General features: G+C 71.8%; 206 protein-coding genes, 2 tRNA genes and 1 pseudogene (1 of these 209 running past the window's edge). 120 read left to right on the top strand and 89 right to left on the bottom strand.

The features are described from left to right. Positions 1-80 precede the first annotated feature (80 nt). The gene (metG, locus tag AB0J71_RS14680) at positions 81-1,862 is read left to right on the top strand and encodes a methionine--tRNA ligase (protein WP_364414483.1); all 1,782 of its coding nucleotides are present in this window, start codon (positions 81-83) and stop codon (positions 1,860-1,862) included. On the opposite strand, the gene AB0J71_RS14685 is transcribed toward metG, so the two are convergent. Both AB0J71_RS14685 and AB0J71_RS14690 read right to left on the bottom strand, forming a co-directional pair. Continuing rightward, on the bottom strand, positions 1,807-3,036 hold the full coding sequence (locus AB0J71_RS14685) for an FAD-dependent monooxygenase (RefSeq protein WP_364414485.1): 1,230 nt from the start codon (positions 3,034-3,036) through the stop codon (positions 1,807-1,809). The genes metG and AB0J71_RS14685 overlap by 56 nt on opposite strands. Before the next feature lie 96 nt (positions 3,037-3,132). Next, entirely contained in the window at positions 3,133-6,402 is a 3,270-nt protein-coding gene (locus AB0J71_RS14690; RefSeq protein ID WP_364414487.1) for a BTAD domain-containing putative transcriptional regulator, read from the bottom strand. A gap of 18 nt (positions 6,403-6,420) precedes the next feature. Between AB0J71_RS14690 and AB0J71_RS14695 the strand changes: the two genes are divergently transcribed. Together AB0J71_RS14695 and AB0J71_RS14700 are read left to right on the top strand one after the other, a co-directional pair. After that, positions 6,421-7,275, top strand: a complete 855-nt coding sequence (locus tag AB0J71_RS14695) for a TatD family hydrolase (RefSeq protein ID WP_364414489.1) — start codon at positions 6,421-6,423, stop codon at positions 7,273-7,275. A 167-nt stretch (positions 7,276-7,442) separates the two neighbouring features. Then, on the top strand, positions 7,443-8,279 hold the full coding sequence (locus AB0J71_RS14700) for a ubiquitin-like domain-containing protein (protein ID WP_364414491.1): 837 nt from the start codon (positions 7,443-7,445) through the stop codon (positions 8,277-8,279). Positions 8,280-8,364: 85 nt separating this feature from the next. Here the strand turns inward: AB0J71_RS14700 and AB0J71_RS14705 are convergent, their stop codons facing one another. Together AB0J71_RS14705 and AB0J71_RS14710 are read right to left on the bottom strand one after the other, a co-directional pair. After that, positions 8,365-9,594, bottom strand: a complete 1,230-nt coding sequence (locus AB0J71_RS14705) for an FG-GAP-like repeat-containing protein (RefSeq protein ID WP_364414493.1) — start codon at positions 9,592-9,594, stop codon at positions 8,365-8,367. Next, on the bottom strand, positions 9,591-11,771 hold the full coding sequence (locus AB0J71_RS14710) for a protein kinase (RefSeq protein WP_364414653.1): 2,181 nt from the start codon (positions 11,769-11,771) through the stop codon (positions 9,591-9,593). The genes AB0J71_RS14705 and AB0J71_RS14710 overlap by 4 nt, the downstream gene beginning before the upstream one ends. A gap of 71 nt (positions 11,772-11,842) precedes the next feature. Here AB0J71_RS14710 and rsmA point away from each other — a divergent pair, with 71 nt between their 5' ends. Together rsmA and AB0J71_RS14720 are read left to right on the top strand one after the other, a co-directional pair. Continuing rightward, on the top strand, positions 11,843-12,703 hold the full coding sequence (gene rsmA / locus AB0J71_RS14715; protein WP_352321949.1) for a 16S rRNA (adenine(1518)-N(6)/adenine(1519)-N(6))-dimethyltransferase RsmA: 861 nt from the start codon (positions 11,843-11,845) through the stop codon (positions 12,701-12,703). 425 nt (positions 12,704-13,128) lie between these two features. Next, complete coding sequence (locus AB0J71_RS14720) at positions 13,129-13,761, top strand: NlpC/P60 family protein (protein ID WP_352321950.1); 633 nt, start codon at positions 13,129-13,131, stop codon at positions 13,759-13,761. Positions 13,762-13,978: 217 nt separating this feature from the next. Here the strand turns inward: AB0J71_RS14720 and AB0J71_RS14725 are convergent, their stop codons facing one another. Next, a complete protein-coding gene (locus tag AB0J71_RS14725) occupies positions 13,979-14,800 on the bottom strand; it encodes an arginase family protein (protein WP_364414495.1) in 822 nt (273 codons plus the stop codon). 251 nt (positions 14,801-15,051) lie between these two features. Here AB0J71_RS14725 and AB0J71_RS14730 point away from each other — a divergent pair, with 251 nt between their 5' ends. Continuing rightward, entirely contained in the window at positions 15,052-15,954 is a 903-nt protein-coding gene (locus AB0J71_RS14730) for a 4-(cytidine 5'-diphospho)-2-C-methyl-D-erythritol kinase (RefSeq protein ID WP_352321954.1), read from the top strand. Positions 15,955-16,516: 562 nt separating this feature from the next. Beyond that, positions 16,517-18,334, top strand: a complete 1,818-nt coding sequence (locus tag AB0J71_RS14735) for an ABC-F family ATP-binding cassette domain-containing protein (protein ID WP_352321955.1) — start codon at positions 16,517-16,519, stop codon at positions 18,332-18,334. A gap of 525 nt (positions 18,335-18,859) precedes the next feature. Here the strand turns inward: AB0J71_RS14735 and AB0J71_RS14740 are convergent. Beyond that, a complete protein-coding gene (locus tag AB0J71_RS14740; protein ID WP_364414497.1) occupies positions 18,860-19,363 on the bottom strand; it encodes a MarR family transcriptional regulator in 504 nt (167 codons plus the stop codon). A 56-nt stretch (positions 19,364-19,419) separates the two neighbouring features. On the opposite strand from AB0J71_RS14740, the gene AB0J71_RS14745 reads away from it, so the two are divergent. Genes AB0J71_RS14745 through AB0J71_RS14760 form a run of 4 tightly spaced genes read left to right on the top strand, consistent with a single transcriptional unit; the run spans position 19,420 to position 23,277 of the window. Then, entirely contained in the window at positions 19,420-20,190 is a 771-nt protein-coding gene (locus AB0J71_RS14745) for a trans-aconitate 2-methyltransferase (RefSeq protein WP_352321959.1), read from the top strand. A gap of 36 nt (positions 20,191-20,226) precedes the next feature. Next, positions 20,227-20,577 carry a VOC family protein gene (locus AB0J71_RS14750; protein WP_364414499.1) on the top strand — a complete coding sequence of 117 codons (351 nt, stop codon included), beginning with the start codon at positions 20,227-20,229 and terminating at the stop codon, positions 20,575-20,577. Positions 20,578-20,629: 52 nt separating this feature from the next. Continuing rightward, positions 20,630-22,105 carry a CYTH and CHAD domain-containing protein gene (locus AB0J71_RS14755; RefSeq protein WP_364414501.1) on the top strand — a complete coding sequence of 492 codons (1,476 nt, stop codon included), beginning with the start codon at positions 20,630-20,632 and terminating at the stop codon, positions 22,103-22,105. Beyond that, a complete protein-coding gene (locus AB0J71_RS14760; RefSeq protein WP_364414503.1) occupies positions 22,102-23,277 on the top strand; it encodes a cytochrome P450 in 1,176 nt (391 codons plus the stop codon). Before AB0J71_RS14755 ends, AB0J71_RS14760 begins: the two co-directional genes overlap by 4 nt. A 4-nt stretch (positions 23,278-23,281) precedes the next feature. Here AB0J71_RS14760 and AB0J71_RS14765 read toward each other — a convergent pair whose 3' ends face one another. The 4 genes from AB0J71_RS14765 to AB0J71_RS14780 form a co-directional block, all read right to left on the bottom strand. Further along, complete coding sequence (locus AB0J71_RS14765) at positions 23,282-24,127, bottom strand: NUDIX hydrolase (RefSeq protein ID WP_352321967.1); 846 nt, start codon at positions 24,125-24,127, stop codon at positions 23,282-23,284. Beyond that, a complete protein-coding gene (locus tag AB0J71_RS14770; RefSeq protein WP_352321968.1) occupies positions 24,117-26,177 on the bottom strand; it encodes an RNA degradosome polyphosphate kinase in 2,061 nt (686 codons plus the stop codon). The genes AB0J71_RS14765 and AB0J71_RS14770 overlap by 11 nt, the downstream gene beginning before the upstream one ends. A gap of 55 nt (positions 26,178-26,232) precedes the next feature. After that, positions 26,233-27,099, bottom strand: a complete 867-nt coding sequence (locus AB0J71_RS14775) for a TetR family transcriptional regulator (protein WP_364414655.1) — start codon at positions 27,097-27,099, stop codon at positions 26,233-26,235. Between the two features lie 79 nt (positions 27,100-27,178). After that, positions 27,179-28,117: an acyl-CoA desaturase gene (locus AB0J71_RS14780; protein ID WP_352321972.1), complete on the bottom strand. Its 939-nt coding sequence runs from the start codon at positions 28,115-28,117 to the stop codon at positions 27,179-27,181. A gap of 303 nt (positions 28,118-28,420) precedes the next feature. On the opposite strand from AB0J71_RS14780, the gene AB0J71_RS14785 reads away from it, so the two are divergent. The 12 genes from AB0J71_RS14785 (at position 28,421) to AB0J71_RS14840 (ending at position 39,959) form a co-directional block, all read left to right on the top strand. Then, positions 28,421-28,492, top strand: a tRNA-Gln gene (locus tag AB0J71_RS14785). Positions 28,493-28,627: 135 nt separating this feature from the next. Beyond that, positions 28,628-30,079 carry a bifunctional UDP-N-acetylglucosamine diphosphorylase/glucosamine-1-phosphate N-acetyltransferase GlmU gene (glmU, locus tag AB0J71_RS14790; RefSeq protein ID WP_352321974.1) on the top strand — a complete coding sequence of 484 codons (1,452 nt, stop codon included), beginning with the start codon at positions 28,628-28,630 and terminating at the stop codon, positions 30,077-30,079. Next, complete coding sequence (locus AB0J71_RS14795; protein ID WP_352321976.1) at positions 30,076-31,053, top strand: ribose-phosphate diphosphokinase; 978 nt, start codon at positions 30,076-30,078, stop codon at positions 31,051-31,053. Before glmU ends, AB0J71_RS14795 begins: the two co-directional genes overlap by 4 nt. A gap of 97 nt (positions 31,054-31,150) precedes the next feature. Beyond that, positions 31,151-31,780: a 50S ribosomal protein L25/general stress protein Ctc gene (locus tag AB0J71_RS14800; protein WP_364414505.1), complete on the top strand. Its 630-nt coding sequence runs from the start codon at positions 31,151-31,153 to the stop codon at positions 31,778-31,780. A 63-nt stretch (positions 31,781-31,843) separates the two neighbouring features. Further along, positions 31,844-32,428, top strand: coding sequence for an aminoacyl-tRNA hydrolase (pth, locus tag AB0J71_RS14805; RefSeq protein WP_352321980.1), 585 nt, complete (start codon positions 31,844-31,846; stop codon positions 32,426-32,428). Positions 32,429-32,660: 232 nt separating this feature from the next. Further along, a complete protein-coding gene (locus AB0J71_RS14810) occupies positions 32,661-34,037 on the top strand; it encodes a sugar transferase (RefSeq protein ID WP_352322006.1) in 1,377 nt (458 codons plus the stop codon). Continuing rightward, a complete protein-coding gene (locus AB0J71_RS14815; protein ID WP_352321982.1) occupies positions 34,037-34,801 on the top strand; it encodes a 3'(2'),5'-bisphosphate nucleotidase CysQ in 765 nt (254 codons plus the stop codon). Before AB0J71_RS14810 ends, AB0J71_RS14815 begins: the two co-directional genes overlap by 1 nt. A gap of 18 nt (positions 34,802-34,819) precedes the next feature. Beyond that, complete coding sequence (gene cysD, locus AB0J71_RS14820; RefSeq protein ID WP_352321984.1) at positions 34,820-35,734, top strand: sulfate adenylyltransferase subunit CysD; 915 nt, start codon at positions 34,820-34,822, stop codon at positions 35,732-35,734. Beyond that, positions 35,734-36,996 carry a sulfate adenylyltransferase subunit CysN gene (cysN, locus tag AB0J71_RS14825; RefSeq protein WP_364414507.1) on the top strand — a complete coding sequence of 421 codons (1,263 nt, stop codon included), beginning with the start codon at positions 35,734-35,736 and terminating at the stop codon, positions 36,994-36,996. Before cysD ends, cysN begins: the two co-directional genes overlap by 1 nt. A 139-nt stretch (positions 36,997-37,135) precedes the next feature. Then, positions 37,136-38,035 (top strand): sulfotransferase, encoded by a 900-nt coding sequence (locus tag AB0J71_RS14830; RefSeq protein ID WP_352321988.1) that lies wholly within the window; start codon positions 37,136-37,138, stop codon positions 38,033-38,035. Beyond that, a complete protein-coding gene (locus AB0J71_RS14835; protein ID WP_364414509.1) occupies positions 38,032-38,919 on the top strand; it encodes a glycosyltransferase in 888 nt (295 codons plus the stop codon). Before AB0J71_RS14830 ends, AB0J71_RS14835 begins: the two co-directional genes overlap by 4 nt. 17 nt (positions 38,920-38,936) lie before the next feature. Further along, complete coding sequence (locus AB0J71_RS14840) at positions 38,937-39,959, top strand: WecB/TagA/CpsF family glycosyltransferase (RefSeq protein ID WP_364414511.1); 1,023 nt, start codon at positions 38,937-38,939, stop codon at positions 39,957-39,959. Here AB0J71_RS14840 and AB0J71_RS14845 read toward each other — a convergent pair. Genes AB0J71_RS14845 through AB0J71_RS14870 form a run of 6 tightly spaced genes read right to left on the bottom strand, consistent with a single transcriptional unit; the run spans position 39,949 to position 46,396 of the window. After that, on the bottom strand, positions 39,949-40,839 hold the full coding sequence (locus AB0J71_RS14845; protein WP_364414513.1) for a sulfotransferase: 891 nt from the start codon (positions 40,837-40,839) through the stop codon (positions 39,949-39,951). The two genes, AB0J71_RS14840 and AB0J71_RS14845, sit on opposite strands and share 11 nt — an antisense overlap. Further along, complete coding sequence (locus tag AB0J71_RS14850) at positions 40,836-42,089, bottom strand: lipopolysaccharide biosynthesis protein (RefSeq protein ID WP_364414515.1); 1,254 nt, start codon at positions 42,087-42,089, stop codon at positions 40,836-40,838. The genes AB0J71_RS14845 and AB0J71_RS14850 overlap by 4 nt, the downstream gene beginning before the upstream one ends. After that, positions 42,077-42,931, bottom strand: coding sequence for a sulfotransferase domain-containing protein (locus AB0J71_RS14855; protein ID WP_352321996.1), 855 nt, complete (start codon positions 42,929-42,931; stop codon positions 42,077-42,079). Before AB0J71_RS14855 ends, AB0J71_RS14850 begins: the two co-directional genes overlap by 13 nt. Next, a complete protein-coding gene (locus AB0J71_RS14860) occupies positions 42,928-43,824 on the bottom strand; it encodes a hypothetical protein (protein WP_352321998.1) in 897 nt (298 codons plus the stop codon). The genes AB0J71_RS14855 and AB0J71_RS14860 overlap by 4 nt, the downstream gene beginning before the upstream one ends. Continuing rightward, the gene (locus tag AB0J71_RS14865) at positions 43,821-45,086 is read right to left on the bottom strand and encodes an O-antigen ligase family protein (protein WP_364414517.1); all 1,266 of its coding nucleotides are present in this window, start codon (positions 45,084-45,086) and stop codon (positions 43,821-43,823) included. The genes AB0J71_RS14860 and AB0J71_RS14865 overlap by 4 nt, the downstream gene beginning before the upstream one ends. Beyond that, complete coding sequence (locus tag AB0J71_RS14870) at positions 45,083-46,396, bottom strand: Wzz/FepE/Etk N-terminal domain-containing protein (protein ID WP_364414519.1); 1,314 nt, start codon at positions 46,394-46,396, stop codon at positions 45,083-45,085. Before AB0J71_RS14870 ends, AB0J71_RS14865 begins: the two co-directional genes overlap by 4 nt. Before the next feature lie 384 nt (positions 46,397-46,780). On the opposite strand from AB0J71_RS14870, the gene AB0J71_RS14875 reads away from it, so the two are divergent. Further along, positions 46,781-47,800: a hypothetical protein gene (locus tag AB0J71_RS14875; protein WP_364414521.1), complete on the top strand. Its 1,020-nt coding sequence runs from the start codon at positions 46,781-46,783 to the stop codon at positions 47,798-47,800. Between the two features lie 124 nt (positions 47,801-47,924). Here the strand turns inward: AB0J71_RS14875 and AB0J71_RS14880 are convergent, their stop codons facing one another. The 3 genes from AB0J71_RS14880 to AB0J71_RS14890 form a co-directional block, all read right to left on the bottom strand. After that, positions 47,925-48,851, bottom strand: a complete 927-nt coding sequence (locus tag AB0J71_RS14880; RefSeq protein ID WP_352323576.1) for a sulfite exporter TauE/SafE family protein — start codon at positions 48,849-48,851, stop codon at positions 47,925-47,927. Next, a complete protein-coding gene (cysC, locus tag AB0J71_RS14885; RefSeq protein WP_364414523.1) occupies positions 48,839-50,053 on the bottom strand; it encodes an adenylyl-sulfate kinase in 1,215 nt (404 codons plus the stop codon). The genes AB0J71_RS14880 and cysC overlap by 13 nt, the downstream gene beginning before the upstream one ends. A gap of 69 nt (positions 50,054-50,122) precedes the next feature. Next, positions 50,123-50,842, bottom strand: a complete 720-nt coding sequence (locus tag AB0J71_RS14890) for a methyltransferase domain-containing protein (RefSeq protein ID WP_352323574.1) — start codon at positions 50,840-50,842, stop codon at positions 50,123-50,125. Positions 50,843-50,904: 62 nt separating this feature from the next. Between AB0J71_RS14890 and AB0J71_RS14895 the strand changes: the two genes are divergently transcribed. The 20 genes from AB0J71_RS14895 to AB0J71_RS14990 all read left to right on the top strand — a co-directional run bounded on the left by AB0J71_RS14895 (position 50,905) and on the right by AB0J71_RS14990 (position 70,397). Then, a complete protein-coding gene (locus AB0J71_RS14895) occupies positions 50,905-51,276 on the top strand; it encodes a signal peptidase I (protein ID WP_352323573.1) in 372 nt (123 codons plus the stop codon). A 75-nt stretch (positions 51,277-51,351) separates the two neighbouring features. Then, positions 51,352-54,852 carry a transcription-repair coupling factor gene (mfd, locus tag AB0J71_RS14900; RefSeq protein WP_364414525.1) on the top strand — a complete coding sequence of 1,167 codons (3,501 nt, stop codon included), beginning with the start codon at positions 51,352-51,354 and terminating at the stop codon, positions 54,850-54,852. Beyond that, positions 54,849-55,469, top strand: coding sequence for a SurA N-terminal domain-containing protein (locus tag AB0J71_RS14905; protein ID WP_352323577.1), 621 nt, complete (start codon positions 54,849-54,851; stop codon positions 55,467-55,469). The genes mfd and AB0J71_RS14905 overlap by 4 nt, the downstream gene beginning before the upstream one ends. 4 nt (positions 55,470-55,473) lie before the next feature. Next, positions 55,474-56,406, top strand: a complete 933-nt coding sequence (locus AB0J71_RS14910; RefSeq protein ID WP_352323571.1) for a MazG family protein — start codon at positions 55,474-55,476, stop codon at positions 56,404-56,406. A 75-nt stretch (positions 56,407-56,481) separates the two neighbouring features. Continuing rightward, the gene (locus AB0J71_RS14915; protein ID WP_364414527.1) at positions 56,482-58,488 is read left to right on the top strand and encodes a protein kinase; all 2,007 of its coding nucleotides are present in this window, start codon (positions 56,482-56,484) and stop codon (positions 58,486-58,488) included. Positions 58,489-58,740: 252 nt separating this feature from the next. Then, positions 58,741-60,018, top strand: coding sequence for a phosphopyruvate hydratase (eno, locus tag AB0J71_RS14920; RefSeq protein WP_352323569.1), 1,278 nt, complete (start codon positions 58,741-58,743; stop codon positions 60,016-60,018). A gap of 71 nt (positions 60,019-60,089) precedes the next feature. Further along, a complete protein-coding gene (locus AB0J71_RS14925; RefSeq protein ID WP_352323568.1) occupies positions 60,090-60,500 on the top strand; it encodes a septum formation initiator family protein in 411 nt (136 codons plus the stop codon). Then, positions 60,490-60,978 carry a DUF501 domain-containing protein gene (locus AB0J71_RS14930; RefSeq protein WP_352323567.1) on the top strand — a complete coding sequence of 163 codons (489 nt, stop codon included), beginning with the start codon at positions 60,490-60,492 and terminating at the stop codon, positions 60,976-60,978. Before AB0J71_RS14925 ends, AB0J71_RS14930 begins: the two co-directional genes overlap by 11 nt. Next, a complete protein-coding gene (locus tag AB0J71_RS14935; RefSeq protein ID WP_352323566.1) occupies positions 60,969-61,916 on the top strand; it encodes a Ppx/GppA phosphatase family protein in 948 nt (315 codons plus the stop codon). Before AB0J71_RS14930 ends, AB0J71_RS14935 begins: the two co-directional genes overlap by 10 nt. 188 nt (positions 61,917-62,104) lie before the next feature. Then, positions 62,105-63,562, top strand: coding sequence for a hypothetical protein (locus AB0J71_RS14940; protein ID WP_364414529.1), 1,458 nt, complete (start codon positions 62,105-62,107; stop codon positions 63,560-63,562). An 88-nt stretch (positions 63,563-63,650) separates the two neighbouring features. Then, a complete protein-coding gene (locus AB0J71_RS14945; RefSeq protein WP_352323564.1) occupies positions 63,651-63,977 on the top strand; it encodes a PadR family transcriptional regulator in 327 nt (108 codons plus the stop codon). After that, positions 63,974-64,918, top strand: coding sequence for a hypothetical protein (locus tag AB0J71_RS14950; protein WP_364414531.1), 945 nt, complete (start codon positions 63,974-63,976; stop codon positions 64,916-64,918). The genes AB0J71_RS14945 and AB0J71_RS14950 overlap by 4 nt, the downstream gene beginning before the upstream one ends. Before the next feature lie 18 nt (positions 64,919-64,936). Next, a complete protein-coding gene (locus AB0J71_RS14955; RefSeq protein WP_364414533.1) occupies positions 64,937-65,731 on the top strand; it encodes a uracil-DNA glycosylase in 795 nt (264 codons plus the stop codon). 95 nt (positions 65,732-65,826) lie between these two features. Further along, on the top strand, positions 65,827-67,143 hold the full coding sequence (locus AB0J71_RS14960) for an NAD(P)/FAD-dependent oxidoreductase (RefSeq protein ID WP_364414535.1): 1,317 nt from the start codon (positions 65,827-65,829) through the stop codon (positions 67,141-67,143). A gap of 80 nt (positions 67,144-67,223) precedes the next feature. Continuing rightward, positions 67,224-67,736, top strand: coding sequence for an ACT domain-containing protein (locus tag AB0J71_RS14965; protein WP_352323560.1), 513 nt, complete (start codon positions 67,224-67,226; stop codon positions 67,734-67,736). Further along, on the top strand, positions 67,733-68,257 hold the full coding sequence (locus AB0J71_RS14970; RefSeq protein WP_352323559.1) for a peptide deformylase: 525 nt from the start codon (positions 67,733-67,735) through the stop codon (positions 68,255-68,257). Before AB0J71_RS14965 ends, AB0J71_RS14970 begins: the two co-directional genes overlap by 4 nt. A 49-nt stretch (positions 68,258-68,306) precedes the next feature. Next, positions 68,307-68,379: transfer RNA gene (locus AB0J71_RS14975), tRNA-Leu, on the top strand. A gap of 369 nt (positions 68,380-68,748) precedes the next feature. Further along, complete coding sequence (locus AB0J71_RS14980) at positions 68,749-69,540, top strand: Bax inhibitor-1/YccA family protein (RefSeq protein ID WP_364414537.1); 792 nt, start codon at positions 68,749-68,751, stop codon at positions 69,538-69,540. A 159-nt stretch (positions 69,541-69,699) separates the two neighbouring features. Continuing rightward, positions 69,700-69,933: a DUF4287 domain-containing protein gene (locus AB0J71_RS14985; protein ID WP_352323556.1), complete on the top strand. Its 234-nt coding sequence runs from the start codon at positions 69,700-69,702 to the stop codon at positions 69,931-69,933. 56 nt (positions 69,934-69,989) lie between these two features. Further along, complete coding sequence (locus AB0J71_RS14990) at positions 69,990-70,397, top strand: PPOX class F420-dependent oxidoreductase (protein ID WP_352323555.1); 408 nt, start codon at positions 69,990-69,992, stop codon at positions 70,395-70,397. Between the two features lie 62 nt (positions 70,398-70,459). On the opposite strand, the gene AB0J71_RS14995 is transcribed toward AB0J71_RS14990, so the two are convergent. From AB0J71_RS14995 to AB0J71_RS15005, 3 genes are all read right to left on the bottom strand, one after another. Beyond that, positions 70,460-71,677, bottom strand: coding sequence for an acetyl-CoA C-acetyltransferase (locus AB0J71_RS14995; RefSeq protein WP_352323554.1), 1,218 nt, complete (start codon positions 71,675-71,677; stop codon positions 70,460-70,462). 74 nt (positions 71,678-71,751) lie between these two features. Then, entirely contained in the window at positions 71,752-73,080 is a 1,329-nt protein-coding gene (locus AB0J71_RS15000; RefSeq protein WP_352323553.1) for a PQQ-binding-like beta-propeller repeat protein, read from the bottom strand. A gap of 147 nt (positions 73,081-73,227) precedes the next feature. Next, a complete protein-coding gene (locus tag AB0J71_RS15005) occupies positions 73,228-74,211 on the bottom strand; it encodes an SGNH/GDSL hydrolase family protein (protein ID WP_352323552.1) in 984 nt (327 codons plus the stop codon). Positions 74,212-74,337: 126 nt separating this feature from the next. On the opposite strand from AB0J71_RS15005, the gene AB0J71_RS15010 reads away from it, so the two are divergent. After that, a complete protein-coding gene (locus AB0J71_RS15010) occupies positions 74,338-75,708 on the top strand; it encodes a cystathionine beta-synthase (RefSeq protein WP_352323551.1) in 1,371 nt (456 codons plus the stop codon). Here the strand turns inward: AB0J71_RS15010 and AB0J71_RS15015 are convergent, their stop codons facing one another. Beyond that, positions 75,709-76,557: an NAD(P)-binding domain-containing protein gene (locus AB0J71_RS15015; RefSeq protein ID WP_364414539.1), complete on the bottom strand. Its 849-nt coding sequence runs from the start codon at positions 76,555-76,557 to the stop codon at positions 75,709-75,711. A gap of 72 nt (positions 76,558-76,629) precedes the next feature. On the opposite strand from AB0J71_RS15015, the gene AB0J71_RS15020 reads away from it, so the two are divergent. After that, complete coding sequence (locus AB0J71_RS15020) at positions 76,630-79,821, top strand: BTAD domain-containing putative transcriptional regulator (protein WP_364392527.1); 3,192 nt, start codon at positions 76,630-76,632, stop codon at positions 79,819-79,821. A 285-nt stretch (positions 79,822-80,106) separates the two neighbouring features. Here the strand turns inward: AB0J71_RS15020 and AB0J71_RS15025 are convergent. Further along, positions 80,107-80,769, bottom strand: a pseudogene (locus tag AB0J71_RS15025) (histidine kinase dimerization/phosphoacceptor domain-containing protein); the annotation flags it as partial. A 192-nt stretch (positions 80,770-80,961) separates the two neighbouring features. Between AB0J71_RS15025 and AB0J71_RS15030 the strand changes: the two are divergent. Continuing rightward, on the top strand, positions 80,962-81,171 hold the full coding sequence (locus AB0J71_RS15030) for a hypothetical protein (RefSeq protein ID WP_364392530.1): 210 nt from the start codon (positions 80,962-80,964) through the stop codon (positions 81,169-81,171). A 133-nt stretch (positions 81,172-81,304) separates the two neighbouring features. After that, positions 81,305-82,444: a cystathionine gamma-synthase gene (locus AB0J71_RS15035; protein ID WP_352331437.1), complete on the top strand. Its 1,140-nt coding sequence runs from the start codon at positions 81,305-81,307 to the stop codon at positions 82,442-82,444. Here the strand turns inward: AB0J71_RS15035 and AB0J71_RS15040 are convergent. Together AB0J71_RS15040 and AB0J71_RS15045 are read right to left on the bottom strand one after the other, a co-directional pair. After that, positions 82,441-82,872 carry a DUF2269 family protein gene (locus tag AB0J71_RS15040; protein WP_364392534.1) on the bottom strand — a complete coding sequence of 144 codons (432 nt, stop codon included), beginning with the start codon at positions 82,870-82,872 and terminating at the stop codon, positions 82,441-82,443. The two genes, AB0J71_RS15035 and AB0J71_RS15040, sit on opposite strands and share 4 nt — an antisense overlap. Before the next feature lie 10 nt (positions 82,873-82,882). Further along, positions 82,883-83,008, bottom strand: coding sequence for a hypothetical protein (locus tag AB0J71_RS15045; protein ID WP_352326121.1), 126 nt, complete (start codon positions 83,006-83,008; stop codon positions 82,883-82,885). 139 nt (positions 83,009-83,147) lie between these two features. Between AB0J71_RS15045 and AB0J71_RS15050 the strand changes: the two genes are divergently transcribed. The 3 genes from AB0J71_RS15050 to AB0J71_RS15060 all read left to right on the top strand — a co-directional run bounded on the left by AB0J71_RS15050 (position 83,148) and on the right by AB0J71_RS15060 (position 85,506). Continuing rightward, a complete protein-coding gene (locus AB0J71_RS15050; protein ID WP_352326122.1) occupies positions 83,148-83,570 on the top strand; it encodes a DUF6292 family protein in 423 nt (140 codons plus the stop codon). A gap of 288 nt (positions 83,571-83,858) precedes the next feature. Beyond that, complete coding sequence (locus tag AB0J71_RS15055) at positions 83,859-85,091, top strand: helix-turn-helix transcriptional regulator (protein ID WP_364414541.1); 1,233 nt, start codon at positions 83,859-83,861, stop codon at positions 85,089-85,091. A gap of 190 nt (positions 85,092-85,281) precedes the next feature. Beyond that, on the top strand, positions 85,282-85,506 hold the full coding sequence (locus AB0J71_RS15060; RefSeq protein ID WP_364414543.1) for a hypothetical protein: 225 nt from the start codon (positions 85,282-85,284) through the stop codon (positions 85,504-85,506). Positions 85,507-85,554: 48 nt separating this feature from the next. On the opposite strand, the gene AB0J71_RS15065 is transcribed toward AB0J71_RS15060, so the two are convergent. The 3 genes from AB0J71_RS15065 to AB0J71_RS15075 form a co-directional block, all read right to left on the bottom strand. Continuing rightward, positions 85,555-87,522 carry a hypothetical protein gene (locus AB0J71_RS15065; RefSeq protein WP_364414657.1) on the bottom strand — a complete coding sequence of 656 codons (1,968 nt, stop codon included), beginning with the start codon at positions 87,520-87,522 and terminating at the stop codon, positions 85,555-85,557. Between the two features lie 37 nt (positions 87,523-87,559). Beyond that, positions 87,560-88,318: a hypothetical protein gene (locus tag AB0J71_RS15070; RefSeq protein ID WP_364414545.1), complete on the bottom strand. Its 759-nt coding sequence runs from the start codon at positions 88,316-88,318 to the stop codon at positions 87,560-87,562. A gap of 62 nt (positions 88,319-88,380) precedes the next feature. Beyond that, the gene (locus tag AB0J71_RS15075; protein WP_352326127.1) at positions 88,381-89,772 is read right to left on the bottom strand and encodes a sigma 54-interacting transcriptional regulator; all 1,392 of its coding nucleotides are present in this window, start codon (positions 89,770-89,772) and stop codon (positions 88,381-88,383) included. Between the two features lie 172 nt (positions 89,773-89,944). Between AB0J71_RS15075 and AB0J71_RS15080 the strand changes: the two genes are divergently transcribed. Both AB0J71_RS15080 and AB0J71_RS15085 read left to right on the top strand, forming a co-directional pair. Beyond that, positions 89,945-91,126, top strand: a complete 1,182-nt coding sequence (locus AB0J71_RS15080) for an FIST N-terminal domain-containing protein (protein ID WP_352326134.1) — start codon at positions 89,945-89,947, stop codon at positions 91,124-91,126. Next, positions 91,123-92,154, top strand: coding sequence for an ROK family protein (locus tag AB0J71_RS15085; protein WP_364414547.1), 1,032 nt, complete (start codon positions 91,123-91,125; stop codon positions 92,152-92,154). The genes AB0J71_RS15080 and AB0J71_RS15085 overlap by 4 nt, the downstream gene beginning before the upstream one ends. A gap of 164 nt (positions 92,155-92,318) precedes the next feature. On the opposite strand, the gene AB0J71_RS15090 is transcribed toward AB0J71_RS15085, so the two are convergent. The 4 genes from AB0J71_RS15090 to hppD all read right to left on the bottom strand — a co-directional run bounded on the left by AB0J71_RS15090 (position 92,319) and on the right by hppD (position 96,284). Beyond that, entirely contained in the window at positions 92,319-92,966 is a 648-nt protein-coding gene (locus AB0J71_RS15090; protein WP_352326129.1) for a hypothetical protein, read from the bottom strand. After that, on the bottom strand, positions 92,963-93,508 hold the full coding sequence (locus AB0J71_RS15095) for an RNA polymerase sigma factor (protein ID WP_352326131.1): 546 nt from the start codon (positions 93,506-93,508) through the stop codon (positions 92,963-92,965). Before AB0J71_RS15095 ends, AB0J71_RS15090 begins: the two co-directional genes overlap by 4 nt. Before the next feature lie 73 nt (positions 93,509-93,581). Beyond that, entirely contained in the window at positions 93,582-94,988 is a 1,407-nt protein-coding gene (locus AB0J71_RS15100) for a M1 family metallopeptidase (protein ID WP_352326132.1), read from the bottom strand. A gap of 186 nt (positions 94,989-95,174) precedes the next feature. Next, positions 95,175-96,284: a 4-hydroxyphenylpyruvate dioxygenase gene (gene hppD, locus AB0J71_RS15105; RefSeq protein ID WP_364414549.1), complete on the bottom strand. Its 1,110-nt coding sequence runs from the start codon at positions 96,282-96,284 to the stop codon at positions 95,175-95,177. A gap of 103 nt (positions 96,285-96,387) precedes the next feature. On the opposite strand from hppD, the gene AB0J71_RS15110 reads away from it, so the two are divergent. Together AB0J71_RS15110 and AB0J71_RS15115 are read left to right on the top strand one after the other, a co-directional pair. Next, entirely contained in the window at positions 96,388-96,867 is a 480-nt protein-coding gene (locus AB0J71_RS15110; protein ID WP_352323250.1) for an Lrp/AsnC family transcriptional regulator, read from the top strand. 217 nt (positions 96,868-97,084) lie between these two features. Next, positions 97,085-99,163, top strand: coding sequence for a transglycosylase domain-containing protein (locus AB0J71_RS15115; protein WP_364414551.1), 2,079 nt, complete (start codon positions 97,085-97,087; stop codon positions 99,161-99,163). On the opposite strand, the gene AB0J71_RS15120 is transcribed toward AB0J71_RS15115, so the two are convergent. Beyond that, complete coding sequence (locus AB0J71_RS15120) at positions 99,149-101,113, bottom strand: thioredoxin domain-containing protein (protein ID WP_364414553.1); 1,965 nt, start codon at positions 101,111-101,113, stop codon at positions 99,149-99,151. The genes AB0J71_RS15115 and AB0J71_RS15120 overlap by 15 nt on opposite strands. A gap of 95 nt (positions 101,114-101,208) precedes the next feature. Between AB0J71_RS15120 and AB0J71_RS15125 the strand changes: the two genes are divergently transcribed. After that, positions 101,209-102,360, top strand: coding sequence for a hypothetical protein (locus tag AB0J71_RS15125; RefSeq protein ID WP_352323253.1), 1,152 nt, complete (start codon positions 101,209-101,211; stop codon positions 102,358-102,360). Here AB0J71_RS15125 and AB0J71_RS15130 read toward each other — a convergent pair. The 3 genes from AB0J71_RS15130 to mca are packed head-to-tail and all read right to left on the bottom strand — an operon-like array spanning position 102,346 to position 103,720. After that, entirely contained in the window at positions 102,346-102,639 is a 294-nt protein-coding gene (locus AB0J71_RS15130) for a GNAT family N-acetyltransferase (RefSeq protein WP_352323254.1), read from the bottom strand. The genes AB0J71_RS15125 and AB0J71_RS15130 overlap by 15 nt on opposite strands. Continuing rightward, entirely contained in the window at positions 102,640-102,801 is a 162-nt protein-coding gene (locus AB0J71_RS15135; RefSeq protein ID WP_352323255.1) for a hypothetical protein, read from the bottom strand. 34 nt (positions 102,802-102,835) lie between these two features. Further along, a complete protein-coding gene (mca, locus tag AB0J71_RS15140; protein ID WP_352323256.1) occupies positions 102,836-103,720 on the bottom strand; it encodes a mycothiol conjugate amidase Mca in 885 nt (294 codons plus the stop codon). Between the two features lie 147 nt (positions 103,721-103,867). On the opposite strand from mca, the gene AB0J71_RS15145 reads away from it, so the two are divergent. The 13 genes from AB0J71_RS15145 to AB0J71_RS15205 all read left to right on the top strand — a co-directional run bounded on the left by AB0J71_RS15145 (position 103,868) and on the right by AB0J71_RS15205 (position 115,777). Continuing rightward, on the top strand, positions 103,868-104,290 hold the full coding sequence (locus tag AB0J71_RS15145; protein ID WP_352323257.1) for a DUF4307 domain-containing protein: 423 nt from the start codon (positions 103,868-103,870) through the stop codon (positions 104,288-104,290). A 108-nt stretch (positions 104,291-104,398) separates the two neighbouring features. Then, a complete protein-coding gene (gene greA, locus AB0J71_RS15150) occupies positions 104,399-104,899 on the top strand; it encodes a transcription elongation factor GreA (protein WP_352323258.1) in 501 nt (166 codons plus the stop codon). Positions 104,900-104,985: 86 nt separating this feature from the next. After that, positions 104,986-106,149 (top strand): C40 family peptidase, encoded by a 1,164-nt coding sequence (locus AB0J71_RS15155; protein ID WP_364414555.1) that lies wholly within the window; start codon positions 104,986-104,988, stop codon positions 106,147-106,149. 66 nt (positions 106,150-106,215) lie between these two features. Beyond that, positions 106,216-106,737, top strand: coding sequence for a hypothetical protein (locus tag AB0J71_RS15160; protein ID WP_364414557.1), 522 nt, complete (start codon positions 106,216-106,218; stop codon positions 106,735-106,737). Positions 106,738-106,985: 248 nt separating this feature from the next. After that, positions 106,986-108,779, top strand: coding sequence for a phosphoenolpyruvate carboxykinase (GTP) (locus AB0J71_RS15165; RefSeq protein ID WP_364414559.1), 1,794 nt, complete (start codon positions 106,986-106,988; stop codon positions 108,777-108,779). 130 nt (positions 108,780-108,909) lie between these two features. Further along, the gene (locus AB0J71_RS15170; protein ID WP_364414561.1) at positions 108,910-109,815 is read left to right on the top strand and encodes a TIGR04222 domain-containing membrane protein; all 906 of its coding nucleotides are present in this window, start codon (positions 108,910-108,912) and stop codon (positions 109,813-109,815) included. A gap of 1 nt (position 109,816) precedes the next feature. After that, on the top strand, positions 109,817-110,698 hold the full coding sequence (locus AB0J71_RS15175; RefSeq protein ID WP_352323263.1) for a DUF692 domain-containing protein: 882 nt from the start codon (positions 109,817-109,819) through the stop codon (positions 110,696-110,698). After that, entirely contained in the window at positions 110,691-111,089 is a 399-nt protein-coding gene (locus AB0J71_RS15180; RefSeq protein ID WP_352323264.1) for a hypothetical protein, read from the top strand. Before AB0J71_RS15175 ends, AB0J71_RS15180 begins: the two co-directional genes overlap by 8 nt. Positions 111,090-111,125: 36 nt before the next feature. After that, on the top strand, positions 111,126-112,004 hold the full coding sequence (locus AB0J71_RS15185; RefSeq protein ID WP_352323265.1) for a hypothetical protein: 879 nt from the start codon (positions 111,126-111,128) through the stop codon (positions 112,002-112,004). A gap of 27 nt (positions 112,005-112,031) precedes the next feature. Continuing rightward, entirely contained in the window at positions 112,032-112,859 is an 828-nt protein-coding gene (locus AB0J71_RS15190; protein ID WP_364414563.1) for an amidohydrolase family protein, read from the top strand. A 25-nt stretch (positions 112,860-112,884) separates the two neighbouring features. After that, entirely contained in the window at positions 112,885-113,433 is a 549-nt protein-coding gene (locus AB0J71_RS15195; RefSeq protein ID WP_352323267.1) for a hypothetical protein, read from the top strand. Between the two features lie 55 nt (positions 113,434-113,488). After that, on the top strand, positions 113,489-114,250 hold the full coding sequence (locus tag AB0J71_RS15200) for an isoprenyl transferase (protein WP_352323268.1): 762 nt from the start codon (positions 113,489-113,491) through the stop codon (positions 114,248-114,250). A 207-nt stretch (positions 114,251-114,457) separates the two neighbouring features. Further along, complete coding sequence (locus tag AB0J71_RS15205; RefSeq protein ID WP_352323269.1) at positions 114,458-115,777, top strand: PhoH family protein; 1,320 nt, start codon at positions 114,458-114,460, stop codon at positions 115,775-115,777. 12 nt (positions 115,778-115,789) lie between these two features. Here the strand turns inward: AB0J71_RS15205 and AB0J71_RS15210 are convergent, their stop codons facing one another. The 3 genes from AB0J71_RS15210 to AB0J71_RS15220 are packed head-to-tail and all read right to left on the bottom strand — an operon-like array spanning position 115,790 to position 118,406. Further along, a complete protein-coding gene (locus tag AB0J71_RS15210) occupies positions 115,790-116,311 on the bottom strand; it encodes a hypothetical protein (protein WP_364414565.1) in 522 nt (173 codons plus the stop codon). Between the two features lie 8 nt (positions 116,312-116,319). Continuing rightward, positions 116,320-117,735 carry a HAMP domain-containing sensor histidine kinase gene (locus tag AB0J71_RS15215; protein ID WP_352323271.1) on the bottom strand — a complete coding sequence of 472 codons (1,416 nt, stop codon included), beginning with the start codon at positions 117,733-117,735 and terminating at the stop codon, positions 116,320-116,322. Next, complete coding sequence (locus AB0J71_RS15220) at positions 117,732-118,406, bottom strand: response regulator transcription factor (RefSeq protein WP_125636689.1); 675 nt, start codon at positions 118,404-118,406, stop codon at positions 117,732-117,734. Before AB0J71_RS15220 ends, AB0J71_RS15215 begins: the two co-directional genes overlap by 4 nt. 377 nt (positions 118,407-118,783) lie before the next feature. Here AB0J71_RS15220 and AB0J71_RS15225 point away from each other — a divergent pair, with 377 nt between their 5' ends. Together AB0J71_RS15225 and AB0J71_RS15230 are read left to right on the top strand one after the other, a co-directional pair. Beyond that, on the top strand, positions 118,784-119,386 hold the full coding sequence (locus AB0J71_RS15225; protein WP_352323279.1) for a lytic transglycosylase domain-containing protein: 603 nt from the start codon (positions 118,784-118,786) through the stop codon (positions 119,384-119,386). A 72-nt stretch (positions 119,387-119,458) separates the two neighbouring features. After that, positions 119,459-121,459, top strand: a complete 2,001-nt coding sequence (locus tag AB0J71_RS15230) for a glycosyltransferase family 2 protein (protein WP_352323272.1) — start codon at positions 119,459-119,461, stop codon at positions 121,457-121,459. Here AB0J71_RS15230 and AB0J71_RS15235 read toward each other — a convergent pair. The 9 genes from AB0J71_RS15235 to AB0J71_RS15275 form a co-directional block, all read right to left on the bottom strand. Beyond that, positions 121,449-122,600, bottom strand: coding sequence for a tannase/feruloyl esterase family alpha/beta hydrolase (locus AB0J71_RS15235; RefSeq protein ID WP_352323273.1), 1,152 nt, complete (start codon positions 122,598-122,600; stop codon positions 121,449-121,451). The two genes, AB0J71_RS15230 and AB0J71_RS15235, sit on opposite strands and share 11 nt — an antisense overlap. After that, a complete protein-coding gene (locus tag AB0J71_RS15240; RefSeq protein WP_364414567.1) occupies positions 122,600-123,601 on the bottom strand; it encodes an alpha/beta hydrolase in 1,002 nt (333 codons plus the stop codon). Before AB0J71_RS15240 ends, AB0J71_RS15235 begins: the two co-directional genes overlap by 1 nt. Then, the gene (locus AB0J71_RS15245) at positions 123,598-124,872 is read right to left on the bottom strand and encodes an MFS transporter (protein ID WP_352323275.1); all 1,275 of its coding nucleotides are present in this window, start codon (positions 124,870-124,872) and stop codon (positions 123,598-123,600) included. The genes AB0J71_RS15240 and AB0J71_RS15245 overlap by 4 nt, the downstream gene beginning before the upstream one ends. A gap of 31 nt (positions 124,873-124,903) precedes the next feature. Beyond that, complete coding sequence (locus tag AB0J71_RS15250) at positions 124,904-126,886, bottom strand: helix-turn-helix domain-containing protein (protein WP_364414569.1); 1,983 nt, start codon at positions 126,884-126,886, stop codon at positions 124,904-124,906. After that, complete coding sequence (locus tag AB0J71_RS15255) at positions 126,886-127,638, bottom strand: 3-hydroxybutyrate dehydrogenase (protein WP_352323277.1); 753 nt, start codon at positions 127,636-127,638, stop codon at positions 126,886-126,888. Before AB0J71_RS15255 ends, AB0J71_RS15250 begins: the two co-directional genes overlap by 1 nt. Positions 127,639-127,713: 75 nt before the next feature. After that, on the bottom strand, positions 127,714-129,111 hold the full coding sequence (locus tag AB0J71_RS15260; protein WP_352323278.1) for a class II fumarate hydratase: 1,398 nt from the start codon (positions 129,109-129,111) through the stop codon (positions 127,714-127,716). A gap of 87 nt (positions 129,112-129,198) precedes the next feature. After that, positions 129,199-130,848, bottom strand: coding sequence for a protein kinase (locus tag AB0J71_RS15265; protein WP_364414571.1), 1,650 nt, complete (start codon positions 130,846-130,848; stop codon positions 129,199-129,201). 35 nt (positions 130,849-130,883) lie between these two features. Next, positions 130,884-131,993: a serine/threonine-protein kinase gene (locus tag AB0J71_RS15270; RefSeq protein WP_352330692.1), complete on the bottom strand. Its 1,110-nt coding sequence runs from the start codon at positions 131,991-131,993 to the stop codon at positions 130,884-130,886. Between the two features lie 70 nt (positions 131,994-132,063). Further along, positions 132,064-132,672: a superoxide dismutase gene (locus tag AB0J71_RS15275; RefSeq protein WP_352330694.1), complete on the bottom strand. Its 609-nt coding sequence runs from the start codon at positions 132,670-132,672 to the stop codon at positions 132,064-132,066. 340 nt (positions 132,673-133,012) lie between these two features. Between AB0J71_RS15275 and AB0J71_RS15280 the strand changes: the two genes are divergently transcribed. Together AB0J71_RS15280 and AB0J71_RS15285 are read left to right on the top strand one after the other, a co-directional pair. Further along, a complete protein-coding gene (locus AB0J71_RS15280) occupies positions 133,013-133,684 on the top strand; it encodes a CHAP domain-containing protein (protein WP_364414573.1) in 672 nt (223 codons plus the stop codon). A 463-nt stretch (positions 133,685-134,147) separates the two neighbouring features. Then, positions 134,148-134,336, top strand: a complete 189-nt coding sequence (locus tag AB0J71_RS15285; protein WP_352327892.1) for a DUF5999 family protein — start codon at positions 134,148-134,150, stop codon at positions 134,334-134,336. A gap of 97 nt (positions 134,337-134,433) precedes the next feature. Here AB0J71_RS15285 and AB0J71_RS15290 read toward each other — a convergent pair whose 3' ends face one another. Together AB0J71_RS15290 and AB0J71_RS15295 are read right to left on the bottom strand one after the other, a co-directional pair. After that, entirely contained in the window at positions 134,434-136,083 is a 1,650-nt protein-coding gene (locus tag AB0J71_RS15290) for a fumarate hydratase (protein WP_352327890.1), read from the bottom strand. A 31-nt stretch (positions 136,084-136,114) separates the two neighbouring features. Next, a complete protein-coding gene (locus AB0J71_RS15295) occupies positions 136,115-136,981 on the bottom strand; it encodes a DMT family transporter (protein WP_364392565.1) in 867 nt (288 codons plus the stop codon). Between the two features lie 68 nt (positions 136,982-137,049). Between AB0J71_RS15295 and AB0J71_RS15300 the strand changes: the two genes are divergently transcribed. Continuing rightward, entirely contained in the window at positions 137,050-138,426 is a 1,377-nt protein-coding gene (locus tag AB0J71_RS15300) for a PLP-dependent aminotransferase family protein (RefSeq protein WP_364414575.1), read from the top strand. Positions 138,427-138,451: 25 nt separating this feature from the next. Next, on the top strand, positions 138,452-139,390 hold the full coding sequence (locus AB0J71_RS15305) for a Gfo/Idh/MocA family oxidoreductase (protein WP_352325439.1): 939 nt from the start codon (positions 138,452-138,454) through the stop codon (positions 139,388-139,390). Positions 139,391-139,403: 13 nt separating this feature from the next. Here the strand turns inward: AB0J71_RS15305 and AB0J71_RS15310 are convergent, their stop codons facing one another. Next, a complete protein-coding gene (locus tag AB0J71_RS15310) occupies positions 139,404-140,567 on the bottom strand; it encodes an MFS transporter (protein ID WP_352325440.1) in 1,164 nt (387 codons plus the stop codon). 106 nt (positions 140,568-140,673) lie between these two features. Here AB0J71_RS15310 and AB0J71_RS15315 point away from each other — a divergent pair, with 106 nt between their 5' ends. After that, the gene (locus tag AB0J71_RS15315; protein ID WP_364414577.1) at positions 140,674-141,288 is read left to right on the top strand and encodes a TetR/AcrR family transcriptional regulator; all 615 of its coding nucleotides are present in this window, start codon (positions 140,674-140,676) and stop codon (positions 141,286-141,288) included. Here the strand turns inward: AB0J71_RS15315 and AB0J71_RS15320 are convergent. Continuing rightward, positions 141,263-141,925, bottom strand: coding sequence for a DUF998 domain-containing protein (locus tag AB0J71_RS15320; protein WP_364414579.1), 663 nt, complete (start codon positions 141,923-141,925; stop codon positions 141,263-141,265). The genes AB0J71_RS15315 and AB0J71_RS15320 overlap by 26 nt on opposite strands. 214 nt (positions 141,926-142,139) lie before the next feature. Here AB0J71_RS15320 and AB0J71_RS15325 point away from each other — a divergent pair, with 214 nt between their 5' ends. After that, positions 142,140-142,790, top strand: a complete 651-nt coding sequence (locus tag AB0J71_RS15325) for a DUF1707 domain-containing protein (RefSeq protein WP_352325443.1) — start codon at positions 142,140-142,142, stop codon at positions 142,788-142,790. A 6-nt stretch (positions 142,791-142,796) separates the two neighbouring features. Here AB0J71_RS15325 and glpX read toward each other — a convergent pair whose 3' ends face one another. Then, on the bottom strand, positions 142,797-143,831 hold the full coding sequence (gene glpX, locus AB0J71_RS15330; protein WP_364414581.1) for a class II fructose-bisphosphatase: 1,035 nt from the start codon (positions 143,829-143,831) through the stop codon (positions 142,797-142,799). A 248-nt stretch (positions 143,832-144,079) separates the two neighbouring features. Between glpX and AB0J71_RS15335 the strand changes: the two genes are divergently transcribed. From AB0J71_RS15335 to AB0J71_RS15345, 3 genes are read left to right on the top strand one after another with little or no spacing between them, the layout of a single operon-like run. Beyond that, a complete protein-coding gene (locus tag AB0J71_RS15335) occupies positions 144,080-144,688 on the top strand; it encodes a TetR/AcrR family transcriptional regulator (protein WP_352325445.1) in 609 nt (202 codons plus the stop codon). An 11-nt stretch (positions 144,689-144,699) separates the two neighbouring features. After that, entirely contained in the window at positions 144,700-145,230 is a 531-nt protein-coding gene (locus AB0J71_RS15340) for a DUF4245 domain-containing protein (RefSeq protein ID WP_364414583.1), read from the top strand. 36 nt (positions 145,231-145,266) lie between these two features. Further along, on the top strand, positions 145,267-145,494 hold the full coding sequence (locus AB0J71_RS15345) for an exodeoxyribonuclease VII small subunit (protein WP_352325447.1): 228 nt from the start codon (positions 145,267-145,269) through the stop codon (positions 145,492-145,494). Between the two features lie 4 nt (positions 145,495-145,498). Here AB0J71_RS15345 and AB0J71_RS15350 read toward each other — a convergent pair whose 3' ends face one another. Beyond that, positions 145,499-145,912 carry a nitroreductase family deazaflavin-dependent oxidoreductase gene (locus AB0J71_RS15350; RefSeq protein ID WP_352325449.1) on the bottom strand — a complete coding sequence of 138 codons (414 nt, stop codon included), beginning with the start codon at positions 145,910-145,912 and terminating at the stop codon, positions 145,499-145,501. 82 nt (positions 145,913-145,994) lie between these two features. Here AB0J71_RS15350 and AB0J71_RS15355 point away from each other — a divergent pair, with 82 nt between their 5' ends. After that, the gene (locus tag AB0J71_RS15355) at positions 145,995-146,600 is read left to right on the top strand and encodes a helix-turn-helix domain-containing protein (protein ID WP_352325450.1); all 606 of its coding nucleotides are present in this window, start codon (positions 145,995-145,997) and stop codon (positions 146,598-146,600) included. Here AB0J71_RS15355 and xseA read toward each other — a convergent pair. Both xseA and AB0J71_RS15365 read right to left on the bottom strand, forming a co-directional pair. Then, complete coding sequence (xseA, locus tag AB0J71_RS15360) at positions 146,597-147,799, bottom strand: exodeoxyribonuclease VII large subunit (protein WP_364414585.1); 1,203 nt, start codon at positions 147,797-147,799, stop codon at positions 146,597-146,599. The two genes, AB0J71_RS15355 and xseA, sit on opposite strands and share 4 nt — an antisense overlap. Positions 147,800-147,825: 26 nt before the next feature. Then, positions 147,826-148,902: a hypothetical protein gene (locus tag AB0J71_RS15365; RefSeq protein ID WP_364414587.1), complete on the bottom strand. Its 1,077-nt coding sequence runs from the start codon at positions 148,900-148,902 to the stop codon at positions 147,826-147,828. 100 nt (positions 148,903-149,002) lie between these two features. Here AB0J71_RS15365 and AB0J71_RS15370 point away from each other — a divergent pair, with 100 nt between their 5' ends. Beyond that, positions 149,003-149,968: a 4-hydroxy-3-methylbut-2-enyl diphosphate reductase gene (locus AB0J71_RS15370; protein ID WP_352325453.1), complete on the top strand. Its 966-nt coding sequence runs from the start codon at positions 149,003-149,005 to the stop codon at positions 149,966-149,968. Here AB0J71_RS15370 and AB0J71_RS15375 read toward each other — a convergent pair. Both AB0J71_RS15375 and AB0J71_RS15380 read right to left on the bottom strand, forming a co-directional pair. After that, entirely contained in the window at positions 149,965-150,474 is a 510-nt protein-coding gene (locus tag AB0J71_RS15375) for a DUF6542 domain-containing protein (RefSeq protein WP_352325454.1), read from the bottom strand. The two genes, AB0J71_RS15370 and AB0J71_RS15375, sit on opposite strands and share 4 nt — an antisense overlap. Before the next feature lie 14 nt (positions 150,475-150,488). Next, positions 150,489-151,754 (bottom strand): DNA recombination protein RmuC, encoded by a 1,266-nt coding sequence (locus AB0J71_RS15380; RefSeq protein WP_352325462.1) that lies wholly within the window; start codon positions 151,752-151,754, stop codon positions 150,489-150,491. A gap of 86 nt (positions 151,755-151,840) precedes the next feature. Between AB0J71_RS15380 and AB0J71_RS15385 the strand changes: the two genes are divergently transcribed. Together AB0J71_RS15385 and ychF are read left to right on the top strand one after the other, a co-directional pair. After that, a complete protein-coding gene (locus tag AB0J71_RS15385; protein ID WP_364414589.1) occupies positions 151,841-152,566 on the top strand; it encodes a hypothetical protein in 726 nt (241 codons plus the stop codon). Between the two features lie 11 nt (positions 152,567-152,577). Further along, positions 152,578-153,654: a redox-regulated ATPase YchF gene (gene ychF / locus AB0J71_RS15390; RefSeq protein ID WP_352325457.1), complete on the top strand. Its 1,077-nt coding sequence runs from the start codon at positions 152,578-152,580 to the stop codon at positions 153,652-153,654. A gap of 14 nt (positions 153,655-153,668) precedes the next feature. Here the strand turns inward: ychF and AB0J71_RS15395 are convergent, their stop codons facing one another. Then, the gene (locus tag AB0J71_RS15395) at positions 153,669-153,965 is read right to left on the bottom strand and encodes a hypothetical protein (protein ID WP_352325458.1); all 297 of its coding nucleotides are present in this window, start codon (positions 153,963-153,965) and stop codon (positions 153,669-153,671) included. 197 nt (positions 153,966-154,162) lie between these two features. Here AB0J71_RS15395 and AB0J71_RS15400 point away from each other — a divergent pair, with 197 nt between their 5' ends. The 9 genes from AB0J71_RS15400 (at position 154,163) to AB0J71_RS15440 (ending at position 166,030) form a co-directional block, all read left to right on the top strand. Continuing rightward, the gene (locus tag AB0J71_RS15400; RefSeq protein ID WP_352325459.1) at positions 154,163-154,462 is read left to right on the top strand and encodes a hypothetical protein; all 300 of its coding nucleotides are present in this window, start codon (positions 154,163-154,165) and stop codon (positions 154,460-154,462) included. A gap of 623 nt (positions 154,463-155,085) precedes the next feature. Then, entirely contained in the window at positions 155,086-155,838 is a 753-nt protein-coding gene (locus AB0J71_RS15405; RefSeq protein WP_352325460.1) for a conjugal transfer protein, read from the top strand. Positions 155,839-155,919: 81 nt separating this feature from the next. After that, positions 155,920-156,165 carry a hypothetical protein gene (locus AB0J71_RS15410; RefSeq protein WP_352325464.1) on the top strand — a complete coding sequence of 82 codons (246 nt, stop codon included), beginning with the start codon at positions 155,920-155,922 and terminating at the stop codon, positions 156,163-156,165. Positions 156,166-156,220: 55 nt separating this feature from the next. Continuing rightward, positions 156,221-159,076, top strand: a complete 2,856-nt coding sequence (locus AB0J71_RS15415) for a TcpE family conjugal transfer membrane protein (RefSeq protein ID WP_364414591.1) — start codon at positions 156,221-156,223, stop codon at positions 159,074-159,076. Positions 159,077-159,123: 47 nt separating this feature from the next. Beyond that, on the top strand, positions 159,124-161,601 hold the full coding sequence (locus AB0J71_RS15420; protein WP_352327917.1) for an ATP-binding protein: 2,478 nt from the start codon (positions 159,124-159,126) through the stop codon (positions 161,599-161,601). Further along, positions 161,598-163,898 (top strand): type IV secretion system protein, encoded by a 2,301-nt coding sequence (locus AB0J71_RS15425; RefSeq protein ID WP_364414593.1) that lies wholly within the window; start codon positions 161,598-161,600, stop codon positions 163,896-163,898. The genes AB0J71_RS15420 and AB0J71_RS15425 overlap by 4 nt, the downstream gene beginning before the upstream one ends. A gap of 2 nt (positions 163,899-163,900) precedes the next feature. Continuing rightward, complete coding sequence (locus AB0J71_RS15430; RefSeq protein WP_352327915.1) at positions 163,901-164,524, top strand: hypothetical protein; 624 nt, start codon at positions 163,901-163,903, stop codon at positions 164,522-164,524. Positions 164,525-164,526: 2 nt separating this feature from the next. Beyond that, the gene (locus tag AB0J71_RS15435) at positions 164,527-165,624 is read left to right on the top strand and encodes a bifunctional lytic transglycosylase/C40 family peptidase (RefSeq protein ID WP_352327914.1); all 1,098 of its coding nucleotides are present in this window, start codon (positions 164,527-164,529) and stop codon (positions 165,622-165,624) included. A 13-nt stretch (positions 165,625-165,637) separates the two neighbouring features. Next, positions 165,638-166,030, top strand: coding sequence for a (deoxy)nucleoside triphosphate pyrophosphohydrolase (locus AB0J71_RS15440; RefSeq protein WP_352327913.1), 393 nt, complete (start codon positions 165,638-165,640; stop codon positions 166,028-166,030). Positions 166,031-168,431: 2,401 nt separating this feature from the next. Here AB0J71_RS15440 and AB0J71_RS15445 read toward each other — a convergent pair. Next, a complete protein-coding gene (locus AB0J71_RS15445; protein WP_364414595.1) occupies positions 168,432-168,737 on the bottom strand; it encodes a hypothetical protein in 306 nt (101 codons plus the stop codon). Here AB0J71_RS15445 and AB0J71_RS15450 point away from each other — a divergent pair. Then, positions 168,712-169,671: a hypothetical protein gene (locus AB0J71_RS15450; protein WP_364414597.1), complete on the top strand. Its 960-nt coding sequence runs from the start codon at positions 168,712-168,714 to the stop codon at positions 169,669-169,671. The genes AB0J71_RS15445 and AB0J71_RS15450 overlap by 26 nt on opposite strands. A gap of 54 nt (positions 169,672-169,725) precedes the next feature. Here the strand turns inward: AB0J71_RS15450 and AB0J71_RS15455 are convergent, their stop codons facing one another. The 7 genes from AB0J71_RS15455 to AB0J71_RS15485 form a co-directional block, all read right to left on the bottom strand. Further along, entirely contained in the window at positions 169,726-170,478 is a 753-nt protein-coding gene (locus AB0J71_RS15455; RefSeq protein ID WP_352324162.1) for a succinate dehydrogenase/fumarate reductase iron-sulfur subunit, read from the bottom strand. Further along, positions 170,475-172,361 (bottom strand): fumarate reductase/succinate dehydrogenase flavoprotein subunit, encoded by a 1,887-nt coding sequence (locus tag AB0J71_RS15460; protein ID WP_364414599.1) that lies wholly within the window; start codon positions 172,359-172,361, stop codon positions 170,475-170,477. The genes AB0J71_RS15455 and AB0J71_RS15460 overlap by 4 nt, the downstream gene beginning before the upstream one ends. A 13-nt stretch (positions 172,362-172,374) precedes the next feature. Beyond that, positions 172,375-173,160 carry a hypothetical protein gene (locus tag AB0J71_RS15465; protein ID WP_352324159.1) on the bottom strand — a complete coding sequence of 262 codons (786 nt, stop codon included), beginning with the start codon at positions 173,158-173,160 and terminating at the stop codon, positions 172,375-172,377. A 195-nt stretch (positions 173,161-173,355) separates the two neighbouring features. Then, positions 173,356-173,805, bottom strand: coding sequence for a response regulator (locus tag AB0J71_RS15470; RefSeq protein WP_352324158.1), 450 nt, complete (start codon positions 173,803-173,805; stop codon positions 173,356-173,358). Then, positions 173,802-174,944, bottom strand: coding sequence for an ATP-binding protein (locus AB0J71_RS15475; protein WP_364414601.1), 1,143 nt, complete (start codon positions 174,942-174,944; stop codon positions 173,802-173,804). Before AB0J71_RS15475 ends, AB0J71_RS15470 begins: the two co-directional genes overlap by 4 nt. Further along, positions 174,941-176,077: a fused response regulator/phosphatase gene (locus tag AB0J71_RS15480; protein ID WP_352324156.1), complete on the bottom strand. Its 1,137-nt coding sequence runs from the start codon at positions 176,075-176,077 to the stop codon at positions 174,941-174,943. The genes AB0J71_RS15475 and AB0J71_RS15480 overlap by 4 nt, the downstream gene beginning before the upstream one ends. 34 nt (positions 176,078-176,111) lie before the next feature. Next, positions 176,112-177,041, bottom strand: a complete 930-nt coding sequence (locus AB0J71_RS15485) for a LysR substrate-binding domain-containing protein (protein WP_352324155.1) — start codon at positions 177,039-177,041, stop codon at positions 176,112-176,114. Between the two features lie 132 nt (positions 177,042-177,173). Between AB0J71_RS15485 and AB0J71_RS15490 the strand changes: the two genes are divergently transcribed. From AB0J71_RS15490 to AB0J71_RS15510, 5 genes are all read left to right on the top strand, one after another. Beyond that, positions 177,174-177,932 carry a succinate dehydrogenase cytochrome b subunit gene (locus tag AB0J71_RS15490; RefSeq protein WP_352324154.1) on the top strand — a complete coding sequence of 253 codons (759 nt, stop codon included), beginning with the start codon at positions 177,174-177,176 and terminating at the stop codon, positions 177,930-177,932. After that, positions 177,929-179,854: a fumarate reductase/succinate dehydrogenase flavoprotein subunit gene (locus AB0J71_RS15495; protein WP_352324153.1), complete on the top strand. Its 1,926-nt coding sequence runs from the start codon at positions 177,929-177,931 to the stop codon at positions 179,852-179,854. Before AB0J71_RS15490 ends, AB0J71_RS15495 begins: the two co-directional genes overlap by 4 nt. After that, complete coding sequence (locus tag AB0J71_RS15500; protein WP_352324152.1) at positions 179,851-180,591, top strand: succinate dehydrogenase/fumarate reductase iron-sulfur subunit; 741 nt, start codon at positions 179,851-179,853, stop codon at positions 180,589-180,591. The genes AB0J71_RS15495 and AB0J71_RS15500 overlap by 4 nt, the downstream gene beginning before the upstream one ends. Positions 180,592-180,753: 162 nt before the next feature. After that, on the top strand, positions 180,754-181,284 hold the full coding sequence (locus tag AB0J71_RS15505) for an RNA polymerase sigma factor (RefSeq protein WP_352324151.1): 531 nt from the start codon (positions 180,754-180,756) through the stop codon (positions 181,282-181,284). Beyond that, a complete protein-coding gene (locus AB0J71_RS15510; protein WP_352324150.1) occupies positions 181,281-182,420 on the top strand; it encodes a CU044_5270 family protein in 1,140 nt (379 codons plus the stop codon). The genes AB0J71_RS15505 and AB0J71_RS15510 overlap by 4 nt, the downstream gene beginning before the upstream one ends. A gap of 22 nt (positions 182,421-182,442) precedes the next feature. Here the strand turns inward: AB0J71_RS15510 and AB0J71_RS15515 are convergent, their stop codons facing one another. Next, on the bottom strand, positions 182,443-183,381 hold the full coding sequence (locus AB0J71_RS15515; protein WP_364414603.1) for a sensor histidine kinase: 939 nt from the start codon (positions 183,379-183,381) through the stop codon (positions 182,443-182,445). Between the two features lie 266 nt (positions 183,382-183,647). On the opposite strand from AB0J71_RS15515, the gene AB0J71_RS15520 reads away from it, so the two are divergent. After that, positions 183,648-184,835: an RtcB family protein gene (locus AB0J71_RS15520; protein ID WP_352324148.1), complete on the top strand. Its 1,188-nt coding sequence runs from the start codon at positions 183,648-183,650 to the stop codon at positions 184,833-184,835. 52 nt (positions 184,836-184,887) lie between these two features. Here AB0J71_RS15520 and AB0J71_RS15525 read toward each other — a convergent pair whose 3' ends face one another. Beyond that, on the bottom strand, positions 184,888-185,277 hold the full coding sequence (locus AB0J71_RS15525; RefSeq protein ID WP_352324147.1) for a VOC family protein: 390 nt from the start codon (positions 185,275-185,277) through the stop codon (positions 184,888-184,890). A gap of 201 nt (positions 185,278-185,478) precedes the next feature. Between AB0J71_RS15525 and AB0J71_RS15530 the strand changes: the two genes are divergently transcribed. Next, positions 185,479-185,898: a spore-associated protein A gene (locus AB0J71_RS15530; RefSeq protein WP_352324146.1), complete on the top strand. Its 420-nt coding sequence runs from the start codon at positions 185,479-185,481 to the stop codon at positions 185,896-185,898. 56 nt (positions 185,899-185,954) lie between these two features. Here the strand turns inward: AB0J71_RS15530 and AB0J71_RS15535 are convergent, their stop codons facing one another. The 5 genes from AB0J71_RS15535 to AB0J71_RS15555 are packed head-to-tail and all read right to left on the bottom strand — an operon-like array spanning position 185,955 to position 192,965. Continuing rightward, the gene (locus tag AB0J71_RS15535; RefSeq protein WP_352324145.1) at positions 185,955-186,575 is read right to left on the bottom strand and encodes a phosphotransferase; all 621 of its coding nucleotides are present in this window, start codon (positions 186,573-186,575) and stop codon (positions 185,955-185,957) included. Positions 186,576-186,623: 48 nt separating this feature from the next. Then, complete coding sequence (gene narI, locus AB0J71_RS15540; RefSeq protein ID WP_364414605.1) at positions 186,624-187,304, bottom strand: respiratory nitrate reductase subunit gamma; 681 nt, start codon at positions 187,302-187,304, stop codon at positions 186,624-186,626. Next, positions 187,301-187,855, bottom strand: a complete 555-nt coding sequence (gene narJ, locus AB0J71_RS15545) for a nitrate reductase molybdenum cofactor assembly chaperone (protein ID WP_352324143.1) — start codon at positions 187,853-187,855, stop codon at positions 187,301-187,303. Before narJ ends, narI begins: the two co-directional genes overlap by 4 nt. After that, positions 187,852-189,453: a nitrate reductase subunit beta gene (gene narH / locus AB0J71_RS15550; RefSeq protein WP_352324142.1), complete on the bottom strand. Its 1,602-nt coding sequence runs from the start codon at positions 189,451-189,453 to the stop codon at positions 187,852-187,854. Before narH ends, narJ begins: the two co-directional genes overlap by 4 nt. Beyond that, positions 189,453-192,965 (bottom strand): nitrate reductase subunit alpha, encoded by a 3,513-nt coding sequence (locus AB0J71_RS15555; protein WP_364414607.1) that lies wholly within the window; start codon positions 192,963-192,965, stop codon positions 189,453-189,455. Before AB0J71_RS15555 ends, narH begins: the two co-directional genes overlap by 1 nt. 45 nt (positions 192,966-193,010) lie before the next feature. Here AB0J71_RS15555 and AB0J71_RS15560 point away from each other — a divergent pair, with 45 nt between their 5' ends. The 3 genes from AB0J71_RS15560 to AB0J71_RS15570 are packed head-to-tail and all read left to right on the top strand — an operon-like array spanning position 193,011 to position 197,687. Further along, on the top strand, positions 193,011-194,186 hold the full coding sequence (locus AB0J71_RS15560) for an MFS transporter (RefSeq protein ID WP_364414609.1): 1,176 nt from the start codon (positions 193,011-193,013) through the stop codon (positions 194,184-194,186). Positions 194,187-194,241: 55 nt separating this feature from the next. Then, positions 194,242-195,930: an ABC transporter ATP-binding protein gene (locus tag AB0J71_RS15565; RefSeq protein ID WP_364392601.1), complete on the top strand. Its 1,689-nt coding sequence runs from the start codon at positions 194,242-194,244 to the stop codon at positions 195,928-195,930. 2 nt (positions 195,931-195,932) lie between these two features. Next, positions 195,933-197,687 carry an ABC transporter ATP-binding protein gene (locus AB0J71_RS15570; RefSeq protein WP_352325606.1) on the top strand — a complete coding sequence of 585 codons (1,755 nt, stop codon included), beginning with the start codon at positions 195,933-195,935 and terminating at the stop codon, positions 197,685-197,687. On the opposite strand, the gene AB0J71_RS15575 is transcribed toward AB0J71_RS15570, so the two are convergent. Then, positions 197,684-198,559, bottom strand: a complete 876-nt coding sequence (locus AB0J71_RS15575; protein WP_364414611.1) for an MBL fold metallo-hydrolase — start codon at positions 198,557-198,559, stop codon at positions 197,684-197,686. The genes AB0J71_RS15570 and AB0J71_RS15575 overlap by 4 nt on opposite strands. A 64-nt stretch (positions 198,560-198,623) precedes the next feature. Here AB0J71_RS15575 and AB0J71_RS15580 point away from each other — a divergent pair, with 64 nt between their 5' ends. Both AB0J71_RS15580 and AB0J71_RS15585 read left to right on the top strand, forming a co-directional pair. Then, positions 198,624-199,052 (top strand): MarR family transcriptional regulator, encoded by a 429-nt coding sequence (locus AB0J71_RS15580; RefSeq protein WP_352325604.1) that lies wholly within the window; start codon positions 198,624-198,626, stop codon positions 199,050-199,052. A gap of 48 nt (positions 199,053-199,100) precedes the next feature. Continuing rightward, positions 199,101-199,964: a hypothetical protein gene (locus AB0J71_RS15585; protein WP_364414613.1), complete on the top strand. Its 864-nt coding sequence runs from the start codon at positions 199,101-199,103 to the stop codon at positions 199,962-199,964. On the opposite strand, the gene AB0J71_RS15590 is transcribed toward AB0J71_RS15585, so the two are convergent. Next, positions 199,961-202,027: a prolyl oligopeptidase family serine peptidase gene (locus AB0J71_RS15590; RefSeq protein ID WP_364414615.1), complete on the bottom strand. Its 2,067-nt coding sequence runs from the start codon at positions 202,025-202,027 to the stop codon at positions 199,961-199,963. The genes AB0J71_RS15585 and AB0J71_RS15590 overlap by 4 nt on opposite strands. A 44-nt stretch (positions 202,028-202,071) precedes the next feature. On the opposite strand from AB0J71_RS15590, the gene mshB reads away from it, so the two are divergent. Genes mshB through AB0J71_RS15605 form a run of 3 tightly spaced genes read left to right on the top strand, consistent with a single transcriptional unit; the run spans position 202,072 to position 203,944 of the window. Next, positions 202,072-203,001: an N-acetyl-1-D-myo-inositol-2-amino-2-deoxy-alpha-D-glucopyranoside deacetylase gene (gene mshB / locus AB0J71_RS15595; RefSeq protein ID WP_352325601.1), complete on the top strand. Its 930-nt coding sequence runs from the start codon at positions 202,072-202,074 to the stop codon at positions 202,999-203,001. A gap of 11 nt (positions 203,002-203,012) precedes the next feature. After that, positions 203,013-203,432 (top strand): DUF6113 family protein, encoded by a 420-nt coding sequence (locus tag AB0J71_RS15600; protein WP_352325599.1) that lies wholly within the window; start codon positions 203,013-203,015, stop codon positions 203,430-203,432. Between the two features lie 17 nt (positions 203,433-203,449). Further along, positions 203,450-203,944: a flavin reductase family protein gene (locus AB0J71_RS15605; RefSeq protein WP_352325598.1), complete on the top strand. Its 495-nt coding sequence runs from the start codon at positions 203,450-203,452 to the stop codon at positions 203,942-203,944. A 44-nt stretch (positions 203,945-203,988) separates the two neighbouring features. On the opposite strand, the gene AB0J71_RS15610 is transcribed toward AB0J71_RS15605, so the two are convergent. Then, the gene (locus AB0J71_RS15610) at positions 203,989-204,168 is read right to left on the bottom strand and encodes a hypothetical protein (RefSeq protein WP_364414617.1); all 180 of its coding nucleotides are present in this window, start codon (positions 204,166-204,168) and stop codon (positions 203,989-203,991) included. A 754-nt stretch (positions 204,169-204,922) separates the two neighbouring features. Between AB0J71_RS15610 and AB0J71_RS15615 the strand changes: the two genes are divergently transcribed. Then, positions 204,923-205,576: a hypothetical protein gene (locus tag AB0J71_RS15615; RefSeq protein WP_364414619.1), complete on the top strand. Its 654-nt coding sequence runs from the start codon at positions 204,923-204,925 to the stop codon at positions 205,574-205,576. Positions 205,577-205,839: 263 nt separating this feature from the next. Beyond that, positions 205,840-206,262, top strand: a complete 423-nt coding sequence (locus AB0J71_RS15620; RefSeq protein ID WP_352325594.1) for a hypothetical protein — start codon at positions 205,840-205,842, stop codon at positions 206,260-206,262. Positions 206,263-206,277: 15 nt separating this feature from the next. On the opposite strand, the gene AB0J71_RS15625 is transcribed toward AB0J71_RS15620, so the two are convergent. From AB0J71_RS15625 to AB0J71_RS15665, 9 genes are all read right to left on the bottom strand, one after another. Then, positions 206,278-207,129, bottom strand: coding sequence for a hypothetical protein (locus AB0J71_RS15625; protein ID WP_352325593.1), 852 nt, complete (start codon positions 207,127-207,129; stop codon positions 206,278-206,280). Positions 207,130-207,341: 212 nt separating this feature from the next. Then, positions 207,342-209,828 (bottom strand): penicillin acylase family protein, encoded by a 2,487-nt coding sequence (locus AB0J71_RS15630; protein WP_364414621.1) that lies wholly within the window; start codon positions 209,826-209,828, stop codon positions 207,342-207,344. Between the two features lie 119 nt (positions 209,829-209,947). Then, positions 209,948-211,261 (bottom strand): cysteine--tRNA ligase, encoded by a 1,314-nt coding sequence (locus AB0J71_RS15635; protein ID WP_364414623.1) that lies wholly within the window; start codon positions 211,259-211,261, stop codon positions 209,948-209,950. A gap of 16 nt (positions 211,262-211,277) precedes the next feature. Next, positions 211,278-213,122: a sigma factor-like helix-turn-helix DNA-binding protein gene (locus AB0J71_RS15640; RefSeq protein WP_352325590.1), complete on the bottom strand. Its 1,845-nt coding sequence runs from the start codon at positions 213,120-213,122 to the stop codon at positions 211,278-211,280. A gap of 48 nt (positions 213,123-213,170) precedes the next feature. After that, positions 213,171-214,991 (bottom strand): UvrD-helicase domain-containing protein, encoded by a 1,821-nt coding sequence (locus tag AB0J71_RS15645; RefSeq protein WP_364414625.1) that lies wholly within the window; start codon positions 214,989-214,991, stop codon positions 213,171-213,173. 6 nt (positions 214,992-214,997) lie between these two features. After that, a complete protein-coding gene (locus AB0J71_RS15650; protein WP_364414627.1) occupies positions 214,998-217,037 on the bottom strand; it encodes a hypothetical protein in 2,040 nt (679 codons plus the stop codon). A gap of 226 nt (positions 217,038-217,263) precedes the next feature. Further along, positions 217,264-218,040 carry a methyltransferase domain-containing protein gene (locus AB0J71_RS15655; protein ID WP_352325364.1) on the bottom strand — a complete coding sequence of 259 codons (777 nt, stop codon included), beginning with the start codon at positions 218,038-218,040 and terminating at the stop codon, positions 217,264-217,266. Between the two features lie 101 nt (positions 218,041-218,141). Further along, entirely contained in the window at positions 218,142-219,113 is a 972-nt protein-coding gene (locus tag AB0J71_RS15660) for an extracellular solute-binding protein (protein ID WP_364414629.1), read from the bottom strand. A 119-nt stretch (positions 219,114-219,232) separates the two neighbouring features. After that, a complete protein-coding gene (locus AB0J71_RS15665) occupies positions 219,233-219,463 on the bottom strand; it encodes a hypothetical protein (RefSeq protein ID WP_352325366.1) in 231 nt (76 codons plus the stop codon). A 105-nt stretch (positions 219,464-219,568) separates the two neighbouring features. On the opposite strand from AB0J71_RS15665, the gene fdxA reads away from it, so the two are divergent. From fdxA to AB0J71_RS15680, 3 genes are all read left to right on the top strand, one after another. Next, complete coding sequence (gene fdxA, locus AB0J71_RS15670; RefSeq protein WP_106240826.1) at positions 219,569-219,895, top strand: ferredoxin; 327 nt, start codon at positions 219,569-219,571, stop codon at positions 219,893-219,895. Between the two features lie 94 nt (positions 219,896-219,989). Continuing rightward, positions 219,990-221,060 (top strand): succinyldiaminopimelate transaminase, encoded by a 1,071-nt coding sequence (gene dapC, locus AB0J71_RS15675; RefSeq protein WP_352325367.1) that lies wholly within the window; start codon positions 219,990-219,992, stop codon positions 221,058-221,060. Positions 221,061-221,136: 76 nt separating this feature from the next. Continuing rightward, positions 221,137-221,811 (top strand): DUF4178 domain-containing protein, encoded by a 675-nt coding sequence (locus AB0J71_RS15680; protein WP_364414631.1) that lies wholly within the window; start codon positions 221,137-221,139, stop codon positions 221,809-221,811. Between the two features lie 47 nt (positions 221,812-221,858). On the opposite strand, the gene AB0J71_RS15685 is transcribed toward AB0J71_RS15680, so the two are convergent. Continuing rightward, positions 221,859-222,716, bottom strand: a complete 858-nt coding sequence (locus AB0J71_RS15685; RefSeq protein WP_352325369.1) for a hypothetical protein — start codon at positions 222,714-222,716, stop codon at positions 221,859-221,861. On the opposite strand from AB0J71_RS15685, the gene AB0J71_RS15690 reads away from it, so the two are divergent. From AB0J71_RS15690 to AB0J71_RS15715, 6 genes are all read left to right on the top strand, one after another. Beyond that, entirely contained in the window at positions 222,715-223,533 is an 819-nt protein-coding gene (locus AB0J71_RS15690) for a 2,3,4,5-tetrahydropyridine-2,6-dicarboxylate N-succinyltransferase (RefSeq protein ID WP_352325370.1), read from the top strand. The two genes, AB0J71_RS15685 and AB0J71_RS15690, sit on opposite strands and share 2 nt — an antisense overlap. Then, a complete protein-coding gene (dapE, locus tag AB0J71_RS15695; RefSeq protein WP_352325372.1) occupies positions 223,533-224,588 on the top strand; it encodes a succinyl-diaminopimelate desuccinylase in 1,056 nt (351 codons plus the stop codon). The genes AB0J71_RS15690 and dapE overlap by 1 nt, the downstream gene beginning before the upstream one ends. Before the next feature lie 238 nt (positions 224,589-224,826). Continuing rightward, the gene (locus AB0J71_RS15700) at positions 224,827-225,627 is read left to right on the top strand and encodes a TIGR00730 family Rossman fold protein (protein ID WP_352325373.1); all 801 of its coding nucleotides are present in this window, start codon (positions 224,827-224,829) and stop codon (positions 225,625-225,627) included. An 11-nt stretch (positions 225,628-225,638) separates the two neighbouring features. Beyond that, a complete protein-coding gene (locus tag AB0J71_RS15705; protein WP_364414633.1) occupies positions 225,639-226,223 on the top strand; it encodes a TIGR00730 family Rossman fold protein in 585 nt (194 codons plus the stop codon). Between the two features lie 72 nt (positions 226,224-226,295). Further along, the gene (locus AB0J71_RS15710) at positions 226,296-226,919 is read left to right on the top strand and encodes a hypothetical protein (protein ID WP_364414635.1); all 624 of its coding nucleotides are present in this window, start codon (positions 226,296-226,298) and stop codon (positions 226,917-226,919) included. Beyond that, positions 226,916-227,461, top strand: a complete 546-nt coding sequence (locus AB0J71_RS15715) for a DNA-3-methyladenine glycosylase I (protein WP_357974337.1) — start codon at positions 226,916-226,918, stop codon at positions 227,459-227,461. The genes AB0J71_RS15710 and AB0J71_RS15715 overlap by 4 nt, the downstream gene beginning before the upstream one ends. A gap of 22 nt (positions 227,462-227,483) precedes the next feature. Here the strand turns inward: AB0J71_RS15715 and AB0J71_RS15720 are convergent, their stop codons facing one another. After that, positions 227,484-228,242, bottom strand: the 3' portion of a protein-coding gene (locus AB0J71_RS15720; RefSeq protein ID WP_352325386.1) for an enoyl-CoA hydratase-related protein. Its footprint extends 3 nt past the window's final position; 759 of the gene's 762 nt are visible here — the last part of the coding sequence; its start codon lies off the right edge, out of view; its stop codon occupies positions 227,484-227,486.

Here is a 228,242-nt window from a genome sequence, read left to right on the forward strand (position 1 = left end):
GCCGGCGCCGGCTTCCGTCTTTCCGCGTGGGGGTTGGGGGTTTGGACGAGGAGCGGGGCCGGGCCCCGTAGGCTAAGCACATGTCCCAGCACATCTTGACCGCCGTCGCGTGGCCGTACGCTAACGGCCCCCGCCACATCGGGCACGTCTCGGGTTTCGGCGTGCCGTCCGACGTCTTCAGCCGCTACCAGCGGATGGCGGGCAACAAGGTGCTGATGGTGTCCGGCACCGACGAGCACGGCACTCCGATCCAGGTGCAGGCCGACAAGGAGGGCGTCAGCGCCCGCGAGCTGGCCGACCGGTACAACAGGGTGATCGCCGAAGACCTGACCGGTCTCGGGCTCTCCTACGACCTGTTCACCCGGACCACGACGAAGAACCACTACGCCGTCACGCAGCAGATCTTCAAGGGCCTCTACGACAACGGCTACATCTTCCCCAAGACCACGATGGGCGCGATCTCGCCCTCGACCGGCCGTACCCTGCCCGACCGCTACATCGAGGGCACCTGCCCCATCTGCGGTTACGACGGCGCGCGCGGCGACCAGTGCGACAACTGCGGCAACCAGCTCGACCCGATCCAGCTCATCAACCCCAAGAGCCGCATCAACGGCGAGACCCCCGTCTTCGTCGAGACCGAGCACTTCATGCTCGACCTGCCCGCCTTCGCCGAGGTCCTGGGCGCCTACCTGCAGTCCAAGCAGGGCGAGTGGCGGCCCAACGTGCTGAAGTTCGCCCTCAACCTGCTCGGCGACCTCCAGCCCCGCGCGATCAGCCGCGACCTCGACTGGGGTGTGCCGATCCCGCTGGACGGGTGGCGCGACCAGCCCAACAAGCGCCTGTACGTGTGGTTCGACGCGGTCATCGGCTACCTGTCGGCCTCCATCGAGTGGGCCAGGCGCTCCGGCGACCCCGACGCCTGGCGCCAGTGGTGGCAGAACCCCGACGCCCGCGGCTACTACTTCATGGGCAAGGACAACATCGTCTTCCACGCCGAGATCTGGCCGGCGATGTTGTTCGGCTACAGCGGCATCGGCGCGCGCGGCGGCTCGGCCGGCGAGCTGGGCGCGCTCGACGTGCCGTCCGAGGTGGTCTCCAGCGAGTTCCTGACGATGGAGGGCAAGAAGTTCTCCTCCTCCAGGCAAGTAGTAATTTACGTGCGCGACTTCCTGGCGCGTTACGACGCCGACGCCCTGCGCTACTACATCGCCGTGGCCGGCCCCGAGAACCAGGACACCGACTTCACCTGGCAGGAGTTCGTCAACCGCAACAACGGCGAGCTCGTCGCCGCCTGGGGCAACCTGGTCAACCGGTCGATCTCGATGGCGTCCAAGAACTTCGGCGTGGTGCCCGAGGCCGGCGACCTGACCGACGCCGACCGGGCCATGCTGGAGCGCTCGCGCAACGCGTTCGCCCCGGTGGGCGCCGAGCTGGGCAGGTCGCGGTTCAAGAACGCGATCACCGAGGCGTTCGACGTCGTCCGCGAGGCCAACAAATACCTGGCCGAGCAGGAGCCCTGGAAGCTCAAGGACGACACCGAGCGGCAGAAGTCGATCCTCCACGTCGCCCTCCAGGTCGTCGACGACGCCAAGACGATGCTCACGCCGTTCCTGCCGAGCTCGTCCAACAAGGTCTTCTCGATGCTCGGCGGCCAGGGCGTCTGGTCGGGCATGCCGGAGATCCGCGAGGTCGACGAAGACGGCGGCGCCCCCTACCCCGTCATCACCGGCGAGTACGACGGCGCCGCGCGCTGGGAGCACCGGCCGATCAAGCCAGGCACCCCGCTCGCGCCGCCCGTGCCGCTGTTCAAGAAGCTCGACCAGAAGGTCGTCGAAGAGGAGCTGGGCCGGCTGGCCGACTGAGGCCGTAGTCCTTGAGCGTGATGGCGGAGGCGGTCTTCCTGACCGACTTCGCTATCACGCCCTTCCACGGCAGATACGGCATGATCTTGTAGTTCTGGTTCATGAACCAGGCCATCAGCCGGTTCTCCGGCACCATGAACTTGCTGACGCCCACGGCCGACTTCTGGCAGCCGGTGGCGTAGGCGCGCACCTCCTGCTCGTAGCGGGCGAACGCGGTGCGGTGGTCGCCGCCGGCCGCGGCCAGCTCGCCCGCCAGCACGTGCGCGCCGACCAGCGCGAGGCCCGTGCCCATGCCCGACAGCGGCGACGGGCAGCAGGCGGCGTCGCCGATCAGCACCACCCGGCCGCGCGACCACGAGTCCAGGTGCACCTGGCTGGTGGAGTCGAAGTAGAAGTCGTCCGCGTCCCACATCCTGCGCAGCAGCGTCGGCGTCTCCCAGCCGACCCCCCGGTACGCCTCGGCCAGCAGCTCCTTCTGCCGGGTGACGTCCCTGCGGTCGTGCTCCAGCGGCGGTGAGCCGAAGTAGAACATGGCCTTGGCCTCGGTGTTGTTCCTGGCGCTGTAGAGGCCGACCGTCTTGCCGGGCGTGCTGTGGAGCAGGCCCGTGTGGTCGAGGCCCAGGTAGTTGTCGAGGGTGAACACCGCGCAGTAGAGCCCGAGGTGGCTGGTGACGGCCTCTTCCGGCGCGTCGAAGGCCAGCGAGCGCACGTTGGAGTGCAGGCCGTCCGCGCCGACCACGAGGTCGAACCTGCGCGTCGCGCCCCGCTCGAACGTCACCGTCACCCCGTCCGCGTCCTGGGCGAGGGAGGTGATGGAGTCGCCGAAGACGTACTCGGCGCGGTCCTTGGTGGCGTCGTGGAGGATGCGGGCCAGGTCGCCGCGGAGGATCTCGACGTCGCCGGAGAACAGGTCGCCGGGCACGGAGGCGAGCTTCCTGCCGGACTCGTTGACGTACGACATGTCGCCCATGTGCGTCTGGAGGCGTTCGACGTCGGCGAGGATGCCGAGCGCGCGCAGCGCGGTCATGTGCGCCTCGCCGCGGAAGTCGACGGAGTAGCCGCCCTCGCGCAGGGCGGGGGCGCGCTCGACGACGGTGACGCGGTGGCCGGAGCGGAGGAGGTGGAGGGCCAGGGCGGGGCCGGCGACGCTCGCGCCGGAGATCAGGATGTCCATGCCCGAGAGCCTGCCGGGCCCCGCTCACCGCCCCCTCACCCCACACTCACCGCCACCCCGGCCCCGCTCACCGCATTCCTTGCCCTTGATCGGGTTTCAGGGCGAATCGTGGAGTGGGAAGTCGTCGATGGAGTGCAGGGGGGAGGCGTCGATGACCGCCGCCGGGACGCCGGCCAGCATCAGCGCCTCCCGGTGGGAGAGCCGGGCGCCCGCGCGCCGCGCCCTCGCGTACCCCTGCTCGCCCAGCGCCTCGCGCAGCCGCCGCGACAACCCGGCGACGTGCTCGTCCTCGGGCACGTCGATGCCGCGGATCGCGACGGCGGCGCCGAGCAGCGTGGCCGCGGCCGCCGGATCGTCGTCGAAGGCCAGCACCGCCAGCGCCTCGATCGCCCTGACGCTCTCCGACAGCGCGCCCGACGTGACCGTGCTCTCCATCGCCCGCAGGTAGGAGGCCCGCGCCCCGGCGGTGTCGCCCTCGGCCGCGGCCAGCCGTCCGAGCCCGACGAGCAGCCGGGCCATGTTGCCGGACGTCTTCACCCAGACCGGGTCGGACCGGCGCAACGCATCCTCGTAGAGCTCCCGGGCCCGGGCCAGGTCGCCCTCGCGTACCGCCACGTCGCCCAGGCCGCGCAGGGCCGCCGGCAGGATCGCGCCGCCGGTACGCCCGGCCAGCTCCGCCGCGCGCTCGTAGTCGGCCCGCGCGCCGGCCAGGTCGTGCCGGATGCGGTAGTCGCCCCGGTTGCAGTAGTGGTCGGCCAGGTCCTCCTCCGCGCCGAGCTGCTCGGCCAGCGTGATGGCCTCCTCGGTGCGGGCCAGCGCGGTGGCCTCGTCGCCGCACGTGCTGGCCAGCCAGGCCAGGGCGTCAAGCGTCATCGCCGAGCCCCAGCGCTCGCCGAGGCCGCGGAAGCCCTGGAGGGCCGCCTTGAGGTCCGCCTCGGCGGCGGCGAACTCGCCCGCCGCCATCCGCGGATAGGCCCAGATCAGCCGGGTGGCCGCCGTCTCCCACGCGTCGGGGCCGCGCTCGCCGCGCCGGATCAGCGCGATCGTGACGGCGGGGTCGACCGACGCCGAGGTGACCATCGGCCACAGGCAGGTGACGACCGGGTTCCGCAGGCCGCCCGCCGCGATCATCGTCTCGGCGACGTCCTTGTGGCGCTCCCACAGCTCGCGCCGCCCGCTCGCCGCGGTGAGCAGGGTCAGCAGGTACGCGTCCCCCAGCGCGGGATCGGGCCGTGGACCGGCCGCCTCCAGCAGGGCCGCCGCCGCCTTGGCGGGAACCGTGCGCATGCCGCGCATCCACAGCGAGAACGTCTGCGCGGCCAGCAGCCGCATCCCGAGCGCCACCTCGCCCTGCTCCACCGTCCAGCGCAGCGCCGCCTGGAGGTTGTCGTGGTCGGCCGCGAACCGGGCCAGCCACGGCAACTGCTCCGCGCCCCGCAGGCGAGGGTCGCCCTCCTCGGCCAGGGCCAGGAAGTACGCGGCGTGCGCCCGCCGGAAAGTCGCGGCCTCCTCGCCGAGCCGGTCGGCGCAGAACGCCCGGATCGTCTCCAGCATGCGGTAGCGGCCGCCCGACACCTCCAGGAGCGACTTGTCGGCCAGCGAGTCGAGCAGGTGCTCGGGCAGGCCGCAGACGGCCGCGGCGGCGGCCGCGGTGGCCCCACCGGAGAAGACGGTCAGGCGCATGGCCATGGCCTGTTCGGGCTCGGTGAGCAGCTCCCAGCTCCAGGCGACGACCGCGCGCAGCGTCTGGTGCCGGGCGTCGGCCGTACGGCTCCCGCGCAGGCTGAACCGGCCCTGACCGGCCAGGCGTTCGGCCAGCTCGGCGGCCTCGTGCGTACGCATGCGGGCGGCCGCCAGCTCGATGGCCAGCGGGAGGCCGTCGAGCGCGGCGCAGATGCGTTCGACCGGCTCACCAGGGGTGAAACCGGGACGTACGGCTTTGGCCCGGTCGGTGAAGAGCGTGCGGGCGTCGGAGGGGGTGAGGGGGCGTACCGGCCACAGGTGTTCGGGGGTGATCGCCAGCGGCTCGCGGCTCGTGGCCAGCACGCGTAACGCCGGGCACGCCGACAGCAGCCGCTCGGCCAGGGCCGCCGCCTCGCCGACGACGTGCTCGCAGTTGTCCAGGACCAGCAGGGCCGGCCGATCGGCGAGCACCGCGACCAGGCGGGCCAGCGGATCCGGCTCACCGGACGCGCCCAGCGCCGCGGCCCCCAGCAGCGCGCCGTCGCGTACGCCCAGCGCGGCGAGGACCGCTCGCGCGAGGTCGGCCCCCGGGCCGAGCGGAGCCAGCTCGACCAGGACGGCGTCGCGGTGGTCCCTGGCGAGCTCGACCGCCAGCCGGCTCTTGCCCGCGCCGCCGGGGCCGAGCAGCGTGACGAGACGGGCGGCGGCCAGCAGCGCCCGGACCTCGGCCAGGTCGCCGTCGCGGCCGACGAAGCTGGTGAGCCTGCCGGGCAGCGGCACCGCCGCTGTGCCCGTCACGACCCGGGACGCCGGAGCCGGAGCCGGAGCCGGAGCCGGAGCCGGGGGCGGGGGCGGGGGTGGGCTGGTCGCGCCGCGCAGGAGAGATCGGTGCAGGGCGGCGAGTTCGGGGGAGGGGTCGGCGCCGAGTTCCTCGGCCAGCAGCCGCCGGGTCTCCTCGTAGAGCACCAGCGCCTCGGCCGGCCTGCCGTCGGCGCGCAGCGCCCGCATGAGCTGGCCGCGCAGCCGTTCGCGCAGGGGGTGGCGCTGGACGAGCTCGCCCAGCTCGGGGATGACGCCCTGGTGGCCGCCGCAGCGCAGGTCGGCCTCGATGCGGTCCTCCAGCGCGGCCAGACGGCGCTCCTCCAGCGGCGCGCCGTGCACGGGGTCGAGGTCGGCGAAGGCGGGCCCCCGCCAGAGGGCCAGCGCCTCCCGCAACAACTTCCCGGCCAGCACGGCGTCGGCTCTGTCGATCTCGGCCGGGCCGGCGTCGGCCCGGTCGGTGTCAGCCCGGTCGGTGTCGGCTCTGACGGTGTCGGCTCTGGCGGCGTTCGCCCGGTCGGCGGGGTGGTGGCCGAGGAGGGCGGCGCGGCCGGTGTCGGCGAGGTGCAGAAAACGGCCGGCGTCGAGGTCGTCGGGGGCCACCGGCAGCCGGTAGCCGGCGGGGGTCAGCTCGACCGGGATCCCGTCGCCCCGCAGGCGGGAGACCTGGGAGTGCAGGGCGTGCTGGGCGTTCTTCGGCGAGCGGTCGCCGTACAGGAGGTCGACGAGGCGGTCCTGGCTGACGATCTCGCCCGGCCGGACGAGCAGCAACGCCAGCAGCGCGCGCCTGGCCGGACCACCCAGGGGTACGTCGACGCCGGCCGCGTCCCATGCCCGGGTGCTGCCGAGAATGCCGAAGCGCATGGAGGCTACTTTAGATGCGTGAGCAAGACTCCCGCCGCGCCCGAGCCGCTTTCCGCACCGGTGTTCGACAGCCACTGCCACCTGGACATCATGGTGGGCAACAGGCAGGCGTCCTCGGGCGACCCGGTGGCCCAGGCGGCCCAGGCGGCGTCGGCCACCGTACGGTCCATCCTGCGCGACGCCCGCGAGGTCGGCGTGACCAGGCTCGTCACCATCGGGTACGACCTGCCCTCCTCGCGATGGAACGCCGAGGTGGCGGCCGAGCAGGAAGGCGTGTACGCCGGGGTCGCCATCCACCCCAACGAGGCCCACGAGGCGACCCCCGAGGTGCTGGCCGAGATCGAGGCGCTGGCCGGGCAGGCCGACGTCCGGGCGGTGGGGGAGACCGGCCTCGACTACTTCCGCGACTGGGCCGGCAAGGACGACCAGCACGCGAGCTTCCGCGCGCACATCGAGATCGCCAAGCGCACCGGCAAGGCGCTGGTCATCCACGACCGGGACGCGCATGACGACGTCCTGAAGGTGCTGGCCGAGCAGGGCGCGCCGGACAGGGTGGTGTTCCACAGCTACTCAGGCGACGCCGAAATGGCGAAAAAGTGCGCGGAAGCCGGATATTTCATGTCTTTCTCCGGTCCCGTCACCTACAAGAACGCCGGCTACCTGCGCGAGGCCGCCGCCGTCGCCCCGATGGAGCTCATGCTCGTCGAGACCGACGCCCCGTACCTGCCGCCGGTCCCGTACCGGGGCAAGCCCAACGCCCCCTACCTCATCCCGCTCACGCTGCGCTGCCTCGCCGAGGTCAAGGGCGTCCATCCGGACGAGTTGTGCGCGGCGATCAGCACCAACGGAGTCACGGTCTTCGGCGAGTGGTGACCATCTTTCGGTGCGGCTTTTCGTGAAGCGGTGGAGGCGGGCGCGCCGCCGCCGCTAGCGTTCGGGCGGTCCCTGGCCGTTTCCGGAGGTGGTTCGTGCGAGGCAGGAGGCGTGCGCCGCGTCCGCGGATCCCCTGGCGTTCCCCGTGGACGCCGGTGGTGTGCGTCGTGGGTACGCTGGCCGCCGGCCTGCTGGTCGCGGCTTCGTACCTGGTCAAGGACGTCGTCGTGGTCGTCGACGGCACGCCGGTGGCGATCCGCGGCTTCGCCGCGCGGGTGGCCGACGCGCTCGGCGAGGCGGGCGTGTCCGTGGGGCAGGGCGACGTCGTGCGTCCCGCGCTGAGCGAGGCCGTCGCCGACGGCTCCACCATCGAGGTGCGCCACGCCCGCCTGGTCACGCTGACCCTCGACGGCCACACCACCACCCACCTGGTCACCGCCACCAACGTCCGGGACGTCCTGGCCGAGCTCGACGTCGAGGCGGCGGCCGGCAGCCTGTCCGCGCCGCCCGGCCGCCCGGTGCCGCTGTCGGGCATGTCGCTCACGGCCTACACCGAGCGCAGGGTCTACGTGGTCGCGGGCGCCACCCGGCTCGCCGCGCGCACCACGGCGCGTACCGTCCGGCAGGTGCTCAGGCAGGAGCGCGTCGCCGTCCGGCGCGGGTCCATGGTGCGTCCGCCGCTCGGCAGCTTCCCCGAGGACGGGACGGTCATCACGGTCATGCCGCCGCGAGCCGTACAGATCCCGTGGGAGGTGACCCGGCTCGACTGGCGGGCGCTGGCCGACTGTGTGGCGCGTGGCGACCCCCAGGCGTACAACCCCGACGGCCCCTACTACGGGATGTACCAGTTCAGCCTGCCCAGTTGGCAGGCGGTCGGCGGCGTCGGCCTGCCGAGCGCCTGGCCGGAGGAGGAGCAGACCTACCGGGCGCAGCTGCTCTACCAGCGGGTCGGCGGCCGGTGGCAGACCCAGTGGCCCAACTGCGGCGACCGCCTGTTCACCTGACGCCACCCTGTCCGGGCCCCTGCCGCTCACGCCGGGCCCCTGCCCGGGCCCCTGCCGGGGGCCCGGCTCGTTCATCGGGCCCCGCTCACCCGGCCAGTGAGGTGCCGAAGTCGGTGCCCTTGGGGGGTTGCACCGACTGCACGTCGTCGGCATTGCGCGGCGCCACCGCGACCTTCCCGTACGGCGGCCCGTCCGGCTGGCCCACGAAGAGCTTGTTCCCGCTGAAGGCCACCGACCAGCCGAACAGCCCTTCGGCCGTGGCGAGCTTCCGGTCGTCGGCCGGGTTCTTCCACGAGAACACCTGGACGCCGCCGCCGTAGGGCGCGCCGACGGCCAGCCTGCCGTCCGACGAGGCCGCCATGGAGAAGCCGAACGCCTGCCTGCCGCCCTGCCTCAGCATCCTGGTCTGCTTCCTGGCCGGGTCGAGGAGCTGCACGTAGCCGGGGCCGGGCGCGCTGACCGCGTAACCGTTGCCCTCGGCGTAGGCGACCGCGTAGCCGTACCGGTCGCCGGAGGCCTTGGTGGGGGAGTCGAGCTTGAGGCTCACGATCCGGGGAGCCAGCACGTCGTCGATGAAGACCACCGACCCCGAGTCGATCTTGCCGGCCTGGACCTGCCGTCCCGCTCCGTCGTCGTTCTCGTACGGGACGCCCACGACCAGGCCGTTGCGCGGCCCGATCGCCAGCGACCAGCCGAACTGGTCGCCGACCTCGCTGTTGCCGCGCACGTCCACGGTCTCCTGGCTGATCCGGCGCAACGCGCCCGAGCCCTGGCGCACGTAGACGGCTCCGGCGTCCTCGATCTGGCCGTCGTCCTCGTAGGGCGCGCCGATCGCCGTCAGTCCGCCCCTGGCCGCCAGCGACCAGCCGAAGTGCGCGAACCGCTGCGGCTGCGGGGCGGTCAGGCGTTGCGGGGGCGCCGCCTTGCCGCCGTAGACGACGTAGACGCTGCCCGCGTCCTGCTCGCCGTCCACGTCCGCGAAGGGGGCGCCGATCAGCAGGTCGGCGCAGGAGTCGCCGTTGACGTCGGCCATCCGTACGGACCAGCCCAGCCCGTCCCCCTTGACCGGCCCCGGCACGGCGACAGGGGTCACCTTGGCCCCCGACAGCAGGTGGACCGACCCCTTCTGCCCGTCGCCGAACGGGTCGCCCACGGCCACGTCGTCCGCGCCGTCACCGTCGAAGTCGGCCGCTCCGGCGCAGGCCGCCGCCGACGCGGCGGCGGGCGCCGGTGTCAGGACGCCGCCGGCGGCGAGCAGGACGGCCATCGCCACCGCCTTGAATGCGCCGGCGGGGAGCGTTCGGACGGGGCTCACAGGGCGACCTCGATCTGTCGGCCGTTCTCCAGCACGGTCGCGGACATCTTCACGGGCCTGCGATAAGGCGCCAGGTCGAACACGAAGGCGCCGTCCACCCGTCCGCCCGGCTGGAGGGCCGGGGGCAGGGTGACCGGGGCGGGGGCGTGCTCGCCCCCCTTGTCGTCGACCATGGTGACGACCGGCCGGACGAGCCGGCGGGGTTCACCGCCTGGATTGATCACGGTCCAGTGGACCACGCAGAGCTGCCCCTTCGTGGTGGTTTGCCCCTCGAACTCCTTCAGCCCGCACTCCGGCGCCTCCGGCACGACCACGACCGGGTCGTCGAAGTTCCCGCCCAGCGCGAACCTGCGGCCCACGTCGCCCGCACGCGGGTTCGTCACGGCCTTGGAGGGGGTGTTGGAGGTGGCGACGGAGGAGGAGTCGCGGCCGGAGTTCACGATCAGGACGGTGACGGTGACCACGATCGCCAGGACGGCGGCCGCGGCGGCGATCAGCCAGCGGGTGCCCTTCGTGCGGGTGCCGCCCAGCGTGTCCGGTTCTTCGGGGGCGTACGTCAGGGCACCCGGGTCCGTGCCTCCGCCGCTCCAGGACCCGTCAACCGACCGGGAGCCGGCGGCGAATCGATGCTCGGCACCGGATCGATGCTCGGCGGCGGGTCGGGAGCCGGTGAAGGGACGGGACTCGGTGGCGGGCCGGGTATCGGTGGGGGGCTGCGACTCGGTGGGGGGCCGGGACTCGGCGGTCGGTCGGGGCCGTGCCGGTTGGCCGCCCGAGGCGGCCTGCCTGCGTGCCAGTTGGCGGGCCTGCTCAAGCTGGCGCTCCTGCTCCTGGCGGCGGGCCTGCGCCTCGGCCTCCCAGCGCGCCAGCTCCTCGCGGGCGGCCTGCTCCTCGCGCCGTGCCAGCTCCTCCGGGGACGCCTGCCGCGCCCCCGCCTGCCCGCCCGCTAAGTCGGTGGCCCCTCCAGAAGCGTTCCGAACATCGGACCCGGCACCAGCCCCGAACGCCCCGGGCACCTTGGGCCGCCCCGCCCCCGCTCCTGGCCGCGCCGCCCCCGCTCCGGGGCCTGGACCTGCTCCGGGCTCTAAGCCCGCTCCTGCCCCGCCTCCGGGCCCCGAGCCTCCTCCGGGTCCCGAGCCTCCTCCGGGCCCCGAGCTCCCTCCGGGCCCTGAAACCCTTCCCGGACCCGCGGCACTCCCGGGGCCGGGGTTGCGCGCGCCCGTGGCGTCGCTCGGCGGCGGGGTCGTGAACGTGGCCGTGATGTCCGGCTCGTCCACGACGTTCTGCGGCGGCTCCCAGTCGGTCAGCATCTCGGTGGCGACCAACGTGGGCGGATTGTCGGCGATCGCCGGAGTGCTCCCGCCCACCAGCGCGATCAGGAGCTCCTGGGCCGTGGGCCGATGGGCGGGATCCATGGCGGTGGCACGGCGTACCAGCTCGTTGAGCGGCGCGGGAAGCGCGCCCAGCTCGGGCGGCGTGTTCAGCACGCGGGTCGCCATCGTGATGGGATCGCCCCGCCCGAACGGATGCCGCCCGTTGCCCGCGTACGCCACCAGGCACCCCCAGGCGAAGATGTCCGCCGCCGGGGACACCAGCTCACCCCGCACCTGCTCAGGAGCCCACCACCCGGGGCTGCCCAGCAGTTCCCCGGAGAGCGTGAACCCGGTCTCCCGGTCCAGCGCCCTGGCGATCCCGAAGTCGATCACCCGCGGCCCGGACAACGACAGGATGACGTTCGCCGGCTTCAGATCCCGATGCACCAACCCGGCCACATGGATCGCGGCCAGCGCCGCGGCGACCCCCAGCGCCACGCCGTGCAGCGGCCCCGGGTCGAGCGCCCCGAAAGTCACGATCTGGTCGGAAAGGGGAGTGCCCGCGATGTACTCGGTCACCATGTACGGGCGTCCGTCCCCGGTGTTGCCGTTGTCGAGCACCTGAGCCGTGCAGAACGACGCCACCCGGCGTGCGTTGTCCACCTCGGCGTGGAAGCGGGCGGCGAACCCCTCCTGGTTGGCGAACTCCGCCTTCACCACCTTGAGCGCGACGAACCGCCCCGTCGGGGCCCTGGCCAGGAAGACGGTCCCCATGCCGCCTTCGCCGAGCCGTCCGAGCAGGCGGTAGGGCCCGATCTCCCGCAGATCGGTCGGACGGAGCGGCGCGGCGCCCGTTGGCTCCATCAGGGACGTCCCTTCCTGTTCCACGCCATCCTCTCCTTAGGTCTCCCCCATCCGCCATCGCAGGTTCTTCGATGCGGGAGACTGGTTGGATGATGAGGCTGTTGGGCCCTGCAGAAATACGTATTTTGGCGAACAAGCTAGATCTTCGCCCCACGAAAAAGCTAGGCCAGAACTTCGTGATCGACGCGGGGACCGTCCGGCGCATCGTCCGCGTGGCCGACCTGTCGGCCGACGACGTGGTCATCGAGGTCGGGCCCGGCCTCGGCTCGCTCACCCTGGCGCTCCTGCCCGAGGCCGCGCACGTGGTGGCCGTCGAGATCGACCCGGTCCTGGCCACCCAACTGCCCCTCACCGTCGCCGAGCGCGGCCCGTCCGACCGGCTCACGGTCGTCAACGCCGACGCCATGAAGATCTCCCTCGACGACCTCGCCGGTCACGACCCCACGGCCCTGGTGGCCAACCTGCCGTACAACGTGGCCGTCCCCGTGGTGCTCCACCTCCTGGAGACGCTGCCCTCGCTGCGCAAGGGCCTGGTCATGGTGCAACTGGAGGTGGCCGACCGCCTCGCCGCCGGTCCCGGCTCCAAGGTGTACGGCGTGCCGTCGGTCAAGGCCGCCTGGTACGCCGACGTACGCCGGGCGGGCCCGGTCGGCCGTACGGTGTTCTGGCCGATCCCCAACGTCGACTCCGGCCTGGTCTCCCTCACCCGCCGCGAACCCCCCGCCACCACGGCCACCAGGGAAGAGGTCTTCGCCGTCGTGGACGCCGCCTTCGCCCAGCGCCGCAAGACCCTGAGGGCGGCGCTGGCGTCCTGGGCCGGCAGCCCGTCCCAGGCGGAAACAGCACTGAGAGCGGCCGGCGTGGACCCCTCGGCCAGAGGCGAACAACTCACCATCGACTCCTTCGCCCGAATAGCCGAACAAAAGCCCTAACCCAACCCCCACCCTCAAAGCCCACCAGAGCACCCCCTTCACCCCCCAGGGCTTTGGGGTCCCGCGACTTCTTGGGGGCTCCGCCACCTCACGGCCCTTCACCCCGAGTGCTCCAGCGCCGCACCGACCTCAGAGCCTCACCACGTCACGGCTCGGGGCTCGCCACCTGAAACCTCAGGGTTCCTACAGCCCGAGGCGTCCACGTCCGCGAGCCCGGCCGCGTCCGACCTCGGCCCACAGAGTCTCCCTCCTGGGCCCGCACACCTCCCAGGTGCCTCGCAGCGAGCCCCCCGACACCAGCCGGTTGTCCACAACCCCAAGACACGCAACACCTACCTGTCCACAGAACCCCGTTCGGCCCCTCCGCTCCCGGGCCACCCACGTGATCCTGGCTCCCGTCCCTCATCACGACGAAGGAGCCACCGATGAGCACCCGCCACCACATCACCCAACTGTCGATCATCCTCAGCAGCGGCCTCCTGACCGCCACAGGAGCCCACCCCGCCCCCGCCAGAGCCACCCCCACTCCATGCCTCAGGGCCACCATCACCATCCCCGCCGCCGGCGCCAAGGCAACCGCCACCACCCGCTGCCCGGCCCCCCACCACCCCAGGAAACCGAAGCCGAAGAAACCCAGAAAGCGTCCGAAGCACAAGGGCGAAATCGCAGCCGCAGCAGCCCTCACCCAGTTGGGCGTCTCGTTCTCGTGGGGCGGCGGCTCCTCAAGAGGCCCCACCATCGGAGTGGGCACCGGCGCGAACACAAGAGGCTTCGACTGCAGCGGCCTCACCCTCTACGCCTGGTCCAAAGCCGGAGTGAGGCTCGCCCACTACACCGGCACCCAGTTCCGCCAGGGCCGCAGAGTCCCCCTCGCCTCCAGGCGCAAGGGCGACCTCCTCTTCTTCGGCGGCACCGGCGACCCCACCCACGTAGCGCTCTACCTGGGCGACAACATCATGATCCACGCCCCCCGGACCGGCGACGTAGTCCGAAGAACCAACTTCCTGAACTCCGCCTACTACCGAACCGCCTACCGAGGAACCATCCGCCCCACCTGACCCCCGGAAGCCCGCCCCCTCCGGACGTCCCCCCAGGATGTCCTCCCCGGCCACCCACCTCCGGACGTCCACCACCTCCGGACGTCCAACACCCATGGGCGCCAGCCAACTGTGGCCGCTCGTCAACCAGGGCGCCCGCCGTCCCGGGCGCCACCAACTGCTGACGACGCGCCCCCGGCAGGCGGCCATCCACCCTGGACGCCACCGTGAACGCCACCTACCGCCCGGCGCAGACCGCCACCAACTCCTTCACCACCGACTCGAGCAACGCCTGATCCTCAGCCCCCGCCGGCTCGTACTCCATGAGCCCCAACCCCACCACCTCGAACCGCTCCGCAACGGCCCTCACCAGCTCCACAAGCTCCTCAGGCCGGAACCCGTCAGGCGTAGGAGACCCCACGCTCCCGAAGATCTGCGGATCAAGCACATCGAAGTCGACATGCACATAGACAGCCGTCCGCTCCGCGCCCCCCGCCGCAGCCGCAGCACCAACAGCCTCGACCAGAGCCTCCACATCCGCCGCCCGAACCCACCGCACACCCTGATCCTCGACGAACGCGACCTCGGCCGGATCCAGATCACGAACCCCCGCCAGCACGACCTGCCCGGCCCCGACCGGCTGCCCGGCCACCAGCCCGTCAGGCCCTTCACCGGTCAACGCCCTCAGGACCATGCCATGAAAGGCCCCCGACGGCGACGACTCCGGCGTGTTCAGATCCCCATGCGCATCGAACCAGACGACGACCATCCCATCCCCGAACCTCCGCCGCGCCGCCGCCACCGGCTCCAGTTCGACACCGCAGTCCCCGCCCGCGGTGACCAGAAGCCCGTCCCACCCAGCCTCGGCGACCGCCGCCCGAACCCTGGAGGCAGTGACCACCAGATCATCGTCATCGACCTCGACCTGAATCCGACGATCGGCGTCCACCATCTCCGCAACCAGCCGAGCCCCCTCACGCAGCCGCTCAGCCGTACGAGCTCCGGACCCCCGCCACTGCGGCACCTCGACAACCGTCACCTCGGACACGAGCACCTCCACATCAAGTAGTCCTCTCAGCATCCCAAGGCGCCGTTCCGGGGAGAAGGTCGGCGGAGGAAAGGCGTCGCGGAAAGACGGCAATGTCGGCGTATGACCACCTGACTGGCAGAAAGGAGGACGAACCTCACTCTGCGTGGCCCGCAGTCGGCCATCTCACACGTCTAATTCCGAGAACCGCATGTCAGCGCACCCCACCCCGATAACATCGAGTGTCCTTGACCCCGGCAAGCGATGAAAGTGGCAGAAGATCGATGAGTTCGGTGACCGTACGTGTGCCCGCGAAGGTCAACGTGCAGCTTTCAGTCGGCCCGCTCCGGGAAGATGGCTACCACGACCTGGTCAATGTCTTCCACGCAGTGTCGATCTTCGATGAGGTGGTCGCGAAGGAGGCCGAGTCGATCACCGTCACGGTCAACGGCAGATGGTCCGACCAGGTGCCCGTCGACGACGACAACCTCGCCATCCGCGCCGCCCGTGCCCTCGCCAAGCACGCGGGCCGCTCGTACGGCGCCGACCTGATCATCGAGAAGGCCATCCCGGTCGCCGGCGGCATGGCGGGCGGCAGCGCCGACGCGGCGGGGGCCCTCGTGGCCTGCAATGAGCTCTGGGGGCTCGGCCTGCCCTTCGAGGACCTCATGGAGATCGCCGGAGACCTGGGGAGCGACGTACCGTTCTCGCTGCTCGGCGGTACGGCGGTCGGCACCGGCCGCGGCGAGCAGCTCAGCGAGCTGCCCACGGGCGGCACGTTCCACTGGGTGTTCGCGCTGGCCGACGGCGGCCTCTCGACCGCCAAGGTCTACGCGGAGTGCGACCGTCAGCGCGAGGCTTCGAACGCCCGCGTGCCCTGGCCCGAGCTCGACGCCCCGCTCATCGAGGCCCTCGGCACTGGCGACGCGTACGCCCTGGGCGCCCATTTGAGCAACGACCTCCAGGCCGCCGCTCTGGCCCTCCGTCCCGAGCTCGCCACGACCCTCGACAGCGGGCGCCAGCACGGCGCGCTGGGCGCGATCGTCTCCGGCTCCGGCCCCACCTGCGCCTTCCTGGCCATCGACGCCACCCACGCCCGCGACCTCGCCAACAGCCTCACCGCCACAGGCGCCGCCACCACCACGGTCGCCGCCCACGGCCCCGTAACCGGCGCCACCCTGCTCTGACCCCCTGACGACACCCCCAGCGCCTCCAGCGCCCCCAACGACCACAGCCACGCCGGCCCCGCACGGGGACGCCCCGCTGGGCCCGCCACGGCGGACGGCACGGCGGACGGCATGGCGGGCGGCATGGCGGACGGCACGGCGGACGGGACGAAGATCCGGCGTTGCGGCCCAAGGCCACGGCTCCAGGCGTTGGTTTGCGGTGCGTGTTGAGGCGACGGCGGCGTCGATGAGGGGCGGAGGGCTGGTGGTTGGCGCCGTCATCATCCGCGCTTCAGCCACCGGCATCCGGATCTGAACATCCGTGGGGTACGGGGGTCCGGACCCGGCCCGTACGGACCTGCTGATCACGGCGGGAGGTGGTGCGGGGTGCCCGGCGTCGCGTGCACCTTCACATCGTGTGAGGGCCCGACGTTCCATCGGGCGGGGACGACGTGAACAGCAGATGGACGTGAGCTGGGCACTCAAGGCGGGCATCAGGTCCGGCAATCCCCGGCCCGTAGACGATCAAGGGACGTCGAGGGCGTCGGGAAGCGGTTGAGGGGACCGATACCCTGGACACGTCATGAATCTGGTCAACCTTGAGTCGGTCTCCCACGCCTACGGGCCCAAGCCGCTCCTCAGCGACGTCTCCCTGGGCATCGAGGCCGGGGAGCGCATCGGCGTCGTCGGCCGCAACGGGGGCGGCAAGACGACCCTGATGTCGGTCATCGCCGGTGACGTGCGTCCCGACAGCGGCCGGGTCACCCACACGCGCGGGTTGCGGGTCGGCTTCCTGTCCCAGCAGGACACCCTCGACCCCGAGGCCACCGTGAGCCAGCTCGTCCTGGGGGACAGGGCTGAGCACGAATGGGCAGGTGACCAGCAGGTCCGCGAGATCCTGGCGAACCTGATCGGCGACCTCGACCTCAGCGCCAAGGCCGCCGCGCTGTCCGGCGGCGAGCGCCGGCGTACGGCGCTGGCCCGTCTGCTCATCGACGACCACGACCTGGTCATGCTCGACGAGCCCACCAACCACCTCGACATCGAGGCGATCGCCTGGCTCGCCGCCCATCTGGCGGCCAGGAAGAGCGCCCTGCTGGTCGTGACGCACGACCGCTGGTTCCTCGACGCCGTCTCCACCCGCACGTGGGAGGTCGTCGACGGCCGGGTCGAGCGCTACGAGGGCGGCTACGCCGCGTACGTGCTGGCCAAGGCCGAGCGCGCGCGCATCGCCCAGGCAGCCGAGGAACGCCGCCAGAACCTCATGCGCAAGGAGATCGCCTGGCTGCGACGCGGCCCGCCCGCCCGCACGTCCAAGCCGAAGTTCCGGATCGAGGCCGCGCAGGCCCTGATCGCGAACGAGCCGCCGGCGCGGGAGACCGTCGAGCTGATGCGGTTCGCCGCGGCCAGGCTCGGCAAGACCGTCTACGACCTGGAAGACGTCACCCTGCACGCGGGCGGCCCCGGCGACGGGCCGCTGGTGCTCGATCACTGCACGTGGCAGTTCGGGCCGGGCGACCGGATCGGCCTGATCGGCGTCAACGGGTCGGGCAAGTCGTCGGTGCTGCGGTTGCTCGCCGACAGCGTCCAGCCGGACTCGGGCCGGGTGATCCGGGGCAAGACCGTACGTCTGGCGCATCTGTCCCAGGAGCTGACCGAGCTCGACCCGTCGCGGCGGGTGCTGGAGTCGGTGGAGGAGATCCGCAAGTACCTCCAGCTGGGCAAGCGGGAGTGGACGGCGTCCCAGTTGCTGGAGCGTCTGGGCTTCAAGGGCGATGCGCAGTGGAAGGTCATCGGCGACCTGTCCGGCGGTGAGCGGCGGCGGCTGCAACTGCTGCGCCTGCTGATGGACGACCCCAACGTGCTGCTCCTCGACGAGCCCACCAACGACCTCGACATCGAGACGCTCAACGAGCTCGAAGACCTGCTGGACGGCTGGCCCGGCACGCTGATCCTGGTGAGCCACGACCGTTACTTCCTGGAGCGGGTGACCGACCGGTGCGTGGCCCTGCTGGGTGACGGCAAGCTGGTGATGCTGCCGGGCGGGGTCGACGAATACCTCGAACGCCGCAGCGCCGGCACGGCGGTGACCGCCCGTATCGGCAGCGCGCCTGCCCCGGCGTCCGGCGCTTCGGCCCCTGCCGCGGCTTCGTCCGGCGCGCAGCCGGAGACCGGGCTGTCGGCCAAGGAGGAACGCGAGCTCCGCAAGGAACTCAACCGCCTGGAACGTCAGCTCGACAAGCTCGGCGACCAGGAGGCCCGCCTCCACGCCGCCATGGCCGAAGCCGCCAGCGACTACGCCAAGCTGGGCTCCCTTGATGCCCAGCTACGCGACGTCCTGACCCAGAAGGACACCGTCGAGGCGGAATGGCTCGAAGTGGCCGATCGCCTCGGCGACTGACTCCCGCACGCTCTCGTACGCAAGGGTTCGCGCCGGTTCGACGGCTGCCGCAGAGGCGGCGTCAGCGGACCGGCCTGGAGCCGTCGCCGGTGCGGGGGCGCAGGGCAGTGGCTGACGTGGCGGCTTCCGCCGCAGGCCGGCGAGGCCCATAGGGGTCATTCCCGTCGACCCACCTCAGGACCGACGCCCGCTGACGTCGGCGGGCCAGGACCCCGCGCAATCACGAAACCGCATCAAACCAAAGAGAACCCCGCAGAAGAGCGGCAGCGCGGCAGAACAGCACCGTGGAAGCGCAGAACCGTGGAAGCGCAGAACCGGGGAACCGCGGAAGCGCCAAACCGCGGAACTGCGGAAGCGCAGCACCGCAGCACCGCGTAACCGCAGCACCCGGCAGAACAGAGCCGCACACAACCGCTCGCCGCCGCCCCTGCCGGGACCGCCGCCGGACGCCGGGCCCTGAGGTCATCCCCGGACGGGGGCCGCCGGCCGCCGTCCGCGCCGGACGATCGTGCGTACGTAAAAGGGCTATTGGGGGGAGTCGAAGGGGGCGAGGAGCAGGCGGAGGAGGGCGGCGAGGGAGCGTTGGTCGGCGGGTTGGAGGCCGGAGAGCAGGTCGCGCTCACGCCGGAGCAGGTCGGCGAACGCCGCGTCCACCCCCGCCACCCCCGTGTCCGTCAGCGACACCAGCACGCCGCGCCGGTCCTCGGGGTCGGGCCGCCGCCGCACCAGCCCGGCCTGAGCGAGCCGGTCGATGCGGTTGGTCATCGTGCCGGACGTCACCAGTGTGGCCCGCAACAGGGCCCCGGGGCTCAGCTCGTACGGCTTCCCGGCCCGCCGCAACGCGGTGAGCACGTCGAACTCCCAAGGTTCCAGATCATGTTCGGCGAACGCCGCCCGCCTGGCGCGGTCGAGATGTTTGGCCAGCCGTGACACCCTGGAGAGGACCTGGAGGGGCTCGACGTCGAGATCGGGCCGCTCGATCCGCCATGCCGCGACCAGCCGGTCGACCTCGTCATCCTGTGGCGTCATGACACAGAGTCTACTGTCTTGACATCGAGATATCTCTCTCGATATCAATTATCTCTATGTCAAGAGATATCTGGGACCCGGTGACCTACGCCGTCTACGCCGACGAGCGGTCGCGGCCGTTCATCGAGCTGATGTCCAGAGTCGGTGCGGTGGCTCCCGATTATGTCGTGGACGCCGGCTGCGGCAGCGGCGAACTCACCGTCATGCTGGCCGAACGCTGGCCCGGCGCCACCGTCGAGGGCTTCGACGCCTCGCCCGCGATGATCGCCAAGGCCCGCAAGCTCACCAGCTCGGTGCACTTCGCCGTGGCCGACGTCGACACCTGGCACCCCGACCGCCCCATGGACGTGATCGTCTCCAACGCCGTCCTGCAGTGGGTGCCCTCCCACCATGGCGTGCTCGAACACTGGCTGGAGGAGCTGGCCCCCGGCGGCTGGCTGGCCTTCCAGGTGCCGGGCAACTTCGACGCCCCGAGCCACGTCGCGATCCGCGAGCTGTGCGCCTCCCGCGCCTGGTCCGACCGGCTCAGCGACCTCAACAGGGCCAACCCGGTGGACGACCCGATCCAGTATCTCGACTTCCTCAACGACGGCGGCTGCCAGGTGGACGCCTGGGAGACCACGTACGTGCACCTGCTCCAGGGCGAGAACCCGGTCCTCGACTGGGTGTCCGGCACGGCCCTGCGCCCGATCTTCGACCGGCTCGACCCGGAGGAGCAGCGGCGGTTCAAGGCCGACCTGGCCGGGCCGCTCGCCGAGGCCTACCCGGCCAGAAGCTACGGCACCCCCTTCCCCTTCCGCCGAATCTTCGTGGTGGCCCAGAAATAACTGATGGCCCGGAGACAAGCTGAGGAGACCCCGCAGATGACGATCAAAGCCCTGCACCACGTGCAACTGGCCGCGCCCAAGGGCAGCGAACCCGAGCTGCGCGCCTTCTACGGCGACGTGCTCGGCCTGACCGAGGTCCCCAAACCGCCGGAGCTGGCCGAACGCGGCGGCGCGTGGTTCCGCGGCGACGGCGTGGAGATCCACCTCGGCATCGAGGACGACTTCAGGGCCGCCCGCAAGGCCCACCCGGCCTTCCTGGTCGAGGACGTCGACGCCTACGCCGCCAGGATCCCCGGCGCGGTGCCCGACGACCTCTTCCCCGGCTACCGCCGGATCTACGTGACGGACCCCGTGGGCAACCGGATCGAGCTCCTGCAAGCCGTGTGATGTTCACCTCCAGGTGGCATCATGGTCCGAAATCGGACACTTGTGAGGTGCAGTGGGCATCGAGATCGAGGACAAGTTCGACGTTCCGACCGACTACACGATCCCGGACCTGAGCGGCTTGGCCCAGGTCACGGGCCCGCGCGGTCACCAGCTCGTGGCGCTCTACTACGACACGGCCGACCTGCGGCTGGCCGCGCGCGGCGTCACGCTCAGACGCAGGCGCGGCGGCGACGACGCGGGCTGGCACCTGAAGCTGCCCAAGGCCAGGGGCGTGCGCCAGGAGATCACCTGCCCGCTCACCCGCAGCACCAAGGTCGTGCCGCCGGAGCTGGCCGAACTCGTCCGGGCCTACGCCAGGGGCGCCGAGCTCCAGGTGGTGGCCGAGCTCGACACCCGCCGCAGCGTCACCCTGCTGCACGACGGCGGCACCCGGCTGGTCGAGATCGCCGACGACCGGGTGAAGGGCACCGTCCACCGGGACGGCAAGGTGCTGCGGTGGCGCGAGGTCGAGGCCGAGCTGCTGGCCGAGGACCGGCCGGACCTGCTGGCCAAGGTCGGCAAGCGGCTGCGCAAGGCGGGGGCGACCCCGGCGGGCAGCGCCAGCAAGCTCGCCCGGCTCCTCGAACCCGCCCCGCCCGCCAGGGCCGCCACCGAGCCCGGCACGGCGGGGGAGACCGTCATCGACTACCTGTCGAGCCAGGTCGCCGCCCTGCTCAGCCAGGATCCGCGGGTGCGCAGGGCCGAGGAGGACGCCGTCCACCAGATGCGGGTGGCCTCGCGCAGGTTGCGCAGCGCGCTCAAGGCGTTCAAGTCGGTGGTGACCGGCACGGAACAGGTCCAGGAGGAGCTGCGCTGGCTCGGCACGGTGCTCGGCGAGGCCCGCGACCTGGAGGTGATCAGGGCCAGGTTCGCCGGGGAGCTGTCCGGTCTCGCCCCCGAGCTGGTCACCGGTCCCATCCGGACCCGTCTCGGCGCGGACCTGCGCGTACGCGAGCAGGAGGCGTACGAGCGCATCAAGGACGCACTCAGCGGCGACCGCTACTACACCCTCCTGGACGCCCTCGACGCCCTGATCGCCACCCCCGAGCTGGGCAAGGCCGCCGCCAAGCCGGCGAAGGACAAGCTCACCGCCCTCGCCTCGGCCGGCTGGGACCGCGTGACCAGGGCGTACGAGGCAGCCCAGGCCACCGAGGACCCCGGACGCCGCGAGATCGCCCTGCACGACGTCCGCAAGGCGGCCAAACGCGCTCGATACACCGCCGAAGCGCTCGAACCGACCCTCGGCAAGGGCATGGCCAGGCTGGCCGAGCTGGCCGAGAACGTCCAGGAGGTGCTGGGGGCCCACCGGGACGGCGTGGTCGCCCAGGAGACGCTGGCCAAGGAGGCCGAAAGCGCCCGGCAGGCGGGCGAGGACACCTTCACGTACGGGCTGCTGATCGGGATCGAACGTAACACCGCCGAACGTGCCGAGGCCGATTTCCCCAGAGTCTGGGCGGAGACCGTGAAGGCGGTTAAGAAGGTTCTATGACGAACCTTCCGGCAATACCCTTCCCGCGCAGCGACCCCCTCGACGTTCCGGCGGCCTACCGGGAGCTGCGGGAGAAGGAGGGCATCGCGCGGGTGCGCACCCCGGTGGGCGACGAGGTCTGGCTGGTCACCGGCTACGAACAGGCACGCAGGCTGTTCACCGACAGCCGGCTGGGACGCTCCCACCCCGAGCCCGAGCGGGCGCCGCGCGTGTCGAACTCGGCCCTGCTCGGCGGGCCGCAGGGCGAGGCCGCCACCGAGAAGGCCGACCACGAGCGCCTGCGCAGGCTCTTCGCGCCCTCCTTCTCGGCCCGGCGGATGAGGCGGCTGGCCGGCGAGGTCGGCGCCCTGGTCGAGGAGCGGCTGGACCACCTGGCCGGCCGCACGCCGCCGGCCGACCTGCACGCCGAGCTCTCCTTCCCGCTGCCGGTGCTGGTCATCTGCCGGCTGCTCGGCGTCCCGTACGAGGACAGGGAGTACTTCAGCGGCGTGTCCGCGCGTATGGCCGACCTGCGGGACGAGGCGGCCGGCGTCGCGGCGCGGGCGGAGCTGAGCGCCTACATGGCCGGGCTGATCGCCCGCAAACGGCAGGAACCGGCCGAGGACGTCCTGTCGGACCTCGCGGGCGAGCTGGACGACGACGGCAAGATCGCCGAGCTGGCCGCCGGCCTGCTGTTCGCCGGGCACGAGACCACGGTCAACCGCATCGACCACGGCGTGCTCCTGCTGCTGGCCAACCCCGGCCAGCTCGACCTGCTGCGGTCGGACCCCGGGCTCGCGCCCGCCGCGGTCGAGGAGATCCTGCGCATGGCCGCGCCGAGCCTGCACGGCCTGCCCAGGTACGCCCACGAGGACATCGAGATCGACGGCCGCACGATCCGCCGCGGCGAGGCGGTCGTCATCAACACCGGCGTGGCGAACCGGGACGAACAGGTCTATCCCGATCCCGACACCTTCGTCATCGGCCGTCCTGCGACCGACCCGCATCTCGCCTTCGGGTACGGCCCGCGGTTCTGCATCGGCGCGAGCCTGGCCAGGGTGGAGCTGGAGGCGGTCTTCAGCCGGCTCTTCCAGCGTCTTCCCGGCCTGCGGCTGGCCGTCCCGGTCGCCGAGCTGCCGCGCAACGAGGGCAGGATCACCCAGGGCTTCGCCCGGCTGCCGGTCACCTGGTGAGCCGTCAGGTCGCGTAGCGCTCCACGCCGACGACGTGCCCGCCGACCCGGTGCAGCACCGCGAACGCGCCCTTGCGCAGGTGCACGTCCTTGCCGCTCAGCGCGTGGATCAGGTGCGGCAGGACCTTGCCGTGGCTGCACACGGCCGCGGGCACGGCGAGGTCGCCGACCAGCTCCGGCGTCTTGTGCGGGTCCTGGCCCTCCTCGCTGAGCAGCGGCTCGGTCCTGATCTCGGCCCCGATCCCGGTCCCGTACGGCTCCAGCGTCTGGACGCAGCGCCGGCTGGGCGAGCTGACCAGCAGCTCGGGCCGGTACGCGGGCAGCGCGGTGGCCAGGGCGGCGGCCTGGGAGCCGCCGTGGTCGTCCAGCGGGCGCAGCGCGTCGTCGCCGTCCCACCGGCTCCTGGACCCGGCCGTGGCGTGCCGGACGAGCACCAGCGGCACGGTCGCGAGCGGCGCGGCGGCCAGGGCGCGCAGCAGCCCGGCGTCCCACTCGTAGGTCAGCAGCTCGCGAGCCCGGTCGACGGGCAGCCAGCGCAGCCCGTCGACCTCGTCGCCCGGTTCGAAGCCGGCGTCGGAGGCGACCCGCGCCGTCCAGTAGTCGACGCGCTTGAGCCGGCCGCCGCTGAGGTAGTGGATCGGCGGCAGGGCGCGGCCCAGGACGACCGTCAGGCCGGTCTCCTCGGTGACCTCGCGCAGGGCGGCGGCGATGACGTGCTCGCCGCTCTCCAGCTTGCCCTTGGGGAAGGTCCAGTCGTCGTAGCGCGGGCGGTGGATCACCGCCACCTCGGGGCCGCTCTCCGCGCCCCGCCAGACCACGGCTCCGGCGGCCCGGAGCAGGTCAGTCGTCAACGGTCCTCCATCGCCTGGTGCCGACGAGATGGCTCTGCAGATCCTCGCCCTCGTGGCGGATCCAGGTGCCGTCGGAGTTGAGCCACCACGCGTTCGTGGTGTCGGCCATGGCCAGGTCCATCAGCTCGATCAGGTACGCCTTGTGCTGCTGCGAGGTCACCTTGACCAGGGCCTCGACCCGGCGGTCGAGGTTCCTGCGCATCAGGTCGGCGCTGCCGATCCACACCTCGGGACGTCTGCCGAGGCCGAACTCGTACACGCGGGAGTGCTCCAAAAAGCGCCCCAAAACCGACCTTACGCGGATATTTTCTGACAAATTGGGGATTCCGGGGCGAAGAATGCAGATACCGCGCACCCACAGGTCCACCGGCACCCCCGCCCTGGACGCCCGGTAGAGCGCGTCGATGATCGGCTCGTCCACCAGCGAGTTCGTCTTGATCCTGATCCGCGCCGGACGGCCCGCCTGCTGGTGGGCGATCTCCCGGTCGATCCTGGCCAGCAGGCCGCTGCGCATCGAGTGCGGCGCGACCAGCAGCCGGCGGTAGGCCGAGTGGTTGGAGTAGCCGGTCAGGTGGATGAACAGGTCGGTGACGTCCTCGCCCACCAGCGGGTCGGCGGTGAGCAGGCCGAAGTCCTCGTACTGGCGGGCCGTCTTGGGGTTGTAGTTGCCGGTGCCGATGTGGCAGTAGCGGCGCAGCTCGCCCGAGGGCTCCTGCCGGACGACGAGGGCCAGCTTGCAGTGGGTCTTCAGGCCGACCACGCCGTAGACCACGTGGCAGCCGGCCCGCTCCAGCTTCCTGGCCCAGGAGATGTTGGCGTGCTCGTCGAAGCGGGCCTTGATCTCCACGACCACGACGACCTGCTTGCCCGCCTCGGCCGCGTCGATCAGCGCGTCGACGATGGGCGACTCGCCGCTGGTCCGGTAGAGGGTCTGCTTGATCGCCAGCACCCGCGGGTCGGCCGCGGCCACCTCGATGAACCGCTGGACGCTGGTCGCGAACGAGTCGTACGGGTGGTGCAGCAGCACGTCGCGCTCGCGCAGGGTGGAGAAGAGGTCGTCCTCGGCGTTGATCACCTCGGCCGGCACGAACGGGCGATAGCTCAGCTCGCCGCGGTCGAGGTCGGCGATGGCGTGCAGGCCGGTCAGGTCGAGCGGGCCGGGCAGCCGGTAGATCTCGTGCGGGGCCAGCTCCAGCTCCTCGATGAGCGGGGCCAGCACCTCGGGCGTGATGGTCTCCTCGACCTCCAGCCGCACGGGCGGCCCGAACCGCCGCTTGAGCAGCTCCTTCTCCAGCGCCTGCATGAGGTTCTCGGTGACGTCCTCGTCGACGTCGAGGTCTTCGTTCCTGGTGACGCGGAAGACGTGGTGCTGGAGGATCTCCATGCCCTTGAACAGCTGGCCGAGGTGCGCCGCGATGACGTCCTCCAGCGGCACGAACCGGTCCTTCGACGCCGGCACGAACCGGGGGAGCTGCGAGGGCACCTTCACCCGCGCGAAGACGGTGTGGTCGGTGATCGGGTTGCGCACCAGCACGGCCAGGTTGAGGCTGAGCCCGGAGATGTAGGGGAACGGGTGCGCCGGGTCGACCGCCAGCGGCGTCAGCACCGGCCTGATCCGCTCCCTGAACAGCTTGCGCAGCTCCGTGCGCTCCTCGCGGCCCAGGTCGTCCCACCGGACGATCTCGATGCCCTCGGTCGCGAGCTGGGGGCAGACACGGTCGTGGAAGGCGGCGGCGTGCCGCTTGGCCAGGGAGTCGGCGATCGTGGCGATCCGGGCCAGCTCCTCGCGCGGCTTCAGCCCGCTCTTGGTGCGCAGCAGCAGCCCGGTGGCCATGCGCCGCTTCAGGCCGGCCACCCGTACGCGGAAGAACTCGTCCAGGTTGCTGGCGAAGATGGCCAGGAAGCGCACCCGTTCGAGCAGCGGGACCGACGGGTCCTCGGCCAGTTCGAGGACGCGCTCGTTGAACTGGAGCCAGCTTTCCTCGCGGTTGAGGAACCGCTCCTGTGGCAGGGGCAGGTCGTTTCCCGATTGCAGCGGTTCCGCGGACATATGGCCTATATTGCCCCGATTGGTTGAACGGAACGTTAACGTAGCCGCAACGAACTCACTCTGGCTGGTCGGCCTGCTCCAGGCGTGCGGCGCGCTCGGCGAGCCTGGCCTCCCGCTGACGGATCTTCTCCTCGCGCTCGCGGGCCTTCTCCGCCTCCTTCAGCAGCCGCTCGCGCTCCTTCAACTCTCGTACCCGGGCTTTCTCCGCGTCACGCAACTCTCGCTGGCGGAGCTTCTCGGCTTCCTTGAGCTCCTTCTCCCGGGCCTTCTCGAATTCGCGCAGATCCTTGTCGCTGACGCGCGGCTTGGCGGCGGCGGCCTGGTTGCGGGTGGCCACCGAGATGACCGGGCTCGGGTTCAGCCCGGTCAGGCCGTTCCAGGCCAGGTTCACCAGGTGCGCGGCGACCTCCTCGCGGCCCGGCTTGCGCACGTCCAGCCACCACTGGCCGGTCAGCGCGACCATGCCGACCAGCATCTGGGCGTACATCGGGGCGAGCTTGGGGTCGTAGCCCCGGCCGGCGAACTCGTCGGCCAGGACGTCCTCGACCTGGCTGGCGATCTCGCTGATCAGGCTGGCGAACGTGCCGGTGCCCGAGGCCGCGTGCGAGTCGCGCACCAGGATGCGGAAGCCCTCGCTGCTCTCCTCGATGTACTGGAGCAGGGCCAGGGCGGCCCGCTCCAGCTTGATGAGGGAGTGGGAGGCGGCGAGGGCCGAGGTGATCATGCCGAGCAGCTTCTGCATCTCGCGGTCGACGACGACCGCGTAAACGCCTTCCTTGCCGCCGAAATGCTCGTACACCACGGGTTTGGACACCTGCGCGGTGGCGGCTATCTCCTCTATGGAGGTCCCGTCGAACCCCTTCTCGGCGAACAGCGTGCGGCTGATCCGGATCAGCTGCTCTCTGCGCTCTCTACCGGACATGCGCCTGCGAGATCGGGGTTCGGTCACGGGTTCCATAATGACGGCCACGGACGAATGGCCGTTCATCGGCTGATTCTCGTCAGGCAATGCGCTTCGCCGCCAGGCGTTCTGGCGTCGGCCAGCGCACGTCGTACACCCAGCCCGCCCGTTCGAAGAGGCGGATCAGGCCGGCGCTGAGGTCGATCTGGCCCTTGAGCGCGCCGTGCCGGGCGCAGGTGGGGTCGGAGTGGTGCAGGTTGTGCCAGGACTCGCCGAACGACGGGATGGCCAGCCACCAGACGTTGCGCGACTTGTCACGCGTCTGGAAGGACTCCTCGCCGAAGACGTGGCAGATCGAGTTGATCGACCAGGTCACGTGGTGCAGCAGGCCGATGCGGATCAGCGAGCCCCAGAACAGCGCGGTCAGGCCGCCCTGCCAGGACCAGGTCAGCAGCAGGCCGAGCACGCCGGGCAGCAGGACCGAGACGAGGGCCAGCGTGGGGAACCACTTGTGCAGCTTCTGGATGTCCTCGTCCTTGCACAGGTCGGGGGCGTACTTCTCGCGGTTGGTGCGCTCGCTCTCGAACAGCCAGCCCATGTGGGCGTACAGCAGGCCCTTGGACATCGACCTGAAGCCGGGGCCGAAGCGCCACGGCGAGTGCGGGTCGCCGTCCTTGTCGGAGAACTTGTGGTGCTTGCGGTGCGTGGCCACCCAGTCCAGCACGGACATCTCCAGCGACAGGCTGCCCGCGATGCCCATCGCGATCTTCAACGGTCGCTTGGCCTTGAACGAGCCGTGCGTGAAGTAGCGGTGGAACCCGACGGTGACGCCGAGCCCGGAGACGACGTAGAAGACGAAGGCGATGACGATGTCCGTCCAGCCGAGTCCCCATCCCCAGGCCAGCGGGACCGCCGCCGCGAGCGCGACCAGGGGCAGTCCGACCACGAGTGCGAACGTGATGATCTCGGCCCTGGACTTCGGTTCTTCTTCGAAGTCGGGCTTCGGGGCGGGGGAGGAACGCTCGGCGAGAACGGTCATGGGCTACCTCCAACTACATGTATGAGGATGAATGTCCAGGCTACGCCACCGTAACCTACGCCATCGTAAGTAAGGAAGCCCTAAGTGTGGATGTCACTTAGCTGACGGCCGGCGCGCCCAGGTGAGTGGGTTTCGTGCCTTGCGGCTTTTGGGGTGTTCTGTTATACGACCAGCGCGCCGACTACCCCCGCGTGTCCCCGGTATTCGCGGCACTGGAGATGTGCGAGAGAATTGAGGGCGCATACGCCCGTGCGGGCTCGGTATCGTAGGGGCTGTGTGTCGGACGCCACGGCGTCCGGTCCGTCCCGGATCGTCTAATCGGCAGGACAAGTGGTTTTGGTCCACTTTGTAGGGGTTCGAGTCCTCTTCCGGGAGCCTTGACAGCCATCCCGCGACTCCCCGCGCGAAAGAGTTCCGAACCGGGCAGGTATCCTCACGGTGTCGGGAGGGTTGCGGCGCGGTAGCCGCGCCGACGACCCTGATCCGTCCAGTCACAGGGAGTCTCAGTCCGTGAGTGTGCCGCGCCCGGCAGCCGTCATCGTCCTCGCCGCGGGCGAGGGCACCCGGATGAAGAGCCAGACCCCGAAAGTCCTCCACGAGCTGTGCGGCCGCGCGCTGGTCGACCACATGCTCGCCGCCGCCCGCGACCTCGATCCCGAGCGGCTCATCGTGGTCATCGGCCATGCGCTCGAACAGGTCGGCGGTCATCTGGCCGCCACCAGCCCCGACGCGCGCGCCGTCGTCCAGCGTGAGCAGCGCGGCACCGGCCACGCCGTCCGCACGGTGCTGGAGGAGGTCGGCACGATCGCCGGCACGATCCTGGTCACCTACGGCGACGTGCCGCTCATGCAGGCCCGCACGCTCGCCACGCTGCTCGCCAAGCACGCCGCCGACGGCAACGCGGTCACCGTGCTGACGGCCGAGGTGCCCGACCCGACCGGCTACGGCCGGATCGTCCGCGACCCCTCCGGCGCCGTGCTGGAGATCGTCGAGGAGAAGGACGCCGACGACGAGCAGCGCGCGATCAAGGAGATGAACTCCGGCATCTACGCCTTCGACGGCCTGCTGCTCGCCGACGCCGTCAAGCGCGTGTCCACCGACAACGCCCAGGGCGAGGAGTACCTCACCGACGTCCTCGGCATCCTGCGCGGCGACGGCCACCGGGTCGGCGCCTGCGTGGCCGCCGACTACGTCGAGGTCGAGGGCGTCAACGACCGCGTCCAGCTCGCCTTCGCCCGCAAGGTGCTCAACCAGCGGCTGCTGGAGCAGCACATGCGCGCCGGCGTCACCGTCGTCGACCCGGCCACCACGTGGGTCGACGTGGACGTCGAGATCGGGCCCGACGCCGTCGTCCACCCCGGCACCCAGCTCCACGGCCGCACGGTCATCGGCGCCGGCGCCGAGGTCGGCCCGGCCACCACGCTGACCGACACCCGCGTCGGCGAGCGCGCCGTCGTGCGCAACGCGGTCTGCGACGACGCCGAGATCGGCCCCGAGGCCAACGTCGGCCCCTACGCCTACCTGCGTCCCGGCACCGTGCTCAGCCGCAGGTCGAAGGCGGGCACGTTCGTCGAGATGAAGAACACCAAGGTCGGCGAGCGCTCCAAGGTGCCCCACCTCACCTACGCCGGCGACGCCACCATCGGGGAAGACGTCAACATCGGCGCCTCCACCGTCTTCGTCAACTACGACGGGGTCGACAAACACCACACCACCGTGGGCGACGGCGCGTTCGTCGGCTGCGACACCATGCTCATCGCCCCCGTGACGATCGGCGAAGGCGCCAACACCGCGGCCGGGTCCGTGATCGTCAGCGACGTACCCCCAGGGGCGATGGGCGTGGCCAGGGCGCGACAGCGCAACATCGAGAAATGGGTCCTGCGCAAGCGCGCGGGCACCAAGTCGGCCGCCGCCGCCGAACGGGCGCTGGCCGAGCGAGCACAGCAGGAGAACGAACAGTGACCAGCATCAAACAGCCGGGCGAGAAGAACCTCATGCTCTTCTCCGGCCGGGCCTATCCAGAGCTGGCCGAAGAGGTTGCCGAGCACGTCGGCGTCTCCCTCACCCCCACCAAACTGATCGACTTCGCCAACGGCGAGATCTACGCCCGCTACCTGGAGTCCGTCCGCGGCTGCGACGCGTTCGTGATCCAGAGCCACACCGGTCCCATCAACAAGTGGATCATGGAACAGCTCATCATGGTCGACGCGCTCAAGCGGGCCTCGGCCAAGCGCATCACCGTGGTCATGCCGTTCTTCGGCTACGCCCGCCAGGACAAGAAGGGCCGCGGCCGCGAGCCCATCACGGCCCGGCTGATGGCCGACCTGTTCAAGACCGCCGGCGCCGACCGGCTCATGTCGATCGACCTGCACACCTCGCAGATCCAGGGCTTCTTCGACGGTCCCGTCGACCACCTGTTCGCGATGCCGGTCCTGGAGAGCTACCTGAAGAACAAGCTCGACCTGGAGAACACGACCGTCGTCTCGCCCGACACCGGCCGCGTCCGCCTGTCCGAGCGCTGGGCCGACACCCTCGGCACGCCCCTGGCCTTCATCCACAAGCGCCGCGACCTCGACGTGGCCAACTCCGTGAAGGTCAGCGAGGTCGTCGGCAAGGTCAGCGGGCGCACCTGCGTGCTGATCGACGACATGATCGACACCGCCGGCACGATCTGCAAGGCCGCCGACGCCCTCTACGAGCAGGGCGCCACCAACGTCATCGTCGCCGCCACCCACGCGGTCTTCTCCGACCCCGCCGTCGACCGGCTGAAGAACTCGCGCATCTCCGAGGTCATCGTGACCAACACGCTGCCGCTGTCGGAGGCCAAGCGGTTCGACAAGCTGACCGTGCTCTCAATCGCGCCGCTCATCGCGCGCGCCGTCACCGAGGTCTTCACCGACGGCTCCGTCACGAGCCTGTTCGAGGGCGACACCTGAGCGAGTAAGCTGTACGGGTTGCGCTCGTAACGCCTTCCGCTAGGGCGGGTGAGGGGGAGCGCGCCACAATCCGATCTCTGCATCCCTAGGAGATGTCGTGTCTGAAGTACGTATCGCCGCCGAGCCGCGCACGGTGTTCGGCAAGGGCGCCGCCCGCAAGATCCGCCGCGCCGACAAGGTGCCCGCCGTCCTCTACGGGCACGGCATCGACCCCAAGCACCTGACCCTGCCCGGTCACGAGGTGCTGCTCGCCCTCCGCACGCCCAACGTGCTGATCCGCCTCCAGGGTGACGGCGTCGACGAGCTCGCCCTGCCCAAGGGCGTGCAGCGCGACCCGATCAAGGGCTTCGTCGAGCACGTCGACCTGCTCCTGGTCAAGCGCGGCGAGAAGGTCACCGTCGAGATCCCGGTCACCACGACCGGCGACGTCAACTCCGAGGGCCTGCTCGACCAGCAGCTGGTCTCGGTGGGCGTCGAGGCCGAGGCCACCCACATCCCGACCGGCGTCGAGGTCGACGTCGAGGGCATGGAGGTCGGCACCGTGGTCACCGCCGCGCAGCTCGACCTGCCGTCGGGCGCCACGCTGGCCGCCGACCCCGAGGCCGTGGTCCTCCACGTCATCGCCAAGCCGACCGAGGAGCCCGCCGCGGAGGCCGAGGAGGCCGCCGAGGGCGAGACCGCCGAGGCCGAGGGCGAGGGCGAGAGCGCCGAGGCTGCCGCCGAGTAAGCACGTACCGCGACAACGGGGGTGGCGCGAGGCCGCCCCCGTTCCGCTGTAAGGGGAGCGCACATGGACCGCTGGCTGATCGTCGGACTGGGCAATCCGGGGCCCGAATACGCGGGTAACAGGCACAACGCGGGCTTCATGGTGCTCGACGAGCTGGCCGCGCGGGCCGGCGGGCGCTTCAAGGCGCACAAGAGCAGGTCCGAGGTGCTGGAGACGCGGGCGGCCGTGCTGGCCAAGCCGCTGACGTACATGAACCTGTCGGGCGGGCCGGTCAAGGCGCTCGCCGACTTCTACAAGATCGGCCCCGATCGGCTGATCGTCGTCCACGACGAGCTCGACGTCCCCTACGGCGCGCTGCGCGCCAAGCTGGGCGGCGGCGACAACGGCCACAACGGGCTCAAGTCCATCACCAAGGTCCTCGGCACCCGCGACTACCTGAGGGTGCGCTTCGGCATCGGCCGGCCGCCCGGCCGCATGGACCCGGCCACCTTCGTGCTGCGAGACTTCGCCACCGTCGAGCGCAAGGATCTGCCCTTCCTCGTCGACCGGGGCGCCGACGTCGTCGAGTCGCTCATGGCCCGCGGCCTGGAAGCCACCCAGAACGACTTCCACCGGGCTGATCTCCACATTTCCGGCCCTCCGCGCTGATCGCCGCATAGAACCGTTCGCCGCCTGTCGCGGCGCACGCCCGGCTAGCATCGGTGACTGTCCGTTCGGGAACGGGCACACAGAGGCGTGCCACCGCCCGGAGCGACGGCGGGAGCGGAGCGGGGGAAGACGGCATTTGGCGACCGAGGCCGCCTCACGGAGTGAGGCAGGAGAGCCCGTGAAGTCCGGCGAGGCCCTCTCGTGGCGGGTCAGCCCGGTGACTCCGGCATGGATGCGTTCCTACCGGTTCCGTGCCGTGGTGGGCGATCTGTGCGGGGCGGGCATCGGGTCCGCCGCCGCCTTCTGCGGCAGGTTCGGCGGGTTCACCCCCTACGTGCTGCCGTACCTGCTGGTCAGCGTGGCGCTGCCGTGGGTGTGGATCTGCGCGGTCGCGCTCAACCGGGCCTACGAGCCCCGCATGATCGGCGTCGGCTCCGAGGAGTTCCGCCGCGTCGTGCACGCCGGTGTGGCGCTGACCGCGGCCACCGCGATCGGCTCGTACGTCACCAAGACCGACGTCGCCCGCGGCTACGTCGTGCTCGCGCTGCCCCTGGTCACGCTGCTCACGCTGGTCGCCCGCTACCTGCTGCGGCGCTCGCTCAACCGGCGCAGGGCGGCCGGGGCCTGCATGCGCCGCGTGGTCGCGGTCGGCCACCCGGCCTCGGTCGCCGAGCTGGTCCACCTCTTCCGCAGGGAACGCCACCACGGCATGGACGTCGTGGCCGCCTGCCTGCCCTACGGCGAGCCGCCCGGGGTGCTGACCGAGGTGCCCGTCGCGGGCGACTTCGGCGACGTGCCGCTGGTCGTCGACCAGCTGCGCGCCGACACCGTGGCGGTGCTGGCCTGCCCCGAGATGGACGGCGACGCGCTGCGCCGGCTGGCCTGGCGGCTGGAGCGCACCCACACCGAGCTGGTGGTCGCCCCCGCCCTGATGGACGTCGCCGGCCCGCGCACGATGATCCGGCCGGCCGCCGGGCTGCCGCTGCTGCACGTCGAGCACCCCGAGCTGACCGGCGCCCGGCAACTGGTCAAGAACGTCTTCGACCGCGTGGTCGCCGCCGGTCTGCTGGTGCTGCTGTCACCGCTGCTGGCGGCCCTGGCCGTGGCCGTGCGCGGCACGAGCCCGGGGCCCGCGCTGTTCCGCCAGACCCGCGTCGGGAAGGACGGCAGGCCGTTCACCATCCTGAAGTTCCGTACCATGCGGCGCGGCTCGGAGCAGCAGAAGATCACCCTCGTCAGCGACCACGACGGCGTGCTGTTCAAGATCCGCAACGATCCGCGCGTGACGCCGCTCGGCACGCTGATGCGCCGCCACTCCCTCGACGAGCTGCCCCAGCTCATCAACGTGCTCCTCGGACACATGTCGCTCGTCGGCCCCCGCCCGCCGCTTCCGGAGGAGGTGGCGCGCTACGGTGACGACGTGCGCAGACGGCTTCTGGTGCGTCCCGGGCTGACCGGGCTGTGGCAAGTGAGCGGACGATCTGACCTATCGTGGGAGGAATCCGTCCGTCTCGACCTGCGTTACGTGGAGAACTGGTCCCTCACGCTGGACCTGCAGATCCTGTGGAAGACTTGGTCGGCCGTCGCCCGCGGGCAAGGAGCATATTGATGACGATTCGCGACGACCACGCCGTGGCCGGCGACCTGGCGACGGAGGCGGGCGAGAGGCTGCTGCAGGTCCGCGAGCGCACCGGGTTCGGCGACTCCGCCGCGTTGCGCGCGGAGGGCGACCGGGCCGCGCACGTGTTCCTCATGGAGGCGCTGGCACGGTTGCGTCCGAGTGACAGTGTGCTGTCCGAGGAGGCCACCCGCGAGGAGCGGCTCGACCCGCGCAGGCTGGGCGCCGAGCGCGTGTGGATCGTCGACCCCCTCGACGGCACGCGCGAGTTCGCCGAGGAGGGCCGGGCCGACTGGGCCGTGCACGTCGCGCTGTGGGAGCGCGGCAAGCTGACCGCGGGCGCGGTGGCGCTGCCCGCGCAGGGCCGTACGCTGACCACCGCCGAGCCGCCCGCCCTGCCGGCCTTCGAGAAGGGCCGCTTCCGCATCGCGGTGAGCCGCACCCGGCCGCCGGAGTTCGTCCAGAAGCTGGCCTACCTGCTGGGGGCCGACCTGGTGCCGATCGGCTCGGCGGGGGCCAAGATCTCCGCGGTGCTCACCGGCGAGGTCGAGGCGTACGTGCACGCCGGCGGCCAGTACGAGTGGGACTCCGCGGCGCCCGTCGCCGTCGCGCAGGCGGCCGGGGCGTTCGCCAGCCGCGTCGACGGCTCGGAGCTGACCTACAACCAAGCGGACCCGTCACTACCGGATATCCTGGTTTCCCTACCGGAGCTGGCGACATCCCTGCTCGCCGGAATTCGGGACCTGCATCGCTAACCGCCGGAGGAAGCGCCCATGCTCCAGCGCGACTACACGACGTCGCAGCTCGACGTACTCGAAGCCGAGGCCATTCACATCATGCGCGAGGTGGCGGCGGAGTTCGAGCGGCCGTGTCTGCTCTTCTCCGGCGGCAAGGACTCGATCGTCATGCTGCGCATCGCGGAGAAGGCGTTCTGGCCCGCGGCCATCCCGTTCCCGCTGATGCACGTCGACACCGGGCACAACTTCGACGAGGTCATCGAGTTCCGCGACCGCCGTTCCGAGGAGCTGGGCGCGCGCCTGATCGTGGCCAGCGTGCAGGAGTCGATCGACAGCGGCCGGGTGGTCGAGGAGACCGGCCGGCGCGCCTCGCGCAACCGCCTGCAGACCACCACGCTGCTCGACGCGATCGAGGAGCACGAGTTCGACGCCGTCTTCGGCGGCGCCCGGCGCGACGAGGAGAAGGCCCGCGCCAAGGAGCGCGTGTTCTCCTTCCGCGACGACTTCGGCCAGTGGGACCCGAAGAACCAGCGCCCCGAGCTGTGGAACCTCTACAACTCCCGCATCCGCAAGGGTGAGCACATCCGGGTCTTCCCGCTGTCCAACTGGACCGAGCTCGACATCTGGGACTACATCCGGCGTGAGGGCATCGAGATCCCCTCGATCTACTTCTCGCACACCCGCAAGGTGTTCGAGCGCGACGGCATGCTGCTGCCCGACTCCGACGTCGTGTCCCGTGGCGACGACGAGCCGCTGTTCGAGGCCGTCGTACGCTACCGCACGGTCGGTGACATGACCTGCACCGGCGCCGTGCAGTCCACGGCCGCCACGGTCGAGGAGATCATCGAGGAGATCGCGGCCACCCGGATCACCGAGCGGGGGGCCACCAGGGCCGACGACCGCTCGTCCGAGGCCGCCATGGAGGACCGCAAGCGAGAGGGCTACTTCTGATGGACATTCTTCGCTTTGCCACCGCGGGAAGCGTCGACGACGGCAAGTCCACCCTCATCGGACGGTTGCTCTTCGACTCCAAGGCCATCTTCGAGGACCAGCTCGAAGCGGTCGAGCGCACCTCCCGCGACCGCGGCACCGAGTACACCGACCTGTCGCTGCTGACCGACGGCCTGCGGGCCGAGCGCGAGCAGGGCATCACGATCGACGTGGCCTACCGCTACTTCGCCACGCCCAAGCGCAAGTTCATCATCGCCGACACGCCCGGCCACATCCAGTACACCAGGAACATGGTCACCGGCGCCTCCACGGCCGACCTGGCGATCATCCTCATCGACGCGCGCAAGGGCGTGCTGGAGCAGTCGCGCCGGCACGCGTTCCTGACCTCGCTGCTGAGGGTGCCGCACCTGGTGCTGGCCGTGAACAAGATGGACCTGGTCGACTACTCGCAGGAGCGGTTCGAGGAGATCCGGGAGGAGTTCACCTCCTTCGCCTCCAAGCTCAACGTGAGCGACCTGACGTTCATCCCGATCTCCGCGCTCAACGGCGACAACGTCGTCTCGCGCTCGGAGAACATGCCCTGGTACCTCGGCACGTCCCTGCTCCACCACCTGGAGAACGTGCACATCGCCTCCGACCGCAACCTGGTCGACGTGCGCTTCCCCGTCCAGTACGTGATCCGTCCGCAGAAGGCCACCGACCACGCCTTCCACGACTACCGCGGCTACGCGGGGCAGGTCGCGGGCGGGGTGCTCAAGCCGGGCGACGAGGTGATCCACCTGCCGTCCGGGCTGAGCACGCGGATCGCCTCGATCGACACGTTCGACGGGCCGGTGGAGGAGGCGTTCCCGCCCATGTCGGTCACGCTGCGCTTCGAGGACGACCTCGACATCTCGCGCGGCGACATGATCGCCAGGCCCAACAACCAGCCGCACGCGGCCCAGGAGCTGGAGGCCATGGTCTGCTGGATGGCCGACGGCCTCAAGCTGACCCCGCGCACCAAGCTGACGATCAAGCACACCACCCGTACGGCGCGGGCGCTGGTGCGCGACCTGCACTACCGGCTCGACGTCAACACGCTGCACCGGGACGAGGAGGCCACCGCCCTCGGCCTGAACGAGATCGGCCGGGTCTCGCTGCGGGTCACCCAGCCGCTGTTCGTCGACGACTACGCCCGCAACCGGCTGACCGGCGGCTTCATCCTCGTGGACGAGGCCACCAACGGCACGGTCGGCGCCGGAATGATCATCGACGCCAGCTGAGCGTCATGCGAACGGCCCGGCGACACCACGCCGGGCCGTTCGCCGTTTCGGTAGATCTTTGCAGGGTTTCCTGACCATCTGATTACCCTCCGCGCTAGGGTCGTCGCGTTCCGTGTTGGCGACGTGAAGGCCCTCCCCTGTGACCGACCGCGCATCCGCCACCCGAGTGATCTTCCTCGGGGGCCTCGGCCGTAGTGGCACCACCCTGCTGGAACGGCTGCTCGCCGAGCTGCCCGGCGTCGTGGCGCTCGGCGAGGTGGTCCATCTGTGGTCCAGGGGCGTGCTGGCCGGAGAGCCGTGCGGCTGCGGCGCCGCCTTCGCCGCCTGCGACTTCTGGCTGCAGGTGGGCCGGGCGGCGTTCGGCGGATGGCGGCCGTCGGTGGCCGAGCGGGTGCTCATGTTGCGGCGACGGGTCGACCGCACCCACCGGATGGGGCGCATCGCGCATCCCGACCTGGCCGAGTACGCGCGGGCGTACCGGAAGGTCTACGAGGCGACCGGCGCACCCGTCGTGATCGACTCCAGCAAACACGCCTCCCTCGCCCACTGCCTGGTCGCGGCCGGCATGGACGTACGCGTGGTGCACGTCGTCCGCGACCCGCGGGCGGTGGCCCACTCCTGGCGCAGGACCGTCGAGCGGCCCGAGGACGGGCGTCCCATGACCCGCTGGGGGCCGCTGCGCACGTCCCTCCACTGGACGGCCCAGAACGCCGGTCTCGAGCTCCTCGCCCGTCAGGGGGCCCTGGTGACCCGGGTGCGCTACGAAGACCTGGTCGCCCGTCCGGAGCCCACGCTGACCTCGCTGGCCGGCTTCCTCGGCCTCGACGTTCCCGGCCTGCCGTTCCTGGAGGGCACGACGGCGCGGCTCGGGCCCGCGCACACCGCGTCCGGCAATCCGATGCGGTTCCAGGTCGGGGGCATCCGGCTGCGGTGCGACGACTCGTGGCGTTCGGGGCTGCCCGTCCGCGACCGGCGGCTGGTCACCGCGCTCACCTGGCCCCTCCGCGTCCGGTACGGCTACCGGGAGGTCGCCGCGTGAGCGCGCCGCCGTCCGTGGGGGTGGTGATCCCGACCTGCGGCGACCGGCCCGGGCTGCTGCGCGAGGCCGTGGCGGCGGTGCTGGCCCAGGACTATCCGGGGCGGCTCGCCGTGGTCGTGGTCCACGACGGCGGGCGCGGCTGCCCGGGGCCGGAGCTGGGCGTGCCCGTCCTGGCCAACCGGCGTACCCCGGGGCTTCCCGGGGCGCGCAACACCGGCATCGCGGCCCTCGACACCGATCTCGTCGCCTTCTGCGACGACGACGACGTGTGGCTGCCGGGCAAGCTCACCGCCCAGGCGCGTGCGCTGGCCGTGACCGGAGGCGAGTTCGCGAGCTGCGCCATCGAGATCGAACACGCGGGGCGCCGGGTGGCCAGGCTCGCCGGCGCCGACACGGTGACCATGGCCGATCTCCTGCGGTCGCGCATGGTGATGGTGCACTCCTCGACGTTCCTGTTCCGGCGCGGGGCCCTGTGGGCCGACGAGAGCGCCCCCGGGGGCCAGAACGAGGACTGGGACCTGGCCCTGCGGGCGGCCCGGCGGCGGCCGATCACGCACGTCGACCGGCCGCTCGTCCGGGTGCGGTGGGGTGGTTCGTCCCACTACGCGGCCCGCTGGGCGGACCGGATCGCGGGGCTCGACTGGATGCTCGACCGCCATCCCGAGCTGGCCGCCGACCGGCGCGGCGCGGCGCGGGTCTACGGCCAGTTCGCCTTCGCGTACGCGGCGCTCGGGCGGCGGCGCGCGGCGGTCCGGTGGGCGGTGCGCGCGTTCGGGGCGCGGCCGGGTGAGCCGCGGGCGCCGATCGCGCTGGCCGTCGCGGCGGGGATCGTCCCGGCCGCGACCGTGCTCGGGCTGCTGCACGGACGGGGGCACGGCATTTGACCCCGCCCAGGACCCGCGTGCCCGCCGTGCCCGTCCAGCGTCCGCCCGCCCCGGACCCCGTCTCCGACTCCCCGTCCGCGCGCGGGCGGGCCGCCGAGGCCGCGTCCGCCCGGACCTACGCGTCGGCGGCCGGGCATGCCGCCGAGTCCGCGCGGGTCCGCGCGGCCGGGCCGGCCGTGGCCGGCCGGGGCCGTGGCGCCGAGCCGGAGGTCGCCCGCACCCTTCCGTCCGAGCGCCTGGCGGGTCGCGGGCCCGCCGAGGCCGGGCGTCGCGGACGTGCTGGGGAGCGCGTGCGGGTCGGTGGCGTCGGGCTGGACGTCGTCACCGAGGCCGACGTGGTGCGCTGGGTGGCGGCGGAGGCCGCGGCCGGCCGGGGCGGCCGCATCGTGACGCCCAACGTCGACATCTGCCGGGCCGTCGCCCGCGACCCGGCCCTGCAGGAGCTCGTGGGCTCGGCCGAGATCGTGGTGGCGGACGGCATGCCGCTGGTGTGGGCGGCCAGGCTGCTCGGCACCCCGCTGCCCGAACGGGTCACCGGGGCCGACCTGATCTGGTCGCTCAGCGAGGTGGCCGCGGCCCGGAACTGGCCGGTGTACCTGCTCGGCGGGCCGCCGGGCGTGGCCGAGCTGGCCGCCGACGAGCTCAGGAGCTGCCGTCCCGGGCTGAAGGTGGCAGGGGTGCACGCGCCGCCGTACCGCTTCGACGACACGGCGGAGGGCAGGGAGCGGGTGCGGCGCCGGGTGGTCGCGGCGCGGCCCCGCCTGGTGTTCGTCGGGCTGGGCTTCCCCCGGCAGGATCTGCTCATCGCCGAGCTGCGCGAAGAGCTGCCGCAGGCGTGGTTCGTGGGCTGCGGGGCCGCCATCGCCTTCGCCGCCGGCACCGTCCGGCGAGCGCCGCGCTGGATGCGCAGGGCAGGGCTGGAGTGGGCGTTCCGGCTGATGAGCGAGCCCGGCCGGCTGGCGCGGCGCTACCTCGTGGACGACCTCCCCTTCGCGGTACGCCTGCTCGCCGGCTGCCTGCTGACGAGACTCAGGCGGTGAGGGCCCGGACCCGGGCCGCCTCGCCCGGGGTGAGCCCCCGGGCCGCCGTGGCCAGGGCGTGACGGGAGTTCATCGGACGGAAGGCCGTACGGGACAACCCCGACCAGGCGAAGGCCGCCGACCGGCGGGACGGCGTGGTGCAGGCCCGGACGATCCGGCGTTCGGCGGCCGGCGACCACGGCAGGCCCGCGTGGGCGTAGAGCCGCCGGAAACCGGTCACCGGATCCTGGGCCAGCGACTCGTACGACGCCACCAGGACGCCGGTAGTGGCGGCCAGCACCGACCGTGCGGCCCGCCACAGGGCGGCCGTCGTGGCCAGGTCGTCGGCGGAGCCGAGCAGCGGGCACAGCCGCAGCAGGCCGGGATGGTCGCGGACGAGCAGCGGCTGGCCGAGCAGGTCGCCCACGTCGAACCGCCACCCGAGCCGGCGCCAGCTCGCCACGAACGACACCGGATCACGGACGAGGACGATGACCGCGCACCCCAGCCGCCGGGCGAACCAACCGGCCGACAACACCGCGAACGGGTCGTCGAGCAGCGCCCGGCGCCCGGCCAGGCGGCCGAACGCGAACGCGGTGCCGTAGCGCGCCAGCCGGGCCAGGTCGTAGGGGGAGCGGTTGGCGCGCAGCTCGGCGAGCCAGTGGTAGCGCAGGGCGACCGTGTCGCGGAAGGCGGGCAGGAAGTCGGCGGCGTTGTCGTCGCAGATGTACTGGAACCGGTGGGCGACCTCGGCCCGCAACACGCCGGGGCAGCGGCCGGGCGGGTGTTGCGGGTTGAGCGGCTCGTTGACGTAGACCAGGCCGCCCCCGGCGGCGAGCATCTTGCCGGCCCAGCTCGTGCCGCTCCTCGGCAGGCCGGTGACCAGAACGGGCGTGTTCACGCGGCGGCCGCCCAGGTGCGCGGGCGCAGGGCGGGCAGGGTGTGGCGGCCGAACGGGCGCAGGCCGTAGCGGTGGTGGAGCTGCCACAGCGGCAGCAGGTTCTTCACGATCACCCCGGCCGACCAGCCGACGACCGCGCCGAACGCCCCGTGGGAGGGGATCAGGGCCAGGTCGAGCGCGACCGTGACGGCGACCGCGGCCAGCAGGTTGAGCAGACTGGCCAGGGTGTGGCCGGCGGCCGTCAGGACGACGTCGACCATGCCGCAGGCGGTGGCCACCAGCATGGTCCCGGCCAGGACGAGGGCGATGGGGGCGGCGGCGCCGTACGCGGGGCCGAAGACGCGCAGCAGCCACGGCGCGAGGACGGCGTAACCCAGCCACACCGGCCAGGTCAGCAGCACCAGCCAGATCGTGGTGGCCTGGTACAGCTCGCGCGCCCGGCCGAGCTCCCCGTCGGCGAGCGCCCGGACCAGCCGCTCCTGCACGGCCTGCGCCAGCCCCTGGTTGGCGAGCTGCCCGACGACCCGGAACCGGGTGGCGGCCGTGTAGACGGCGGCCTGGGCCGGCCCGCCGAGCAGGGCGACGACCACGATGTCCAGCCGCTGGAACACCGCCTGGATGGCCCCCGCGGCGGACCGGGGCGCGGTGTACCGCCACAGGTCACGCGCGGTCCCCGGCAGGTACGGCGTGCGCGGCGCCCGTCCGCGCAGGTCGGCCAGGGCCAGGACGAGCAGCGGCAGGAAGGGCAGCGCCCAGGCCGCCGGCAGCCACTGCGGCGCGTGGGCCAGCGCCGCCCAGGTGACGAGCAGGAGCTGCGCGGCGGGCAGCAGCACGCCGTCCAGCAGCACGGTGGGCCGCATCGAGCCGAACCCGCGGGTGGCGGCCAGCGCGATGTCGCCGAGCACGATCACCGGCAGGGCCCAGGCCAGCAGCCCGATGCGCGGCTCCAGCAGCACTCCGGCCGCGCAGGCGGCCAGCGTGCACGGCACCATGGCCGCCCGGAAATATCCGGAGATACCGCGATAGCCGTACGTCCTGGCCCGCGCGATGAAGTACACCAGGCCGTTCCCGGCGTCCAGTTTGGCGATGCCGGCGGCCATCAGCGCCAGGGCCGTCACGCTGAAGAACGCCCCCGCCTGCGCCGGGCTGAACGCCCTGGTCACCACCACGGCCACCAGGAACTGCGCCAGCGCGCTCACCCCGGCGCCGGTCAGCCCGGCGATCCCGCGCCGGACCATCACCGGCGCCACGACGGCTCACCGCCCAGCCAGCGCGTCAGCCGCGCGTCGTAGGGCTCGAAATGGTCCCGGAGCGCCCGTTCCAGCACCCGGGGCACGGGCCGGGGCAGCGGCCGGCCGTTGTGCCGCTCGAACGCCGGATAGCCCAGATGCGGCACCGTCAGGAACTCCAGCACGCGGTCGTAGGCGGTCTCGGGCTCGGCGAAGAACCGGTGGCTGTCGAGCACCAGCATCCGGTCGCGGCCGAAGAGCGGTTCGAGGCGGTCGAGCTGGTCGGCGTACCGGCCGCGGGCCAGGTAGGCGTGGTGGCGGTGGGAGTGGTGCTCGGAGAACGGCGACACGCGCAGGCTCTCCTCGGCCCCGGCCAGCCGTCCGGCCTCCAGCTCAAGGGCGGATTCGAGGTGCGACTCGGACTCGAAGCCCCTGGCCAGCTCGTGGGCGTGGGCCGAACAGGCCCGCTCGACCGGGTCGCGGACCAGGACGATCAGCTTGACCCCGGGCAGGTCGGCGGCGATCCGCTCACCGGCCAGCGGATGGAACAGGTAGTAGGGGGACGACTCGAACGCGTGGGTGCGGCCGCCGTACCGGTGGGACAGCAGCGCCGCGCCCGCACGCAGCGGGAAATGCGCCTGGTACCAGGCCATCGGCCGGTGGTAGCCGACGTCGAAGTAGTGGACCCCCTTGTGCAGGACGGGCTTGAGCAGCAGCGGATGCTGGGCCAGCGCCCGGTAGAGCGAGGTCGTGCCGCACCGCTGCGCCCCCACGATCAGGAACGACGGCAGCACCCGCGCGCTCGACGTGAACCGGCCCGCCAGCCGCGAGAAGGACAACACCGGCCGCTTCATCGTCCTCATGGCAGCAGCTCCTCGTGGTCGACGGCCGGGTTGAGCCAGGTCTCGGGCGGCCCGAGCGGGCTGTGACCGTCGGCGGCGTGCCGGTCGGCCAGCACGATGAGGTAGCGCAGCGCCGTCCGCCTGGCCTCGGCCGACGACAGGCCGAGCGGGGCCAGCTCGCGGGGCGCCCTGGCCAGGCAGGCGCGGGCCGCCGTGGCCGGGTCCATCCTGCGCAGCGCCCGCTGGAACAGGTGGTGCGCGGCGTCGAGGCCGTAGGGGACGCCGGTCTCGTACCGCTCCCAGTCCCAGACGAGCAGCCGGCCGTCGGCGGAGGGGCAGATGTTCCACGGGGACAAGTCGCCGTGCCAGGCCGGCACCGGACCGCCGGTGGCGGCGATCTCCATGATCGCGGCGTGCAGCAGGGCCGGGGGCACCCGGCCGCGCCGTACGGGCAGGGGTGACAGCGCCAGCACGGGCAGGCCGCGCCACTCGCCGTGGTGCAGCACGTCGGGCACGACGACGGTCTTCAGCGGCGCCGCGGCCAGCCCGCGCAGCGCGGCCGCCTCGCGGCCGACCAGCTCGCGGGCGAGCGGGCTGTCGCCGACCTTCACGTACGCCAGCAGCCGCCCCCCGGTACGGGCCTCCAGCACGGGCTTGCGGTTGGGCCGCAACGCCGGACGCACGTGCAGCACGATCTCCACGGGCGCGTCGAAGACCTCGCCCAGATAAGCCGCCACGGACCCCTCCAGCGGCACGGTGACCGCGCCCCCCACGTGCCACCAGCGCCGCGGCGCCAGCCGGCGGGGCAGCACCCGGTGCGGCAGCACCGAGTACGGCCGCGGCGACCCGGTACCAGGGAACAGCAGGCGCACGGTCTCGCGGAGGTATCCGAGCCGCGCGGAGGCGTCCTTCATGCGTTTCTCCACAGCAGGGCGAACGAGATGAGATAGAGGCTCAGCGGCGTCACCAGGCCGTCGTAGACGAACATGTAGAGCAGCACGAGGCCCATCACCAGCACCCCGGCCAGCCCGATCGGGGAGCGGTCGGCCCAGTGGCGGCGGATGGCGCCGAGGAAGAAGGCCACGTAGAGGGCGGCCCCGGTGAAGCCCTGGGTGATCAGCAGCAGCCAGAGCTGCCCGTCGCTGCCGAGCGGCGGGTGCCCGCAGGCCGCGCACCACTGCGTCTTGCCCGTGGTGATCGAGCGGTGGTTGCCGAGCGAGTTGCGGGTGTTGCCGTAGCCGATGACCGGCGAGTGGCGGGCCGCGGCGACCGTGGCGGTCATCGTGAAGGCCCTGACGTCGTTGGAGTGCGGTTTGTCCAGCCGCTGGGCGAACACCGAGGCCAGCGGGCTGAGCGCGAACACCACCAGCCCGGCAGCCACCGCCCCGCACAGCACGACCCTGGTCCGGCCCGCCACCCGCACGATCAGGTACGCCACGGCCAGCCCGAGCCCGATCCACAGGCCGCGGTTGAGCGAGTACACGACCGGGATCGCGGCCAGGGCGAGCACCAGCACCGCCAGCACCCGGCGCCCCCGCCCGCCGTACGTCCACCAGCCGACGACGAACCAGATCAGCAGCACCGACGCGTTGCTGCCCCACGCGTTGGCCCACTCGAAGGGCGCCTCCGGCCTGGGGGAGGAGTAGCCGAGCACCTTCTGGGTCTGGGCGGCCGTGGGATGGATGAGGTTCTGGACGAAGGAGTTCTCGCTGATCCAGCCGGGCAGCAGCAGCTCGACCGGCGAGGTGAAGGCGAAATGCGGGACCAGGACGCCGAGCAGGCCGCCGGCGACCGTGGTCAGGAACAACACCCCGAGCCAGCGCACCAGGCGCAGCTGCGGCAGCTCGCGCTCGCTCAGGTTGCCCAGGTAGAGCACCATGACTAGGACGGACACGTACAGGGCCAGGCGCATGGCCCAGCCGATCAGGCGGCCGGCGCTGAACTCGCCGTACGTGCCGGGGGGCAGCTCGTCCAGCATCATCGCGCTCAGCAGGTAGCCGGCCAGCAGCAGCAGCCACAGGCCGAACCCGTGGGGCACCCGGATCGGCCGCCGCCGCCACAGGATCACCGCCATCGGCACGGCCAGGACGACCACCGACAGGCCGCCGAACCCCAGCGCCCACCAGATCGGGTAGCCGAGCAGGAGCGCCGCGATCGGCCAGGCTGGTCGTGTCACGTCTGCTTGCGCTGCCGGTGGTGGAACGACGGCATGGGCGTGGTCTCGGCCGCCAGGCTCACCTCCAGCTCGCCGGTGGCGACGAGCTTGCCGAGCGAGGTGTGGGTGCGCGGCTCCAGCAGCGGGACGAACTCCGGCACCGCGTCGGTCGCCGTCACCACGCCCACGACGGGCACGTCGTGCCGCTCCAGGTGGCGCGCGGCCGCCGTCACCTCCGGGGCGGTGACCCGGCCCAGCCCGACCAGCAGCAGGGCCGCGTCGGCCCGCGCCAGGTCGCGGACGTCGGAGCCGTCGAGCACCGACAGCGGCGCGCTGATGGCCAGCGGCTCGGCCAGCGAGGAGGCGTAGAGGTCGGCGGGCAGCGACCGGACCAGCAGCCGCTTGCCGGGACAGGCCGCGACCACGGCGCAGGCCAGCTCGTGCAGCACGCCGTGCTCACGGGAGGTGGACAGATCGGTCAGCACGGGCAGCCCGGTCAGCCGCTCGACGTCGGCGGCCGTGCGCAGCCGGGTGTCGAGCCGGTCGCGGGCGTAGGCCGCCGCCGCGCCGAGCAGCAGGCCGGCCATCAGGCCGGTGCCGAGGTAGAGGGGCAGGCTGGGGGAGCTCGGCCGGGTCGGCGGCAGCGCCTCGCTGATGACCGAGCCGGGGGTCACCGCGACCGTGCGCAGCGCGTCGTACTTGAGCGTCAGGCTGGCGGCCTGCCGGTTGAGCACGCTCTGGCGCTGGGTGGCGATGGCGTGCTCGGCGCTGCCCTTGGGCAGGCGGCCGACCTCTTTGATGGCCGCGTCGAGGCCGGTGTTGACCTGCTTGAGCTTGGCCAGCACCGCCTGCTGCCGCTCGGCCATCGCGGCCTGCGCGCTCTCGCGCCTGTTGGCCAGGTAGGCGTCGGCGTAGGCCCGGGACTGCGCGGCGGCGGCCACGGGATCGGCGTCGGTCACCGAGACCCACAACACGGCCGAGTTTGGCGGGACGGAGACCTCGACCGGCTGCGGCGCGGTGATCCGCAGGGCCTGGGCGACCCGCGCCGAGACGACCGCCGACTGGGCGATCTGGGCCTCGGTGTCGAGGTTGAGCGGCTCGCGCTGGCGGTTGCTCACCTGGTTGGCCTGGTCCTGGCCGTCGACGGGCGTGACGAGGACCTGGGTGACCGCGGTGTAGGCCGGCGGGGTGGCCCGCAGCAGGGCGAGCCCGGCGGTGCCGCCGACCACGACGCAGCCGACGAGTAGCAGCCACCGCCTGCGCAGCAGGGAGAGGTGCTCGTCCAGGTCGGCGCCCGGGCGGCGCGCCTGGAGGTCCGGCGACGGGCTCATGGGGACGGTCTCCTGGAGGGGATGCGCGCTGTCGCGGATTGGCAACGCTGCGTCACTCGGCGCAGTGTGCGCCCACTATAGGCCGGACGGATATTACCCAAGTCGAATACTGAAGATTTTTTCCGGTACGGCCGCGAAGATGCCCCTTTTTAAATGGATATTTCCAGAAAATGTGGGTGGCGGGTTCGGGGCTGTGACCTGGGCAGACGAGCACACTGGCTGAAGTTCGAGGAATGGCATGGCAAGGTTCAGGTTTGATAGGCGGGGGTCCGTCGACAAGGGGGTTGGAAGGCGTTGCAGCTTCGGGGCTTTTCTCATGTCGCGTCTTGCGCGATGAAGTGTCACTTCGCGTCTTTCGCGACGAAAACCGCAATCACCTGCGCGGTGCTCGCCCTCCTGGCCGCCTGCTCGACGGCCGAGGGCGCGCCCGCCCGGGTCGACACCAGCACGGCCGAGCTGGCCGGCGCGCCCTCCTGTGCGGTCACCGCCAGGCTCATCCCCTCCTGCGGCGCCTGGTGGGGCGTGGCGCCCGAGGTCTTCACCGGCGCTCCCGTGGCCGAGGCGCTGCGCGGGGCCGAGACGCGCATGGGCGCCGGCGCCGACGTGCTGCACGTCTACCATCGCGGCAGCGAGCTGTTCCCCACCCCGCAGGAGATCGGCCTGGCCCGCGATCCGGGCCGTCCCCGGCTGCTCATGATCAACTGGAAGCCGTCGCTCGACCGCACCTGGGCCGACATCGCCGACGGCGCCCTCGACCGGCGGATCGACCGCCTGGCCGACCACCTCAGGCGCACCTTCCCCGAACGGTTCTTCCTCACCCTCCACCACGAGCCGGAGAACGACGTCGACGCCCGCTCGGGGTCAGGCATGCAGGCCGGCGACTACGCGGCGATGTTCCGGCACGTCGTGCTCAGGCTGCGCGAGCGCGGGGTGAAGAACGCCGTGACGGTCATGACGTACATGGGGGCGCCCAACTGGGCGGCCAAGCCCTGGTTCGAGGATCTCTACCCCGGTGACGACGTGGTCGACTGGGTGGCCATGGACCCGTACGCCGACGACCGGGTGCACGACTTCGACGGGCTGGTGAACAAGACCCGCAAGGAGTACGGCAGCTGGCCGGGGTTCTACCGGTGGATGCAGGCGCGCTTCCCCGGCAAGCCGGTCATGGTGGCCGAGTGGGGGGTGTTCGAGCGGCCGGCCGACCGGGCCTTCAAACGGCGCTTCTTCGAGTCGGTGCTGAGACAGATCAAGCGGTATCCGCAGATCAAGGCGTTGTTGTACTTCGACTCGCCGCAGGCGCCGCGCGGCAACACGAGCTTCGACTCCGATCCGGGCGCGGCCCGCGCCTTCACCCAGCTCGCCCGCGACCGCTACTTCCGCTCGACCCGCGTGCCGCGGCCCTAGCGGTGTTCATGGCCTCACTGCGTGAGGCGGCTCGGTCGCCTTACGCCGCCGCCTTCCCCCGCTCTGGTCGCTGCGCTCCCGCCGCTCCTCCAGGCGACGGCACTCCCTCGCGGGTCTGCTTGCCTCACTGTGTGAGGCGGCTCGGTCGCCTTACGCCGCCGCCTTCCCCCGCTCTGGTCGCTGCGCTCCCGCCGCTCCTCCAGGCGACGGCACTCCCTCGCACCCTCCAGCCGACGACGGTGACGGCCGAGGCGAGGGCGAGGAGGGCGACGGTGAGGGTGTTGTTCACGTCCAGGAGCTTGAGCGCCGAGGCGAGCAGGACGATCGCCAGCAGGGCCCTGATCAGCCCGCCCGGGGCGCGTGAGGAGATCCGCGCGCCGAGGTAGACGCCGGGGATCGAGCCGACCAGCAGCGAGAGCGTGAGCTCCAGCTTGAAGTCGCCGAACATCAGGTGGCCGAGCGCGGCCGACGCGACCAGGGGCACGGCCTGCACCAGGTCGGTGCCGACGAGCTGGTTGGCCTTGAGCGCCGGATAGAGCACGAGCAGGGCCACGATGATCAGCGACCCCGATCCCACGGAGGAGACGCCGACCACGAGCCCGCCTACCGTACCGACCAGTAGGGTCGGAATTGGGCGCACGACGATCTCGTGGGCGCTCGACGAGCCGCCCCGCGCGCCGAGCCAGCCCTTGACCGCCATGCCGACGACGGCCAGCAGCAGCGCCACGCCCAGCGCGTACTTGACCGCGTCCGTCACGGCGAACGCGCGGGCCAGGAACACCCCGCAGAACGCGGCCGGCACCGACCCGGCGCACAACCAGCCGACCAGCCGCAGATTCACCGTGCCCCGCCGCAGGTGGACGACGCTGCCGACCGGTTTCATGACCGCCGAGGCGACCAGGTCGCTGGAGACCGCGGCCAGCGGCGGGACGTTGAAGAACAACATCATCATCGGGGTCATCAGGGCCCCGCCGCCCATGCCGGTCAGGCCGACCACGACGGCGACGACGAAGGACCCGGCGACCAGTGCGAAGTCGATCAACGTACCCATCCTCCGGACTGCAGCGCCCCCAGGACCTGGGAGACGGCCGCCTCGATCGAGATGTGCGTGGTGTCGATCACCAGGTCGGCGTCGTCCGGCTCCTCGTAGGGGTCGGAGACGCCGGTGAACTCGGGGATCAGGCCGGCGCGGGCCTTGGCGTACAGGCCCTTGCGGTCGCGCCGCTCGCACTCGGCCAGCGGCGTGGCGACGTGCACGAGCAGGAAGTCGGCCCCGACGGACTCGACCGTCTCGCGGACCTCCTCGCGGGTGGCGGCGTAGGGGGCGATGGGGGCGCAGATCGCCAGGCCGCCGTGGCGGGCCGCCTCGGCCGCGACGAAGCCGATGCGCCGGATGTTCAGGTCGCGGTCGGCCTTGGAGAAGGTCAGGCCCTTGGACAGCAGGTGGCGCACGACGTCGCCGTCGAGGTAGGTGACGGTGCGGGTGCCGAGCTCCAGCAGGGCGTCGCGCAGGCCGCGGGCGATGGTGGACTTGCCCGAGCCGGACAGGCCGGTGAAGAAGACGACCAGGCCGCGGCGATGGGGCGGGCCGGGGAGCGTGACCGGCTCGGGGCCCGCGTAGTGCTCGGTGGCGCCGTAGGCGGTGGCGACGTGCTCGCGCAGTTCGAGGTCGATCTCCGGCTCCGCGCGCGGCGCCAGCGGGACCGGGACGACGAGGGTGCCCTCCGGCAGGTGCGCCTTGGCGCGCAGCGCGGCGCGGACGACGCCGGGGCCCGCCTCGCCGTACGAGAGGGGGAGCAGCACGATCACCGCGTCGAGCTCCTTCGCGGTGGCGGTGATCTCGGTGAGGTCGTCGAGCGGCCCGCGCATCGTGACGGCCAGCGCGGGCCGGCCGCCCAGCTCGGCCCTGACCTCCGCGGGCGTGCGGCGCAGCCGGGCGAACGGGCCGTGCTCGGGCGCGCCGAGCGCCTTGAGCGGCCCCGAGGTCAGGCCGTCGGCCTCGCGCGCGGTCACGGTGAGCACGGCCAGCGGCAGGCCCTCGGGGTCGAGCAGCCGCACCTCGTCGCCGGGCGAGACCTCGGCGGGCAGGTGGAGGGTGACCGGCGCGGGCCAGGGGGTGCCGTCGGCGAGCGTGCCGCGCTCCTGCACGGCGTGCAGGTCGTCGTGGCCGAGGAAGCCGGTCAGCGGCTCGAACGCCCCGGACAGCAGCAGCTCAAGGTCGGCCAGCTCGTGCGCGTCCGGGGTCCACTCCACGGTTCCGACATCCCAACTATTCCGATTGAATTGGTAGGAAAGGAGTCTATCGCTCGGACCGCCCTGTCGCTAGAGCAGCCGGGCGAAGTGATGCTGGGGCTTCCTGATCACCATCGTGATCTCGTCGTGGGACGCCGGGTAACGCCCGCCGCTCAGCCGGTCGACCAGCGCGACAGCGGCGGAGCCGAGCCGGCCGGCGCGGGCCGGGCCGCTGACCCGGCGCTCGTCGTCGGTGATCATCAGGCCGCGGCTGAGACAGAAGGCGTGCATGCCGTCGCTGGAGGCCAGCGGCTCGTAGACGACGGGCAGCGGGCCCGGCGTGCCGGGGGTGACCAGCGTGCGCCACAACGCCCGGCGCAGCCACGACGGCGTGAGGCGGTCGAGCAGCCCGTAGGCCGACTTCCTGTCGCGCATGCGCAGCAGCACCAGGCCGCCCGGGCGCAGCGACTGGAGCAGGCGGTCGAACACCAGCTCGGCGTGCTGGACGCGTTCGAGCAGGAACGACAGGTGGATCACGTCGTAGGCGCGGTGCTGGAGCGGCACGCAGCGCAGGTCGCCGAGCGACCAGGCCACCAGGTCGGCGCGCTCCTCCACGACGTCCCTGATGACCGGGTGGTCCACGTCGGCGCCCGTGGCCCTGGCCTCCAGCGGCTCCACGTCGAGCGGCTCGTCGTGGGCGCACCCCGCGACGAGTATGTCGAGCCGCCGGCTGAACCGCCCGGCCCAGTGCTCGCGGATCCGTTGACCGAAGAGGTCGCCTCGCTGGGCGACTGATCGCACCTCAGACATGTCACCTACAGTAATCAATCGAGCCGTCTCGGTTAGGCACTTCCCTGCTAGCGTCCTGCCCCGTGGACGGGCAGGTTTACGTGGGGAACGCCAATATCGACGCGGCCGGCGACCGGGGCTGGCTGCTCGGTCACTTCAAACCCTTCGGCGACCCAAGACACAGTGAGGAAGTCGAGATCAAGTGGGGCGTGCACCCGGCGGGCGACGAGCGCGCGCAGTGGGTGAGGGGCGAGGAGCGCACCGCCCTGCTCGTCCTGATCAGCGGCCGGTTCCGGGTGGAGCTGCCGGGGCGCGGCGTGCTGCTGACCGAGCCCGGCGACTACGTGGTCTGGGGCAAGGGCGTCGACCACTCGTGGGTCGCCGAGGCGGAGTCGGTGGTGCTCACCGTACGCTGGCCGTCGGTCCCCGGTTACCGGGTGCCGCACCCCGAGTAGGCTGGGTGGAGACCCCCGCGACCTGACCCGGCCGGGGGTAGTTGTGTTGCCGTCGTGGGGCTGTGGGCGTATCTGATGAGTCTTTCCGGATTGCTTGACGTTGTGGCCCTGGGGGCCGGGGCCGACCCGAAGCTGACCGCCGCGCTCGAAGAGGGCGGCGACGTCTCACTGATCGCGCCGTCGGCGTTGCGGCCGTTCGGCGTGGCCGCGCTGGCCGCGCACGACCAGCGCACCGTGCTGGCCGTCACCGCCACCGGCCGGGAGGCCGAGGACCTGGCGGCGGCGTTGACGAGCCTTCTCGAGCCGAGCTCGGTCGCGGTGTTCCCGGCCTGGGAGACGCTGCCGCACGAGCGGCTCTCGCCGCGCAGCGACACCGTGGGCCAGCGCCTGGCCGTGCTGCGCAGGCTGGCGCACCCGGTCAAGGGCGACACCGCCGCCGGGCCGCTCGGCGTGGTGGTCGCTCCGGTCAGGGCGCTGCTCCAGCCGATCGTCAAGGGGCTCGGCGACCTGGAGCCGATCAGGCTGCGGGCGGGCGACGACGCCGACCTCGACGAGGTGGTCGAGCGCCTGGTCACCAACGGCTACCACCGGGTCGACATGGTGGAGAAGCGCGGCGAGGTGGCCGTGCGCGGCGGGCTGCTCGACGTGTTCCCGCCCACCGAGGAGCATCCGCTGCGGCTGGAGTTCTGGGGCGACACGGTCGAGGAGATCCGCTGGTTCAAGGTGGCCGACCAGCGCTCGCTGGAGGCGGCCGAGGACGGCCTGTTCGCGCCGCCGTGCCGCGAGCTGCTGCTGACCGGCGAGGTCCGGGCGCGGGCGCGGGAGCTGGCGCAGGAGCATCCGGCGCTCGCCGAGGTGCTCGACCAGCTCGCCGACGGCATTCCGGTCGAGGGCATGGAGGCGTTCGCGCCGGTGCTGGCGGGGGAGATGGACCTGCTGCTCGACCACCTGCCGGTCAGGTCGGCGGTGTTCGTGTGCGACCCCGAGCGCATCAGGGGCCGGGCCGAAGAGCTCGTACGCACCTCGCAGGAGTTCCTGGAGGCGTCCTGGATCAACGCGGCGGCCGGCGGCGAGGCCCCGATCGACCTGGGCGCGGCGGCCTTCCGCACGCTGGAGGAGATCCGCGACCACGCCGGCGCGCTGGGCCAGCCGTGGTGGACGATGGCGCCGTTCGGCAACGGCGTCGAGCTCGACGCCCAGGACTCCGAGGCCTACCGGGGCGACACCGCCAAGGCGCTGGCCGACATCAAGGGCTGGCTGGCCGAGGACAAGGCGGTCGTGCTGCTCAGCGAGGGCCACGGGCCGGCCGAGCGCATGGTCGAGCTGCTCAAGGGCGTCGACGTGCCCGCGCGGTTGCAGAGTTTCCTGGACAAGGCGCCCGAGCCCAAGGTCGTGCACGTCTCGACCGGCCTGATCGAGCACGGGTTCATCACCCCGCGCCTGGCCGTGCTCACCCACCTCGACCTGGTGGGCCAGAAGGCGTCCACCAAGGACATGCGCCGGCTGCCCTCGCGTCGCCGCAACATGGTCGACCCGCTCCAGCTCAAGGTCGGCGACCACGTCGTGCACGAGCAGCACGGCGTCGGCCGCTACGTCGAGATGGTCCAGCGCACGGTCCAGGGCGCGACCCGCGAGTACCTGGTCATCGAGTACGCCAAGGGCGACCGCCTCTACGTGCCCACCGACCAGCTCGACGAGGTCACCCGCTACGTCGGCGGCGAGGCGCCCACGCTCAACCGCATGGGCGGCGCCGACTGGGCCAAGGCCAAGTCCAGGGCCAAGAAGGCGGTCAAGGAGATCGCCGGCGAGCTGATCAGGCTCTACTCGGCCCGCATGGCCTCGCCGGGCCACGCCTTCGGCGCCGACACGCCGTGGCAGCGTGAGATGGAGGACGCCTTCCCCTACGCCGAGACCGGCGACCAGCTCGAAGCCATCGACGAGGTCAAGCGCGACATGGAACGCGGCGTCCCGATGGACCGGCTGATCTGCGGCGACGTCGGCTACGGCAAGACCGAGATCGCGGTGCGGGCGGCGTTCAAGGCCGTCCAGGACGGCAAGCAGGTGGCCGTGCTGGTGCCGACCACGCTGCTGGTGCAGCAGCACATGTCCACCTTCGCCGAGCGGTTCTCCAGCTTCCCCATCGCGATCAGGCCGATCTCGCGCTTCCAGACCGACGGCGAGGTCAAGGGCACGATGGAGGGGCTGCGGTCGGGCGCGGTCGACGTCGTCATCGGCACCCACCGGCTGCTCAGCCCGGAGGTCAGGTTCAAGGACCTCGGGCTGATCATCATCGACGAGGAGCAGCGGTTCGGCGTCGAGCACAAGGAGGCCATGAAGCACCTGCGCACGCAGGTCGACGTGCTGGCCATGTCGGCCACGCCGATCCCGCGCACGCTGGAGATGGGCCTGACCGGCATCCGCGAGATGTCCACGATCCTGACGCCGCCGGAGGAGCGGCACCCGATCCTCACGTTCGTGGGGCCGTACGAGGAGAAGCAGATCGCGGCGGCGATCCGGCGCGAGCTGATGCGCGACGGCCAGATCTTCTTCGTGCACAACCGGGTGGCCTCCATCAACCGGGTGGCGGCGCGGCTGCGCGAGCTGGTCCCCGAGGCGCGCATCGCGGTCGCTCACGGCCAGATGAACGAGCACCAGCTCGAGAAGATCATGGTCGGCTTCTGGGAACGCGAGTACGACCTGCTCGTCTCCACCACGATCGTCGAGTCCGGCCTCGACGTGCCCAACGCCAACACGCTCATCGTCGACCGGGCCGACAACTACGGCCTGTCCCAGCTCCACCAGCTCAGGGGCCGGGTCGGGCGAGGCAGGGAACGCGGTTACGCGTACTTCCTCTACCCGCCGGAGAAGCCGCTGACGGAGACCGCGCACGAGCGCCTGGCCACCATCTCCCAGCACACCGAGATGGGCGCGGGCATGTACGTCGCGATGAAGGACCTGGAGATCCGCGGCGCGGGCAACGTGCTCGGCGCCGAGCAGTCGGGCTTCATCGCGGGCGTCGGCTTCGACCTCTACGTGCGCCTGATGGCCGAGGCCGTGCAGGAGCAGAAGGCCAAGCTGTCCGGGGCCGAGGTCCAGCAGGAGCAGCAGGACGTCAAGGTCGAGCTGCCCATCAACGCCCACATCCCGCACGACTACGTCACCTCCGAGCGGCTGCGGCTGGAGGCGTACAAGCGCATCGCGGCCATCACCGCGCCGATCCACATCGAAGAGGTCCGCGACGAGCTCACCGACCGCTACGGCAAGCCGCCGGTGGAGGTGGAGAACCTGCTGGAGGTGGCCCGCTTCCGGATCAAGGCGCGCTCGGCCGGGCTCACCGACGTCACGCTGCAGGGGCAGAACATCAAGTTCGGCCCGGCCCGGCTGCGGGAGTCGCAGCAGGTCAGGCTCGACCGGCTGTACAAGAAGGCGGTCTACAAGCAGGCGGCCGAGACGTTGCTCGTGCCGGTGCCCAAGACCAAGCCGCTGGGCGGGCAGCCGTTGCGCGACCTGGATCTGCTCAAATGGTGCGGCGACCTGGTCGAGGCGATGTTTCTTGAGCCCGCGCGGGTAAGCTGAGCGCGGTTTTTGTTCGGAAAGGGACGCATGTGAAGTCGATTCGAGTGGCTGTGGCCGCCGGTGCGGTCGGACTCGCCGCGCTGACCGCCTGCTCTTCGCCCATGGAGGCCGGAGCAGCGGCCGTGGTCGGGAGCGAGCGCATCTCGGCCCGCGACCTGACCAGGAACGTTCAGGAGTACGAGGCCGCCCTCAAGCGCGCCAACGTCTCGGCCGAGCAGCTCGGGGTGCCCGTCACCCAGTTCGTGCTCTACCGGATGGCGAACGAGAGCGCGTTCAGGCAGCTCGCGGCCAAGCACAACGTGCAGGTCAGCGAGAGCGAGGTGGACAACGCGCTCAAGGACCCGGGCCAGTACCAGTCGCCCGAGATCAACCTGATCGCCAGGGGCGTCAGCCCGGCCGACGCGCGGGGCTACCTGCGCGCGGAGCTGGGCGCGGTCAAGGTGCGCAACCAGCTCGGCGGCGCCCAGGACCAGGCCGCGCAGGAGAAGTTCGTCAAGGAGCTGACGAGCATCAAGCCGGTCTACAGCCCCCGTTACGGCCAGTTCAGCCAGCAGGGCTTCGTCGATCCGGGCCGGTTCGGCAAGTCCTCCCAGCAGGCGCAGCCGCAGCAGGGCTAGCCCGATGCCGCTGATCGTCGTCACCACCTCGCCCCGGGTCGCGCCGGGCCTGCTGAGCGACCAGGCCTGGCAGGCGCTGCGCTCGGGGCCCGTGCTGACCGGCTCGGCCGGCCACCCGCAGCTTCCCTATCTGGCCGCCGCCGGGATCGAGGCGGAGGTCGTCGTGCCCGACGCGGTCGCGCTGTCCAGGCGGGCGGTGCGCGAGCGGGTGGTCTGGCTCGCCGGTGACGACGAGGACTTCATGCGCGCGATCGGGCGCGCGGCCATCGCGCTCGACGAGCCGCCGCTCATCGAGGTCGTGCCCGGTTCGTACGACCTGCCCGGCTCGCGGGTGCTCGACCTGGTCGCGGTGATGGACCGGCTGCGCACCGAATGCCCGTGGGACCGCAAGCAGACGCACGAGTCGCTGGTGCCGTACCTGCTGGAGGAGTCGTACGAGGTCCTGGAGACGATCGAGCAGGGCGACTACCCGGCGCTCCGCGAGGAGCTCGGCGACCTGCTGCTCCAGGTGGTCTTCCACGCCCGCGTGGCCGAGACGTTCGACATGGACGATGTCGCCGCGGGGATCGTCGAGAAGCTCGTCCGGCGGCACCCGCACGTGTTCGGATCGGTGCGGGCCGAGAGCGCGGACGAGGTCAACGACAACTGGGAGGCGATCAAGGCGGCCGAGCGGGCGGCCAAGGGCGGCGAGTCGTCGGTGCTCGACGGCGTCCCCCTGGGCCAGCCCGCGCTCGCGCTGGCCGCCCAGCTGCTGCGCAGGGCCGAACGGGCCGGTGCGCCCGAGGCCCTGGCGGCCGCGATCGGCCAGGGGGTGGCGCGCGAGCTGTTCGACCTCGTACGCCGGGCGCAGGAGGCCGGGCTGGACCCCGAGGCCGAGCTGCGCGCCGCGGCCCGTGCCTACCGCGACCGCGTACGCGCGTGGGAGTCCAACGCCTGACCGTCTCGGTTGTCGGGAGAAGTCACCAAATGCCAGGATCCTCGGGGGCTTGAACCGGCGAGCCGAGGGGGACTGGTGGTGGAGCTGAGACCGCTGCGCTCGGGGGAGCCGCGGGAGGTGGCGGGCTACCGCCTGCTCGGCCGGCTGGGCGACGGCGGCCAGGGGTCGGTGTTCCTCGGCCGCGACGCGCGCGGCGGCCACGCGGCCGTCAAGGTGCTGCATCCGCGCCTGCTGGGCGACGAGCGGGCCACCCGCCGGTTCCTGCGGGAGAGCACGACCGCCGCCAAGGTGGCCGGCGCGCGCACGGCCCGGATCTACGGCAGCGGGCTGGCCGAGGGGCGGCCGTACATCGTCAGCGAGTTCATCGACGGGCCGTCCCTGCACGACCTGGTCCTGGACGGCGGCCCGCTGACCGGCGGCGAGCTGGACCGGCTGGCGGCCGGCACGATCACGGCCCTGACCGCCATCCACGGCGCGGGCATCGTGCACCGCGACTTCAAGCCGAGCAACGTGCTGATGGGCCAGGACGGCCCCCGCGTGATCGACTTCGGCATCGCCAAGGACGTGGACGTCTCCACCACGGCGAGCAGCGTCGTCGGCACGCCGGGGTACATGTCGCCGGAGCAGATCGCGGGGGAGGGCGCGACGGCCGCCTCCGACGTCTTCAGCTGGGCGGCCACCCTCGGGTTCGCCGCCACGGGGGAGCCGCTGTTCGGCAGGGACTCGATCCCGGCCGTGATGAACCGGATCCTGCACGCCGAGCCGGACCTGCGGGAGGTGCCCGAGCCGCTGCGCGCGGTGCTGGCGGCGTGCCTGGCCAAGGAGCCGGGGGCGCGGCCGTCGGCCGAGGAGGTGCTGGCGCGGCTGCTGGGCCGCACGGCGCCGCGCGGGCCCGTCAGCGGGCCCGTCAGCGGGCCTGCCAGCGGGCACGGTCCCGGGCGCGTCCGCGGGCCCGTCCGCGAGCAGGTCCGTGGGCAAGCCCGTGGGCACGGTCGCAGGCGGGCGCGACCCGGCGCTGGTGAGGTGCGGGCGGAGCGGCCCGGCGCGGGTGAGGTGCGGGCGGAGCGGTTCGGCGCGCGTCGGGTGACGCGGCGGGGGTGGGCCGCCGCCGGGGTCGGCGTGCTGGTCGCCGTGGGGGTGGTGGCCGGGGTGTTGTGGCGCAACGCCGGTCTGCCCTCCGGCGGGCAGGACGGCGGGCCGGCGGAGGCGTTCGGCGTCGAGCTCGGCCCCCGGTTCGGGCCCGCGTCGGGAGCCCAGGTCGCGGCGATGGCCATCGGGCACCACAAGGGCGCGCCCGTCGTCGTCTACGCCGAGCGGGCGGGCAACTCGATCGAGGTGTGGGACCCGCGTACCGGCGAGCCGCTCGACCGGCTCGCGAACGCCGGCCCCACGCCGGTGCGCTCGCTGCTGCTGGTCCCGGTGGGCGGCCGGCAGACCGCGGTCTGGACGGGCACGGACGGGGCCGTGCGGCGCTGGCGCATCGGCGACGCCCGCCCTGGCACGTGGCACGCGGTGTGCCCGTCGGAGGCCCGCCTGGCGCCCGGCCAGTGGCGCAAGCAGCCCGCGGTGATGATCGGCTGCCGTGACGGCCGGGTCGTGACGCTCGACCTGGCCGCCAACCGCGTCGTCGCCCGCGCCAGGCCGGCCACCGGCCCGGTCACCGCCCTGGCCTGGGACGAGGCCAGCGGCAAGGCCCTCGTCGGCACCGGCCGGGGCCTGGTGCACGCGGCCGGCGGGCTGCTCGGCGAGGGCAAGGGCGAGGTGCGTTCGGTCGCCGCGTTCGGCGACGGCCGCGCCGCCGTCACCACGGGCCGCTCGACCGCCGTGTACGACCTGGCCAGCGGCGCCTACGTGCGCGGCTTCACCACGGGCGCGGCGGGCGCCGGCGTCACGGCCGCGGGCGGCCGCCGGATGATCGCCGGCGGCGGCGACGGGGTCACCGTGTGGAACGCCGACCGCGGCGAGCGGCTGGGCGGCCTCGTGCCGGGCAGGAAGGTCACCGCCCTGGCGGTGGGCGACGGCCTGCTGGTCGCCGCGACAGGCGGCCGCCTCCAGGCCTGGAGCCTGTCCCCGACCGGCTGACCCCCGACGGGCCCGAAGCCTGTCCCCGACCGGCTGACCCCCGACGGGCCCGAAGCCTGTCCCCGACCGGCTGACCCCCGACGGGCCCGAAGCCTGTCCCCGACCGGCTGACCCCCGACGGGCCCGAAGCCTGTCCCCGACCGACTGGCCATGACGGGCCCGATGTCCGGCAGTCGGACCGTGCCGTATCGGTGGCCCTGGGTACCGATAGGCTCTGATGGCATATTGCCTTTCGATTTAGGAGCGCAACCCGTGGCTACCATCGAGGTCGTTTACGCTCGCGAGATCCTCGACTCCCGGGGCAACCCCACGGTCGAGGTCGAGGTCGTGCTCGACGACGGCAGCAGCGGCCGCGCCGCCGTGCCGAGCGGGGCGTCCACCGGCCAGTTCGAGGCGGTCGAGCTGCGTGACGGCGGCAAGCGCTATGGCGGCAAGGGCGTGGAGAAGGCCGTGCTGGCGGTGACCGACGAGATCTTCGAGGAGATCAACGGGATCGAGGCCGAGGACCAGCGCATCATCGACCAGATCATGATCGACCTCGACCGCACACCGAACAAGGCCAAGCTGGGCGCCAACGCCATCCTGGGCGTCTCGCTCGCCGTCGCCAAGGCCGCGGCCGACAGCGCCGACCTGCCCCTGTTCCGCTACGTCGGCGGCCCCAACGCCCACGTGCTGCCCGTGCCGATGATGAACATCCTCAACGGCGGCGCGCACGCCGACACCAACGTCGACATCCAGGAGTTCATGATCGCGCCGATCGGGGCGGAGACGTTCCGCGAGGCCGTGCGCATGGGCACCGAGGTCTACCACGCGCTCAAGGGCGTGCTGAAGGAGAAGGGCTACGCGACGGGCCTGGGCGACGAGGGCGGCTTCGCCCCCAACCTGCCCTCCAACCGCGACGCCCTCGACCTGATCCTGGTCGCGATCGAGCGGGCCGGCTACGTGCCGGGCGAAGACGTGGCGCTGGCCCTCGACGTGGCCGCCTCCGAGTTCCACAAGGACGGCGTCTACACGATCGACGGCAAGGGCGTCTCGGCGCGGGAGCTCATCGCTTTCTACGAAGACCTGGTCGCCAACTACCCGCTCGTCTCCATCGAGGACCCCCTCGACGAGGAGGACTGGGAGGGCTGGAAGGCCATCACCGAGGCCCTCGGCGACAAGGTGCAGCTCGTCGGCGACGACCTGTTCGTCACCAACCCCGAGCGGCTGGAGCGCGGCATCAACGAGGGCACCGCCAACGCCCTGCTGGTCAAGGTCAACCAGATCGGCACGCTGTCGGAGACCCTCGACGCCGTCGACCTGGCCCACCGCAACGGCTACCGGTGCATGATGAGCCACCGTTCCGGCGAGACCGAGGACACGACGATCGCCGACCTGGCGGTGGCGGTCAACTGCGGCCAGATCAAGACCGGCGCCCCGGCGCGGTCCGACCGCGTGGCCAAGTACAACCAGTTGCTGCGCATCGAGGAGCTTCTCGACGATGCCGCCCGCTACGCGGGTCGCGCGGCTTTTCCGCGGTTCCGGCGCTAGTTTCGACTGACGGTCCGCGGCCTGGGAAGGTCTGACGGCCGCGGGCCGTACGTCGAAGGGGGTGTGCAGCATTGGCGAAGAGGCCGCAGCTGACCGGGCGGGCCGCCATCCTCGCGGTCGTGGTGTGCGCGATCGCGATGAGCCTGGCCTACCCTGTGCGCGAGTACATCAGCCTGCGCCGCAGCATCGCCGAGCTGCAGGCGGAGAAGGCCAGGGTCGAGGCCGAGCGGCAGACGCTGCTGGCCCGCGACCGGCAGAGCGACGATCCCAACTGGATCAAGCGCACCGCCAAGGAGCGGCTGCACTTCTGCGGCCCCGGCGAGAAGTGCTATGTGGTGATGGAGCCCGAGCAGGGCAAGGAGCAGACGGCCGTGAAGCAGCCCGTCGAGGTGCCGCCGTGGTACCAGACGCTGTGGGAGTCGGTGGAGGCCGCCGACAAGGGCACGGGCCGCAGAGCGGTGGAGAGCAGCAGTGGAAAGTGACGACGTCGAGGCGGTCCAGCGGCAGCTCGGCCGGCCGCCCAGAGGGCTGCGCGGGGTGGCCCACCGCTGCCCGTGCGGCAATCCCGACGTGGTGGAGACCGCGCCGCGGCTGCCCGACGGGTCGCCGTTCCCGACCCTGTACTACCTGACCTGCCCCAAGGCCGCCTCGGCCATCGGCACGCTCGAAGGCTCCGGCCTGATGCGCGAGATGCAGGCCAGGCTGGCGAGCGACCCCGACCTGGCGGCCGCCTACCAGGCCGCGCACGACGACTACGTCGCCAGGCGCGACAAGGCGGCCCACGACGAGGGCATGGAGCCGCTGCCCCGCGACATGCAGAGCACCGGCGGCATGCCGCTGCGGGTGAAGTGCCTGCACGCCCTGGTGGCGCACGAGCTGGCGGTGCCGGGGAGCAACCCGTTCGGCAGGGAGGCGCTCGACGCGCTCCCCGACTGGTGGAGTGACGGACCATGCGTGTAGCCGCCATCGACTGCGGCACCAACTCGGTGCGCCTGCTCATCGCCGACGTCCGCGACGACACGCTGCACGACGTCGAGCGGCGGATGGAGATCGTCCGGCTGGGGCAGGGGGTCGACCGCACCGGCATGCTGGCGCCCGACGCGCTGGAGCGCACGTTCAAGGCGATGCGTTCCTACCGGGAGCTGATCGACCGGCACGGCGCGGTCGCGACCAGGGTGGTCGCCACGAGCGCCACCCGCGACGCGGGCAACCGGCAGGAGTTCGCCGACGGCGTGCGCGAGATCTTCGGCGTGACGCCCGAGGTCGTGACGGGGGCGGAGGAGGCCGAGCTGTCGTTCACGGGGGCGACCAGGGGCCTGCTGCGCATCTCGCCGGAGACCGAGCTGCCGCAGGGCCCGCTGCCGCCCTACCTGGTGGTGGACATCGGCGGCGGCTCCACGGAGTTCGTGGTCGGCTCCGAGCACGCCGAGGCCGCGCTGTCGGTGGACATCGGCTGCGTACGGCTGACCGAACGCCACCTGAGGGACGCCGGCGACCCGCCCTCGGCCCCCGCGCTGGAGGCGGTCGTCGCCGACATCGAGGCGGCCCTCGACCGGGTCGAGGAGGCGGTGCCCGTCGAGCGGGCGCACACGCTGGTCGGCCTGGCGGGCTCGGTGACCACGATCGCGGGTATCGCGCTCGACCTGCCGGCCTACGACTCCGAGCGCATCCACCACTCCAGGATCACCGCCGAGGAGGTGCACGAGGTGACGCGGCGGCTGCTGGCGATGACCCATGGTGATCGCGCGCAGGTCCCGGTGATGCATCCTGGGCGTGTTGACGTGATTGGTGCCGGTGCGCTAATTCTTGACCGGATCGTGCGTCGTTTTGCGTTTTCCCAGGTCGTCGTCAGCGAACACGACATCTTGGACGGAATCGCCTGGTCCCTCGCCGGCTGAGATAGCCAAATCCGGACATTTCCGATCTATGACCCGTGTTGAGCGTGCAATCACTATTGTGATTAGGTAAAGGCGCAAAACGGGGGCTTTGCCATATTGCTGTGCACGGAAGGTGTCGGCGTGGCGACCGTTCCCGAGCGCGTCTTTTCCCTCACGGAATGGAGCACTCTCACATGATGTCTGTTGGGTTGGCACGTAAGGCGGCGGCGTTCGGCGCCTCCGCCGCCGTGCTGGCCGCCATGGCAGCGGGCCTGGTAGCCAGCCCCGCTCAGGCGGCGACCTCGGCCGCGGCCGGCAAGGCCGGCACGGCCACCGCGGCCAAGACCTCCAAGTCCGGCAAGGTCTCGGTCACCACGCCGAAGGTCTCGTCGAAGAACTACCAGGGTTCCTGTCCGGTCAACCTCCGCTTCTCGTCCAGGATCTCGGTCCCGGTCAAGGGCAAGACCGAGCTCGCCTACCGTTGGCTCCACGGTGACGGGTCCAAGGGCAAGGTCCAGGTGGTCAAGCTCAAGGGCCACGGCACCAAGACGGTCACCGTCAAGGAGTCGGTGACCTTCAAGGGTGAGGTCAAGGGCTGGGAGGCCGTCCAGGTCCTCGGTCCGAAGAAGGCCACGTCCAAGAAGGGCTACTTCTCGGTCAGCTGTGCCGACCAGGGTGGCAAGAATGACGGAAACGACTTCTCGGGCGTCCGTACGGACAAGGACGTGTCGGTCTCGGCTCGCGCCTGGGCCAACCCGTCGTCCTACGAGGGCGTCTGCACCCCGGGTGACAAGATCGACTTCACCGGTCTGATCAGCGTCAACCACCCGACGTGGGTCCGTTACCGCTGGATCCTGAACGGCGAGGTCGCCGACCACGGCAAGGTCAAGGTCTGGAACAAGCGTAAGGTCGGCTTCGGCATCTCCCCGCGTCACAGCCAGCGTGGCTGGGCGCAGCTCGAGATCGTCGGCCCCGACGACGCCCTGTCCAACCGCGCCTACTACAAGGTGTGGTGCAAGGACTCGACCCCCGCTCCCGCTGTCAAGGTGTCGGCCACCAACCTGGTGACGGCCACCAACCACAACGGTTGCAAGGTCGGCGCGCGCGCCACGGTCAGCGCGACCGGCGCCGCGCGCGTCCAGTACACCTGGGCGGTCAACGGCGAGTCGGTGTCCAAGGGCGAGACCTTCTTCGCCGGCAGCGGCTCCAAGACCGTCGAGCTCTCCGAGCAGGCGCTGATCGGCAACGCCGCCAAGGGTGGCAAGATCACCCTGACGGTCACCGGCCGCAACAACAGTGACTCGATCACGCAGTCGTACGCGGCGTGCGAGGCTCCCAAGCCCACCGCGTCCGTGTCGTCCGTGTCGGTCACCAACACCCGCACCGACATGTGCAAGGACAACCGTGGTCCCGGCGTGGACTTCTCGGCCACCCTGCACAGCACCGGCCCGACCACCGTCAAGTACTACTGGGTGGTCAACGGCGTCAAGGACGTCAACGTCCTTGAGCGTCAGGTCAACGGCGACCTCGCCGTGACCTGGGGCGTCGGTGGCACGCAGAACAGCAAGGAGACGAAGGGCACCATCGAGCTCGTCGTCGTCAGCCCGAACGCCGCCTCCTCGGGCGTCGCCAACTACTCGGCGACCTGCCCCAAGACCGACGCCTAAGCTGATCATGTGACCGGGCGGCACCCTCACGGGAGCCGCCCGGTTCTCTTGTTGCCACTACTGTGCTTTGCACAGTACTCTGCTTCGCGTGGATAGCAGCCAGTTGCTCAAGGGCGTGCTCGACCTGGCCGTCCTGGCCGTGCTCGCCGAGCGCGACGGCTACGGCTACGACGTCGTGCGCCGGCTCAGGGAGGCGGGCCTGGAAGAGGTGGGCGACGCCTCCGTGTACGGCACGCTGCGCCGCCTGTTCAAGGCCGGCGCGCTCAACTCCTACGTCGTCGCCTCCGACGAGGGCCCCCACCGCAAGTACTACGGGCTCAACGAGGTCGGCCGCACCCTGTACGCCACCTCCGCCAAGCGGTGGGCGTCGTTCGCGGCCACCATGGATTCCCTGCTCAAGGAGGGCCACGCATGACCACGCCGGAACAGTACGCGCAGGCCGTCCGCGACGCCCTGGCCGGTCACCCCGACCGCGAGGAGCTGATCGAGGACCTCGACGACCATCTGGCCGAGATCGCGGCCGAGTCCGACCTGCCGCTGGAGGATCGGCTCGGGCCGCCCGCCGCGTACGCGGAGGAGCTGGTGGCCGCCTACGGGGGGCGTCCCCAGAGCCGCCGGAGTCGCCGTCCGCGGCCGCGCGCGTGGGCGGCGCGGGCGCATGCCGGGCTGCTGCGGCACAGGCCGTACCGGAGCTTCGTGGCCTTCCTGCCCGAGCTGCGGCCCGGCTGGTGGGTGCTGCGCGGCTACCTGCTGGCCATGCTGCTGCTGGCGATCACGGCGGGCGGCGGCGTCGTCCCGGGGAACCTTGCGGAGTGGGCGCTCGTGGCGGTGGCCGTGTGGATCTCGGTGTGGTTCGGCCGGGCCCGCGGCGGGCGCTTCGCCGCGCTGCTGGCCACGGGCGTCAACGTGCTGGCGGCGCTGGCGCTGCTGGCCGGCATGGCGGCGGTCTCCGACCGCGACGACCAGCCGGTCGCGATGGCGGCGCCGGCCGACGTGATGCTGGTCGGCGGCGGCCTCGACGTCTACAACATCAAGCCGTACGCCAAGGACGGCAGCCCGCTGACCGACGTCTACCTCTACGACCAGGACGGCAAACCGATCACGGTCAGCCCCGAGGAGCACGGGTACATGGTCGACCGGTCCTGCGGCGAGCCGGTGCTCAACCGCTACCCGCTGCCGCTGGTCCAGCAGCAGGAGATGATGGCCGACGACGGCATGCCCACGGCCGCGCCCGCCGCGTGCCCGACGGCCTCCACGGCGCCCCTCGCCCCTTCGGCGACGCCCGCGCCGGCCGCCACCGCCACTGCCACCGCCACCCCCACCGCCGCCACGCCCGTGCCCGAGAGGACGAGGTGATCGGGCACCATCGGTGTCATGAGCTTCGTACCACCCGGCACCGGCTGGCCCGGCGACCCCGCCACCCCTGACACCCCGGTGGCCCATGACCCCGCGGACGTGCGCCGCCTCGCCTCCGCCAGCGGCACCCTCGCGGAGCTCACGGCCGCGCAGTCCGTCTGCCGTGCCTGCCCGCGTCTGGTGGAGTGGCGCGAGGAGGTGGCGCGCGTGCGGCGGCGCGCGTTCGCGGACGAGACGTACTGGGGCCGTCCCGTCCCCGGGTGGGGGGCCGAGCGGCCGAAGGTGCTGCTGGTCGGCCTGGCGCCGGCGGCCCACGGGGGCAACAGGACGGGCCGCATCTTCACCGGCGACCGCAGCGGCGACTGGCTGTTCGCCTCGCTCCACCGCTGCGGCCTGGCGGCCAAGGAGACCAGCACGTACGCCGGCGACGGCCAGGAGCTCATCGACGCCAGGGTGGTGGCGTCGGTGCGCTGCGCGCCTCCGGCCAACAAGCCCACGCCGGAGGAGAAGGCCGCCTGTTTCCCGTGGATGGCGCGCGAGGTGGCGATGGTGGCGCAGAGCGTACGGGCGGTGGTGGCGCTCGGCGGGTTCGCCTGGCAGGCCATGTGGCCCGCGCTCAGGGACGCCGGCTACGACCTGCCGCGCACCCGCCCCCGGTTCGGCCACGGCGTCGAGGTCGAGGTCCGGCACGGCGCCGCCCCCGTCACGTTGATCGGCTGCTACCACCCCAGCCAGCAGAACACCTTCACCGGCCGCGTCACCGCCCAGATGCTGGACGACGTCTTCCTCCGGGCCAGGTCACTGGCGGTGTGACGCGTCCCACCATCCCCGGGTTGGACTCTCCGGAAGTGCCCGACGTAAGCTTGTGAATGCTTTCACAAGCATTCCACGAGGGATGGGGCCTCAGGATGAACAAGCACATCTTGATCGTCGGCGGCGGGTACGTCGGCCTGTACACCGCGCTCAGACTGCAGCGCAAGCTCCACCGCGAGCTGCGCGGCGGCGAGGCGCGCATCACGATCATCGACCCCCAGTCCTACATGACCTACCAGCCGTTCCTGCCGGAGGCGGCGGCGGGCAACCTGTCGCCCAGGCACATGGTGGCCCCGCTGCGCCGGATCCTGCCCAAGGTGCGCATCCTCAACGGCACGGTCACCAAGGTCGACCACGCCGAGCGCGTCGTCACCTTCCAGCCCGCCGAGGGCGAGCCGCGCCAGGTGGCCTACGACGTGATCGTGATGGCCGCCGGGTCGATCTCGCGCACGCTGCCGATCCCCGGGCTGACCGACATCGGCATCGGGTTCAAGACCGTCGGCGAGGCCATCGCGCTGCGCAACCGCGTGCTGCACCTGCTCGACGTGGCCGAGTCGACCGTCGATCCCGAGGTGCGGCGCAGGGCGCTGACGTTCGTCGTGGTCGGGGCCGGCTTCGCGGGCGTGGAGGCGCTGGCCGAGCTGGAGGACATGGCCAAGGACTCCACCCGCTACTACCGCAACATCACCCCGGCCGACCTGCGCTGGGTGCTCGTGGAGGCGACGAACCGGGTGCTGCCCGAGGTCGGCCCCGAGATGGGCAAGTGGACGCTGGAGCAGCTGCGCGAACGCGGCATCGAGGTCAAGCTGGACACCAGGCTGGAGTCGTGCGAGGGCGGCCACGTCGTGCTCAGCGACGGCACCGAGTTCGACGCCGAGACCCTGGTGTGGACGGCGGGCGTCAAGCCGAGCCCGGTCGTCAACGACAGCGACCTGCCCCTGGACGAGCGGGGCCGCATCAAGACCACCGCCGCCCTGACCGTCGCCGGCACCCGCGACGCCTTCGCCGCCGGCGACGCGGCCGGGGTGCCCGACGTGACGAACCCGGGCCAGTACTGCGCCCCCAACGCCCAGCACGCCGTGCGCCAGGCCAAGGTGCTGGCCGACAACATCGTCCGGCACCTGCGCGGCGAGCAACTGGTCAATTACCGCCACAAGTATGTCGGATCGGTCGCCGGATTGGGCCTGCATCAGGGCGTCGCCAATGTCTACGGCGTGAAGCTGCGCGGTTTCCCTGCGTGGTTCATGCACCGCACCTACCATCTGTCGCGGGTGCCGACGCTGAACCGCAAGGTCCGTGTCGTCGTCGACTGGACCCTGGCCCTGTTCTTCAAGCGAGAGACCATCTCGCTGGGTGAGATGGAGCATCCGCGCGACGGATTCAGGGCCGCGGTGGCGACGACCCGCCGCTAGCCCAGGTACGGCAGCGCCCCGGCGAGCATCGCCGGGGCGTTTTCGGCACCCCTGGACGAAATGCGGAAGGGGTACCACGGGTGGGGCTCTCAGCGGTGACCGTGCTCGGCGTGGACCGGCCCGGCGTGATCGCCGCCGTCACCGGTTCGCTGGCCGACTGCGGCGCGAACATCCAGGACTCGACCATGACGCTGCTCGGCGGGTACGTGGCGATGATGCTCCTGGTCTCCGGCGATCTCGACCCCGCCGAGCTGACCAAGCGGCTCAGCGCGCCCGAGCTGGTGGTCTCCGCCTCGGCGATCGAGGCGCGGCGGCACTTCTGCGACGACGGCGGCGGCCTCGGCTACGTCCTGACCGTGCATGGCCCCGACCGGCCCGGCATCATCTCGGCCGTCAGCGCCGTGCTGGCCGCCGACGGCGGCAACATCACCGGCATGAGCACCCGGCTCACCGGCCGACTGTACGTGCTCATCGCCGACGTCGAGCTGCCCGAGGACGTCGACGTCGCCGCCCTCATGCGCCGGCTGGCGGCGGTCGGGGCCGGGCTCGACTCGGAGATCACCTTCCGTCCCGTCGAGCCGGACCTGCTGTGACGGGCGCCAGAGGCACCCCGCGCCAGGTGCTCGGCGCGCCGCACCCGGCGCTGTCGGCCAAGGCGGAGCCGGTCGATCCGGCGGCCCCCGAGACCGTGCGGGCCGCGGCCGACCTCCTCGCCACCCTGCGCAGCGAGAAGGCCATGACGGGGCTGGCCGCCCCGCAGATCGGCCTGAGGTGGCGGCTGATCGCCTTCAACGCCTGGGCCCACCCCCGGGCCCGGTCGTGGGCCGGGGAGCTCGTCCTGGTCAACCCTCGGCTCACGAGCGCCTCCCACTGGGACGGCGGGCGCGAGGGGTGCGCGTCCATCGCCGGGCTCACGGCGGACGTACGCCGGGCGACGCGTATCACCGTACATGGGCATTTGCCAGGCACAGGGGAGCCGGTCGTCATCGAGGCGGACGCCTTCGAAGCCCGCTGCATTCAGCACCAACTGGACCATCTGGACGGTCTACTCTTCTTGGACAGAGTGCCAGGGGCGCTATCACTTCACCGCAGACTTCACACTTGTGACGCCTGATGCGAAGTTGTGCTCCTCGGAAGCATGGTCCGTTTCGTATGATTGCGGCGCCCCCGTAGCCCAATGGCAGAGGCAAACCCCTTAAAAGGGTTGTAGTGCGGGTTCGAATCCCGCCGGGGGCACCTTTCTTAAGTGTCCCCGACCTGGGGTTTTCTCCGAGTGAAGCGTCTTGTCGCATCCGGTGGTTCACTACTGCTGTCAACCCGTCACACAATGCTTCCAGTCGTTTGCCGGGAAGACCCGGTGTGGTGAGGCATCGGGAAGATTCCGTTTTCATCACGAAACCCAACAGAACCCGGTTTCCATTGGTTGCGACGCAGTTACTCGCCGCCCGGCCGCCGGCCCCCCGGACGGCCCTCCCGGCCACGGGAACTCGTGCGAGGTCACGTTCGTTGTCCTCGCTGCCGAAGTCCCCCGACGAACTTCGATCTGAGCGTGAGTTGACCTAGGTGCCGCCAGGCCCCGTAGGCTCGGCGCCACAGGAGGCAGCGATGGAGAGCAAGAACCCCGTATTCGGCAGGGTGCGCCAGCACCGCGCGGGATGGGCCGGCCCGGCCCCCTCACCCGACACCCTGCGGAACATGTACGACGCCCCGTCGTACGCACCCCCGGCCCCGCCCGCCTACCGGGCGATGACCCTCGACGACGTCGTCGTCCGGGGTTTCCTCACCCTCGGAGCGCTCGTCGTGGCCGCCGCCGCGACGTGGGTGCTCGACGTCCCCCCGATGGTGGCCGTCGGCGCCGCCGTCGTGGCCCTGATCCTCGGCCTGATCGCCTCGTTCACCCAGAGCACCAACCCGGCGCTCATCCTGGGCTACGCGGTGTTCGAGGGCGTCTTCCTCGGCAAGATCAGCCAGCTGTTCGAGGGCGCCATCAGCGGCATCGTCTTCCAGGCGGTGCTCGGCACGGCCTTCGCCTTCGGCGCGGTGCTGACGGTCTACTCGCTGCGGGTCGTCCGCGTCACCCCCAAGCTGGTCAAGTACGGCATGGCGGCCGCCATCGCGGTGGTCGGGCTGGTGCTGGTCAACCTGCTGGTTGGTATCTTCAACGGCGTCGGGCTCGGCCTGCGCACCGACAGCCCGCTCGGCTACGTCTTCAGCATCGTCATGATCCTGATCGGCTGCTTCTTCCTGCTCCTCGACTTCGACTCGATCGAGCAGGGCGTGCGCCAGGGCGTCCCGGAGAAGTTCGCCTGGCAGTGCGCGTTCGGCCTCATGCTGAGCCTGGTGTGGATCTACCTTGAGGTGCTCCGCCTCATCAGCTATTTCACCGGCGACGACTGATCGTTCATCTCCTGGGGGCCTCGCCGTAACCGGCGGGGCCCTCTCTTTGTGCGACCGGAAATCTACCTGCCGTCACACAATGATGCCTGGCCGGGGGGTTGCCATTCGCAGCGCGGTGTTGCAGTGTCGAGCAAAGGACCTTAATCCGCGGAGGTGCCCATGTCCTTGAACCACTCACCGGAGACGCAGACGAAGCTCATCGCAAGGGTCCCCACGATAACGGGACGCGAACTCCCCGAGTGGTTCCAAGCCATCGACAACGGCCCATCCTTCCTGAGGTGCGACGAGCGGGCCAACTGGCTCGCCGACGAGCACGGGCTGACCCACGGCTACGCCGCCGCGATCGTGCTGGAGCACGAGCGGCACCGCCGTACCCGAATGGGCTTGATGTAGAGCCCTTCCCCATCCCCGCGCCCGTGCTCCGAGCACGGGCGCGTCATCATGAAGACATGGATCTGGACAAGGCGCTCGGCTTCATCGAGACCCACCACCACGCAGTCCTGCTCACCAGCCGTCGCGGAGGGCACCCGCAGATGTCGCCGGTGCTGGCGGGCGTGGCGGACGGGCACATCGTCATCAGCACCCGCGAGACGGCGATGAAGGTGCACAACATCCGCCGCGATCCCCGCGTCTCGCTCTGCGTGCTCGCCGACGGCTTCTTCGGCGAGTGGCTCCAGGTCGACGGCACGGCCGAGGTCGTCTCCCTGCCGGAGGCGATGGACCAGCTCGTCGCCTACTACCGCGACATCTCCGGCGAACACCCCGACTGGGACGACTACCGCGCGGCCATGGTCAGGGAACGGCGCGTCATCGTCCGCGTGACGCCGCTCCAGGCCGGCCCCGACCGTCAGGGCTGACTTCCGGGACGCGAACGGCCCCGCGCGGCCGGGAGGCCGGGCGCGGGGCCGCAGAGCACGATCTAGGACAGGCGCTCCAGCACCATCGCCATGCCCTGGCCGCCGCCGACGCACATCGTCTCGAGGCCGAGGCTCTTGTCGTGGTGGCGCAGGCTGTTGATCAGCGTCGAGGTGATGCGCGCCCCGGTCATGCCGAACGGGTGCCCGACGGCGATGGCGCCACCGTTGACGTTGAGCCGGTCGAGCTCGATCCCGAGGTCCTGGTACGACGGGATCACCTGCGCCGCGAACGCCTCGTTGATCTCCACGAGGTCGATGTCCTCGATCGCCATCCCGGCCCGCGACAGCGCCTGCTTGGACGCCTCCACCGGCCCGAGGCCCATGATCTCGGGCGAGAGCCCGCTGACGCCGGTGCTGACGATCCGGGCCAGCGGCGTGATGCCCAGCTCGGCCGCCTTGACGTCGCTCATGATGACCAGGGCCGCCGCGCCGTCGTTGAGCGGGCAGCAGTTGCCCGCGGTGACCGTGCCGTCGGGGCGGAAGACCGGCTTGAGCCCGGCCACCCCCTCGTACGTGGTGCCGGCCCGGGGGCCGTCGTCCTTGCTGACCACGGTGCCGTCGGGGAGCGTGACGGGGGTGATGTCCTTCTGCCAGAACCCGTCGGCCAGCGCCTTCTCGGCCAGGTTCTGGGAGCGCACGCCGAACTCGTCCTGCTCGCGGCGGCTGACGCCCTTGAGCTGGGCCAGGTTCTCGGCGGTCTGCCCCATGGCGATGTAGATGTCGGGGACGGCGCCGTCCTGGCGGGGGTCGTGCCAGGTGTGGCCGCCCTCGGCCGCCTTCTTGGTGCGGGCCGTCGCGTCGAGGAAGAGCGGGTTGTGGGTGTCGGGCAGCGAGTCGGAGTTGCCCTTGGCGAAGCGCGAGACGGTCTCCACGCCGGCCGAGACGAACACGTCGCCCTCGCCCGCCTTGATCGCGTGGAAGGCCATCCGCGTCGTCTGCAGCGACGAGGAGCAGTAGCGCGTGACGGTCGTGCCCGGCACGGTGTCGAGCCCGAGCAGCACCGCCACCACCCGGGCCATGTTGAAGCCCTGCTCACCGCCCGGCAGGCCACAGCCGAGCATGATGTCGTCGATCGTGTTCGGGTCGAGCTGGGGCACCTTGGCCAGCGCCGCCTGGATCATCTGTACGGTCAGATCGTCGGGACGGATGTCCTTGAGCGACCCCTTGAAGGCTCGTCCGATCGGGGAACGCGCGGTTGCGACGATGACTGCCTCGGGCATGGCCCCTCCTTGTGTCCGGCGCTGATATTAGAACTATATTCCAGTCCTCCTCGCAAGCTCCCCGGGGCCCCGCGTCAGCCGTACATGCCGGGGGCGGTGGCGGTGTGGTCGTTGACGGCGTGCACGGCGCCCTTCTCGTCGCGCCACAGGCGCCAGCCGTCCTGGCTGCCGGTGAACCAGGGCGGCGGGGCGTTCATGGGGGAGACGCGGGTACCGGTGCCGAGGTCGTACTCGCAGACGGCGGCCGTGGAGTAGAAGCCGGGGGCCTGGCCGCGCAGCGGCAGCGGCTTGGGGTCGGTGACGCAGAAGGACCAGCCCCGCTCCTCGCCCACCGGCGCGGGCTTGCCCGAGACCAGGTCGAAGGCGCTGCCCTTGGCGTCGTGCTTGAGGAAGCCCAGTTTGTCCATGCGGTCGGGGAAGGCCAGCCACCAGCCCGAGCCGGGGACGTCGGAGGCGGTGATCTGGCCGACCACCCGGCCGGTCTCGGAGTCGAGCCTGGCGAAACCGCCGTAGGCGCCCTGGCGGTCGACCGGACGGACCACGGGCGCGTAGCCGGGGCTGCCGCTGGGATAGACGCGCACGACGGAAGGACGCATCCAGTTGACCGTGCCGTCGCTGATCCTGATGGAGAACAGCCCGAAGGTGGAGACCTTCTTCGTCTGGGGATTGGTGTAGGGGGCGACGTAGCCGACCAGGTTGTCGCCGGTCGAGCCGAACGCCCACCCGCCCGACAGGTCGATGCCGGGCCCGAGCGCCTGCTCGATCGGCTGCTGCCACTGCAGCTTGCCGGTCTTGACGTCGTAGGACTCGATCATGGGGTTGGCGGCCATCCGCAGCAGCAGGACCCGGGCCGGGTCGGACCACTCGACCTCGGAGATGCCGGGCAGCCGCCACATCACCCGGCCGGTCGCCGGGTCGAGCACGACCATCCGGGCGTGGGTGAGGGCGGTGTGCTCCGACACGCACAGATAGGGGCCGCAGCGCTGCGGCCCGAACGTGGAGTGCATGGGCCTGGCCCACTTCTGCGCCCCGGAGCGGGCGTCGCGGGCGATGAGGGTGGCGTTCCAGCGGCCCTTCTTCGCCGGGTCGAGGGCCACGACCACCCCCTGGCCCTTGGCGGTCTCCACGATCGCGGGGGCGGAGACGCCCATGCCGGGCAGCCGGCCCGCCATGGTGGCCGGGTAGGCCCACAGGCGCCGGCCGTCTTCGAGGCCGAGCGCCACGGTCTCCAGCGTGCCGTCGGGCTTCATGGACGTGGTGGTGACCACACCGGCCGCGGACACGATCCGGCTGACCGCGTTGACCTGGGTGTTCTGCCAGGAGGGGAAGTTCGCCGTGGCGGCGTCGCTGCCGGAGCAGGCGGTCAGGGCGAGGGTCCCCGCGAGGGCCAGGGAAGGTTTCATGAGGGGCCGGAGCACAGGCAATTCACTCCAAAAGAGGACGAGGAGTGACGGCTAAGGCTCGGAGGGTGACCGGGTCAGGCGTCGCGAAGCCCCCCGGCGCGCACGATCACGCGTCGGTGGGATCGTCGAGCCGCCCGCCGGGCGCGCTCACGCGTCGGTAGGCGTCTCGCCGAGCCGCCGGCGGAACAGCGTGGCCCACTTGCCGTGGAGCCCCGTCGCCCGCCCGTCGACCCGGGTCGCGGTGACCTCGGTGCCGGGCTCCTCCGCGGCCGTTGCCGCCGCAAGGTAGATCGGTTGCAGTCCTTCGCCCCGCGCGGGCCGCGGCTCAGGCCACAGCCCCAACGCAGCGCACACCGACGGTAGCACCGCGTAAGCGGCCTGCGCGTAACCTCGGTCAGATGGATGGAAACGATCCGGTCCGAACATTTCTGTCGGATTTGTATCGAATTCCGGCCCCAGGACGTCGGCGAACGCCACCGTGCGGCCGCCCGCGTCGACCACGGCGACGGTCTGGGCCGCCGCGAGCTGACGGCTCCACCGCCGGGTCACCCAGCGCAGCGGCTGGGCGATGGGCCGTACCGTGCCGAGGTCGGGGCAGGTGCCGACGACCACCTCGACGCCCGCCTCGCGCAGCCGCCGCACCGCCTTGGCCAGGTGGCGCACCGCCACGGCCGGCGGCGTCTGGGTGATGATGTCGTTGGCCCCCACGAAGATGACCGCCACGTCCGGGCGCATGGCGAGGGCGGCGTCCACCTGCTCGGGCAGCTCGGCGGACGGGGCGCCCGACTTGCCCGCCACCAGCAGGTGCACCGGCCGCTCGGCCACCGCCGCCACGCCGTTGGCCAGCAGGACGGCGGGGGTGTGGCTGGGGTCGGTCATGCCCAGGCCCACCGAAGTGGAATCGCCGAGCATGGCCATCTTGAGGGGTTTGCCGCGGAAATCGCCGTAGACGCCGTCGGAGGGCGGTCCGTCCAGACCGTGGGGGCGGCCGATGGCCTTGCGCGCGAGCAGCCCCTCGGCGATCAGCAGGCCGTACGCCGTGGCTCCCAGAGCCGTGAGCCCGCCACCTCCGAGCGCCGCCGCCATCGCGATCCGCCTGGCCGCGCGTGCCATGCCTGCTGCCCAGACCACGTAGTGTCCTCCCGGTCGAACTCGGCGGTAGCGTTTGCTTGAAAACTAGCCGAGGGCCTGCCACCCCCACTGGATCTCGGCCTCGGGCAAGCTGATCAAGCTTCGGCAAAGAAGGTGAACACCTCGGTGCGCGTTTACGATTCCCTGGTCGATCTCATGGGGAACACTCCGCTCGTCCGCCTGCACAAGGTCACGGCGGGGATCTCCGCCCAGGTGCTGGCCAAGGTCGAATATTTCAATCCGGGCGGCTCGGTCAAGGACCGCATCGCGCTGCGCATGATCGAGGCCGCCGAGGCCTCCGGCGCGCTGCGGCCGGGCGGCGTCATCGTCGAGCCGACGTCCGGCAACACCGGGGTGGGCCTGGCCATCGTGGCCCAGCAGAAGGGCTACCGGTGCCTGTTCGTGGTGCCCGACAAGGTGGCCCAGGACAAGATCGCGGTGCTGCGCGCGTACGGGGCCGAGGTCGTGGTCTGCCCGACCGCCGTCTCGCCCGACCACCCGGAGTCCTACTACTCGGTCTCCGACCGGCTGGCCCGCGAGATCCCCAACGCCTGGAAGCCCGACCAGTACTCCAACGTCAACAACCCCGACTCCCACTACCACTCCACCGGTCCCGAGCTGTGGGAGCAGACCGACGGCCGCATCACGCACTTCGTGGCGGGCATCGGCACCGGCGGCACGATCAGCGGCACCGGCCGCTACCTCAGGGAGGTCTCCGACGGCCGGGTGAAGATCATCGGGGCCGACCCCGAGGGCTCGGTGTACTCCGGCGGCTCCGGCCGTCCCTACCTGGTGGAGGGCGTGGGCGAGGACATCTGGCCGGCCACGTACGACACCGGGATCTGCGACGAGATCATCGCGGTGTCCGACAAGGACTCCTTCAACATGACCCGCCGCCTGGCCCGCGAGGAGGGGCTGCTGGTCGGCGGCTCGTGCGGCATGGCCGTGGTGGCGGCGCTGCAGGTGGCGGCCAAGGCGGGGCCCGACGACGTGGTGGTCGTGCTGCTGCCCGACGGCGGCCGCGGCTACCTGTCGAAGATCTTCAACGACGACTGGATGGCCGACTACGGCTTCCTGACCACCAGCTCGGACGAGGGCCTGGTCGGCGACGTGCTGGCGCGCAAGGGGCCGGGCCTGCCGGAGTTCGTGCACGCCCACCCGCACGAGTCGGTCGGCACGGCCATCTCGATCATGCGCGAGTACTCGGTGTCCCAGCTTCCGGTCATGAAGGAGGAGCCGCCGGTCATGGCGGCCGAGGTGGTCGGCTCCATCGTCGAGCGCGACCTGCTGGAGGCGCTCTACCACGGCAGGCTCGCCTCCGACGACCCGATCTCCGACCACATGTCGGCGCCGCTACCCACGATCGGCAGCGGCGAACCCGTCGCGCGCGCGGTCGAGGCGCTGGAGAAGGCCGACGCGGCCGTCGTCCTGGAGGACGGCAAGCCCGCCGGGCTGCTCACCCGGCAGGACCTGCTCGCCTTCCTCGCCAACCACTGATCAGGGTTTCCTTATCGATTCGATCACGGTGCCGAGGCCCTCGTGCCCGCGTCCCTCGGCGTCGGCGCGCTCGAACAGCTCCTTCAGCGCGTTCGGCACCGTGGTCTCCACGCCGGCCTCGGCCAGCGCGTGCACGACGTGGCCGAGGCCCACGGCCTGCATGTGCAGCGAGTTCAGCTCGCCGGGGTAGCTGCCGGCGGCGAACTCCTCGGCCAGGATCTTCGCGAACCCCATCACGCCGTCGCCGCCGAGCTGGGTGAAGGTCTCCCGCACGTACGGCAGGAACTCCAGCGGGGAGACCCCGGCCGTGCTCAGCATCGCCATGGCGTGCATCTGGCTGGTCAGGCTCGACCAGAAGATCAGCAGCAGCGACTGGTAGTACATCATCGCCAGGCCCTCGTCCGCGCCGACGTGGACGACGTCGCCGAGGGCCCCGAGCGTGGCCGTGTGCCGGTCGAGCACGTCCTTGGGGCCGCTGTAGAAGGAGTACGCGCCCGGCTGCCCGATGCCCGGGGGCGGGACCATGATCCCGGCGGTGATGAGCGTGCCGCCGCGTCCGGCCACCCAGCGGGCCGCCGCGCGCAGCTCCTCGGGGGTGCCCGAGCTGAGGTTGACCAGCACCTTCCCGTCGAGCCCCGCCTCGCCGAGGCTGTCGTACATCGCCTGGTAGCCGATCTGGCTGAACACCAGCAGGTCGCCGTCCGCGGCCGAGGCCGCGCGCCGGGCTCCCCGGGCGACCAGCGGTTCTGCCTTGCTCGCCGTACGGTTCCACACGGCCACGTCGAAACCCGCGCCGAGGAACGTCTCGGCCATCTTCGACCCCATCGGGCCGAGTCCTGCAACTGTCACCTGAGTCATGACAGGGAGCCTGCGGCACCGCGCTACGGAAATCCTTCTGACCGGCTACGGGTTAGTCTCTGCATGGTGCGATTCGGGGTGCTCGGCCCGCTGGCCGTCCGGACGGACGGCGGCGAGGAGATCCACGTCGCCGAGCCCAAGGTCCGCGCGCTCCTCGCCGCCCTGCTGGCGGCCGGCGGCGGCCCGGTCTCCGCCGACCGGCTGATCGACGACCTGTGGGGCGACCGGCCCACCCGCAACCCGCTCGGCACCCTCCAGGCCCGCGTCTCCCAGCTCCGCCGCGCGCTCGGCGACCCCGCCATGGTCCTCCACGGCCCGGCCGGCTACCGGCTGGCCGCCCACGACTGCGACGCCGTCCGGTTCCGCGCGCTCGTGGCCCGCCGCGGCGCCGCCCCGCGTGAGCGCGCCCGCGAGCTGGAGCAGGCGCTCGCCCTGTGGCGGGGGGCGGCCTACGCCGACTTCGCCGACGAGGGCTTCGCCCGTTCCGAGATCACCCTGCTGACCGAGCTGCGCCTGTCGGCCCTGGAGGAGCAGGCCGAGGTGCGCCTCGCGCTCGGCCACGACGTCGACCTCGCCGGCCTGGTCGCCCGGCACCCCCTGCGCGAACGGCTGCGCGCCTCCCACATGAAGGCCCTGTACCGGGGCGGCCGGCAGAGCGAGGCGCTGGCCGCCTACGAGGAGCTGCGCGTCAGGCTGGCCGAGGAACTGGGGCTCGACCCCTCGCCCGAACTGGCCGCGCTGCACCGGGCCATCCTGCGCCACGACCCCTCGCTGGCCGCCCCGCCGCCCGCCGCCGACCCCGCACCGGCCGTCAACCTGCCCGCGCCGCTCACCCCGCTGGTCGGCCGGGACGCCGACCTCGCCGAGGTCGCCGCCCTGCTGGCGGACTCGCGGCTGGTCACCCTGACCGGGCCGGGCGGCGTGGGCAAGACCCGCCTCGCCCTCGCCGCCGCCCGCCGCCTGGCCTTCCCCGAGGGGCCCGCGGAGCCGGGGCAGGTTCGGTTCGCCGACGGGGTGTGGCTGGTGGAGCTGGCCGGGGCCGGCGACGCGGACGTGGCCGAGGCGGTGGCGGCGGTGCTTGGCGTGCGCGACGACGACTCCGTGCCGCTGGCGTCCAGGCTGGCCGGGGTGCTGGCGGACAGGAGCGCGCTGCTGGTCCTGGACAACTGCGAGCACCTGGTCGAGCAGGTCGCCGGGCTCGTCTCGGCGCTGCTGCGGGCCGCGCCCGGCCTGCGCGTGCTGGCCACCAGCCAGGAGCCGCTGGGCGTGTCCGGCGAACGGGTCCGGGTCGTCCACCCGCTGGCCGAGGCCGACGCCGTACGGCTCTTCGCGGCCCGCGCGGACGTCGAGCCCGGCCCCACCGTGGCCGTCATCTGCCGGCGGCTCGACGGCATCCCGCTGGCCCTGGAGCTGGCGGCGACGCGGGTGCGCGCGCTCGGCGTACAGGAGCTGGCCGCCCGCCTGGACGACCGGTTCAGGCTGCTCAGCGCCGGGATGCGGGACGCCCCGGCCCGGCAGCGCACGCTGCGGGCCACCATCGACTGGAGCTGGGAGCTGCTGTCGGACGAGGAACGCGCGGTGCTGCGGCGGCTGGCCGCGCACGCCGACGGCTGCACCCTGGAGGCCGCCGAGGCGGTCTGCGCCGAGCCCGGCGTGGACGTGCTCGACGTGCTGGCCAGGCTCGTGGACCGGTCGCTGGTCGCCGTGGCGCCCGGCCCCCTCGGACCCCGCTACCGGCTGCTGGAGTCGGTGACCGCCTACTGCCTCGAACGGCTGCGCGAGGCCGGTGAGCACGACCTGCTGCGGGAGCGGCACGCCCGCTACTACACCGACCTGGCCGCCCGCGCCGAGCTGCGCGGCCCGCGCCAGCACGAATGGCTGGACCGGCTGGACGCCGAGAGCGCCAACCTGCGGCTGGCCCTGTCAGGGCCGGAGCCGCTGCGCCTGGCCAACGCGCTCGCCTGGTACTGGATCCTGCGCGGCAGGCTGCGCGAGGCCCGCCGGTCGATCGAGGCGGCGCTGGCGGCGGGCGGCGAAGACGGCGCCGCCGCTCTGGCCTCGGTGTGGCTGGCCGGCATCGGGCTGCTGCTCGGCGAGCCCACCCCGCCGGTACGCCGGGCCGCGCTCGACCCTGCGGGGGCCGCGCTGGCCGACTGGTTCCTCAGCTTCGTGCGCTGGGCGTACGGCGACCACGCGGCGCACCGGGACGCGGTGGGCCGGGCGCTGGCGGCGTACGAGGAGCTGGGGGACCGGTGGGGGGTGGCGGCGGCGCTGTGCCTGCGGGCCAAGCTCGCGGTGGGCCGCGGCGACCTCGCGGCGATGGAACGCGACGGCGAGCGCGGCCTGGCCCTCTTCCGCGAGCTGGGGGACGAATGGGGGCAGGTCGAGGCCATGGACGTGCTCGACCGGCTGGCCGAGATCCGCGGCGACTACGAGCGGGCGGCCCGGCTGCGGCAGGAGGCGCTGCGGCTGGCCGAGGGGCTGGGGTTCGACGTGTCGTTCAAGCTGGCCGCGCTCGGCCGGCTCGCGCTGCTCACGGGCGACTACGAGCGGTCCGACGACTACCACGGGCGGGCCAGGCGGCTGGCGGTGGCGCAGTCGTACCGGTCGGCGGAGGAGAACGCGCTGCTCGGCCTGGCCATGAGCGCCCGCAGGCAGGGGCGGTACGAGGAGGCGGAGTCGTACCTGCTGTCCGCGCTCGACTGGCTGCGGCAGGTGCGCGGGACGCCAGGGACGGCGTTCGTCATGGCCGAGTGGGGGTTCGTGGCCGAGCAGCGCGGCGACGCCGAGACGGCGCTGGCGCGCCAGCGCGAGGGCTACGCGAACGCCCGCGCGACGGGCGACCCGCGGGCCGTCGCGCTGGCCCTGGAGGGGCTTGCGGGCGCGTTGTCGATCGCGGGCCCCGGGCGCCTGGCGGAGGCGGCGCGGAAGCTGGGACGGGCCGCGGCGCTCCGGCGGTCCGTCGGCGCGCCCCTTCCCGCCGGCGAACGCCATGACGTGGACCGGATCACCGCCCGCCTGCGCGCCGCCCTGGGCGAGCCGGAGTTCGCCGGGTCCTTCGCGGCGGGAGAGCGGGACCCCGGTGAAGGCCCGGCCGGACAGCCGGCTGGGTCAGGGGAGCGGGAACTCGGCGATCACTTCCCAGGGGCCCTCGGGGGACGGGCCCGCGTAGAGCCTGCCGCCCAGCGCCTCCACCCGCTCGGCCATGCCGACCAGCCCGAACCCGCCGCCCAGCCGGGACACCCGCGGGTCTGAGGCGACCGAGCCGAAGTTCCGCACCCGCAGCACGACCACCCGCTCGTACCGCCGCAGATCGGCCTCCACCCACGCGGCGCGGGTGGCGTGCTTGCGCACGTTGGTGAGCGACTCCAGCAGCACCCGGTGCAGCGTCGTCATCACCTCGGGCGGCAGCGTGCGGTCGTCGATGCCCGACCCGATCTCGAACGCGACCTTCGGCCCCTCGACCGAGAACCGCTCGGTCAGCAGCCGCAGGTCGGCCAGCGTCGTGCCGGGCCTGCGGTCGGCCTCGTCCTCGGTGCGCAGGACGGTGACCATGCGCCGCATCGAGGTCAGCGCCTCCGACCCGGCCGAGGCGATCGCGTCGAGCGCGGGCAGCACGGCCTCGGGCTTGTGCTCGGCGACCGTACGCGCGGCCTGGGCCTGGACGACGATGCCGGTGATGTGGTGGGCGACCAGGTCGTGCAGCTCCCTGGCCAGTTCCAGGCGTTCGGCCCGGCGTACGGAGTGCACCGCCTCGGTCCGGCGTTCCTGCTGGAACCGCAGGTAGCCGCCGATGCCCGCGGCCATCGACCACCCCGCGAACAGCAGGAACGCGAACGCCAGCCCCGCGGTGGGGTAGTCGCGCCTGGCCGACTCGGCCATCAGCACGCCCAGCCCCACGAGCGACAGCACCGCCGCCCGCCGTACCGGCTCGACGTGCCGCAGCACGCCGATGAGGAGGATCAGCAGCGACCCCGTCTCGGCCATGCCGGGCGCGCCCAGCGCGTCGACCGACGCGATGACCAGCGACACGGCGAAGGACAGCCCCAGCAGCGCGCAGAAGCCCTCAAGACGGTGGCGGCGGCGCAGGACGACCGCCGCGATCCCGGCCGCGCCGCAGAACGGCACGAACCACTGCAACCCCCCGGTGCTGACGGCGATGGCCAGGTCGAGCATCAGCATCAGGCCGAGCCAGCCGAGCATCGCGATCTCGCTCAGCCGCCGGACCCAGTACACGATGCCTTTCGAATCCCCCACGCCACGAGAGTAGGCCGGAAGTCGGACAACTCGTATCAACCGATCGGCCGACCCGGCCGCCGCCGGACCAGCCCTTCAGCGGAGGCGGCGGTGACGGCCCCTCGGCGATGCTGGAACACGTCGGAAGGGGGACAGGACATGGTTGTCATCGGGTTCGTTCTGCTGGGGTTGGGACTGGTCGTTACGGCGCTGCTCGCGCTGGCCGACCCCGTGCTGCTCTCGCGCATCAACGGTGAGGAGGCGGAGGGCGCCAGCGGCCGCCACATCGACGTGGAGGTCGTACGGCTCAGCGCCCCGGCCGTCCCGGCCGCGACGGCCGCGACGGCCCGCGAGCCCCGGGCGGCCTGAGCCTTCGAGAACGTGGCCCGCGCGGGCATGGCCGCGCGGGTCCGGGCGGGCGCCGTCGGGGGACGGGCCCCGCCACCGGCCCGCGATCCGCTGGGGAACGGATCGCGGGCCGCTTTCCGTTAACGTGGGGCCTATGACCAACGGTTTTGAGACCCTGGCGATCCACGCAGGTCAGGAGCCCGACCCGCTGACCGGCGCGGTCGTGCCGCCGATCTACGCCACGTCCACCTACAAGCAGGACGGCGTGGGCGGCCTGCGTTCGGGATATGAGTACAGCCGCTCGGCCAACCCCACGAGGACGGCGCTGGAAGAGGCGCTGGCCGCCGTGGAGGGCGGCGCGCGCGGGCTGGCGTTCGCCTCGGGCCTGGCCGCCGAGGACACCCTGCTGCGCACGGTGTGCCGGCCGCAGGATCACGTGATCATCCCCAACGACGCGTACGGGGGCACGTACCGGCTGTTCGCCAAGGTGCACGAGCGCTGGGGCCTGCACTACGACCCGGTCCCGCTGCACGACCTCGACGCGGTGGCGGCGGCCATGACGCAGAAGACGAAGATCGTGTGGGTCGAGACGCCCACCAACCCGCTGCTCGGCATCGCCGACATCGCCGCCCTGGCGCAGCTGGCCCACGAGAACGGCGCGCTGCTGGTCGTGGACAACACCTTCGCCTCGCCGTACCTGCAGCAGCCCCTGGCGCTCGGGGCCGACGTGGTCGTCCACTCCACCACCAAGTACGTCGGCGGCCACTCCGACGTGGTGGGCGGCGCGCTGATCGCGCGGGACAAGGGCCTCGGCGACGAGCTGACCTACCACCAGAACGCGATGGGCGCGGTGGCCGGCCCGTTCGACGCCTGGCTGACGCTGCGCGGGCTCAAGACCCTCGGCGTGCGCATGGACCGCCACTGCGACAACGCCGAGCGCGTCGTCGACCTGCTGCTCGCGCACCCGCGCGTGACCCAGGTGCTCTACCCGGGCCTGGCCGAGCACTCCGGCCACGAGGTCGCCGCCAAGCAGATGCGGCGCTTCGGCGGCATGGTGTCCTTCCGCGTGGCGGGCGGCGAGGCCGAGGCCGTGGAGGTGTGCAACCGGGCCAAGCTGTTCACGCTCGGCGAGTCGCTGGGCGGCGTCGAGTCGCTCATCGAGCACCCGGGCCGGATGACGCACGCCTCCGCGGCGGGCTCGCCCCTGGAGGTGCCGAACGACCTGGTGCGCCTGTCGGTCGGCATCGAGACGGTCGACGACCTGCTCGCCGACCTCACCCAGGCCCTCGGCTAAGGCGTCGGGACGACCATCAGGAAGAGGATCACCAGCCAGATCACGGCCAGCAGGCCGCTGATCGCCGCGACCCGTCCGGTCTGCACCTTCGCGTCGTCCTCCGCGTTCTCGCTCTCGAGCGCGCGGAGGGCGGTGCGCAGGTCGCGGTCGATGATGACCAGCAACACGATCGCCACGATGAACAGCGTCATCGACGCCGTCATGTACCACAGGCCGAGCACGCCGTTCCCGACGACGACGCCCAGGGCCACGCCGAACACCAGCACACCCAGGCTGGCCAGGCTGTAGATCCTCGTGGTGCGCTGGATGTTCCGCAGGACGGGCACGTTGTTGGTGCGGATGGCCCGCGGAGCCGCCATCGTCGCGGCGGTCAGCGGGCCGATCGTGAAGATGGCGAAGCCGATGTGCAGCCAGAGAAGCAGGGACATGCGCCTGAGACTAGTCCCCGACGATCTCGGTCGGCGGCTCGACACTCTCTTTAACCTGCGAGGAGCAACGCATGATGAGCTCCGTGGCCGCCACCGCTACGGCCATCAGGGTGATCAGCAGGATCGTGGCAATCATGGGCTCTCCTCCTTCCCCGTGTCCCACGTAAATATCGTCCGTAATGACTAGACGGACGTGCAACGGAATAAGTTCGCCACGGGTATGGTTGGTCACCGTCGCTTTTTTCTTACCTTCAGGGCACAAGGGGGTGCCGTCCGTGGCCATCAGGCATGTCGAGCCGTACACCGACGAGTGGCTGCAGCAGCCGGTGGGCTATGTGGAGCGCGTCGTCGACCTGCTCGGAGCCGAGGTGGCCGACTGGTGGGAAGGCCCCTGCGATCCGCGTCACGCCACGGTCAGGCTGACCGACGGCCACGCGCTGGTATGGGACGAGGAGAGCGGCTGGCGGCTCGGCCGCTTCGTCTCCGGCGGGGCGGGCACGCACACCGAGCTGACCGGCGTCCGCTACCTGGGCCATGGGCTGCTGCCCCGGCCGGAGCGCGTGCCGTCGGCTCTTGTCGACGCGCGGGCGGGGGTGGGGGCCAGCTCGGCGTGGCGGCCCTGTTACCGGTCGCACCGCAACTGCCGCGACGGGTTCGACGTGGCCCTCGACTTCTACGCCCGCCTGATCGAAGCCTGACAAACCCCAAAGGCAAGGGCCACGAGGCCCCAAAGTCCCAAAGGCCTTCGCCCTGGGGCGCTGTGCGCCGAAGGCTCCAGGCTCTGCTTCCTCGGGGGAGCCGAGCTCCCCCGAACCCCCTCGCCGGTGGCTGCCGCCCGCCGGTACCCCCGCCCATCCCGCCGGGCACGACGTGTGACGGCCCCGCATGTTCCGGCGCATCGTCCCGCCGAACCGGCTCTCTCCCGAACGGCCACCTCTTACCCTGAGCCAGAAGGCAGCAGCCGGCTTCCCGGGAAGGGGACTCCCATGAGCTCCGCCGGTACGAACATCCTGATCCTGGACGACGGCGGCATCGGCCCCCGGATCGCCGAAGCCAGGAAGCTGGCCGGGTTGACACAGGACGGCCTGGCCCTGCTCGTGCCCTGCTCCAAGAGCCTGGTCTCCCAGGTCGAGCGCGGAAGCAAGCCCGCGACCCCCTGGTTCATCGCCGCCGTGGCCAGGGCGTTGCGCATCGGCGTCACCGAACTCACCGGACAGCCCTACCGGGGCTCCACCGCACCGGCCGACCGGGCGCACGCCGGCATTCCCGCCGTCCGCATCGCGCTCAACCACTGGGACGTCCCGCCTGAGCTCGCGGTGGAGCCCAGAGCGCTCGACGCGATGGCCGATGACGTTCGCCGGGTCGGCGTCCTGCTCGACAGGATCGACTACACCGAACTCGGCGGGGTGCTACCGGGCCTGATCGAGGAACTGTCCGCCGTCCTGCACGGCAGCGAGGGCACGACGCGCCGGACCGTGGCCGAGATGATGATGTACGCCTTCGTGGCGGCCAAGTCGGTCGCCTACCGTCTGGGATACGTCGATCTCGTCTCCGTCGCCGTGGATCGTGCGGCGCAGGCCGCGCGCGAGACCGGCGAGCCGGAACTGCTCGCCTATGTCGCCGAGGAGCGGGCCCAGGTGTTCTTCGGCTCGGCGGCCTACCGCGCGGGACTCACCTTCCTCGAACGCGCCCACCAGGAGTTCGACCACCTGGTCTCGGACAGCGAACCGGGGCTGGCCGTCCTGGGCTCGATGCACCTGAGGTCCGCCATCCTGTCCGCCCGGCTGCGCCCACGAGCGACGGACGCGTGGGAACACCTGGCGGCGGCGCGTGAGTACGCCTCGCGCATCGGCCGCGACACCAACCACCACGGCCTCGCCTTCGGGCCCGGCAACGTGCGCATCCACGAGATAGCGGCCGCCATCGAGCTGGAGGACCCCGACGAGGCGCTGCGGCGGAACGAGGGCTTCACGCCGCCCCGATCCCTCCCGCCCGAGAGGTCTTCGCACCACTACATCGATCTCGCCCGGCTCCAGCTCATGGCCGGCCGGCCGGATCGTGCCCTCGACTCGCTCAGGCGCGCGGAGCGGCTGTCCCCGCAGCACACGGCGTACCACCCGATGGCCCGCGAGACGGTCACCGGCCTGCTGCGAGCGCATACGCGCGTTCCGGAGCCCCTGCGGTCGCTGGCGCGACGCATCCGGCGGACCACCCCCTAGAGAAGTCGCACACAGCGTGTGACTTTCCTTCCGGCGACGTCCGTAGTTTCGGTCACGTGCCGCGACATGCCGACGTACCGAACCCCGGGCAACCGGGGCGCTTGAGAGCCCGTCCGACGTCCCAGGGCCGCGTGCCGGTGCGGCTGTCCGCCTGGGCCACGGGCCGTTCAGCGGTGGCGGGACCGTGGCCGTGAGCGCGCAGCTGGTGCGGGCCGGCAACCCTGGCTGGCACATCCATGACGTGACCGGAGGCTGGGTGGCCGTCCGCCGGAGCCCGGTTCCCCGCGGAAGCGTGCTGTCCAACGTCCGCTGTGGGGCGACGCTGGACGAGCTGGCCGGGAACCTGGCCGAGGAGAGCAGGATCGAGACGACGGCCGCTCGTCGTCACCCGGCGTTCAGCCGTAGGGCGAAGTGAGCGTCCCGGCTCCGGAGGAATGCCGATGAGCGAAGGCGCTCCCTCCGGTCAGCGGGAGCGGCGGAGGCGGAGGAAGTCGCTGACGACGTATTCGCCGAGCCGGTCGGCGCTCGGTGAGAACACCCGGCCGCCGTTCCTGCGGGCCACCTCGTCCACGAACTCCTTCAGCCGGTCGTCGGCCGCCAGCATGAAGACGTTGATCGTGGCCCGCCGCCGCGTCATCTTGTCCACCTCGGCCAGCGTCAGCTCCAGCGTCTCGTGCGACGGCGGCCACTCGAAGGCCGATCTGCCGTTGCGCATGAGGTGGGCGGTCGGCTCGCCGTCGGTGACCACCAGCACCACCGGCTCGAAGTCGGGGTGGCGGTCGAGGTGGCGGCCGGCGATCAGGAGGGCGTGGTGGAGGTTGGTGCCCTGGACCATGTCCCAGTCGAGGCCGGCCAGCTCGTCGGGCTGCAGGACCCTGGCGTAGTTGGAGAAGCCGATGATCTGCACGGCGTCCTGCGGGAACTTGGAGGCCACCAGCGCCTGGAGGGCCAGCGCCGTCTGCTTGGCCGCGGCCCACGTGCCGCGCAGGGCCATCGAGTAGGACAGGTCGACCAGCAGGCACACCGCCGCCGCGCTGCGGCGCTCGGTCTCGGAGACCTCGAAGTCGTCGACGGACAGCCGCACCCGGGCCCGCCCGTCCTGCGGGGCGGTGGCCACGCCGCCGCTGCGCACGCCGTTGACCAGCGTGCGGACGACGTCGATCGGCTGCTCGTCGCCGAAGCGCCACGGCCGGGTGGAGCCGGTCAGCTCGCCGGCCGAGCCCGCGTCGTGCTGGTCGTGGTCGCCGCGCCGGCCCGCGTCGAGGGAGGAGAACACGCGCCGCAGCGCGGTCTCGCCGAGCCGCCGGACCGCCTTCGGGGTCAGCTCCAGCTTGCCGCGGCGGCGCAGCAGATAGCCCTGCTCCTCCAGCTCACGTTCGATGCGCTTGAGCGCCTCCAGGTCGTCGACCGCCGCCCGGCCCAGCGCGCGGCGTACGGCGGCCTCGTCGATGTCGTCGAGCCGCGCGCCCGGGTAGTCCTGGCGCAGAGCGGTCTCCAGCTGGGTGAGGTCGGCCAGCTCCTCCAGCGCGGTGACGGCGTCGCCCATGGCCAGGGGCTCCTCGCCGGTCAGGCGCTCGGGGGCGTTCCAGGCCAGGTCGGGACGGCGGGCGTGCAGGGCCTCGCCGAGGCGGCGCATCTGGTCGGACAGGCCGGCCTGGTCGAGGGTCTGGTTGATGAGGCCGGACAGCTCCTCGCGCTGGCGGGGGGTCATCGAGGCCAGCATGCGCTGGGTGGCGGCGGCCCGCCGGGCCAGGATGTCGACGAGCTCCTCAAGGTTTCGGGGCGTTTCTGGGAACAAATCGCCATATTTCGCCATAAAGGCGTCAAAGTCTTCTGGGGTGTGCTCGCCCCGGGTGTCCCTGTCCAGCATGTCGTTCAGATCGGACATCATCTGCCGGACGCGGGCCATGGCCTCGGGGTCGGGGTTGGCCAGCGCGTCGCGCAGCCCTCTGAACTGGCTGTCGAGCACCTCGCGCCGAAGCAGGTCGCGCAGCTCCTCGAACGTCTGGCGGGCCGCCGCCGAACGCCACTCGTACGAGCTCAGCTCCTGGATGGCGCTCGCGGTGTCCTCGGGCAGCCCGTCGAGCCCGGCCTCGCGCAGCCGCGCGTCGTCGGACGGGTCGGGGAACAGCTCGGCCCGCTCCTGCCCGATCGCCTTGTCCAGCAATGCCCGCGCGCGTTCGAGGGTGCCGTCGAGCCGCCCGCGCTCGCGCAGGTCCCTGCGCCGCCTGCGGACCTCCTTGAGCATGTCGTCGAGCCCCCGCCGGTCCTGGCTGCCGGGCAGCCCGCGCTTGAGCAGGTCGCGCAGCGCGTGGACCGGCGTCGAGCCGGACAGGATCGCGTCGCCCATCTCGTCGAGGGCCGCGCGTACGTCGTAAGGAGGGGCCAGGGGGTCGGGGCCGTCGTGGTATTCGCCGTAGCGGAAGGCCATCACGCTTCCACGCTAACCCCAACCCGCCCCCGCCCGTCTACGGACGCCTGGCCACTTCCCACACCTCGACCGCGCTGTTCGCGTCGGGCGTATAGCTCACCTGCACCTGCACCGCGCGCCCGGCCCCCTTGAGGGCCGTGGTCAGATCGGCCGACTCGCAGGGCAGCGTGCCGAGCCCGCGCTTGTCGACGCCGGCCGGCTTCCCGGACACCCAGCGGTCGCCGCAGCGGGCGGTGGCCCGGTAGAAGGACGTCAGGTACGTGTAACCCAGCTTGAGCTGCTTGCCGCCGGTGCTGAACAGGACCGTCGCGTCGTCGACGCGCTTGACCGTGCCGCGCGCGGTGACCGGCTCCGGCCAGGCGTTCAGCAGGAACTCCTGAGCCTTGACGGCTCTGCCGCCCTCGTACTCCACGCGCAGCGGGACCGCGCCCTCCCGGAGCCCGACGGTGAGCTGGGCGGGCTTGCACGACGTACGGCCCAGGCCGTCGCGGTCCAGCGCGACGCGGCCCTCGGTCTCCTTCAGGTCGCAGGCCGTCGTCACCCGGCTGTAGGCGGCGCGGGTGTAGTCGAGCTTGAGCTCCGCGGCCCCCGGGATCGCGGTCAGCTTGTAGAGCACGTTGCCGCCGCGCCGCACCTTGGCCGGCTTCATGGGCACGATCCGCAGGCTGCCCTTGCCGTCGGCCCAGGCATAGCCGTAGGCGGTCTTGGCGGCTGCCCTCGTGGAGGCCGCCTGCGCGGGCAGCGCGAGGCCGCTCAGGACGAGGCCGACGGCGGTGGCATGGATGAGCAGGCGCATGGGCGGTTCCCCCCGGAGTCGTGATCAACCAAACACTACGACGCGGGAAACCGCCCGTTTGTTCACGTCCTGTAGATCGTGACCCCGTCGAGGTCTTCCTTTGACAGCCGCCGCATCAGGTAGAGACCTTCCAGCGCGAACTCCAGGGCCGCCGCGGCGTGCCCCGGGGACTCCTCGCCGGCGCCCATGCCGAGCCTGGACATGATCTTGGCCAGGCCGCTGACCGGCCCGATCCGGTGCAGCAGCTCGGCCGCGGCCACCATGTCGCCGGACTCCACCTGGTTGCCCTCGGCGAACTTGTCGGTCACCGGGGCCAGGTCCATGCCGCCCAGCCTGTTCCTGAACGTCTCGGCCGTGGCCCGGCGCAGCAGGTGGGCCAGGATCTCGGTCTCCCTGCCCTCCTCGCTGACCTCGAACTCCACCTTGCCGCGCAGGCTGTGGACGACGCAGGCCAGGTCGCAGACGCGCGTGACGGCCTGGTCCTCGCCCTTGATCGCCGACCTGCGCACGGCGGAGGCCGCGGCGGTCTCGGCGGCGGCGATCGAGAAGCGCGCCGAGACGCCGGACCGGGCGTCGACGGCCGTGGACTCGCGGACCAGCCGGGTGAACCTGGCGATCACCTCGATCAGGTGCTCGGGCACGTCGGCCCCGATGTCGGGCACCGACTCCTGGCGGATGAGGGTGAGCTCGTCCTCGACGGTGAGCGGGTAGTGGGTGCGGATCTCGGCGCCGAAGCGGTCCTTCAGCGGCGTGATGATGCGACCCCTGTTGGTGTAGTCCTCGGGGTTGGCGCTGGCGATGAGCAGGATGTCGAGGGGCAGGCGCAGGTTGTAGCCGCGCACCTGGATGTCGCGCTCCTCCAGCACGTTGAGCAGCGAGACCTGGATGCGCTCGGCCAGGTCGGGCAGCTCGTTGACGGAGAACACGCCGCGGTTGGTGCGGGGGACCAGGCCGTAGTGGACGGTCTCGGGGTCGCCGAGGGTGCGCCCCTCTGCGATCTTGATGGGGTCGACGTCGCCGATGAGGTCGCCGACGGAGGTGTCGGGAGTGGCGAGCTTCTCGCCGTAACGCTCGTCGCGGTGCTTCCACGCCACCGGCAGCTCGTCGCCCAGCTCGCGCGCCAGGGTCTTGCAGCGCGTGCAGGCGGGTGCGTACGGATGGTCGTTGATCTCGCAGCCCTCGACCACCGGGGTCCACTCGTCGAGCAGGCCGGTGATCGTGCGGATGAGCCGCGTCTTGCCCTGCCCTCGCTCACCGAGCAGGACCAGGTCGTGCCCGGCGAGCAGCGCCCGCTCCAGGTGTGGCAGGACGGAGTCGTCGAAGCCCACTATGCCGGGGAACCGGGGCTCGCCGGCCCGCAGCCTGGCCAGCAGGTTTTCCCGGACCTCGGCCTTGACGCTGCGATGAACGTGGCCGCTCTCCCGCAACTCGCGGAGAATACGTGGCTGATGCACGGGATCGAGACTACGTCCCCCGCGAGAAATGCGGCAGAGAGTTTCGCATCTGGCGGAGATTTCGGATCTTGACCTATTGCGTGACGGTTCGTACGCGTGCTTGTCCCTTTAGGGGGGAGAATCGGGCCTAGGGAACATACACATGTCGAGGGAGGCGAGACGCGTGGCCTTGATGACAAGCCGCTTCGCCGACGGCCTCGCCGTGGGTTCCGACCTGGTGGAGGCCGCGGAGAGCGCCGTCGGTCAGGCACTGTCGAGGCTCAGCGGCCAAGCCGACCTGGTCTGCTTCTTCATCTGCGGCGAGGACCCCGAGGACGTCGCCAGAGCCGGCCAGGCCGCGATGAAGCTGGCGCCCGAGGCGCACGTGATCGGATGCAGCGCCACCGGGGTGATCGGCGACGGGCAGGGGGTCGAGCTGACGCCCGCGGTGAGCGCGTGGGCGGCCACCCTGGAGGGGGCCGGGCTCACCACGTTCGCCCTGGAGACGCTGGCGGCCGAGGACCGGTTCGTGGTCGTCGGGCTGCCCGAGCGCACCGGCGACGACCACGTGGCGATCCTGCTGGCCGACCCGTACACCTTCCCGACCGACGCGTTCGTGGAGCGTTCGGTCGACGTGCTCGGCGACCTGCCGCTGATCGGCGGCCTGGCCAACGGGCTGCAGGGCAGGGGGTCCGTACGGCTGTTCGCGGACGGCAAGATCTACACCGAGGGCGCGATCGGCGTCCTGCTCAGCGGGCCGGTCAAGATCAGTACGGTGGTCAGCCAGGGCTGCCGCCCGATCGGCCCCAGCATGGTGGTCACGGCCTCGGAGGAGAACCTGCTGCTCGAACTGGCCGGTCAGCCCGCGCTGGCCCGGCTGGAGGACATCGTCAGCGAGCTCGACGAGGACGACCGCGAACTGGTCGCCGCCGGCCTGCAGATCGGCGTGGCCATGGACGAGTACGCCGAACGCCACGAACGCGGCGACTTCCTCATCCGAGGCGTCATCGGCATCGACCCCGAACGCGAGGCCGTGGCCATCGGGGACATCGTGGAGATCGGCCGTACCGTGCGCTTCCAGGTCAGGGACGCGGCCACCGCCGACGAGGACCTGTACGACCTGCTCGACGCCCACCGCGAGGAGCTCGGCAAGGTCGACGGCGCGCTGCTGTTCTCGTGCAACGGCCGGGGCTCGGCGATGTTCGGCACCGCCGACCACGACCCGGTCGCCCTGCGCGACACGCTGGGACCGATCGGCGTCGCGGGCTTCTTCGCCGCGGGCGAGGTCGGGCCGGTCGGCGGCCACAACCACGTGCACGGGCTCACGGCCTCCGTGCTGGTCTTCTCCAGCGCCGCGGAGCCGGAGCTGTCGTGATCCTGGCGATCGACGTCGGCGGCACCAAGATGGCCGCCGGGCTGGTGGCCCCTGACGGCACCGTGATCACCTCCCGCCGCGCCGCCACCCCCCAGAACGCCGACGCCGAGACGCTGTGGCGCACCCTCACCACCCTCATCGACCCCTTGTCGGCCCGCGCCGAAGGGGTGGGCGTGGGCTGCGGCGGGCCGATGACCTGGCCCGACGGCGAGGTCTCGCCGCTCAACATCCCCGGCTGGCGCGGCTTCCCGCTGCGCGCCCGGCTGGCCGGCCGGTTCCCCGGCTTACCGGTACGCCTCCACAACGACGCCATCTGCCTGGCCATCGCCGAACACTGGCAGGGCGCCGGCCGGGGCAGCGCCGACATGCTGGGCATGGTGGTCTCCACCGGCGTCGGCGGCGGCCTGATCCTGGGCGGACGCCTGGTCAACGGCGGCACGGGCAACGCCGGCCACATCGGGCACGTCGTGGTCGAACCGGACGGCGGCCCCCGCTGCGGCTGCGGCGGCCACGGCTGCCTGGAAGCGGTCGCCCGCGGCCCCGCCCTCACCACCTGGGCCCTCACCCACGGCTGGACCCCCAGCGCCGGCCCGGAGCCCTTGGCGGCGTCGGAGGGCGGGGAGGCGTCTGAGGGTGGGGAGGCGTCTGAGGGTGGGGAGGCGTCTGAGGGTGGGGAGGCGTACCGGGAGGATCGGGCGGTCACCGGGCGGGCGCTGGCGGCCGACGCGCTCGCCGGGGACCCCGTGGCGGTGCTGGCGATGCGGCGGGCCGGACGGGCGCTCGGGATCGCGATCGCCTCCGCCACCCACCTGTGCGACCTGGACCTGGTGACGATCGGCGGCGGCCTGTCGCAGGCCGGCGACCCCCTGTTCGACCCCCTGGAGGAGGCGCTGCGGGACCACGCCCGCATGGGCTTCGCCCGCCGCGTCAAGGTCGTGCCCGCCGCCCTCGGCCAGGAGGCCGGCCTGGTGGGCGCCGCCGCCCTCCTCCTGGCCGGCGGCGCCTACTGGCCCTCCACCCGCGACTGACCCCGCGACCGACTGTCGCAACGGCCCTCGCGACCGACTGTCGCGACGGCCCCCGTTGCCGATTGTCGCGACGGACCTCGCGGGAGGGGCGCCGGGCGGGCGCGAGCCGAGGGTGCGCAGGCCGCGACCCGCCCGGGTCCTGTCCGGGCCGCCCCCGCCGGAGGTCAGCCCTGCTGGGTGTGCTCGCTGAAACCCTCGTCGTCGCCCGTGCCCGTACGGGTGCCGGAACGGTCGTCGTTCCGGTCGCCCGCCGGCGGGACGGGCATCGCGACCGGTTCGCACCGGGCCACCGCGCCCTGGACGATCTGCAACGAGGTGGACACCGGAGGCGCCTCGGGCCCGCTCCTGTCCAGGGTGACCGCCAGCACCAGGGTCTGCCCCGCCGGGACCTGCCCCTTCGCGATCCGGAACGAGATGCCCTCCCCGCTCCTGCCGATGCTCGCCTCGAAACGCCCCTCGCCGCCCCCGTTCCGGCCGCGCGGCTCCTTGCAGGTCCGGCCGTACGGCAGGTAGTCCACCACCGCCTTGACCCCCGCCGCCGCCAGCTCGTCGGCCAGCCCGCCGGGGTCCCGGAAGGCGTTGATCTCCACGGCCACCCCGCCGTCGGCCGTGCCGGTCACCGCGTACGCGGGGCCGCCGCCGAACAGGCCGGTGGCCGTCACCGCGGCGACCACGGCGACCCCCGCGGCCGCGGCGGCGAGCCCCACGACCCTGCGCCGCGGCCGCCGGACGACCGGAGCCGTGACGGGCTGCGTCCCGGCCGCCATCTCCGCCTTGAGCGCGCCGAGCAACCGCTCCTCGAAAGTGTTCATGCCTGTCCCTCCACGTACCTGGCCGACGGCGAAGCGACGTTCTCCAGGGCGCGTCTGGCCCGGTGCAGGCGGACCCGCGCGGTCACCTGCCTGATGCCGAGGGCGGCGGCCGCCTCGGAGACGGTGAGCTGGTCGATCGCCACGAGCTCCAGCACCGCGCGTTCGCCCTCCGGCAGGCCCGCCATGGCCTCCAGGGCGCCGCGCATGCCGCGCTCGGCGTCGATCCGCTCCTCCATCCGGACGAGGTCGTCGTCGTCCATCAGCCGCCGCCCCGCGATCCGGCCGGCCGCCCGCGCTTCCCTGGCCGACCTGCGGAGCTGGGCCGACACCACGTTGCGGGCCACGCCGTACAACCACGCGGTCTGGCTGCCCCGGCCTGGCACGTAGGTGTGGGCCGAGTCGAGGGCCGCCAGGAAGACGTCGGCGGTCAGGTCGGCGGCCAGGTGGGGATCGCTCACCCGCCGGACCACGAACCGCATGACGACGTCGACATGACGGCGGTAGAAGGCCTCGAAGGCCGCCGGGTCCTCGTTGAGGCGCACTGGCCTCGCTCCCTTCGTCGTTCGCCCTTACACCTGTACTTGGACCGGGCGAAGGAAAGCGTTTCGGCGCAGGTCAGGCGAGGGTGGGGCGGCGCGGCTGGAAGAGCCACGCGTCGAAGAGCGGGTCGAGGTCCTTGCCGGACAGCCGCTCGGACAGGTCGACGAACTGCCGCGTGGTGACGTTGCCGTAGCGGTGTTCGGCGGTCCAGGTCTTGAGCAGCTTGAAGAACGTCGGGTCGCCGACCGCCTTGCGCAGGGCGTGCAGCGCCATGCCGCCGCGGGTGTAGACCGACTCGTTGAACAGGTCAGCGGGCTTGGCCCGGCCCGGCGGGTAGGACCACATCGGGTCTTTGGCGCCGCGGTTGTAGAAGTCCTTGAAGATGGTGTCGGCGGTCTTCTTGCCCCGGTGCTCCGACCACAGCCACTCCGCGTACGTCGCGAAGCCCTCGTTGAGCCACAGGTCCTTCCACCGCTTGATGGTCAGGCTGTCGCCGAACCACTGGTGGGCCAGCTCGTGGGCGATGATGCCCTCGTCGGGGTCGAAGCCGCCGTAGAGGGGCTTGGTCTGGTTCTCCAGGGCGTAGCCGGCCGAGTAGTCGTCGACGATGGCGCCGGTCGAGGAGAACGGGTAGGGGCCGAAGACCGTGCTCCAGTAGTCGGTGATCTCGCCCGAGACGTTGTAGACGCGGTCGAGGCCGGTCTTGAACTTCGGATCGACGGCCGCGTACGTCGGGATGCCGCCCGGCGAACGGCCCTGCCGCACCTCGAACTTGCCGATCGTGGCCGTGGCGAGATAGGTGGCCATCGGGTGCCGCTCGCTCCACCGGTAGGTGGTGCGCCCGCCCGCGGTGGACGGCGACGCGCTCTGCTCGCCGTTGGCCACGACGGTCAGGCCGGCGGGCACGGTGACCGTGAAGTCGAACGTGGCCTTGTCGGCCGGGTGGTCGTTGCTGGGGAACCAGGTCTTGGAGCCGTTGGGCTCGGAGGCCACGAACGCGCCGTCGGCGGTGGGGATGAACCCGTACGTGCCCAGGTTGGCGGTGTCCTTGGCGGGCGTGGGGCTGCCGGAGTAGGAGATCTCGGCGGTGAACGGCGAGCCGGCGGTCAGCCGCGCGGCGGGGGTCACGGTCAGCTCGCCGTCCTTGCGGGAGAAGCGCGCGGGCGAGCCGTCGACGCTGACCTTGGCGACGTCGAGGCCGGTGAGGTCGAGGTTGAAGCTCGACAGGTCTTGGGTGGCCTTGGCGCTGATCTTCGTCAGGCCGGTGAGCCGCTTGGTCGCCGGGGTGTAGTCGACGGTCAGCGAGTAGTGGGCGACGTCGTAGCCGCCGTTGCCGTCCTGGGGGAAGTCGGCGTCGCCGATGCCCGGCGCGCCCGTGTGGCGGCCGGCGGCCGGGCGGGGCGGCGACCCGTCGGTGGGCGCGCACGCGAGCACGCTGACCAGCGCCACCAGCACGGCCGCGCCGCGTCTTCTGATCCGCATAGGTGAACCAGCCCCCTTCAGCCCGTGACCGGAATCTTACGCTGGGTCACGCGCTCCCGACGACCCGTCACGGTGGACAGGGAACAGCCGGAGGCGCCGGCGGCTTCCCGCCGCCGGCGCCTCTTCAGCCCAGAAAGTGGTGGTGGTCCCATAAAATCCAGATCACCACCACTAAGTCGGGACAAACTAAAGGTTGCCCCTTCGTTCCTGCTCGCGCTCGATCGCCTCGAACAGGGCCTTGAAGTTGCCCTTGCCGAACCCGAGCGAGCCGTGCCGCTCGATCAGCTCGAAGAAGACCGTGGGACGGTCCTGGACGGGCTGGGTGAAGATCTGCAGCAGGTAGCCGTCCTCGTCGCGGTCGACCAGGATCTTGCGCTTCTTCAGCTCCTCGATCGGCGCCCTGACCTGCCCGATGCGCTCGCGCAGCTCGGGGTCGTCGTAGTAGGAGTCGGGCGTGTCGAGGAACTGCACGCCCGCCGCGCGCATGTGGTCGACGGTGGTGAGGATGTCGTTGGTGGCCAGGGCGATGTGCTGCACGCCGGGCCCGCCGTAGAACTCCAGGTACTCGTCGATCTGCGACTTCTTGCGGCTGATCGCCGGCTCGTTCAGCGGGAACTTGACCTTCCGCGTGCCGTCGGCCACGACCTTGGACATCAGCGCCGAGTACTCGGTCGCGATGTCGTCGCCGACGAACTCGGCCATGTTCGTGAAGCCCATCACCTTGCGGTAGAACTCCACCCACTCGTCCATCTTGCCGAGCTCGACGTTGCCGACGCAGTGGTCGACCGCCTGGAACAGGCGTCCGGTCTTCGTCGCGGGCGGCGCGACGAGCGGCTCGGCCGGCACGTAACCGGGCAGGTACGCGCCCCCGTAGTTGGACCTGTCCACGAGCGTGTGCCGGGTCTCGCCGTAGGTGGCGATGGCCGCGAGCATCACCTTGCCGTGCTCGTCCTCCAGCGTGTACGGCTCCACCAGGCCCGTGGCGCCGTGGGCGACCGCGTAGGCGTACCCGGCCTCCACGTCGGGCACCTGGATGGCCAGGTCGATCACCCCGTCGCCGTGCTCGGCGACGTGCCTGGCCATGTCCGTGCCGGGCCGGATCGAGGCCCTGAACTCGAAGGTGGCGCTGCCCGAGGTCAGGACGTAGGCGACCTCGTCGCGGCTGCCGTTCTCCGGCCCGCGGTAGGCCACCAGTCGCATGCCGAAAGCGGTCGAGTAGTAGTGGGCGGCCTGCCGGGCGTTGCCCACGGCGAACACCACGGCGTCCATGCCGTTAACCGGAAAGACATCAGTCATACCCCTAACTCTCGATTTAGCTGGACGAGTTGTGCAACAGTTACTTGAACGAGTGCACAATCTGTCCACCCATCTCGGGTCAGAGTCGGAGAACTTGTACAGCATGACGATCGACGAACTGGACGCCCGCCTGATCTCGCTGCTGACCGCCGAGCCCCGGCTGGGCGTGCTGGAGTGCTCCCGCCGCCTCGGCGTCGCCCGCGGCACCGTCCAGGCCAGGCTCGACCGGCTGGTGGCCAGGGGGGTGATCACCGGGTTCGGGCCCGACGTGTCGCCCGTGGCGCTCGGCTACGACGTGACGGCGTTCGTCACCATGGAGATCAGACAGGTCTCCGGGCACGACCCGGTCGCCCACCGGCTGGCCCACATCCCCGAGGTGCTGGAGGTGCACACCATCACCGGCGGCGCGGACCTGCTGTGCCGGGTGGTCGCGCGGACGAATGCCGATCTGCAAAGGGTCATCGACCAAATCGTGGATGTTCAGGGGGTGCTCAGGACTTCTTCGATCATCGCACTCGACACCCCGGTTCCTTACCGAGTGCTGCCTTTGGTCGCCGATGTTCCGCGCCGCGGCGGGCGCTAGACGTACCATCGCTTAGGGACGAGGCACCGTTATCGATCGTTTACCCTTGACATTCGCCCAGCTTGCGGGGGTTGGGCGAGGGTGTCTCAGAGGGGGGTCTCGGATGCGGGGCGGTGGTGGAAAAGGCATGCGGAAACGGCGCGTACTCCGAATAGTGTTGATCTCTTTCGGCGCCGGAATCGCCGTGCTCGCCGGTCTTTTCGCCATTGCGTGGGCGATGACTCCCATTCCCGACAGCACGCAGAAATCGGCCACCGCCGAAGGCTCGGTGATCTATTACCGCGACGGCAAGACAGTCCTCGCGCGGCAGGGCGTCGACCGCAGGAACGTCGAGCTGGCCAAGGTGCCCAAGCACGTGCGCGACGCGGTCATCGCCGCCGAGAACCGCTCGTTCTACAACGACGGCGGCGTCTCGCTCAAGGGCACCGCGCGGGCCGTCTGGTCCACCGTCACCGGGCAGCAGCTCCAGGGCGGCTCCACGATCACCCAGCAGCTCGTGCGCAACTACTACAGCGGCCTCAGCCAGGAGCGCTCGGTCACCCGCAAGTTCAAAGAGATCCTCATCGCGATGAAGGTCGACCAGTCCAAGTCGAAGGACTGGGTCCTGGAGCAGTACCTCAACACGATCTACTTCGGCCGCGGCGCCAACGGCGTCCAGTCGGCCGCGCGCGCCTACTTCGGCAAGGACGTCGACAAGCTCACGGTCGCCGAGGGCGCGTACCTGGCGGCGGTCATCCAGCAGCCCAGCCGGTTCGCCGACCCCGAGGGCGCCGACCTCGACGCGGCCCGCTCCCGCTGGCAGGCCGTGATCAACGCCATGGGCCAGACGGGCGCGCTGTCGCGCCAGCAGGTCGCCGCCGAGCGTTTCCCGGTGCTGAAGGCGCCCAAGAAGCCGTTCGAGCTCAAGGGCCAGGGCCAGTACATGCTCGACCAGGTCACCGCCGAGCTCAACCGGCGCGGCTACTCCGACGAGACCATCAACAGCGGCGGCCTGAAGATCGTCACGACGTTCGACAAGAAGCTCATGACGGCGGCCGAGCAGGCGGTCAAGGACGTGCTCCCGGACTCGACGCCGAAGAAGGTGCGCACCGGGCTGGCCGCCGTCGATCCGGCCACCGGCGAGGTCGTCGCCTTCTACGGCGGCCGCCACGACCAGGTCGGCGACTACGACAACGCGTTCTCGGCCAAGCGCATGGCGGGGTCGACGTTCAAGCCGTACACGCTGGCCGCCGCGCTCGACAACGGCTTCGACCTGTCCACCAGGGTCGACGGCAACTCGCCGCTGCGCGTGGCCTCGGCCGACAAGCCCATCCCCAACGACAGCGGCCGCTCCTACGGCCAGATCAACCTGGTCAGCGCCACCCAGAACTCCGTCAACACGGCCTTCGTCGACCTCGGCCAGAAGGTCGGCCTGGACAAGGTCGCGGAGGTCGCCGAGGCCGCGGGCATCCCCAAGGAGCAGTTGCAGGGGCAGCAGGCGTACGCCACCTTCCCGCTCGGCGTGTCCTCGGTCAGCGCCGTCCAGAACGCCTCGGGCTTCTCCAGCTTCGCCAACAAGGGCGTGCACATGGAGGCCCACGTGGTGAAGTCGGTCACCGACGGCAAGGGCGAGAAGAAGACGGTCAAGCCCGTCGCCACGAAGGTGGTCAGCGAGCAGGCCGCCGCCGACACCGTCTACGCGATGCAGCAGGTCGTCAAGTACGGCACCGGCACCGCCGCCCGTCTCTACGACCGCCCGGTCGCCGGCAAGACCGGCACCACCGACGACTCCAAGAACGTCTGGTTCAACGGGTTCGTCCCGCAGCTCGCCGTCGCCGTGAACATGTTCCGCAGCGACGACCAGACCGTCACCATCCCCGGCTACGGCACGCAGTTCGGCGGCCAGCTCCCGGCGCAGATCTGGCGGGCGTTCATGACCGAGGCCATGGCCGGCGAGCCGGTCGAGGAGTTCCCCGAGCCCTCCCAGTACGGCTACGAGTCCTCCTACTCGCCGCCCGACCGCGGCCGCGACGTCCGCGACCAGCAGTCGACGCCGCCCGCCGACCAGAACGACTGGGGCAATCCCGACTCGGGCCCCACCGACCAGCAGCCGTTCGGCGACCCGGCGGTCACCGAGGCGCCCACCGACGACGGCTCCGGCGACAACGGCAGGACCGGCCGCGACCGCCAGGACGAACGCCCCCAGGACGCGCCCACGGCCCCCTCCGACCAGCCTCAGGGCCCCCCGGACGAGGGCCGCGACACCCAGCGCGACACCCAGCGCGACAACCTGGGCCGGCCGTCAGGCACCGGCTAGCTCGGCCCGCAGCTCCTCCACCGTGGTGACCGGCAGCCGGCAGGCGAACCCCCTGCACACGTAGGCGGCCGGCGCGCCGTCGACGGGCCCGCGCCCCTCCAGCAGCGCGGGGAAGGGCTCGCCGCCGGCCTCGCCGTCGCCGGGCGCGACCACCAGGCCGGGCACGTCGGCCAGCAGCGCCTCCCGGTGCAGGGCGGCCGTACGCGGGTCGGCGGGGTCGCCGACGACCGCCACCTCCACCGGCCCGTCGAGCGCCGCGCGGGCCACGGCCAGCCCCCAGCCGGCGAACCTGGCGTGCCGGTCGGCCAGCACCGACACCGTGGCGAGCGCGGCCGCGGCGGCCTCCCGGTGCCTGGCCGAGCCGGTCAGCGCGCCGTAGGAGAGCAGGGCCCCCGCGGCCGCGTACTGGCCGGAGGGCGTCGCGTTGTCGGTGGGGTCCTGTGGACGCTGGAACAGCCGTTCGGCGTCGTCAGCGGTGTCGTAGAAGCCGCCTGAGCCGTCGGAGAAGCGGTCGAGGACCGTGTCGAGCAGTGTCCCGGCCAGTCGCAGCCATTTCGTCGCGCCCGTCACGCCGTAGAGGGAGATCAGGCCCTCGGCCACGTTCGCGTAGTCCTCCAGCACGCCCGCGTTGGCGCCCGCGCGCCCGTCGCGGGAGGTGCGCAGCAGCCGCCCGCCGGTCGTGTGCACGTCCGCGAGCAGATCGGCCGCCGCCGTGGCGGCCTCGACCAGGTCGGGACGCTCGAACACCACGCCGGCCTCCGCGAGCGCCGCGACGGCCAGGCCGTTCCAGGACGCCACGACCTTGTCGTCGCGGCCCGGCCGCACCCGCAGCTCCCTGGCCGCCAGCAGCCTGCCGCGCACGCCGGCGTACCGCACCGGGTCCTCGGGGTCGCGCGGGAGCTGGAGCACCGACGTGCCGTGCTCGAACGTGCCGGTGACGTCGAACAGCCCGGCGGCCCAGCGCCCGTCGTCGTCGCCCAGGACCTCGCGCAGTTCCTCGGGCGTCCAGACGTAGAACTTGCCCTCCACGCCCTCGCTGTCGGCGTCGAGGGCCGAGGCGAAGCCGCCCTCGGGCGTGCGCAGCTCGCGCAGCATCCAGCCGGCCGTCTCCAGCGCCACCCGGCGGGCCAGGTCGCCGCCGCCCGCCTTCCACCAGTGGGTGTACACCCGCAGCAGCAGGGCGTTGTCGTAGAGCATCTTCTCGAAGTGCGGGACCACCCACTCGGCGTCGACGCTGTACCGCGCGAAACCGCCGCCGAGCTGGTCGTAGATGCCGCCGCGGGCCATGGCCGCGAGCGTCCGGCCGCTCATCTCGCGCTCGCCGGAGCGCAGCAGGAACTCCAGGACCATCGACGGCGGGAACTTCGGCGCGCCGCCGAACCCGCCGTTGACCGGGTCGAACGACTCCCGCAGGTTGGCGACGGCCCGCTCCAGCGTCTCCGCCTCCGGCGTGCCGCCGCGCGGGAACGCGGTGTTCTGGTTGAGCGCCTCGACCACCTTGGCGCCCTGCGCCAGCACCGACTCCCGGTCGCCGGTCCACACCCGGTGGATCTCGGCCAGCAGGCGCCGGAAGTGGGGCCGCGGGAAGTACGTGCCGCAGTAGAACGGATGGCCGTCGGGCGTGGCGAACACCGTCATCGGCCAGCCGCCCTGCTGGGTCATGGCCTGGGTGGCGGTCATGTAGACGGCGTCGACGTCGGGCCGCTCCTCGCGGTCGACCTTGACGTTGACGAAGTGCTCGTTCATGAGGGCGGCCGTGTCGGCGTCCTCGAAGCTCTCGTGGGCCATCACGTGGCACCAGTGGCACGCCGAGTAGCCCACGCTGATCAGCAGCGGCACGTCCCGGCGCCGGGCCTCGGCGAACGCCTCCTCGCCCCACGGGTGCCAGTCGACGGGATTGCCCGCGTGCTGCAGCAGGTAAGGGCTCGTGGCGTCGTTCAACCGGTTCATCAGGACCTCCCCCGCTCACCCTAAACCGCGCCGCCGGGGCCGGCCCGCCACCCCCACGGCTGACTCGGGCAGGTCGGACGGCGTAGGTTACGGGCGTGGACATCGACTACGTCTGCGCCCACGCCGGCCGCCCGCCCGCCGCCGTCACGCGCAGGGACGTCGCCCGCGCGCTGCTGGCCGTGCCCTCGGGCGTGGCGCTGGTGGCGCTGCCCGATCTGCGGCGGGCCATGGTGGCGGCGGGCAACCCGCTCTCGCAGCCGTTCTGGGACTCCGCCAAGGCCACGCTCAGCTCCATCGAGGCCGGGGTGGCCACCGTCGGCGACGTGCAGCGCTGGGTCGAGTCCACCGGCACCGAGCCGATCCTCATGACGCCCAGCTACTTCGTCTGGCCCGAGGAGGACGAGCGCGGCCCGGTCGCGGCCGAGATGTTCGGGCGCATGGTCTCCTTCCTGGAGGAGCGCGTCGCCTCCGGCGAGATCGACCCGGACGCGCTGGCCCAGGGCGACCACGCCGCCCGCCGGGCGTACGAGGAGCTCCAGGAGCACTGGCTGGCCACGCCGCTGCCCGACGGCCGGGTGCCCGGCTTCGCGGTCAGCGACGAGCAGGACGAGGAGCTGTTCGCCGCCCTCGACGAGGAGGAGGCGTTCGCGCTGTCGGAGCTGCGCCGCATCGTCGGCGAGCTGCCCAAGGCGCCCGAGCTGCCCCTGGTCGAGCTGGAGCTGGCCGCCGCGCGCCTGCGCGTGCTGCTGGACCTGCCCGGCTACCCCGCGAACGTGCTGCGCGCCTGCGCCGGGTTCGAGGACCGGCCGATGCCGGACGACGACCGTGAGTTGTGGCTGGCGGTGGCGGCGGGCGTGGCCGGGCCGATCTCCGACCTGCCGGAGGCCGACGACGTGCCGGAGGAGTTCGCCGACCTGGAGGGGGAGCTCGGCCACGAGGACACCGCCCTGGCCAACCTGTGCGCGATCCAGCACGCCGACTGGCTGGCCGCGGTGGCGGCGCTGGCCCGCATGGGCCCCGGGGTGCTGGCCTCGCCGGAACGCCTGGCCAGGCTCATCGCCGAGTCCGACGACATCGAGTCGGGCGAGCAGGACGACGACAACCTCGACGCCACTGAGGGCCTGTTCGCCTCGGTGGTCAGCCTGTGGACCTACCTGGGCATCGTGGACGCCGACGAGGTGCTGACCCCGCTCGGCTGGTGGGGCCTGCCCAAGGCCCTGGAACGCGCCTGGTCACCCCGCGACTGACGGGTCGCTGTACTCCTTGAACTCGGGGTGACGCTCGATGTAGCGGGCCACGTACGGGCACAGCGGCACGATGCGCAGCCCGGTGTCGACGCTCGTGCGCAGCGCGTACTCCACCAGCCGGCTCGCCAGGCCCTGGCCCTCGTAGGCGGGCAGCACCTCGGTGTGCGTGAAGACGACTTTCGTGGGCAGCAGTCGATAGTCGGCGAACCCGGCGACCTTGCCGTCGACGAGGACCTCGAAGCGGCACTCCGTCGAGTTGTCGACAACTTCGATCGGCATCTATTCGGCCTTCTTGTCCGTGTCGCCCTCGTGCGGAACCTGGATCTTCGACATCTGCTTGTTCATCGACTTGATGAGGATGTAGAGGGCCAGCCCGATGAGGGCGACGACGGTGAAGCCGAGCAGACCCGGACTGACATCACCAGCTGCGAGAACTGTCACACCTTCAGTCTGCCACCCGTATGCCGTGGTCCGGTCAGTGGCAGGCGGGTGAGACGTCCTCGGCGTGGATGCCGGCGAACAGGTCGTCCTCGGGCAGCTCGGTGTCGACGAGCGAGCGCGCCAGGTGGTAGTCCTCGGTCGGCCAGATCTCCTGCTGCAGCTCGCGCGGGCAGACGAACCAGAAGCCGTCGGGGTCGACCTGGGTGGCGTGCGCGAGCAGCGCCTCGTCGCGGATCTGGAAGTACTCGCCGCACGGCACCCGCGTCGTCACCGGCCACTTGGCGGGCCGGTCCTCCCAGCGGGAGATCCAGTCGGAGTACGGGGAGCCGAGGCCGCGCTCGGTCATGGCCTCGTGCAGCGCCTCGAAGCGCTCCTTGGTGAAGCCCATCTGGTAGTAGAGCTTCATCGGCTGCCACGGGTCGCCGGTGCCGGGGTAGCGGTCGGGGTCGCCGGCCGCCTCGAACGCCTCGACGGAGACCTTGTTGGTCATGATGTGGTCGGGGTGCGGGTAGCCGCCGTCGTCGTCGTACGTGATGATCACGTGCGGGCGGAACTCGCGCACGGCGGCCACCAGCGGGGCCGAGGCGTCCTCAAGCTTCTGCAGCGCGAAGCAGCCCTCGGGCAGCTCCTCCTCCTCGCTCTCCGGCAGGCCGGAGTCGACAAAGCCCATGAAACGCTGCTGGACCCCGAGGATCTCGCGGGCCCGCTCCATCTCGGCCCTGCGCACCTCGCCGATGTTGGCCACGATCTCGGGCCGGTCCATCTTCGGGTTGAGCACGGAACCCCGCTCACCGCCCGTGAGGGTACAGACCAGCACTTCCACGCCTTCGCGCACGTAACGCGCCATCGTGGCGGCGCCCTTGCTCGACTCGTCGTCGGGGTGGGCGTGGACTGCCATCAACCTCAGGGGTGCACTCACGGGCGCGTTCTCCTCACAGGGTCTCCTCGGTGGAGGACCGGTCACTCGTCCAGAGAGGTTAGTTTCTGCTGGGCGGTCGCGAGGGCACGCCCCCCGCGGGCGACAATTGTCTCGGATAACGCTCAGGGAGTGCAGGGAGATTCCGCCATGGTCACCGAAGATGTCGGGAACGGACCCGTTCTCGGCACACCCGACGACTTCCCCGACCGTCCCAGGAGAGGCGGCCGGCTGGTCGTGCATGTCGTGATCGGCGTGCTGGTGGCCATCGTCGCGGGTGGCTGGGGATGGGTGATGTGGTCGATGACGGCCGGCGGCGGCTCGGAGGCCCCGGCGCAGGTCGTCTCGTTCAGCGCCGACGCGCCCGGGCGCGCGGAGATCACCTTCGAGGTGTACAAGCCCGACGATAGAGTGGCCGTCTGCCGGATCAGGGCACTGGACGTCTACCACGCGGAAGTCGGTAGCAAGGAAGTAAGAATCCCGGCTGGTGAGGGTAGTAAGCAGCTCAAGGAGAGCCTCGACACCAGTGGTCAGGCCACTTCCGTCCACATCCAGTACTGCAATCTCGTATAGTGAGACATTTGGGGAAGCGTCCGGTCGGTTGAGTTGTTAGCCTGTCGCAATTCAACCGTCCACATCCTCAAGTGATCTCAGGGCCCCCTAGGCAAGCAAGGAGAACCCGTGGCCGACTCTCGCGATGAGAACGTCACATGGCTGACGCAGGAGGCGTACGACCGCCTGAAGGCGGAGTACGAATATCTTTCTGGCCCCGGGCGCGTCGACATCGCCAAGAAGATCGAGGCCGCCCGTGAGGAGGGCGACCTGAAGGAGAACGGCGGCTACCACGCCGCCAAGGACGAGCAGGGCAAGATGGAGGCCCGGATCTTCCACCTCCGCCAGATCCTCGACAACGCCAAGGTGGGAGAGGCCCCCAAGACCGAAGGCGTGGTCGGCCCCGGCATGACCGTGACGATCCGGTTCGTCGGCGACGACGACGAGGTCACCTTCCTGCTCGCCTCCCGCGAGGAGAGCGGAGCGCCGATCGACGTCTACTCGCCCAAGTCGCCGCTCGGCTCGGCGATCAACGGCAAGAAGATCGGTGAGAAGGCGACGTACTCGATGCCCAACGGCCGCCAGAACACCGTCGAGATCCTCGAGGCTGTGCCGTACATCGGCAACTGACCCCCGCAGATCCTGACCGCCGGGCCCCCGTCGGCCCGGCGGCGTTTTCGCGTTCGCCGGGAATCGCGCAGGATCTCAGCTTCCTGGTGAAGACGCGGAAACGGCGAGACTTATCCAGGCTCGTCCCCTTCATCGTGGTCATGCTGGTGGCCGTGCTCACCACCGACGTGCTGGTGCTGGTCCAGACGGGGGAGGAGCAGGCGCCGGTCGAGGTGGTGCGGGCGCGGCCGGTGCCGAAGCAGACGCTCATGGCCCGGTCCCGTGCCGACCAGCCCGTGGCGCCGCTGGGCAAGCTGCGCAAGCCCAACCTCTTCGTGCTCACCCGCAAGCCGTTCACCGACGACCTGCTGCGCAAGGTGGCCGGGCTGCGCGGCGTACGGGCCCTTGAGCTGGCCGACGCGGCCTCCATCTCGCTCGACGGCAAGCGGGTGCAGACGCTCGCGGTGAACCCGTCCACGTTCCGGGCCTACACCCCCAAGGTGACGGCGTCGTCGGACGCCCTGTGGCAGAACGTGGCCTCCGGCGACGTGGCGGTCTCGTTCGTGCTGGGCAACGACGGCGGCCTCGCGCTGCACAGCCGCGTGAGCGGGCCGGCCGGGCCGCTGCGCATCGGCGCGTACGCCACCACCGGGTTCGGCGCCGTCGACGCGGTCGTGTCCAAGGAGACCGGGCGCCGGCTGCGCCTCCCGCGCGACAACGCGCTCATCGTCAGCGCCCCCGGCGCGAACTCCGACGCGCTGCGCCGGGCCATCCTCGCCGCGCTGCCCAAGGGCACGCAGGTGGCCACCGTCAACCCCGTCCAGCCGCGGCCCAGGGCCGACACCCCGAAGAACTGGCCGTCCGGGTCGTTCATGACCGTGGAACAGCTCACGACGGCGTTGAAGGCCGCGGTGTCCAAGCTGGGCCGGCCGTACGTGTGGGGGGCCGAGGGGCCCGACACGTTCGACTGCTCGGGGCTGGTGCAGTGGGCGTACGGGCAGGCGGGCGTGCGGATGCCGCGGGTGACCCACCAGCAGTGGGTGGCCGGGCCGCAGGTGCCGCTGGCGCAGGCGCAGCCGGGCGACCTGATCTTCTGGCGCAACGACCCGACGAACCCGGGTTACATCTCGCACGTGGCGATCTACTGGGGCAACGGGAAGGTGCTGCAGGCGCCGCGCACCGGTGACGTCGTCAAGATCTCTCCGCTGAGCACGCGGAACCTGGCCGGCGTCGTCCGGGTCAGCCCCGTCGCGGCCGCCCGCGTCCGCTGAACGAACCTTTGCACGATCCGGGGTCCGGCTCGTGCATTTCGCGCGCAACTGTGTAATCGTGATTACATGTCAACAGACGATGTGAGCGCGCAGGTCCGCGGCTGGTTCACCGGCCGGCTCCCCGAGGGGTGGTTCACCGGGGCCCCCGAGATCGTCCGTGACCGCGAGGAGATCGCGGTGCTCGGCACGCTGCCCGACCCGCCCGCCGACACCCCCGAGGCCGAGCGTCTGGCCCTCATCGAGGGGCTGGCCCGCCGGTTCCGGGAGGAGACCCGCGAACGGCGCATCGAGATCGCCCGCGAGGCGGAGCGCCGGTTCCGCCAGAAGGTCTCCTGGGGCGTGCGGTGCGGGGGCGAGACTGTGATGTTCACCACACTCTCCGTGCCCGTGATGACGCGTCTGCGTCAGTCGGAGCGTCAGGTGCTCGACACGCTGGTGGCCGCCGGGGTGGCCAGGAGCCGCAGCGACGCGCTCGCCTGGTGCGTGCGCCTGGTCGGCAAGAACACCGACACCTGGCTGGCCGAGCTGCGCGACGCCCTCCAGCACGTCGACAGGGTGCGCAACGCGGGCCCCGACGTCAATTCCTGAGAACACCGGCGGAAACGGCTCGGGAAATTGGACTAAACCACTGCGGTAATTGGTTTAGACCACGTGAATTGGCCTGGACCACCCCCGCGAATTCCTCTTTTAAATCTCGGAGACCTGGGTAGGCTCCCCGGATCGTCAGGGCCGCTGCCTGCGGCGACGGTCGCGCCAACAGGTCTATGCCAATTGGCTTTCATGCGCCTTCGTCGTTAATGATGACTGGGCCCTGAGAGAGTGGAGGAGTCGCAGTCGTGTCCGTTTCCGTGGAAGTCCCCGCGCCGACGAGCAATCGTGAATTGGTCGCGTGGGTGAACGAGATCGCAGCCCTGACCCAGCCCGACCGGATCGAGTGGTGCGACGGCTCGGAGGAGGAGTGGACCCGCCTGACCAACCTCCTCGTCGAGCAGGGCACGCTCACCCGGCTCGCCGCGCGGCCGAACAGCTTCTACGCCAAGTCCGATCCCAGCGACGTGGCGCGGGTCGAGGACCGTACCTACATCTGCTCGGAACGCGAGGAGGACGCAGGCCCGACCAACAACTGGATCGCTCCGGCGCAGATGCGCGAGACCTTCTCCGAGCTCTTCGCGGGCTGCATGCGCGGCCGCACCATGTACGTCGTCCCGTTCTGCATGGGCCCGCTCGGCGGCGAGATCTCGCAGCTCGGCGTCGAGATCACCGACTCCGCGTACGTGGCCGTGTCGATGCGGATCATGACGCGCATGGGCGACCGGGCCCTGCGCCTGATCGAGCAGCGCGGCGGCTTCGTCAAGGCCGTCCACTCCGTCGGGGCCCCGCTGCGACCGGGCCAGCCCGACGTGGCCTGGCCGTGCAGCTCCACCAAGTACATCAGCCACTTCCCCGAGACCCGCGAGATCTGGTCCTACGGCTCGGGCTACGGCGGCAACGCGCTGCTCGGCAAGAAGTGCTACGCGCTGCGCATCGCCAGCGTCATGGCCCGCGACGAGGGCTGGCTGGCCGAGCACATGCTCATCCTCAAGCTCACGCCGCCCGACGGCGAGACCCGTTACGTCGCCGCCGCCTTCCCGAGCGCGTGCGGCAAGACGAACCTGGCCATGCTCCAGCCCACGATCCCGGGCTGGAAGGTCGAGACGATCGGCGACGACATCGCCTGGATGCGCTTCGGCGACGACGGCCGTCTGTACGCCATCAACCCGGAGGCCGGCTTCTTCGGCGTCGCGCCCGGCACCGGCCAGGTGACCAACGCCAACGCGATCAAGACCCTCTGGGGCAACAGCATCTTCACCAACGTCGCCCTGACCGACGACGGCGACGTGTGGTGGGAGGGGCTCACCGAGGAGCCCCCGGCGCACCTGACCGACTGGAAGGGCCGCTCCTGGACGCCCGACAGCGGCGAGCCCGCCGCCCACCCGAACGCCCGCTTCACCACCCCCGCCTCCCAGTGCCCGACCATCGCACCGGAGTGGCAGGACCCCAAGGGCGTGCCCATCTCGGCGATTCTCTTCGGCGGCCGCCGCGCCACCGCCGTGCCTCTGGTCACGGAGTCGCTGAGCTGGGAGCACGGCGTCTTCCTCGGAGCCAACGTCGCCTCCGAGAAGACCGCCGCGGCCGAGGGCAAGGTGGGCGAGCTGCGCTACGACCCGTTCGCCATGCTGCCGTTCTGCGGCTACAACATGGGCGACTACTTCGGCCACTGGCTCGAGATCGGCCGGGTCAAGGGCGCGAAGCTGCCGCGCATCTACTACGTCAACTGGTTCAGGAAGAACGACGAGGGCAAGTTCATCTGGCCCGGCTTCGGCGAGAACAGCCGCGTGCTCAAGTGGATCGTCGACCGCCTCAACGGCGAGGCCAAGGCGAACCCCACGGCGATCGGCCTGCTGCCCGCCGAGCTCGACACCGACGGCCTCGACCTGTCCGAGGAGGACCTGCGCACGCTGCTGTCGGTCGACCGCGACGTGTGGCGCGAGGAGGCGGCCCTGATCCCGGCCCACTTCGAGAAGTTCGGCGACCACCTGCCGAAGGAACTGTGGGACGAGTACGACGCCCTGCTCGACCGGCTCGGCTGAGCGGGCGCGCGCGGTGCGACGGTGCTGGCCGCCGCACCGCGCGGGGGCGTTCTGATCGCCCGGAACCTTTATGCCGTGCTTATACGTCTTCCCGGTACGCGGCCCGACGGGCCGCACGAGGGGAGGGCGTATGGATCTGTTCCTTCTCATCCTCGCGGTGGCGCTGGCCGTGGCGGCCGGGGTCACCGTTCTCGCGGTCCGGCGTGAGCACGCCGCCATCCGGGCGGCCGCCGTCGAGCTCCGGCCGCACGGTCTCGGCCTCTACGAGCTGGCCTTCCTGGCGGGCGGGTCCAGGCGCGTCGCCGACGCCGCCGTCGGGCTGCTGGCGGCCTCAGGGGCCGTACGCGTGTCCCGCGACGGGCGGGTGCACCAGGTGGCCGGCGCCCGCCGCACCGGCGAGCCGGTCGAGGACGCCGTCCTGGACGAGGTCGAGCGCAACCCCGGCGCGTGGGCGAGCACGATCAGGGAGCGCATGAGCCAGGGTGAGACCCTGGACGGGCTCAGGCATCGGCTGGGCAGGATCGGCGCCGTCCACCCCACCGGCTCCTTCACCCAGGTGAACCGGCTGATCGTGCGGTTACGGGTGCTGGCGCTGCTGGCGCTCGCCGGGGCGGCCGTGGAGGCGCTGTCGGTGGCGGTCGAGGGCACGTCGCCGCTTCCCCTGGCCGCGCTCGGCGTCCTGGCCGGGACGGTCGTGGGCGCGCCGGGCGCCATCGCCGGACACCGGCGTACGTTCCCCACCGATCTCACCGCTTCCGGGCAGGCCGCGCTCGACCGGGCCAAGCTGGACCACCCGCCGGGCACGTCCGCCGGCCCGGTGGCCGTCGCGCTGTACGGCCTCGGCGAGCTGAACGACGCCAACCTGGTCCTCGCCCTCGACGGCTCCCCGGCCCGTACGGTCGCCACCCGGCGGCGGCGCGGCGGCGACCAGTCGCACAGCGCCGCCGCCGGCGGTTGCGGCGCGGCGGGGTGCGGCGGCGGAAGCGGCTGCGGAGGCGGCGGCTGCGGGGGCGGTTGCGGCGGCGGGGGGAGCTGACATGCCGGACATGCCGGACCTGGGAGTGGGCATCGGGTGGCGGCCCGAGCTCGACCTGACGATCGAGCGGATGGCGGGCGTCGGGTTCGTCGAGGTGGTGGCCGAGAACATCGACCCCGGCGACCTGCCCGAGTCGTTGCGCGTGCTGCGGGCCAGGGGCGTGCCGGTGATCCCGCACGGCGTCTCGCTCGGCGTCGGCGGCGCCGAGCCGCCGGACCCGGCCCGGCTCGCCCACCTCGCGGCCTGCGCGCGGGCCCTGGACGCGCCGCTGGTCAGCGAGCACCTGGCGTTCGTCCGCGGCGGCGGCGTGGAGGCGGGGCACCTGCTGCCGGTGCCGCGGACGCGGGAGTCGCTGGAGGTCGTCGTGGAGAACGTGCGGCTGGCCCAGGAGGCGCTGCCCGTGCCGCTGGCCCTGGAGAACGTGGCGGCGATCTTCGGCTGGCCGGACGACGAGCTGACCGAGGCCGGCTTCCTGGCCGAGGTGGTGGAGCGTACCGGGGTGGGGCTGCTGGTGGACGTCGCCAACCTGTACGCCGCCCAGGTCAACCTGGGCCTGTCGGCCGTGGACGCGCTGGACGCGCTGCCGCTGGAGCACCTGGCGTACGTGCACGTGGCCGGCGGGCACGAGCACCACGGGATCTGGCACGACACGCACACCGCCGCCGTGCCGCCGGCCGTCCTCGGCCTGCTGACCGAGCTGTGCGCCCGGACCAGGCCGCCCGGGGTGCTGCTGGAGTGGGACGACGACTACCCGGGCGACGCCGCGCTCGCCGGCGAACTGGCCCGCATCCGGGCCGCCATGTCCCCGGCCGAGCAGACCGTGGGCGGGCGCGGTGAGCCCGTGGGCGCGCCCACGGAGACCGTAGGCGGGCTCGGTGAGTGAGGAGGCGCGGGCGCGGCTCGGGGGCGCGGTGAGTGACGGGGCGCGGGCGCGGCTGGCGGAGGCGCAGGGGCGGGTCGTCGCGTGCCTGGTGGCCGGGGCGGACCCGCCGGCCGGCTTCGACGCCGGACGGCTGCGCGTGCAGGCGTCCGCACTGCTCGCCAAGCGGCGCGGTGTGGTGGCCAGGCTCCGCCCGGACGCCGCCCGGGCCGCCGGGCCCGCCCTGGCCGCGGAGTTCGCCGCCTACGCGGCGGCCCGTGCCGTCCCGCCGCCCGGGTACCGGGCCGACGCCGACGACTTCGCCGCCTGGTTGCGCGCCCGCGGTCTCATGCCGGCTGCCAGGCCGCGCGGGTGGGCTCGGCTGCTCTTCGTGTTCCGCCGCGATCGCCGCTAGGCTTGCCCGTAGCAAGCGCTTGGGAGGCGGTCTGGCATGCGCATCGTCAACATGGGCGACTGGCCCCTCGGCGAGCAGGACGAGCAGCTCCACCCGCCGGGCGACGACCCGCTGTGGAACGAGTCCTACTACCTCGACTTCGTCGCCGACGACGGCGAGCTGGGCGGATACGTCCGCATCGGGCTCTATCCGAACTGGAAGCGCACCTGGTTCTGGGCCCGGCTCGTCCGGCGCGGCGGCGGCCTGGTGGAGATCACCGACCACGAGGCCCCGCCGACCGGCCTGACGATCTCCGCCGACGCCTACGAGGCCGACCTGGCCGCGCCCGGCCCCCTGCGCACCGCGCGGCTGCGCCTGGCCGCCCCCGGCCTGTCGCTCGACCTCGAATGGCACACCCGCGGCGGCGTGTACGGCTACCAGCTCACCCCCCGCTACGAGATCCCCTGCGAGGTGACCGGGACGGTCGACGGCCGGCCCTTCCACGGCCACGGCGAGCGCGACCACAGCTGGGGCGTCAGGGACTGGTGGTCGCTGTCCTGGACGTGGAGCAGCGGCCGGCTCTCCGACGGCACCCACCTGCACGGCACCCAGGTCAACCTGGGCATGCCGCTGCCGTGGCCGGCGTTCACGGTGCCGCCCGGCGGCGGGATCGAGCACGCGGACGGCTTCACGGCCGGCACCCGGTTCGACGGCGACCGCCCGGCGGAGACGCTGCTGAGCTTCCCGGGCCGCGCGGTGACCGTGCGGCCGGTCGCGTTCGCCCCCGTGACGCTGGTCTCGCCCGACGGGGCGGTGGCCGAGTTCCCGAGGGCGCTGTGCGAGCTGGAGTCCGACGACGGCGGCACCGGCTTCGGCTGGACCGAGTGGCACCAGCCGCCGGGCTGGCGCCGGCACGGCTGGCACCCCTTGCTCTGAAATATCGAGACATCCTAGGTTTGTGGGGTGATTGTCGACGCGCACCAGCACTTCTGGGACCTCGAAACCGGCGACTACCCCTGGCTCACCCCCGAGGCGGGCGTGCTCTACCGGACCTACGCGCCGCACGACCTGGCCCCCGAGCTGGCCCGGGCCGGCGTGGACCGGACGGTGCTGGTGCAGGCCGCCGACTCATGCGCCGAGACCGACGCCCTGCTGGCCCTGGCCGACGCCCACGACTTCGTCGGCGCGGTGGTCGGATGGATCCCGCTGCTGCGCCCGGCCGAGGCCGCCGAGGCGATCGCCCGGTACGCGGCCCGTCCGAAGTTCCGCGGCGTCCGGCACCTGATCCATGAGGAGCCCGATCCCGACTGGCTGGTCCGCGACGAGGTGCTGGAGTCGCTGGGCCTGCTCGCGGCGGCCGGGCTGACGTTCGACGTGATCTCGCTGCTGCCCAGGCACCTCGACCACGTGGTCACGCTGGCCGGGCGGCATCCGTCCCTGAAGATCGTCATCGACCATCTGTCCAAGCCCCGGATCAAGGACCACGAGTGGGAGCCGTGGGCCGGCGGGCTGGCCCGCGCCGCCCGCTTCCCCAACGTGTACGCCAAGGTCTCCGGCCTGGTCACCGAGGCCGACCACCGGAACTGGACGGTGGAGGACCTGCGGCCGTACGTGGAGCACGCCGTCGAGCTGTTCGGCCCGGACCGCCTGATGGCCGGCAGCGACTGGCCGGTGGCCCTGCAGGCGGCCGACTACCGGACGGTCTGGGAGGTCACCGGCGCGCTGCTCGGCGGAACCGACCGGGACCTGGTGCTCGGGGACACAGCCAGGGGTTTCTACGGGTTTAGCTGACTTGGGGCCGGAAACGGGGAAGGGCGTGGGGGGACTACGCTGTGTCGATGGATCGTACCTGACCGTCACGCCCGTCGCGTGCACGGACACCGTCGGCACGCCGTACGAGATCACCCTTGAGCTTCATCGCGACGGCACGCCGTACGGCAGCGTGGGGGAGCGGTGCGGCTGGCTGCTCGCGCGCCTGGCGCGCGGGGTCGACGAGGCGCGGCAGGGAAGGGGGGCGGCCCGGCGGTGGAACGACCCCGACGACCGCTTCCCCGACGAGGAGCCGGAGAGCGAGCTGTTCTCCTTCCGCTACCGCACCCGCTCGGGGCTGGTGGGCGGCGGCGAGCTGCGCTGCCAGCTGCGCACCATCCCCATCTGGCAGCCCGCGCCGGGTCAGTGGCGGCTGACCCGCAGGGCCTACGTCGAGGCGTGGGGGGCCACCGGCGTGGGCATGAGGGCCGTCCTGACGTCCGCGGAGTTGTCCGAGTTCGTCCGCGAACTGGTCCATGAAGCCGAGGGGTGCCTCGGTGGAAGAGATCTCGCCAGGAATCCCATTGGGGGAGCAGGCACGGGCGAAACGCGGTGATAATTGCCTGTTGGGTCATTCGACCAAAGGCACAGCACCGCTGGGGAGGCACTCCGTGGGCCTGCGCGACCTGGTCTACCGGCTGTACGAACACAGGCTGGAGACCAAGCTGTCCAAGGACAGCGTTCCCCGGCATGTCGGGGTCATCATCGACGGCAACCGCCGCTGGGCGCGCGCCATGGGCATGCGCGACGTGGCCACCGGCCACCGCAAGGGCGCGGACAAGATATCGGAGCTGCTCGGCTGGTGCCGGGAGACGGGCGTCGAGGTCGTCACCGTCTGGATGTTGTCCAACGACAACCTCAACCGGCCGCGCGAGGAACTGGAGCCGCTGCTGCGCATCATCGAGGACGTGGTCCAGGAGCTCGTGGCCGAGGGCTGGCGGATCAGCCCGGTGGGCGCGCTCGACCTCCTCCCCGACCGCACGGCCAATGTCCTGAAAAATGCAAAAGAAGCGTCATCACACCGTCCGGGCCTGATTGTGAACGTTGCAGTTGGGTATGGAGGAAGACGTGAGATTGCCGATGCGGTGCGCTCACTCCTCCAGGAGCATGCGAGTAAGGGCGCCAGCATCGAGGACCTCGTCGAGGTCCTCGATGTCGAACACATCGCGGAGCATCTCTACACTCGCGGCCAACCCGACCCGGACCTCCTCATCCGTACGTCGGGCGAGCAGCGTCTGTCCGGATTCATGTTGTGGCAGAGCGCTCACTCCGAGTTCTACTTCCACGAGGCTTACTGGCCGGACTTCCGCAGGGTCGATTTCCTGCGGGCGCTGCGCGATTACGCTGCGAGACACCGGCGTTACGGTTCTTGATGCGACATTCGGGTATCCAGGACGTAACGTTGAAAGTGTCCGGCCACAGGCCGGGCATCCCGGAGAGGGCCCGCCTTTGCACCGACATCTGCCGAGGGGGGCCGGAGTCCGGCTCCGCCGGCAGGTTGCGGTCGGGGACGCGGGTCCGGTCCGGTTCCCACCTCGTCTGCAGGGTGCCCGCACCTATGGGCGCCCGGGGGAGAACGTGTGGCAGTGTCCTCGAGCAACCCTACTCACCAGCCGGCCAAGCGCACGTACGTGCTCGACACCTCGGTCCTGCTGGCCGACCCGGCGGCATTGACGCGCTTCGCCGAGCACGACGTCGTCCTTCCCATCGTGGTCATCACGGAGCTGGAAGGTAAGCGGCACCATCCCGAGCTCGGCTACTTCGCGAGGAAGGCCCTGCGCTACCTCGACGACCTGCGGGTTCAGCACGGCAGGCTCGACGAGCCGATGCCGACAGGGGATGGAACGATCAGGGTTGAGCTCAACCACAGCGATCCGTCCATCCTGCCCGTCGGGTTCCGCCTGGGCGACAACGACACGCGCATCCTGACCGTCGCGCGCTCGCTCGCGGCCGAGGGCTGCGACGTCGTGCTGGTCTCCAAAGACCTGCCCATGCGGGTCAAGGCGGCCTCGATCGGCCTGGCGGCCGAGGAGTACCGCGCCGAGCTGGTGGTCGAGTCCGGCTGGACCGGGATGGCCGAGCTGCAGGTGACGGCCGAGGACGTCGAGACGCTGTTCGACAAGGGCACGGCCGACCTGGAGGAGGGCAGGCAGCTGCCCGCGCACACCGGCCTGCGGCTGCTGTCGGCCAAGGGATCGGCGCTGGGCAGGGTCGCGCCGGACAAGTCCGTCCGCCTGGTCCGCGGCGACCGCGAGGTCTTCGGTCTGCACGGCCGCTCGGCCGAGCAGCGCATCGCGCTGGACCTGCTGATGGACCCGGAGATCGGCATCGTCTCGCTGGGCGGCCGGGCCGGCACCGGCAAGTCGGCGCTGGCGCTCTGCGCGGGCCTGGAGGCCGTCCTGGAGCGCCGCCAGCACCGCAAGGTGGTCGTCTTCCGCCCCCTGTACGCCGTCGGCGGCCAGGAGCTCGGCTACCTGCCGGGCACCGAGGGCGAGAAGATGGGCCCGTGGGCGCAGGCGGTCTACGACACGCTCGGCGCGATCACCTCGCCCGAGGTGATCGAGGAGGTGCTCGACCGGGGCATGCTGGAGGTGCTCCCGCTGACGCACATCCGCGGCCGGTCGCTGCACGACGCGTTCGTGATCGTGGACGAGGCCCAGTCGCTGGAGCGCGGGGTGCTGCTCACGGTGCTGAGCCGGATCGGCGCCAACTCCCGGGTGGTGCTCACGCACGACGTCGCCCAGCGCGACAACCTGCGGGTCGGCCGGCACGACGGCGTGGTGGCGGTGGTGGAGAAGCTGAAGGGCCACCCGCTCTTCGCGCACGTCACGCTCACCAGGTCCGAGCGTTCCCCGATCGCCGCCCTGGTGACGGAGATGCTGGAGGACATCACGATGTGAGGCTCGGCGGGCCTACTTGAGCTCCGGGCAGGTGTACGGCCGTCCCTCCGCCTTGGGGGGACGGCCGTCGTTCTCCCGGACGATCTTGACCTGCTCGAACGCGGCGTCCTGCTGCGCGGTGCAGACGATCTGGGCCTTGCCGAGCCTGCTCAGCGGCCGGTCGCCCTTGAAGTACACGGTCAGCGTGGAGGTGCGCGGGAGCTGCATCTCGTCGCGCTGCACGGGGTCGAGCGAGTCCTTCATGCCGACGTACTCCAGGCCGTGCAGCTCGGTGGTGCGGTCGCCGAGCGGCTGGTCGGAGGCGGCGAAGAGGGCGCCGAGCAGGCTGCCCACGGTGCCGTTCTCGACGTCGGCGGGTTCGAGCGTGAGCTGCTTGTTCCTGATCAGGTAGATGGTCTTGGAGGGCGGCGGGAGCTTGATGGTGGGGGCGGCGCCCTTGGTCTGGACGTCGGTCGGCGAGATGCCGCAGGCGGCCACGGCCAGCAGGGCCGCGGCGGCGACGAGGACCCGGCGCACGGTCATGGATGCGGTCATCGGTGCGGTCATTGGTGGGGCAGCCAGACCGTGAACAGGGTGCCCGGCTGCTGGGCGCGTACGGAGATCGTGCCGCCGTGCAGGTGCACGTTGGCGCGGGCGATGGCCAGGCCGAGGCCGCTGCCCTGGCTGCGGGCCCGGCCCGCGCCCGCCTTGAAGAACCGGTCGAAGACGTGCGGCAGCGCCTCGGCCGGGATGCCCTTGCCGTGGTCGCGCACCTTCACCTCCAGGCCGTTCTCGGTGCCGCGCGCGGTGACCTCCACCGGGGGCAGGCCGTGCTTGAGCGCGTTGCCGACCAGGTTGGCCACGATGACGTCGAACCTCCTCGGGTCGAGATTGACGGTCAGGCCCTGGGAGGCGGTCACGTCCACCTTGTCGCTCCAGCCGCGCACCTCCAGGCAGTCCAGGATGGCGTCGGCGACGTTCACGGGCTCCACGTTGAGCGTCGCGGTGCCGGCGTCGAACCTGCTGACCTCGATCAGGTGCTCGACCAGCTCGCGCAGGCGCTCGATCTCGCGCAGCACCAGCCGTACGGCCTCCGCGGGCGCGTCGGGCAGCCGGCCGGCCTCCTCCGAGAGCATGTCGGCCACGGCCGTCATGGCGGTGAGCGGCGTGCGCAGCTCGTGCGAGACGTCGGCCACGAACCTGCGGGACATGGCCTCCAGCGAGCGCAGCTCCGACACGCTGAGCTCCAGCGCCGCGGCCGCGTCGTTGAACCGGGCGGTCAGCTCGGCCAGCTCGTCCTGGCCGTGCACCGGCAGGCGGGTGTCCAGCCGGCCCTGGCCGAGCGCCTGCGCCGCCGCGCTGAGCCGCCGTACGGGCAGCAGCACCTGACGGGCCGACAGCAGCGCCACCACCAGCGCGATCAGCACGATCACCGCGCCGCCCTGGGTGAGCGTGTTGCGCAGCGTCGTGAGCTGGCTCTCCTCGTCGTGCAGCGGGAAGAACACGAACGCGCGCAGCCCGGTGGCCTCGGGGGCGACGCCGGGCTCGTAGCGGTGGACCTCGGCGCCGACGATGAGCCACAGCTCGTTGCCGATCACCTTGCGCTGGGTGACGACGTTCTGCTTGGCCCGGCCGTACAGCTCGTTGGGGACGTCCTTCATGGTCATCGGGCCGTCGGCGGACAGCAGGTTGCCGTACTCGACCAGCACGCTGCGGCCGGGGCTGGACAGCGTGCGGACGACCTGGTCGAGCTCCTTCATGGACGGCGCCGCCTCGCCCGGCCTGAGCTTGCCCACGGGGAAGGTGATCCGGCCGAGCTCGCGGGTCACCAGGTCGAGGGACGTGGTCTCGGCCCTGGTCACGAGCGCGGTCTTGGCCAGCTCGAAGCCGATGGTGGCGACCAGCGTCGACGCGGTGACCGCGACGAGGGTGAAGGTGATGACCAGGCGCGCCCGCAGCCCGGTGGGCAGCGGGATCACGGAGGGCTGAACCGGTAGCCGAACCCGCGCACGGTGTGGATGAAGACGGGCTCGGCCGGCCTCGGCTCGATCTTGGCGCGGACGCGCTGGACGCAGGCGTCCACCAGCCGCGAGTCGGCGACGTGCGTGTGGTCCCAGACGACCCGCAGCAGGTAGCGGCGGTTGAGCACCTGGCCGGGATGCCGGACCAGCTCCAGCAGCAGCCGCAGCTCGGTCGGCGTCAGGTGGATCTCCTTGCTGGCCAGCGTGACCTTGAGCGCCCCCCGGTCGATCACGAGGTCGCCGAAGGTGATGCGGTCGGAGGTCGCGGACTCGGCCCTGCGCAGGATGGCCCGGATGCGGGCGTCGAGCACTCGCGGCTCGACCGGTTTGACCACGTAGTCGTCGGCGCCCGCCTCCAGGCCGACCACCACGTCCAGGTCGTCGCCGCGGGCGGTGAGCAGGATGACGGGGAGCTGGTCGAGCTTGCGGATGCGGCGGCAGACCTCGACGCCGTCGATGCCCGGCAGCATGACGTCGAGGATCGCGATCTCGGGGCGGCGGGCGCGGATGTGGTCCAGAGCCTCCTCGCCCGTCGCGTAGGACGTGACGGAATGTCCCTGCCGCGTCAACGCCAGCTCCAAGGCTGTGCGGACGGAGGGATCGTCTTCTACAAGGAGGATGCCGGCCACGCGCACATTATTATTCCATGTCCCCTATACCCGGGTTGTGTCATCAAACTGTGACCGGGTGCGGATCAGATCCTGAAGATGGGGCGGAAGCCTGAAAGCGGCCTCCCTTCGGTGCGGGCGCTCGAAGGGAGGCGCCAGACGCCTGTGACGAAATTCACAATTTTTCGTGAAAAAGGTTGTTACCTGCTGGTTGGCCAAGAGAACGTCAACCGAATCCCGCGTTCCGGTTGCGGACCACCCCCCATGACAGGGCAAGCTCATGGATCGTGAGCCCCGGTCCGCAGTTGAGTGAGCGCCCCCCGAAGGATGACCTTCGCTCGGCGCGTCGCCGGCCTTCGCGTTTCACCCCCAAGCGCATCGCCGTCGCCGTCGTGTCCTTGGTGGTGGTCGTGGGCGGCGGGGGTTACGTCGCCTACCGCGCCGTCGACAACGCGAGCAAGCCGCCGGTCGACCCGTTCACGGCCGAGCAGCTCGGCGCGCTCGCCGGAGGCAACCTGTTCGCCCCCGACCCCGAGACCGACGCGCTGAAGAACGCCGCCGAGCAGGCGTACCGGGCCGACCAGCTCAAGAAGGGCCGCGGCGGCGGCGCCAAGAAGCTCGACTGGGTCGTGCCGAAGAAGGCGCCGGGCGGCAGCGGCTTCCCGCCCGCCAACTTCCCGCCGGGCAGCAACCCCTCGCCGGGCAGCAACAAGGCCGTCGCCAAGTCGATGCTCGCCGCCAAGGGCTGGGGCGCCGACCAGTGGGGCTGCCTGGAGCTGCTCTGGCAGAAGGAGAGCGGCTGGAACGAGCGGGCGATGAACCGCTACTCCGGCGCGTACGGCATCCCGCAGGCCCTGCCCGGCAGCAAGATGGCCAGCGCGGGTGGCGACTGGCAGACCAATGCCGCCACCCAGATCGCGTGGGGCCTCGGCTACATCAAGGGCCGCTACGGCACGCCCTGTGGCGCGTGGGGGCACTCGCAGTCCACAGGTTGGTACTGACAGCTCAAACTCTTCTTCCGTAATCGGCAAGCCGTCTCACCCGATCGTGTATGAGCGGCGCACGCTGGCCGCATGGGTGTGAAGGTCAGTGTGATCGTCAATGTCCACAACCCGGGTGACACCGCGGACGCGTGCATCCGCTCCGCGCTGGAGCAGACGCTGCCCGCCGCCGACTACGAAGTGATCTTCGTGGACGACGGCTCCACGGACGGCATCGCGGAACGGCTGGACACCATCGCCGGTCTCCGCGAGAACGTCCGCGTGCTGCACCTGCCGCACACCGGATCGCCCTCTCGCGGCCGCAACATGGGCGTGGCCGCGGCGGAGGGCGATTACGTCTACTTCCTGGACCAGACCGACCGGCTGGCCCGCGACGCGCTGGCCCGCATGCACGAGCGCGCGGTCGAGACCGACGCCGACGTGCTGATCGGGCGGCTGGCCCGCGACTACGGGCCGCCCATGGTGGCGTTCGAGCGCAGCAGCGCCCGCGCCGACATCCTGCGCGAGCGCCTGATGACGCTGCTCGTCCCGCAGCAGCTCTACCGCCGGGCCTTCCTGGAGGAGAACGAGCTGGGCTTCGCGATGCCCGGCGGCAGGCTGGCCGAGCAGGCGTTCGTGATGCGGGCCTACCTGCAGGCCAAGGTGATCGCCGTGCTGGCCGAGGAGGTCTGCTGCAGCCTCGGGCCGCGGCCCGAGGCGCCCGAGGAGGACCCCCGGGTGATCGTGGCCGGGCTGAGGACGCTGCTCACCGACATCGACACCTACGTGGGCGCCGGCCGCCAGCGCGACCGCATGTACGCCTACTGGTTCCGCTCCGCCGTGCTCAGGCCGCTGCTGACCGCCAGGTTCGCCGACTCCTCGGTGGACCGGGGCATGCACTTCCGGGTCGTCCAGGAGCTCATCGGCGAGCGTTTCCCCGAGCGGATCGACCGCTACCTGCCGGTCCAGCTACGGGCGGTGGCCGCGTTCGTCCGGCGCGGACGCCTGGACCAGATCGTCATGTTCGCCAACTCCACCCGGCGCGCGGGCCTGCGCGCCGAGCTCACCGAGATGCGCTGGGACGCCCACATCCTGGTGCTCGGCCTGACCGTGGAGGTCATGTCCGGCGACGGCCTGCCCGACCGGTACCGCGTGGACGGCGAGCGCCTGCACTGGATCCCGCCGCGCTCGGTCGACACCAAGCTGCTGTCCGACGACGTCACCGACATCACGGCCGACGTCGAGCGGGCCCGCGTGGACGTCTACGTCCGGCACAGCGAGACCGGCGTGGTGCACTTCCTGCCGATGACCCAGCACGTCGAGCGCGGGCCCGACGGCCGCCGCCGCATCCGCGTGCAGATCAAGGGCGAGGCCCGCCTGGACGTGACCAGCGCGGCGATGGGCCGGCCGCTCAGCCCCGGGCAGTGGGAGGTGCACGTCCGCATGTTCAGCGGCGCCAACCAGGCCAGGAGCCGGGTCGGCCGGGCCGAGGGGCCGCTCAACTGCCTGGGCGTGCTGGCCCAGCGGCCCAGGATGCGGCTGGTGGTGCCGTGCTGGTCGGACAAGGGGGAGCTGGGCCTGGCCGTCGAGCCGCGCTCGTTCCCGGAGTCGATCGCGCTGGTGTCGCCGGGGGTGACCGTCCGCCAGGCCGACGGCCACGTGTACGTCGTGCTGCCGGTCCCGTACGTGCCGCCGAGCGGCGGGCCGCCCCTGGAGCTGGTGCTGCGCAGCACCGGCCGCAGGGAACGCGAGGTGTGCGCGCCCGCGCTGGTCGAGGCCGGCGTGCCGGGCAAGCTCGCCGGCCAGCTCGTGGCGAAGATCCCGGTCAAGCGGCACATGCCGAGCGAGGAGCAGCTCGGGCCGGGCGCCTGGCTGTCGTCGCTGCGCTCGGCCGACGAGGAGATCGGGCTGCGGTTCGGCCTCCAGGTGCGCCGCGGCCGGGTCGAGACGCGCCCGGCCGTCGCGGTGAACCCCCAGCGGCGCTCGCCCATGGGCCGGGACACCGCGCTCCACCGCCTCGGCAGGCGCCTGCCCGGGGCGCGGCACATCGTGCGCTGGGCGCGCGCGGGCAGGCATCGCTACCTCAAGGAGTGACCCAGCCCTCCAGCTCCTGGAAGGCGTCCCTGAAGGCCGGGAGCATGGGCCGCAGGCGGTCGGGATAGACGTCCACGAGGCTGTCGAGGTGGTTGCCGCCCTCGATCCGGTGGTAGCGGAACGGGCGGTGCGGGCCGACCATCCTGGCGTAGACGTCGGAGTCGCGGGAGATCGGCAGCAGCGAGTCGAGCGTCCCGTGGATCGTGATCAGCGGCTTGGTGATCCGGCCGGTCAGCCCGATCCTGGCCATCGCGGCGTACGGCCGGCGCGCGTCGTAGTCGTAGTCGGCCGCCGCGCCCTGGTACGACGGGTCCAGCTCCTTCTGGTAGAGCTGCTGGGTGAGCTCCCAGTAGTACTGCCGGTGGAAGGGCCACAGGAACTCCGACCCCGGCGCGAACCCGGCCGCCCGCACGCCCGCCTCGTCCGGGTACGCCTTCAGCGCGGGCGGCAGGAAGGTCAGCAGGTTGTCGCCCTTGACCCGGAACAGGGTGCCCTCCCAGTCCACGCCGCCGTCGTAGAGCCAGCCGCGGTTCTCCAGCTGCCACCTGACCAGGTAGCCGCCGTTGGACAGGCCGGCCATGAACGTACGGGCCGGCGGGCGGCCGTACCGCTGCCTGACCACGGACTTGGCGGCCACGGCGAGCTGGGTGACGCGGTCGTTCCACTCGGCGATGGCGTCGCCGGGGCGGCGGCCGTCCTCGTGGAAGGTCACGCCGACGTTGCCCTTGTCGGTGGCGGCGAACGCGTAGCCCTTGGACAGCACCCAGTCGGAGATCGTGTAGTCGTTGGCGTACTGCTCCCGGTTGCCCGGGGTGCCGCTGACCACCAGGCCGCCGTTCCACCGGTCGGGCAGCCTGATCACGAACTGGGAGTCGTGGTTCCAGCCGTGCGTGGCGTTGCCGGTGGAGGTGTCGGGGAAGTAGCCGTCGAGCTGGGTGCCGGGCACGCCGGTCGGGTTGACGGTGGCCTTGGAGTGCAGGCCGGCCCAGTCGGCCGGGTCGGTGTGGCCGGTCAGGGTGGTGCCGGCCGTGGTCAGGTCGTCGAGGGTGGCGCTGATCAGCTTCTCCGCGCCGGGCACGGTAAGCTCGCCCGCGGCGGGGGCGGTGAGCAGGCTCGCGACCAGGGTCAGGGCGACGAGCATCAGACCTCCTCCAGATGCCCGGCCAGCAGGCGGCCGAACTCGGCGGGCCGCTCCAGGTGCGGGCTGTGTCCGCAGTCGTCCAGCACGACCTCGCGGTAGCGGCCGTAGCGGTCGAGGACCGCCCTGGTCTGGGTCACCATCGGCTGGGCCGGGGTGCCGGGGGAGCCGGGCACGACGCCGATCGCGCCCAGGTGGGCCAGGTCGAACAGCGAGGTGTCGGAGACGATCACGTCGTCGGCGCCCCTGATCCAGAGCACGGGCGGCCTGGGGCCGATCTCGTGCAGGTCGTCCAGGCGGAAGTGGGTGGGGGCGCACGCGTTGAGCACGCCGTGCTTGCCCGGGGCCACGCCGGGCCAGGCGGGGGAGCCGGCGGCGTCGCCCGGGTAGTTGGCCTCGCCCACGCGGGTGGTGAGCATGGACCGCAGGTAGAAGTCCTCGTCGGGGATCCGCGGGTGCTTGACGTAGCCGGTGCGGAGCACGTTGCGGGGGGACGTGGGGGATTCGTCGGACATGTCGCCCGCCTTGAGCCGGGCCACGAAGTCCGGGTTCGCCGCCCCGGCGCCCGATCCCGCGCCGTCGGGGTGGGTGAGCGTGCCGTCCGGGCCCTCGGTGCCGCCGAAGCCGTACGGGGAGATCGGGTTGACCAGCGTGACGCTCCTGACCAGCTCAGGACGGTCGCGCAGCAGCTGCAGGACGACGCCGCCGCCCAGGCTCCAGCCGACCAGGTGCACGCCGTCGAGCCCGAGCGCCTCGACCAGCTCGGCCAGGTCGTCGGACCAGTCGCGCAGGCCCCTGGTGGCGTCCACCGGCTCGGGGTCGGTGTCGCCGAAGCCGCGCAGGTCGGGGGCGAGCGGGCGGTAGCCGGCGGGCAGCGCGGCCATGGTGTCGCGCCAGAAGGCGCCGGAGGAGACGTTGCCGTGCACGAACAGCACGGGCTCGCCGGACGTCCGGCCCTCGACGGTCAGGACGTGCTGCGTGAGGCGGGGGGTGGTGACCTTCATCGCGCGTGGATCCTCTCGGCCAGGTCGCGTCCCTGGGTCTCGCGGGCGGTGTAGACGGCGACCAGCGTGAGCACCGCCGCCAGGCCAAGGTAGACCGAGATAGGCACGCTGCTGGAGTAGCTCTTGAGCAGCGCCACCGCGATCAGCGGGGCCAGCGCGCCGGCCACGATCGCCGAGAGCTGGGCGCCGATCGACACGCCGGTGTAGCGCGTCCTGGTGCCGAACAGCTCGGAGAAGAAGGCCGCCTGCGGGCCGTACATCATGCCGTGGAAGAGCAGGCCGACGGTGACCGCGAGGGTGATCGCCAGGAAGTTGCCGGTGTCCACCAGCGGGAAGAAGGCGAAGATCCACACGCCGATCCCGGCGGCCCCGGCCAGGTAGATCGGACGGCGGCCGACCCGGTCCGACAACGCGCCCCACATCGGGATCGTGACGAAGTGGATTGCCGAGGCGAGCAGCACCGCGGTCAGCACCGTCGAGTTGTCGATCTTGGCGTTCTTCGCGTACGTGATGACGAACACCGTCAGCAGGTAGAACGAGATGTTCTCGGCCAGCCGGGCGCCGATGGCGGTGAGCACGTCCTTCCAGTGGTTCCGCAGCACGCCCACGATCGGCGCGGTCGGCTCCGGCTCGGCCTGCTGGAACACCGGCGACTCGCTGATCGTCAGCCGGATCCACAGCCCGACCAGCACCAGCACCCCCGACAGCAGGAACGGGATGCGCCAGCCCCACGACAGGAACGCCTCGTCGGACTGCCAGGCGGCCAGCGCCGCCAGCACGCCGGTGGCCAGCAGGTTCCCGCCGGGCGCGCCCGCCTGCGGCCAGGAGGCCCAGAACCCGCGGCGCTTCGTGTCGCCGTGCTCGGACACGATCAGCACCGCGCCGCCCCACTCGCCGCCGAGCGCGAAGCCCTGCACGAGCCGCAGCGCGGTCAGCAGCAGCGCCGCCGACGAGCCGAGCGTGGCGTACGTCGGCAGGCAGCCGATCAGGAACGTGGCGGCGCCCATCATCAGCAGGCTGACCACCAGCAGGGTCTTGCGGCCCACCCGGTCGCCGAAGTGGCCGAAGATCAGGCCGCCGAGCGGGCGGGCGACGAATCCGACGGCGTAGGTGAGGAACGACAGCAGCGTGCCGGTCAGCGGATCGGACTCGGGGAAGAAGAGTTTGTTGAACACGAGAGCGGCTGCCGAGCCGTACAGGAAGAAGTCGTACCACTCGATGGTGGTGCCGATCAGGCTCGCGGCGACGATCCTCTTGATGGAAGTGGCCATGCCGGTCACGGTAAAGAGTGACCGGCGTCACTTATATGGGGCCGGGACCCACAGTCTGCGGGGAGGATGTGTGGCCGAGCCGGTGCAGGCGGAGGGCGAGCTGGATCTCCAGCGCGCGCTCGGGCTCCAGCCAGCCGTCGCCCAGCAGCTTGCCGATCCGGTCGAGGCGCTGGGTGACGGTGTTGACGTGGATGTGCATGGCCTCGGCCGTACGGGAGGGTGAGCCGCCCGTGCCGAAGTAGGCCGACAGGGTGTCGGTCAGCGCGGTGCCGCGGCGGGCGTCGTAATCGATCACCGCGCCGACCACGCGGCCGACGAAACCGCGCACGTCGCGGCCGTCGCCCACGAGCAGCCCGACGAAGCCCAGCTCGGCGGGGCTCGCGCCGTCACCGGCCCGGCCGAGCGCGAGCAGCGCCTCGGCGCACCGCCGCGCCTCCTGGTACGCCTCCGCGACGTCCCGCGCGCCCGCCGATCCGCCTCCCGGTCCAGCTCCCGGTCCGCTTGTCGCGCCCCCTCCTGAGCCGCCTGCCGGCGCGCCCGGCGGGCCGCCCGTCGGGCCGCCGGGCGCGGCTTCGGGGAGGCGGGCCGGGGAGGCGCCCGCCGTCGCCGGGCTGTGCAGGGACGCGCTCAGCTCGGCCGCCACCCGCTGGGCCAGACCGCCCGCGTCCACGCCCGGCAGCAGCAGCACCACCTCGTCGCCGCGCCCCGCCGCCAGCCCGTGCCGGACCGTGGCGTGCGAGGAGGCCCAGAACGCCGCCCGCTCCCGCTGGCCGCCGTGCCTGGCCACCACCACGACGTGCGGCGCGCGCAGGTCCACGCCCAGCCGCCGGGCCCGGTCGGCCAGGCCGGGCGAGTCCGGCCGCGAGATCAGGTCCTCCAGCAGCTCGCCCCTGACCCGGCCCTCGGCCTCGGCCACGCTCCGCCTGAACAGCAGCAGCAGCGCGCACACCAGCGCCGCCCGTTCCAGGATGCGCTCGTCGGCGTCGTCGCTGCGCAGGACGAGCGTGCACAACGGCTCGCCGCCGACGTCCACCGACGCGATCAGCTGGTCGCCCCTGCGCACGGTACGCCCCAGCGCCCTGGACGCCTGCGCCGCCTCGAACACCCCCGCGTCCAGCTCGCCCACGTCGCCCGTGATCGGCCGGCCCAGGTCGTCGAGCACGGCCAGCGACCCGCCGAGTACCTCGGTCACCACAGCGGCGACATCCTCGATGCCGCCGCCGCGCAGCACCAGCGAGGTCATCCGGTCGTGGGCCAGCGCGGCCCGCTCGACGGCCTCGCCGTGCGCCCGGGCGGTGCGGTGGGCCTGGGACAGCTCCTCCAGGGCGTTCCTGGTCTCCTGCAGCAGCCGGGCGTTGTCGATCGCGACGGCGGCGTGCGCGGCCAGGCTCGCCAGCAGCGAGACCTCCTCCTGGTGGAAGGGCCTGGCGCTGCGGTTGGCCGCCATCAGCACGCCGATCACCCGCTGGCCCAGCCGCAGCGGCACCCCCAGGATCGCGACCAGGCCCTCCTCCTTGACGGCCTCGTCGATGTGGCCCTTGTGCCGGAACCTGGCGTCGGCGAAGTAGTCGGCGGTCGCGTACGGGGTGGCCGTCTGCGCCACCAGCCCGCCCAGCCCGGCGCCCATGGCCAGCCTGAGCGCCCGGAACTTGGCCGAGATCGACCCGTCGGTGACCCGCATGTACGTGTCGCCCTGCTCGGGGTCGTGCAACGTCATGTACGCGATGTCGGTCGCCAGCAACTGCCTGGCCCGGTGGACGATGGCTTCGAGCACGGCGTCGAGGTCGCGCAGCGCGGCCAGGTCGCCGGCGGTGTCGTAGAGCGCCGACAGCTCGGCCTCGCGCCTGGCCCGCCGCCTGAGCAGCGCCCTGACCTTCAGCGCCTGGATCTTGGCCTGCTCCAGCTCCTCGATCGTGGCCGGATCGGCGCCCTGCGCCCTGGCCTCCACGATCGGCCCCTCGAACTCGACCGCCGACGCCTCCCGCGCCAAAAGCTCCAGAAAGTGGGTGCTCACTAATGGGCCGTCCAGCCGCCGTCTACGGGGAGGGAGGTGCCGGTGATGAAGGAGCCGTGGGGGCCGCAGAGGTAGGCGACCAGTTCGGCGACCTCCTCCGGCTCGATCAGCCGCTTGATCGCGGCCGGCTGGAGCATGATGTTCTCGACGACCTCGTCGCTGCCGATGCCGTGCACCCGGGCCTGGTCCTCGATCTGCGCCTCGACCAGCGCCGTGCGCACGTACGCGGGGCACACGCAGTTGGACGTCACCCCGTGGGCCGCCCCCTCCAGCGCGACCACCTTGGAGAACCCCTCCAGCGCGTGCTTGGCCGTCGTGTACGCCGACTTGTACGGCGAGGCCCGCAACCCGTGCACCGACGACATGTTCACGAACCGCCCCCACCCCCGGGCGTACATGCCGGGCAGCACCCGCCGCGCGATCAGGAACGGCGCCTCCACCATCACCCGCATCATGGTGGAGAACACCTCCGGCGGGAAGTCCTCGACCGGCGCCACGTGCTGGAACCCGGCGTTGTTCACCACGATGTCCACCGGCTCGTCGGGCAGCGACGCCGCGAAGGCCGGATCGCTCAGATCGGCCACCACCGCGACCCCGCCGACCTCCGCGGCCACCTTCCCGGCCGCCTCGCCCTGCCTGTCGACCACCAGGACCTTGGCCCCCGCGGCGGCCAGTCGCCGGGCGCAGGCGGCGCCGATGCCGCCTCCAGCCCCCGTCACCAGCGCGGTCCGCCCAGTCAGCTCCTTCGCCATACCCGAAACCCTAGGCGCTCGCCGCGCCGGGACGCATGGGTGCGGCCGACATAGATCCGAGCCCGCCTATGTGGATCACCCCTCCGCCGGCGGCCGGGTCATGGACAGCACGTCGAGGGCGGCGTCGAGCTGTTCCTCGGTCAGCGTGCCGTCGGCGACGTGGCCGCGTTCGACGACGACCTCCCGAATGGTCCTGCGCTCGGCCAGCGCCTGCTTGGCTATCTTGGCCGCCTCCTCGTAGCCGACGTGCCTGTTGAGCGGGGTGACGATCGAGGGGGAGGACTCGGCGTACTCGCGCAGGCGCTCGACGTTGGCCGTGATGCCGGCCACGCAGCGGTCGGCCAGCAACCTGGACACGTTCGCCAGCAGCCTGATCGACTCCAGGATGTTGCGGGCGATGACCGGCAGCTGCACGTTCAGCTCGAAGCTGCCCGAGGCCCCGGCGAAGGTGATCGCCGCGTCGTTGCCGATGACCTGGGCCGCGACCATGGCCGTGGCCTCCGGGATCACCGGGTTGACCTTGCCCGGCATGATGGACGAGCCCGGCTGCAGGTCCGGCAGGTTGATCTCGCCGAGCCCGGCGCGCGGGCCCGAGCCCATCCAGCGCAGGTCGTTCGCGATCTTGTTGAGCGACACGGCCACCACCTTGAGCTGCCCGGACAGCTCCACGATGGAGTCCTGGGCGCTCTGGGCCTCGAAGTGGTCGGCGGCCTCGCGGAAGGGGATGCCGGTCGCCTCGGCCAGCTTCGCGATCGCCCGCTGCGCGAAGCCGGGCGGGGTGTTGATGCCCGTGCCGACCGCCGTCCCGCCCAGGGGCAGTTCCAGTACGTGGTTCAGCGCCGTGCGCACGCGGGTGCCGCCGTGGTCGATCTGGGCGGCGTACCCGCCGAACTCCTGCCCGAGGGTCACCGGCGTGGCGTCCATCAGGTGGGTCCGGCCCGACTTGACCACCTGCGCGAACTCGGCCTCCTTGGCGTGCAGCGTGTCGGCCAGGTGGGTGAGCGAGGGCAGCAGGTGGAAGGTCACCTCGATCGCGGCGGCCACGTGGATCGAGGTCGGGAAGACGTCGTTGGAGGACTGGGAGGCGTTCACGTGGTCGTTGGGGTGCACGGGCCGTCCCAGCCGCTCCTCGGCCAGCGTCGCGATCACCTCGTTGGCGTTCATGTTGGACGAGGTGCCGGAGCCGGTCTGGAAGACGTCGATGGGGAAGTGGGCGTCGTGCTCGTTGTCGGCGACGTCCGCGGCGGCCTGCGCGACCGCCTCGGCCAGATCCTTGTCGATCACGCCCAGCTCGCCGTTGACCTCGGCGGCGACCGCCTTGATCAGGCCGAGCGCGGCGATGTGGGACGGTTCGAGCGGCCGCCCCGAGACCGGGAAGTTCTCCACCGCCCGCTGGGTCTGGGCCCGCCACCGCGCTCCCGCCGGCACCCGGACCTCGCCCATCGAGTCATGTTCGATTCTGAACTCGCTCATGACTCCAGTCTGTCCCACGGCCGGGCGATCAGTCCGGGGCCGGCCCGCCCCGGGCGGGGACGGGCCGTCGTACCGGGAAAGGCTCGCTCAGCTGGAGATGAGCGCCACGATGAGGACGGCGATCACGACCGCGGCCGCCGCCGCCACGGCCATCAGCACGAGCATGCCGTTGCGGTTGCCCGCCTGCGGCTTCTCGGGCGGCCCCGCGATGGCGAACAGGTCGGTCCCGAGGCCCTGGCCCTGGTGCGGGCCACCGGCGGGCGGCACCGGCCGGCCCTGTCCAGGCCCGCCCTGCTGCGGGCCGCCCTGTCCCGGCCCCTGCTGTCCTGCGCCCTGCTGTCCTGCGCCCTGCGGTCCCGGGCCCTGCTGCCGCGCGGCGTGCGGCGGTTGCTGCGCCGGCGGGTAGACCTGCTGGCCGGGGGAACCGCTCCGCGGCGCGGCGATGTGCCTGGTCGTGACGGTCCCCTCGTGGTCGGGGCGCTGCGGCGGACGGCCGCCGCCCGGCTCGGGCGCCGGAGGGAACGGCCCCTTGGGGCGCATGACGCTGACGGTCTGGTCGGGGTCGAAGCCGCTCTCGTCGCCGGCGTCAGCCGCCTGCGGCGGCTGCGCGGGACGCGGGGCCTGCGGCGGCCGGCCCGGTGCGGTGCTCTGAGGCATCGTCGGCGCCCCCAGCGGGCTCCGCGCGGCCTCCTGCGGCCCGGAAGGCCCCTGCGGCCCTGAGGGCCGCGCCCCGGCGGGACGCGTCGGCTGCGGGCCCGGGACGGGCGGCGCACCGGCCCCGTACGCCTCCTGAGGCCCTGAAGGGCGCCCCTGAGGGCCGGCGGGACGCCGTGGGCCGGAGTCGGTGAAGGGGTCGGGCAACGCGGCCTCCTGGGCCATCAGGGCTTCCGCCGTGAGCGCCGGCATCTCGCTCGTGGGCGTGTCGGCGACCATCCGCATGAGGGTCTCCGCCTTGGCGGCGCTGAGCCGCTGCCGGTAGTCCTTGTTGAGCAGCCCGTTCAGCACCGGCCGCAGCCGCCCGGCCTGCGTGGGCGGGTCGGCGCTCTCGCTGAGCAGCGCCGCCAGCGTCTCGGCGATCGTGGCCCGCTCGTACGCCGGCCGCCCCTCGACCGCGAAGTACAGCGTCGCGCCCAGCGACCAGATGTCGGACTCGGGCCCGGTGTACTCGCCCCTGGCGCGTTCCGGGGCCGTGTACCCGGGCGAGCCGATCACCATGCCCGTCTTGGTGAGCCGGGAGTCGCCCTCGGCCTTGGCGATGCCGAAGTCCGTCAGGACCACCCGGCCGCTCTCGGTGATGAGCACGTTGCCCGGCTTGACGTCGCGGTGCGTGATGCCCTGGGAGTGCGCGGCGCGCAGCGCGCCGAGCAGGTCGACGCCGATCTCGGCCACGAGCCGGGGCGGCAGCGGGCCCTCCTCCTCGATCACCTGCTCCAGGGAGCGCGCCTCGATGAGCTCCATGATGATCCAGGGGCTGTCGTCCTGGATGAGCACGTCGTGGATGGCGGCGACGGACGGGTGGTTGATCCGCGAGGCGAGGCGGCCCTCGCGGACCATGCGCTCGCGCAGCTCGGCCCGCTGGTCCTCGGTGAGCCCCTGGTCCTGGCGGATCTCTTTGACCGCCACCTCGCGCCCGAGCGCGCGGTCGCGGGCGCGCCACACGGTCCCCATCGTGCCCCGGCCGAGCGGGGCGATGAGCTCGTAGCGCTCCGCGAGCAGGCGTGTCTGCTGTTCCGGCATGAGAAGAAGATATCGATTCTCGCTTGGGAAGTGCTTTACCCTCGCTTGCGAAGTTCTCTTGGCCAGAACCGCCGAGGAAGGAACAACTTTATCACCGCCGCCTTGAAACGGACATAAGTAGACGGGCTCGGACGTGGGTCGACCCGCTTGCGGTGGACGCCCTCACCCGGCCTGCGCTCCTGGCGCGGCGGCGGGACCGACAGCGCGGCGGCGGCGGCCTCCGCCCTGTGCAGCCCGCGGTGCGCGGACCTGCGCGCGAAGGGTGGCGAGGTGACCACGGGAACCGGGCGTACGGGCCGGCGCGGGGCCAGCGGCTCCTCCGCCGAGCCGCCCGCGGCCACCCGGGCCAGCATGAGCGAGGCCCGTACGGAGTCGAGCCGGGTCTGTGGATCGATCCTGAGCAGCGCGTCGAGCACGGGCGCCAGCGGGCCCGCCTTGCTCATCGGGATCGGCTCGCCGCTGGTCAGCGCGGCCAGCGCGGCGGCGGCCGTACGGCGGCCGTGCAGCCCCCGGCCCTCGACGGCGGTGTAGAGGGTCGCGCCGAGCGACCACAGATCGCCCGCGGGGCTGGCCTTGGAGCCGAGAACCCGTTCGGGGGCGATGTAACCGGCCGAGCCGAGCACGATGCCGGCCTGGGTGATGGAGACGTCGCCTTCGAGCGCGGCCAGGCCGAAGTCGGTGAGCACCGCGCGGTCCTCGGTCACCAGGACGTTGCTGGGCTTCACGTCGCGGTGGAGGATGCCCTTGGCGTGGACGGCCCGCAGCGCGCCGAGGATCTGCCGGCCGATCTCGGCGGCCCGGCGCGGAGGGAGCGGTCCGTGCTCCTGGATGAGCTGCTCCAGGGACTTGGCCCGGAGCAGCTCCATCACGATCCAGGGACGGTCGTCCTCGGTCACGACGTCGAACACGGTGATGACCGACGGATGGGCCACCATCGCGGTCGCCCTGCCCTCGCGCTCGGTGCGGGCGCACAACTCCGCGCGCAGCTCCTCGTCGAGGACGGTGGGCAGCCGTACTTCCTTCACCGCCACGTCGCGGTCGAGCAACTCGTCATGCGCCCGCCAAACGGTGCCCATGCCGCCGCGACCAACCGGCTCCACAAGCCGATAGCGCGCGGCGAGAAGGTAACCGGAGGGCGCACGCATGCCAGGCAGCTTACCTATTTGTGTAAACCGACCAGTAGAGGCGGGGCCGATAAATTGTTGCGAACTTAAGTCAACCCGCCTGACTCGTTACGTCAGCGAACCTCCGGGCCACATCTGCCCAGTTGACGAGGCCCCACAGTTTCTCGACGTAGTCCGGACGCACGTTGCGGTACTGCAGATAGTAAGCGTGCTCCCACGCGTCGAACACGAGAAGCGGCGTGGTGTTCATTCCGACGTTGCCGTGGTGGTCGTAGATCTGCTCGACCACCAGCCTGCGGCTCAGCGGCTCCCAGGCCAGCACGCCCCACCCCGAGCCCTGGACCGACGCCGTGGCCGTGGTGAGCTGCTTCTGGAACGCCTCGAACGTGCCGAAATGCTCGTCGATGGCGGCCCTGAGCGCGCCGTCGGGGCGGTCGCCGCCGTCGGGGGAGAGGTTCTCCCAGAAGATCGAGTGCAGGACGTGGCCGGACAGGTTGAAGGCGAAGGTCTTCTCCAGGCCCACCAGGCCGGCGAAGTCGCCGCCGTCGCGGGCCTCGGCCAGACGGTCGAGCGTGTCGTTGGCGCCCTTGACGTAGGCCGCGTGGTGCTTGGCGTGGTGCAGCTCCAGGATCTCGCCGGTGATGGCGGGCTCCAGCGCGCCGTAGTCGTACGGCATGTCGGGAAGGGTGTAGTCGCCCATGGGGCCGTCCTCTCGAAGTAGATCTCTGGAGGACACTATTGCAACTAGTTCGCAAGTGCATCAGACTTGCGACCTAGGTCTCGCCTTGGCATCGTGGCGGGAGTCAGTTAGGTCCAGTTTGTGCGCGGACGGCATGAGCCGTCCGCGCACAGGCGTCCTGTGGGGATTTCTTGGGGTGGGAATTACCCAGGTCAGGGCGCTGTTGTACCTGTTCGTATGCGACGGCAGGGCAGCCGTGTCGAGGCGCCCCCGCAGATCTGTCGTCATCACCCATCGCAGGATTCACACCTGTGACCCGCCGTGCCTCATGCGCGGACGGTGAGCAAAGGAGCACCCCCCGATGGCCAAGCACGCCATGATGACCACGTCCCATCTCGCCAAGCTCGCCCTCGGCGCGACCATCGCCGCGAGCGCGCTGGGCGCCACTGCCGCCGTCAGCGCCGCGACCGCGCACCGGACCGACGCCCAGGCCGCCGCGCAGCAGTCGGCCGCGCAGGGTTCGGCCCAGGGCCGGGTGAACGTCACCGCCGCCCAGGTGCTGGCCACGGCCCGCGCCCAGGTCGGCACCTCCGAGGACGCCAACGGCGGCGGCACCAAGTTCCAGAAGTGGTACGCCGACTCCCAGCGCGCCGCCGAGACCGTCGCGCGTGACGGCGGCAGCCGCCAGGACTACCTGAACGCCGCCTGGTGCTCGATGTTCGTCTCCTGGGTCGGCGAGCAGACCGGCGCCCGCCCGCAGGTCGGCTGGGACGCCTACACCGTGACGCACGCCAAGTGGTTCGCCGCCAACGACCGCTGGGGCACCGAGGCCAGGCCGGGCGCCGTCGTCTTCTTCTCCTGGAGCGGCAGCAAGAGCCTGAACGACATCCAGCACGTCGGCTTCGTCGTCAAGGACAACGGCGACGGCACGATCTCCACGATCGAGGGCAACACCGGCAACGGCAAGGTCGAGGAGCGCGTCCGGCCGACCTCGCAGGTCGTAGGCTACGGTTACCCGTCCTACGCCGCCTGACACATCGACACAGCGCGCATTCCTGTCCGGGATGCGCGCTTTGTTGTATTACCGCACGTCAGAGCAAGTGTGACGCTCGGCACACCTCTCTCCCCGATAAATGTGCATGATGCCTAGTAGGGCACTTTCCCGCGTACGGCAGGCTGATTGACAGGAACCATGGCACGCCGTCAGCAAGATGTAAGGGTGCCGAAAGGGGACGGGGGCATGGTTAGGACATGAGACCAGGCGAGAACCCGCGAGCAGCTGAAACTGTCGGTGCCGGCCCCGAGACTGGGTAGGACGCCGACGTTCCACCACTGACGACAGAAGTTGAAGGACGTGATGGAGATGCGCCAGACACAGGTTCGCCGCCGGCCGAGGAAGCCGGTCGGCGCCACCCTGGACCTTCGCACGCCGTCGGGGCGACAGTTGCCCTTTTGACCATCAGGAAGCAGGAGCGCCATCTGAGAGGTGCGCGATGATGTGCAGTCACTTTCCCGTATGCCCCAGTGCGGACTCGCCCGACCGTGAGCGTTCGCACGTGATCTCGGCCCATCCTGACCAGGGCTGGAGCCTCCTCTGCAACGGCGTGGTGCTGTTCGAGGACACGGGTCTGCTCCTGCCTGACGGCAGCGTCGTCGCCCCCCACCGAGCCCCCGTCGCCGCCTGAGACACCCGAGACGCCCGAGACGCCCGAGGGCGACCCCCCGTCGTCCGGTGCCGAGGGGCTTCGACCGCCGCCCGGCACCCTTCGACGCGCTCGGGCCCTACCTGCGCCCGATGCTCAGCACCGGCCCGGTGCGGTCGGTGAAGAAGTCGTCACCCTTGTCGTCGACGACGATGAAGGCGGGGAAGTCCTCGACCTCGATCTTCCACACCGCCTCCATGCCCAGCTCGGGGTATTCGAGCACCTCCACCTTCCTGATGCAGTCCTGGGCCAGCCGGGCGGCCGGGCCGCCGATGGAGCCCAGGTAGAAGCCGCCGTACTTCTGGCACGCCTCGGTGACCTGCCTGGACCTGTTGCCCTTGGCCAGCATGACCATCGAGCCGCCCGCCGCCTGGAAGCGCTCGACGTAGGAGTCCATGCGGCCGGCCGTGGTGGGGCCGAACGAGCCGGAGGCGTAACCCTCGGGGGTCTTGGCCGGGCCGGCGTAGTAGACCGCGTGGTCCTTGAGGTACTGGGGCATCTCGCCGCCGTCGTCGAGCAGCTCGGCGATCTTGGCGTGCGCGATGTCGCGGGCGACGACGAGCGGGCCGCTGAGGGAGAGCCGCGTCTTGACGGGGTACTTCGTCAGCTCGGCCAGGATCTCCGGCATCGGCCTGTTGAGGTCGATGCGGACGACGTCGTCGGACAGGTGCTCGTCGGTGGTCTCCGGCAGGAAGCGGGCCGGGTCGGTCTCCAGCTTCTCCAGGAACACGCCCTCGGCCGTGATCTTGGCCAGCGCCTGGCGGTCGGCCGAGCACGACACCGCGATGGCCACCGGGCAGGACGCGCCGTGCCGGGGCAGGCGGATCACGCGCACGTCGTGGCAGAAGTACTTGCCGCCGAACTGGGCGCCGATGCCGAGCTTCTGCGTCAGCTCGAATACCTTGGCCTCCAGCTCCAGGTCGCGGAAGCCGTGCCCGGAGGGCGAGCCCTCGGTGGGGATGGAGTCGAGGTAGCGGGCGCTGGCGTACTTGGCGGTCTTGAGCGCGAACTCGGCGGAGGTGCCGCCCACCACCACGGCCAGGTGGTACGGCGGGCAGGCCGCGGTGCCCAGCGAGCGGATCTTCTCCTCCAGGAAGGCCAGCATGCGCTTCTCGTTGAGCACCGCCTTGGTCTCCTGGTAGAGGAACGACTTGTTGGCCGAGCCGCCGCCCTTGGCCATGAACAGCAGCTTGTACTCGTCGGCGTGGCCGTGGGGGTCCTCGGCGTAGAGCTCGATCTGGGCGGGCAGGTTGTTGCCGGTGTTCTTCTCCTCCCACATGGTCAGCGGGGCCATCTGGGAGTAGCGCAGGTTGAGCTTGGTGTAGGCGTCGTAGACGCCCTTCGAGATGTGCTCGGCGTCGCGGCCGTCGGTCAGCACGTGGCGGCCGCGCTTGCCCATGACGATGGCGGTGCCGGTGTCCTGGCACATCGGCAGCACGCCGCCGGCCGAGATGGAGGCGTTCTTCAGCAGGTCGAGGGCGACGAACCGGTCGTTCCCGCTGGACTCGGGGTCGTCGACGATCTTGCGCAGCTGCGCCAGGTGCGACGTGCGCAGGAAGTGGGAGATGTCGTGGACCGCGGTCTCGGTGAGCAGCCGCAGGGCCTCGGGGTCGACCTCAAGGAACGTACGCCCGGCCGCTTCGACCTTCCGCACCCCCTCCGACGTGATCAGCCGATACTCGGTCTCATCGGCGCCCAGGGGAAGCAGATCGGTGTAGTCGAAGTCCATGTCCATAGAGGGTACGCCCCCCGTCAGGTGGTCATCCCGGGGCCGGCACGGGCTCCGGCGAGCGCCGCGCGGTGAGCCCCACCAGGATGCCGACGATCACCAGCCCGGCCCCCGCCAGGTCGTAGACGCTCGGCGTCGCGATGCCGAGCACGAGCCCCGTCACGATCGCGCCGACCGGGATGAGCCCGGCGAACAGCCCGGCCGTCCCTGGGCCGAGCTTGGGCAGCGAGGTGTACCAGAGGAAGAAGGCCATGACCGTGACCACGACCGCCAGGTACGCGAAGCCCAGCGTCTCGGCCGCGGTCGGCGTCCTGAACATGGCCGAGCCCTCCTGGACCAGGCCGACCACGGCCAGCATGGGCACGGCCAGCGCCGTCGAGTACGCCGACACCCGGATCGCCCCCAGCTTGGGCAGCAGGGGGATGGCCAGCATGGAGAAGCTCACCTCGCCTGCCAGCGCCCCGAGCGCCCACAGCAGGCCGGTCGGGTTCCCGCTGCCCAGGCCGGTCGCCAGCGTCGCGCCGGCCACCACCACCGACGCCCCCATCAGCAGGCGCGGCGCCGGACGCCCGCCGGCCAGCGCCAGCGCCAGCGGCACGGTGCCGAGGACGGTGCCCACCAGCGCCGGCCCCGAGGCCCGGGTGGACTCGACGACGCAGACGTTGAAGACCACCAGCCCGAGCAGGGTGAGCCCGCCCAGGTACAGGGTCTCGCGCCCGGTGAGCCGGACGAACCGCAGGCCGAGCGCCCTGGTGACGACCAGCAGGATGACCGCGGCGGCGAGGTAGCGCACGGCCTGGCCGCCGTACACGGGATAGGAGCCGATCAGGCCGGACACTCCGGCCAGGGTGCCCACCAGGAACATGGCGGTGGCGGCTCCGGCGATTCCGTTTCTCATGGGCAGGATCGTAGGGAGACAATGGTTCGCATAAACAGACCAATGGGCCGCTATATGACAGGACCAATATGGCTGACCTGCACATCCAGATCAATCGGGATGCGGGAGGGATCGCTGGGCAGATCGCGGCCGAGCTGCGCGAGGGCGTGCGTCTCGGGCGGCTGGCGCCCGGCACGCGCCTGCCAGCCACCCGCGACCTCGCCGCCGACCTCCAGGTCTCCAGGGGCGTGGTGGTGGAGGCGTACGAGCAGCTCGTGGCCGAGGGGTTCCTGGTCTCGCGGGTGGGGGCCGGGACCGAGGTGGCCCCGCTGGGCGCCGTCCGGTCCGCGCGTCCCTGGCCGGCGGCCGACGGCGGCGTCTGCGGGCCGTACCACGGGCATCGGGCCACGTCCCCCGACCTGGGGCACTTCCCCCGGGAGCGGTGGTCGTCGGCCGTCCGGCACGTGCTGGCCACCGTGCCGTCCGACGCGCTCGACTACGGCGATCCCGGCGGCGTCCCGGAGCTGCGCGAGGAGCTGGCCGGTTACCTGCGGCGGGTCAGGGCGGCCGACGTCCATCCCGACAACCTGGTCGTGGTGGGCGGCGTGGCGCAGGGGCTGAGCCTGGCGCTGCACGTCCTGGCCCGGCGCGGCGGCCTGCGCCTGATCGTCGAGGACCCCACCAGCCGCCGCCAGGTCCCGCTGCTGGAACGGGCCGGGGCCCGCCTGGTGCCGGTGCCCGTGGGCTGCGAGGGCCTGATCGCCGGGGCCATGGACGGCGACGCGGCGCTGGTCACGCCCGCACACCAGTACCCGACGGGCGTCGTGCTCTCCCCGGCCCGGCGGGCCGCGCTCATGGAGTGGGCCTGCGCGGGCGACCGGACGGTCCTGGAGGACGACTACGACGCCGAGTTCCGCTACGACCGCGACCCGGTCGGCTGCCTCCAGGGGCTGGCCCCCGACCGGGTGATCCTGACCGGCAGCGTCAGCAAGTCGCTCGCCCCCGGCCTCCGGCTCGGCTGGGTCGCCGCGCCCGCCCGCCTGGCCGAGGCGATCCGCCGCGCCCGGAGCGAGCTCGACCTGGGCTCCCCGGTCATCGAGCAGTACGCGCTGGCCCACTTCCTGCGCACCGGCGGCTACGACAAACACCTGCGGCGCATGCGCAGGGAGTACCGCCGCCGCCGGGACGCCCTGGTCAGGGCGCTGGCCGAGGAGCTGCCGGAGATCCGCGTCCGGGGCATCCAGGCCGGGCTGCACGTCTACCTCGACCTGCCGGACGGCTGGGACGAGCTCCGGGTCGTCCGCGCGGCCGAGGGCGTCGGCCTGGCCGCCGAGCCGGTCGCGCCGATGCGGTTCTCGCCCGGCCCGCCGGCGGTCGTGGTGGGGTTCGCCCGGCTGCCGGTGCATCAGGCGGCGGAGGCCGTCCAGGGCTTAAAAGTCCGTATGTCTGGACATATCATGGACTGAGGTGGAAAGCGGCACTGGAGGCGGCATGCGGGCGGGACTGCTGGGTCTGGGCCGGATCGGCGCGTTCCACGCGGCGAACCTGGCCGCGCATCCCCTGGTCGACGAGCTGATCGTGGCCGACCCGGTCAGGACCTCGCCGTACGGCAGGCCGGGGGATCCGTTCGAGGCCGACGTCGTGGTCATCGCCACGCCGACCAGCACGCACGCCGAGCTGCTGATCAGGGCGTGCGAGCGGGGCGTCCCCGTCCTGTGCGAGAAGCCGGTGGCGGGCACGGTCGCCGAGACGCTCAAGGTGCTGGAGGCGAGCGCGGGCCGGCGGGTGTTCGTCGGGTTCCAGCGCAGGTTCGACCCCGGCTACCGGGCCGCCCGCGCCGCGCTGCGGGCCGGCGAGCTGGGCGAGCTGCACCGCGTCCACCTGGTGACGGCCGATCCCGCGCCGCCGCCGGCCGAGTACGTCCCGCTGTCCGGCGGCCTGTTCCGCGACTGCCACGTCCACGACTTCGACGTCCTGCGGTGGGTGACCGGGCGCGAGGTCGTGTCCGTCCACGCCGTCGGCGCGAACCGGGGGGCGGCGTTCTTCGGGGAGGCCGGCGACGTGGACAACAGCGCCGCGCTGCTCACCCTCGACGACGGCACGCTGGCCACGCTCCAGGGCTCCCGCTACAACGGCGCCGGCTACGACGTGCGCATGGAGCTGGCCGGCACGAAGGGCACCCAGGTGGCCGGGCTCGGCCCGCGCGCCCCGCTGCGCAGCGCCGAGGGCCTGCAGCCGCCCGGACCGCCCTGGCCCGACTTCGTCGCCAGGTTCGGCCCGGCCTACGCGGCCGAGCTCGACGCCTTCCTGCGCGGCGGCGAGGGCCTGTGCTCGGTCGAGGACGCCCTGGCCGCCCTGTACGTCGCCGAGGCCGCCGACCTGTCGCTGCGCGAGTCGCGTCCCGTCCAGGTCGCCGAGGTACGCGGCTGAGGAGGCTTGCTGATCACGCCTGCGCGGCGGCCCGCCTGGGCGCGAAGCCCGGCGCGAGCGCGATGATCACGCCCGCCAGCAGCAGCGGCGCGACGAACGCCACCCGCCAGTCCGTGGCGTCGGCGATGCCGCCGATCAGCGCGGCCCCCACGATGAAGCCCACGTAGTTGAAGAGGTTCACCCGGGCGATGGCCACCCCGGTGCCCGCCGGGTCCAGCTTGCCCGCCGCCGAGAACGACTGCGGCGCGACCACCGACAACCCCAGCCCGGTCAGCCCGAACGCGACGATCGCCAGCGGCTGGTTCGGGGCCACCACGACGCCGAGGAAGCCCAGCGTGGCCAGCGCGCCGCCGAGCCGGACGATGGCGGCCGGGCCGTACCGGCGGACCGCGACGTCGCCGCCGAGCCGCACGGCCAGCGTCGCGCCCTGGTAGACGCTGTAGGCCAGCTTCGCCACGCTGTCCTGGGCCAGCAGGGCCTTGCCCATGAAGACGGTCGCGAAGTTCGACACCGCCGCGTCGCCGATGTAGAGGAAGCCCATCGCCAGGCAGAGCGGGATGATCGGCCGCCAGGGGAACTTGCCGGTCGCGGCCTCGACGACGTTCTCGACCTTCTCCTCGGTGATCGTGCACAGCTTCGGCCCGGCGTAGAGCGAGCCGGCCACCGCCAGGACCATGGGGATCGCCATCGTGACCGCCAGCGAGACCCGGCCGGCCGCGAACACCGCCCACAGGGCCCCCGCCAGGCTGAGGACGCTCCACACGCTGTGGAAGCCGTTCAGCACGGCGGTGCCGTACCGGCGTTCGACGGCCACGCCCTGCATGTTCATGCCCGCGTCCACCGCGCCGACCGCGAGGCCGAACAGCAGCAGCGCGGGCACGGCCAGCGGCACCGAGGGCGCGAGGCCGGTGAGCACCACGGCGAGCGCCACCGCGGGCTGCGCGACCCGCAGGAGCAGCTTGCTGCCGTACCGGGCGGCGAACGTGCCCGCGCCGACGCTGCCCACGCCGGCGAAGACGGGCACGATCAGCAGCAGGAGCGTGAGCGCCCCGTCGGTGAGCTCCAGCTCGGTCTGGAGGCTGGCCACCTGGACGAGCAGGGTGGCGAAGGAGAGGCCCTGCACGCCGTACACGACGTACGTGGCGGTACGGGCCTGGCGATCACGCGGGGACGGCACGACGGCCTCCTGATCGGGGGGGGAATCAAACGTGAGGCGGAGTCAGGTTAGCGGCTGGTCAGGGCCGTACGCCAGCGTCAGATCCGGCGCCGGATAGGGTGCCTGGGTGAAACGGGGCTACGCGACCGGCGAGGCGCGCAAGGAGCGCATCCTGGCGGTCGCGCTGCTGGAGTTCGCCGAGCACGGCTACCGCGGCGCCTCGCTGGCCCGCATCGCCGAGCGGGTCGAGCTCTCCCAGGCCGGGCTGCTCCACCACTTCCGGAGCAAGGAACGTCTGCTCCTCGCGGTGCTCGACCACCGCGACGAGCTCGACCGCCGCAGGTTCGGGCCGGGGCGCGACGGCCACGACGGCCACGACGGCGGCGGCGTCGCCGCGCTGCGTGCCCTGGCCGACGTCGTCGACCACAATGCGCGGGTGCCGGGCCTCGTCCAGCTCTTCTCGGTGATCAGCGGCGAGGCGGTGACCCCGGGCCACCCCGGCCACGAGTGGGCCAGGCGGCGCTACCGGCGGCTGCGCGCCGACGTGGCCGCCGCGCTGCGCGCGGGCGCCGAGCGCGGCGAGTTCCGGGCCGGTCTCGACGCCGAGGCCCACGCCGACCGCCTGATCGCGATGATGGACGGCCTGCAGACCCAGTGGCTGATCGACCCCGGCCAGGTGGACATGGCGGCCGTCTTCCGCGGTTACGTGGAGGACCTCATCGCCGCTCTACGGCCCGGCTGACCGCCCGCACGGGCTCGGCGTCCGCCAGCCGCCCGGCCGCCCACACCCCGAGGGCCAGCAACGCGGCCACCTCGGTCACCGCCAGCCCCCGTTCGACCAGGCCGAGGGGCACGACCCGGTACCACGGCAGCCCGTGGTCGGCGCCGATCAGCACCGCCGCGCCGATGCCCGCGACCCACAGCGCCGAGCACACCCCCAGCCCGAACGCCACCGTCGCCGGCCTGCTGCGCTCCCGCCGTCGCCAGGGCCGGGCGATGACCAGCGCGGCGAGCGGCAGGCTGAGGAAGGCCACGAAGCTGCCGACCCGGTGGATGCTGCCGCTCGTGCTGGGCCCGACCGCCCAGTCGTGCTTCTGGAACGAGGCCGTCAGCAGCAGCCCCACGCTCCAGGCCATGAGCGCGACCGTGCCGACCGCCCCGGCCAGCCGCTTGCGCGCCAGCGAGACGCCGATGGCCGCCGACCCGGCCGCGAGCAGCCCCACGGCGAGCCCGAAGATCCACCCGCCGGGGCCGAGACCGTGTTCGCTGATCGTGCGCCTGAACGGGGTCGTCTCGTCGAGGCTGGTCAGCTCCAGGCCCACGATCACGGCGATGCCCACCCCCGCCGCCCCGAGCCCCCATCGCGCCGGTTGATGCACGCCCGCCTCCCGAGGATCAGCCGTCAGAAGCCTGTCGCGTGGATCAACGGCGGGAAACGCCGGACGATTCCGGCGTACCGCCATCGGCACGCCGAGGCGAACGGAGAGCCAGGCCGGGAGATCGGCGCGTTGCTCGGGCGGATTCGCCGATGTGCGCCCTGTTGGTCCGTTCTTGGGCGAGCGAATACCCGGGCCGCCGGATATCGTCAGAAGTGTGAACGAACGCGCGGGATCGTGGTTGCCGAAGCTGCAGGAAGTCGGAGAGCGGCTTGCTGAGGAGTTCGTGACGTCCCGGCGCGCACCGGCCGCGTCCGGCCTGCCGCAGCCGCACGAGCTGCGCGCCTCCGACGCCGACCGCGAACGCATCGCGCAGGTGCTCCAGGACGCCCACGCCGACGGCCGGCTCGACCTCGTCGAGCTGGAGGAGCGGCTCGGCGTCGTCTACTCCGCGCGCACGCTCGGCGACCTCGCCGGGCTCACCGCCGACCTGCTCCCGGCCGAGGAGCAGCCGCTGAACCTCGACGGCCGGCCGGTGTCGGCCATCTTCAAGAAGGAGCAGCGCGGCGGGCGCTGGGTGGTGCCCGCCGAGCTCGACGTCACGGCCATGTTCGGCACGACCAAGCTGGACTTCCGCGACGCGATCCTGCAGAACAGCCGGATCGTCATCAACGCCACCCTGGTCTTCGGCGGCCTGGAGATCCACGTGCCGGAGGACCTTGAGGTGATCAGGGTCGCCAAGGGCGAGACCGTCCGCCTGACCAGGCAGCCGGTCGAGCCCGGCGGGCCCGTGGTCGAGGTGCGCACCACGAACTTCGCCGGCGACATCAAGGTCAAGGAACCGCCCAGACGCCGACGCCGCCGCTGAGGCGGGTCAGCCTGCCGTGTCGAAGTTGATCGCGCTGTAGGCGCGCAGCTTCCAGAGCTGGTGCTCGCTCTCGATCTTCCTGATGGTCCCCGACCGGCCGCGCATCACCAGCGAGCTGGTCACCGCCGCGCCCGACCTGAACCGCACGCCCTGCATCAGCTCGCCCTGGGTGATGCCGGTCGCGGCGAAGAACACGTTGTCCGACCTGACCAGGTCGTTCGTGGTGAGCACCTGGCTGAGGTCGTGCCCGGCGTCGACGGCCTTGGCGCGCTCGGCGTCGTCGCGCGGCCACAGCCGGCCCTGGATCACGCCGCCCAGGCACTTGAGCGCGCACGCGGCCACGATGCCCTCGGGCGTGCCGCCGATGCCCAGCATCAGGTCGATGCCGGTGCCCGCGCGGGCCGCCATGATCGCGCCGGCCACGTCGCCGTCGACGATGAACTTGATCCGCGCGCCCGTCTCCCTGATCTCCTTGACCAGCTTCTCGTGCCGCGGCCGGTCCAGCACGACCACCGTGACGTCGGACGGCGAGCAGTGCTTGGCCCTGGCCACGGCGTTGATGTTGTCGGCCACCGACGCCTCGATGTTCACCACGTCGGCCGCCTCCGGCCCGGTGACCAGCTTCTCCATGTAGAACACCGCGGACGGGTCGTACATCGAGCCGCGCTCGCTCACCGCGATCACCGACACCGCGTCCGGCATGCCGAGCGCCGTCAGCCTGGTCCCGTCGATCGGGTCCACCGCCACGTCGCAGTCGGGGCCGCTGCCGTCGCCGACGCGCTCGCCGTTGTACAACATCGGGGCGTGGTCCTTCTCGCCCTCCCCGATGACCACCACGCCGTTCATCGACACCGTGTTGATCAGCTGGCGCATGGCGTTGACCGCCGCGCCGTCGGCGCCGTTCTTGTCGCCGCGGCCCACCCAGCGGGCCGCGGCCATGGCGGCCGCCTCCGTCACGCGTACCAGCTCCATCGCCAGGTTGCGGTCGGGGGCGTGCTCGCCCGTCGCGAGCGCTGCCGGTACCGACGTCTGATCGGACATGATGAGCCTCCTCGTTGAGAACTCTCTCGATCGTAGTTGCCGGTCTATTCCCGGTCAGAGGGGGATAATCTGCCCAGTCCGGCTCAGCCCTCTGCGCAAGGGCCGCCACGCGATGGTCAGGGACCGGCGAAAAGGGATATCTATATGGGTGCCCCGCATGACGGAGACCGGATTTTGCGCCATATCGCGTGCGCGTAGGAGATCTCGCCTCCACCATGGACATGCGCCCCCGCCGTGGAGGAGATCGAATGAGCGAAGTGGAACACGCGGTGACCCAGCCTCGCACGTCCGAGCGGGGGGCTGCGACGCGGAGCTCGCTGCTGGCCGCCGCGCGGGAGGTCTTCGTCTCCAAGGGGTTCGCCGAGGCCGGCGTGACGGACGTCGTGGCCAGGGCCGACGCCAGCGTGGGCAGCCTCTACCACCATTTCTCCGGCAAGGCCGACCTCTACCTCACGTTGTGGGAGGAATGGCAGGCCCGCCAGGCCCAGCGCACCAAGCAGGCCGCCCGTACGGCCCGCGCCGCCGCCGAGGGCGACCCCATGCGGGTGTTCATCGACGCCGCCCGCGCCTACCTCGAAGGCTGCCTGGAGGAACGCGAGCTGGCCGCCCTGTTCCTGCGCGGCGACGGCCCGCCCGGCTTCGAGGTGGTCATGCGCGACCGGCTGCGCACCTGGGCCCAGCGCAACGCCGCCCTGTTCGAGGACGAGCCCGCGCTCGTCGTCGTGGTCACCGGCGCCCTGGCCGCGGCCGTCAGCGAGATCGTCTTCTCCGGCGACCGCGCGATGGTCGACGACGTGCTGGCGATCATCGGCCAGATCAGGCCCGCCGCTTCGGCGACCGCGCCCGCCAGCGGGTAACCTCGCCAAGTGTGCGACGGTTCAGCCAAAGTTTCTACGGCTACGCGGTAGCCCTCTTCGTGTGCCTGGCGGGCGTGGGGCTCTTCATGCTCGTCGCCCCGCAGAGCCGCCAGGAGCACATCCCGCGGCTCGACTACTCCATCACCGTCGCCAACTTCGGGCACGGCGTGCCCTATCAGGTGTGGTCCCCGCAGCAGGACCCGGCGGGCTGGGTGCCCAACAGCAACAGGATCGCCAAGGGCGAGAACGGCGCGCAGGTGCTCTACCTGGGCTACGCCACCGCCAAGCGGCAGCACGCCATGTTCGCCCAGAGCGACGAGAAGCCGGCCGCCGAGTTCGCCAACCGCATGACCGGCATCGCGAAGCCGTCCGGCAGCCAGCAGGTGGGCGGGGTGACGTGGGAGAAGCGGTTCCGCGAGGACAAGAACCAGCGCTCGCTCGTGCGGGTGCTGCCCGACGTCACCCTCGTGATCACCGGCACGGCCGACTGGCCCGAGCTGACCGAGCTGGCCGGGCTCCTGCAGCAGCGCGCCAAGGGGTGACCCTGGGCGGGCGCGGCGGCGTCTAGGGTGGTGGCCGTGGCAGACGAGAAGACACCTTCGTACGAGCAGGCCCGCGAGGAGCTGACCGAGGTGGTGCGCCGCCTGGAGACGGGCGGGCTCACGCTGGAGCAGTCGATCGAGCTCTGGGAGCGCGGCGAGCGGCTCGCGGCCGTCTGCGAGGAGTGGCTGCAGGGCGCCCGGGTCAAGCTCGCCGCCGCCATGGCGAGGCGCTCGGAGCCGGGCGCCGACGACGCCCCCTTCTGATCCGTCAGGAGGCGGTGCGGTTGAGCGCCACCACCGGGATGCGGCGGCTGGTCTTGGCCTCGTACTCCGCGAAGCCGGGGGCGATCTCGACCATGCGGGCGTAGAGCCGGTCGCGCTCGTCGCCCTCGATGAAGTCCGCCTTCACCTCGAACGTCTCGGTGCCGATCTCGGCGGTCGCCGTGGGGTTGGCGCGCAGGTTGTGGTACCAGGCCGGGTGGTTGTCGGCGCCCGCGTTGGAGGCGATGATCACGTAGCGGTCGCCGTCGGCCAGGTACATCACCGGCGTGGTCGTCGGCCGGCCGCTCTTGGCGCCCGTCGTCGTGAGCAGCACCAGCGACGCGCCCTCGAACGGGCCGCCCACCCGGCCCTCGTTGGCCCGGAATTCGTCAATGACCTGCTGGTTGAACGAGTTGGTCATCCTCAGCTCCTCATAATCGGAGAGTTCTCCGATTCGGAGAATACCGGAGAGCTCTCCGTTCCCGCGGAGTTATGCTCCAGGCGTGTGCGCACGTCCATCGCTCCCCGTCGTCGGGCAGCCCCAGCCCGAGCGGGCCGACGCCGCGCGCAACCGCCGGAAGATCATCGAGGTGGCCGCCACGATGATCGCCGAGCGCGGCGCCGAGGAGCTCTCGCTCGACGAGGTGGCCAAGGCCGCCTGCGTCGGGGTGGGCACCGTCTACCGGCGCTTCGGCGACCGCGCGGGGCTCGTCCTCGCGCTGATCGACGAGCGGGAACGGCGCTTCCAGGCGGCGTTCCTGAGCGGTCCGCCGCCGCTCGGGCCCGGCGCGCCGCCGGCCGAGCGGATCACGGCGTTCCTGCACGCGCTGGTCGATCGCATCGTCGAGCAGCAGGACCTGTTCCTGCTGCTGGAGAACGGGCCGGGCAAGGCGCGCTACAGCGGGCCGTACAAGGTGCACCAGGTGCATCTGGCGAGCCTGCTCGCCGCGGCCCGGCCGGGGGCCGACGCCGCCTACCTGGCCGACGCGCTGCTCGCACCGGCCACCGCCTGGCTGATCAAGTTCCAGCGGGAGGAGCGCGGCCTGACGGTGGAGGACGTCAAGGCCGGCCTCGCCGACCTGGCCGCCGCCGTCGTGCGGGGGCCCTAGGCCTCCGTACGGACCGTGAGCCGGTCGTCGCTCAGCCTGATCGTCAGCGGGGTGCCCGGCGGCACATCCTTGGCCAGGCGCACGACCTCGCCCGACGGATGTTGCACGATCGCGTAGCCGCGCTCCAGCGTGGCCGCGGGCGACAACGCCACCAGGCGGGCCCGCAGGTGCGTGAGGTCGTCGGCGGCCCGGTCGAGCGAGCCGGTCAGCGACCGCCTGGCCCGCTCCCGCAGCGCGTCGACCTGCTCGGCCCGGCGTTCGAGCTCGCGCACCGGATCGGCCAGCGACGGCCGCGAGCGCACCGACGTCAGCCAGGACATCTCGCGGTCGAGCCAGCCGTTGAGCACCCGCCGCCCGCGGTCGCGCAGCTGGCGGATCAGCGCGAGCTGCTCGCCCACGTCGGGGACGACCTTCTTGGCGGCGTCGGTGGGCGTGGAGGCGCGTACGTCGGCCACCAGGTCGAGCAGCGGGCTGTCCTGCTCGTGGCCGATCGCGCTGACCACGGGGGTGCGGCAGGCGGCCACGGCGCGCACGAGCGTCTCGTCGGAGAAGGGCAGCAGGTCCTCCAGCGAACCCCCGCCGCGGGCCACCACGATCACCTCGACCTCGGGATCGGCGTCGAGCTTGCGCAGCGCCTCGGTGACCTCCCCGACCGCGTACGGCCCCTGGACGGCCACCTCCTCCACCTTGAACCGCACGGCCGGCCAGCGGCGGCGGGCGTTCTCCAGCACGTCGCGCTCGGCGGCCGAGTCGCGCCCGCAGACGAGCCCGATCGTGCCCGGCAGGAACGGCAGCCGCCGCTTCCTGTCGGCGTTGAACAGCCCCTCGGTGGCCAGCAGCCGGCGCAGCCGCTCCAGCCTGGCCAGCAGCTCGCCCACGCCGACCGGCCGGATCTCCATCGCCGTGAAGGCGAACGAGCCCTTGTTGACCCAGAAGTCCGGCTTGACGTGCACCACGACCCGCGCGCCGTCGGAGGGACGCGGCTCGGCGGCCTCGTAGACGCCGCGCGGAGCCGTGACCCGGGCCGAGACGTTGGCCACCGGGTCACGCAGGGTCAGGAACACCGTGCCGCCGCGCGCGCTCAGATCGGTGATCTGGCCCTCGACCCACACCGTGCCGAGTCTGCCGATCCAGCCGCCCACCATCTGCAGGACCGTGCGGATCGGCAAGGGAGACTCGGGTGTGGTCTTCGAGGTCATGGCGGAAGACTACGGGTTCGCTGCGACTACTCCCCGGTCTGCAGCTTGGCCAGCCGGTTCTCGAACATGCGCACGACCTCGTCGCGGGCCTGGGTGGCGCGCTCGTAGGCGAGGTAGTCGCCGATCTGCTCGGCGGACTTGCCGCGCATCCTGGCCCGCAGCGAGGCCACGGTCAGCTCGGAGTAGCCGGGCAGCGGCTCGGCCAGGTCGTCCGGGACGGCCTTGGGCTCGGCCACCGGGGCGGCCGGCTCGGTGACGGCCTCCGCGGCGGCCTTGAGCACGCCGTCCTGGGGCGCGGCGGCGGCCGCGGGCTCCTCGGTGACCTCGGTGACGGCGGCGGGCTCGGCGGCGGCCTTGGCGGCCTTCGTCGCCTTCGCGGGCTTGGCGGCCGTGGTGGTCGCGGCGGCCTTCGCGCTCTTGGCGGTCTTCGTGGCCTTCGCGGGCTTGGCGGTCTTCGCGGCGGCCTTGGTCTCGGCGGCGGGCTCGGCCGCGGGCGCGACCTCAGCCACGGCAGGTTCGACCTCTGCGGCCGGCTTGGTCTCGACGGCCTTGGACTTGGCGGCCTTGGTCTCGGCGGCGGGCTCGGCCTCCGTCGGCGCCTCGGTCTTGACCTCGGCCTTGGCGGGCGCGTCGGCCTGCGCCGGGGCCTCCGTCTTGGCGGTGGCTTCCGGCTCGGGCGCGGTCGTCGCCTTCGGCTCGGGCTTGGGCTCGGTCTTCGGCTCGGTCTCCGGCTTGGCGGCGGTCTTGCCCGCGGGGGCGAAGATGACCGGGTCCGGCTTGCTCTTGGCCGATCCGTTGGGCGCGGCCTCCGGACGCGGCGTGAAGATCACCGGCTCCTTGCGCGCCGGCTTCTCCTGCTCGGCCGGGGGAGCGGCCACCTGCGCGGCGGCGGAGGGACGGGACTCCTGCTCCTCCTCCTGCTCCTCCTTCGTGCCGAGCCCCTTGATGGAGTTCTTCACCCGGTCCACCACCAGCAGCGCCTGCCCGGCCGCGCTGAGCGTGGTCTGGACGACGAGCAGCGGCAGATCCTTGGCCTTCTCCTTGAGTTCGTCCTTGTTGGTAACGGTTCTGGCGATGTTGCGTATCACGTCGCTGAGGGACATGACGTCTCCCTGGGAGGTCTGTATTGGACGGCCAGTCTGGCAAACGGCGGGCGACCACGCACGCGCAGCCCTGATGGCCGCTCCACGTAGCATAAGAAGTATGGAGCCCCAGACCCCCACTTCCCGCCGAGTACTCGTAGCCAAGCCGCGCGGCTACTGTGCCGGAGTCGATCGAGCCGTGGTAGCGGTCGAGAAGGCTTTGGAGCAGTACGGCGCGCCGGTCTACGTCCGCAAGCAGATCGTGCACAACACCCACGTCGTCAGGACGCTGGAGGCCAGGGGCGCCATCTTCGTCGAGGAGACCGAGGAGGTGCCCGAGGGCGAGATCGTGGTGTTCTCGGCCCACGGCGTCTCGCCGGCCGTGCACGAGGAGGCCAGGCAGCGGGGCCTGCGCACCATCGACGCCACCTGCCCGCTGGTCACCAAGGTGCACAACGAGGCCAAGCGGTTCGCCGCCCAGGACTACGACATCCTGCTCATCGGGCACGAAGGCCACGAAGAGGTCGAGGGCACCTCGGGCGAGGCCCCCGACCACATCCAGCTCGTCGACGGCCTCGACTCGGTGGAGAAGGTCCAGGTGAAGGACCCCGACAAGCTCGTGTGGCTGTCGCAGACCACCCTGTCGGTCGACGAGACCACCGAGACGGTCGCCCGCCTCAAGGAGCGCTTCCCCACCCTGCTCGACCCGCCGAGCGACGACATCTGCTACGCCACCCAGAACCGGCAGGTCGCGGTGAAGGAGATCGCCGCCGAGGCCCAGCTCGTGATCGTGGTGGGGTCGGAGAACTCGTCCAACTCCAAGCGCCTGGTCGAGGTGGCCAAGGACTACGGCGCCGAGGCCGCGTACCTGGTGGACAACGCCGGCTTCATCCAGGACGAATGGCTCGACGGCGTCACCACGGTCGGCGTGACCAGCGGCGCGTCGGTGCCGGAGGAACTGGTCGACGAGGTGCTCGCGCGGCTGGCCGGCCACGGCTTCGGCGACGTGCGCGAGGTCGAGTCGGTGCAGGAGAGCATGCGCTTCGCGCTCCCGCACGAGCTGCGCAAGGACCTTCGCGTCGGCTAGTCGTCGCCGCGCGGGGTGCCGTAGACCTTGGGCTCGAAGTAGCCTTCCGGCTCGGGCACGAACGGCTGGCGCGGGCGCGGCATCTCCGCGCCCGCCTTCAGCTCCTCGCGCAGCTCCCGCACGTTGTCGCGCAGGCCGCGCCGCCAGGCGACGGCCAGCACGACCGCCGAGCCGGCGAACAGCCAGGGGGCGCCGCGCGTCAGCGAGCCGTACAGGCCGAGGGCCAGCGACTGCATGATCGACACCGAGCCGAACGCGCGCCCGAGCTCGACGAAGAGCGTCGCGCAGAAGAACACCAGCGGCGGCGTGACCACCAGCGACAGCAGCTCGCGCTTGTTGACCAGCAGCACGCCGAGCAGGCTCGACGCCACGAACGCGGCCCCCACCAGGTAGGACAGGCCGAGCACCGCGGTCAGGACATAGCCCGCCAGGGTGGCGACCAAGGTGAGCGCGATGGCGCCGCGAGCGGTCAGCCTGACGCCAGAACGCCTGCCCTTCTCTGCCACTGTCCCACCCCCGTTTACGGCGACCCGCCTGCCAACTTACCGTTCGAGTGCGAAATCAGAGACGTGGTTTCGAGCAGTTCGGGCGAGGCCAGGGGTCTCGGCAGCCCTTCGAGCATGTCCGGGGCGTCCAGGTCGCCGTCCACGACGCCCAGATCGTTAAGTTTGCGTGCGGTGACCAGGACGCGGCTTTCGAGCGAACCGACCGACTTGTTGTACGCCTCCACCGCCCGCGTCAGCGCCTTGCCCAGCGACTCCACGTTCCTGCCGAGGGACGACAGCCGCTCGTACAGCTCCTTGCCCAGCTCGAACACCGCCCGCGCGTTCTCGCTCAGCGCGGCCTGCTGCCAGGCGTAGTGGGCGGTGCGCAGCATCGTGATCAGCGTCGTCGGGGTGGCGATGTGCACCCGCCGCGCCATGGCGTACTCCAGCAGCGAGGGGTCGCGTTCGAGCGCGGGCGCGAGGAACGCCTCGCCCGGGATGAACAGCACCACGAACTCCGGCGAGGGGTTGAACCCCTGCCAGTACGCCTTGGCCGCCAGCCGGTCGACGTGCTCGCGCACGTGCCTGGCGTGCGCGTCGAGCCGGACGGTGGCCAGCGACTCGTCGCCCGCCTCGGCCGCCTCCAGGTAGGCCGCGAGCGACACCTTGGAGTCGACCACGATGTTCTTGCCGCCGGCCAGCCTGATCACCATGTCGGGACGCATCGCGCCCTCGACGACCTGCTCCTCGAAGTCGCAGTGGCGCTGCATCCCGGCGATCTCGGCCACCCGGCGCAGCTGCAGCTCGCCCCACCGTCCGCGCGCCTCGGGCCGTTGCAGGGCCCTGACCAGCGCGGTCGTCTGCGAGCGCAGCTGCTCGTTGCTCTGCTGCACGAACTCCATCTGCTTGGCCAGCTCCGCCCGCGCCGCCCGCTGCCCGGCCTCGGTGTCGCGAAGTTGCGACTCGACCCGCGCGAGCGCGTCCTTCAGCGGCTCGACCAGGTGCTCGACGGCCTGCCTGCGCTGGTCGAGATCGCCGGCGGCCTCGGCGCGGCTGGCCGACAGCCGGGTCTCGGCCAGTTCGAGGAAACGCACGTTGTTGACGTCGAGGGCGCGCGTGGACAGGGCCTGGAACCGTTCGGCGAGCTGTTCCTCGACGTAGACCAGCTTCTCGGCGGCCGACCTGGCCCGCGCGTCGGCCTCGGCCACCCGCACCGCCGCGCGGGTCCTGGCGACCAGGAAACCGACGAGGAGTCCGAGGGCGAGTCCGATGAGCAGCGAGACGACATCCACTCCAACGATGATTGCAGCACATCGCGTCTGGATCTTCCCGACACGCTTGCGGAATCCGCTTGTGCGCCGACTGATCCGTCACGCACAGTATTGGGATGGCTACCGGTACGAGGCTCGCCGTCGCCGTGTCCGCGGTGTCGGTCGCCCTGATCGCCCTGGCCGGAGCCGTGATCACCGGTCCCGGGGCCGAGGTGCCGGCGGCCACCCGCCCGACCCTGCGCTGGACGCCCGGCGCCTGCGTCACCGACCGCTACGCGCTGATCCCCTGCAACGGCGGCGACTTCGAGGTGCTGGCCATCGCCCACGACCCGCCGAGGCCCGCCGACTGCCCCGACGACACCGACGACGTGCTGCGCATCGGCCTGGGCCGCACCGCCTGCGTACGGACCTTCCTGGGACCGCACGCCGGCGTGCCCGGCGGTGGCGGCGGCGTGCTCAGGCCCGGCGACTGCGTGGCCCTCGACGGCCGGGAACGCCCGTGCACGGGCACCGGCTGGTACGGCAGATCCATCGCGATCGCCTCGACCGCCGGCGAATGCCCCTCGGCCACCCTCGACACGCTCGAAAGCGGAGCGGAGGTCGTCTGCCTCGGGCCCGGCGGTCAGGTGCTCGCCGCGGGCGCGTGCGTGGCCAGACCGGCCGCCGACGTCGTCGCCAGATCGGCCGTGACCAGGGCCGCCTGCGACTCGTCCGCGGCCTGGGCCCGCGTCGTCTCCTTCGAGACCACGCCCGCGGCCTGCCCGGCGGGCGTCCAGCGATACCTGCGCGCGGCGCCCGGGACCTACCGTCCGGTGACCTGCCTGCACCTGCTCAGCAAGTAAACTCGCTGTCCGTGAGCCTTTCCATCGGCATCGTCGGCCTGCCCAACGTCGGTAAGTCCACGCTCTTCAACGCGCTGACCAAGACCGGCAACGCACTCGCCGCGAACTACCCGTTCGCCACCATCGAGCCCAACGTGGGGATCGTGGGCGTGCCCGACGACCGCCTGCCCAAGCTGGCCGAGATCTTCGGCTCGGCCCGCATCCTGCCCGCCAAGGTGGAGTTCGTCGACATCGCGGGCCTGGTCAAGGGCGCCTCGGAGGGGCAGGGCAGGGGCAACCAGTTCCTCGCCAACATCCGCGACACCGACGCGATCTGCCAGGTCATCCGCGTCTTCGGCGACCCCGACGTCACGCACGTCGACGGTGAGATCTCCCCCAAGCGGGACATCGAGACCATCAACACCGAGCTGATCATGGCCGACCTGCAGACGGTCGAGAAGGCCGTGCCGCGCCTGCAGAAGGAGGCGCGCAACAACAAGGACAAGAAGGCCGCGCTGGAGGCCGCCGAGGCCGCGCTGGCCGTCCTGGAGACCGGCAAGACCATCTTCGAGAGCGGCCTCGACCGGGAGGAGCTGCGCGAGCTCCACCTGCTCACCGCCAAGCCCTTCCTCTACGTCTTCAACCTCGACGCCGACGAGCTGACCGACACCGCGCTCAAGGAGCAGCTGTCGGCCCTCGTCGCGCCCGCCGAGGCCGTCTTCCTCGACGCCAAGATCGAGTCCGAGCTGGTCGAGCTCGACGAGGAGGAGGCCCTGGAGCTGCTCCAGTCGGTCGGCCAGGAGGAGTCGGGCCTGCGTCAGCTCGCCCGGGTCGGCTTCGAGACGCTGGGCCTGCAGACCTACCTGACCGCCGGTCCGAAGGAGACCAGGGCCTGGACGATCCGCAAGGGCGCCACGGCGCCCGAGGCGGCCGGCGTGATCCACACCGACTTCCAGCGCGGCTTCATCAAGGCCGAGGTGGTCTCCTTCGACGACCTGGTCGAAGTGGGCTCCATCGCCAGCGCCCGGTCCGCGGGCAAGGCCCGCATCGAGGGCAAGGACTACGTCATGCGCGACGGCGACGTGGTGGAGTTCCGCTTCAACGTCTGATCCGCCGGCCCGCGCTATCCGAGCAGCCCGCCGAGCAGGGCCGCGGGGCCGCCGCTGAGCGGGCCGCCACCGCTGAGCGGGCCCCCGCCGCCCTTGACGGCGGGCTTCTTGTCGAAGTGGATCATCTCGTTCGCGTACGTGCCGCCCTGGCACACGGCCTTGCCGCGGCCGACGGGGGCGACCTTGCCGCCCGCCTCGGTGCACTCGCTGTCGGTGACCCAGGAGGGCGCGGCGGTGGCCGGGGAGGGCGCGCAGAGGGCGAACGCGGCGAGCGCGGCGGCGGGCAGGAGGGCGGCGGCGAGGCGACGCATCACATCAGTCCAATCACGGTGGGCTAACTTTCGCTACGCTAGGTTACCGGCGGATCGCCGTCGAAAGCCCATCGTCCGGATGACGAACGCGCAGGCCGTTCCGGGATTATGTGATTCCGGGACAACTGACGCGTCAACCACTTTGGGTCCCTACGCGTCGAATCGTCACGGCGTTCACGCTGACTCGGGAGGCCCTCATGATCCGACGCATCATCCGGAAACGACGTCCGGCGCCCACCCTCGCGGGCATCAGCCTGGAGGAGGAGCTGGCCCTGATCAGGGTCGAGCTCATGTACGGGCTGCGCGTCAACCGTGAGGCGTACCTGCGCAGGAAGGTCGACGAGCGCAACGAGCTGGCCAGCCGCATGCGTGAGCGGGACGCCGCCTCGATGCTCGCCGACCTGCGGGGGTCGCTGGAGCGCGCGGTGTCGCCCACGGTCGTCGACCTGCACAGCCGCCGCCGGGCACGCGCGAGCCAGGACCCCGAGCCCGCCTGAGCCGAGGCTGTCCTACCCCCAGAAGTGGTGCGTAACACCCTCTGTCCTCCTCTCATGCCAAATGCGCAGGTCGTGAGCATCTATGCCTGTTTTGGACAGGAATCCATGTCTGCCGCGCTAGGCGGAAATGGGCGTCTGGCCTGGTCAAATGGTGATTCCGCCAGTAAGTGACGGGAAGCGGCGCTGACGTCTGCCATACGGATCCGGTTTGCCGTCAGGGCCGTCATGCCTGCAGCATGGGCGTGGCTTTCCTGGAAGAATGGCGGGACCGGATAGGGTGACTACTTCACCGCGGATGATGGGGATCGGCAACGGACGACACCGCGCCAACCGGGGGGATCGGCGCGAGCGGAGGCGTGATGGCTCGTAGGTCTACCGTCCAGCACGATCCTCGGATCGCTGGCGAGCCCGAGCTTTCCGCGCGCCCAGACATGGCTGACTTCGACGCGCCGCCCTCGCGCAGGCCGCGTCGCGGCGGCTGGTCCGGTGGCGGCGGACGGTGGCTGGTCTGGGCCGGCCGCATCATTCTCTGGGCGCTTATTGTGGTTATCGTGGTGAATGGGATTCGTGCCCCATTTGAGCGGTTTACCCAGCAAGAGCCCACGACGACGAATGGCGCCGCCGTGGCGCACAAGGGATTCCCCGCCGACCAGGGCATGGCTTTCGCCGCCCAGTTCGCGGGGGTCTATCTGAATTTCAGCCCGGAAGACGCGGCCAGCCGGACCAGGAAGCTCGCCGCGTTCCTGGCCGAGGGCATGGACGCGCAGATGTGGTGGGACGGCTTCGGCAAGATGGCCGCCGTCGCGATCCAGCCGTACGACATCGAGGCGACCGACGCCCAGAACGCCGTGGTGAGCGTGGCCTTCCAGTCCGGGCCGCGCCGGCTCATGCTGTCGGTCCCGATCTACTACTCCGGCGACGACAACGGCAGGCGGTTCGTCGTCGCGGGCCGTCCGGCGATCCTTCCCGCGCCGGCCCCCGCCGACCTGCCGCAGCTGGCCAAGCCGGAGACCGACGACGCGGCGGCGGCCGAGCTCAAGCCGCAACTGGAGGGCTTCTTCAAGGACTACGCCTCCGGCGACACCGCCGGGTTGCAGCGCTACGTGGCCGCCGGGAAGAACCTGCCGAGCTTCGGCAGCGCCTTCACCTTCGCGGAGCTGAAGGACATCGTGGTGCCTGTGGGGGGTGCCACCCGAGAGATCCAGGCGGTCGTGGTGTGGATCGTGCCCAACGGCGACGCTCCGGCCACGCCGAGCGCCACCGACCCGGCCGCCGTCGGCGGGCGGCTGGAGCAGGCCTACCGCCTCACCGTGGAGAAGCAGGGCGACAAGTGGTACGTCGCCGACATCCGCGGCGCTGGTCGGGCCGTTGGATAGACGCACGACCGCGCTGTTGTTCGGTACCCCCCGGGAGGACAAGAAGTGACGTTGAAGACCGTAGTGCTCACCTTGATCGAAATGTCGCCGTCGCCGTCGCCGACCGGCATTGACACCGGAGGGCTCGCCAACTTCCTGCGTGCCTTCTTTGCCCCGTTGTTCCTGGTAGTCGTCTCCGTGGTCGCGCTCTTCTTCCTCTTCACCCGCGAGATCACGCGTTTCGTCCAGTTCCTCATCCTGGCTGTGGCCATCGGAGTGATCTTCTACGTTCCCAACATCATCGAGGTGACGGCGAAGGCGATCGCGGGCGCTCTCGGCATCAAGTAAAGGGTTGAGACCGCTCCAGGGCGGTCATGTACGAGCGGGTGGAGAGGAGGACTGCGTGGACCTGCCCACGTATACGAACATCTGGCGCATCGAGAAGCGGCTCTACAAGCTCTACGACCTTCGCCTCCCGATGCCGCTCCCCATCGTCTGGATCGGCGTGTTCGTCGGGGTGTTCGTGCCGTGGTCGCTCCTGCTGATCCTGGTGGGCGTGCCGGTGGCCATGCCGTGGCACGTGTTGTTCCTGGTCCCGCCGGGGATCGTGACGTGGTTGTCCACGCGTCCCGTCATCGAGGGGAAGCGGCTCACCGAGCTTCTGGAGTCCCAGCTGCGCTACCTGGGCCAGCCCAAGGCCTGGTACCGGCTCGCCCCCACCTCCGAGCCCGAGGCGGTCACGTTCTCGGGGCGCATCTGGCGTACCACTCCGGTCCGGGTCAAGGCCAAGGCGGCGCGCAAGTCCCGCCAGCCGCAGCGCAAGCGTGAGGGGCAGCGGATCACCGGTCCGCGCCAGGTCCGTCCGGCCGTGGCCGCCGCGGCGGCGGCCGCCCAGCAGGCGCCGGTGGCGGAGGCGCGTACCGGGTGGGGGTCGCGGACCAGGCGGGGCACGGCGCCCGCGCTGGCGCCGCAGGCCCGCCGTACCGCCCCCGCGTTCGGCCGGGACGTGCCGATGGTCCTGGTCCCGGGAGATGAGAACGGACCGGCGCTGCCGCCGGTCGAGCACGACGTCGCCGCCGGAGAGCTGGCCAGCCGCGAGCTCACCGGCGGCGCCCTTCCGGCCCGTCCCCGCCGCGCCGCCCCCGACCACCGCCCCGAACGCGACGCGCCCGGCCACGAGGCCGCCGTTCCCGAGGCCGCCGTTCCGGAGGAGCGAGCTGCCTCGGAGGAGGCGCACCCGAGCGAGCGCCGTAGCTCCACGAGCAGGGCGTCGGGAGAGCGTACGGACTCCGGCAGGGCGGTGGCTGAGCGTGCGGACTCCGGCACGGTGTCGGGTGGGCGTGCGGACGCCGATGCGGGCGAGGTGCAGAGTGGCCGTGGGGCGGTCGTGCCGAGCCGGTCGGCGGAGGGGCTCAAGCCCGTGGCCGGCAAGCCGATCGACACCGAGGCGCTGCGCCGGCTGCGCCGGCTCGCCGCCACCGCCGACGCGCCCGGTGAGGCGGCGCGCGTGGAAGGCGAGCGCGGCGCCACAGAGCGCCGCGACGACGTCACCGGACGTCGTGAGAGCACCGGCGAGCGTCGCCAGGGCGTCACCGGACGTCCCGAAGGCGCGGGCCGCGAGGACGACACCACGATCGCCCGCGACCAGCACAGGAAGGGGCAGCCGCCGCGGGTCGCGCCCGGGACGGTGATCCTGGGCGCGCAGCGTTCCTGGCCCCCGGTCGACCCCGACGCCAAGCCCTTCTCCGGCCCGTCCCTCCGCCTTGAGGACCAGATCCCCACCTCCCAGCCCCCCACCGACACCTCACCCCCGGCCGAACCCGGCCACGGGGGCGAAGCCGGGCATGCGGGCGAGGGCGCGCACGCGGGAGAAAGCGTGCATCTGGAAGAAAGCGCGCACGTAGGAGAAAGCGTGCATCCGGCCGCGGGGAGGCCGACCGGGGCAGGTGTCCCGACGGCCGAGGCCGAGGCCGAGCCGGCAGGCGAAGGCGTTCCCGTCGAGGAGACCGCTCCCGACGCCGAACGGCCCTTCGAAACCGCACATGAGGCCACCACCGCAGCCTCCGCCGAAGTCCCCGCCGAAGTCACCGCCGAAGTCACCGCCAAAGTCCCCGCCGAAGTCCCCGCCGAGGATGAGGATGCCGCCACCGAGCAGAGGGCGGCTGCCGTGGAGGTTTCCGGTGACGCGCGGCGGCGGCCCGCCGGCGGCAGGCCAGGGGACAGGGGCGGTGGGTTCGTGGCGCCCGTGCCGGTGCCCAGGCCCGGTGAAGGCGGCAGGCCCGCCGAAGGGCGGGTGCGCAGGGTCGAGTCCGTGGTGGGCCGGGACTCCGGCGGATGGCGCCGGATCGCCCAGGTCGTGGTGGGCGGCGGCGGCGTACGCACCGACGGGTCCGAGATAGACGAGGCCAGGGCCAGGGCCGTGTTCGGCGGCAGCCGGCGCATCGTGGTGCTCGGCTGCACCGGCGGCGCGGGCCAGTCCACGACGGCGCTCATGCTCGGCCACACCTTCGCCACCTACCGCGACGACCGGATCGTCGCCGTCGACGCCAACACCGGCGGCACCACGCTGACCAGCAGGATCGAGCCCGAGACGCCGGAGACCCTCACGTCGCTGCTGTCCGGCCTCGACCAGGTCAGCGGCTACCTGACGATGCGGGGCTTCACCACCCGCACCTCCTCCGGCCTTGAGGTGATCTCGGCCGACACCGACGCGGGCGCCGAGCAGCGGCTCGCCGACCGCAGCTTCTTCTCCGACCACCGCCTGGGCGAGTCGATGCGCCTGCTCGACCGCCACTACAAGCTGTCGGTCATCGACCCGGCCGCCGCGCTCGCGGCCCGCATCCTGCCGTACGCCGACCAGCTCGTCCTGGTGGTCCCGGCGAGCGAGGAGGCGGCCGAGGCGGTGGCGATGACGTACGAATGGCTCGACGGGCACGGCTGCGGCGAGCTGCGCAGGCGCGCGGTGATGGTCGTCAACGGCGTGAGCAGGCGGTCGATGGCCGACGTCGAGCAGGCGGAGGCGGTGGCCAGAGGCAGATGCCGGGCCATCGTCAGGGTCCCGTGGGAGGACGGACTGGCGCCCGGCGGCGCGGAGATCGTCGACCCCGGTCAGTTGCGCGCGGCCGGACGGCGGGCCTACCTCGCCCTCGCCGGCGTCGTGGTTGCAGGCTTCGCGGTACAGGCACACGGACAGGCCGTCCGACCGAGCGAAGAGGAGTTGGCGAGTGACCCCCCGGGCACGAGAATCGGTGAGCGTTAAGTGAACATGCGAGCAGGTCTGGCCCGTTCATGCGCCGAGGGGGCGGCATGAGCAGGGCGTCCCGAGCGCACCAGCGTCTCGCGGTCCGCTACTTCGACGACCGCATCCTGCTCACGGACACCTGCGCGTGGGCGTACTTCCGGCTTCCGACGGTCAGCTACGAGTTCGTCACGCCGGAGGAGCGCGAGGCGCTGGCCACCAACGTCACGATCGCGCTGGCCGCGATCAGGATGCCCGACGCCGAGGTGCACCTGCGGGTCGCGCACCGCACCTATCCGGCGGCCGAGTGGGCGATGGCGCTCAATGCCACCTCCGACGAGGGGCCGGGCTGGCGCGACTACCTGGAGGAGATGTACCGGCACGTCTGGGCGAAGGACTTCTGGTCGAAGGAGGTCTACCTGGGCGTCCGGCTCGGGCCGCGCGGCAAGCAGCTCGGCAGCGGCGTGCTCGCCCAGCTCCTCGGCTTCTACCAGAAGACCGAGAAGGCGCTCGGCATGGAGGACGACCACGTCCCGGACAGCGAGATCAGCCGCTGGACGGAGTCGGCCGAACGGCTGGGCCGGGCCCTGGCCTCCAGCGCCCTGTACGCCAGGCACGCCACGTCCGTCGAGGTGGCCTGGCTGTTCCAGCACTCCGCCGCCGGAGCGGTCGGCGACCCGCCGCCCTCGGCCAGCCCGAAACGGCGCTGGGGCAAGGGCGAGATCGAGTCGCTGGTCGAGGGTGAGATCCACAACGGCAGGTCGCTGCTGCGGATCGTGCAGCCGCAGGGCGACTCGTACGTGGCCCACCTGTCGTTCGCCCGCTTCCCCGACCTCATGCCGTTCCCCGACGGCGAGCCGTGGATGCACTTCGCCGACCAGCTGCCCTTCCCGGTGGAGATCTCTTCCAGGATGCGGCTGATCCCGCCGGTCAAGGCGTCGAAGGACGTCGCGCGCAAGCTGGCCCACGCCCGCGACATGGACCACCACATCCGCGAGGCGGGCGCCGAGGCGCCGATCGCGCTGGCCGAGCAGATCGACGCGGCCCGCATGCTCGAACACGGCATCACCAAGGAACGGCTGCCCTTCGTCTACGGCTGGCACCGTCTGATCGTCTCGGCCCCCACGGAGGACATCTGCGTGCAGCGGGTCGAGGCGGTCGTCGAGCACTACCGCGACATGGGCATCGATGTGGTGAACTCGACCGGCGACCAGTTCTCGCTGTTCTGCGAGGCGCTGCCGGGCGAGAAGGTGCGCGTCAACGCCTACGCCCAGCGCCAGCCGCTGCGGACGATCGCGGGCGGCATGGCCACGGCCACCGTCGACCTCGGCGACCGGCTCGACGACGGCAGCGAGGGCTGGCTCGGGCCCTACATCGGGGAGACGGTCGGCAGGGCGCGCAGCATCGTGCACTTCGACCCGCTGCTGGCCGCGAGCCGCAACCGGCCGACCGCCATCGCGATCACCGGCGAGCCGGGCGGCGGCAAGACCACGCTCGCGCTGCTGATGATCTACCAGATGGCGTTGCGCGGGGTCACGGTCGCGGTGATCGACCCGAAGGGCGACGCCGAGTCGCTGGTCCAGCTCCTGGAGAAGCGCGGGCGCAAGGCCCGGGTGATCCCGCTGGGTTCGGCGGCGCCGGGGCTGCTCGACCCGTTCTCCTTCGGCGACGACATCGCGGCGAAGAAGACCATGGCGACCGAGACGCTGCGGCTGCTGCTGCCCCGCATGTCGGAGGAGCGCGAGTCGGCCATGATCCAGGCCGTGGCCGCGGTCTCCAACGGCCCCGACCCGTCGCTGGGCAAGGTGGTCGACTACCTGGAGCAGGCCGACGACCCGGCCTCCAAGAACCTGGGCGCGGTGCTGCGTTCGATGTCGGAGATGCACCTGGCCAGGCTCTGCTTCGACCCCTCGGGCGGCGACCAGATCGACAGCGAGGGCTGGACCACCGTGTTCACCCTGGGCGGCCTGACGCTGCCCGACGTCGCCACGACCAGGGACGACTACTCCTACGAGCAGCGGCTGTCGGTGGCCCTGCTCTACCTGGTCTCGCAGTTCGCCCGCAGGCTGATGAACGGCCTCGACCGGCGGGCCCCCAAGGCGATCTTCCTGGACGAGGCCTGGGCGATCACCTCCACACCGGAGGGCGCCAAGCTGGTCCCCGAGGTCAGCCGCATGGGCCGGTCCAGGAACACCGCGCTCGTCCTGGTCTCCCAGAACGCCGGTGACCTGCTGAACGAGCAGGTGACCAACTGTCTGTCCTCGGTGTTCGCGTTCCGTTCCACCGAAAGGGTGGAGGTGGACCACGTCATGTCGCTGCTCGGCGTGGAGCCGTCGGAGGAGCACAAGGCAGTGCTCCGCTCGCTCGGCAACGGCGAATGCGTATTCCGTGATCTGGATGGCAGAGCCGGGCGCATCGGAGTAGACCTGATCTCCGAAGAACTGCTCCGCTGGCTCGACACGAACCCGACACACGACAAACCAGACGGTGGCGGGCATGATGATCTTCGAGGGGGCGTGGGCAGGGCGCAGGAGGTACGGTCATGAAGATCCGACTATCCCGACGACTGGCGCTGGCGCTCGCGCTCGTGAGTGCCGTCTTGGTGATTCCGCTGGTGGTGGGCGGTCTCTCCACGCCCGTCGCCGCGGCGCCCTGTGACCTGTCGGGGCCGCTCAACCCCGAGATGATCGGCGGCGGCACCGACGGCATGATCCAGCCGCCGCCTCCCGCGGGCGGCGTCCAGGCCCCGACGACGAACTACGGCCAGTTCGGCATGGCCGGCCAGTTCTGGCAGACCCACGGGCTCGGCTGCTCCGACTACGTCGCCGTGCTCGGCAACATGTGGGCCAACGGCGTCTTCACCGCGGCCAAGGCCATCGACCGGCTGACGATCACGACGTACCAGGCCGCGGCGACGGAAGGACCGCTCCAGTCGATCAAGGACGTCGTCGACGACATCGTCCAGAACCTGTCGGAGGCCATGTACTGGCCGTTCCTGCGGCCGATCGTGATCCTCGGCGCGATCTGGCTCGCCTGGTACGGCCTGATCCGCAAGCGGGCCACCACCACCGCCGAAGGCGTGATCTGGATGGTCCTCGCGGTCACCGTGGCCGTGTGGTTCTTCAGCAGGCCCGGCGACTTCACCGGGCTCGGCAAGGTCGTGACCGACAAGACGGGCGAGGTGGTCAACTCCGCCTTCTCCGGCCTGCCGGGCGCCGGCGGCGCGTCCTGCCTGCCGCCACCCGGCCAGACGAACCCGCAGGTCAAACCGGGCGGTTACGGCCAGGTCGGCACGGCTGGCGTCGACCAGAACGCCGACGCCCTGTGGTCCACGCTGGTCTGCAAGCCGTGGCTGGTGGGCATGTTCGGCACCGCCGACCCGCAGCAGCCGATCGTGCGCGACTTCGGGCGCAAGATGCTGGAGACCCAGTCGATCGCCCCCGCCGTGGCCGGCCAGCCCGCCCCCGACATCGCCGCCCACCAGGCCGAGTACGCCAAGGTCGCCGAGCTGCTCAAGAACGACTCCCGCTACACCGTCTTCTCCGGCCGCGACTGGTCGAGCAGGCTCGGCGTGGCCGTCGGCGCGCTCATCGCGGCGGTGGTGGCCGGGTTGCTGATCTTCCTCGTGGCGGTCTCGCTGCTGGTGCTCAAGGTGGGCTTCCTGCTGCTGCTGATACTCGGGCCGGTGTTCCTGCTGGTCGGCGTGCATCCGGGCAGCGGGCGCATCATCGCCATGCGGTGGGTGGAGATGCTCGTCGGCACGCTGCTCAGGCAGGCGGTGCTGACGCTCGTGCTCAGCGTCCTGGTCTACGGGTACGCGCTGATCATCTCCACGGCCATGCCCTGGGGGCTCCAGGTGCTGTTCATGGCCCTGCTGACGATCGCGGTGTTCTTCTACCGGCGTCCGTTCCAGCACCTGTTCGCGTCCTTGAGCGGCCACACGGTCACCACCCGCATGCTCGGCGACGCCGCGAGCTCGCCCGTCCTGGAGCGGGCCGCGAACGTGTTGCCGCCGGTCGCCGGGGCCAAGCTCGGCCGGTGGGGCCTGCGCAAGGCAGAGCCGCTCATCAGGGCGGCGGCGGCCGGCAGCGGCGCGGGCGCGGCGGCCGGCGCCGCCGTCGCCCAGGCGCGGATGCGCGGCGAGGAGGGCGAGGGCGTCTCGGCCGGCACCCGGATGCCGGTGGCGGCCGCGCCGCTCGACACCGACCAGCACGGCGGGAAGGCGGGGGCCCGGCCTCCGCTCGAACCCCGCAGGGGCACCGCGCCCCCGCTCAACCTCGGCGGCCAGGCCGGCAGGACGCGCCCCGCGGCGGCGGGCGGCGCCCGCGGCGGCACCGGCGGCGCGGCGGCGGGCGGCACCCCGTCCGGTGGCATGGCCGCCGGAGCCACGACCTCCGGCGGCTCCGGCAGTGGCGGCGGCGGTGGCGGCGGTGGCTGGTTCGGCGGGCGGTCGGGCGGCGGATGGGCCTCGCGTGGTGGTGGTTCGGGTGGCTCGCGTAGCGGGTCGTCGGGCGGCTCGCGGGGCTCCCGGTTCGGCGGGTCCGGCGGGTCGGGTGGCTCGCCGTCCTCGGGGTCGCGGTCGCGTGGCTCCGGCGGCGGGCTGTTCGGCGGCGGCGGATCCGGGAACGGCGGCGGGCCCAGGAACGGCGGCGGGTCCAGGTCCGGGGGGTCCGCGCCGCGGCCGTCCGGCGCGTCGTCGGGGTCCAGGATCTTCGGTTCGGACGAGCCGTCGTCCCGCTCGTCCGAGGCGCCGCCGCTGTGGTTGCGCGGCAGCGGCAACGGCGGTTCGGGTGACGATCCTTCGGTGCCGTTCTGGCTCAAACCCAACCGAGGCAAGGACTGACCATGGCTCAGTCCGGTGACAAGCGCGGGCTGGCCTTCGCCGCCATCGTCGTGGTCATCGCCGCGGTCGGCGTCTACCTCACGATGTGGCCGAGCTCGGACGATCCGCCCGAGCAGGCCCCGGCCGCGGGCTCGACGTCCGCGTCCGCGCCCACGGCGGCGAGCAAGCCGCTGGCCACGGCCAGCGCCGCGCCGTTCGACGTCTACTCGTACCTGCCGATGAAGAAGGAGCAGCTCGCCGCGGCGGCGGACCTCGCCGAGCGCTTCACCGCCGTCTACGGCACCTTCAGGTACGACGAGGACCCGGCGGCGTACGCCACGAGGGTCAAGACGTTCACCACCGCCGAGCTGGGCAACATCCTCGCCCGGACGCTCACCTCGGCGGGCACCGTCCAGCAGAACCGCGACGACCAGATCGTCTCCCGGGCCACGGCCAGGCTGAAGGAGATCAGGCAGATCGAGAAGACCTCCATCGTCTTCGTCGTGACCGAGACCAGGCAGGTCACCGCGAAGAGCGGCAACCGGCAGGACGTCGAGGACCTGGCGGTCACGGTGAGCCAGCTCGGCGCCGACTGGCGGATCTTCGACGTGCTGCCCGCCACCGAGGGCCAGGACGGGGACAGCTAGCGGTGAAGCCCTCCCGAACCCGCCTGGCGCTGCTGCTCGGCCTCGCCGGGATCCTGCTCCTGGCCGCGATCATCGTCTCGCCGATGTTACTGGTCACGATGCCGTCCTTCCTGAACGGCGGCGGCGAGGGCTCGGTCGACTGCGAGGGCGGCACCCAGGTGCAGGAGGTGTCCGACTCGGGCGCCGCCGACATCCCGGGCGACTACCTCGACCTGTACAAGAAGTGGGGCAAGAAGATCGGCGTCCAGTGGACCATCCTGGCCGCCGTGGGCAAGCGCGAGACCGACCACGGCCGTTCCGACCTGCCCGGCGTCAAGAGCGGCACCAACTACGCGGGCGCGGCCGGCCCGATGCAGTTCCTGATCTCGACCTGGGGCGGCAAGGCGCAGATCCCGATCTCCTCGACGTTCAACGGGTACGCCTCCGACGGCGACGGCGACGGCGTGGGCGACGTCTACAACCCCGCCGACGCCATCCTCGGGGCCGCCAAGATGCTCAAGCGCAACGGCGCCCCCGAGAACGTCCGGCGGGCCCTGTTCACCTACAACCGCGCCTGGTGGTACGTCGACCAGGTCGAGGAGATCGCCAGGAAGTACGCCAAGTCGGGTGCGGTGGAGGTGCCGCCGCAGGCCTCGGAGGAGTGCGACGACCCCCTGGTGGCGGCCGCGCCCAGCGACGTCGTGGCCAAGATCCTGCAGTACGCGCTGGCGCAGCGCGGGAAGCCGTACCTGTGGGGCGGCACCGGGCCGGACGCGTTCGACTGCTCGGGCATCATCTACGCGGCCTACCGGGCCGCCGGGCTGAGCATCCCGCGCACCACGTTCACGCAGTGGCCGTTCGGGGTGAAGGTGTCAGCGGGCCAGGAACAGCCCGGTGACCTGGTGTTCTTCAACGCCGGTCCGGGCACCTCGGCCGACAGTCCCGGTCATGTCGGGCTGGTCGTGTCGAAGGGCAAGATGCTGGAGGCCCGGTGCACGCTCTGCGGGCCGATCAAGGTAACGAGCTACCAGGCGCGCGACAACAAGGTCGGCTTCACCCGTCCGCTGCAGAACCCCGATGTGCTTGACCAGCTCAAGAAGCTGCAGAATCCCGCACTATGAGGATGACGAACGCATGAGCACGATCGTGGTCGCGGCGGTGATCGTCGCCCCCGGCGGCAGGGTGCTGGCCGCGCAGCGCGCCGCGCCCGCCGCGCTGGCCGGGGGCTGGGAGTTCCCGGGCGGCAAGGTGGACCCGGGGGAGAGCGAGGTCGCCGCGCTGGTCCGGGAGTGCCGCGAGGAGCTCGGCGTGGAGATCGCGGTGGGCGCGCGCGTGGGCGAGGACTGGGCGTTGTCGGAGGGGTACGTCATGCGCGTCTGGCTGGCCACGCTCACCTCCGGCACGCCCGAGGCCCGTGAGCACCTGGCTCTTCGCTGGCTGGGGCCGGGCGAGTACTACGACGTGGAGTGGCTGGGCGCCGACCTGCCGATCATGAAGACTGTGGAGAGTCTGCTTCAGCAGGATTAGACCGTCTCTCTCTGTGACATAACGATTACTACACGTGATTTGTCGCAGTGGGGGAGTGGAGTGATGCGGCGTGGCTGGATCCTTTCTGGAGCGCTGATCCTGGTGGCGTTGCCCTCCGTGCCCGTGGCGGCGGCGGGGGTGACGCTCGTGCTCGAACGCGTGAGCGGCCCCGAGGGTGTGGGCCAGTGGATCAGGACGGGTGACGTCCAGCGTTTCAGGGTCCGGCTCAACGGGATGGGCAAGGGGGCCAAGGTCGCGGTGGCGACCAGCCCGGCGGCGGCGTTGTCGGGGTTGGCCTGCCCGTCGCCCTCCGGAGCTTCCCGGCTGTCGGCCGGCGGGGCTGAGGGTTCCGAGGCTTCCGGGGCTTCGGAGGCTTCGGAGGCTTTTGGTGGGGTTCCGGCGTCCGAAGAGGATCCCGTGGCGGGGTCGTGGGGCGCCGGGCGTGCGACGGATCCGGATGCCGGGGCGTTCCCGGAGGAGCCGGAAACGCGGCGGCCGGCGCCGGGCCGGCGCCTGACCCGCTCGGAGGCCGGTAGCGGCGCGCCGCAGACCGAGGCCGGCCGGAGGATGTCGCGCGCCGAGGACGGTTGGGGCGCGCCATGGGCTGAGGACGGTCTGGGCGCGTCGTGGGCTGCGGGCGGCGGGGGGGTGTCACGGGCCGAGGGCGGTCGGGGCGTGCCTCGGGTTGAGGGTGGTCAGGGGATCTCTCAGGCTGAAGGTGGTCGAGGGATGTTTCCGGCTGAGGGTGGGCCGGGTGGGGGGCAGGCCGGTGGGGGGCGGCAGGCGGCCGGGGTGCTGGCCGCGCGGGCGCTGGCCGGCGTGGAGGGTGCGGCTTCCGGTGGCGGTACGTTTCCCGGCGCGCGGGTCTGCGCCCTTGGGCCGATCTTCGGGGAGCGGGCGCTTGACGTGACCTTCCAGGCGCCCGAGGGGGCCAAGGAGGTGGTGCTCGCGGCGGTGGCCAGGATGCGGACGCCCTCCGGTGGGCTGACCACCATCAACAGGACCGCGTCCATGCAGGTCGCCGAGGAGATGCCGCGCGAGGCCGCCACCATCAGTGGTCAGGCGGTGCCCGTTCCGGCCACGGCCCCCCACAAGCGGAGGCGGCCGGGCCGGCAGGTGGCAGGCGCGCAAGGGCAGCAGCCGGGCTCCGCCGGGCTCCTCGCGGGGACGGGCAGAGGTGCCGCCGGGCTGGTGCCGGGGACGGGCGGACGCGTCGCCGGGCCGGTGCCCGGGACGGGCGGAGGTGTCGCCGGGCTGGTGCCCGGGGCCGGAGGAAAGGCGCGAGGCGGCCGCTCCGGCCTGGCCGGTACGACGGCGGGAAGGGGCGGCCTCCCTGGAGGAGCCGCAGGCTTGCCGATCACCGGTGGAACCCAAGGGGCGCTCCCGCGCGTCGGCGGCGGCGGGGGCGTGGCGCGGGCACCGCGACAGGGAGGCACGGGCGGAACCCTGGGGGCGTTCCCGCGTGCGGGAGGCGTCGGCCAGGGCGTCGCCCCCGGCAGGACCGGCCGGGCGCCCGCCGGCGCTCAGGGGACGGCCCGGAACGGCCTCCCCGGCGGCCTGGCGGCGGGCAGCCTGTCGAGCGGACTGACGGGGCCCCTGCCTGGGGGTGCGGCGCATAAGGGGCTGTCCGGGGTGGCAGGGGCGGCGCAGGGCGTGGGGCCGGGGATGACGCACCAGAGCTCGCCGGGCGGCATGACATCGGGGACCATGCCCGGCGGTGTGTCACCGGGAAGTGTGGCCGGAGGTGTGGCGCCGGGGAGCGCTGCCGGGAGTGTGGCTCCGGGGGGCGCTGCCGGGAGTGTGGCTCCGGGGGGCGTCGCCGGCGGCATGATGCCCGGAGGTGTCGCCGCAGGCATGGCCCCGGGAGGCGTCGCCGCAGGCATGGCGCCAGGAGGCGTCGCCGGGGGTGGGGCGTCGGGGGGTGTCGGTGGCGGGGTGCAGGGCGGAGTGGTGCCCGGCGGTGGGGTGGTGAGTCTGGCGCCGGAGTCGGGGGCCGGGGCGCCGTGGCCGGTGCAGGTCGTGGAGGCGCGGAAACCGGTTCGTCCGGTCGCGTACGCCAGCCCGCTGGACGGGCCGCGCGGTTTCTCGCTGGTCATCGGGGCGATCGGCGTCCTGCTGGGAGCCTTGTGGCTGGTGACGCGAGCAAAACGCAGCCATAAGCCGCGAAACGTATAGTAATTCCGTCTTTACTGTTGCTTTGACCCGACTAGTATTCCCTTGACCATGGTTCCGGGACTATGCGGAGGGCTCCGGTGGCACGCACGCGAGCGACGGCCGTGTCCGCGATCGTCCTAGCGCTCGGGCTCACGGGCGTCGGCGTGGCTCCCTTCGTCGGTCAGAGCGCGAGCGCTTCGGTCAGTGGCGCGGCGTTCGACCCGGCGGTGGAGCCCTGCGACGCGGGTCAGACCTGCGATCCGCAGACCACCGTCACGGTCACGACGACGTTGGGCACGCCCACGCCGGAGGAGGCTCCGGAGACGACGATCACCCACACCGTCACCGCGAAGCCGACGAAGACCACGAAGGCCCCGAAGCCGCCTAAGACCACCACGGCCCCCACGCCTCCGCCGCCCGTCCAGGAGACGACGCAGCAGCCGCTGGCGCCCCTGCCCACCGCGCAGACCACGGCCGCGCCGCTGCCCACGGAGCAGACGACGGAGCCGTCCGTCCAGATGCCGTCCGTGGCGTCGACGGACCCGCCCACCACGGCCGCCCCGCTGACGGCCGACACCGGCCCGAGCACCGACTCCGTCCAGCTCGAGGTGCGCGCGGCCGCGCCGGAGTTCGACCAGAAGTCGCTGACGCAGAAGCTCAGCATCCCGGCGCTGGTGCTGGTCCTGCTCGCGCTGTTCGCGGTGCTCATCTTCGAGGGACGGCTGCGCCGCATGGCCCACGCGGCGGCCGTGCGCAAGGCGGGCCCCCCGATGGGCTCGCCGATGGGCCGCCCGGACGCGCCGCCGCCCGGCTACCCGGCCGGACCCGGCTACGCCACGGCGTCCTTCCCCGCCCCCGGCTACCCCGGTGGCACGGCGTACGCGCCGATCATCAGCTTCGTCCCGATCCAGACGTACCCGGCCGGTCAGCCCGGCTACGGCCCGGCCCACCACGACCCGGCCTACCACGACCCGTACGGGCCCCAGGGCGGCTACCCGCACGAGCCGGCGCCGACCGTGCCCGCCACCATGCCCGCCACCGCACCCGAGCCCGTCGTCCTGCACCCGGACGAGTTCGACTCCTACAACGAGCCGCCGCAGCCCGCCCAGGACTACCGTGACCCGTTCGAGCCGCTGATCCCGGCCGAGCAGCCGCCGGGCGACATCCCGCCGGGCGGCGGGAAGCCGTACGAGGACGAGCGCGAGTTCCCGCTCGCCCCGGCGGCGGCGGCCGAGAGCGGCGACTCCGAGCCCTGGCAGCAGGGCCCGTCCCTGTTCGAGCCGAAGCAGCCGGTCCAGCCCCGCCCGCCGGTGCAGCCGCAGGCCGAGCAGCCGGGGCCGCCGGAGGGGTACCAGCCGTCGCCGTACCTGCCGCCGGAGGGGGACGCCGCGACGGTCGTCCAGCCGCTGCCGCCGCAGCCCCCGGAGGGCGCCACCAAGGAGATGCAGGACCCCAAGCACCGGAAGAAGCGCTGGGGCCGCAAGTAGCACAAAGCGGAAGCGGGGGCCGGATGCATCCGGCCCCCGCTTCCGCTTCTCCGCCTACTTGGCGCGCTTGAAGATCTTGTTGCCCAGCCAGACCAGCGGGTCGTACTTGCGGTCGGCCACGCGCTCCTTCATCGGGATCAGCGCGTTGTCAGTGATCTTGATGTGCTCGGGGCAGACCTCGGTGCAGCACTTGGTGATGTTGCAGTAGCCGAGCCCGTGCTCCTCCTGGGCGGACTCCTGCCGGTCGGCCACGTCGTACGGGTGCATGTCCAGCTCGGCGATCCGCATGAGGAAACGCGGACCGGCGAAGGCCGGCTTGTTCTCCTCGTGGTCGCGGATCACGTGGCAGACGTTGTTGCACATGAAGCACTCGATGCACTTGCGGAACTCCTGCGAGCGCTCGACGTCGACCTGCTGCATGCGGTACTCGCCGGGCCGGACGCCCGCCGGCGGGGTGAACGAGGGGATCTCGCGGGCCTTCTGGTAGTTGAAGGACACGTCGGTGACCAGGTCCTTGATGACGGGGAAGGTCCGCATCGGGGTGACCGTGATGGTCTCGTCCTCGGAGAAGGTGGACATCCGGGTCATGCAGCCCAGGCGCGGCTTGCCGTTGATCTCCATGCTGCACGAGCCGCACTTGCCGGCCTTGCAGTTCCAGCGCACCGCCAGGTCGGGGGCCTGCGTCGCCTGCAGCCTGTGGATGATGTCGAGGACGACCTCGCCCTCGTTCACCTCGACCGTGAAGTCCTCGAGCTTGCCCTCGCCGCCCTCACCACGCCAGACCTTGAACTTCGCCTTGTAACTCATTTGGCAATCCCGTCGAACTCGGCCATCTCTTCGTCGGTGAGGTACTTCTTCAGCTCGTCCCGGTCGAACAGGGTGATCAGGTCGTCGCGCATGGACGGCTGCACCTTCTCCACGACCTGGACGCTGTTTCCGTCAGCGGTGGAGCACACCAGCAGCTTGCGCCGCCATTCCGGGTTCATCCCCGGGAAGTCGTCGCGGGTGTGGCCGCCGCGGCTCTCCTCGCGCAGGAGGGCGGCGCGGGCCACGCACTCGGAGACCAGGACCATGTTCCGCAGGTCGATGGCCAGGTGCCAGCCGGGGTTGTAGATCCGCGAGCCGGCCGCGCCGACCTGGCGGACGCGCTCCTTGAGCTTCTCCACGACCTCCATGGCCTCGGAGACCTCCTCGGCCTTGCGGATGATGCCGACCAGCTCGTTCATCGTCCGCTGGAGCTCGTGGTGCACCTCGTACGGGTTCTCGCCGTCGCGCTGGAGGGGCGCCAGGGCCTCCTCGCGGGCCGCGTCCACGAGCTCCTGGACGACCTTGGGACGGGCCTTGAGCCCGTCGACGTAGGCCGCCGCGCCCGCGCCCGCGCGCCGCCCGAACACCAGCAGGTCGGACAGCGAGTTGCCGCCCAGCCGGTTGGACCCGTGCATGCCGCCGGACACCTCGCCCGCCGCGAACAGGCCGGGCACGGCCGCCGCGCCGGTGTCGGCGTCGACCTCGACGCCGCCCATGATGTAGTGGCAGGTCGGGCCCACCTGCATGGGCTCGGCGGTGATGTCGACGTCGGCCAGCTCCTTGAACTGGTGGTGCATCGACGGCAGCCGCTTCTTGATCTCCTCGGCCGGCAGGCGGGTGGAGACGTCGAGGAAGACGCCGCCCTGGGGGGATCCGCGGCCCGCCTTCACCTCGGCGTTGATCGCGCGGGCCACCTCGTCACGCGGCAGCAGCTCCGGCGGGCGCCGGTTGTTGGCCTGGTCGGTGTACCAGCGGTCGCCCTCCTCCTCGGTGGTGGCGTACTTGTCCTTGAACACCTCGGGGATGTAGTCGAACATGAAGCGCCTGCCCTCGGAGTTGCGCAGCACGCCGCCGTCGCCCCGGACGGACTCGGTGACGAGGATGCCGCGCACGGACGGCGGCCAGACCATCCCGGTCGGGTGGAACTGGATGAACTCCATGTTGATCAGGTTGGCGCCGGCCAGCAGGGCCAGGGCGTGGCCGTCGCCGGTGTACTCCCAGGAGTTGGAGGTGACGACGTACGACTTGCCGATGCCGCCGGTGGCCAGGACCACGGCGGGGGCGTCGAACAGCAGGAAGTTGCCGGTCTCGCGCCAGTAGCCGAACGCGCCGGAGATGCGGTCGCCGTCCTTCAGCAGGCGGGTGATCGTGCACTCGGCGAAGACCTTGATGTAGGCCTCGTGGTCGCCGTGCGTCTCGAAGTCCTCCTGCTGCAGCGCGACGACCCGCTGCTGGAGGGTGCGGATCAGCTCCAGGCCGGTACGGTCGCCCACGTGTGCGAGCCGCGGGTACTCGTGACCGCCGAAGTTGCGCTGGCTGATCTTGCCGTCCTTGGTGCGGTCGAACAGCGCGCCCCAGGCCTCCAGCTCCCAGACGCGGTCGGGGGCCTCCTTGGCGTGCAGCTCGGCCATGCGCCAGTTGTTGAGGAACTTGCCGCCCCGCATGGTGTCACGGAAGTGCACCATCCAGTTGTCGTCGGGGTTGACGTTCCCCATCGCGGCGGCCGCGCCGCCCTCGGCCATGACGGTGTGGGCCTTGCCGAACAGCGACTTGCAGACGATCGCCGTGCGCTTGCCCTGCTGACGGGCCTCGATGGCGGCCCGCAGCCCGGCGCCGCCCGCACCGATGACGACGACGTCGTATTCGTGACGCTCGATTTCCACTGGAAGAAGTCCTTTATGCGAACGGGAAGGCGATGACGCCCTTGGCGACCATGCGGACGTAGAAGTCGGCGATCATGACCGAGAACATCGAGGCCCAGGCGAGCTGCTGGTGCTTGGCGTTGAGCTTGGAGACGAACGTCCAGGCCTTGTAGCGCAGCGGGTGACGGGAGAAGTGGTTGAGCCGGCCCGCGGTGATGTGCCTGCAGGAGTGGCACGACAACGTGTACGTGTTGATCAGCACGGCGTTGACGACCAGGATCCAGGTGCCGAGGCCCTGCGGCTTGTGCACCAGCGCCAGGACGGCGTCGTAGGCCAGGACGAGGCCGATCACGATGGCCGCGTAGAAGAAGTACCGGTGGATGTTCTGCAGGATCAGCGGGAACCGGGTCTCACCGGTGTACTTGCCGTGCGGCTCCTGGACGGCGCACGCGGCCGGCGACAGCCAGAACGACCGGTAGTACGACTTGCGGTAGTAGTAACACGTGAGCCGGAACCCGCCCGGCAGGCCGAGGATGAGCAGCCCCGGCGGCAGGGTGAACCAGTCGCCGATCGGCGCCCACCCGAACAGCCGCGCGCCCTCGGGGCACGCCGTGGTCAGACAGGGCGAGGCGAACGGGGCGATGTACGGATCGACGAAGTAACTGCCGTCGATGATCGCCCACACGCCGTAGACGAGGAACGAGCTGAGCCCGAGGAAGGTCAGCAGCGGGACCAGCCACCACCTGTCGGTGCGCAGCGTGCGCACCCTCACCTGGGCACGTTGCCTTCTGAGCGGGGCTTCGGGCGTCGTCTGGGTCATCGCGGACCTCTCCACCTCCCGCGGACCCTGCACACAGGGGGGTCCGGGTCGTTTCACTGGGCGCGCGTACGGCGGGTGCGGTACCGCTCTGGGCGCGTATTGGTGGGGGATACGTTACGACGACCGCATACGATTTTGTGAGCGGGGTCACTCACTTTTTCGATGACCTACTGTGATTCCTGTCACGTATCCGCGTCAGGGCCGCGGGCCGGGCGCCGGCAGCTTCACGACGGTCACGAAAAAATCATCTATTTGCCGGACAACACGGATAAATTGCTCAAAATCCACCGGCTTCGCGACATAGGCGTTGGCGTGCAGCCGGTAGCTGTGCAGGATGTCCTCCTCCGCCTCCGACGTCGTCAGGATCACCACGGGGATCGTCCGCAGGACGGCGTCGGCCTTGACCTCGCTCAGCACCTCCAGGCCGTTCATCCGGGGCAGGTTGAGGTCGAGCAGGATCAGGTCCGGCCGCGGCGCGCCGGCGTAGGCGCCCTCCCGCCGCAGGTACGCCATCGCCTGCTCGCCGTCGTTGACCACGTTGAGCCGGTTGCGCACCTTGTTGAGGTCGAACGCCTCCCTGGTGAGCAGGACGTCCCCCTGGTCGTCCTCCACGAGCAGCACCTCGATCGGGCGCCAGTCCGTCATGCGTCGCCTCCCGCCGCCGGCAGCGTCCAGCGGAACGTCGTGCCCTGGCCGGCCGGTTCGGGGTCGAGCCACAGCTGCCCGCCGTGGTACTCGACGATCTTCCGGCAGAGCGCCAGGCCGATGCCGGTGCCGGGGTACACGTCGCGGGGGTGGAGCCGCTGGAAGATCAGGAAGATGCGGTCGGCGTACTTGGGGTCGACGCCGATGCCGTTGTCGGAGCAGGTGAACTCCCACATGTCGCCCTTCCGCTCGGCCGTCAGGCGCACGCGCGGCGGGGCCTCGGAGCGGAACTTGACCGCGTTCTCGACGAGGTTCTGGAAGAGCTGGGTGAGCTGCATCCGGTTGCCCTCGACCACGGGCAGGCTCTCCCGGGTGACGGTGGCGCCGGTGTCCTCGATCGTGGCCGACAGGTTCTCCAGGGCCCGGTCCAGGGCCGCGCCCGAGTCGGTGGGCACCCGCTCGCCGCTCACCCGGCCCACCCGGGAGAAGTCGAGCAGGTCGTTGATCAGGAGCTGCATGCGCTTGGCGCCGTCGACCGCGTAGTGGATGTACTGGCGGGCGCGGTCGTCGAGCTGCGGGCCGTACCGCTGCTCCAGCATCTGGGTGAAGCTGGCGACCTTGCGCAGCGGCTCCTGCAGGTCGTGGCTGGCGACGTAGGCGAACTGCTCCAGCTCGCCGTTGGACCTGCGCAGCTCGTCGGCCTGGTCGGCGGCCCCGCGCCAGGCCGAGACGATGCGGCGGCGCATGGAGTCGACGTGGCTGGACAGCTCGCTCAGCTCGGCCGGCCGGTCGACGCCGAGCCGGTGGTCGAAGTCGCCGGCGGCGACCGTGCGGACCTGCTCGGTGAGCTGGTCGATGGGCTTGAGTACGGCGTACCTGATCACGAACGCCAGGCCCGCCCCGCCCGCCAGCAGCACCCCGAACAGCACGATCAGCGCCACGTTGAGCCGGTCGAGCTGGGCGGCCAGCTCGGGACTCGGCCGCAGGGCCCGCGCGTGCGCGATCATCGACATGGTGACCACCACGCCGGTCGCGAACGCGAACGCCCCCAGCACGCCGATGGCCAGGAACCAGCGGGCCGCCGGCAGCCGGCCGAGCCCGGTCGGCAGCTTCGGCGGCGGCAGCGGATGGATGCTCATGCCTTCCTCCTCGACACCACGACCACCGCGAGATCGTCGCTGAGCGTGCCGGCGTGCCTGATCAGCCGGTCGAGGTCGATCACGCCGTGCTCGCGCACCAGCCCGATCAGGCCCTCGACGCCGAGCAGCTGCCTCCGCCCGCCGACGGCCGCCTCGATCAGGCCGTCGGTGTAGAGCATGATCGACCACTCCTCGCCCAGGGGCACGTCGATGACCGTCCACTCGGCGTCGGGGAAGATGCCGAGCGGCGGCCCCGAGGGCGTGCCGTCCACCACCGCGGGCACGCCGTCGCGGATCAGCACCGGCGGCGGGTGCCCGACCACGCGCATCCGGGCGTGCCCCAGGTCGGGCGTGAAGGTGGCCATGCAGAGCGTGGTGAAGATCTCTGGCGCCTTGCGCTCGGCGCGCAGGAGGGCGTCCATCGTGCGCAGCAGGGTGTCGTCGGTCTGCCCGGCCAGCACCAGCGTGCGCCAGGCGATGCGCAGCGCCACGCCGAGCGCGGCCTCGTCCGGCCCGTGGCCGCAGACGTCGCCCACCACGACGTGCACCGCGCCGTCGGGGGTCTGGACCATGTCGAGGAAGTCGCCGCCCAGCAGGGTTCCCTGGTTGCCCGGCAGGTAGCGGATCTGGTGCGTGATCGCCTCGGTGCGCAGCAGGGGCACGGGCAGCAGGCCGCTCTCCAGGCGGGCGTTCTCCTTGGCGGTCAGCTCGGCCTCGAACAGCCTGAGCTGGGCCAGGTCGGCGCGCTTGCGCTCCATGGCGTACCTGATCGACCGGGCCAGCAGGCGGGCGTCGATGTCCTGCTTGACCAGGTAGTCCTGGGCGCCCGCCTGCACGGCGGTCACGCCGACGTGCACGTCCCTGAGGCCGGTGAGGACCAGCACGGCCGCGTGCGGCGCCAGCGCCAGCACCTCCTCCAGCGCCTCCAGCCTGCTGGCGTCGGGCAGGGTGAGGTCGACGAGGACGCACTGGATCGTCGGGTCGAGCTTGGCCTTGGCCTCCTGGAGGCTGCGCGCCCAGAAGATCGTCGGTGGCCTCTCGGCCTGGTTGAGCAGTTCTTCGACGAGGAAGGCGTCGCCGTCGTCGTCCTCGATGAGGAGCAGTGTCAGCGGCTCGTTGAGGTTTGCCGTCACACACGCCTTCCCGGGGGAGTCGGGCTGTTGCTGCTCATTCTGCGATGAGTTCGACCCCTTGCGGAAGCGTGCCCTCCTGGCCGGCCTCGACCACGAAGGCGAGCAGGGTCTCCCGGAACGCCTGCGCGGCCCTGGTGGGTTCGACGTCCTTGCGGTGGGCCAGGGCGATCGTCCGGCTCAGGCCGGGCGGGGCCAGCGGCGTGCCGGACAGGCCGGGCCGCCCGTCGAGCACCATCGACGGCACCACGGCCACGCCGAGCCCCGCCTCCACGAACCGCAGCACGGCGTCCATCTCGCCGCCCTGCACCGAGAACCTGGGCTCGAACCCGGCCTGGCGGCAGGCGGCGAGGGTGGCCTCGCGCAGGTCGTAACCGCGCCGGAACATCACCATCTGCCGGCCGCGCAGGTCCTCGATCCGCAGGTACGGCCCCCGCGCCCGCTCGTGCGAGGGCGCGACCACGACCAGGTTCTCCCGCAGGATCTCCTCGGTGACCAGGGAGGGGTCGTCGCTCTGCAGCGGCATGATGATCAGCGACAGGTCGAGCTGCCCCCTGGCCAGCGCCCTGACCAGGTCACGCGAGCCGCCCTCCTCCACCAGCAGCTCCACCCCCGGGTACGCCCGATGGAAGCGCGCCAGCGCGTCGGCCAGCAGGCCCGCGCACAACGACGGCGTGGCCCCCAGCCGCACCCGGCCCCGGCGCAGGCCGGCCAGCTCGGCCACCTCCTGCCGGGCGGTGTCGGCGTCGGCCAGCATGCGGCGGGCCAGCGGCAGCAGCGCCTCGCCGGCGGCCGTCAGCGTGACGTTGCCGCGCGCGCGGGAGAACAGCGGGGCGCCCAGGTCGTTCTCCAGGGCCTTGATCTGCTTGCTGAGCGAGGGCTGGGCGACCCGCATGCGCTCGGCCGCCTGGGTGAAGTGCCTCGTCTCCGCGACCGCGACGAAGTAGGCGAGCTGCTGCAACTGCATGTGATTTTCCTCGCACCGGCCGAGCATTTTTCCTTATGCCGACCGTATAAACCAAGCATCATAGCCGGAAGCTATGGAAACCAGATCCGCGATGACTTGGACGGATCATTGCTGGATACCTAGCGTTCAAACGTGACTGCCACGATAGAGCGCGGCGCCGCCACCGCGCCTGTTAACGCCCCCAAGGGTGCCTCGCCCGCACCGACGTCCAAGAAGCCGAGCCGGTTCCTGAGCTCGTCGAACGGCAAGAAAGTCGTCATGGCCGTCACGGGCGCCGTGATGGTGTCCTTCCTCGTCCTGCACATGCTGGGCAACCTCAAGATCTTCCTCGGCAAGGACTCGTTCAACGAGTACGCCGTCGCCCTGCGCACGCTCCTCGAGCCCATCGCGCCGTACCGGACGGTGCTGACGATCCTGGAGATCGGGCTCGTCGTCTCGGTCGTGCTGCACATGTGGGCCGCGATCTCGCTGGCGCGCAAGGCGGCCAAGGCCCGGCCGGTCAAGTACGTGGCCAAGAAGTCGCAGGCCAACGGCTACGCCACGCACATCATGCGGTTCGGCGGCCTGACGATCCTGCTGTTCGTGATCTGGCACCTGCTCGACCTGACCTTCGGCGTCGTCAACCCCAAGGGCTTCGACTCCGAGCCCGCCGAGCGCATGGTCGCCGGCTTCGACCCGTCCCGCTGGTGGGTGACCCTCATCTACCTCGTGGCCGTCGTCATGGTCGGCCTGCACCTGCGGCACGGCATCTGGAGCGCCTTCCAGACGCTGGGCTGGGCCAACCGCAGCCGCTACCGCGGCCTGCGCCTGACGGCCGCCCTCGTCTCGGCGGTCCTGGTCGTCGGCTTCCTGGCCCCGCCCCTCGCCATCACGTTCGGAGTTGTGAAGTGAAGTACACCGAAGGCTCGGAGATCCGGGACACCAAGGCGCCCGCCGGTCCCATCGAGGAGCGGTGGGAGAAGCGGAAGTTCAGCGCCAAGCTGGTCAACCCGGCCAACAAGCGCAAGCTCCACGTGATCGTCGTCGGCACCGGGCTGGCGGGCGGCTCGGCCGCGGCGACCCTGGGCGAGCTGGGCTACAACGTCAAGTCGTTCTGCTACCAGGACACGCCCCGGCGCGCCCACTCCATCGCCGCCCAGGGCGGCATCAACGCCGCCAAGAACTACCGCGGCGACGGCGACTCGATCTACCGGCTGTTCTACGACACCGTCAAGGGCGGCGACTTCCGCGCCCGCGAGTCGAACGTCTACCGCCTGGCCCAGGTGTCGGTGAACATCATCGACCAGGCCGTGGCCCAGGGCGTGCCGTTCGCCCGCGAGTACGGCGGCCTGCTGGACACCCGCTCGTTCGGCGGCGCCCAGGTCTCCCGCACGTTCTACGCCCGCGGCCAGACGGGCCAGCAGCTTCTGCTGGGCGCCTACCAGGCGCTGGAGCGGCAGATCGCGGCCGGGACCGTGGAGATGCACACCCGCCACGAGATGCTCGACCTGATCGTCTCCGACGGCCGGGCGCGCGGCGTCATCGTGCGCGACATGGTGACCGGCGAGATCGAGCGGCACCTGGCCGACGCCGTGGTGCTGGCCACCGGCGGTTACGGCAACGTGTTCTTCCTGTCCACGAACGCCAAGGGCTGCAACACGACGGCCATCTGGCGGGCGCACGAGCGCGGGGCGTACTTCGCGAACCCGTGCTACACGCAGATCCACCCGACCTGCATCCCGGTCTCCGGCGAGTACCAGTCGAAGCTGACGCTGATGTCGGAGTCGCTGCGCAACGACGGCCGCGTGTGGGTGCCGCTGCGCAAGGGCGACGACCGGGCCCCCGGCGACATCCCGGAGGAGGAGCGCGACTACTACCTGGAGCGCATCTACCCGGCCTTCGGCAACCTCGTCCCGCGTGACATCGCCTCCCGCGCCGCCAAGAACGTCTGCGACGAGGGCCGCGGCGTGGGCCCCGGCGGGCTCGGCGTCTACCTCGACTTCCGCGACGCCATCGGCCGGCTCGGCCGCGACGCCGTGGAGAAGAAGTACGGCAACCTCTTCGAGATGTACGAGCGCATCACCGGCGAGAACCCGTACGACGTGCCGATGCGCATCTACCCCGCCGTCCACTACACGATGGGCGGCCTGTGGGTGGACTACGACCTGCAGTCCACGATCCCCGGCCTGTTCGTGATCGGCGAGGCCAACTTCTCCGACCACGGCGCGAACCGGCTCGGCGCCTCGGCGCTGATGCAGGGCCTGGCCGACGGATACTTCGTGCTGCCCACCACGATCGGCGACTACCTGGCCAACGGCCCGTACGGCGAGGTGGACGAGGAGGCCGTGGCCGAGGCGGAGATCAAGGTCCGGACCAGGATCGACCGCCTGATGTCGGTGAACGGCACCCGCACCCCCGACTCCTTCCACCGCGAGCTGGGCAAGCTCATGTGGGACTACTGCGGCATGGAGCGCACCGAGGAGTCGCTGCGCAAGGCCCTGGAGCGCATCCCCGAGCTGCGCGAGGAGTTCTGGAAGAACGTCAAGGTGTCCGGCACCGCCGAGGAGCTGAACCAGGTCCTGGAGAAGGCCGGCCGCGTCGCCGACTTCTTCGACCTGGCCGAGCTCATGTGCCTGGACGCCCTCGTCCGCACCGAGTCCTGCGGCGGCCACTTCCGCGCCGAGTCGCAGGACCCCGACGGCGAGGCCCTGCGCGACGACGAGCACTTCGCGCACGTCTCGGCCTGGGAGCGCACGCCCTCCGGCGAGACGGTGCTGCACAAGGAACCGCTCGAGTACGAGTACGTCAAGATGACCCAGCGGAGCTACAAGTGAACCTGACCCTCAAGGTCTGGCGTCAGAGCGCCCCCTCGGACGCCGGGCGCATGGTGACGTACCGGGTGGAGGACGTGTCCCCGGACATGTCGTTCCTGGAGATGCTGGACGTGCTGAACGAACGGCTGATCCTGGAGGGCGACGACCCGATCGCCTTCGACCACGACTGCCGCGAGGGCATCTGCGGCATGTGCGGCATGGTCATCAACGGCGTGGCGCACGGCGAGCAGCGCGCCACGACGACCTGCCAGCTGCACATGCGCCACTTCGAGGACGGCGCCGAGATCACCATCGAGCCGTGGCGCGCCGCGCCGTTCCCGGTGGTCAAGGACCTGGTCGTGGACCGCAGCGCGTTCGACCGCATCATCCAGGCGGGCGGCTTCGTCTCGGTCCCGGCCGGCTCGGCCCCGGACGCGCACAGCGTCCCGGTGCGCAAGGAGGACGCCGACGCCGCGTTCGACGCCGCGACCTGCATCGGCTGCGGCGCCTGCGTGGCCGCCTGCCCGAACGGCTCGGCCTCCCTGTTCACCGCCGCCAAGATCACCCACCTCAGCCTGCTGCCGCAGGGCCAGCCCGAGCGCCTGAGCCGCGCGAAGGCCATGGTGGACCAGATGGACGCCGAGGGCTTCGGCGGCTGCACGAACACCGGCGAGTGCACGGCGGTGTGCCCCAAGGGCATCCCGCTGGACACGATCGCCCAGATGAACAGCGACTACCTCAAGGCCAACGCCAAGTAGCGCCTGTCGCGGAGCCCCGTCCCGGAACGCCACCCGGGGCGGGGCTTTTCGCGTTCCGCGGAGGACGAGCTGTAACAACGCGGAGGACGAGCTGTAACAACAGGGGCGTTCGCCCCACTTCCCGGTGTCAGAAGAACGCATCAGGGACGAAGGGGCTGCGCGGTGACGGATGATTCCCACCGTTTCACCGGCATGTACGACGAATGCCGACAACGGGTGTGGGCCTACGCGGTCAGTCGTGCGGGCCGGCAGGTGGCCGACGAGGTGGTGAGCGAGACGTTCGCCATCGCGTGGCGGCGGCTGGACGACGTGCCGGAGCCGCCGCTGCCGTGGCTGCTCGGCGTGGCGCGCAACCTCCTGCGCGACGACGCCCGCTCACAGGCGCGCAGGGACGCGCTGGCCGCCGAGCTGAGCTCGTGGACCGAGGACGGCCGCCCGGACGTGGCCGAGCAGGTGACCGAGCGCATGGGCGTGCTGCGGGCGCTGGCCGAGCTGCACGAGGACGACCGGGAGGTGCTCATGCTGGTCGCCTGGCACGGGCTGTCGCCCAAGGAGGGCGCCCGGGTCGTCGGCTGCTCGTCGGCGGCCTTCCGCGTCCGGCTGCACCGGGCCCGCAAGCGGCTCGCGCGAGCCATGGAGTCCGCCGAACCGTCCCGCCCCTACGTGCGCAACCTCAGCGAGGAGTGGTCATGAACCCGATGGACGAACTCCGGGCCGCGCGGCCCGCGCACCTCGGCGACCGGCCGGTGGACGAGCGCACCAGGGCCGCCGAGCTCGCGCACGCCATGTCCGGGCCGCGCGGGTCCCGGCGCCGGCGCCCGGCCGTACGGCCGGTGTGGGGGCTCGCGGCCCTCGCGGCGGGGGCCACCGCGGTGGCCGTCGTGGTGGCGGGGAACGCGGCTCCGGCGCCCCGGAAGCAGGCTCCGCAGGCCGGGCAGAGCGCGTCGGCGACGCCGCGCAAGGTCACGCTGTCGGCCAGGGAGGTGCTGCTGGCCGCCGCGGAGAAGGCCGACCGGCAGCCCGACCGTACCGGCGACTGGTGGTACACCGTGACGGTGAGCAGGTACGCCTACCCCGCCGTCAAGGGCGGGTACCTGATGGTGGACCGGCAGCGCAACGAGGAGTGGACGCCGCGCGCGACCGGCGGCGAGCAGTGGAGCCGCACCCGTCGGCTCGGCGCGCTGCCCGCGAGCGAGGCCGACCGGCTGGCCTGGGAGCAGGCGGGCTCGCCCGCCGGGGTCGAGGTGGTCGTGCCGGTGAAGAAGGTGACCCCGCTGACCCTGCGGACCACCCCGGACAAGGCCACGACCTCGCACAGCCCCCTGCTCGACGGCGACAAGGTGTTCTGGCTCGGCCGCAACGTCACGATGAAGGACCTGCGCGGCCTGCCGGACGAGCCGGCGAAGCTGAAGAAGTGGCTGCTCGACTCCTACGACGGGCATTCGACCGAGTCGTCCAGCGTGGAGATGGCTGCCGACACCTGGCTGTTCACGGTCAGCGTGGGGCTGATCGTCTCCATGCCGGTGACACCGCAGGTGCGCGGCGCCGCCTTCCGCATGCTGGCCGGGCTCGACTCCGTCAAGGTCATCGAGAACGTCACCGACGCCGAGGGGCGTACCGGCACGGCCGCGGCCATCCGGCAGAGCGACGAGCGCACCGGCTTGCGGGAGAGCCGCCTGATCTTCGACGAGGCCACCGGGCGGGCGCTGGGCACCGAGAGCGTCCTGATCGAGCCGGGCGGCCTGCGGAAGGGCCTTGAGCCGGGCACGGTGTCGAGCTCCGAGGCCGTCCTGGAAGCCGGCTGGACGGACGCCGGCCCCAAGCGCTGAGCCCTGCGGCGGCCCCGCGTCGTCACTCGCGCAGCAGGTGCAGGCGGAAGCGGGTCCCGGCCGGCTCCGAGCGCACCTGGAGCAGGTCGCAGAGCTGGCGCACCACCCACAGGCCGTGCCCGCGCAGGGCGGTCGGGGCGGGCGGCAGGTAGCCGGGCAGGACGGCCGTCAGCTTGCCCGGGTCGGTCACGTCGCACACGACGGCGTTCCCGTCGGTCCAGATCGCGAGGTCGCCGTGCCCGCCGCCGTGCTCGACGGCGTTGGCGGCGACCTCGTTGACGGTCAGCAGCAGGCGGTCGGTCAGGGCGCGGGACAGGCCGAGCCGTTCGGCGGTCGCCCGCACGTGCCGGCGCACGCGGTGCAGGTCGCCGTCGAAGCGCAGCCCGGTGGCCCCGGGCGGCGGAGGCGGCAGCGGGTCGTGGTCGGAGGCGAAGCTGAAGGACTCGGGCTCGACGTAATCGGTGCTGGCACGGGGGCCGTCACCGGTCAGCAGCCCCGGATGGGTCCGGCGGGCGCCGCCGACGACCCGGTCCGGCACCGCGCGCGTGTCGAAGGCGCAGACCATCCAGGCCGCGCGGGCGGCGAAGGCGGCGTTGACCACCGACTCGTACCGGGTCCACTCGGCCTCCTCGGCCGGGGTGCGGCCGTGCCAGACGGGCTCGCCGATCACCCTGGCCCGGGGATGGGCGTCGAGGTAGCGGCCGTAGGCGGCCAGGGTGCGGCCGGGGGCGTCGTACCAGCCGCCGGCCTCGGCGAACTCGACGTCGCCCGCGTCGCCGCCGAGGGCCCGCGTGAGCAGGTCGAGGGTGGCGGCCGTGGTCACCACGAGCACCCTGTCGCGCGCGGCCAGCCCGTCGCGGCAGAAGGGCACGGCCGCGGCCAGGAAGCCGGCGTCGCTGGAGTAGACGAGCGCCTGGTGGACCAGCGGCTGCTCGTCCGGCTGGTCGGCGACGGCGATCATGTGCGCCCCGTTTTCTCCGCGACGGCGAGCTGGCGCCCGGCCACGATCGGTTGGAGGGGTCGGGCCGTTCTCAACGGTATATCTCCCGGGTGCGCGCATACAGGGTGTATGTCGGCACACCACGGTCACCATAGCCAATGAAGCGCGGACCCGGCCCGGCCTTGCCAAGATCTCCGGTCGCGGTGGCCGTGCTAATTCGGTTGCAGGGGGTATGTCGTGTCTGGCCAGATAGATCATGTTCTTGCAGGCGGACGGGAGGAGGCGACATGGCGTACAACGAGGTGAGCGGGACCAGGCATCCGCTGCGGATGTGGGCGGAGCCGGAGACGGTCGACCCGCAGGCGATGCAGCAGCTGCGGAACGTGGCCAACCTGCCCTGGGTCCATGGCGTCGCCGTCATGCCCGACGTGCACCACGGCAAGGGGGCGACGGTCGGGTCGGTCATCGCGATGAAGGACGCGGTGTCGCCGGCGGCCGTCGGGGTGGACATCGGCTGCGGGATGACCGCCGTCAAGACGTCGTACAAGGCCTCGCAGCTTCCCGACAACCTGGCCTACCTGCGGGGGAAGCTGGAGCAGGCGGTCCCCGTCGGCTTCCAGCACCACAAGCGGCCCGTCGATCCCGCCAAGGTGCACGGGATGCGGACGGCCGGGTGGGCGGAGTTCTGGCGCGAGTTCGACGACCTGGCCCCGGCCGTCCACGGCCGCCGCGAGCGGGCCGAGGCGCAGATGGGCACGCTGGGCGGCGGCAACCACTTCCTGGAGGTGTGCGCCGACGACGAGGGCTGGGTGTGGGTGGTCCTGCACTCGGGGTCGCGCAACATCGGCAAGGAGCTGGCCGAGCACCACATCGGGGTGGCCCGCGGCCTGTCACACAACCAGGGCCTGGTGGACCGGGACCTGGCGGTGTTCCTCGGCCACACCCCGGAGATGGACGCCTACCGCCGCGACCTGTACTGGGCCCAGGACTACGCGCGCCGCAACCGGGCGCTGATGATGGGCCTGGTCTGCGACGTCCTGCGCCGCCACCTGCCGGGCATCGGCTTCGACCAGCCCATCTCCTGCCACCACAACTACGTGGCCGAGGAGCGCTACGACGGGGTGGACGTGCTCGTCACCCGTAAGGGGGCGATCCGGGCGGGCAGCGGGGACCTGGGGATCATCCCGGGCTCGATGGCCACCGGCACGTACATCGTGAAGGGGCTGGGGAACCCGCGGGCGTTCAACTCGGCCTCGCACGGGGCCGGGCGGAAGATGAGCAGGACCAAGGCCAAGAAGACGTTCACGGTCAAGGACCTGGAGGAGCAGACGTTCGGGGTCGAGTGCCGCAAGGATCCCGGGGTGATCGACGAGATCCCGGGGGCGTACAAGGACCTGGAGTCGGTGATGGCCGCGCAGCGGGACCTGGTGGAGGTCGTGGCGCACCTGCGGCAGCTCATCTCCATCAAGGGCTGAGGCCCGCACGGCCCCGGGACGGGCCGTGCGGGGCGCGGTCACGCGGGACGGCTCAGGGGTGCGGGGCCGTCCCGGCGCGCTCGGCGGCGCTGCGCAGGACGCAGAACTCGTTGCCCTCGGGGTCGGCGAGCACCGCCCAGCCCGTGCCGTCCGGCTCGCGCAGGTCGGCGATCAGCGTGGCGCCCCGGCGCACCAGGCGCTCGACCTCCTCGTCGCGCGTGGAGCCGGGACGCAGGCACAGGTGCAGCCGGTTCTTGGCCGCCTTCGGCTCCGGCACCTTGTTGAAGTGCAGGATCGGGCCCTCCTTCAGCATCACCCGCACCTCCTCGTCGCCCGGGCGGTCCTCCGGGTGGACGGGACAGCCGGTCACCTCGCTCCAGAACCGGGCGAGCTCGTACGGATCCGCGCAGTCGATCGCGACATTCTGCAATACCGACACCATGGCTGGGATCCTGCCCCAAAGCAGCCCGCATGTCGCCGGAGACCCGCCCGCACCGGGGTGACCGTCCTCCGGCCGGGCCGGAAGGCCGTGGATTACGGGGGAACCGAAATCGCATTTGTGTGTTGTTCGCCTGCCGTTCGCCTTCTTGATCACTCGCTGCGCGAAGCTGACGGACGTTCAGGAGCGACAGTAAGGATGAACATGCGCACGATCACCAAGACGCTCTTCGCCGCGGGCGTGCTCGCCTGCGGTCTGGCCGGCGCCCTGCCCGCACAGGCCGCCGTCGCCGCCGTGGACCCGGCCGGCGTGTGCGGGTCCGGGTTCCGCGTCATCGACTCGCACCCGTTCAAGTCCGGCAGCACGGCGCTGGGCACGATCTACCTGTCCTACAACTCCGGCACCGGCAAGAACTGCGTGGTGACGGTCAACAAGACGCCGTACACGCGGTGGATGCGGGCGACGCTGAGCGTGCAGGGCGGCGCGACCAAGACCGACGCCGGTGAGTTCAAGTCGTACGCGGGACCGGTGATCCTGTCGGCCGTGAACACCTGCGTCAAGTGGGGCGGCGCCTGGGACGAGTCGCCGTACGTGTGGACCAGCGGCTGGAGCCACTGCGGCTGATCCCGGTCGAGGACGTCCGAGCCTCGCCTCCCGGGGCTCGGGCATCGCGCGACGCGTCAGGCGCTCCAGGCGGCGGTGAGGTCGAGGCGTTCGCGCCACAACTTCTCGCCGCCCCCGCCCGGCTCCCACCGGCCGCAGAACTCCAGCAGGTCGCGGCAGCGCGCCACCATCGACGCCTGCCGCTCGGCCCAGGACGGCACCGGCCCGCCGTAGGCGTCGAAGAAGCGCGGCAGCAGGGCCACGTGCTCGGGGTGGTGGCTGCGGACGATCCACTCGCACCAGGCGAGGTCCTCCACCGGCCGGCCCGGATGGGCCCACTCCCAGTCGAGGATCGCGGTGGTCTCGAACGTGGCGGGGTCGAACAGCAGGTTCTGGGGACCGTAGTCGCCGTGCACGATGCCGAGGCGGTGGATGCGGGCCAGGACCCGGCCGCACTCGGCCAGCACCTCGGCGGCGCGGCCCTCGTCCAGCAGGTCCTGGCCGTGGGCGCCGGCCACGAAGCGGGTGGTCAGGCTCGTGGCGGTGATCTGGTGCACGCGCGGCACCGGCAGCCGGCCGCGCAGCCGGCGCAGGTACCTGCTCTCCGTGCCCAGCCTGAAGGCGGCCTCCGGGCCCTGGTAACACTTGACGACCAGAGCGCCGTCGCCGACCGTGCTGTTGGTGTACCCGTGCTCCACAGCCAACGATTCTGACGCACCCGCCCCCGTTCCGGGCGGCGCGGCGCGCTATCGGGACCGGGCCCGATACACGATGTAAGGGCGGAACAAATAGGTTATCGGGGCCGAAAGCGCGTGCACGAGGCGGCTGAACGGGAAAAGCACGAACAACGCCATCCCGATCACGGTGTGCACCTTGTAAAGGACGCTCGCGTGCCCCATCGCGGTGGCGTCCGGGGCGAGCACGAAGATGCCGCGGAACCAGGGGGCGACCGTCGTCCGGTAGCTCACCTCGCTCGGCACGAACCCCGCCACCGTCGTCACCACGCCCGCGACGATCGCCGCGGCGAGCACCACGTACATGGTCTTGTCGTTCTTCGTCGTGGCCAGGAAGACGGGCCCGTTCGTCCGGCGGCGGTAGACCAGCAGGGCCAGCGCCACCAGCGTGGCCAGCCCGGCCAGGCCGCCCCAGATCAGGGCGTTGGCGTGGTACGCCTCGTTCGACACGCCGATCGCGTCCGTCCAGGAGAGCGGGACGAGCAGGCCGGTCACGTGCCCGATGATCACGAAGATCAGGCCGTAGTGGAACACCGGGCTGGCCACGCGCAGCAGCGGGCTCTCGTAGAGCTGCGACGACCGGGTGGTCCAGCCGAACTTGTCGTACCGGTACCGCCAGATCAGGCCGCCGATGAAGATCACCAGGGTGACGTACGGCGTGACCACCCACAACATGCTCTCGCCCCAGCTCACCGGTACCCTCCCACGGTCTCGGCCGGCGGCCCCCCGGCGGCCAGGCGGTGCGCGGCGGCGCGTTCGGCGGCCGTGGGCGGCGGCAGCGCCGCGCACACCACCCCGATCACCTCCGCGTACGGCGAGCCCAGCTCGGTCAGGGCGGACAGCAGCAGATCGAGCCCGACGCGATGCTCCCTCAGCAACGCCACGCCGGACGGGTCGAGCGCCGCGAACTCCAGCACGACCGGCAGGAAGTCGGGCAGCTCGTCGTCCAGCAGCTCCCAGCCGGCCACGCGGTAACGCTGCTTGAGCGCGGCCAGGGACGCGCCGCGGCGGCGGGTGTCGCCGTCGGTGTAGTAGGTCAGGTAGAGGCAGCAGCGCCGGTGCAGGTCGAACGTGTCGACGTAGTGCGCGGCCAGGTCGCCCGCGTCCAGGTCCGCGATCCGCGCCAGGAACGCCGCGAAGTGCGGCTCGGCGGCCTCCCTGATCAGCGGCAGGCGGCGGTGGAAACGTTCGTCGGGGTAGGCGAGCAGGTGCGCGGCGGCCTGCCAGATCACGGCCTTGTTCATGATTTCCCCTTCTTCGGGGGGAAGAGACCTGCTGGGATGCCCCGGCCGTCCCAGTTGAGGAGGTTCACCCGGTCGTGGGTGATCTCGTCGCTGGTCTGGCGGTCCTTGAGCCCGTGGAAGGACTCGACGGAGACCGGCAGCGGCCTGCCCGACGCCTCCCCGAAGGGGGCCTGCATGCCGGGGCCGCCGTAGTAGTCGAGGCTGCAGCCGGCCTCCTCGACCACGCCGGGCACGTTGCCGTACGCGGTCGGGATCACGTACCGCTCCTCGTACTTGGCCAGGGCCAGCAGGCGGTACATGGCCCTGATGTCGTCCTCGGTCAGGCCGGTGTCCGGCAGGACCGGCTCCTGCCCCAGGTTGACCCCCCGCATGTACGAGCGCATCGCGGCCAGCCGGCGCAGCGCGGCCGTCACCGGCACGGGATCGCCCGCGGTGAACAGCTCGGCCAGGTACTCCACGGGGATGCGCAGCGACTCGATGGCGGCGAACAGGTTGTCCGCGTCCTCGCCGTCGTGCCCGGTGTTCGCCAGGGCGTCCACGACGGGGGAGAGCGGCGGGACGTACCAGACCATCGGCAACGTCCGGTACTCCGGGTGCAAGGGGAGCGCTATGCGATATTTCATAATCAGGTCGTATACGGGGGATCTGCGGGCCGCCTCGATCCAGTCGGCCGGCAGCCCCGCCGTGGCCACGGCCGGGTCGTCGGGGTCGACGAAGACGCCGAGCTGGGCCTCGTACAGGTCGCGCTCGTCGGCCACCGAGGCGGCCTGGCTCACCCGGTCGGCGTCGTAGAGCAGCACCCCGAGGTAGCGCAGGCGGCCCACGCAGGTCTCCGAGCACACCGTCGGCAGCCCCACCTCGACCCGCGGGTAGCAGAAGGTGCACTTCTCGGCCTTGCCGGTCCGGTGGTTGAAGTAGACCTTCTTGTACGGGCACCCCGTCACGCACATCCGCCAGCCCCGGCAACTGTCCTGGTCCACCAGGACGATCCCGTCCTCGGCCCGCTTGTACATGGCCCCCGACGGGCACGAGGCCACGCAGGACGGGTTCAGGCAGTGCTCGCAGATGCGCGGCAGGTAGAACATGAACGCCTGCTCGAAGTCCAGCCTGACCTGCTCCGACACCTTGCCCAGCACCGGGTCGGGGGACGGGTCGCCGCCCAGGTTGTCGTCCCAGTTGGCGCTCCAGCGGATCTTCATGGGCTCGTTGCTGATCAGCGACCTCGGCGGCGCCACCGGGACGTCGTCGGAGAGCGGGGCGCGGGTCAGGTTCTCGTAGTCGTAGGTCCAGGGCTCGTAGTAGTCCTGGATGGAGGGCATGAGCGGGTTGGCGAAGATGGTGGCCAGCTTGCGGAACCGGCCTCCGGCGCGCAGTGTCAGGCGGCCCCTGCGGTCGAGCTTCCAGCCGCCCCGCCAGCGTTCCTGGTCCTCGTACCGGCGGGGGTAGCCCTGGCCGGGGCGGGTCTCGACGTTGTTGAACCAGACGTACTCGACGCCGGGACGGTTCGTCCAGGTCTGTTTGCAGGTGACGGAACAGGTGTGACAGCCGATGCACTTGTCCAGGTTCATCACCATGGCGATCTGAGCCATGATCTTCATCAGTAGCGCACCTCCTGCGACCTGCGGCGAATGGTGGTGACCTCGTCCCGCTGGTTGCCCGTGGGGCCGAGGTAGTTGAAGGCGTACGAGAGCTGGGCGTAGCCGCCGATCATGTGCGTGGGCTTGATCAGCACCCTGGTCAGCGCGTTGTGGATGCCGCCGCGGCGGCCGGTCTCCTCCGACTTCGGCACGTCGATCAGCCGGTCCTGGGCGTGGAACATGTAGACCGTGCCCTTCGGCATGCGGTGGGACACGATGGCCCGGGCCACCACGACGCCGTTGCGGTTGACCGCCTCGATCCAGTCGTTGTCGGCGATGCCGAGCCGGGTCGCGTCCTCGGTGGACATCCAGATGGTCGGGCCGCCGCGCGACAGCGACAACATGAGCAGGTTGTCCTGGTACTCGGAGTGGATCGACCACTTGGAGTGCGGGGTCAGGTAGCGCAGGGTGGCGCTCTCGCCGAAGAGCTCGGCCATGTCCAGCGGCGGCCGGTAGACCGGCAGGGCCTCGCCGTACTCGTGCATCCAGTCGTGGTCGAGGAAGAAGTGCATGCGACCGGTGAGCGTGTGCCAGGGCTTGCCGTTCTCGACGTTGATCGTGAACGGCGAGTAGCGGCGGTCGTGCGCCTCCTTGCCCGACCACTCCGGGCTGGCCGCGATGTGCGTGGGCCGGGCCTGGGTGTCGGCGAAGACGATGCGGTGACCCTCGTCCATCAGGTCGTCGAAGCTGCGGCCGGTGCGCCGGGCGAGCTGGCGGAAACCCTGGGCGGCCAGCCTGCCGTTGCTCACCCCGGACAGCGCGAGGATCGTCTCGCACGCCTTGGCGTCGGTGTCCAGCTCGGGACGGCCCTTCGCCACGCCGCGCGGCACCAGGCCGCAGCGCTGGCCGAGCCAGGCGACCTCCTCGTCCGGCATGAAGGTCACGCCCTTGACCTGGAGGCCGAGCCGCTCGGTGAGCGGGCCGAGCGCGGCCAGCTGCTCCGCGACCGCGCCGTAGTCGCGCTCGACCACCTTCAGCGTCGGCTCCGGCGCGCCGGACGCGCGCCCGCCGGGCTGCCCGGTCTCGCCCGGCGTGTCGTGCTGGTACGGGACCACCACGACGTCCCTGCGCACCCCCAGCCGCTCCTTGGCCAGCGCGCTGAAGGCCCTGGCGATGGCGTGGAAGGCGGCGAAGTCCGTCCTGGTCTCCCAGGGCGGCGAGATGGCCGGGTTGAACGCGTGCACGAACGGGTGCATGTCCGTCGAGGACAGGTCGTACTTCTCGTACCAGGTGGCGGCGGGCAGCACGATGTCGGAGTAGACCGTCGAGGACGTCATCCGGAAGTCGAGCGTGAGCAGCAGGTCCAGCTTGCCCCTCGGCGCCTCGGGGTCGGGGTGTTCCAGGTTGGACGTGGCGCCGAGCAGGTGGTGCAGGAAGTACTCGTTGCCCTTGGCCGACGAGCCGAGCAGGTTCGACCGCCACAGGGTCAGCACCCGCGGCCAGTTGGCCGGGTCGTCGGGGTCCTCGGCGGCGTGCCGGAGCCTGCCCTGCCGCAGCTCCTCCAGCGTGTACGCCACGGGGTCCTCGTGCTCGCCCAGCTCCAGCGGGTTGCGGTCGAAGGCGGGCGACATCGGCATCCAGCCGTTGCGCACGGCCTCGGCCACCAGGTCGGCCGTGTGCCTGCCGCGGAACGCGCCGGGCCCGAGCGGCGAGGTCAGCGCGCCGGCGTCGAACCGGTCGTAACGCCACTGGTCGGTGTGCAGGTACCAGTACGGCGTGCCGGGCGCCTGCCGCGGCGGGCGCGACCAGTCGAGCGCGCCGGCCAGCACCGCCCAGCCGCTCTGCGGGCGGCACTTCTCCTGGCCGACGTAGTGGGCCCAGCCGCCGCCGTTGCGCCCCTGGCAGCCGGTCAGCAGCAGCAGCGACAGGAACGCCCGGTAGATGGTGTCGCCGTGGAACCACTGGGTGGCGCCCGCGCCCATGATGATCATGCAGCGGCCGCGGGTGGTCTCCGCCGTCCTGGCGAACTCGCGGGTGATCTTGACCACCCGCTCGGCCGGGACGCCGGTGACCGGCTCCTGCCAGCCCGGCGTGTACGGCTCGGCCGCGTCGTCGTACCCGCCCGGCCAGACGCCCGGCAGGCCCGGCCTGGGGACGCCGTACTGGGCGAGCAGCAGGTCGAACACCGTCGTCACCAGCCGTCCGCCGACGCGGGCGACCGGCACGCCCCGGCGCAGGGCGCCCTCGCCGTCGAAGCGCGGCAGCAGGAGCTGGACGCACTCGCCGCCGTACAGGGTGAGCTTCGGGTCGACGTCCAGATCGAGGTTCCAGCGGCCCTCGCCGGAGTCGGTCCAGCGGAAGCCGACCGAGCCGTTCGGGACCACCGGCTCGCCGGACCCGGCCATGAGCACGGTCTTCCACTCGGCCGCCTCCTCCGCCGAGCCCAGGTCCTTGGCCGTGAGGAACTTGTCCGGCACGTACGCGTCCTCGTGCTCGCGCAGCGTGACCAGGAAGGGCAGGTCGGTGCAGCGCTTGACGTAGCCGGTGAAGTACGGCACCTCGCGGTCGACGAAGAACTCCTTCAGCAGCACGTGGCCCATGGCCATGGCCAGGGCGCCGTCCGTGCCGGGACGCACGCTCAGGAACTCGTCGGCGAACTTGGCCGCGTCGCTGAAGTCGGGCGAGACCACCACGACCTTCTGGCCCCGGTAGCGCGCCTCGGCCATCCAGTGGGCGTCCGGCGTGCGGGTGACCGGGACGTTGGAGCCCCACATCATCAGGTACGCGGCGTCCCACCAGTCGGCCGACTCCGGGACGTCGGTCTGGTCGCCGAACACCTGCGGCGAGGCCACCGGCAGGTCGGCGTACCAGTCGTAGAAGGAGAGCATCGTGCCGCCGATCAGCGACACGAACCGGGAGCCGACGGCGTGGGAGACCATCGACATCGCCGGGATGGGGGAGAACCCCGCGACCCGGTCCGGCCCGTACGCCTGGATGGTGTGCACGTGCGCCGCGGCGATCATCTCGACGGCCAGGTCCCAGGTCACCCGGACGAGCCCGCCCCGGCCGCGCGCGCCCTGGTAGCTCGCCCGCTTCTCCGGATCGGTGGTGACCTCGGCCCAGGCGGCCACCGGGTCGCCCAGCCGCTCCCGCGCCTCCAGGTAGAGCTGCACCAGCACGCCCCGCGCGTACGGGTAGCGGATCCGCGTCGGCGAGTAGGTGTACCAGGAGAAGGCCGCCCCGCGCGGGCAGCCGCGCGGCTCGTACTCCGGCCGGTCGGGGCCCACGCCCGGATAGTCGGTCTCCTGCGTCTCCCAGGTGATGATGCCGTCCTTGACGAACACCTTCCACGAGCACGAACCGGTGCAGTTCACGCCGTGCGTCGAGCGCACCACCTTGTCGTGGCTCCACCGGTCGCGGTAGAAGGCGTCGCCTTCCGTGCCGCCTTTCAGATAGAGAGTCCGCAGGTCACCGCTGGTGGCCGATCTGCGGAGGAACCGACCGGTCTTCAGCAGGAGATCCTCGGCGCTCATACCCCCACTTCATCACAGAAGGTGACCCTCTGTTACACAGGGTGTATGTCTGTGCTTCGTAAAGGTCAGGTGCGGAACCTGGCGCTGGCCACGGCGGCCTTCGCCGTGACGTTCTGGGCCTGGAACCTCATCGGCCCCCTGTCGGGCAGTTACAGCAGGCAGCTGCACCTGTCCGCGACACAGACCTCGCTGCTTGTCGCGATCCCGGTGCTGGTCGGCTCGCTCGGGCGCATCCCGGTGGGCGTGCTGGCCGACCGGCTCGGCGGGCGGCGCATGTTCGCGGTCATCTGCTTCGTGTCGATCGTGCCCGTCCTGCTCGTGGGCTGGTCCGAGTCGTACGGGTGGCTGCTGTTCTGGGGGTTCCTGCTGGGCGTCCCCGGCACGTCGTTCGCCATCGGCATCCCGTTCGTCAACGCCTGGTACGAGCCCGCCCGCAGAGGGTTCGCCACCGGCGTGTTCGGCGCCGGCATGGGCGGCACCGCGCTGTCGGCGTTCTTCACCCCCCGCCTGGTGGAGGAGTTCGGCCGGTTCGCGACCCACCTGCTCATGGCCGCGGTGCTCGCCCTGATGGGCGTGATCATGATCGGCGGCAGCCGCGACTCGCCCGCCTGGTCGCCCGCCACCGCCCCGGCCCTGCCCAGGATGCGCGAGGCGACGAAGCTCAGGGCCACCTGGCAGTGCGCCTTCCTGTACGCCGTCACCTTCGGCGGGTTCGTGGCGTTCTCGACGTACCTGCCGACCCTGCTGCAGAACGTCTACCACTTCGCCCAGACGGGCGCCGGGCTGCGCACGGCCGGCTTCTCGATCGCCGCCGTCGCCGCCCGGCCGATCGGCGGCACGTTGTCCGACCGGATCGGGCCGGTCAGGGTGCTGCTCATCTCGCTGGCCGGGACGGTCGTGATGGCGGTCGCGCTGTCGTTCCGGCCGCCCGCCGAGGTGCCCGCCGGGGCCTGCTTCGTGCTCATCGCCTTCTTCCTCGGGCTCGGCACGGGCGGCGTCTTCGCCCTGGTGGCCGAGCTCGTCGAGGCGTCGAAGGTCGGGACGGTGACGGGGCTCGTGGGCGCGGCCGGCGGGCTCGGCGGGTACTTCCCGCCGCTGGTGATGGGGGCCGTCTACGGCGCGTCCGGGTCGTACACCGTGGGCTACCTGCTGCTCGCGCTGACCGCCCTGGTCACGTTGCTCTACACCGTGCGCACGTTCCGGCACGTGCCCGATCGTTAGCCAGGCGAAAAACCGTTTGCCGGGCCGGGCGCCGGCTTGTCAACCTTGTCAGACCATGCGCTCCCTTCCTGAGGCCGATCCCGGCCTGCCCGACATCCGCAGCCCGCTCCGCTACCTGTGGTGGAACGCGCGGCGTCAGGCGCGTGCCCTGCTCGCCGGCATCGGCTTCGCCACGCTGTGGTGGCTGGTGCAGGCGCTCGTGCCCGCGGTGCTCGGCAAGGGCATCGACGCGGTCACCGCCAAGGACACCCGCGCGCTGCTGACCTGGGCGTCGATCCTGCTCGGGCTGGGGCTGCTGCAGGCGTTCACCGGGATCATGCGGCACCGGATGGCGGTGTTCAACTGGTTGTCGGCCGCCTACCGCACCGTCCAGGTGACCGCGCGGCAGGCCGCCAGGCTCGGGGCCACGCTGCCCAAGAAGGTCTCGACCGGCGAGGTCGTCAGCGTCGGCAACTCCGACATCGCCCACATCGGCAGCTCCATGGACATCCTGCTGCGCGGCACCGGGTCCGTGGTGGCCATCGTCGCGGTCACCGTCATCCTGCTGACGACGTCGGTCCCGCTCGGGCTGCTCGTGCTGTTCGGCGTGCCGCTCATGGCGGTCGCCGTCTCGCCGCTGCTCAAGCCGCTGCACCGGCGGCAGAAGCGGCAGCGCGAGCTGACCGGCGAGCTGTCCACCAGGGCCGCCGACATCGTGGCCGGCCTGCGGGTGCTCCGCGGCATCGGCGGCGAGCAGGTGTTCGCCGGCCGCTACGGCGAGGAGTCCCAGCGCGTGCGGCACGCCGGTGTGGGCGTGGCCCGGGTCGAGTCGCTGCTCGAAGGCGCCCAGATCCTGCTGCCCGGCCTGCTCATCGCGGTCGTCACCGGCATCGGCGCCACATTCGCGGTCGGCGGCGAGATCAGCACCGGCGACCTCGTCGCGCTCTACGGCTACGCCGCCTTCCTCATCGGCCCGCTGCGTACCTTGACCGAGGCCGCTGACAAGCTCACCAAGGGCCACGTCGCGGCCCGCCGCGTCATCCGCATCCTGGCGATCGAGCCGGAGGTCGCCGGCGGCACCGAGACCAGCGCCGGCGGCGTGCTGCGCGACTGCTACAGCGGCGTCACCCTCCAGCCCGGCATGCTCACCGCGGTCGCGGCCGACGCGCCCGAGGAGGCCGCCGCCATCGCCGACCGCCTCGGCCGGTACGCGCCGGGCGACGTCACCTTCGGCGCCGTCGAGCTGGCCTCGCTGCCCATGGCCGAGATCCGCGCGCGCATCCTGGTCGCCGGCAACGACGCCCGCCTGTTCACCGGCACGCTCAGGAACGAGCTCGACGTCCGCGACGCGGCCACCGACGAGGACGTGCGCGCGGCCCTGCACGCCGCCTGCGCCGAGGACATCGTCGAGGCGCTGCCCGACGGCCTCGACGCCCAGGTGTCCGAGGCCGGGCGCGAGTTCTCCGGCGGCCAGCAGCAGCGGCTGCGCCTGGCGCGGGCCCTGGTCGCCGACCCCGAGGTGCTCATCCTGGTCGAGCCCACCAGCGCCGTCGACGCCCACAGCGAGGCCCGCATCGCCGAGCGGCTGGCCAAGGCGCGCGCCGGCCGCACCACCATGATCTGCACGACCAGCCCGCTGGTGCTCGACCGGGCCGACCACGTGGTCTACGTGGCCGACGGCCGGGTGCTGGCCGAGGGGACACACCGGCACCTGCTGGACGCGTCCCCCGAATACGCCGCGACCGTGACCCGAGGGGAGGGCTGACCGTGGCCCGCGAGATCCTGCCGGTCGCCGACCGGAGACAGGTGCGCGCCTACGCGCGCCGGCTGACGCTGAAGTACCCGCGGCAGCTCACCGTCGCCCTGGCCCTGCACGGCCTGGCCGCCGTCGCCGGGCTCGTCGTGCCGTGGCAGCTCGGCAGCCTGGTCCAGACCGTCCAGGACGGCGGCGAGGTCGACGGGCTGCTCGTGGCCGTCGTCATCGGCGCGTTCCTGTTCCTCCAGGGCCTGCTGGTCCGCTTCGCCGTGCTGGCCTCGGCCAGGCTGGGCGAGAAGGTGCTGGCCGAGCTGCGCGAGGAGTTCGTCGACCGGGTGCTCGGCCTGCCGCTGTCCACGGTCGAGCGGGCGGGCGCCGGCGACCTGATCACCCGTACCTCCCGCGACGTCGACTCGTTGTCCAGGACCGTCCGGCACGCCGTGCCGGAGACGCTCATCGCGCTGGTCACCTTCGTGATCACCATGGGCGCGCTGGTGCTGGTCAGCCCGCAGCTCATGCTGCCGATGCTGGTCGCCGGCCCGCTGATCTGGTTCGCGACCCGCTGGTACCTCAAGCGGGCGCGCGACGGCTACCTGCGCGAGAACGCCGCGTACGCCGACATGACCGAGGGCCTGGCCGAGACCGTCGAGGGCGCGCGGGCCGTGGAGGCGCTCGGCCTCCAGGAACGCCGGCGCGAGCGCACCGACGGCGACATCCGCCGCTCCTACGCCGCCGAGCGCTACACCCTGGGCCTGCGGACGCTCTGGTTCCCCGCGGTCGAGCTCGGCTACGTCATCCCGGTGGTCTCCACGCTCCTGGTCGGCGGCCTGTTCTACACCAACGACTGGGTGACGGTCCAGCAGGTCACCGCCGCCCTGGTCTACGCCCAGCAGCTCATCGACCCGCTCGACCGGTTCCTCATGTGGATCGACGAGCTCCAGGTGGGCGGCGCGGCCATGGCCCGGCTGCTCGGCGTGGCCAACGTGCCCGACGACCGCCAGCCCACCGCCGCCCGCCCGGCCGGCGAGCTGTTGCGCGCCGACGACGTCAGGTACGCCTACCGCGAGGGCCGCGACGTGCTGCACGGCGTGTCGCTGACCGTCGAGCCGGGCGAGCGGCTGGCCATGGTCGGCCCGTCGGGGGCCGGCAAGTCCACGCTCGGACGGCTGCTGGCCGGCATCCACGGGCCGCGCACCGGCGCGGTCAGCGTGGGCGGCGTGCCGCTGGTCGACCTGCCGCTCGACGACCTGCGCGGGCACGTCGCGCTGGTCACCCAGGAGCACCACGTGTTCAAGGGCACCGTCCGCGACAACCTGCTGATCGCCCGCCCCGGCGCGGACGACGCGGCGGTGCGCGCGGCGCTGGCCGCGGTCGACGCGCTCGACTGGGTGCAGACGCTGCCCGAGGGGCTGGAGACCGAGGTCGGGTCCGGCGGCGCCGCCGTGCCGCCCGCGCAGGCCCAGCAGCTCGCGCTGGCCCGGCTGGTCCTGGCCGACCCGCACACGCTGGTGCTCGACGAGGCCACCTCGCTGATCGATCCGCGGGCCGCGCGCCACCTGGAACGCTCGCTGGCCGCCGTCCTGGAGGGGCGTACGGTGATCGCCATCGCCCACCGGCTCTACACCGCGCACGACGCCGACCGGGTGGCCGTCGTGGAGGACGGCCGGATCACCGAGCTGGGCCCGCACGAGGAGCTGGTCGCCGAGGGCGGCTCGTACGCGGCCCTGTGGGCGAGCTGGCACGGCACCCCCGCCGCCACTCCCTAGGCCACGGGCTCCCAGACCGGTCCTTCGGCCGTGTCCCGCGCGCGGCCGAAGACCACGTCGGCGAAGTGGATGCCGAAGCCGATCGTGTCCGGCCGCAGCAGCTCCTCGACCAGCCGCCGCCGGTGCACGGTCGACTCCACGCGGTCCAGGTCGGAGCCGGCCGGCCACTCGGGACGGCGCACCTGCACGGGGGAGTGCAGGGCGTCGCCGAAGGCCAGCAGCCGCTGCCCGCCCGAGGTGATCGTGTAGGCGGTGTGCCCGGAGGTGTGACCGGGCGCGAACGTGGCCCGCACCCCGGGGAAGATCTCCTCGCCGTCGCCGAACGTCCTGACCCGGGGGGCCATGGCCGTCAGGGCCTCCTCCGGCGTGCCGAAGTCGAGCGTCCGGTGGCGCTCGGCCCATTCGGGCTCGGCGAACAGGTACTCGGCGGACGGGAACGCGGGCCCGCCGGCGGCCGGGTGACAGGCCCAGCCGATGTGGTCGATGTGCAGGTGGGTGAAGGCCACCGCCTCGACGTCCTCGGGACGGCGGCCCAGCCGGGCGAGGTTGTCCAGCAGGTCGCCGCCGCGCAGCTCACCGATCAGCGGGTCGGCCGGGTCGTCCGGCTGGTGCACGGGGCCCACCCCCGCGTCGATCAGCAGGGCCCGCTCGCCCGCCTCCACCAGCAGGCCGCCGATGCCGGCCACGAGGTTGCCGGTCTCGTCCAGGTGGTCGGCGTGCTCGGCCCAGTCGCGCTCGGTGGTGCCCGGCAGCCAGCCGTACGGCTTGAGCCGCACGCTCCCGTCGGGCACGAACGTGACCTTGAGGTCGCCCACCTGCAGCGAGCGAAGGGTGGACGGGCGGCGCAGGCGAAGGCTCTCGGAAGTGCTCATGGCGGAAACTTATAGCTAGAACCTTTCAAGTTGCAAACATCCTAGCTTGAGGTAGTTTTGCGGTATGACAACGTCCGAAGCCGAAGCGCGGGCCGCGGCCGAGCGGAACCTCTGCGGCCTGGTGGGCGCGCTCGCCAGGCAGATCGAGGGGCACGTCAGGGAACGCGCGGCCGCGCTCGACCTCACCGCCGCCCAGGCGGTGGCGCTGCGCGAGCTGACCGGCCCGATGACCATGAGCGACCTGGCGGGGCGCATGGGCTGCGAGCCCTCCAACGCCACGTTCGTCATCGACCGGCTGGAACAGCAGGGCGTCGTGGAGCGCCGCCCGCATCCCAGCGACCGGCGGGCCAAGCTGCTCGTGCTCACCCAGGAGGGCGCCGGCCTGCGGGAGCGCCTGCTGGGTCTGCTGACCGAGGGCTCGCCGCTGGCCGCGCTCACGCCCGACGAGCAGTCCGTGCTCCAAAGCCTGCTGGAGCGGGCGGCGCCGCGGTAGCGCCGGCGGGGGTTGCGATGATCGTCCGGCGCTGTCAGCATCGTCGGAGTGAGCACCTGGCAGCGCGCCTGGGAAGGCGTGCTCGGACTCCTCGCCCTGCTGGGCCTGGCACTCGTCCTGATCACTACGGTCAGTGACCGCCTGCTCGACATCCTCGCCCACGCCGGGCAGCTCGGCCTGATCGTCATGGGGTTCGGCCTGTCGCTGCGCACCGGCACGCCCAATCTCGCCGTGGGCGCGGTCGCCGCCGCGAGCGGCGCCTTCGTGGCGTCCGCGGCGGGCGCCGGGCTGCCGCTGCCGCTGGCGATGCTGCTCGCGCTCGTGCTCGCCGGGCTCCTGGGGGCCGCCATGAGCATGTTCACGATGCTGCTGACGGCCCCGGCCTGGGCTGTCACGCTCGGCGCCGCCGTCGTGTGCGAGGCCGTGGCCATCGCGCTGCTCGGCGACGGGACGATCCCGCTGGAGACCGCCGCGCTCTATCCCGGCCCGCTGGGGTTCGCCGTGTTCGCGGTCGTCTCGATCGCCGGCGGCCTGCTGTGGAACCGGCAGGAGGTGCGCAAGGAGCTCGGCGCCGGATGGCCCGGCGCGGTGCTCGGCCTCGCCGGGTCGAGCATGCTCGCCGCCGCGGGCGGCATCGCGCTGCTCCTGCGCCTCGGCGCGGCGCCCCAGGGCGACCAGGGGCTCTACAGCACCGTGTTCGCGCTCGCCGCCGTCCTCCTGGGCGGCACCAGCCCGTACGGCGAGCGCGCCGGCGTGGCGGGCACCGTGCTCGGCGTGCTGATCCTGGCCGTGGCGCAGGGCCTGCTCGCCTACCTCGGCGCCCCCCTGTGGGTGTTCCTGCTGGTCATGGGGCTGGTCGTGCTGATCGGCCTGGGCGCGTCGAGACTGCTCGACGCCCTGCGGACCGCCTAGCCCAGCGCCTTCTTCAGGAAGTCGACCTGGAGCAGGAGCAGGTTCTCGGCCACGACCTCCTGGGGCGTCATGTGCGTCACGCCCGACAGCGGCAGCACGCTGTGCTGGCGGCCGGCCGCGAGCAGCGCCGAGGACAGGCGCAGCGTGTGGGCGGCCACCACGTTGTCGTCGGCCAGGCCGTGGACCAGGAGCAGCGGGCGTTCGAGCTTGGGCGCGTCGGCGAACAGCGAGGAGTTGTCGTAGACCTCGGGCTGCTCGTCGGGGTGGCCCAGGTAACGCTCGGTGTAGCAGGTGTCGTACAGCCGCCAGTCGGTCACCGGCGCGCCGGCCACCGCCGCGTGGAAGACGTCGGGACGCCGCAGCACGGCGAGCGCGGCCAGGAAGCCGCCGAAGGACCAGCCGCGGATGGCCACCCTCGACAGGTCGAGGTCGTCGGGGTACTGCTCGGCCACGCCCTGCAGGGCGTCGATCTGGTCCTCAAGCGCCGGGGTCGCCAGGTCGCCCAGCACCGCCCGCTCGAACGCCGGACCGCGGCCCGGCGTGCCGCGGCCGTCGGCCACGATCACGGCGAAGCCCTGCTCGGCGAACCACTGGCTCTCCAGGAACGCGCCGCGCCGGTTGAGCACCCGCTGCGCGTGCGGGCCGCCGTACGGGTCCATCAGGACCGGCAGCCGGCCCGAGCCCTGCTCGTACCAGGACGGCAGCACCACGGCCGTGGCCAGCTCCCGGCGGCCCGAACGCCCCAGCGACACCCGCAGGTCGAGCCCCGGACGCTCGGCGTACGACGGGATCGGGACCGCCATGCCGTCGCGCCGCACCACCGTGGTCGAGACGCCCTCGGCGTCGAGACTCTGCTCCGACAACACGCCGACGCCGCCGGACATCCGCCCCGAGAACACCCCGGACCGGGTCGAGACCGGCAGCAGCGAGTGGCCGTCCCAGGTCCACAGGTGGATGTCGGTCGGGTCGCCGCCGCTGGCGCTGAACAACACGCTGTCGTGGTCGACGTCGAGCACCGACCGCACCTGGAGGGTGGGCGGCGTGACCGCGCGGTCGCCGACGAACAGCCGGTGGCCGCCCTCCGACGTGGCCACCCACACCAGCGAGCCGTCGTCGAGGTGCGCCGGCACGCCGGTGACGATGTCCACCCAGGCCGGGTCGGTGTCCTCGCGGACCAACGTGGACAGGCCGGTCGCCGGATCGACGGAGAACAGCCGCAGCGTCTTCTGGTCGCGCGTCATCGTAACGATCGACAGCGCGTGGTCGTCCCAGGCGGCCGTCGTGAGGTACTCCTCCTCGAACGGCACCGCCACCCGCGACCCGTCGAGCCCGAGCACGAACAGCTCGGTACGGGCGTTGGGCGTGCCGGCCGCCGGGTAACGCTGGGCGACGGCCGGACGGGAGGGGTTGGCCGGGTCGGCGATGTACCAGGTGCCGACCGGCTCCTCGTCGGCCCGCTCGACCAGCAGCGCGTCGCCCGACGGCGACCACCAGTAGCCGCGCATGCGGTCCATCTCCTCGGCGGCGATGAACTCGGCCAGGCCGTAGGTGACGGTCGGCGACTCCGGCGTGGCGAGCACCTCGCCGCGCCCCGAGTCGAGGTCCTGGACGTGCAGGGCGCCGCCGGTGACGTAGGCGACCTGCCGCCCGTCGGGGGACAGCCGGGGGTCGATGACCGCGCCCGGCGTCTCCAACTTGCGGGTCTCGCCGCTGTCCAGCTCGACGACGTAGAGAGCGCCGGACAGGGCGAAGGCCGCCCTGGTCAGCGCGGCGTCGGCGCCGTAGGCCACCACGCCGCCGGCCGCCTCACGGCTGCGCTCGCGCCGCGCCCGCTCCTCCGGCGGCAGGTCCTCGTCGTCGGCGTGGAGGGTGCGGGGATCGACCACCAGGCGTTCGACGTGCGTTTCGGTGTCGAGCTCCCACAGGCAGGTGACCGGGTCGGTGCCGGACCTCGTCCGCAGGAAGACCACTCGTCCGCCGTCGGGGGAGATCGTGAACCCCCTGGGCACTCCCAGGGTGAACCGGCGGGTCCGTGCCGACAGTCGCGGGAAGCTCTCACTCATGGGCTCAATCCTGCCAGTATCCAGCCATTGTTACGCTCATGACTATGACTGATCGCCGCCTCCTGCTCGTGCACGCCCATCCGGACGACGAGTCGATCGGCACCGGCGCGACCATGGCCAAATACGTCGCGGAAGGCGCCCACGTCACGCTGGTGACCTGCACGCTGGGGGAGGAAGGGGAGGTCATCCCCGCCGACCTCGCCCACCTGGCGGCCGACCGCGACGACCTGCTCGGGCCGTACCGGATCGGGGAGCTGGCGGCGGCCTGCCAGGCGCTCGGCGTCGAGGACCACCGCTTCCTCGGCTCGCCCGGACGCTGGCGCGACTCCGGCATGATGGGCGTCGCCACCAACGACCGGCCCAACGCCTTCTGGCAGGCCGACCTCGACGAGGCGGCCGGCGAGCTGGTCAAGGTCATCCGCGAGGTGCGCCCGCAGGTGCTGGTGACCTACGACGCCAACGGCTTCTACGGCCACCCCGACCACATCCAGGCCCACCGGGTGGCCCGCCGGGCCTTCGAGCTGGCCGCCAAGCCCGACTACGTCCCGGGCGGCCGGCCCGCCCCGCGCCAGGACGAGCCGTGGCAGATCGCGAAGTTCTACCACACGGCCGTGCCCAGGTCCGTCATGCGGCGCACGGCCGAGGCGCTGCCCGGCTCCGGCACCGGCTTCCTCGTCGAGGACGTCGACGACATCCCCTTCGGCAGCCCCGACGAGGACATCACCACCGAGATCGACGCCCGCCCCTGGGTCGGCAACAAGCGGGAGGCCATGCGCGCCCACGCCACCCAGATCACCGTCGACGGCCCGTGGTACGCCCTGTCCAACAACATCGGGCAGGAGGTGCTCGGCGTGGAGCACTTCGTCCTGGCCATCGGCGTGCCCGGCCGGCCGGTGCCCGGGCCGCCGGTCGACGCCGGGGGGCTCGGCGAGCCGCACAACCGCGAGAACGATCTCTTCGCGGGCATCCACTAACCTCGTTCCCCATGGAACATCGCAGCCAGGCGGAGTCGGCGCTGGGCGGGGCGGCGTACGGCATGCTGTTCGTGCTGGGTGTCGTGCTCGGCGTCGTGGGCGGGTTCACGCATGCGCTCGACCAGCAGGGCGGCGTTCCGTGGGTGGCGATCGGGTGGGTGCTCGCGCTGTTCCTCCTCCCGCTGGGGGCGGCCAGGCTCATGCGGACGAAGCTCGCCGCGTTCGCGGTCGGGCTCGGCTGGCTGCTGGTGACGATGCCGTTCACGCTCGAACTCAATGCCGGAGATCTGGTGATCTCTCAGGGTGCGGCGGGGTACGTCTACCTGTATGGCGGTTTGCTGGCTCTCGTGGTGGCGTTCATGTGCTCGCCCTCATCCGGTGGGGGTTCGTGGTTGTTGCGGGGATACCCACCTCCAAAGAATCCGACGTAGAGGCATAAAGTAACGTCGTGCATTCCATAGAGCGGCATGTGGACCCGGGAAACTACCGTAAGGTCGTCGGCCGCTTCGCCACGGGAGTCGCGATCGTCACGACCCGGCTCGGCGGCGTGGACCACGCGATGACCGTCAACTCCTTCACGTCGGTGTCCCTCGACCCCCTGCTCGTGCTCTTCTGCGCCGAGAAGGTGGCCCGTTTCCACGACGCCGTGATCGAGGCCGGGGTGTGGGGCGTGTCGGTGCTGCACGCCTCGATGGAGGACGCCTCCCGCTTCTTCGCCCACCGCGGCCGTCCGCTGAACGGGCAACTGGCCCGGTGGGAGCACCATCGCGGGGAGTCGGGCGTGGCCCTGTTCACGGGCGCCCTGGCCACGGTCGAGGTCGCCACGACGGCGGTGTACGACGGCGGCGACCACTCGATCGTGCTCGGCCAGGTGACGGCCCTCGGCACCCCCGCGGACGGCTCGCCGCTGCTCTACCACGACGGCCGCTACAAGAACCTCTGACCCCGCGGCAACCTCTGACCCCGCGGCAACCTCTGACCCCGCGGCTACGCCCGGCCGCCGGCGCGGCGGTCGGGCCGGTCGTGCCGGTCGTGCCGGTCGAGGGCGGCGGCGAGCAGCGCCCGCGCCGACGAGCACATGGTGTCGGCCGCCTGCTGCCGGGTGTATCCGGCGATGTCGGTGAGCCAGACCAGCGACTCGATGCCGGTCGCGGCGCGGATGGCCACTGCCAGGTGGTGGAGGGTCCAGGCCGGGGTGGGTGTCGCGGAGCGGGGCGAGGGCGTCCTCGATCCAGCCGACGGCCCGGCCGCCGCGCAGGTGCGGCTGTTCGGCGCCCGGTCGCAGGGACAGGCGCAGCGAGGTGCGCAGCTGCGGTTCCCAGTCGAGGGTGAGCCGGGTGAAGGCGGTCATCACCAGGTCCAGCCGCGCCGCCGGGTCGGCGGGCGGGTCCGGGGGGAGCAGGGAGGTCTGTTCGATCTGCGGGTGCGCGGCGGTCAGCAGGGCGTTCTGGTTGGGGAAGTAGCGGTAGGCGGTGGTGCGGGAGATGCCGGCCGCGGCGGCGGCGTCCTCGACCGTGGGGTCCGCGCCGCCGGCCAGCAGGCGGGTGAGCGTCCTAGCCGAACGAGAGGCTCTGGCCATCTCACCGGCAAGCGGTATCCCTAGGGGGTTGGCGCCCCGGCTTGGCGGTGTCTCTGGGAGGTGTTGGGGGCGATAGGGGATTCAGCCGTGGTGGGGAATGGGCCTGGTGAGTTGGGCCCTGATGTGAGAGGGCGGCCGCGGTGGGTCATGGGGGCAGGGGGGGCATGACCAAGGGCCAGGCGTTGGGGGCCTGGCCCTTGGTCATGCGTGGTGTCGGTCGGCGGTTACTGGGTGGGGGGCTCCGGCGGGGTGGGAGTGTCGGTGGGGGCGCCGGTGTCCGTGGAGGTCGGGGTCGGGGTCTCGGAGGGGAGATCCGTCGGGGGCGCGCACGTCGGGACGTCCGTGGGGACGTCGGTCGGGGCGCTGGTGGGGTTGTCGGTCGGGACGTCCGTCGCGGTCGGCGTCGGCGTCGGCGTCGGCGTCGGAGTGGGGGTCGGGGTGTCGCTCGCCGGTGGGGCGGCGGCCTGGGCCGGGGCGTCCGGGACGTCCGGGGACTCCGAGACCGAGGTCGACGGCGTGGCGGTCGGCGTTTCGGACGGCGGGAGCGGGGACGTCGGCGGGGCCGGCTGGCAGGTGAACGTCACCGTCTCCGTCGGCCCCGGCACGGTCACCGTCGGGCCGGGCACGGTCACGGTCGGGCCGGGCTGGGTCACCGTGGCGGTCACCGTGGCCTGCTCGGTCACCGTGGACGTCACGGTCGCCGTCGCGCTCGGCGCGGCCGTGGCGGTCGGCGAGACCGTCACGGTGCGGGTCGGCCAGGGAAGCGGCTTGACCTTGACGGCCGGCTTGCCCCTCGCCTTGTACGTGCCCTTGCCCAGCTTCTTCGTGGTCTGCCCGGTTCCGGTGGTGACGGGGAACTGGGCGGTGGCGCTCCTGCAGGACTTGCTCCTGCACACCTTCTGCTTCACGGTGAAGCGGGCCGCTCCGTCGTACTTGACGGACACATTCAAGTACGAGACGCCCTTCTTCTTGACCACCTTCGTCGTGGCGGTGTAATCCCCGACCGAGGGCGTTGCCGTGGGCGTCGCCGTCGGAGTGTCGGTGACGGGTAACGCCACCTGCGCGCCGGAAGGAGAATCGGTAGAACGTAGGGGATCGGTGGCTGATATCTGGGTGATCGCGACTCCGCCGGCTCCGGCCAGTGCAACAGCGCCGAGCAGCGCGCCCAGGATGGAGAATCTCATAATCCTGCTCTTGTGGGAGATTTCAGGACGCAGATCATTATTCCGACTTGTCAAGATTGGTCAAGACTGAGACGCATGAACAGGCGCCATCGGTTCCGGCGGGCGGTGAACTATGTGAACCTCGCCACCCCGCTCGGCCTCCTCATCTCGATCGTCGGCGGCGCGGCCCGCCGGCCCGGCCCCGACGGGCTCATCCTCGCCTTCGGCTACCGTTACCGCTTCCCCATCGCGGGCGCGTTCACGGTCGGGAACGTCGTCCTGACCAGGCAGGACGCGCTCGACGACCGGCTCATCCGGCACGAAGCACGGCACGCCACCCAGTGGGCCTGCTGCGCCGGGCTGCCGATGCTCCCGCTCTACCTGCTGGCCATGCTCGTGTCGGTGGTCGTGTGCGGGCATCAGGCGTCGTACAACGTGTTCGAGCGGCTGGCCGACCTGGACGACGGTGGTTATCCGCGCGCGCCCGTGTGGTGGCGGCGGCGACGGCTTAACGGCTGACCCATTACCCCGGCCTCAATGTTTCGCCTGGCCGCGGCGGGGGCTGAACCGGCCCAGCACGACCGCCGCGATGGCCAGGGCCGAGATCACCCCGGCCGACACCACCGAAGCCGTGGACGGCCCCACCACCGCCACCCCGGCCACGGCCAGGCCGGAGACCAGGGCGGCCACCGCGACGTACGCCCAGGTGGCCAGGCGTACGGCGCGCAGCCGCGCGCCCTCGGACGGGAGCGTGCGGGACAGCAGCCAGGACAGGGCCGGCAGGAGGAGCACCCCGTGCATGAGCACGGCATGGGCCGGTTTGAGCGCGGTGGCCACCGTGTAGGCGAGCTGCTGGTCGCCCGTCATCACCGCCACGACGCCACGGGCGATCATCACGCCGCCGAAGACCATGGACGCCAGCAGCGTGGCGAAGCCCGCCCGTACGGCCAGACGGGTGCTCGGGGCGACCTCCGGCGCCGGGCGGAAGGCGGCGATCGTCATGATGATCGCGATGACGATGAGCGTGATGCCGAACGCGGCCAGCGTGCGGGCGATGGCCGTGTCGAGAGGGGTCTCCATGTTGAAGTGCGACGGCACCCCGCGCCACGCCTGAAGGGTGATCAGCGCCACCTCGACCGTGGAGGCCACCGCGAACGCCCCGAGGACGAACGCGCGGGCACGCAGCCGTAACCACTGGGACACCCAGGTCAGGGTCAGCACGCTCAACCCGAACGACACCCCGAACGTGAACGGTTTGCGCCAGGACACGGCCCCCTCCCACGGGCCGCCGGCCACGACGAGCACGCCCAGGTGCGCCAGGCCCACGAGCAGGAGGAAGATCCCGACGGAGTACCAGAGGCGATCGGAGTACCGGAGGCGAGTCATGCGGCCATGCTGACAGCGGCCGGGGCCTCGGCGCGTCGGACCACGGTCTGGCCTTCGACTACAACCACGGTCGTACACCGAGCAGGCCGCCCTACCCCCGGCGCCAGGCCGCTCTCCAAGCAGGACCCGCCCTCAGAGGGCAAGGAGGCGCCCTCAGAGGGGACGAGGGGGGACGAGGGGGACGGGGCGGGGATGGTGGGGCAGGGGTGGGATCAGGGAGTGAGGGTGAGGGTGTGGACGGCGGCGGTCTTCACGGACTCCGGCTTGGAGTACATCGGGAGCAGATCGCCTCGCGCCCAGGCTTCGGCCTGGTCCCAGTAGTTGTCGTGGAAGGCGTGCCCCGAGGCGCCCGTCAGGTTGATCCAGCGTGACTTGTCCAGGTCCGACAGGTCGACGACCATGCGCATCGACGGCACCGCCGTGACCCCGTACCCCTTCTGCACGTTCCAGCCGGTCGCGTTCACCGCGTCCTTGTTGCCGGGCACGGCGAACGGGCCGCGGTTGAACAGCGCCTCCACGGGCGGGAGGCCCGAGGTGCCGAGCGTGCCGTTGACCAGTTCGAGCTGGTGCAGGTCGCCCCACTTCCAGGACTTGACGTCGGCGCCGAACAGCTCCGACAGCTCCTGGTACGCCGAGGCCATCGCCTGCCGCAGCATGTCGTCGCGGGTCTCGGTGAGGTTCTTGGTGGTCACGTCGTCCCAGAAGGGGTCGTCGGGGGCGGTGAGCAGGTTGGCGACCACGTCGTACCAGCGGTCGCCGCCGCCGGGCCACACCTGCTCGGGCAGGTCGTCGTCGAACGTGAGCATGAGCAGGTGCCGCCACACCGCGTTGTAGTAGGCGGCGGGGGCGGAGTCGAGCCCCTGGGCGTGGTTCCACGTCCGCAGCAGCTCGCGGGCCTGGCGGGCGGGCCCGGCCAGGTCCACCCGCAGCAGCGCGGGCACCAGCGTGCCGGCGAACTCGTTGGAGGTGTCCTGCTGGATGTCCGACATCGTCCCGGCGTCGACCTTGCCCTTGGCGATCGCGGACTCGACGAGCTCGCGGATGCGCTGGGAGCGGTAGCCGTAGGACCAGTCCTTGGTCAGCAGCGGCTGGTAGCGGCGGGGGTCGATGACGGCGTTGTTGGCCGTGACGATGAACCCCTCGGCCGGGTCCTCCATCGTGGGGAGCTGGTCGTAGGGGATGGGCGCGGCCTTCCAGTCATACTCGCCGGTCCAGCCGGGCACCGGCCAGGTGCCGTCGCCCTTCTCCCGTACGGGGATGCGCCCGGGCGCCTGGTAGCCGATCTTGCCGCTGGTGTCGGCGTAGATCAGGTTCTGGGACGGCACCTCGAACAGCGCCGCCGCCGAGCGGAACTCGGCCCAGTCGCCCGCCTTGTTGAGCGCGAAGATCGCGTCCACGGTCCTGCCGGGGGTGAGGGCGGTCCATTGCAGGGCCACGGCGTTCGCCTCGCCGCTGGGGCGGGCGTCCGTCATCACCTCGTTGATCAGCGGGCCGTGCCGGGTGCTCTTCACGGTGATCGTGACGGGGTCGCCGCCGGCGACCTTGATCTGCTCCTGCCGCGTCTCCAGCGTGACCTGCTCGCCCTTGTACAGGTACGTGTCGCCGTCCACCTTCTCCAGGAAGAGGTCGGCCACGTCCGGCCCGAGGTTGGTGAACCCCCACGCGATCTTGTCGTTGTGCCCGATGATCACGCCGGGCACGCCGGAGAAGGTGAACCCGGTGACGTCGTACGGGCACTGCTCGGACAGCGTCCTGCAGTGCAGCCCGGCCTGGTACCAGACGGACGGCATCTGCGGCGACAGGTGCGGGTCGTTGGCCAGCAGCGGCTTGCCGCTCGCGGTGTGCGCGCCGGAGACCACCCACGAGTTGGAGCCGATGCCCTCGCGCTCCTCGCTGCTCATCGTGCTCGGCACGGCGTCGAGCGTCGCGGCGGCCTGGGAGAGCGCGCGGACGCCGCCGATCCGCGGCTCGGCCTGCTGGTCGTAGCGGCCCCGGGCGAGCGCGCCCTCGCCGACGATCGGGGTGTGGCGGTCGTACGGGTAGCCGGGGTAGAGCTGCTCGACGCGCTCCTTTGGCAGCTTGGTCAGCGCCAGGGCGCGGTCGATCTCGTCCTCCATGTTGGAGCGCAGGTCCCACGCCATGGCCTTGAGCCAGGCGACGGAGTCGACCGCGGTCCACGGCTCCGGCCGGTACTCGCCGTTCTGCAGCTTGAGCACCGAGTATTCGAGGCTGCGGTCGGAGGCGTTGGGGTTGGCCTCCAGCCAGGCGTTCACGCCCTTGGCGTACGCGGCCAGGAAGTCCTGGGTCTGCCGGTCGAGGCCGGGCAGCTCCTGCTCGGCCACCCGGCGCCAGCCCATGGTCCGCAGCGCCTTGTCGTTGCCGAGCGTGGCCTTGCCGAACAGCTCGGAGAGCCGTCCGGCGGTGGTGTGGCGGCGGAAGTCCATCTCGAAGAACCGGTCCTGGGCGTGGACGAAGCCCTGCGCCATGAACAGGTCGGCCGCACTGTCGGCATAGATATGCGGAATCCCTGATTTATCGCGATAAATCTCGACCTTCCCGGTCAGGCCGGGCAGCCGCAGCGCCCCGTCCACCTGCGGGAACGACTTCCGTACCGTGTACACCAGGACCCCGGCCAGCACGAGCGCCAGCGCGAGAAGCACGGTCAACACCCGGGCGAACCACCGCAAAGGCCACGGCATCCACGCAAAGGGTCTCACCGATACCTCCATCTTGCCGAACTTGAACAAGTCTGGCAGTACCGGCTCACTGCTCCGGTCGTTTCAGGTGGCCGGAGCGGCCTCGCGCGCAGGGCTCCCGGTCAGAGGGACCAGCTCTGTCCCTCCGGGGTGTCGGTGACGCGAACCCCCAGGTCGGCCAGCTCGTCCCGCAGCCGGTCGGCCGCCGCCCAGTCGTTGGCCGCCAGCGCCCGCTCGCGCTGCGCCAGCAGCTCGGCGGCCCCGGCGGGCGGCACCCGCGGCTTTCCGATCTCCGTGGACAGGTCCAGCGCCAGCACCTGGTCCAGGTGCAGGAACGTCTCGAACTTCGACCCGGGCGCGACCGACTCGTCCAGCTCCAGCTCCCGCAGGATCGCCAGCGCCGCCGGGGTGTCGAGGTCGTCGTCGAGGGCCGCCCCGACGCGCTCGGCGTACGACGCGGCCATGGGCGCGCTGGGCGACTCCGACCACTCGGCCACCCGCGCCCGCCACCGCCGCACCGTGCGGTCGGCCGCCCGCAGGACGTCCCAGCCGAGGTCGAGCCGCTCCCGGTAGCGGCGCTCAAGGAAGGCCAGGCGCGCCGCCAGCGGGTCGAGCCCCGCCGCCACCACGTCGGACAGCAGCACCGCGTTGCCCGCGGACTCCGCCATCTCGCGCCCGTCGAACAGCGGGCGCTCGCCGTGCACCCAGTGGCGCACCACCTCGTGGCCGGCGGCCGCGTCCGACTGGGCGCGCTCGGCCTCGTGGTGCGGGAAGCGCCGGGCGGCGTCCCCGAGGTGCAGGTCGATCCGTTCGCCGAGGAAACGCAGCGACAGCGCCGAGCACGCCACGTGCGGGCCGGGCAGGCCCCGGCCCCAGGGCGCGTCCCGGCCCCGGTCGCCGTCGGCGGGCCGCCACATGGCCCAGTCGGCGTGGAAACGTCTGTACGGATCGGCGGCGCCGGCCGGGCCGGCGGGCTTGAGGTCGTCCAGGCTGGTGCCGGAGAGCTCGCCGTACGCCGGGAACGTCCGTACGTCGAAGTACACCGAGCCGTCCGGCGCCGCGTAGGCGTGCCCCCGCTCGACGAGCCCGGCGATCAGCTCGATCATCAGGTCGACCGTCTCGCCCGCGCGCGGGGCGTGCTCCGGCGGCCGCAGGTTGAGCGCGGCCGCGTCGTCGACGAACGCGTCCTCGTGGGCGCGGGCCGGCCCCCCGGCCGCCCCGCCGGGACCTGCGAGGTCGGCGACGTGCCGGCAGGCCACCACCCGGGTACGCCGCCCCTCCAGCACCCTCCTGACCAGGTCGGACAGCACGTACGTGCGCAGGTCGCCCAGATGGACGCGGCGGTGCGGCGCCGGCCCGCACGTGTACACGCGCACCGCCCGCCCGCCCGAGATCTCCTCGACCTGCCTGGCCCGGGTGTCGTGGATCCGCAACATCACCCGAGCCTAGCCCTCACCCGCCGAGGAAGCCGAGGATGTCCCGGTCCCCGCGCTCGCGCAGCCTGGCCAGCACCTCCTCGCGGGTGGCCGTGTCGGGCAGCCCGATGCGGGCCCCGATCAGCCGCAGCCCCTCCATCTCGGAGTGCACCGGGGCGGTGTAGCCGATGAGGTAGAGCGCCCGGTTCAGCGGCGGCATCGCCACGGCGGCCGCGGGCAGGTAGCGGGTCAGCAGCTCGCCGCCGTCGGAGACGGTCAGGAACACGTGGTCGCCCTCGCTCGCCTTGAAGTCGGCCAGCACGTTGCGGATCGACCCCATGGTCGGCTGGTTGTGCCAGCTGATCACCACGTCGCCCGAGGGCGTCGAGGCGGTCAGCGACCCGCCGGGGGCCATGCCCAGGTAGGCGGCGAACCCGGTCGGCAGGGGCGAGCCCGACCCGCGCAGGTGCTCGGCGTTGACGTCCACGCGGTGCCACCACCGTCCGTCGCGGGAGCGGAAGCTGCGCCGCGTCTCCGAGACGTCCTTGCGCGGCTGGTACGGCTCCGACTCGCCGGTCGGCGACGTCCCGGCCACCCTGATCCAGCCGCGCTGCGTGCGCTCGAACCCGGGGCCGCCCGAGTAGGCGCGCACCGAGCTCTCGCTCACGTCGTAGCGGGAGGTCAGGTTCGTCACGATCGTGCTCACCGAGGCCTCGCCGCCGGCCCGCTCGATCTCCCGGGCGATCATCTCCCTGATGCCCAGGTACTCGTCGCCGCCCCACCTGGTCAGCCCGTACTTGTTCCGGTCCACCCGGCGGAAGCGCTCGTCGGCGGTGAGCTGGTTGCGGATGCCGACCAGGCTGTAGTCCTCGCCGATGCGTTCCTGGATCTCCTCGGGCGACAGCGGCGTGCCCGCCACCGCCAGCACCGCCTCGGCCTTCTCGTTGATGCTGCGCGGCCAGGGCACCACGTGCCGGCCGAGCACCCGGAGCTGCGGCACGGCCAGGATCCACCGCTCGGCGACGTCCTCGCGGACGCCGAGCTGGGCCACCATGGACACCGCCTCGCCGAGCGGCCGCGGCCCGTCGGTGAACAACTGCCGCGTCTTCTCCCGCAGCTCGTCGGCCCCGCCGGAGACCAGCCACCCGTCGGCCTGCTCGTAGCCGGTCAGCAGCGTGCGGACGAACCGCCACGCGGGAATGCCCAGCGTGCGCAGGTCGCCGCGGTGCCACGGCACGGCGGCCGCGAGGTCGTCGGCCGGGACGGCCGATCCCAGCCTGCCCCTCAGCCACGTCACGTGCGCCACCAGCGCCGCCGCCTCCGGCGAGCCCAGCCAGGCCTCCACGTGGTCGCGCAGGTCCCGTTCGATCTGCCTGATCCGCTCGCGGGTGACCGAGAAGCGCTGCGCCAGCTCGTCGAGCGTGGCGCGCTGCGCCGCGTAGAGCCGGTCGCGGGCGATGGCGCGCTGCCGGTCGTCGAGCGCGGCGAACACCGCGTCGATCAGCTCGGGAAGGGGTTTGTCGGGCCGGGCCGGGACGGGCAGGGCGGCGGGCGCGGGTTCGAGCAGCCGCTCGAACACACCGGTGAACAGCTTCTGCACCACGTCCTTGCCCAGCGACTCCGGCGTGCGCTCGGCCTCGGCGGGGTCGGAGAAACGCAGCAGCGGCAGGATGTCGCCGAGCAGCAGGTGCCCCCAGCAGGCCACGGCCAGTTCGGCCAGGTGACCCGCCACGGTCTGCGTCCCGACGATCGCGCACGCGCGGTCGAGGGGGATCGCCTGCCACCAGGCCTCGGGCAGCTGGGGCTCCTCCACGATCGGCGCGATCTGACCAGGGGAGGTCCAGCGCAGGGGTGGCGCGAGGTCGCTCAGGCTGAGGTTCATTGAGGTCCAACCGGCAAAGGGAAGATATCCGCAGTTCAGACTATGTGATCAGGGGGACAGAAATGGGCTCCCCCTTCCGGAATGCGAGATATAGAGCATCGTTCGGGCCCGTGTGCAGGCGACGAACAGTATGCTCCGCTCGCGTTGCAGCGCTCGAGCCCGCGCGGCCGGCTCCTCGGGCAGCGATCCGGGCACCACGCCCTCCGCCACGCCGACGAGCGCCACCCGGTCGAACTCCAGCCCCTTCAGGTGCTGGAAGGTCGCCACGCGCACGTCCAGCCCGTCCAGGGCCTCCCGGGCGGCGCGCGCCAGCGTGGGGGTGCGCGCGCCGACGGCGATCTCGCCCTCCGGCACGCCGTCCGCCAGCCAGCCGCCGACCGTGGCCCGCAGCCCGGCCAGTTCGGACTCGGGGGTGTCGTACGCCCGGACCACCGGCCGCCGGCCGTTGTGCGTGGCGCGGTAGCCGAACAGCTCGGCCACGCCCTTGACCAGGCCGTTCGCCGGGCCGCCGCCGCGCAGCCGGACCACGTAGGACAGGATCTCCTGCGGCAGGCGGTAGGAGATGCGCAGGTCGTGCTGGACGGCCGGGATGCCCACCGCGCCGAGCGCCACCCGCGTGTCGGTCACCCGCTGGTGCGGGTCGCCCACCACGAACAGGTCGTCGTGCGCGTGCGGCGCCGCCGCCCGCAGCAGCCGCCACTGCGCCGGGCTGACGTCCTGCGCCTCGTCCACCACGATGTGCCGGTACGGCTTGCGGCCCGGCTCCACGTCGTCCAGCAGGTCGCCGGTCGTGATCGACAGCAGCCTGATCGCCTCGTCGGTCAGCTGGGCCAGCGTCCGGGCCCCCGGGCCGACCAGGGCGGGACGGCGTCCCTCCGCGTCGGCGACGATCCGCACGGCCAGGCGCTCGGCGTTGTCCACCTCGACGCGCTTGCGCACGCTCTCGTCGGCGATCAGCACGTCCAGCCGACCGGCCAGCTCCTCGGCCAGGCTCTGCGTGAACGTCACCAGCAGCACCGGGCCGCTGCCCCGCGCCGCCAGGTGGGCCGCCCGGTGCAGGGCGATGATCGTCTTGCCGGTGCCCGCGCCGCCCACGACCAGCACCGGCTGCTCGTACCGTCCGGCCGTGGCCAGCCGGTGCTGCGTCGGGTGCAGGAACGTGCACCAGTCCGGGGCCCCGAGCACCCGGTCGAGCTCCACCTTGTCGGCGGCGAACACCGCGCGGTCCGGGCTGCGCAGCAGCGCCGCGTGCAGGTCGTCGGGGTCGATCGCGCCCGTCTCCTCGTCGCGGGCGCGCCAGTTGTCCAGCTCGCGCCACGCCTCCGACAGCGTGCCGCCCCTGGCCAGGACGGCCAGCGGCGCGTACTGGGTGGGCGGCAGCAGCGGCTCGAGCGCGGCCACGTCGGCCTCGGTGGAGATCAGCCTGACCAGGGGCAGCGCGTGCACGTCGATGCCGAGGGCGAGCAGGTCGCCGTCGCAGATCTGGTCGAACAGCCGCGTGGGCCGGGCCGACCTGCGTAAGGCGGGCTCGACCCGTTCCAGGGTCTCGGCGTCCCACTCCTCGACGACGCCGATCACGGGGTTGACGCCGTACCGGTGACGCTGGGCGTACGACCACGCCTCCGGGTCGGGCCGCACGGCGAGCAGCCAGTAGACGTCGCGCTGCCGGACCACCACGCCGCGATGCCCGTCGGCCAGGCGCAGCGTGGCGACCTTGGCGTCCCGGCAGCCCCGCACCCGCTCGGGATGCGGGGCTCCGGACACGTTCAGCAGGAACCGGCGCAGCGCGACCACGGCGTCCCTGCGCACCGGCTGAGCCAGTGCGCCGAGCTCCCCTGGAAAGTCAGGGCCGATCGCGAGCCGCGGCACGGGAGGTCAGTCCAAGAGGGCGAGCAGGTCGCGGTCGCCGCGTTCGCGGAGCCTGGTGAGCAGGTCGGGCAGCCCGACGGGGCCGGTGAGCCCGATCCTCGTCGCGATCACCCTGGCCGCCTGGTCCCGGGTGCCGCCCGGCGCCGTGTAGCCGACCAGGCGCAGCGCCTTGGTGATGCTCTCGGCGTTCTGGGCGGCGACCGGCAGGTGACGGGCGCGCAGGACGCCCTCGTCCGACAGCGTGAGGAACAGGTGGCCGCCCTCCTTGGCGCCGACGTCCACGAGCAGGCGCTCGATGGACTCCAGCACCGGCCTGCCGTGCCAGGTCATGGTCAGCTCGCCCGCCGCGCTCCTGACCGCCCGGCTCTCACCGGGGGACAGGCCCAGGTAGGCCGCGAAGCCCGTCGGGAGGGCGCACTCGCCGCCGGCCAGCTGCTCGGCGGTCACGTCGATCCGCAGCCACCAGCGGCCGTCCGGCTGGCGGAAGCAGCGCCTGGTCTGGGAGACGTCCTTGAGCGGCTGGTACGGCTTGTTCTGCTCCGCCCCGCCGTTGCCCTCCGCGGGCGGCGGCGCGACCGGCGTGAACGCCTGGAACTGCGGCGGACCGGCCGGAACGGCCGGGGGCGGCGGCATGGGAGGCGGTGGCGTGGGCGGTGACGGCACGGGCGGTGGGGGCACGGGCGGTGGGGGCATGGGAGGCGGCGGCTGCATCGCGGCGAACGCCGAATGCGGCTGCTGGAACTCCACCGGCGGATTCGGCTGCGCGGACTGCGCCGGCAGCGTGGCCAGCACGAACTGCCAGGCCGGCACCTCCAGCGCGCGGATCTCCCTGGCGTGCCAGTCGGCCGCGCCGATCAGCTGCTCCTTGGGCGCGGCCGGGCCCAGCGTCCTGCGCAGCTCGTCCAGGTGGGCGCGGTACGGCGCGGCCTCCTCGCTGGCCAGCCACTGGTCGAGACGGACGCGCAGCTCCTGCTCGGTGGCGGAGATGTCGGCCGGGGGGACGGCGAACAGCTTGGCCAGCTGGTCGACCGCCGAGGGCTCGTCGGTGAAGACCCGGTTCTGTGCCACGGCCCAGCTCTTGTCGTCGAGCCCGGCGAACGCGGCCTCGATCAGCTCGGACAACTCCTCGCCGCCCGCCTCGGCGGACTCGGCGTGCGCGGCGCCGGCCTCAGGCTGGGCGTACCCGGCGTCGGCCTCGGGGTACTCGGCGTGCTCGGCGTCGGCCCGAGAGTGCTCGAAGTCGGCCTCGGGCTCGGGCTCGGTGGCGTGCTCGGGGTGCTCGGCGTGCGCCTCGGGCTCGGCGTGATCGGCGTGATCGGCGGATGCCGCAGGCTGTGCGGCCTCGACCGGCTCATCCTCGTCCTGCCCCGCAACGACCTCAGGGACCTCAGGCACGTCGGCGGGTCCGTGCCGTTCAGCCTGTTCGTCGTGGTCGTCCGGCGAGAAGGGCTCGCCGCCGACCCCTTCGGCCTCCAGCGCGGACGCCTCCGCGGCGGCGGGCTCGGGCGCGGGCTCCTCGGCGGCGTCGAGCACGGGCTCGGCCTCGGGCCGCGGCACCTCCTCGACGACCGGCTCGGAGTCGGCGTCCAGCACCCGCTCGCCGTCACGGCCGGCCGTCTCCTCGACGGCCTCCACAGCGGCCGCGCCCGCAGGGAACGCGGCGGGCTCAGGGGCGAGCTCCGCCGCCACGACGGCGTCCGCGGAGGCCGCGAGAGCCGCCGGTGCGTGCGCCTCGACCTGCCGCCCACCCGCGTACGAATGCGCCAGCCGGACGAGCACCGCCCCGAACAACGTGTTGAGCACCGGCCGGGCCTGGATGAACGGCTGGTCCACCAGCTCCCGCCCGGTCAGCGAGAGCAGCCCCGTCCACGACCCGGCGCGGTCGAGCGCGATGGCGACGGCGGGTTCGTCGGCCTCGTCCGGGTCCAGGACGTGCAGAGCCGGCAGGACGTCACCGACGGCGGCGGCCGGCCAGTGCTCCAGCGCGATCTCGGTCAGCAGCTCGCCCAGCGACTCCGGGCCGATGGCTGCGAGCACCAGCGGCATGGGCAGGCTTCGCCACCACGCGTCCGGCAGATCCGGCTGCCCGGTCAGTAGCGTGATCGTCGACGCGTCGCTCCACCTCAACGGTGGCACGAGGTCGCTCAGGCAGAAGTTCATCCCGTTCCGTTCACCAGCCCCTCACGCCGCCGCAGCGGCGCAGCCAACATCTCGCCGCCCACGGAACAGACCATAGTCCGGCAAAACAGCCCTACGCATCATGCACTACGCATCAGCGCCGAACAGCGGCAAAGCGTAGACGCACGTAGTCGGCCATCCAGCCCGTCTCCCTGCGCAGGGCGGGCGCGGCCAGCTCGTTGACCCGTCCGAGCAGGGGTTCCACGATCTCCGGCGGCAGTCCTTCGAGCACGGACGAGGCGAACATGCGCACCCAGTCGGCGGCCCCGCCGGGGCACTCGTCCAGCGGCGTCGGCCGGTCGAAGTACTCCAGCAGCCGGACCACGAAGCCCTCCTGCTCCAGCCGGCGCGCGTACTCGGCGGGCGTGGGGAAGTACCACGGCAGATCGGGCTCGCGCAGGCCGTACTCGCGCCAGGCGGTCAGCATCGCGGCGGTCAGCTCGGCGCAGTTGCCCGCGCCGCCCATCTCCGCGACGAACCGGCCGCCCGGCTTCAGCGCCTCGCGGACGCTGGCGATCACGGCGGCGGGGTCGCGGCTCATCCAGTGGAGCGCCGCGTTGGAGAAGACGGCGTCGTACGGGTCCACCACGGTGAAGTCGTGGCCGTCGCCGATGATGAAGTCGATCCCCGGGTACTGGGCCAGCGCCTTCTCGATCATCGCGGCGGAACCGTCGATGCCCAGGACGTCCGCGCCCCTGAAGGCGATCTGCGCGGTCAGCACCCCGGTGCCGCACCCGAGGTCGAGCACGCGCTCCCCGGGCTGCGGGTCGAGGAGGTCGACCAGCGGCGCGCCCTGGGTGGAGACGTACCCGAAACTGCTGTCGTAGGCGCGACTGTTCCACCGCTCCAAGCTCGGTGCGTCGTATCGCAAGACGATCAGCTCACATTCGTCAGACATCGGGCCCCCGTGGCCGTGCTGTCCGTTCACTTTAGAGCCTGATCGTCTCTACGACATATCAAGTCACAACGGACTCATCCCACGCTCTTGCTCCATTCCCGCCTGAGGTACGCCTTCGCCGCGTCCGTCTGCGGGATCGTCATGAGCACGGGCGGGCCGGCGGCCTTGGGCAGCCGGGCGGCCTGCTCGGCGTCGAGCTTGCCCTTCATGAGCATGGCCTCGCCGCGCGCCGGACGGGCGTAGCCCTTCTGCAGCAGGTTCTGGCCCTCGTCGGAGAACAGGAACTCCTGCCACAGCCGGGCGGCGGCCGGATGCGGGGCGGTCTTGCTGATCGCCTGGACGTGGTACGCGCCGAACGGCGCGTCGCGCGGGATCGTCACCTCCCAGGAGTCGGCGTGGTCGGCGCTGCGGGTCGCGTTGAGGTGGTCCCAGTCGATGATCACGTTCGCCTTGGCCGGCTCGACGAGCTGCCCGGCCTGCTTGAGCTTGGCGAACAGCTCCACCCCCTGCCTGGCGTCCGGTTTGGCGCCGGCCTTCATGGACGCGGCCATCACGCCGCCGAACGCCGCCGCCGAGCGCAGCGGGTCGCCGTCGAGGGCGACGCGGTAGCCGGGCTTGAGCAGGTCGGCGAAGGAGGCCGGGGCCTTGACCTCGCGCGGGTCGTAGCCGATCGACATGTAGCCGCCGTACGCGCCGTACCAGGCCCCCTTGGGGTCCTTGACGTAGTCGGGCAGGTCCTGCCAGCCCGTCACCTTGTACGGCGCGAACTTGTCGGCCCCGTAGACGGCCATGTCCAGAGTGAGATCGAACACGTCCGGCTTGAGCTGGGCGGTGGCGTCGAGCTCGCGCTTGCTGCTGGCGCCCGGTTCCAGCTCGTTGACCTTGATGTCGTACTTGTCGGCGAAGGTGTCGATGATCTCGCCGTAGTTCACCCAGTCGTGCGGCAGGCCGATCACGGTCAGCTGGCCCTCGCGCTTGGCGGCCTCGGCCAGGCGCGCCATCGTGCCGAAGCCCTGCTTCAGCGAGGCGGCCCGGACGTTGAGCACCGGAAGGTCCTTCGACCCCTCGGACGCGGTCTGGGATGTTGACGCGCCGCATCCGGCGCTGGCGAGAACGGCTGCTACGGCGGCGCAGATACGTACGGTCACACAACGAATACTTACCGTTACTTCGCCCGAGGTCGAGGAGGCGCGACCGGAACGACCTTGGCCGCGACCAGCGATTCCTCGTCGATCTCCACCAATGTGCCGTCCCGCTTGCGAACGCGCAACACGCCGTCCGTCCAGGATTCGAGCACGCCGACGGCGTCCCGGAAGCCTTCTGGGACGCGTCTTCGCGTGGTGATCCGTGCGCCTATGTCCTGAGTTGTGATCGCGACGACGAGGCGTGCGGCCATGAGTTTGCCACCCTCCGTTTCGGCCAGCTGGCAAGCACGGCAATACTAGGGCGTAGCAAACCGCGGTCAGAGTCATGCCATGGTGCGGAGAAAAAGGAGCTCGAGGTGACCTACGTCATCGCGCAGCCTTGCGTGGACGTCCTGGACAAGGCGTGCATCGAGGAGTGCCCCGTCGATTGCATCTACGAGGGCGAGCGCATGCTTTACATCCACCCCGACGAGTGCGTTGACTGCGGCGCGTGCGAGCCAGTGTGCCCCGTCGAGGCCATCTTCTACGAGGACGACCTTCCCGAGCAGTGGAAGGACTTCTACAAGGCGAACGTGGACTTCTTCGAGGACCTGGGCTCGCCCGGAGGCGCCTCGAAGGTCGGCAAGATCGAGAAGGACCACCCGGTGGTGGCCGCGCTGCCGCCGCAGGGCGAGGACCACTAGCGAGTCGCGTGCGCCGGGGCCGTCCACGTCGGGCGGGCCCCGCGCGCCCGTGTCCGCGGCAGGCGTGTACGGCCCCGAACGACCCTGGAGAACCGTGAACAAGCTGCCCGACTTCCCCTGGGACCGGCTCGAACCGTACAAGGAACGTGCCCTGGCGCATCCCGACGGCATCGTCGACCTCTCGGTCGGCACGCCCGTCGACCCGGTGCCCGAGGCCGTCCAGCAGGCGCTGCGCGACTCGGCGGACAGCCCCGGCTACCCGCTGACCCACGGCACGAAGGCGCTGCGCGAGGCCGCCGCCGGCTGGCTGCGGCGCCGCCACGGCGTCACCGTCGACCAGCAGGACGTCCTGCCGCTGATCGGCTCCAAGGAGTTCGTCGCCTGGCTGCCCACCTACCTCGGCGCCCGGCGGGTGGTCTTCCCCGAGCTGGCCTACCCCACCTACGACGTGGGCGCCCGGCTCGCCGGCGCGACCGCCACCGCCTCCGACAGCACGCTGTCGGTCGGCCCCGAGCACGTCGACCTGCTCTGGATCAACTCCCCGGGCAACCCGACCGGGCGCGTGCTGCCCGCCGAGCACCTGCGCAAGGTGGTCTCCTGGGCGCGCGAGCGCGGCACGGTCGTGGCCTCCGACGAGTGCTACATCGAGCTCGGCTGGGAAGAGCAGCCGGTCTCCGTCCTCCATCCCGACGTCTGCGGGGGCTCCCACGAGGGGCTGCTCGCCGTCCACTCGCTCTCCAAGCGCTCCAACCTGGCCGGCTACCGGGCCGGGTTCGTGACGGGCGATCCCGTCCTGGTCAAGCGGCTGCTGGAGACGCGCAAGCACGCCGGCATGCTCATGCCGAAGCCGGTCCAGGACGCGATGACGGTCGCGCTCGGCGACGACGCGCACGCCGAACGCCAGCGCGAGCTGTACTCCGCGCGGCGCGCCGTGCTGCGTCCCGCGCTGGAGCGGGCGGGCTGGACGATCGACCATTCGACCGCCGGTCTGTACCTATGGGCGTCGAACGGGCAGAACGCGTGGGATCAAGTGAGTAAGCTTTCCGAAATCGGGATTTTGGTCGCGCCGGGAGACTTCTACGGATCGGCTGGTGGACGGCACATCCGCGTCGCGATGACCGCCACCGACGAACGCATCAGTGCGGCCGTGCGCCGCCTCCAGTAGGATCGCCCGTCGTAGCGCACGGACAAATTGAAAAAGGCGTCTGCCGAGACAGACCGCGAGTGGAGCGAGCTGACGGATGAGCATGACCTCCATGGTCGTACTCGGGCTGAGCATCGCCACCGTCCTGTTGTTGCTGGGGGCGTTCCTGGCCACCATGCGGCAGGACAGGAGGGGCCGGTCGAGCGCGCCGCCGTCACCGGCCGAGGTCGCTCCGGTCGAGACCCCGCTGCCGGCGCCGGTCGAGACCCCCGGGCACGCCGGCACCGACTACGCCGACCCTCGCACGATCCAGGTCGCCGACCGGATCGAGGTGCACGGCTCGCCCTACCGGGTGCTCGGCGCGATGCACGTCTCCTGGCAGGGCCGGCAGTGGATCGAGTACCTGCTGCGTGACGTCGCCCGCCGCCGCCTGTGGCTGTCGGTCGAGGTGCGCGAGGGCAAGGCCGCGGGCGAGGCGTCCCATCTCGAGGTGCTGCTCTGGACCGAGGTGCCGACGCAGGGCATGGTCCCGGCCAAGAGCATGCTGATCATGGAAGGCGTGGAGTTCTTCCCGATCCAGCGCGGCACCGCGGCCTTCAGGAGCGAGGGCGAGACCGGCAACCCCGAACGCGGCCTGCTCGACTTCGCCGACTACCACGCCTCCGACGGCCGCCTGCTCTCCTTCGACCGCATCCAGGGCCACGCCTGGAGCGCCAGCTACGCCCAGCCGCTGCCGCCCGGCTCGATCACCATCGTCACCCGCGCCACCTGACGTCCGCGCCGGCGCCGCGCCGGAGCCGCGCCGGAGCCGCGCCGGGGTCAGGACAGCTCGACCTCGCCGTCGCCGGCCTGGCCGCCCTTCTTCCAGCCGTCGGCGTCCACGTCGTTGACCCAGGTGGCGCCGCTGTAGCCGACGCGCCGCAGCTGGTACTTCTCCGCGTACGCCACCCACCAGGACGCCACCAGCCAGCCCCGCTTCTTCGTCGTGATCGCCGGGTCGCCGAGCGCCCTGGCCAGCTGCTTGCGCGCCTCGGCGGTCCTGGCCTGCGGCGCGGGCGTCTGCTTGGGCGGCGGGTACCAGCAGTGGACGGACTTGGGCACCCGGCCGGTGAAGGCGGCGGCCAGGATCTTGGCGTCCTGCTCGTGCTGCGCGTACGCGTAGCCGCCCGCCGACCGCTGCACCTCCTGGGCCGCCTCGGCCAGCGGCAGCTTGCGGTAGTTCTTGACCTTCACCAGGGCGGCGAAGAACTTGTTGCTGGCGTAGACCGGGTCCATCAGCTGCTTCTTGCGCCCCCAGCCCTGCGACTCGCGCTGCTGGAACACGCCCACCGAGTCGCGGTCGCCCCAGGACAGGTTGCGCAGCTTCGACTCCTGCAACGCGGTGCCGTACGCGATGACGACGGCCCGCTCGGGCAGGCGGCGGCGGGCCGCGACCGCGGCGATGGTCGCGGAGACCTGCGCCTGCTCCGGATCGAGGGTCAGCACGCCCTCGGGGGTGCGCACCATGCAGTAGGCCTCCGGCAGGACCAGCGGCGTCGCCCGCTTGAGCAGGAGATAGAGCCCCACGGAGACGCCGACGGCGAGCACCACGACGATGATCGCGATGGTGATGACTCCACGGGAGAAGCGCAGGCGCACCCTGAAGAACCTACCCGGCCGGATAAGCTCCGTGGCCATGAGTCACGTGATGTCCCCGGTGGTGGACGAGCTGTGGGAACGACGCGCGGAGCTGTCCCCGGCCGACGTGGAGGCGCGCATCCAGGTGGTCGGCGCCGTCGACCTGCTGGACAAGGGCGAGGCGAGGGTCGCCCGCCTGGTCGGCGGCGAGGTCGTGGTGGACGAGCGGGCCAAGCGCGCGATCCTGCTCGCCTTCCGGCTGCTGGGCATGGCACGTTCCCAGGTGGGCGACTTCCAGCACCACGACAGGGTGCCGCTCAAGACCTCCTTCGAAGGGGTGCGGGTGGTGCCGGGCGCCATCGCGCGCTGGGGTTCGTACCTGGCGCCGGGGGTGGTGCTGATGCCGTCGTTCACGAACATCGGCGCGTACGTGGACTCGGGCACCATGGTCGACACGTGGGCCACGGTGGGCTCATGCGCCCAGATCGGGAAGAACGTGCACCTGTCCGGCGGAGTGGGCATCGGCGGCGTCCTGGAGCCGCCGGGCGCGGTGCCGGTCGTCGTGGAGGACGACGCGTTCATCGGCAGCCGCTCGATGATCGTCGAGGGCGCGCGGGTCGGCCGGGGCGCGGTGATCGGGGCGGGCACGATCCTGTCCGGCACGATCCCCGTGATCGACGTCCAGACGGGCGAGGAGCTGGCCAGGGGCAGGGTGCCCGACTGGTGCGTGGCGGTCGGCGGCACGCGGCAGAAGGAGTTCCCCGGCGGCACGTTCGGGCTGCCGTGCGTGCTGGTGATCAAACGTCTGGAGCCGGAGCAGCGGCACGACAAGGCGGCACTCAACGAGGTGCTGCGCGAACATGGAGTGAACACCTGATGCTGGACCTGACACAGGACGTACGCGCGCTGACCGCCGCGATCGTGGACATCGAGTCGGTGAGCGGCGACGAGAAGCGCCTGGCCGACGCGGTCGAGCAGGCGCTGTCCGCGCTGCCGCACCTGAAGGTCGACCGCTCCGGCGAGACGATCGTGGCCCGCACCGACCTCGGCCGGGCCGAGCGGGTGCTGATCGCGGGCCACCTCGACACGGTGCCGGTCGCGGCCAACCTGCCCAGCCGGGTGGAGGGCGACCTGCTCTACGGCTGCGGCACCTCCGACATGAAGGCGGGCGTGGCGGTCGCGCTGAGGCTGGCGGCCACCGTCCCGGCCCCCAACCGCGACGTGACGTACGTCTTCTACGACTGCGAGGAGATCGAGGCCGAGCGCAACGGCCTGACCAGGGTCGCCAGGGACCACCCCGAGTGGCTGGCGGCCGACTTCGCGGTGCTGATGGAGCCGACCGACGGCGTGATCGAGGGCGGCTGCCAGGGCACCCTGCGCGCCGACGTCACCGTGACCGGCAAGCGGGCCCACAGCGCGAGATCGTGGTTCGGGGTCAACGCCGTCCACGGCATCGAGCCGGTGCTGGCCAGGCTCAACGCCTACGAGGCGCGGCTGCCGGTGGTCGACGGCCTGGAGTACCACGAGGGGCTCAACGCGGTCGCGGTGAGCGGCGGCGTGGCCGGCAACGTCATCCCCGACGAGTGCGTGGTCACCGTCAACTACCGCTTCGCCCCCGACCTGACGGTCGAGCAGGCCGAGCAGCACGTGCGCGAGGTGTTCGAGGGCTACGAGGTGAGCTTCCTCGACGCGGCGCCCGGGGCGCGGCCCGGCCTGACGCATCCGGTGGCCGCCGCCTTCGCCGCCGCGGTCGGCGGCACCCCGCGCGCCAAGCTGGGCTGGACGGACGTCTCCCGCTTCTCCGCGCTCGGCGTCCCGGCCGTGAACTACGGCCCCGGCGACCCCAACCTGGCGCACCAGCAGGGCGAGTACGTGTCGCTGCCGAAAATCACGGAGAGCGAGCAGGCCCTGCTCAACTGGCTGACAAAATGAAAGTGGCTTTCCTCGCCGGCCATTTGGCGGGGAAAGCCACTTTCAGTCCCGAGCAGCACCCTCGGCAGTTAGACGCAGGGGGGTCGAAATTCGGTTCCCTGCTTTTCCCAAGATTTTTTCGGCGCCTTCATCTGGCCTTCGACCTGGGCATTCATCCTCGAAGTGCCCGCTTCGGCGAGCGCGGCCCCGGTCGGGAACGGCGCCGCGGGCCGGTACGGAGAGGACTAGCGTGACCACCATGGAACAGAAGCAACGAGCCGAACGCCGTCAGGGGCAGGCGGTCGTGCGCGGGAGTCTCGTCCCCAGCTCCACCCACGACCAGCGGCTGCTCGACCGGCAGGGTCCGTCCGACTGGGTGCACATGGACCCGTGGCGGGTGCTGCGCATCCAGGCCGAGTTCGTGGAGGGGTTCGGCCAGCTCGCCGAGCTGCCCGCGGCGATCACGGTCTTCGGCTCGGCCCGCACCCCCGAGGGCACCCCCGAATACCAGATGGGCCGGCGGCTCGGCCGGGCGCTGGCCGAGTCCGGCTACGCGGTGATCACCGGCGGCGGCCCCGGCGTCATGGAGGCGGCCAACCGGGGCGCCTCCGAGGTCGAGGGCGCGGTGTCGGTCGGGCTCGGCATCGAGCTGCCCTTCGAGCAGCGCATGAACGACTACGTCGACCTCGGCATCGAGTTCCGCTACTTCTTTGTGCGCAAGACGATGTTCGTCAAGTACTCGCGCGGCTTCATCGCCCTTCCCGGCGGCTTCGGCACGCTCGACGAGCTCTTCGAGGCGCTGACGCTGGTCCAGACCCACAAGGTCACCTCGTTCCCGGTCGTGCTGATGGGCTCGGAGTTCTGGGGCGGCCTGCTCGACTGGATCAAGAACACGCTGCTCGGCACCGGCAAGATCGCCGCCCAGGACCTCGACCTGATCTCCGTCACCGACGACCCCGACGAGGCCGTGCGGATCATCGCCGACTCCGACCGGGCCCGCTCCCGCCATCGGGAGGAGGAGCTGGAGGCCGCCGCCGCCCAGACCGCGGAGCCCCAATAGGCTGTCGGCCCGTGAACATCTGCGTCTTCTGCGCCTCCAGCCTCCGCATCGACAGGAAGTACGTCGACCTGGCCCACGAGGTGGGCGCCGAGCTCGCCAGGCGTGGTCACACCCTGGTGAGCGGCGGCGCCACGGTCTCGTGCATGGGCGCGGTCACCTCCGGCGCCCGTGCCGCGGGCGGGTTCACGGTCGGCGTGATCCCGCAGGTGCTGGTGGACATCGAGGTGGCCGACACCGAGTCCGACGAGCTGATCGTCACCGGCGGCATGCGCGAGCGCAAGGCCGTCATGGACGCCCGCTCCGACGCCTTCCTCGTGCTGCCCGGCGGCATCGGCACCCTGGAGGAGCTGTTCGAGATCTGGACGGCGCGGGTGCTCGGCATCCACGACCGCCCGCTGGTGATCCTCGACCCCTGGGGCCTGTACGAGCCGCTGCGGCAGCTCGTCTCCGGCATGCACGCCGAGGGCTTCACCCGGGCCGACGTCTTCGACGCGATCTCCTGGACCACCACGGTCGAGGAGGCGTTCGCCCATCTCGAAGCGCGTCCGCAGCCGGTCCGTCCGAGCGTCGCCGAGCTGGGTGAGGCCACCGGCTGAGCAGGCTGCCCCGATTGCCCGCACTTGTGGTAGATCGCTGAACGTGCTCGTCCATATGAGTACGATGCCAATGTGCTGGTCATACTCGCCATCGCCGCGATCGCCATCCTGGCCTGCGTGGTCCTGGTCTCCCTCGGCAGAGGCGGGGAGCTGACCGAGTTCCCGCCGGACGTCCCGCCGCTCGACCTGCCCGAGGCCGGACAGCTCACGGCGGTCGACTTCATGGCGCTGCAACTGCCGGTCAACCTGGTCGGCTACCACACGCAGAGCGTCGACGAGACCCTGCGCCGGGCCGCCCAGGCCATCAGCGCCCGCGACACCAGGATCGCCGTCCTGGAGCAGCGGGTGTCGGAGCTGCTGTCCAGCCGGCTGCACGCGCGCCAGGAGATCTACGCCGCGCCCGGGGCCGGGCTGCGCACCGACCACGAGCCCGAGGCGCCCGCCGCGCCCAGGGAGCTGCCGGAGTCCGGCGACCCGGTCACGTCGAGCGGCGCGACGGTGGAGTGGGCGGGCGAGCCGGAGCTGCGCGACCCGGCGGAGGAGCCGGACTGGCGCCTCCCGGAGCAGGACGAGCCCAAGCCCGACGAGCCCGAGCAGGACGAGCCCGAGCAGGACGAGCCCGAGCAGGACGACGACTCCGTGCGCGCGTCCCTGGGCAAACAGGACAAGGACGAGGACAAGGACGAGCGCCCGTGACCGAACTCATCCGGTGCACCTGGCCGGGCATGGGCGACCCGCTGTACATCACCTACCACGACGAGGAGTGGGGCCGCCCGGTCAAGGGCGACGACGAGGTCTTCGAACGCGTGGCGCTGGAGGCGTTCCAGTCGGGCCTGTCGTGGCTGACGATCCTGCGCAAGCGGGAGAACTTCCGCGCCGCCTTCGACGGCTTCTCGACCGTCAAGGTGGCCGCCTACACTGAGCGCGACGTCGAACGGCTGCTCGGCGACGCCGGGATCGTCCGCAACCGGGCCAAGATCGAGGCCGTGATCGGCAACGCCAGGGCCGCGCTCGACCTGCCCGAGGGCCTGTCGGAGCTGGTGTGGCGGTTCGCCGACCCCGACGCGCCGGTGCCCCGGACGATGGCCGACGTGCCCGCGATCACCCCTGGCTCCAAGGCCCTGGCCAAGGAGCTGCGCAAGCACGGCTTCAGGTTCGTCGGCCCGACCACCGCGTACGCGCTGATGCAGGCGATCGGGCTGGTCAACGACCACATCGAGGGCTGCCTGGCCCGCTGAGGGCCCCTGAGCACCGGCCGGTTCAGCGGCCCCTGAACACCGGTCGTTCCTTGGCCAGGAAGGCGCGGGTGGCGTCCTGGTGGTCCTCGGTGGCCACGCACGCGTCCTGCAGGTCGGCCTCCAGCGCGAGCGAGTCGGCCAGCGAGTGCGTGGCGGAGTGGGCCAGCGCGCGCTTGGTGGCGGCGTAGGCCGTGGTCGGGCCGGCGGCCAGGCGTACGGCCAGCTCGTGAGCGGTCTTCGGCAGGTCGTCGGCGGGCACCACGCGCGTGACCAGCCCCAGGTCGAGCGCGGCGGCCGCGTCGAGCGGCTCGCCGAGCAGCAGCAGCTCGGTCGCGCGGCCCCGGCCGACCAGGCGCTGCAACGTCCAGGACGCGCCGGAGTCGGGGGCCAGCCCGATGCCCGCGAACGCCAGCGCGAACTTGGCCTTGTCGGAGGCGACGCGCAGGTCGCAGGCGAAGGCGAGGGCCGCGCCCGCGCCCGCGGCGACGCCGTTGACCGCCGCCACGACCGGCTTGGGCATGGTCGCGATCAGCTCCACGATCGGGTTGTAGTGCTCGCGCACGGTGTCGGCCAGCCCGCGGCCCGCGGCCAGGTTGGCGGCGTGTTCGCGCAGGTCCTGGCCCGCGCAGAAGGCCCGGCCGGAGCCGGTGAGCAGCACCGCCCTGACCTCGGGGTCGGCCGCCGCCCTGCCGACCGCCGCCAGCAGCGCGGCCTTGACCTCGGCCGTGAGCGAGTTCATCGACTCCGGCCGGTCGAGGGTGACGGTGGCGACGGCGTCGGA

The sequence above is a fragment of the Nonomuraea sp. NPDC049637 genome, from assembly GCF_040675235.1.
GTDB lineage: Bacteria > Actinomycetota > Actinomycetes > Streptosporangiales > Streptosporangiaceae > Nonomuraea.

What these genes read in the sequence shown, in the direction of transcription:
- AB0J71_RS15530 (WP_352324146.1), top strand. Translation starts at nt 185,479, where the DNA reads ATGCGCACGATCACCAAGACGCTCTTCGCCGCGGGCGTGCTCGCCTGC.
- xseA (WP_364414585.1), bottom strand. Translation starts at nt 147,799, where the DNA reads ATGACCTCGAAGACCACACCCGAGTCTCCCTTGCCGATCCGCACGGTC.
- rsmA (WP_352321949.1), top strand. Translation starts at nt 11,843, where the DNA reads ATGCGGGAGACTGGTTGGATGATGAGGCTGTTGGGCCCTGCAGAAATA.
- AB0J71_RS15110 (WP_352323250.1), top strand. Translation starts at nt 96,388, where the DNA reads ATGACGATCGACGAACTGGACGCCCGCCTGATCTCGCTGCTGACCGCC.
- AB0J71_RS15470 (WP_352324158.1), bottom strand. Translation starts at nt 173,805, where the DNA reads ATGACGGACTGGCGCCCGATCGAGGTGCTGCTCGTGGAGGACGACCAG.
- AB0J71_RS14775 (WP_364414655.1), bottom strand. Translation starts at nt 27,099, where the DNA reads ATGTCCGGTAGAGAGCGCAGAGAGCAGCTGATCCGGATCAGCCGCACG.
- AB0J71_RS15065 (WP_364414657.1), bottom strand. Translation starts at nt 87,522, where the DNA reads ATGGCCTTCCGCTACGGCGAATACCACGACGGCCCCGACCCCCTGGCC.
- AB0J71_RS14720 (WP_352321950.1), top strand. Translation starts at nt 13,129, where the DNA reads ATGAGCACCCGCCACCACATCACCCAACTGTCGATCATCCTCAGCAGC.
- AB0J71_RS14685 (WP_364414485.1), bottom strand. Translation starts at nt 3,036, where the DNA reads ATGGACATCCTGATCTCCGGCGCGAGCGTCGCCGGCCCCGCCCTGGCC.
- glpX (WP_364414581.1), bottom strand. Translation starts at nt 143,831, where the DNA reads ATGTCCGATCAGACGTCGGTACCGGCAGCGCTCGCGACGGGCGAGCAC.
- AB0J71_RS15400 (WP_352325459.1), top strand. Translation starts at nt 154,163, where the DNA reads ATGATCCGACGCATCATCCGGAAACGACGTCCGGCGCCCACCCTCGCG.
- AB0J71_RS15100 (WP_352326132.1), bottom strand. Translation starts at nt 94,988, where the DNA reads ATGCGGATCAGAAGACGCGGCGCGGCCGTGCTGGTGGCGCTGGTCAGC.
- AB0J71_RS15055 (WP_364414541.1), top strand. Translation starts at nt 83,859, where the DNA reads ATGAGCTCCGCCGGTACGAACATCCTGATCCTGGACGACGGCGGCATC.
- AB0J71_RS14960 (WP_364414535.1), top strand. Translation starts at nt 65,827, where the DNA reads ATGAACAAGCACATCTTGATCGTCGGCGGCGGGTACGTCGGCCTGTAC.
- AB0J71_RS15565 (WP_364392601.1), top strand. Translation starts at nt 194,242, where the DNA reads ATGCGCTCCCTTCCTGAGGCCGATCCCGGCCTGCCCGACATCCGCAGC.
- AB0J71_RS15285 (WP_352327892.1), top strand. Translation starts at nt 134,148, where the DNA reads ATGTGCAGTCACTTTCCCGTATGCCCCAGTGCGGACTCGCCCGACCGT.
- AB0J71_RS15385 (WP_364414589.1), top strand. Translation starts at nt 151,841, where the DNA reads ATGGCTACCGGTACGAGGCTCGCCGTCGCCGTGTCCGCGGTGTCGGTC.
- AB0J71_RS14690 (WP_364414487.1), bottom strand. Translation starts at nt 6,402, where the DNA reads ATGCGCTTCGGCATTCTCGGCAGCACCCGGGCATGGGACGCGGCCGGC.
- AB0J71_RS15475 (WP_364414601.1), bottom strand. Translation starts at nt 174,944, where the DNA reads ATGAGCATCCATCCGCTGCCGCCGCCGAAGCTGCCGACCGGGCTCGGC.
- AB0J71_RS15000 (WP_352323553.1), bottom strand. Translation starts at nt 73,080, where the DNA reads ATGAAACCTTCCCTGGCCCTCGCGGGGACCCTCGCCCTGACCGCCTGC.
- narH (WP_352324142.1), bottom strand. Translation starts at nt 189,453, where the DNA reads ATGAAGATCATGGCTCAGATCGCCATGGTGATGAACCTGGACAAGTGC.
- AB0J71_RS15230 (WP_352323272.1), top strand. Translation starts at nt 119,459, where the DNA reads ATGGGTGTGAAGGTCAGTGTGATCGTCAATGTCCACAACCCGGGTGAC.
- AB0J71_RS14950 (WP_364414531.1), top strand. Translation starts at nt 63,974, where the DNA reads ATGACCACGCCGGAACAGTACGCGCAGGCCGTCCGCGACGCCCTGGCC.
- AB0J71_RS15275 (WP_352330694.1), bottom strand. Translation starts at nt 132,672, where the DNA reads ATGGGCGACTACACCCTTCCCGACATGCCGTACGACTACGGCGCGCTG.
- AB0J71_RS14860 (WP_352321998.1), bottom strand. Translation starts at nt 43,824, where the DNA reads ATGAAGGACGCCTCCGCGCGGCTCGGATACCTCCGCGAGACCGTGCGC.
- AB0J71_RS15690 (WP_352325370.1), top strand. Translation starts at nt 222,715, where the DNA reads ATGAGTCACGTGATGTCCCCGGTGGTGGACGAGCTGTGGGAACGACGC.
- AB0J71_RS15300 (WP_364414575.1), top strand. Translation starts at nt 137,050, where the DNA reads ATGGCTGACCTGCACATCCAGATCAATCGGGATGCGGGAGGGATCGCT.
- AB0J71_RS14770 (WP_352321968.1), bottom strand. Translation starts at nt 26,177, where the DNA reads ATGTCCGCGGAACCGCTGCAATCGGGAAACGACCTGCCCCTGCCACAG.
- AB0J71_RS15295 (WP_364392565.1), bottom strand. Translation starts at nt 136,981, where the DNA reads ATGAGAAACGGAATCGCCGGAGCCGCCACCGCCATGTTCCTGGTGGGC.
- AB0J71_RS15115 (WP_364414551.1), top strand. Translation starts at nt 97,085, where the DNA reads ATGACTCCCATTCCCGACAGCACGCAGAAATCGGCCACCGCCGAAGGC.
- AB0J71_RS15425 (WP_364414593.1), top strand. Translation starts at nt 161,598, where the DNA reads ATGAAGATCCGACTATCCCGACGACTGGCGCTGGCGCTCGCGCTCGTG.
- AB0J71_RS14910 (WP_352323571.1), top strand. Translation starts at nt 55,474, where the DNA reads ATGCCGCTGATCGTCGTCACCACCTCGCCCCGGGTCGCGCCGGGCCTG.
- AB0J71_RS15430 (WP_352327915.1), top strand. Translation starts at nt 163,901, where the DNA reads ATGGCTCAGTCCGGTGACAAGCGCGGGCTGGCCTTCGCCGCCATCGTC.
- AB0J71_RS15370 (WP_352325453.1), top strand. Translation starts at nt 149,003, where the DNA reads ATGGAGCCCCAGACCCCCACTTCCCGCCGAGTACTCGTAGCCAAGCCG.
- AB0J71_RS15280 (WP_364414573.1), top strand. Translation starts at nt 133,013, where the DNA reads ATGGCCAAGCACGCCATGATGACCACGTCCCATCTCGCCAAGCTCGCC.
- AB0J71_RS15080 (WP_352326134.1), top strand. Translation starts at nt 89,945, where the DNA reads ATGACAAGCCGCTTCGCCGACGGCCTCGCCGTGGGTTCCGACCTGGTG.
- AB0J71_RS15685 (WP_352325369.1), bottom strand. Translation starts at nt 222,716, where the DNA reads ATGGCCACGGAGCTTATCCGGCCGGGTAGGTTCTTCAGGGTGCGCCTG.
- AB0J71_RS15265 (WP_364414571.1), bottom strand. Translation starts at nt 130,848, where the DNA reads ATGCCGGAACAGCAGACACGCCTGCTCGCGGAGCGCTACGAGCTCATC.
- AB0J71_RS15185 (WP_352323265.1), top strand. Translation starts at nt 111,126, where the DNA reads ATGCGCATCGTCAACATGGGCGACTGGCCCCTCGGCGAGCAGGACGAG.
- AB0J71_RS14990 (WP_352323555.1), top strand. Translation starts at nt 69,990, where the DNA reads ATGGATCTGGACAAGGCGCTCGGCTTCATCGAGACCCACCACCACGCA.
- AB0J71_RS15630 (WP_364414621.1), bottom strand. Translation starts at nt 209,828, where the DNA reads ATGCCGTGGCCTTTGCGGTGGTTCGCCCGGGTGTTGACCGTGCTTCTC.
- AB0J71_RS14855 (WP_352321996.1), bottom strand. Translation starts at nt 42,931, where the DNA reads ATGAGGACGATGAAGCGGCCGGTGTTGTCCTTCTCGCGGCTGGCGGGC.
- AB0J71_RS15160 (WP_364414557.1), top strand. Translation starts at nt 106,216, where the DNA reads ATGTCAACAGACGATGTGAGCGCGCAGGTCCGCGGCTGGTTCACCGGC.
- AB0J71_RS14740 (WP_364414497.1), bottom strand. Translation starts at nt 19,363, where the DNA reads ATGACGCCACAGGATGACGAGGTCGACCGGCTGGTCGCGGCATGGCGG.
- AB0J71_RS15290 (WP_352327890.1), bottom strand. Translation starts at nt 136,083, where the DNA reads ATGGACTTCGACTACACCGATCTGCTTCCCCTGGGCGCCGATGAGACC.
- AB0J71_RS15130 (WP_352323254.1), bottom strand. Translation starts at nt 102,639, where the DNA reads ATGCCGATCGAAGTTGTCGACAACTCGACGGAGTGCCGCTTCGAGGTC.
- AB0J71_RS15665 (WP_352325366.1), bottom strand. Translation starts at nt 219,463, where the DNA reads ATGGCCGCACGCCTCGTCGTCGCGATCACAACTCAGGACATAGGCGCA.
- AB0J71_RS14870 (WP_364414519.1), bottom strand. Translation starts at nt 46,396, where the DNA reads ATGAGCCCGTCGCCGGACCTCCAGGCGCGCCGCCCGGGCGCCGACCTG.
- AB0J71_RS14735 (WP_352321955.1), top strand. Translation starts at nt 16,517, where the DNA reads ATGAATCTGGTCAACCTTGAGTCGGTCTCCCACGCCTACGGGCCCAAG.
- AB0J71_RS15260 (WP_352323278.1), bottom strand. Translation starts at nt 129,111, where the DNA reads ATGAGCGAGTTCAGAATCGAACATGACTCGATGGGCGAGGTCCGGGTG.
- AB0J71_RS15020 (WP_364392527.1), top strand. Translation starts at nt 76,630, where the DNA reads ATGGTGCGATTCGGGGTGCTCGGCCCGCTGGCCGTCCGGACGGACGGC.
- AB0J71_RS15575 (WP_364414611.1), bottom strand. Translation starts at nt 198,559, where the DNA reads ATGAGCACTTCCGAGAGCCTTCGCCTGCGCCGCCCGTCCACCCTTCGC.
- AB0J71_RS15030 (WP_364392530.1), top strand. Translation starts at nt 80,962, where the DNA reads ATGGTTGTCATCGGGTTCGTTCTGCTGGGGTTGGGACTGGTCGTTACG.
- AB0J71_RS15620 (WP_352325594.1), top strand. Translation starts at nt 205,840, where the DNA reads ATGAACAGGCGCCATCGGTTCCGGCGGGCGGTGAACTATGTGAACCTC.
- AB0J71_RS15485 (WP_352324155.1), bottom strand. Translation starts at nt 177,041, where the DNA reads ATGCAGTTGCAGCAGCTCGCCTACTTCGTCGCGGTCGCGGAGACGAGG.
- AB0J71_RS15515 (WP_364414603.1), bottom strand. Translation starts at nt 183,381, where the DNA reads ATGATCGCCGTCGCCGACCAGCCGGACGAGCAGCCGCTGGTCCACCAG.
- AB0J71_RS14985 (WP_352323556.1), top strand. Translation starts at nt 69,700, where the DNA reads ATGTCCTTGAACCACTCACCGGAGACGCAGACGAAGCTCATCGCAAGG.
- AB0J71_RS15420 (WP_352327917.1), top strand. Translation starts at nt 159,124, where the DNA reads ATGAGCAGGGCGTCCCGAGCGCACCAGCGTCTCGCGGTCCGCTACTTC.
- AB0J71_RS14815 (WP_352321982.1), top strand. Translation starts at nt 34,037, where the DNA reads ATGACGATTCGCGACGACCACGCCGTGGCCGGCGACCTGGCGACGGAG.
- AB0J71_RS14710 (WP_364414653.1), bottom strand. Translation starts at nt 11,771, where the DNA reads ATGGAGCCAACGGGCGCCGCGCCGCTCCGTCCGACCGATCTGCGGGAG.
- AB0J71_RS15170 (WP_364414561.1), top strand. Translation starts at nt 108,910, where the DNA reads ATGGATCTGTTCCTTCTCATCCTCGCGGTGGCGCTGGCCGTGGCGGCC.
- AB0J71_RS15680 (WP_364414631.1), top strand. Translation starts at nt 221,137, where the DNA reads ATGAGCATGACCTCCATGGTCGTACTCGGGCTGAGCATCGCCACCGTC.
- AB0J71_RS15235 (WP_352323273.1), bottom strand. Translation starts at nt 122,600, where the DNA reads ATGCTCGTCGCCCTGACCCTGGTCGCGAGCCTGCTCACCGCCCCCGCC.
- AB0J71_RS14935 (WP_352323566.1), top strand. Translation starts at nt 60,969, where the DNA reads ATGCGTGTAGCCGCCATCGACTGCGGCACCAACTCGGTGCGCCTGCTC.
- AB0J71_RS14730 (WP_352321954.1), top strand. Translation starts at nt 15,052, where the DNA reads ATGAGTTCGGTGACCGTACGTGTGCCCGCGAAGGTCAACGTGCAGCTT.
- AB0J71_RS15555 (WP_364414607.1), bottom strand. Translation starts at nt 192,965, where the DNA reads ATGAGCGCCGAGGATCTCCTGCTGAAGACCGGTCGGTTCCTCCGCAGA.
- AB0J71_RS15625 (WP_352325593.1), bottom strand. Translation starts at nt 207,129, where the DNA reads ATGACTCGCCTCCGGTACTCCGATCGCCTCTGGTACTCCGTCGGGATC.
- AB0J71_RS15455 (WP_352324162.1), bottom strand. Translation starts at nt 170,478, where the DNA reads ATGAGTTACAAGGCGAAGTTCAAGGTCTGGCGTGGTGAGGGCGGCGAG.
- AB0J71_RS15560 (WP_364414609.1), top strand. Translation starts at nt 193,011, where the DNA reads ATGTCTGTGCTTCGTAAAGGTCAGGTGCGGAACCTGGCGCTGGCCACG.
- AB0J71_RS14980 (WP_364414537.1), top strand. Translation starts at nt 68,749, where the DNA reads ATGGAGAGCAAGAACCCCGTATTCGGCAGGGTGCGCCAGCACCGCGCG.
- AB0J71_RS14880 (WP_352323576.1), bottom strand. Translation starts at nt 48,851, where the DNA reads ATGGGTACGTTGATCGACTTCGCACTGGTCGCCGGGTCCTTCGTCGTC.
- AB0J71_RS15640 (WP_352325590.1), bottom strand. Translation starts at nt 213,122, where the DNA reads ATGAACCTCAGCCTGAGCGACCTCGCGCCACCCCTGCGCTGGACCTCC.
- AB0J71_RS15045 (WP_352326121.1), bottom strand. Translation starts at nt 83,008, where the DNA reads ATGATTGCCACGATCCTGCTGATCACCCTGATGGCCGTAGCGGTGGCG.
- AB0J71_RS15040 (WP_364392534.1), bottom strand. Translation starts at nt 82,872, where the DNA reads ATGTCCCTGCTTCTCTGGCTGCACATCGGCTTCGCCATCTTCACGATC.
- AB0J71_RS14890 (WP_352323574.1), bottom strand. Translation starts at nt 50,842, where the DNA reads ATGTCTGAGGTGCGATCAGTCGCCCAGCGAGGCGACCTCTTCGGTCAA.
- mshB (WP_352325601.1), top strand. Translation starts at nt 202,072, where the DNA reads ATGACTGATCGCCGCCTCCTGCTCGTGCACGCCCATCCGGACGACGAG.
- AB0J71_RS15410 (WP_352325464.1), top strand. Translation starts at nt 155,920, where the DNA reads ATGTCGCCGTCGCCGTCGCCGACCGGCATTGACACCGGAGGGCTCGCC.
- AB0J71_RS15210 (WP_364414565.1), bottom strand. Translation starts at nt 116,311, where the DNA reads ATGACCGCATCCATGACCGTGCGCCGGGTCCTCGTCGCCGCCGCGGCC.
- AB0J71_RS15270 (WP_352330692.1), bottom strand. Translation starts at nt 131,993, where the DNA reads ATGCGTGCGCCCTCCGGTTACCTTCTCGCCGCGCGCTATCGGCTTGTG.
- AB0J71_RS15510 (WP_352324150.1), top strand. Translation starts at nt 181,281, where the DNA reads ATGAACCCGATGGACGAACTCCGGGCCGCGCGGCCCGCGCACCTCGGC.
- AB0J71_RS14750 (WP_364414499.1), top strand. Translation starts at nt 20,227, where the DNA reads ATGACGATCAAAGCCCTGCACCACGTGCAACTGGCCGCGCCCAAGGGC.
- AB0J71_RS15700 (WP_352325373.1), top strand. Translation starts at nt 224,827, where the DNA reads ATGGAACAGAAGCAACGAGCCGAACGCCGTCAGGGGCAGGCGGTCGTG.
- hppD (WP_364414549.1), bottom strand. Translation starts at nt 96,284, where the DNA reads ATGACTGATGTCTTTCCGGTTAACGGCATGGACGCCGTGGTGTTCGCC.
- AB0J71_RS15600 (WP_352325599.1), top strand. Translation starts at nt 203,013, where the DNA reads ATGGAACATCGCAGCCAGGCGGAGTCGGCGCTGGGCGGGGCGGCGTAC.
- cysD (WP_352321984.1), top strand. Translation starts at nt 34,820, where the DNA reads ATGCTCCAGCGCGACTACACGACGTCGCAGCTCGACGTACTCGAAGCC.
- mfd (WP_364414525.1), top strand. Translation starts at nt 51,352, where the DNA reads ATGAGTCTTTCCGGATTGCTTGACGTTGTGGCCCTGGGGGCCGGGGCC.
- AB0J71_RS15255 (WP_352323277.1), bottom strand. Translation starts at nt 127,638, where the DNA reads ATGGCGAAGGAGCTGACTGGGCGGACCGCGCTGGTGACGGGGGCTGGA.
- AB0J71_RS15635 (WP_364414623.1), bottom strand. Translation starts at nt 211,261, where the DNA reads ATGTTGCGGATCCACGACACCCGGGCCAGGCAGGTCGAGGAGATCTCG.
- AB0J71_RS15120 (WP_364414553.1), bottom strand. Translation starts at nt 101,113, where the DNA reads ATGAACCGGTTGAACGACGCCACGAGCCCTTACCTGCTGCAGCACGCG.
- AB0J71_RS15070 (WP_364414545.1), bottom strand. Translation starts at nt 88,318, where the DNA reads ATGCGCCTGCTCATCCATGCCACCGCCGTCGGCCTCGTCCTGAGCGGC.
- AB0J71_RS15240 (WP_364414567.1), bottom strand. Translation starts at nt 123,601, where the DNA reads ATGAAGGTCACCACCCCCCGCCTCACGCAGCACGTCCTGACCGTCGAG.
- AB0J71_RS15520 (WP_352324148.1), top strand. Translation starts at nt 183,648, where the DNA reads ATGGCGTACAACGAGGTGAGCGGGACCAGGCATCCGCTGCGGATGTGG.
- AB0J71_RS15245 (WP_352323275.1), bottom strand. Translation starts at nt 124,872, where the DNA reads ATGGCCACTTCCATCAAGAGGATCGTCGCCGCGAGCCTGATCGGCACC.
- metG (WP_364414483.1), top strand. Translation starts at nt 81, where the DNA reads ATGTCCCAGCACATCTTGACCGCCGTCGCGTGGCCGTACGCTAACGGC.
- AB0J71_RS15650 (WP_364414627.1), bottom strand. Translation starts at nt 217,037, where the DNA reads ATGCCGCTGGTGCTCGCAGCCATCGGCCCGGAGTCGCTGGGCGAGCTG.
- AB0J71_RS14955 (WP_364414533.1), top strand. Translation starts at nt 64,937, where the DNA reads ATGAGCTTCGTACCACCCGGCACCGGCTGGCCCGGCGACCCCGCCACC.
- AB0J71_RS15145 (WP_352323257.1), top strand. Translation starts at nt 103,868, where the DNA reads ATGGTCACCGAAGATGTCGGGAACGGACCCGTTCTCGGCACACCCGAC.
- AB0J71_RS15035 (WP_352331437.1), top strand. Translation starts at nt 81,305, where the DNA reads ATGACCAACGGTTTTGAGACCCTGGCGATCCACGCAGGTCAGGAGCCC.
- AB0J71_RS15090 (WP_352326129.1), bottom strand. Translation starts at nt 92,966, where the DNA reads ATGAACACTTTCGAGGAGCGGTTGCTCGGCGCGCTCAAGGCGGAGATG.
- AB0J71_RS15305 (WP_352325439.1), top strand. Translation starts at nt 138,452, where the DNA reads ATGCGGGCGGGACTGCTGGGTCTGGGCCGGATCGGCGCGTTCCACGCG.
- cysN (WP_364414507.1), top strand. Translation starts at nt 35,734, where the DNA reads ATGGACATTCTTCGCTTTGCCACCGCGGGAAGCGTCGACGACGGCAAG.
- AB0J71_RS14760 (WP_364414503.1), top strand. Translation starts at nt 22,102, where the DNA reads ATGACGAACCTTCCGGCAATACCCTTCCCGCGCAGCGACCCCCTCGAC.
- narJ (WP_352324143.1), bottom strand. Translation starts at nt 187,855, where the DNA reads ATGAACAAGGCCGTGATCTGGCAGGCCGCCGCGCACCTGCTCGCCTAC.
- AB0J71_RS14995 (WP_352323554.1), bottom strand. Translation starts at nt 71,677, where the DNA reads ATGCCCGAGGCAGTCATCGTCGCAACCGCGCGTTCCCCGATCGGACGA.
- AB0J71_RS15580 (WP_352325604.1), top strand. Translation starts at nt 198,624, where the DNA reads ATGACAACGTCCGAAGCCGAAGCGCGGGCCGCGGCCGAGCGGAACCTC.
- AB0J71_RS14810 (WP_352322006.1), top strand. Translation starts at nt 32,661, where the DNA reads ATGCGTTCCTACCGGTTCCGTGCCGTGGTGGGCGATCTGTGCGGGGCG.
- dapE (WP_352325372.1), top strand. Translation starts at nt 223,533, where the DNA reads ATGCTGGACCTGACACAGGACGTACGCGCGCTGACCGCCGCGATCGTG.
- AB0J71_RS14745 (WP_352321959.1), top strand. Translation starts at nt 19,420, where the DNA reads ATGTCAAGAGATATCTGGGACCCGGTGACCTACGCCGTCTACGCCGAC.
- AB0J71_RS14780 (WP_352321972.1), bottom strand. Translation starts at nt 28,117, where the DNA reads ATGACCGTTCTCGCCGAGCGTTCCTCCCCCGCCCCGAAGCCCGACTTC.
- AB0J71_RS15465 (WP_352324159.1), bottom strand. Translation starts at nt 173,160, where the DNA reads ATGACCCAGACGACGCCCGAAGCCCCGCTCAGAAGGCAACGTGCCCAG.
- AB0J71_RS15440 (WP_352327913.1), top strand. Translation starts at nt 165,638, where the DNA reads ATGAGCACGATCGTGGTCGCGGCGGTGATCGTCGCCCCCGGCGGCAGG.
- AB0J71_RS15350 (WP_352325449.1), bottom strand. Translation starts at nt 145,912, where the DNA reads ATGACCAACTCGTTCAACCAGCAGGTCATTGACGAATTCCGGGCCAAC.
- AB0J71_RS15365 (WP_364414587.1), bottom strand. Translation starts at nt 148,902, where the DNA reads ATGTCCCTCAGCGACGTGATACGCAACATCGCCAGAACCGTTACCAAC.
- AB0J71_RS15175 (WP_352323263.1), top strand. Translation starts at nt 109,817, where the DNA reads ATGCCGGACATGCCGGACCTGGGAGTGGGCATCGGGTGGCGGCCCGAG.
- AB0J71_RS15590 (WP_364414615.1), bottom strand. Translation starts at nt 202,027, where the DNA reads ATGAGTGAGAGCTTCCCGCGACTGTCGGCACGGACCCGCCGGTTCACC.
- AB0J71_RS15395 (WP_352325458.1), bottom strand. Translation starts at nt 153,965, where the DNA reads ATGCGTCGCCTCGCCGCCGCCCTCCTGCCCGCCGCCGCGCTCGCCGCG.
- AB0J71_RS15525 (WP_352324147.1), bottom strand. Translation starts at nt 185,277, where the DNA reads ATGGTGTCGGTATTGCAGAATGTCGCGATCGACTGCGCGGATCCGTAC.
- AB0J71_RS15335 (WP_352325445.1), top strand. Translation starts at nt 144,080, where the DNA reads ATGAGCGAAGTGGAACACGCGGTGACCCAGCCTCGCACGTCCGAGCGG.
- pth (WP_352321980.1), top strand. Translation starts at nt 31,844, where the DNA reads ATGGACCGCTGGCTGATCGTCGGACTGGGCAATCCGGGGCCCGAATAC.